Origin of the sequence: Salinicola halophyticus (assembly GCF_003206695.1) — a bacterium.
Taxonomy (GTDB): Bacteria; Pseudomonadota; Gammaproteobacteria; order Pseudomonadales; family Halomonadaceae; genus Salinicola; species Salinicola halophyticus.
Genome location: NZ_PZJN01000001.1, coordinates 1 through 230686, shown reverse-complemented (window position 1 = coordinate 230686; position 230686 = coordinate 1). Strand labels below are relative to the sequence as shown.

Here is a 230686-nt window from a genome sequence, read left to right as displayed (position 1 = left end):
ACTTGTATCCGACGCCGTAGACCGAGCGAATGATATCGCGCTCGGGCCAGATGTCGGCGATCTTGCGCCTGAGCTTCTTGACGTGGCTGTCCACGGTGCGCTCGGAGACGATGCGGTGATCGCGGTACATGTGATCCATCAGCTGGTCGCGGGAGAAGATCCGCCCCGGGCTGTGCATCATGACCTTGAGCAGCTGGAACTCGACGGCGGTGAGGTTGAGATCCTCGCTGCCCGCCAGGGCACGCCAGCCGTCCTCGTCCAGCGTCAGCCGGTCGGCGGCGGCGACACTGTCTTCGCCCACGCTGGCGACGCCATGACTACGGCGCAACACCGCCTTGACGCGGGCCACCACTTCGCGGGGGCTGAAGGGCTTGCAGATGTAGTCGTCGGCACCCAGTTCGAGCCCCAGCAGACGATCCACCTCTTCGACGCGCGCGGTCAGCATGATGACGGGAATCGCCGGGAATCGCTCGCGGATCTGGCGACACAGCGTCAGGCCATCGGTGCCGGGCAGCATCAGGTCGAGCAGTATCAGCATTGGCTGGTTCTCCTCCAGCCACTCCATCACCGCATTACCGTGATCGATATGGTCGGAAGCGTAGCCGCTCTTCGACAGGTAGTCGGCGACGAGGCGCGCGATCTTGGGTTCATCTTCTACGATCAGAATGGTGTCGTTCATCAAGCCGGCTCCAGGTCAGTTGGCGTGACTGCCGTGTTTATCGAGTCATTCGCTGGGTCGTTGTCGAGATCGCCCCGGGGATCGCGTCGGTGATGATCCCGAGGCGGATCCGGCCGGAACATGGCTCGAAACATCGGTCGACACGCCGCCGGGCAGGTCAAGCGGGAAGGTCAGCGTCCAGCGCAGCCCGCCCAGCGACGAGGTGGACGGGATCAGGGTGCCGCCTTGCGCCTCGATCAGTGCGCGGGCGATCGACAGGCCCAGTCCGCTGCCGCCGCTACGCCGATTGCGCGATCCCTCGACACGATAGAGACGTTCGGTGAGGCGGGGCAGTTCGTCATCCGAGACGCCGGGTGCGGTATCTTCCCAGGTGACTTCCGCGCGCTGATTCTGGCGTTTCAGGGTGACTCGCAGCGTACCGGGGCTGTCGGTGTATGCAATGGTGTTGGACAGCAGATTGTCCCACAGCTGGCGGAGCCGCTGATTGTCGGCACGCACCCACAGCGATTCGGTTTCCAGCTGCAGCGAAAGCCCGTGACCTTCGAGCCGCGCCTGACTGTCGTCGAGCCGCTGCTCCAGCGACTCTCCGAGATCGACCGGGACCAGATGCATATCCAGCGCGCCGGCGTCGCTCTGAGCCAGCAGACGCAGATCCTCGACCAGATGGCCGAGCTGATCGACCTCCTGCTGCAACGAGCCCAGGTTATCCGACGACAGCGGCCGCACGCCGTCCTGCATGGCCTCGATTTCGCCGCGCAGCACCGCCAGCGGCGTGCGCAGTTCATGCGCGATGTCGGCGACCCAGCGCTGGCGGGCGCGGCGGTTGGCCTCGAGCGTCTCGGCGAGCTGGTTGAAATCCGCGGAGAGGCGCGACAGTTCGTCCCGGCCACGCTCGGAGAGCCGCACGCTATAGTCGCCCAGCGTCAGCCGCCGGGTGGCGAGCGTCATCAGGCGGGCGCGGCGACCCAGCCACCAGGCGAGCCCGCCGGCCAGCAGCAGCGAGGTCAGAAACAGCGAGCCGACGATGATCGTCAGGTTGCGCTGCTGGCGTTCGAGGAAGATCTGATCCATGCGCGCCATCAGTCGCTCCGGCGGCAGATAGCCGAGCTGGCCGACCAGCTTGTCGCCACTGCGGATCGGCACGAAGTGCGGCTCCGGCGGCGGAGGCATGTCGAGATCGTCGGGGGGCGGCTTGAGTAGCGGCTCGCCGATGACCGGATTGCTCAGCTCATCCAGCAGCACGTAGCCACGGGCATCGGAAAGCTGGCGATCGATGCCGGTGGGCGGATGTCGGTCACTCGACCACAGCTGGCTGCGGACCAGGCTTTGCCAGGCGCGTGGGTTGTCGCGTAGCCACTGCCAGCTGCCGCGCTGGGTCCACTGTTCGCCCAGCGCGTTGGCCAGTGTCTCGGCACGCGTCGACTGGCTGCGTTCGAGATAGTTGACGAAACCCTCGTCCAGGCTGCGCGAGACGAACACGAACACCAGCCCGCTGATCAACACATTGGTGATCAGGATGATGGCGAAGAGCTTGATGCTGAGGCGTGATAGTCGTGGCCAGTCACGTCGGCTGTTGAGCGATAAAGACATAGCGTCTGGCTTTTTCACGGGTGGCGTCGATCTCTGGAGTGTGGCGCAAGCCGAAGCAATGACGATTCAGGCAATGGGAAAACATTATGGAGATTGTCGTGCTGAAGATCGTCGCGCTGGAAATTGTCGGGCGCCTGGCTGAGTCCAGCTCGATCAGCGCTCGTCGGCGCGGGAAATCCAGCGGCCCCCCCAGCGGAAGTCCACCGCCCAGTGAGGCTGATCGGTGGCGTCGAAGGCTGCCCACAGCTCATCGAAAGTGCGACCGTCGACCGGGTGTGCGTGCGCGGGCAGCAGTTCGGCCAGCGGATGCAGCACGAAGGCGTAGCGGGTGATGTCCTCGCGTGGCAGACGTGCCTCACCGTAGCACCCGACGGCATCGCCCCATAGCAGCACGTCGATATCCAGTGTGCGGGCGATGAACTTGGCTGGCCCCGGCGGACGGCCGTTGTCCCCTTCGATACGCTTGCAGCGATCGGTCACGTCTCCCGGCGACAGCTCGGTGTCGAATGCCACGACCAGATTGTAAAAGGGGCGGTCGTCGTCGAAGCCGACGGCCGGGCTTTCGAACACTCGGGAGAGTTGCAGCGGCGACGCACCGGCGAGATCGGTCAGCGCGTCCAGCGCGCGGCGAAGGTGGCGCTGGCGTTGCAGATTGCTGCCCAGCCCGAGCACGACCAGCGCCATCAGTCGACGCTGCGTTCGATACGGACGCCCACGGCGCGCGCCGCCGCCACGGCGCCCGGTTTGCGCACGGTCAGGCGCAGCTGGCGAACGCCGAACTCATCGATCAGTATGGCCGCGACGCGCTCGGCGAAGGTCTCGACCAGGCCATGGGCGTTGGCCTCGGCATAGGCGGTGAGGCGCTGGCAGATGGCGGCGTAGTCGAGTGTCCGGGTGAGATCGTCGCCCCGGGCGGCGGGGCGGATGTCGGTACCGAGTTCCAGGTCCAGTTCCAGGCGCTGGCGTACGGTGCGCTCCCAGTCGTAGACGCCGATCACCGTCTCCAGGGTCAGGCCCTCGATCAATATCTGATCCACGCGATGTCCTCGTCAGCAGCGGGTCGGGTTGGCGGCCGGTGTTGTCGGCGATGAGGCGTGTCGATCGAGGCCCCGGCCAAGGTGGCGTCGATTGTACGCGATGAGAGTGGCAGAATCAGGGCCTCTCGATGATGCCCGACCCGCGCCAACAAGGAGATTGATGCCTTTGCCCTCGGTCCTCGTTACCGGTCTGCTGATGGTGGCCGGCTACTTGAGTGGTTCGCTGCTTGGCGCGATCTGGGTCTGTCGTGCCTGGGGGCTTCGCGACCCGCGTCTTGCCGGCTCCGGAAACCCGGGGTTTTCCAATGTGCTGCGGGCGTTTGGCTGGCGGCCGGCGCTGCTGACGCTGATGGTCGACGCGGTCAAGGGCATGCCGGTGCTGTGGTTGTCAGGCGCGCTGTCATTGTCGGTCTGGGCACAGGGGCTGGTGGGGCTCGGCGTGCTGGTCGGGCACAGCTGCCCGGTCTGGCATCGAGGCCACGGGGGCAAAGCGGTGGCCAGCGCCTTTGGCGTGCTGCTGATGCTGGCGACGCCGGTGGCATTGATCTGCGCGCTGTGCTGGTTTCTGCTGGCCTGGCGCGTGCGTACGGCGGCGGTGGCCTCGCTGGCCACGGCGTTGATGGCGCCGCTGCTGAGTTACTGGCTCGCGCCGGCCATGACCGGTGTTATCTGCGTATTCTCGCTACTGGTGCTGGCAAGACACGCCTTGAACATCCGGCTATGGCAGGAGCGGCGCCGCGAGACACAGGAGCCAGCTCTGGCCGAGGCTTTCGATGCCGACTCTTCTGCCACCGATTCTGATGCTTCCGATTCTGATGCTTCCGATTCTGATGCTTCCGATCCTTGCGATGAGGAAGACGCGTCACGCAACCGGCGAAATCCTGTCGCGGCCAGGGCCGACTCCCGAAAGACGGATCCGGAAAACGTCGAGCCAGGGGAGGCTAGGCCGCGGGAGGAGTGAGCTCGGCCAGCGGCCAGCGCGGCCGAGGCTGCAGGGTCTGGCTTCGTTGGCCGGCCGCGAGTCGCTGTGCGCCGGCGTAGGCGATCATCGCGCCGTTATCGGTGCAGAAGCGTCCGCGCGGATAGAAAGCCTTGGCGTCCAGCTTGGCGAGCGCGGCGTCCAGTATCTCGCGCAGGCGGCGGTTGGCACTGACGCCACCGGCGACCACCAGCCGCTTCCGGCCGCTCTCCTTGAGCGCACGCCGGCACTTGATCGCCAGCGTATCGACCACGGCGTCCTCGAACGCCCGGGCGACGTCGGCACGCGCTTGATCGTCCAGCACGTCTTGCTCGCGAAGCTGGCGCAACGTGGTCATGGTGTGCGTTTTGAGTCCCGAGAAACTGAAATCGAGGCCCGGCCGGTCGGTCATCGGTCGTGGAAAGCGGAAGCGCTCGCTGCGACCCTGCTCGGCCAGCGCGGCGACCTGGGGGCCGCCGGGGTAAGGCAAATCGAGCATCTTGGCGACTTTGTCGAAGGCCTCGCCGGCCGCATCGTCGACGGACTCCCCCAGCAGCCGGTAGTCGCCAAGACCGCGCACGTCGACCAGCTGGGTATGGCCGCCGGAGACCAACAGGGCGACGAATGGAAATGCCGGTGGATTCTCTTCCAGCATCGGCGCCAGCAGATGCCCTTCCATGTGATGTACGCCCAGTACTGGAATCTCCAGCGCGCGGGCCATGCCGTGGGCGGTGCAGGCGCCGACCATCAATGCGCCGACCAGGCCGGGGCCGGCGGTATAGGCGATGGCATCCAGATCGTGCTTGGTCAGGTCGGCGTCGCCGAGCACCTGATCGACCAGCGGCAGCAGCTTGCGGGTGTGGTCGCGCGAGGCCAGTTCCGGCACCACGCCACCGAATTCGGCGTGCAGCGCCACCTGGCTGTAGAGCGCGTCGGCCAGCAGGCCAGCCTCGGTGTCGTAAAGGGCGACGCCGGTTTCGTCGCAGGAGGTTTCGATGCCCAGCACGCGCATAGTCGGATGTCCGTCGAGGTCGGGAGGCAAAAAAGGTCAGGAATCAGAAAGAGCGCTAGTTTACGCTGCCGAAAAGCCATTTGCATTGGTCGGGGGCCGAGACTAGAATACTCTGCTCTGCAGGACTGGGTCGTGCGCCTTTAACACGTTCTCGGCTGTCTATTCGCAAGATCCGGGTCATGACGACTCGAATCGAGCTGGAAAGAACCGGACCGGGAAAATCCGGGGTTGCGCCACGAAAGGTATCCGTTCCCTTCGTGACGAGGTTTCGAATATCCCGGGTTGCGCGTCGAAAAGGGTGTGCGTTCAAACCGAACTCAATTCCCAAGGTAGGTGAGTGCTTCATGCCCGCTGTTAAAGTACGTGATAACGAGCCGTTCGACGTCGCGCTGCGTCGCTTCAAACGCTCCTGCGAAAAAGCCGGAGTTCTATCCGAAGTCCGCCGTCGCGAAACTTACGAAAAGCCCACTGCGGTTCGCAAGCGTAAAGCTGCGGCTGCCGTGAAGCGTCACGCCAAGAAGTTGCAGCGTGAGCGTAAGCGTTTCGAACGCTTGTATTGATCCGTACTGTGGGTGACTTCGGTCACCTCAGAGGGACGATCAAACGGCCGCCGTTCAGGTGGCCGTTTGTTTTTGTCACGCTGCCATTTGCCGGAAACGGCACGCAGGCAGGAATATTCTGACTGTCCACGCTTCGCGACAGGCACTTTTTACGACAGATCTTCGTCACGACAGACCTGCTTTACAACAGATCTGCTTTAAAACAGATCTGCTTTAAACCAGATATGGCAGCAGCGCCGGGCCCTTTATCACAGCCCGCCTGCAGCCGGATTCTCCAGAGCGTCCCGACGATATGGCCGGACAGATTTCTCAGCGCTTCATCGATGACCTGTTGGCGCGTACCGATATCGTCGATGTGATCTCCGAGCGCGTTCAGCTCAAGAAAAGTGGGCGCAATCATAGCGGCCTCTGCCCGTTTCATCAGGAAAACTCGCCGTCGTTTACGGTGAGTCACGATAAGCAGTTCTACCACTGCTTCGGTTGCAGCGCTCACGGCAACGCCCTGCGTTTCCTGATGGAATTCGACAATCTGCGTTTCCCCGAAGCCGTCGAACAACTGGCATCGCGGGCAGGCATGGAGGTCGAACGGGAAGGCGGCGAGGATCCGGGGGCGCGTCAGCGCCAGCAGAAACGTGAGGAAGGGGTCAATCTGCTGGAGCTGGCCTCACGCTTCTTCCGCGAGCGGCTGGCGCTGGGAGGCGGACGTCAGGCCAGGGAGTATCTCGAGCGTCGCGGCCTGAGTCAGGAGATTATCCGCGATTTCGGTATCGGTTACGCCGAGGACGAGTGGGAATCGCTCAAGCGCTATCTGCTCGAACAGGGCGTCAGCGAGGCGGTCCAGGTCGAATACGGGCTGCTGGTGCACCGTGAAGAGACCGGGCGTACCTATGATCGCTTTCGAGACCGGGTGATATTCCCGATTCGTGACTGGAAAGGCCGCACCATCGCGTTTGGCGGTCGAGTGATGGGTGATGCCAAGCCCAAGTATCTCAACTCGCCGGAAACGCCGGTCTTTCACAAGGGTCGTGAACTCTACGGCCTGTTCGAGGCGCGCCAGGCCAATCGCCAACTGGCTCGCGTGCTGGTGGTCGAGGGCTACATGGATGTCGTGGCGCTGGCACAGTTCGGAATCCGCAATGCCTGTGCCACGCTGGGCACGGCGCTGACCACGGACCATCTGCAGCGTCTGTTCCGGCTGGTGGACGAAGTGGTGTTCTGCTTCGACGGCGACAATGCCGGGCGTCAGGCGGCGCGTCGCTCGTTGCAGACCGCGCTGCCATCGATGATCGATGGTCGCCAGGTGCGTTTCCTGTTTCTGCCCGAGGGGGAGGACCCTGATACGCTGATCCGTCAGGAGGGTCAGGAAGCGTTCGAGAATCGGGTCACCTGTGCCAGCCCGCTGTCGGAATTCCTGTTCGAGCAGGCGGCCGAAGGGCACGACCTCAAGCAGGTGGAGGGGCGGGAGCGTTTCGTTACCGCCGTGCTGGAGACGCTCAAGCGTCTACCGGAAGGGGTGCTCAAATCTCTGCTGGTCAGGGAACTGTCGGTGCGAAGTGGTATCGAACAGTCGCATTTCATCGATTGGCTGGCGACGCATGTCGAGTCGTTGCCGCGTCAATCGGCGACACCGGATGTCGGCGGCTACGAAGCCCTGATGGCCGTGGCAGAGGGTGACGAAACGGCTTCAGACCCTCGAGCGCCGGTCGATAAGGGTAAACATTCGTCAAGATCGCGCGCATTTCCGGCATCTCGCTCAGGAACTGCTACGCTTTCCCTGAGCATTCCGGCTCGGATATTGCATCTGCTGTTGCACGAGCCGGGATTGGCCGAAGGGCTGCCAGAAACGCTCGAATGGTGCCCGATGGAAGTGCCTGATGGCCGTCTGTGCCGCGAAGTGGTGCAACTGTTGCGTGCCGGACGCTATCGCAGCCCTCAGGTACTGCTGGCGCATTTTCACGGTAGTGCCGACGGTGAACGTCTCGATCAGTTGGCACGCCGTGAACTGGCCATTCCGCGTGAGGTACGGGCCAGCGAGCTGGACAACTGGGTGCGCTATCTCGAGCGTGAAAGCGAGCGTTTGAGCCCGGTCGAGGAGTATCGTCAGCTACTGGAGAAGAGCCGTCAGCCGGGCGCCCTCGGCAGCGAAGAGAAGCAGCGGCTCCGGGCGCTTATCGGTCAGTTGGCAACTGGCGGGTCAGGCTCTTCATGAGCGTCGACCGGATTGAAATCAAGGCCATTTGAATAACGAGATTGGCGCGAGCGCCCGGCGTTTGTACAGCAACCGTCCGGCGTTTCTAGGGCAGACTTCGGGCGGGAAACGGCGTCACGAGATTCGGACTACCAAGGCAGGGAAGCATGAAGTGGTCAATCAGTAAGGTTATCAACCGAACGCGCGGTCAAAAAGGTTGAAATGGCGGCGATCGCCACCAAATAGGTTAACCAAGCACACTAGCACACCTGGCAGGCAAGTTAGTAGAAGCTGGCAGCAAAAAGCGGGGGCGCGCTATACTAGCCGGCTTTTGGGCGGCGCGCTGTCATCCCCAGGTGCTTCATTCTTCTTCGTCGAGTAGGGTTTCTATGGCTGGAAATGCACAGCAGTCACGTTTGAAGGAGCTGATCGCACGCGGCAAAGAGCAGGGTTTCCTGACTTATGCCGAAGTGAACGATCATCTCCCCGAAGATATCGCCGATCCCGATCAGGTGGAAGACATTATCTCCATGATCAATGACATGGGGATCAATGTCGTCGAGGAGGCACCTGACGAAGACACGCTGATGATGTCCGACGATTCGGCGGATGAATCGGCAGCGGAAGAGGCTGTCGCGGCGCTTGCCGCCGTCGAGAGCGATGTCGGACGTACGACCGACCCGGTGCGCATGTACATGCGTGAGATGGGGACGGTCGAGCTGCTGACCCGCGAAGGCGAGATCAAGATTGCCAAGCGCATCGAGGAAGGTCTGCGGGAGGTCATGTCTTCTCTGTCCTACCTGCCCGGTGCCGTGGATTCCATCCTCAAGGTCTACGATCAGACTCAGGACGAGGAAGCCCCCGGGCGCCTGTCGGATCTGTTCTCCGGTTTCATTGATCCCGATGAAGGGATTCCCGGTGTTGCCGAGGTCGAGCTGCCGGAAGAGGTCGAAACCACGTCCAGTGGTGACGACGACGAAGACGACGAAGAGAGCGAAGAAGACGACGACACCGCCAGCGAAGGTGGCCCCGATCCCGAAGAAGCTCGGGTTCGCTTCGAGCAGATTCGCCAACAGAATGAAGTTGCCAAGGCCGCCATCGACAAGCACGGGCGTGGTTCGAAAGACGCCAATGCCGAGCAGGCGCGTCTGGCCGAGCTGTTCTCGCCGATCAAGCTGTCGCCCAAGCATTTTGAGCGTCTGGTCGGTCAGGTCCGGATCAGTGTCGATCAGGTTCGGAGCCAGGAAAAGGCTATCATGCAGGTGTTCGTCAAGCAGGGCAAAGTGCCGCGCAAGACGTTCATCAGCTCGTTTCTGGGCAGTGAAGCGACCAATACGTGGTTCGACGATTTCCTCGCCAAGCACGGCAAGTATGCCGATCGCCTCGAACCGTTCCGCGGTGACATTCAGCGCGCCCAGCGCAAGATCAGTTTCGAAGAAGAGATGGTCCTCCTTAGCGTCGGCCAGCTGAAAGAGGTCAATCGGCGTCTTTCCATCGGCGAGGCCAAGGCCCGCCGGGCCAAGAAGGAGATGGTCGAGGCCAACCTGCGTCTGGTCATCTCGATCGCCAAGAAGTATACCAACCGCGGTCTGCAGTTCCTGGATCTGATTCAGGAAGGCAACATCGGCCTGATGAAGGCGGTGGACAAGTTCGAGTATCGTCGCGGCTACAAGTTCTCGACCTATGCGACGTGGTGGATCCGTCAGGCAATCACCCGCTCGATTGCCGACCAGGCTCGTACCATTCGTATCCCGGTCCACATGATCGAGACGATCAACAAGCTCAACCGCGTATCGCGCCAGATGCTGCAGGAGATGGGCCGCGAGCCGACGCCGGAAGAGCTGGGCGAGCGCCTCGAGATGCCGGAAGACAAGGTGCGCAAGGTGCTCAAGATCGCCAAGGAGCCGATCTCCATGGAGACGCCCATCGGCGACGACGAGGACTCGCACCTCGGCGACTTCATCGAGGACAGCACCATGGTGCTGCCGATCGACTCCGCCACCGGCGAAGGCCTGATCGAAGCGACGCGCAACGTTCTCGGCGGGCTGACGGCCCGCGAAGCCAAGGTCCTGCGCATGCGCTTCGGGATCGACATGAATACCGATCATACGCTGGAAGAGGTCGGCAAGCAGTTCGACGTCACCCGCGAGCGTATTCGCCAGATCGAAGCCAAGGCACTGCGCAAGCTGCGTCATCCGTCGCGTTCCGAGCCGCTGCGTTCGTTCCTCGACGAGTAAGCGCGAAGCCGCATCGCGAAGTTCTGTCGCAAAGCCCTGTCGCAAAGCCCTATCCCGGGCACGAACGACGAGCCCCGCCAACCGAGAGGTTGGCGGGAACGTGAATATCCAGGGTACTGCGACTGATTCGAAATCGGCGAGAACCTCACTGCCGAGGACTTCTCGAACTCATCTGCGTAATGACGAGGGGGCTTAACGCTCGCGCCCTCGCCGCTCCCCCTCTATTGGCGGCACAAGTCCGCTTTTACCTTCAACCTCATGTGCTCGCTCGGGCCGACGCGTAACGGACATCCTGTCCTAACGCGCCTCTTGCGACATCCATGTCGCAAGACCCGGCTCGCAAATGAGCCTGAAGGAGCGGTCTTGAATAGCCGCCGGGCTCTGTGGCAATGAAGTTTGTCAGCGACTGAAAAATCAGTCTCTTTGGTCGCTTGATAGCCTCGCTGCCCGACTCGCCTGCAGCGTGCGCGTCATCAGCGCACGCAGGGCGGCCGGGCGTACCGGCTTGAGCAGGATCTGATAGCCGCCGCGCTTGATCTCCTCGGCGACTTCTTCGGTGCGATCGGCGGTGATCACGATACCCGGCACCGCCTGTTCGCAGAGTTCCTCCAGCGCTTCCAGCGCCATGATCCCGGTGACTTCGTTATCGAGATGGTAGTCCGCCAGAATGGCGTCCGGATCGCCACCCATGTTGCGAATCGCCGACTTGGCGCCGCCGATCGATGTGGCGGTGTAAACCTCGCACTCCCAGCCTTCCAGCATCGCCTTCATTCCCTCGAGAATCAGGCGCTCGTTGTCGATACACAGGATCCGCGTTCCTCCCAGCTTGTTGCTGACCCGCTTGCCGGGTGCAGTCTCCTCCGGATCGGCGGCGCCGCGGCGGCCGGCCACCAGCGGCACGGAGACCGAGAACACGGTGCCCGCGTCAACCTGAGAACGGACGCGGATAGGGTGGTCCAGCACCCGGCTCATGCGCTCGGCGATCGACAGCCCCAGCCCCAGGCCGCGCTCGCTCTCCTTGTGGCGCGACGCCTGGTCGAGCCGGCGGAATTCCTGGAATATCTCGCTCAGTTTGGATTCCGGGATGCCCGGGCCGGTATCCCACACTTCGATCGATATCCGCTCGGCGTAGCGTCGGCAGCCCAGTAGCACCCGGCCCTGCTGGGTGTAGCGCAGCGCGTTGGAGAGAAAGTTCTGCACGATCCGACGTAGCATCTGGGCATCGCTGTCGACCCACAGGCTGGTAGTGACCACTTCCAGGTCGAGACCGCGATCATCCGCCATGACCTCGAATTCCGCGCGCAGCGGGCGCAGGATATCCGCCAGCGGGAACTGGCTGCGGCGAGGTGTCAGCGCGCCGGCATCGAGCTTGGAGATATCGAGCAGCGTACCCAGCAGCTCTTCGGCAGCCTGCAGGGAATTGTCGATATGGCCGATGGTGCGGCTGTGGTCGACATGCTCGATCTGCTGGCCGAGCGCGGAGGTGAAAAGCCGCGCCGCGTTCAGCGGTTGCAGCAGGTCGTGGCTGGCCGCTGCCAGAAAGCGGGTCTTCGAGGCGTTGGCATCCTCGGCGGTCTGCTTGGCCTGGCGTAGCGCCAGCTCGGCCTCGGCACGAACGCGGTTCTCCTGGCGCAGAGCCGCGTTGGCCTCGGAGAGCGCCTGGGTGCGCTCGCGCACGCGTTCCTCGAGATTTTCGTTGGTCTCGCGCAGCGCGATTTCGGCCAGACGACGCTCGGTGATGTCCTGGTAGAGTGCGAAAAAGCCGAGAATACGCCCGCCTTCGCCGAAGTGCGGGGTGTAGGTCACCAGCATGTAGCGCACGCCGCCGTCGCCATCGTCCAGCGAAATCTCGAAAGTGACCCGCTCGCCCCGCAGCGCCCGCTGCATCCACGGCGTGCGCTGACGCGCGGTCTGCGGCGGCAGCACGTTTTCCGCCCGTTCGCCGATCACCGCATTGCGATCGATCCCCATCGTCGCCTCGTAGGCGCGGTTGGTGAAAAGATAGCGGCACTCCTTGTCGAAATAGGCGATCAGCGCCGGCACGTTGTCGGTGTAGATACGGATATTGCTTTCGGAGCGGATCAGCGCCTCTTCGGTGCGCTTCTGCTGGGTGATGTCCTGATAGGTGTAGACGAACCCGCCGCCCGGCATCGGATTGCCCAGCACCTCGAGCACGCTGCCGTCGGGGCGGTAGCGTTCGTAGCGGTGGGGCTTGCCGCTGCGGATATTGTCGATCAGCTGTTCGACGTGTTCTTCCGGATCGCCGGGGCCGTATTCACCGTTGTGGGCGTTGTAGCGGAAGACCTTTTCCATCGGTGTGCCGACACGAATCAGATTGTCCGGAAAGCGGAAGATCTCCAGATAGCGCTGATTCCAGACCACCAGATTGAGATTCTGGTCGACCACGCCGATGCCCTGATTGATGTTCTCGATGGTGGCCTGCAGCAAGGCGCGGTTGAACTCCAGCACCTGCGACGCCTCGTCGACGATCGAGATGACGTCCGAGATACCGATGCCGCGCCCCTGAAGGGCGGAGTTGACGACGATGCGCGACGACGAGGCGCCGAGCACCGACGCAAGCAGGCGTTCGGTGAACTGGATCACGTCGATCGACGCCCGGGTGTTGTTCTCCATCGGTTTGGCGGTGCGTCCGGCGTAGTCCTCGAAGGCCCGCTCGACCTGCGACTTGCCCAGGAAGCGCTCGCACAGCACCTTGAGATCGCCGACGGTGGTGGCGCCGGTCCATGGGCGGTTGACGGTGGTCTGACGGGTCTCGATGCTGTCGACGAACAGCGAAGCCTGGATGCGATCGACCACGCGCTGCGGTGTCAGCTGCGAAATGAAGATGTAGAAGAACAGGTTCAGACCCAGCGACAGCATGACGCCGTGGGCGAAACTATCGGTGACGTTGAGGCCGAACAGATGTAGCGGCGAGAGCCACGTCACCCCTAGCGGCCCGCCGGCCAGCCACGACTCCGGCAGCAGGTTGGCCTGGATCAGCGCCGGCATCAGCAGGGTGTAAGCCCAGATCAGGAAACCGACGTTGAGACCGGTGACGACGCCAAGACGATTGCCTCGTTTCCAGTAGAGCCCGCCGAGCACCGCCGGCGCGAACTGGGCCGCCGCCGAGAGCGATAGCAGGCCGGTCGCGGCCAGCGAGCTGTACTCGGCCACCAGCTGATAGAACAGGTAGGCCAGCGCGAGAATGACGACGATGGTGATTCGGCGAGCCCGCAGGACCATCCGGCCGTAGTCGCGCGGTTGTTGCTCGAACCAGCGCAGCCGGAACAGCGCGGGCAGCACGATCTCGTTGGAGATCATGATGGCGTTGGAGACTACGGCCATGATCACCATGCCGGTGGCCGCCGAGAGGCCGCCGACGAAGGTTATCATTGCCAGCCAGGGCTGGTTGGCAACGATCGGGAGGGCGAGAACGTAACTGTCCGGCGAGATGTCGTCGCCGGAGAACAGCGTAAGCCCCGCAGCGGCCAGCGGTAACACGAAGAAGCCGATCGCCACCAGGTAGATCGGGAATAGCCAGCGTGCCCGTTTGGCGTCGTCGGCGTGGGTGTTTTCTACCACCGTGATATGGAACTGGCGGGGTAGACAGAAGACCGCCAGCATCGCCAGCAGCGTCTGGGTCCAGAAGCCGGTATCGAAGTTCTGTTCGGTCAGCTGCTGCTGCAACTTCAGGTACGTGTCGGCGCGCGTCATGAGCTCGCCCAGACCGTCGAACATGCCCCAGGTGACGTAGGCCCCCAGAACCAGAAATACCAGCAGCTTGACCACCGATTCGAAAGCAATCGCCTGAATCAAGCCTTCGTGGTGCTCGGTGGCATTGGTGTCACGGGTCCCGAACAGTATCGCGAAGACCGCCAGGAAAATGGCGATGTAGAAAGCGGTGTCGTCGACGATCGGGGCCTTGATCGCATCGCCATCGCTGGTCATCACCTGGAAGGCGGTGGAAACCGCTTTCAGCTGCAGGGCAATGTAGGGCAGTGTGCCGATCAACGCGATCAGGCTGGCGAACGCCGCCAATGACTGCGACTTGCCGTAGCGGGAAGCAATGAAGTCGGCGATCGAGGTGACGTTCTGACGCTTGGCGACGCGGATCATCTTGGTGATCACCGGCCAGAACAGCAGAAATGTCAGCACCGGGCCGAAGAAGATGCTGGCGAACGACCAGCCGGATGTCGCGGCCTGACCGACGCTGCCGTAGAAAGTCCAGGACGTACAGTAGACCGCCAACGCCAGGCTGTAGACGATGGGCCGACGGGTCGCGGGGCCGTGGAGTCTGGCGTGGCGGTCTCCCCGCCAGGCAACCGCGAACAGCGTGGCGACGTAAAGTAGCGCCACGACGATCAACAACCCGCCTTCGAACATGAAATTCTCTCCCTTGAACTGCGGCCATTCTAGGGCAATGCCGGCCCTGAGGGCAGCCGCGATCCCGGGCTTGGGGATAACAGTACTGTGTGTTGCGTCAGCCCTTGGCGCACACCGTCTTCAGTTGCGGATCGTCGTCTGCGAGGTGGCGCAGGCGATCGACATCGGGCCGTCGACTGTCGCCGACGAGTGGTACCCGTTCCCGGTTGCTGCAGTTCATCAGGTACGCCTGATGAGTGAGTACGTCGCGATACTGCATCTCGAAATGGTAGAGAATGAACTCGACCAGATGCTCGCCATCGTCCCGCGAGCTCACCAGCTTGTCCCGGTCGACGACGCTGAACGCCGTGGTCAGCGGATAGAGGTAAGTCCACGGGCGCCACGGCATCCGGCTTTGCTCGGTCGACACCACCTGCGCTGATTCCGGCAGTTGCTGTTGCTTGTTCCCGTACCAGTCGTATTCGTAGTTGATCTGGTAGGCCAGTAGGCCCAGACCCGCGCAGGCCGGAATGATCCAGCGTGGGAGGCGCTTGCCGCTGAGCATACGCAGCAGCAGTGCTACGCCGGCGGCGCCCAGGCCAGCGGCGGCGGCGGCGACCAAATGCCATATCATAGTGAGTCCTTGCTCAAAGAATCGGGCTTCCCGTTGGGAAGCCCGATTCGATTGGAACCAGTTAGCCTGTGGGCCAGTTAGCCTGGCTCGTCAGGGAGGCATTGTCGCTTAGTGATCGATCGCGGTGCCAGCCCCCTTGGGATAGCGCACGCTCTCCACCAGGTCCTGGATCTCCTGCGGTGGCTCCTCGGTCACGCTGGAAACCACGTAGGCCACGGCGAAGTTGAGGATGGCACCCACGGCGCCGATGGATAGCGGCGAGATGCCCATCACCCAGTTGGCCTCGGTATCCGGCAGATTGGCGGTGCCCGGAATGAAGAACCAACCCTTGTAGACGAAGATGTAGACCAGAGTGAAGATCAGGCCCGTCAACATGCCGGCGATGGTCCCCTTGTTGTTAATCCGCTTGGAGAAGATCCCCATCATCAGGGCAGGGAACAGCGAAGCGGCGGCGATACCGAAGGCCAGGGCCACCACCTGAGCGGCGAATCCCGGCGGATTGACGCCAAGATAAGTGGCGACGACGATGGCGACGGACATCGAGATGCGCGCTGCCCGCAGTTCGCCCTTCTCGGAGATCTTCGGATTGATCGCACCCTTGATCAGGTCATGACTGATCGCCGAGGAGATCGCCAGCAACAGGCCTGCTGCCGTGGACAGCGCTGCCGCCAGGCCGCCAGCGGCGATCAGGCCGACCACCCAGCCGGGCAGATTGGCGATTTCAGGGTTGGCCAGCACCAGAATGTCGTTGCTGACTTCCAGCTCGTTGCCCTGCCAACCGCGTCCGGAGAAGTCGGCCGCGTCGTTGTAGAGCTGAATCTTGCCGTCGTTGTTCTTGTCGTCGAACTTGATCAGCCCCGTTTCTTCCCAGGTCCGGATCCAGTCGGGCCGGTCTGCGTAGGCGATCGGGTTGGCCGCGGCGTCCTCGTAGTTCTCGACCTGGCCGGCCATGTCCGGATAGATGGTGGTCACCAGATTGAGGCGAGCCATCGAGGCCACGGCCGGCGCCGTCAGGTAGAGCAGCCCGATGAACACCAGCGCCCAACCGGCGGACCAGCGAGCATCGGCGACCTTGGGGACGGTGAAAAAGCGCATGATGACGTGCGGCAGACCGGCGGTACCGATCATCAGCGATAGCGTGAACAGCACCATGTTCAGCTTGTTGTCGACCATCGCCGTGTACTCGTTGAAACCGAGCGCGACGACGACTTCGTTGAGCTTGGATAGTAGCGGCTCGCCGGATGCGCTGTGATCGGAGAACAGCCCCAGCGGCGGTATCGGGTTGTCGGTCAATTCCAGCGAAATGAACACCGCCGGAATGGTGTAGGCGATGATCAGTACGACGTACTGGGCCACCTGGGTATAGGTGATACCTTTCATCCCCCCCAATACCGAATAGAAGAATACGACTATCGCGGCAATGATCAGGCCGGTGGTCGCGTCGACTTCCAGAAAGCGCGAGAAGGCCACGCCGGCACCGGCCATTTGGCCGATGACGTAGGTGAGCGAAGCAATGATCAGGCAGACCACCGCGACCATGCGCGCCGACTTGCTGTAGAAGCGGTCACCGATGAACTCGGGAACGGTGAACTTGCCGAACTTGCGCAAGTAGGGGGCGAGCAGCAGGGCCAGCAGCACGTAGCCACCGGTCCAGCCCATCAGGAAAGTCGAGGCGCCATAGCCTGACGAGGCGATGATGCCTGCCATGGAGATGAACGAGGCGGCGGACATCCAGTCGGCGCCGATCGCCATGCCGTTGGTGATCGGATGTACCCCGCCACCAGCGACATAGAAGTCCTTGGTTGACCCGGCCTTGGCCCAGATCGCAATGCCGATGTAGATCGCAAAGGACCCCCCGACAAAGAGAACGTTGATCGCGAATTGACTCATGCAGGCTTACTCCCCGAGACCGAATTTTTTGTCTAGTCGGTTCATCTTCCAGGCGTAAAAGAAGATCAGGCCGATGAATATCAGAATGGATCCCTGTTGCGCGAACCAGAAACCCAGGTCGGTGCCGCCGACGGCTATGCCGGCGAGCAGGGGGCGTAGCAGGATGGCGCAGCCATAGGACGCCAGCGCCCACACGATCAGGCAGCCGGTTATCAGGCGAACATTCGCCTTCCAATAGGCAGCAGCGTTGGTTTTGTCATCTGCCATATTATCGTTCTCCGCGTCATTGAGGGTGGGAAGTGGCTTTGAATTTATGCTTACCCGATGGATCCGTCGTTCATATACAAACCGTATTCATCATGAGTGATTCGCGTGCATACGAATTTTGCGCGGGAAGGTTCGACCGATTGGCGCGTTTCGATCACTCATTTATAGCGACTAAAGTCACTCTCTATTGGCGCCATGGCTCGTCGACGGGATGCATTATCGATCTGCGATTGCCCTGAGTTACTCAATAGCAATATTGGGCAACGAAAACAAGACGTTAAATCTTCTACCTTAGTATCGTTAAAATGGCTGCACATAATGGCGCAAGTTTGACTCGGCATGAATCTATTCGCCCTTCGAATCTGCGCCGGCGTCTATAAGACGATGGTCTCGTGACGAATTCGAAGTGCTCGATGTGGCCGGGAGTCCAGAGTTGATAGTCTATTTTTTATTATCAAATAGCGAGTCATTAACAATAAAAGAGAATGCGCTTCGTTAAGTTATAATGAGGTGGCAAACAAATACGGCATGAAGAGCGTTGGAGTAGTGCTGGAACTAGGAATGAAGAATACTGGCGGAGCGCCGGAAGCGTTCGCGGCGCCCCGTCTTTGCGTTGTACTTGAGCAACGATTGGATGATGCTTTTCAAGAGGGGAGTTCTCGTGATTGAAACGATACGACAGTTCGAGCATACCCCCATCGGGTTCGTTCGCTGCCAGATTCCCGACAAGGGTGTGCCATTGCGATGACGGGAGCCACTTGATGGTCAACATGGACCTTTCCCAGCCGCCTTTCACGCTGCTCGACGACAGCGGACGTGAGCGTGTGGCTCGTGGCGTCGATCTGCTCTATTTCAGTCGCGACGAGATCGTTCTCGATGCCGGCCAGCCCGGGGAGTTCGTGTACATCATTCACAAGGGTGAGATCGCGGAGCTCGACCCTTACGCGCCGAGTGATCGGGTGCGCATTGCCCATTACACGGCTGGTGACCTGTTCGGCGCTATCAGCATTCTCAAAGGGACCAGCCGATATCGCTTCAAGGTGGAGCAGGAAAGCCTCTGCTACGCGATGCCCAAGTTACTCTTCGAACACCTTTGCGACGATTACCCGACGTTCGCCGACTTCTTCCAGCGCAGGTTGGCGCAGAAGACCCGCCTGCTAGCCGAGCGTCGCGCCAAGAGCGGCGTGAACATGGCGGGCTTCATGCTGGCTCGGGTCAGCGCGTGCATGCGAGCACCGTTGATCGTCGATGCGGCCACCACCATCGCCGCGGCGGTCAACCGGCTCAACGAGAGTCATGCCGATAGTCTGCTAGTCGTCAACAACGGTCGCTTCGGCGTGGTGACCAAGACCGATTTGCTCAACGCTCTGGTCATGGAGGGCGCGACGCAGGCGCGTCCGGTCGTCACCATTGCCCACTTCGAGCTGGTATCCGCCGGCCCCGATCAGTATCTGTTCGAAGCGCTGGTACAGATGACCCGGCATCAGGTAGCCAGGGTGGTAGTGGTCGAGCGGGATCTGCCGGTCGGCGTGGTGGAGTTGACTGATGTGCTCAGCTACTTCTCGAGCCGCTCCTACATGGTCAGTCTCGAGCTCGAGCAGGCCGACGACCTCGATGCGCTGGCTCACGCCAGCGAACGATTGCCGGAGTTGGTCCAGACGCTGATGGCCCAGGGAATCAAACTCCATTTTGTCATGGACCTGCTGGCGGCGCTCAACGGACGTATCGTCGACAAGGCCTATCAGTTTCTCATCGACCCTCGCTACCGCGCCCAGAGCTGCCTATTGGTGATGGGCAGTGAAGGACGCGGCGAACAGATTCTCAAGACCGATCAGGACAATGCGCTGATTGTTGCCGACGATAGCGATTGGCCCGATCGCGCGATGGCCATGCAGCGTTTCACCGAAACGCTCTACACGCTGGGCTACCCGCCGTGTCCGGGCAACATCATGGTCTCGAACCCTGCCTGGGTAGACAGCGAGAGCGGCTGGAGAAGGACGGTCTCGCGCTGGGTCGAACGCCGTGACGGGGCGTCGCTGATGAACCTCGCGATCATGCTCGATGCCCGTGGCGTGGCCGGCGACACCCGCCTGCTGGATCGCCTACGCGAATATCTCTTCGACAGCTGCTCCCACGATGAACTGCTGCTTTCCTACCTGGCTCGGGCCGCACTGCATTTCGCCGCACCGCTGACTCTGTTCGGAACGCTCAAGAAGCCCAGACACGGCATCGACATCAAGAAGGGCGGCATCTTTCCGATCGTGCACGGGGTACGTACCCTGGCGCTGGAGTGCCGTATCAACGAAACATCGACCCTCGCCCGACTGGAGGCGCTTGCCGGACAGGGACGGCTGGAAGTGGACTTTGCCGCAGATCTCGGCGAGGCGCTGGCGCTATTCATCGAGTTGCGCCTCAAGCAACAGCTGACCCAGCTCGACGGACGGCAGAACAGCGACGAACCCAATCTTGTCGTGGTTCAGTCCCTGTCTTCGCTGGAGCGCGACCTGCTGCGCCAGGCGCTGCATATCGTCAAGGATTTCCAGCAACGCCTGACGCATCGTTTTCATCTCGAATACTGAAGAGGCCTCGATGCTACGTTCGCTACGCCGTGCGGCCGATCGACGCCGCCAAGGGCATGGCCGCTATGACTGGCTGTTCAGCCCCTATGCCGGCGACGAGCTGGTGGCCATCGACTGCGAGACCACCGGCCTCGACACCAGGACCGCCGAACTGGTCTCGATCGCCGCTGTACGCATCAAGGGCGAGCGGGTGATGACCAGCGGCTCGCTGGATCTGCGCCTCCAGCCGCCGGCCAGCCTCCACGGTGATTCCATCAAGATCCATCGTATGCGCGGCATCGATTTGAGCGATGGCGACACCCTGGGCGAGGCGCTGGAGAAGTTCCTCGACTTCATCGGTAACCGGCCGCTGTTGGGCTGGTGCATTGATTATGACCTGGCGGTCATCGACCGCCAGCTGCGCCCCCTGTTCGACTTCGGTTTGCCCAATCCATGCGTCGATGTGGCAGGGCTCTATCGTCGCGAAATGCATCGGACGCGGCCGCAGCTGGAGCCAACGATGAATTTCGAGCGGGTCGCTGAGGCGCTCAATGTGCCGGTGATGGGCCGCCATACTGCCCTAGGTGACGCGACGACCACGGCCTTGATGTACGTACGCCTGAAGAAGGGCGCTCTGGCGGCGAGTTAGGCGTCTGGCAGCGGGCGCGGCATCGCAAGTCGTCGGGCGCAGTGATAGCATGAGTTCGCCTTCATTTCCCTGTGTGTCGTTCGACCCATGCAAGCATCTACCGTTACCCAGAAGTACGAGTTCAACAAGCTGCAGAAGCGCCTGCGTCGCCAGGTCGGCAATGCGATCATCGATTACGGGATGATCCATGAAGGCGACAAGGTGATGGTGTGTCTGTCCGGTGGTAAGGACTCCTACACCATGCTGGAGATTCTGATGAATCTGCAGCGCAACGCGCCGGTCGATTTCGAACTGGTGGCGGTCAATCTCGACCAGAAGCAGCCGGGTTTTCCTGAGCATGTGCTGCCCGAATACCTGGACGCCAGGGGTGTGAATTATCACATCCTGGAGCGGGACACCTATTCGGTGGTCAAGGAGAAAACGCCGGAGGGCAAGACCACCTGTGCACTGTGCTCGCGTCTGCGTCGCGGGTCGCTCTACGGTTTCGCCGAGGAGATCGGCGCGACCAAGGTGGCGCTGGGGCATCATCGCGAGGACATTCTCGAGACGCTGTTTCTCAACATGTTCTTCGGGGGCTCACTCAAGTCGATGCCGCCCAAGCTGCTGTCGGACGACGGCAAGAACATCGTCATCCGCCCGTTGGCCTACTGCCGCGAGGCCGATATCGCCGAATTTTCCCGGCAGATGGCGTTTCCGATCATCCCCTGCAATCTGTGTGGCTCCCAGCCCAACATGCAGCGACAGGTGGTCAAGGAGATGCTGGCGGAGTGGGAGATCAAGCATCCCGGGCGGCTCGAGACCATGTTCAAGGCGGTGACTAACGTCGCCCCTTCTCAGCTCGCGGATCGCAATCTGTTCGACTTCGAGGGGCTGGAAGCCAAGCAGCGTCAGCGGCAGGAAACCCGGATCGACGCCTTCGATCTGCTCGCCCGGGAAGCCTGAACGAGTAAGGCGTATCGAATACGGCGTAACGGATACAGGGCCGCGATAGGGAACAAGAAGCCTGCCGGAGGTGATCTCTGGCGGGCTTCTTGCGTTGGGGCGATCGGTTTCCAGGCCGTATCTGGACCGTCGACAGCCCTCCGTGCTCAGCCCTCACTCAGCCCTCACTCAGCCCTCAGCCCAGTGGACCGCCGAGTATGGTCTTGCTCATGCCGCCCATGATGCGAGTGCCGTCTTCCTCGGCCAGCTCGGCGTACCATGCCTGGGTAGCGAGCGGATCGGCGCCGTGAGTCGTCTCCGCGCGCTGCCGCGCCCGGGTGACGATCTCGCCGACACGCCGGGTTCGTGCGTCATCGTAGGCTTTCAAGGCAGTATCGATGTCGCTGCCGGCGTCATCGAGGGCGCGAGCCAGTACCCAGGCATCCTCCATCGCCTGACAGCCGCCCTGACCCAGATCCGGTGCCATGCCGTGGGCGGCATCACCGAGAATCGCCGCGCGTTCGCCGACCAGCGTCTCCAGCGGCTCGATGTCATGGATCTCGACGCGGGCCATCGCCGCGGGATCGATACGCTCGATCAGCTTCTGCACAGGCTCCGCCCAGCCGGCGAAATGCTTGGAGAGCTCTTCCCGGTAGCGGGAGGAATCGTTGGGCGTGTCCGCCGCCAACGGCACGTCGAAGAAGCAGTAGAACTCCCGGGCGTCGTCGTCACCGCTCATCGGCATCATCGACACGCGCTGATGATCGCCGACGTACTGGACCCATTGATCGAGCGGCGCCAGATCCAGCGTTGCGGCGACGCGTACATTCCAGTTGACGTAACCGCAGTAGCGACGTTCGACGGGGCGCCCCAGCGCACGCTCGCGAAGTCGTGAATGGGTGCCGTCGGCAATCACGATCAGGTCAGCCCGTCGGCTCGAACCGTCGGCGAATTCGGCGAGAATGCCGCTGTCGTCGCAGCGGTAGTCGATGCAGGAAAGGCCGAGCGTGACATTATCCGGCCCCACGGCGTCCAGCAGCAGCTGCTGAAGCGTTGCCCGGGCGATGGGGCAGGCGCGCTGTCCGACCTGGTCATAGAGCGGCTGCAGACTGAAGCGCGTCAGCGGTCTGCCATCCTGAGTGAGATAGGCCATCTCGTTCATGCGCCCACTGGCTTGTTCGACGGCGTTGCCCACGCCGAGAGCCTTGAGCACCTTGACGCCGTTGGACCAGACCGAAAGGGCGGCGCCCACCGGGCGAAGTTCGGTGACCCGGTCGACGACCTCGACCCGGTGGCCCGATTGCTGCAGCGCCAGGGCGGTGGTGAGTCCGCCCATGCCGGCGCCGATGACGAGAACGTTCAAAGCCATGAGTTGTCCTGAATTGTTGTCGTTAAAGAACGTATCGGTGGTTCGATCGAGTCTGGCCGAGCGAATCTGACCGATCGATCAAGTTTTGTCATCCTACGCAAAAGAGACAGCCGGTGGGAATGCCGATACGGCCACCGCCGAGGCAGAAACCGAACCAACCCGCTCCTGAAATTCGGTGAGGCGATACGATGACCAAGGCGATGTTGATACCCACGCTTGAAACTCGGGACTTGGCAAAGCTGCGTAAGGCGCTGGCCACGGGGGAGGGCTCGCGCCATGAAACCGCCCTGGGCGGCTTCCTGGTTGAAGGTGCGGCGCATCATGGGCGGCTGATCCTGTGTCACGGCGCGGGCGCCGGCCACGACTCCGTGTTTCTGACTCGATGGCGTCAACGGCTGGCTGCGTGCGGTATCCAGGTCGTGGCGCTGGAGTTCGGCTACATGACCACCATGCGCCGAGAGGGCAGGCGCCGTCCCCCGCCCAGAATCGAGACACTGGTCGCGGAACTTGGCGAATGGCATCGGGCCATCAGGACGCTCGATAGCGAGACGCCGCTCTGGTTCGGTGGCAAGTCGATGGGCGGGAGAGTTGCGAGCCTGCTGGCGACGCGCGTCGACATGGCCGGGCTGGTACTGTGCGGCTACCCGTTCCACCCACCCGGCAAACCTGAACGCTTGCGGCTCGATCACTGGCCGGAGATCCGCTGCCCGATAGTGCTTTTTCAGGGCTCTCGCGATCCGTTCGGGCGACGTGACGAGGTCGAGGGTTACGATCTGCCGGCGCAGGTCGAGTGCCATTTCATGGAGGGCGGCGACCACGACTGGCAGGCTCCCAAACGTCATGCGCAGACGCAGTCGACATTGATCGATGAAGCGGCCGGCCACGTGGTACGGCGGCTGGGCGCAAGTGAATGATCCGGATAGAGAAAAGCGGCACGAAAAGCTGTTGACTTTGAATCGGTCACAGGTAGAATGCAGCGCCACGTGACCACGGGTGGTTAGCTCAGCTGGGAGAGCACCAGCCTTACAAGCTGGGGGTCACAGGTTCGAACCCTGTACCACCCACCATTGCGTTTTCGCAGTGCTCGGGTTCACGTGTTGCAAGTGGTTGTTGTAAGAGACATCGTTGTAGAAGATGTCGTTGCAAGAAAGGCAGTTGGAAAATGCGGACCGGTAGTTCAGTTGGTTAGAATGCCGGCCTGTCACGCCGGAGGTCGCGAGTTCGAGTCTCGTCCGGTCCGCCATTTCCGCCGACATGAGTATGCCTTCGAGGCGTGCAGTGTCACCCGCTAGTTGCGTAGCAGGTATTGTGGGCACGAGTTTCGACTCAGCCTCGCGATACACATAGAGTGGACCGGTAGTTCAGTTGGTTAGAATGCCGGCCTGTCACGCCGGAGGTCGCGAGTTCGAGTCTCGTCCGGTCCGCCACGCTTCGCTCCATGCGGTTGTTGTACTGAAAGCTGTTTGACGTTTGGGTGGTTAGCTCAGTTGGTTAGAGCACCAGCTTCACATGCTGGGGGTCACAGGTTCGAGTCCCGTACCACCCACCATAGCGGACCGGTAGTTCAGTTGGTTAGAATGCCGGCCTGTCACGCCGGAGGTCGCGAGTTCGAGTCTCGTCCGGTCCGCCAATAACGTCTTTTGACCTCCTCTGTATTCTCTTCTCTTTCGTTGCCCCTTGGGTTCCTCGTCTCCCTGCAGGTTGACGACGCTTTCTCCTTGCCTGTCAATCCGTCCGGTTTCTCTGTTCAATCGCACTGATGCCTGTTCTGGTCGATCGTCTGTGTCAGTCGAATGGCGCTAAGGTCGGCTGCACGGTCGTTCACGATACCGCTTTGGTGGAATGGCCCTCGTCTCGCTTTCCGTTACACTGACGTTCATACGCGCGTTTGAAAGCCGCTGCCGCGGTGTGCGCCCAGGCTGTACCAAGAGCTGTTCCAAGGACTGTGCCAAGACATGAGTGGAGCCGATACGTGACGCGCTTTCCCAATCTCTTTCGTCCCCTGCGAGTTGGCTCGCTGACGCTGCGCAATCGCGTGGTGATGGGCTCGATGCACACCAATCTGGAAGAAGCCCCCGACGGGTTCGCACGGCTGGCGGCGTTCTATGCGGAGCGGGCGCAACACGGCGTCGGATTGATCGTCACCGGCGGCATTGCGCCCAATCCGGAAGGGGCGGTGTTTCAGGGGGCCGCCAAGCTCACCGACGCCGCCGAGGTCGAACGGCATCGGCCGGTGGTGAAGGCGGTGCATGCCCACGGCGCGCGCATCTGCCTGCAGATCCTGCATGCCGGCCGCTACGCCTACTCTCCGGATCTGGTGGCGCCCTCGGCGATCGCCGCTCCGATCAATCGGTTCACGCCGCGGGCGCTAAGTGGCGACGAGGTCGAGGGGCAGGTCGAGGATTTCGTGCGCTGTGCGGAACTGGCCCGGCGTGCCGGGTACGACGGCGTCGAGATCATGGGTTCGGAAGGTTACCTGATCAATCAGTTCCTGTGTCGGCGTACCAATCATCGCGACGATGCCTGGGGTGGCGATAGCCAGCGTCGTCAGCGCTTCGCGGTCGAGATCGTGCGCCGCGTTCGTGACGTGTGCGGCCCGGACTTTCTGCTGATCTTTCGGCTGTCGATGATCGATCTGGTGGAAGAAGGCAGCACGCGGGAGGAGATCGTGGCGCTGGCACAGGCGATCGAGCATGCCGGGGCGGACGTGATCAACAGCGGCATCGGCTGGCACGAAGCGCGCGTGCCGACCATCGTCACGAGCGTGCCGCGAGCCGCTTTCGTCTCGGTCAGCCGGGCAGTGCGCGAAGCGGTCTCGATACCGCTGATCGCGACCAACCGTATCAACATGCCGGCCGTGGCCGAGGCGGTGCTGGCCGAGGGGGCTGCCGACCTGGTCTCGATGGCCCGCCCCTTCCTGGCCGATCCGGCCTGGATGGCCAAGGCCGAGCAGGGCCGCGTCGACGAGATCAATACCTGCATCGCCTGCAATCAGGCCTGCCTCGATCATACCTTCAAGGGCAAGCTGACCTCCTGTCTGGTCAATCCACGCGCCTGTCATGAAACGGAGCTGACGCTGACCCCGACCGACCTCCCCAAGCGGATCGCCGTGGTGGGGGCCGGGCCTGCAGGCTTGGCCGCTGCCGTGGCCTGCGCCGAGCGGGGACACCGGGTAACGCTCTTCGAACGCGATGGGGAGATCGGCGGCCAGTTCCGGTTGGCCCAGCGAATACCGGGAAAAGAGGAGTTTGCCGAAACGCTGCGCTACTTCACCACCCAGCTTTCGCGGCACGGCGTCGAGCTGCGCCTCGGCACCGAGGCCGACAGCCAGCAACTGCAGGATTTCGACGAGGTCGTTGTCGCCACCGGCGTCCGGCCGCGCGCGCTCGATATCGAGGGAATCGAGCATCCCAGCGTGATCTCCTACCCGGTGGCGATCCAGCATCCCGAGCGCGTGGGGCGTCGCGTGGCGATTATCGGCGCCGGCGGCATCGGTTTCGATGTGGCAGAACTGCTGGCGCATGCCGAGCAGCCGGCGCTGGATATCGAGCGCTGGTGCGACGAGTGGGGCGTTGACTTGACGGTCGAGCACGCCGGCGGCTTGAAGCCGCGGCTGGAGCCCACGGTGCCGCGACAGATCACGCTTCTGCAGCGCAAGACTGGCAAGCCGGGGGCTGGACTCGGGGTGACCACCGGCTGGGTTCATCGCGCCGCGCTACGGGCCCGCAAGGTCGAGACGCTGTCGGGCTGCGTCTATCGGCGCATCGACAGCGACGGGCTGCACCTTGATGTCGATGGGGAGTCCAGGCTGCTGGCGGTCGACACAATCGTCATCTGTGCCGGGCAGGAGTCGCAGCAGGCGCTTTACGACACGCTTGCCGCGAGCGGGACGCGGGTTCATCGAATCGGCGGGGCAGAAGTGGCGGCCGAGATCGATGCCAAGCGCGCCATCGATCAGGGGGTGCGGCTGGCGGCGATGCTGTGAGCGCGGGCGCCCTATTGCGTTGAGTCAGCGTGAGTGGCGAGTGTCCCGGCGCTGCCGGGGTTCGAGGACAGGTGTTAGACTAAGGGTTCACCAGCGAGCGCGAGCCGTGTGACGGGGATCCCGTTACCCCCGGATTCGCGCTTCTTGTTATTCAGGCCGCGACGCATTGCGACCGCCACGCCTGACCCTCAGAAAACGCGATTCTGGTTACCGTCACGGGTTCTGAATCGCTTTTCTCCGTGGAGGGATCGTACAAGGACCCCCAGATGACATCCGATTGCAGCCCTCGCTATCTGGCGAGCGACAACACCTCCGGCATTTGCCCGGAAGCCCTCGATTACATGATCCGGGCGAATGGCAGCGACGACCTCGCCTATGGTAACGATGCCTGGACCCACCGTGCCGCGGACCGTTTCCGTGAGCTTTTCGATTACGACTGTGACGTTTTCTTCGTCTTCAACGGCACTGCCGCCAACTCGTTGTCGCTGGCGGCGCTGGGCCAGAGTTACCACAGCGTGATCTGTCATGAACTGGCGCATATCGAGACCGATGAGTGCGGCGGACCGGAGTTCTTCTCCAACGGTTCGAAGCTGCTCACCAGTCCTGGCGAAAACGGCAAGCTGACCCCGGAGGGAATCGAGAGGCTGGTCGTGAAGCGCAACGACATCCACTACCCCAAGCCACGGGTCGTCTCGATTACCCAGGCCACCGAAGTGGGCACGGTCTACTCTCGCGAGGAGCTACTGGCGATCCGCACCGTCGCGGACAAGTACGATCTGCGCGTTCACATGGACGGCGCGCGTTTCGCCAACGCCTGCAGTGCCCTGGATGCGACTCCGGCCGAGCTGACCTGGCAGGCAGGCGTCGACGTGCTCTGTTTTTCCGGTACCAAGAATGGTTTGCCGATGGGCGAGGCGATCCTGTTCTTCAACAAGGAGCTGGCCGAGGATTTTGCCTATCGCTGCAAGCAGGCGGGGCAGCTGGCCTCCAAGATGCGCTTCATCGCCGCGCCTTGGCTTGGGTTGCTGGAAACTGGCGCCTGGCGGCGTAACGCCGACCATGCCAACGCCATGGCCCGGTATCTCGCCGACGGGCTCGCCTCGTTACCCGGCGCCTCGCTGATGTTCCCGGCGCAAGCTAACAGCGTTTTCGTCAGTTTGCCCGAACCGGTCATCACCCAGCTGCGCGCCAGGGGCTGGACCTTCTACACCTTCATCGGTGCCGGTGGCGCGCGTTTTGTCTGCTCCTGGAACACCACGCCCGAGCTGCTCGATCAACTGCTGGCCGACGCCCGCACTGCCTTCGACGCGGCATGAGCCCGAGCGGCGTCCGTCAAACGGGCGCCGTTCCTTCCCGAGTTCCCACCTGTTCGACTCGCGAACGAAATTTCCCTGACTTTTCCTCTGCTTGCCTGCCATCGGGCAGTGTTGCGCATTTTGTCCCCGCAAATTCCCCGTGCAACGAAACCGGATCGTGGTAGCGTGTTCTAAAGCGTATGTTCCGACGCTGCGTTGAAAAGACTCGCGAAATGGGTCTACCCGACGCTTCGTGCATCTGTCTATGCTGATAGTCAGCTAGCCCGGCTGGCAGGGCGTTCGTCCTGTACGGTCGAGGGTCACGACCAGGAGGCTTCCATGAGCATCTTCGATCACGTGCAGAGCCGTTACGAGCAGGTTCAGCAGGAAGAATTGAGCCTGCAGGAATATCTAGAGCTGTGCCGAAAGGATCCTCGGGTCTACGCCAACGCTGCCGAACGAATGCTGAATGCCATCGGAGAGCCGGAAACGATCGACACGGCCAAGGATCCCAGCCTGTCGCGAATCTTCTCCAACAAGGTCATTCGACGCTATCCCGCCTTTGCCGAGTTCTACGGCATGGAAGAGGCGATCGAGCAGATCGTTTCCTACTTTCGTCACGCCGCCCAGGGGCTCGAGGAGCGCAAGCAGATTCTCTACCTGCTGGGCCCGGTCGGGGGCGGCAAGTCCTCGCTGGCCGAACGCCTGAAATTACTCATGGAGCGCGTGCCGTTCTACGCGATCAAGGATTCGCCGGTCTTCGAGTCTCCGCTCGGGCTGTTCTCGCCGGAAGAGGATGGCGAGCTGCTCGAGAAGGAGTACAACATCGCCCAGCGCCATCTGAGAGGGCCGATGTCGCCCTGGGCCGCCAAGCGGCTCAAGGAGTACGGCGGCGATCTGTCCCGATTCCGCGTGGTGCGCCTGCACCCCTCACGCCTCAACCAGATCGCGGTTTCCAAGACCGAGCCGGGCGACGAGAACAATCAGGATATCTCGTCACTGGTGGGCAAGGTCGATATCCGCCAACTGGAGCTCTATTCCCAGGACGATCCGGACGCCTACAGTTTCTCCGGTGGTCTGTGCAAGGCCAACCAGGGCTTGATGGAGTTCGTCGAGATGTTCAAGGCACCGATCAAGGTGCTGCATCCGCTGCTGACGGCCACGCAGGAGGGCAACTACAACCCCACCGAGGGTATGGGCGCGATCCCCTTCGAAGGCATCATCATGGCCCACTCCAACGAGAGCGAGTGGCAGCAGTTTCGCAACAATCGCAACAACGAGGCCTTTCTCGACCGGGTCTACATCGTCAAGGTGCCTTACTGCCTGCGCGTCTCCGAAGAGATCAAGATCTACCAGAAACTGCTGGAACATTCGTCGCTCAACGAAGCCCCCTGCGCGCCGGATACGCTGCGCATGCTGGCCCAGTTTTCGACGCTCTCCAGGCTCAAGGAGCCGGAGAACTCGAGCATCTACTCCAAGATGCGGGTCTACGACGGCGAGAATCTCAAAGACACCGATCCCAAGGCCAAATCGATTCAGGAGTATCGCGACGCGGCGGGTGTCGACGAGGGCATGAACGGGCTCTCCACGCGTTTCGCCTTCAAGATCCTCTCCAAGGTGTTCAACTTCGACGCTCACGAGATCGCCGCCAACCCGGTGCATCTGCTCTACGTGCTGGAGCAGGCGCTGGAGAGGGAGCAGCTGCCCAAGGAAGTCCACGAGCGCTATCTGCGCTTCATCAAGGAGTATCTGGCGCCGCGCTACGTCGACTTCATCGGCAAGGAGATCCAGACCGCGTATCTCGAGTCCTACACCGAGTACGGTCAGAACATCTTCGATCGCTACGTCACCTACGCCGACTTCTGGATTCAGGATCAGGAGTATCGCGACCCGGAAACCGGCGAGCTGTTCGATCGCCAGTCGCTCAACGAGGATCTCGAGAAGATCGAGAAGCCCGCCGGTATCTCCAATCCCAAGGACTTTCGCCACGAGGTGGTCAATTTCGTGCTGCGAGCTCGTGCCCACAACAACGGCATGAATCCCAGCTGGCAGTCGTACGAGAAGCTCAGAGGCGTGATCGAGCACAAGATGTTCGCCAACACCGAGGAACTGCTGCCGGTGATCTCGTTCAACGCCAAGGCGTCGGCCTCGGACCAGCGCAAGCACGAGGATTTCGTCGACCGGATGGTGAGCCGCGGCTATACCGAAAAGCAGGTGCGTCTGCTGTCGGAGTGGTATCTGCGAGTGCGGAAGTCGCACTAGAGAACAGCGTCAAACGACGTCGTCGGAGCGGCAGTGGCGGCCCGAGCCGCGCCGCTCCCGGAGCAGAGACCATCCTCGGGTGGTCGCTGTTGCAGCAGTCTGCGGTCAGCCTGCAGGAGGTGCCATGAGCTACTTCATCGATCGACGCCCCAATGCGCGCAACAAGAGCGCGGTCAACCGTCAGCGATTTCTGCAACGCTATCGCTCGCACATCAAGCGCGCCGTGGAGGAGTCGGTGAATCGACGTTCGATCACCGACATGGAGCGTGGCGAACGAGTCTCGATTCCCACCAAGGATATCTCCGAGCCCTCGTTCCAGCATGGCCCGGGCGGGCGGCGCACGGTTGTCAATCCCGGCAACAAGGAGTTCGCCGAGGGTGATCGGCTACGCCGGCCCGGCGGTGGAGGTGGCGGGGGAGGTAGCGGCGACGGCCAGGCATCGGGTCAGGGCGAAGGCATGGATGAATTCGTGTTCTCGCTGTCGCGGGAGGAGTTTCTCGATTTCGTCTTCGACGGGCTGGAATTACCGCACCTCGAGCGCAAGCAGCTGCGGGTACTAGAGGAGACCCGACCCGTGCGCGCGGGTATCTCCAAGGAGGGCGTGCCGGCGCGGATCAATATCGTGCGTTCGATGCGCGAGGCACAGGCCAGGCGGATCGGCATGCGCGGGCCGTTGAAGCGCGCTCTTCGCGAAGCGCAGGAGGCACTGGTCGCCGAAGAGCGCAAGGATCCGGTACTGCGCAACCCGGCGCGAATCGACGAGCTGAAATCCGAGATCGCGCGGCTCGAGAAACGGATCGGGTCGATCCCGTTTCTGGATACCTACGACCTGCGATACAACCATCTCACCCACCAGCCGATGCCGTCGAACCAGGCCGTGATGTTCTGCATCATGGATGTCTCCGGTTCCATGACCCAGGCCCACAAGGATATCGGCAAGCGCTTCTTCCTGTTGCTCTACCTGTTTCTCGAGCGCAATTACGAGAAGGTCGAACTGGTGTTCGTGCGCCACCATACCGTGGCCAAGGAGGTCGACGAGGAGGAGTTCTTCTACTCGCGGGAGACCGGCGGCACCATCGTCTCGAGTGCGCTGACGCTGGTCGACGAGATCATCGAGGCGCGCTATGCGCCGGAGCAGTGGAATCTGTACGTGGCCCAGGCCAGCGATGGCGACAACTGGGACGACGACTCATCGACCTGTCTCGAACGGCTCGACGAATCGCTGATGCGAAAATTGCAGTACTTCACCTACGTGGAGATCACGCCCCACGCCCATCAGGCGCTTTGGGAAGCCTACGACACGGTCAGAGCGGCCTATCCCGAGCGCTTCGCCATGCAGCAGATCGTCCAGGCGGAAGATATCTACCCGGTCTTTCGTGAGCTTTTCCGACAGCGCGCCCAGAGCTGATATCAGTCTTGGGGTCAGACGGAACGCAGCGAGGAGGAACGCAGCGATGACGCAACGCAAGCCCATAGCTACCGGTTCGGACTGGAATTTCGAGACGCTCGAAGCCTATGAGCGTGCCATCGCCAAACTGGCCGAAGAGTATCGGTTGGAGACCTATCCCAATCAGATCGAGGTCATCACCTCCGAGCAGATGATGGACGCCTACGCCAGCGTGGGCATGCCGATCGGCTATCACCACTGGTCGTTCGGCAAGCAGTTCCTGTCGGTGGAACAGGCTTACCGGCGCGGCCAGATGGGGCTGGCCTATGAGCTGGTGATCAACTCCGATCCCTGTATCGCCTATCTGATGGAGGAGAACTCGCTGATGATGCAGGTGCTGGTCATCGCCCACGCCTGCTACGGTCACAACTCCTTCTTCAAGGGCAACTACCTGTTTCGCGCCTGGACCGACGCCTCGGCGATCGTCGATTACCTGGTGTTCGCGCGCAAGTACATCGCCCAGTGCGAGGAGCGTCACGGTGTCGAGGCGGTCGAGCAGCTTCTCGATGCCTGCCATGCGCTGCAGAACTACGGCGTCGATCGCTACAAGCGGCCCTCGTCGATCTCCGCCGAGGAGGAGGCGCGCCGCCAGGAGGACCGCGAGGCGTACCTGCAGACTCAGGTCAATCGACTCTGGAGCACGATCCCGCTGGCGGTGAGCGAGCTCGCCCGGGAGCCACTGCACGACCACGAAAACGACCCCCTGGGCCTGCATCGTCATGGCCGCTACCCCAGCGAACCGCAGGAGAATCTGCTCTATTTTCTCGAGAAGAACGCGCCGCTGCTGGAGCCCTGGCAGCGCGAGATCGTGCGCATCGTGCGCAAGCTGGCGCAGTATTTCTATCCCCAGCGTCAGACCCAGGTGATGAACGAAGGCTGGGCGACGTTCTGGCACTACACCCTGATGAATCGGTTGTACGACGATGGCCAGATCGACGAGGGCATCATGCTCGAGTTCCTGCAGTCGCACACATCGGTCGTCAGCCAGCCGGGCTTCGACAACCCCTACTTCAACGGGATCAATCCCTATGCGCTGGGCTTCGCGATGTTCAGCGACATCAAGCGTATCTGTCAGGCGCCGACCAGCGAGGATCGCGAATGGTTTCCGGATATCGCCGGCAGCGACTGGCTGGAGACGCTGCATTTCGCGATGCAGAACTTCAAGGACGAGTCGTTCATCCAGCAGTTTCTCTCTCCCACCGTGATCCGCAATCTGAAGCTGTTCAGTCTGGTCGACGACGACCGTGACGATAGCCTACAGATCGAGGCGATTCACGACGACCGCGGTTATCGGCGCATCCGCGAAGCGCTGAGCGTGCAGTACGCGTTGTCGGCGCGGGAGCCCAATATCCAGGTCTGGGAAGCCGATATCCGCGGAGACCGCTCGCTGACGCTACGTCACGTGCAGGATCGGCGCCGTCCTCTGGGGCAGAGTCTGTTTCCCGTGATGCGCTATCTGCATCAGCTTTGGGGATTTCCGATCAAGCTCGAGTCGATGGAAGGAGGCGACGTCGTGCGCCGCTATCAATGGCCGATCCCGGAACCGGCGCGAGAGTCGGCGTGACGTCGCGATCGCACGGCGCAAACGCCAGGGTCAGACGCCAGGATCAAGCCGCTCGGCGCGCGCGCTCAGGAGTCACTGCTCGTCCAGCTGCTGCACCAGCCCTGGCTGGCGACTCGATGATCGGGAAACAGGCCGCAAACCTGCGTCTCGGCGGTGAAGAACTCGCAGTTGTCACAGCGCTTTCCCGTTCGGTAGGCCTCGTGGTCGCTCGCTTCTTCGGCATTCTGGACATAGTCGAGCGCGCGGGCCGGGTAGGATTCGGGGTCGAGCATCGGCTTCTGCTGGGCCAGTGCCGGGACAGCCTGCCACCCCAGCAGCACTAAACCGGATGCGCAGACGCCGCGTTGCAGAAAGCGGCGACGCTTGATATCCGTCACGCCGCTCTCGGCAGTGGCGTGACTCTGCTGTCTCGTTTTCATTGCCCCCTCCTGGATCGACGTTCTGCGCCTCGCCGCCGCACCGCCGCCGCCTCGCCGCTCGTGATGTCCCGGCGCTGAAATGATCTCGCCCTCCGGAAATTATGCGACGTGACGTGAAACGTCCACAACCGATTGGCGAGCCGCGCCGAGTGGACTTGTCGGGTTGCAAGCCAGCGCTGATCGGATCGGTTGCTGGCTATTGGTGCGACGAGGCGATGGGTCACGGAGCTGATATACTCGCGCCGTCAACTTCATTACTGGCCCGCGGATCGCGAGATCTGGCGCGCCGGGCAGGCCGATAGCCGGATCGGTGGCTGGGTCGCTGGACTGGATCACTGGGCTGGATTGCTGGGCTGGATCAATAGGAGAGGGAAATGCAGAACGCCGTTATTCTGATCAACGTGGAAAAAGGCCGAATTCGTGGCGTGGCCGAGCGTCTGGCGGATCTCGAGGGAATCAGCGAGGTCTATTCGACCTGCGGTCGCTACGATCTGATCGCCATCGCTCGCACCCGCGATTTCGAATCGCTGGCCGCGCTGGTGACCGAGCGGCTGATGGAGGTCGAAGGCATCCGCGATACCGAAACGCTCAATGCCATGCAGGTGCATTCACGCCACGATCTCGACGCCATGTTCTCCGTCGGTCTCTAGGTCGGGATGGCGCGTCATCAACGGCGAGGGCTGCTGGGTCAGCTGGCTCGTTCGTCTCGGATCGGATTGATCTTCGTCGTGGTCATCAGCGGGCTGTGGTATTGGCACGAAGGCGGCGTCCGCGATCAGCTGAGCTGGATGGGTGTTCCCGACTGGCAATGGAACGACTGGCGAGGCTGGAATCGGGTGCTGCGAAACGACGGCTTTCTGGTCGGCTGGTCGGACGTGCGGGCCGAGCCGCTGTGGGTGGGCTACACGCTGAATCGGGTCGACAATCCGCATAGTCTGCCGCGCCCCGATCATTTCCAATCCGACTGGCGCAGCCTGTGGCCGATCTCCGGCGACGACTACGCCCGCAGCGGTTACGATCGCGGTCATCTGGCGCCGAACTATGCCATGGCGGTCGTTCATGGGCGCGAAGGCCAGCTGGACAGTTTCCTGATGACCAATATCACGCCGCAGCGACCCAAGCTCAATCGACAGCTATGGCAGCGCCTGGAAGAGGCGGTCATCGACGATTTCGTGCCGCGTTTTGGCAGCGTCCGGGTCGTGACCGGACCGGTCTTCGATGACCAGCTGCTGCACCGTGTCGGGTTCTCGCAGGTGCCCGTGGGCTTCTACAAGATATTGGTCGTGCCGGGCAAGACGCCGAAGGCGCTGGCATTTCTGATGCCGCAGGACGTCACGGGCGACGAACCGCTGGCACGGTTCGTGATCACCATCGACGAAATCGAGGCTCGAACCGGGCTGGACTTCTTTCCGCAACTGGCTGATCCGATCGAGCGTCAGCTGGAAGGAAAGGTGGAAAAGAGCGGCTGGGGGCTGGAAGCGGTTTCGACTCGGCCCGGACGCTATCAGTAGCTGTGGAATGGAGTCGGCGCTGAAGGTTGCCGATGTCGGCCGCTTGGCAAACCGGTCGTCTACTCGCGAATTCATCGAGCCAGCGACGATCTGGATGCAAAGAACGATCTGGATGTGAAGAAGGGTCGGAAACGACGAAAAATCAAGATGGGAAAGCGTTACGTCAAAAGCCGGCGTTAGCAGGGGGAGTGCTGCCGACTATTACATGACACGTGGTGCCCAGGAGAGGACTTGAACCTCCACATCCGTAAGGATACTAGCACCTGAAGCTAGCGCGTCTACCAATTCCGCCACCTGGGCGTGTCATGTATCGGTGCTGCCAGGAGTCCGAAAAACTCCCTTGGAATGGTGCCCGGAAGAGGACTTGAACCTCCACGTCCATAAGGACACTAGCACCTGAAGCTAGCGCGTCTACCAATTCCGCCATCCGGGCTTATCCGGCCTTGTGCGTTCGAAACATCCATCGCCGGAAGCGATGGTGCCCAGAAGAGGACTTGAACCTCCACGTCCATAAGGACACTAGCACCTGAAGCTAGCGCGTCTACCAATTCCGCCATCTGGGCCAAGGCGCGATGCATGATACCGGCTTTGCGTTCGAATGCAAGCGTCCGATTGCCGGCGATTTATCCTCCCGAACCTTGCCGCTGCGGCGCTCCACGGTGGCTCTTCGTCAACGCTATTGCCCCGTTTGCGCAGTGCATGGTTGGGTCGGGCAGGTGTGACCGCTATACTTGGCGCATGAATCCAAAAAAATTGAACGGCTCAAGCCGCCTGCCGCGTGAATTCTCTCCACAGCCCAAGCCCAGTAGGCTCAACGCAAGGACGATGGTTGCATGACTCATTGGACATTGGATGACGACCCGCACGCGGCTCGTGAAGCAGACAAATATGACAGTCCCGTACCCAGCCGTGAGTACTTGCTCGCGCGCCTTGAGGAGTACGGCAAGCCGATTACCCACGAAAACATGAGCGCGATGCTGGGGCTCGAAGATGACAACCAGCTGGAGGCGGTGCGTCGCCGGCTCGCGGCGATGGAGCGCGACGGTCAGATCCTCAAGGATCGCAAGGGCGCCTACGCACTGATCGACAAGCTCGATCTGATCAAGGGACGCGTTCAGGGTCACCGGGACGGCATGGGGTTCCTGATTCGCCATGACGGGGTCAAACCCGATCTGGTGCTGCCTCCGCGTCAGATGCGACGCGTGTTCAACGGCGACGTGGTACTGGCGCGTATCAGCGGCCGGGACCGGCGTAACCGTGCCGAGGGCACCATCGCTGAAGTGCTGGCGCGCAACACCCAGACGCTGGTCGGCGTGTTCCGTCAGAATACCTCCGAGTTCGCGGTCCTGATTCCGGAAAATTCGCGGATCAGTCAGGAGGTCATCATCCCCCACAGTGTCAGCGGTGGGGCGAAAGACGGTCAGATCGTTTCGGTCCGGATCACTCAGCAGCCGGAGACCCGCAAGCAGCCGGTCGGCGAGGTGGTCGAGATCCTCGGCGAGCGAATGGACCCGGGGCTCGAGATCGACATCGCGATCCGCTCGCACGATATTCCTGCGGACTTTCCGCCGGAAGTCGACGATCAGATCGCCGGCATGTCCGCGGAGGTGAAGGACGAGGACAAGGCCGCACGGATCGATCTGCGCGAGATGCCGCTGGTGACCATCGATGGCGAAGATGCCAAGGATTTCGACGACGCCGTCTGCGCCTGGAAGACCAAGTCCGGCAGCTGGAAGCTGGTCGTCGCGATCGCCGACGTCTCCCATTATGTCCGCGGCGGCAGCGCGCTGGACAACGAGGGCTACGTTCGTGGCAACTCGGTCTACTTCCCCGGTCAGGTGGTGCCGATGTTGCCGGAGCTGCTCTCCAACGGGCTCTGTTCGCTCAACCCGCACGTCGATCGCCTGACCATGGTCTGTGAGATGAACATCTCGCAGAACGGCACCATCAGTCGCTACAAGTTCTACGAAGCGGTGATCCAGTCGCATGCACGGCTGACCTACAACCAGGTCGGCGCCATGTTGCAGGAGCCGGACAGCGAGAAAGGGTCGGCGCTACGCGAACAGTATCGCGAGCTGGTCCCGTCGCTCGAAAACCTGCATGCACTCTACAAGGTGTTGCGACAGGCGCGTGACGTGCGTGGCGCCATCGACTTCGAGACCACCGAGACGCAGATCGTCTTCAACGACGAGCGCAAGATCGAGAAGATCGTCCCGCGTAGCCGCAACGACGCCCACAAGCTGGTCGAGGAGTGCATGCTGGCGGCCAACGTGGCCACGGCGCGCTTCCTCGACAAGCATGACCTGCCGGCGCTCTACCGGGTGCACCAGGCGCCGGCATCGGAGCGGCTCGAGAACCTGCGCGTGTTCCTCGGCGAGCTGGGATTGACGCTGGGCGGCGGCGACGAGCCGACGCCCAAGGATTATCAGGCGCTGCGCGAGGCGATCCAGGGGCGCCCGGACTTCGATATCATTCAGACCGTGATGCTGCGCTCGATGAGTCAGGCCGTCTATTCGCCCCAGAACGATGGCCACTTCGGGCTGGCCTATCAGGCCTATGCGCACTTCACCTCGCCGATCCGTCGCTATCCCGATCTGCTGGTGCACCGTGCGATTCGCTCCGTCATTCGCGGCCCGCGTCAGACCCAGACGGTCCTGCGGGCCGAGGGCGCACCGGTGGAGAAGCCCTCTACCTGGTGCCCGTACACCTTCGAGCAGATGATCGAGCTGGGTGAGCACTGTTCGATGACCGAGCGCCGCGCCGACGACGCGACCCGTGATGTCACCGACTGGCTGAAGTGCGAATTTCTTTCCGACAAGGTCGGCGAAGTCTACGAAGGCACCATCGCCGCCGTGACGCAGTTCGGTATTTTCGTGCGTCTCGACGACGTCTATGTCGAAGGCCTGGTCCACGTGACCTCGCTGCCGTCCGATTATTATCACTACGAAGCCGAGAAGCATCGTCTGAAAGGCGAGCGTAGCGGTGTGGCCTATCGCCTGGGTGACGGCGTCACCGTCCGCATTGCGCGCGTCGATATGGACGATCGCAAGATCGATTTCGACCTCGCTGATGCGGCGCCGCGTCATCGCCGCACGCCGCGCGCCCAGAAGCCGGGTGGGGGCGGCGGAAACGCGAAGCCATCAACGAGCAAGAATCGCCCCGGCAAGCGCGAGCGTCAGGGTGGCAAGTCCGGCAGCGACGCCACGGGTAATGACTCGACGAATGACGAGTCAACGAATAACGGGGCGGCGAATAACGATTCGACGAACAGCGACTCGAGCGGCAACAAGGAGGGTGGCGCTCCCAAGCGGCGCTCCCGTGGGCCGCGCCAGCGCCGGGGCAAGCGATGAGTGCCGTGATCTGTCGTTCCGCGGCATGGAGTAGGTGACGCCATGAGTCGCCCAACCCATCGACGTCAAGCCGGCCGGTCGCCGGATCTTCCCCGGACGCCAGACGGGCTCGAACCCGTCTACGGCGTTCACGCAGTTCGCGCGCTGTTCGAGCGTGGACAGCCGCCGCGAGTGCTGTGGATTCAGCAGGGGCATGCCGAGCAACGTCTCGAGGCGTTGCTGCAGCAGGCCCATGCCGCTGGTTGCGAGCTGAAAAGGGTGCCGCGGGAAACCCTCGACGTGATTTCGGGTCAGGCCTCTCATCAAGGCGTGATCGGTTTTTCCGAGCCGCTGATCGCGGAGAATGAGACGGCGCTATGGTGGCGCCTCGACCAATGGCAGCAGAGCCAGCCGCCGCTTTTTCTGATTCTCGACGGGGTGACGGATCCGCACAACTTCGGTGCCTGTCTGCGCAGCGCCGATGCCGCCGGTGTCGATGGCGTCATCGTTGCCAAGGACAAGTCGGCTCCGCTCAATGCCACGGTGCGCAAGGTTGCCTGCGGCGCGGCCGAGAGCGTGCCGGTGTTTCAGGTCACCAACCTGGCGCGCTGCATGGAGAAGCTCAAGCAGGCCGGGGTCTGGATTACCGGAACGGCCGGGGAGGCCGACGCGCTGGTCTTCGATGCCGACTTCACCGTTCCCTGCGCCCTGGTGATGGGGGCGGAAGGCAAGGGCATGCGCCGTCTGACCCGCGAAGCGTGTGACGGACTGGTCAAGCTGCCGATGCAGGGCGGCGTTTCCAGTCTCAATGTTTCGGTCGCCACGGGCATCTGTCTGTTCGAAGCCGTTCGTCAGCGAGGGCGTGCCAGCTCCACTTGAGCTTGCACCCGAGGCGCTCGGTCTCTACAATTGCGCGGTTCTGTGGGCAGGCTATGCTCACGGAGCGCGCCTCGTCTACGGGATGAATCGGCGGGTCAGGTGAGTCTGATCCAGGCGATTTGCCCGAGCAGAGCGTCAATTGGTCTGAATATCTGGATGGCAACGTGGTTTTGCGCCGCGACCCGATATCGACTCCTTGCTTCTCGTGGTACCCCTTCAAACGAGGGCCCGCGTGGAAGCTGCCAAACCGAAAGGAGCTAACATGCGTCATTATGAAATCGTGTTCATGGTCCACCCGGACCAGAGCGAGCAGGTCCCGGCCATGGTCGAGCGCTACACCGGCCTCGTGACCGAGAACGGCGGCACCGTGCATCGTCTCGAAGATTGGGGTCGTCGTCACCTGGCGTACCCGATCAACAAGATTCACAAGGCACATTATGTGCTGATGAACGTCGAATGCAGCGGTGAGACTCTCGACGAAATCGAGAACATCTTCCGTTTCAACGACGCCATCATCCGCAGCATGATCGTGCGTTGCAAAGAGGTCGTGACTGAAGCCTCGCCGATGATGAAGCCGGCTGAAGAAAAGAGCCGTCGTCGTGACGACAAGCCCTCCGAGCGTGGCGATCGTGAGCGTTCTGAGCGCCCCGAGCGTTCCGAAGCTGCTGAAGAAACCCACTGATTCGATTTCGCTAAGGAGAGATTCTCATGGCACGTTTTTTCCGTCGCCGTAAGTTCTGCCGCTTCACCGCCGAAGGCGTGAAGTACATCGACTACAAAGACATCGATACGCTGAAAGCCTACGTCACCGAGACCGGCAAGATCGTTCCCAGCCGCATCACGGGTACTCAGGCGCGCTACCAGCGTCAGCTGTCCACCGCGATCAAGCGGGCGCGCTACCTGGCATTGCTGCCGTACTCCGACAGCCACCAGTAAATCCTGACCCGGTAAACCTTGACGAGGTGTCATGCTGGCATTGGCCCGTTGGATCATGCGCGGTACGCCGCAAGCGTTGGTGGCGGCCGCACTGACAGCGCTGGTGCCCTGGTTGTTCTGGTTCAGCGCCGCCGTGGCGGGTCTGGTCACGCTGCGCCGAGGCATGACCCCGGCAGCGCCGGTACTGATCGCTGCGGCGATCCCTGCCGGTTGGTGGTGGATTCAGGGCGATGCGGTACCGTTGTCCAGTATCCTGCTGGTGACGTTGATGGCGACCGTCCTGCGGGCACGCATGCGCTGGTCGGAAGCGCTGATCGTCGGCAGCGTCGTCTGCATGGCGATGGTGCAACTGAGCATCTTCGTACCGACCGGCGGTACCGGTCCACTTCTCAGCGAGCTGCGGCAAAGCTCGTCGGAAGTGGCCAGCATGCTGGATCAGCTGGCGGCACAGGGCATCGACACCGAGAGAATGGCGACACTGGTGATCGGCGGTGCGACCGGGCTGGTAGTGCTGTTGGCGGGAATTGCCTGTCTGGCACTCGCCAGGAGCTGGCAGGCGGGGCTTTATAACCCCGGCGGATTTCGCGAGGAGTTTCATTCGTTGAAGCTCTCGCGGCGACAACTTCTGCTGCTGCTCGGACTGATGGCGGTGGGTGTCGTATTTGCCGTTCCTGCCGCCAGTCTGTTGGCCTGGATACCGTTGCTGGTTGCCGGTGTCGCGCTGGTTCATGGGTTTATTGGTTTGAAGGGAATGAGCGGGTTCTGGCTGGTAGGCTTCTACGCCTTGCTGTTGACCACCTGGCCCACGATTTTGATTGTACTGCTGTTGGCGTTGGTAGATACCTTCGCGGATTTTCGCGGTCGACTGACACGCAGTGATTGACGAGAGGTTCACGAGAATGGAAGTCATTCTGCTCGATAACATCGGCAAGCTGGGCGATCTGGGTGACAAGGTCACCGTCAAGCCCGGTTACGGTCGTAATTACCTGGTTCCTTACGGCATGGCCGTACCGGCGACCAAAGACAACGTCGAAGCGTTCGAAACGCAGCGCGCCGAGCTCGAAGCTCAGGCTGCCGAGCGCAAGGCCCAGGCCGAAACGCGCGCCGCTCAGCTCGCCGAGATCGAACTGTCTCTGGTGGCCAAGGCGGGTGAAGAAGGCAAGCTGTTCGGTTCCATCGGCCCGCGCGATCTGGCCGAAGCCATGGCTCAGGCCGGCATCGAAGTCGCCAAGAGCGAAGTGCGCATGCCGGAAGGCCCGCTTCGTCAGACTGGCGAATATGACATCGCGCTGCAGTTGCACGCCGAAGTCACTTCCAGCGTCCGTGTGGTGGTGGTGGCCGAGTAAGTCTCGACCACGATCATTGATCGCGACGTCTGACCAAGGCACGCAGGGTTCACGCCCTGCGTGCCTTTTTCATGACCGTCGACGTGGCGGTGCTCGCGCTCGACTGGGTAGAATGAGCGCCTGAGAATTCTTGCGTGTCCAGCGCACGACACAGGATGAATGCCAAGCATGAACCAACGCGTCGACAACGATCGGGAAACCGCGCAGCTGAAGATGCCGCCACACTCGCTGGAGGCGGAGCAGTCGGTACTCGGCGGGTTGATGCTCGACAACAGCAGCTGGGACACCGTATCGGAGCGTCTGGTCGCGGACGATTTCTATCGCCATGAGCACCGGCTGACGTTCAACGCGATGGCCGAGCTGGCCGAAAGCTCCCATCCGCTCGATGTGGTGACCCTGTCGGAAGCCCTCGAGCGTCGCGACCAACTCGAAAGCGTGGGCGGGCTCGCCTACCTGGCGGAACTGGCGCGCAACACCCCTTCGGCAAGCAACATTCGAGCCTACGCCGATATCGTCCGTGAGCGTGCGACGCTGCGCAAGCTGATCCAGGCCTCGCGTCAGATTGCCGATAGCGCCTACTCGCCGGAAGGACGGCTCCCGGACGAGCTGGTCAACGAGGCCGAGCGGCTGGTGTTCCAGATCAGCGAATCGCGACCCAAGTTTGGCGGGCCGATCGGCATGAGCGATCTGCTGACCAAGGCGGTGGACCGGATCGACGAGCTGTTCAACATGAAGGGCCAGATGACCGGGATCTCGACCGGCTTTCGCGATCTCGACGATATGACGTCGGGGCTGCAGCCCTCGGATCTGGTGATCATCGCCGGGCGCCCATCGATGGGCAAGACCACCTTCGCCATGAATCTGGTCGAGCATGCGGTGGTCTCCAACGACAAGCCGGTGGTCGTGTTCTCGATGGAGATGCCTGCCGAATCACTGATGCTGCGTGTGCTGTCATCGCTGGGACGGATCGATCAGACCAGGGTGCGAACCGGCCAGCTCGAGGACGAGGACTGGCCGAGGCTGACCTCGGCGGTCAACCTGCTCAAGGATCGCCAGCTGTTCATCGACGACACGCCGGCACTGTCACCCAATGAATTGCGCACGCGCGCGCGGCGCATTGCTCGCGAGCACGGCAACATTGGCCTAGTGATGATCGACTATCTGCAGCTGATGCAGGTGCCCGGGCTCTCCGAGAATCGTACCGCGGAAATCTCCGAAATCTCGCGCTCGCTCAAGGGGCTTGCCAAGGAATTCGGCTGCCCGGTGGTGGCGCTGTCGCAGCTCAACCGCTCGCTGGAGCAGCGCCCCAACAAGCGCCCGGTGATGTCGGATCTGCGTGAGTCGGGCGCCATCGAGCAGGACGCCGATGTCATCGCCTTCGTCTATCGGGACGAGGTCTACAATGCCGACAACCCGGACAACAAGGGGTTGGCGGAGCTGATCATCGGCAAGCAGCGTAACGGCCCCATTGGTACTGTCCACATGGCGTTCATCGGCAAGTACACGCGGTTCGAGGATCTCGCCCCGGATAGCTATGGGCAGCACTATGAATAGGTCAGCACTACGAACAGGTCAGCGCTACGAATAGGCCAGCACTGCGAACAGGCCTGCATGCGAATAGGCCTGCATGCGAATAGGCCTGCATGCGAATAGGCCTGCATGCGAATAGGCCGAGACGTTTAGTTCGATACGGTTAGCTCGATACAGTTAGCTCGATACAAACTGAAGCGCGTCGGCATTGCCGACGTGGGAAAGACATCAAGGAGTCAAACATGGCAGGCGGTTTTCAGCGGGGGCGTCGTCAACGTACACCCAAGATCGAAGTACGCGGCCAACTGGAGAAGCATGAGCGGGAAGGGCCGTTCAAGGAGTGGTTGGGGATGCCGGATCTCTATCGCCATTGGCTGACCGTCGACGGCGAGCTCTATAGCTACCAGACCGAAGACTCCGAGATACCGGTTAGCGTCGGCGACCGGGTCGTGTTTCGCTACAAGGAAGCCAAGGCGGGGAAATGGGTCGATCGCAACTCGCTGGGCAAGGCCATCGACCCCGCCGATTATCAGTAGCGCCTCGCTGAATACCCCTCCGAGCTCGTAATCACCGTTCGTGAAGGCGTCGATGGCGGCGCCTGTCATTTTCCTGTCACAACACTACCGTTCAATGTCGGGCATGAATGTGATCTCCGACATAATGCTTGGTTGTTTCCGCCTCGTGCCGATCCTCGAGCGAATCCTGGCAAGGAATTGGCAACCCATACCCGCCCCGGCTTCCACGTCTACCGTATCGACCCTCCTGGATCGCTGCGACGTAGCGCCTGTCGCTTCATGTCTCGTCACGACGTCGCTGGAACGATCACTAGCGCTGAAAGTCTTACATCTAAGGCTCTTGAGTCTGAGTCTTTTAAACTTGGGGCTTGATCCCTGAGAGTCCCGAATCAAGAAGTTTTCATTCACTAACGATCCACCTGTAGGAGTCAATCATGGAACTCACGGAGTTCGCGCACTATCAGCGACAGCACGAAAATTTCGAGATTCGTGTCATTGCCCATGCCGGCAGTCGCTACTATCAGGTCATGCTGGAACCGGCAGATGGGGCCACGCAAATCTTGACCCGGCGCGGCAAGCCGATGCTGTTTCGTTCGCTAGAGGATGTCTACGGCGAGCTGAAGCAGGCCGGTATTCGTCGCGCCTATCTGGTTCAGCAGGTCGCAAACGACGAGATCGTCGGGCACGAAGCGCGCTATCATGACCCGCTATTATCCCGGATGCCGCTGGTCTTCTGATCCCGCAGTTCGAACGTCGCAACCGCCGCCATTCTTTATTCATCCACCCCGTGTCCCTCCGGCAAGCTCAGAATTGACTTGCCCTGCTTTGGAGGGAAGTTTGCTTTGTCGATTCAGCTCTCACGCCGTTCTCGCGCAGTTCTCTTGCCGTGTCTCGTTCAGGTTGTCATCCCGTCTCGATCCGATCCTTTCTTCGCTAGTCGTCCCGATCTTGCTGCTCTCGCTTCTCAGCGACGTCGGTAGCCATTGGCGTGATCGCCTTTGCCGTACGCGGCCTCGAAGGTGAGCGAGTCGATGAATTTTCCGGCCTGATCGAGTATCGCCGTCCGCTTGTCCTCCTGCATGCGATCCCAGCTGCCGTAGATGAGTTTCATGCGATGATTGCCGCGCAGCTGCTCGCGATGGCGATCCAGAAAATGCCAATAGAGACTGTTGAAGGGGCAGGCGTGTTCGCCGGTGACCTGCTTGACGTCGTAGCGGCAGTGACGGCAGTGATCCGACATGCGATCGATATATTTTCCCGAGGCGCAGTAGGGTTTGGAGCCGAGGTAGCCGCCGTCGGCGTAGAGTGTCATGCCCAGCGTATTGGGCAGTTCTACCCATTCGAAAGCGTCGACATAGACCGCCAGATACCAGTCGCAAAGCGCCGCCGGTGCGACACCGCAAAGCAGCGCGAAGTTGCCGGTGACCATCAGCCGCTGAATGTGATGGGCATGGGCGTTGTCGCGGGTCATCTCCAGCGCACGGCGCACGCAGCGCAGATCGGTCTCCGCGGTCCAGTAGAAGTCGGGCAGGCCGCGCCGAGCGTCGAGCCGATTCTCCCTCTTGTAGTCCGGCATTCGTTGCCAGTAGATACCGCGCACGTATTCGCGCCAGCCCAGAATCTGGCGCACGAAGCCTTCCACTGCGTTGATCGGCGCGCGACCCTGCTGCCAGGCCGTCTGCGCCGCCTCGCACACCTCCCGCGGCGAGAGCAGGCCGATGTTCATCGATGCCGACAGTCGCGAATGAAACAGCAGCGGTTCGCTATCACTGATGGCATCCTGGTAGGTGCCGAAGTCGGGCAGCGCCTGCGCGATGAAGTGGCGCAGGTCCGTCAGCGCCTGACGTCGAGTCACCGCCCAGTTGAACCCCTCCAGCGTGCCGAAATGATCGCCAAAATGCGCTTCCACCAGCGTCGTGACGTCCCGCGTGATCTCGTCCTGGCGGTGTCTTGGCGGAGTGGGAAAGACAAGGTCGCTATCGAGTGGCCGGCGATTGTCATGGTCGAAGTTCCACTGCCCGCCGGCGGGTTCGCCATCTTCCATCAGCAGGCCGGTACGTTGGCGCATCTGGCGGTAGAAATCTTCCATCCGGAAGCGCTTGCGGCCCTCGAGCCACTCGCCGAAATCAGCGATCGAGCAGTAGAAGCGTGAATCCTCGAACAGTCGCCAACGCGTCCCTCTACGCTGAATGCGTTCGAGCAGCCGCCATTCGCCGGGATGCGTCACCCGGATCTCGTCACAGCCGTAGGCGTCGGCGAGTCGTTCGGCTTCTTCCAGCAGGTCCTGACGATTGTCATCGTCGTCGAGCGCGCTGTAGTGGACCTGATACCCTTTGTCGCGCAGGGTATCGGCGAAGTGGCGCATCGCCGACAATATCAGCACGATCTTCTGGGGGTGGTGGGGGACGTAGTCTCCCTCTGCCTTGACCTCGCAGAGTGCGACCACGGCATTGGGCGGGGCGCTGGCGAGGACGTCCAGTGCCTCGCTCAACTGATCGCCCAGAATCAGGATCAGCGGTTTCGACATGAAGTTATCCATAACTTATACACATGGATTTGATCGTATAAGATGATCGGGTCCGTGCAAACCGATAGTGATAGAATTTCGCCCCAAGATGGCAGGGACAGGAGTGGTATAAATGACGGCCCGTTACGGAGTCATGCTGGTCAATCTGGGTACGCCCGAGGCGCCCACCCCCAAGGCGGTGAGGCAGTATCTGGGCGAGTTTCTCGGCGACCCACGGGTCATCGACGCGCCGCGCTGGCTGTGGTGGCCCATTCTTCATGGCGTGATTCTGCGTATTCGCCCGCCCAAGGTCGCCAAGGCCTACGCCTCGGTATGGCAGGAGGAGGGGTCGCCGTTGCTGGCGATCGGCCGGCGCCAGCAGCGCGCGCTGCAGGCGCGTCTGGCAAGCTCTGAAGGTGAGGAAATCCCGGTGGAGCTGGCGATGACCTACGGCAAGCCGAGCATGGAAGAGGCCGGGCTCCGGCTGCGCGACGCCGGGGTCGACCGCATTCTGGTATTACCGCTTTATCCGCAGTTCTCGCGTACCACCACCGGCGCGGTATTCCAGCGCCTGGCCAAGGCGCTGGATCCCTGCCCACATCTGCCGGAACTGCGTTTTGTGCGCGATTATCACGACCATCCTGACTACATCGCGGCGCTGGCGGCTAGCGTTCGTCAGCACTGGGAGGCCAACGGCGACCGCGGGCGGTTGCTGATGTCCTACCACGGCATCCCCAAGCGCTACGTCGATAACGGCGATCCCTACGCTCGGCACTGCCAGACGACTAGCCGACTGCTGGCCGAAGAGCTGGGGCTTGGCGAGGGAGAGTGGTTCCAGAGCTATCAGTCGCGATTCGGGCGGGAAGAGTGGCTCAAGCCTTATACCGACGAGACCTTGAAGGCGTGGGGCGCGGACAAGACCGAGTGCGTCGACATCATCAGCCCCGCCTTTGCGGCGGACTGCCTGGAGACGCTGGAAGAGATCGACGCCGAGAACCGCGAATACTTCCAGCACGCCGGAGGCGGGCGCTACCGCTATATCCCTGCACTCAACGAACGCCCCGAGCACATCACCCTGTTGGCCAATCTGGTCGAACAGCACACCGCAGGCTGGTAAAGCCGCGGTGGCGGGCGACGCACGTTTTTCCAGGCACTCCCCGGACGAAGGCTTTTCAGGCCAAGGCCAAGGCCAAGGCCAAGGCTAAGGCAGGGGAGAGTCGCCCTGAGGGGATTCCTCGATCGTGTGCCGGGGCTTTTCACTCTCCAGCTCGACCGGATTGCCGCGGGTGCGGGGATCCGGCTTGAGCTTATGGTGCAGCGCGCTCTTGGCCAGCATATGCGCCGAAACCGGCGCGGTGATGAACGCGAAGATGGTGATCAGCAGTTCCTGGATCACCGGCCCATCCTCGCGGCTGAAGAAGATCAGTGCGCCGATCAGCGTGCAGCCGACTCCCAGCGTGGTGGTCTTCGAAGGGCCGTGAAGGCGCATGTAGAAGTCCTTCAGGTGGGTCAGGCCCAACGAGCCAATGAAGGCAAACGCGCCCCCGGCGATCAGCATGAAGGCGATCGCGCCTTCAATCATCGTATCCAGCATCTTCTCGCCTCCTATTCGATAATATCGCCGCGGAGCAGATACTTGCAGACGGCAATGGTACTGACGAAGCCCAGCATCGCGATCAGCAGTGCCGCCTCGAAGTAGTCCTTGTTGTTGACCCAGATACCGAACAGCACGATCAGCGCGATCGAGTTCATGTACATGGTGTCCACCGCCAGAATGCGATCCGGCAGGCTCGGCCCGACCACGGCACGATAGAAATTGAGCACGATGGCGGCGCAGAACAGCGCCAGTGCGATCCACAGAGCCGTATCGATCATGATTCGAAGATCTCCAGCAACGGGCGCTCGTAGCGCTGGTGAATGTCGTTGATCAGGGCGTCGATATCGCCCACATCCAGCGCGTGAATCAGCAGAGTCCTGCCATCCAGCCGCAGGTGGGCCGAAACGGTGCCGGGTGTCATGGTGATGGTGCTGGCGAGAATGGTGATCGGAAAATTCTCCTTCAGCGTCAGCGGATACTCGACGAAGGCCGGGCGCATCCGGCCACGAGGATCGAGAATCAACTTCGAGACCTGCAGGTTGGCGGTCACGATGTCGCCCAGGACACGGAAAAAGTAGCCGACCAGCTTCAGCGGTCGCTTGATGGTCGGCTGGCGCTCCCAGAACGGACGACACAGCACCGGAATCAGGATCGCCAGAAAGCCGCCGAGAAGCCACTGGCCGAGTGAAATACTGTGCTGCAGCAGTAGCCACACCACCAGCAGCAGCAGGGACAGAACCGGCATCGGCAGCCAGCGAGTGGGAGGAATCATGAATCACCTCCAGCGACGTTGTGGGACAGGATCGCCTCGACGTAGGCGCTGTGATCGAGCAGCTGCGTGGCACTGGCATCGGTGAATCGCGTGATCGGGCCGGCCAGAATCGACATCACCGGCGAGGCACCGATCAGCAGGATCAGGCCGGCCAGCATGGCTACCTTCAGGCGCGGTCCTTCCTCATCGCCGCGCGTCGCCTTCCAGAAAACCGCCGAACCGCTGCGCGACATGGCAATGAGCCCGGCGAGACTCGAGAGCAGCAGCAGCGACCACAGCCAGGGCTGTTCGCTGGGTAGGGCCGAGTCGAGCAGCAGCACCTTGCCGATCGCACCCGACAGCGGTGGCAGACCAACGACGGTCATTGCGCCGACGAAGTAGAACAGACCCAGCAGCGCCGGCTGAGTGACACCGCGCCCGGACACGATACGCGCCCCGGCCTTGCCACGCTGTTCGCTGATCGCATCCGCGAGCAGAAACAGCCCGCCGGTGGCCAGGGTCGTATGGATCATGTAGTAAAGCAGGGCGGCGAAAGGTGCCTCACGACTCATGCTGACGCCGACCAGCAGCGTGCCCACCGAGATGATGATCAGATAGGCCACCTGGCTGCGTAGATCGCGCGCCGACAGCACGCCCACGCCACCCAGCGCCAGGGTCGCCAGCGCGAACCACCACAGCCAGGGCTGGACGAAATTGGCCAGTTCCCCCGCGCTATCCCCGAAGATCAGCGTGTAGATCCGCAGAATGGCGTAGACACCCACCTTGGTCATGATTGCGAACAGTGCCGCCACCGGTGCCGGCGCGCTGCTGTAGGCGCGCGGCAGCCAGAAATAGAGCGGCAGGATCGCCGCCTTGAGCCCGAACACCACCAGCAACAGGAACGCCCCCGCCTTCAGCAAGCCCAGCCGGCTGGGATCGAGCGTTGCCACCTTCTGCGACATGTCCACCATGTTGAGGGTGCCGGTGGTGCCGTAAAGCACACCGAGAGCGATCAAAAACATCGCCGACCCAGCCAGGTTCAACGCCACGTAGTGGAAGCCGGCCTGGGTCCGGTCCTTGCCACCGCCGTGCATCAGCAGCGAGTAGGAGGCGATCAGCAGCACCTCGAAGAACACGAACAGGTTGAAGATATCGCCGGTCAGAAAGGCGCCGTTGATACCCATCAGCTGGAGCTGGAACAGGCCGTGAAAGTTGCTGCCCTTGCGGTCATCGCCGGCGCAGGCGTAGGCCACGCTGCCCAGCGCCAGGAAACTGGTCAGGCACACCATCAGCGCGGAGAGCCGGTCGAGCACCAGGATGATGCCGAACGGCGGCTGCCAGTCACCCAACGCATAGTAGGTGATCTCGCCGCTGTCGCTCTGGACTACCAGCACGGCGCTGATCGCCAGCAGCGTCGCGGTGCTGACCAGGGCGATCGCGCGGCGCGGCAGCACCACCGAGTCGCGCTTGACCAGCATCAGCAGGCCGCTCAGCAGTGGCAGAAGGATCGGCAGGATGATCAAGTGATGCATCATGACTTGTCCTCCTTCGACTCTTCGCGCTGGTCATTGACCTGATCGCTGCCCAGATCGCCTCGCACACGCATCGCCAGAATCACCGAAAAAGCCGTCATGGCGAAGCCGATCACGATCGCCGTCAGCACCAGAGCCTGGGGCAGCGGATCTGCGTAGTAGCTGACGCCCTCCTGGATCACCGCGGCGCCGTTGGTGGTCAGGCCGCCGGTGGAAAACAGGAACAGGTTGACCGCATAGGAGAGCAGGGTCAGGCCCACGACGACGGGGAAGGTGCGTCCGCGGAGCGCCAGGTAGAGGCCGCTGGCGGCGAGGAAACCGGTCACGGTGGCATAGAGCGCTTCCATCAGACGGTCTCCTTGTCATTTTCTTTGCTGGGACGATGGCGTGTCGTCAACTTGCCCAGGTTGGCCAGGATCATCAGGGTGGCGCCGACGACGGTCAGATAGACCCCGAGGTCGAACAGCATGGCCGTCGCCAGCTCGACCTCACCAATGTAGGGAATCGAGAAATGGCCGAAGGCGGAGGTCAGAAAGTTGTGACCGAAGACCCAGCTGCCGAGCCCGGTCAACGCGGAGATGGCGACCCCGGTCACCGCGATCGGTTGATAGTTGAACGACAGTCGCTGCTGGGACCAATCCACGCCACGGGCGATGTAGAGCAGGATCAGCGCCACCGCAGTCACCAGCCCGGCGATGAAGCCGCCACCGGGCTCGTTGTGGCCGCGCAGGAAGATATAGACTGAAACCAGCAGCGCCAGCGGCAGCAGCGTCTGGGATACCGTCCCCAGCAGCATCGGATGGAGATCCTTCGACCACGGACGGCCCTCGCTGTCGCTCGACGGCATGAACAGGCGCAGGCGATTGAGCAGCTTGTAGATGCCGATGGCCGCGATGCACAGCACCGTGATCTCGCCCAGGGTATCGAAACCGCGGAAATCGACCAGGATGACGTTGACCACGTTGTGACCGCCGCCGCCGCTGACGCTGTTGTCGAGGAAGAAGCCGGAGATGGTATCCAGCGGCCGGGTCAGCAGGGCGTAGTTGAGACTCGCGACCACGCCGCCGAATCCCGCCGCCACCAGCACATCCCTGACCACTCGCGGTCCGCTGGACTCCTTGGGCGTGCGCTGCGGCAGGAAGAACAGCGCCAGCATCAGCAGGATCACCGTTACCACCTCGACCGCCAGCTGGGTCAGGGCAAGATCGGGGGCCGAGAAACGCGCGAAAGCCAGCGAGACCATCAGACCGACGACCGACAGCATCATCAACGATACCAGCCGTCGCCGATGCAGGATCGCCGTGCCCAGCCCGGCCAGGATGGTAATTGCGGCGCCGACGATCAGCAGGCCGTCGAGGGCCTGCAGCTGGCGCGGGCCCTGTAGCTGCTCGAGATCCAGCAGGCCGCCGCCGGTCAGGAACAGCACGGCGATGATCAACCACAGCATGTAGCGCTGAAGCGAGCCGTTCTCGAGACGGTCGATCGCCGTCTGCGTCCCGTGCAGGAGCCGCAGAATGTTCTGCTCGAAGGCCATTAGGGCGTTGCGCTGCGGAAACTGGCGCTGAAAGTTGAACAGATTGCGACGAACCGCATAGAGCCCGGCACCGCCGGCCAGCGCGACGGCGCTCATCAACAGCGGCAGATTGAATCCGTGCCATATCGCCAGGTGGAGCTCCGGGCGCGGTGACAGGATCGTGGCCTGGGCGGCGGCATCGAGCAGCCCCGTGACCATCAGTGCCGGCATCAGACCGATGATCACGCAGAGTCCGACCAGCACCAGCATCGGTAGCCGCATCATGAACGGCGCTTCGTGGGGCGTCTGGGGCAGATCCTTGGCTTCGGGACCAAAGAAGATGTTGCGCACATAGCGCAGCGAATAGGCCACCGACAGCACGCTGCCGATCGTCGCCAGCACCGGGATCAGCCAGGCCAGGCCGCCGAGAATGCCGGTCCCCAGCGCTTCGGTCAGCATCATCTCTTTCGAGATGAAACCGTTGAGCAGGGGCACCCCGGCCATGGATGACGCGGCCAATCCGGCCAGCAGCGCGGTCATCGGCATGCTGTGGCGCAGGCCGCTGAGCTTGCGGATGTCGCGCGTACCGGTTTCGTGATCGATGATGCCGGCCGACATGAATAGCGACGCCTTGAACAGCGCGTGGTTGATGATGTGGAACAGGCCCGCGGCGACTGCCAGCTTGCTGTCCAGGCCGAACAGCATGGTGATCATGCCGAGATGGCTGACGGTAGAGAACGCCAGCACGCCCTTGAGGTCGTATTTGAGCAGGGCGAAATAGGCCGCGTAGATCATCGTCACCAGCCCGGTGAGAGTGACGATATAGAGCCATAGCTGGGAGCCGGCCAGCGCCGGGTGCATGCGCGCGAGCAGGAACACCCCGGCCTTGACCATGGTCGCGGAGTGCAGAAATGCCGACACCGGTGTCGGCGCTGCCATCGCATGCGGCAGCCAGAAGTGGAACGGGAACTGCGCCGACTTGGTAAAGGCGCCCAGCAGCACCAGCAGCAGTGCCGGTAGATAGCGCGGATCGGCCTGGATCAGGTCGCGGCTGTCGAGCACGGTCTGCATGTCGTAGGTGCCGACGATATGGCCGATCAGCAGGAACCCGGCCAGCATCGCCAGCCCGCCCATGCCGGTAACGACAAGCGCCATCCGAGCGCCGCGTCTGGCCTCGCTCTGCTGAGACCAGTAGCCGATCAACAGGAAGGACGACAGGCTGGTCAGCTCCCAGAACACCCACAGCAGCAGCAGGTTGTCGGCCATGACGATGCCGATCATCGAGGTCATGAACAGCATCAGATAGGCGTAGAAGCGCGGCATGCTGTCGTCCGGCGACAGGTAGTAGCGGGCATACAGAATGATCAGCAACCCGATGCCCAGAATCAGCAGCAGGAACAGCAGCGAGAGCCCATCGATCCGGAACGCCAGATCGAGCCCCAGTTGAGGCACCCAGTTCACGCTGAAGTGGTAGACCTCGCCGGAGATCACGCCCGGCGCATGGGCGATGACGATGCCCAGCGCAATGGCCGGCAGCAGTGCGGTGGACCAGGCATTGATCGTTCGATGCTGGTTGTTGCTCAGCATCGGTATCAGGCTGCCCAGCAGGGGCAGCAGAACGATTAGCGGCAGTGACATGAAGTTGTCGCTCTATTCTGGGATCAGGGAGGCTCGAGTTCGGCCCGGCACAGGGCCGCGAGCCAAGGGGTCGAGCTTCGTTCTCGCGTTTGTCGCTCCGGGTCTGCAATCGCTTCCTGGTTCAGTGTAAGCGATGTCGCCAGTCGCACGAGAATGGCATCGTGTCGTCGGGATCAGGAGTTGACGCGGGGGCCTGGTGAGCTTGTTCCGCGCGAGCATTCATCTACCCAACGATGCGGCTGACGAACGGAGAGGGCAGCGACGCTATTGGCCCGCCCGAGCTTCCGTGCCAGCTCAGAGACGCCGAGGCGGATCGGTCAGATAGGGGCGGCGAGCGCCGCGAGGGGCCAGCATCCAGGCGGGCGTCTGGTCCTGGATCGTACCGGTAAGGGACGACGGAGCGTGGGCACCGATGCGGCAGGTCGCGCATGTCAGCGATCGCTGGCTAGGCATGTGGCCCGGCATGGTGTCTCTCCTCTTTGCACGAAACGCGCGATGGGTAGAAAACGCTCGATCATCGTTCGCGCGCAGCGAAATCACTGAAAAACCTAGTGATTTACGAGATTCGAACGAGGGTGTCGCACCGACTGTACCATGCCGATATACACCTAGCCATAGGGTGCGACACCGGCGACCGGGTCGTGGCGCTCGCTGCCGGTGGCTGAAAGCGGGGCGGGCCGGTGGCCCTCTATCGTCGCTTCCTCGCCATCCTCGAATTCCCCCGGTGATGGGATGCGCTACACTGCGGATGCGGCGCGATGGTGAGCTCCACCGCGTCCAGCGTGATTTCGGAACAACTCTGCATCAAGAACTCAGCATTAAGGATGTGCTCTCGTGAAGCGTTCATTGCCGGTCAAGGCCCCAGCCACACTCTCGCTGTGCCTCTGTCTCGCCCTCCTGGGCTGTCAGAGCGTTGCCGATACCCACACGGCGCCGAGCGCCTCGGACGCGGGTGCGACTTCCAGCGCGAACCCCTCGGGAACGAACCCGTCTGGAGCGACTTCACCCCAGCCGGCATCGCCGCGGTCCGAGCCATCGAACTCGCAGGCGTCCTCGGCGACGGCGGCAGACGATGAGGCAAAACGGGATTCGGACCCGGAGGTCGCTCAGGATGCCTCCAAGTTCGATGCCTGGGTCGACGATTTCCGCCAGCGCGCCGCTGCCGAGGGCATCGACCAGGCAACGCTTGCCGAAGCCTTCGATCAGGCCCGCTACCAGCCGCGTATTCTCGAGCTCGATCGCTCCCAACCGGAGTTCACCCGTCAGATCTGGAGTTATCTCGACACGGCCGTATCGTCGACTCGCGTCGCCAACGGGCGTGAACGGCTCGCGGAAAATCGCGCCACGGCGGACGAGGTGACGCAGCAATATGGCGTTCCTGGCGAAGTGATCGTCGCCATCTGGGGCATCGAGAGCAATTACGGCAGCAACTTCGGCGACTTCGAGACCATCGACGCGCTCTCCACGCTGGGTTTCGACGGTCGCCGTCAGTCGTTCGCGCGGAGCGAACTGATGGCGGCGCTCAAGATTCTGCAGAATGGCGATATCGATCGCGATCGCATGCGGGGTTCCTGGGCCGGGGCGATGGGCCATACCCAGTTCATCCCCAGCAGCTTCCTGGCCTATGCGGTGGATGAAGATGGCGACGGTCGGCGCGACATCTGGGGCAGCATTCCCGACGTGATGGGCTCGACCGCCAACTATCTGGATGCTTCCGGCTGGCAGCGCGGCCAGCCCTGGGGCGTCGAGGTCACACTGCCGGATGATTTCGATTACTCGCAGACCGAGCTATCGGTGCGCCATGCGGCCCAGGACTGGCAGGCGCAGGGTGTGAAGCGCCTGGACGGCCAATCGTTGCCGGACTTCGATCAGGCCTCGGTCATTGCGCCCGCCGGCGCCAAGGGACCGGCCTTTCTGGTGGGTCACAACTTCCGCGTGATCATGCGTTACAACGCCTCGACCAGCTATGCGCTGGCGGTGGCGACACTGTCGGATCGGCTGGCCGGGCGCCCGGGTATCCAGAGCGACTGGCCGCGTGACGAGCCGGCACTATCGCGGGATCGCATCCGCCGCATGCAGCAGGGTCTCAACGATCACGGCTTCGAGGTCGGCACGCCGGATGGCCTGGTCGGACCCAATACCCGCGCGGGATTGCGTGACTATCAGCGCAGTGTCGGCGTCATCCCCGACGGTTATCCCACTCAGTCGCTGATCCAGCAACTCACCGACAGCTGATCGCGACCGTCGAACCGGCGCCGAACCTTGGCGCCGGTCTCGTCTAGCCATCCTCCTCGCAGACTTCATTGTTCCACACGCCGTTAGTGCCGTTATCGATCCCAATCTCGTAGGGATCGTTCACGCGGCGAATTGGCGCCGATTTCAATGCCATTCCGATCCTTCCCCGAGGCTTCTCGGCTGGCAGACTGTGGGCGCGATTTTCCAGAGCAGCCCGCGATGACCGAGTGGCTGCCTCGAGCTACCGAGGAAGCCATGGGCGTCCAGCGTTTCATTGCCAGCAACAGCCGCGAAGCCATGCGCCAAGTGAGATCGGCGCTGGGGGATCAGGTGTTGATTCTTTCCAACCGCTCCGTCGAAGGAGGGGTCGAGATCATTGCCATGCCCGAACAGGAGCATGAGCAGGCGCTTTCCGAGTTCGATCCTTCGACGACGGAGGCCGCCGTCGCGACACCGGCCGCCGAACCCCTCGGTGACGCGACCGTAGAAACCCTGCAGGCGCTCAACCGGCAGCTGCTCGATGATGTCCGCACCATGCTGCGCGAGAGCGCTGTTGCCACGCCATCCGCCTCGACATCCGGTGTGTCGACGCTGGTTGCCGGCTTGCGCCAGCAGCTGATTCAGGCCGGGTTCAGCGCCACGCTGGCCGATGACGTGTTGCAGGATCCGCCGGAGGAGTTGCGCGACGAAGCCCCGGATTCCCCCGCTGTGAAGGCTTGGCTGGTGCGTCAGCTACGCTCGCGACTGTCGTTGCTGGAGGACGAGGACGCCGTGTTCGACGCCGGCGGCGTGTTTGCGCTGGTCGGCCCTACCGGCGTCGGCAAGACCACCACGACGGCCAAACTGGCGTCGCGCTACGTGATGCGTCACGGCCCCAAGGATGTCGCGCTGGTGACGACCGACAGCTACCGGATCGGCGCCGCCGAACAGCTGCGTATCTACGCGCGGCTGCTGGGCACGGAAGTCCATGCGCTGGAGGCGGACGGTGATCTCGGCGATCTGCTGACGCGTCTGACTCAGCCGCGCCGGGCCTTGCTGTCGCGCAGTTCGGGGAAAAAGCTGACGGTGATCGATACCGTCGGCATGAGCCAGCGCGATCAGCGTCTAATGGGCGAGATCGCGCGGCTGGGCAGCGGTCCGGCAACGGTCCGGCGGGTGCTGGTGCTCAACGCGGCCAGTCATGGCGATACCCTGGCGCAGGTCATCGAGGCCTGGCAGCAGGCGTCGACGGAGGCGGGGGAGCCGTTGTGGGGCTGTATTCTGACCAAGCTCGATGAAGCAGCGCGGTTGGGGAGCGTGCTGGACGTGGTCATGCGCCACCGGCTCAAGCTCTGCTATGTCTCGCGTGGGCAACGGGTGCCGGAAGATCTCGAGCGCGCGGATGCCGAATCCCTGCTCGACGAAGCGCTGTCGCTCGCGGGGGAATCCCCTTTTTCAAGTACCCCGGCGGGGCGCGAGCTAGCCCCGCAGCAGGCACGTCAGCAGGCATTGTCGCGAGGCGTGCTGCGCCAGAGCGACGCCCTGGCGGCCACCCTCGAGACCCTGAGACAGCACAATCTGGGCATGACGCTGCTGGAGCAGGTCTGGCAACGGGCCAAACGTCCCGATGACGGCCCTGACAAGTTTGCTCAACTGATGGCCGACGCCACCCAGCAAGGTCTGCTCACGGCAGAGGACGCGCCGCATGCGCTCTACTGGTCGAAGACTTCCAGCGTCAGCGGTGCCGATCGGGCGATGCCGCTGGTCTCGCTGAATCATCAGGGCATGCCCCAGCCGCTGAGCTGGCCGCGCCATCGGCTGCCCGCGGGCCATGCCGAGCAGCAGCGCTGGGCCGGCGGGCTCGGAGCCGGTTGGCATCTGTTGATGCAGCTGCCGGCCGTCGCCGATCTCGAACGCCTCGACGCCGCCGGTGGCGGCTGGCTGGCCGCGGTGACCGGCGCACGGCGGATTCGTCACGCCGGCGAATGGCTGACGTTGTCTCAGGCGCTGTCCCAGACGATGGCGCTGGGTGAGGTCGTCGAACCGCAGCCCGTTCGCCATCAGGGGCGCGCCGCCAGTCTTCATCTGACGCGACTGGAGACGAGCATCAGTCAGCGCCGGCAGGATCCCCACGGGTTGCCGGTGCTGGCGTGGTGCGGCGAGATCCGGGATGCCGATGATGGCCGCCGACTGGCACGTCGCTATTGGTTGAGCAGCAGTCATGCGGGGCTGGATATGGCATCGCGGATGCCTCAGGCCGTGCTCGTCGAAGCCTTGCCTGGACTGACCCGGCAGGCCGATCAGCTGATGCAGGAACGCGGCCTGATGAAGGATCGGGAGCAGCGCTGGCATCTGGCCTCGATGCTGGCCGCGCTGGCCCTGCGATTGGGCGCGGAAGACGCAACCTGGGCGATGGATGTTCGCGCGCGTCTATCGGGCATCGCGCAACGCCGCTGCGGGCGCCGCCCCAAGGCGCTGCTGGAAGCGCTAATGGATACGCTGAGCGCCCATGACGCGCTGACGCAGGCGGGCGTCGTAACCGCTTCCGGTCGAACGGTTGCGGCGTGAGGGATCAGGCCGCGGGGCTGCGTGCCTGGGCGGAGCGCCCCGATTCCCTGGTGCTGGGCGTGATCGGCGATCCGGGAGAGGACGCGCTAGGGCGAGCGCTAGCGCAACTTCCCCGCGTCGAAGGCCATCGCTGGCAAGCCCTGCGCAACGATCAGGTTCGGCAAACGAGCGTGACGGCCTGGATGCTATGGGTCGATACGGCTGGGTTTAATGTGGCTGAGGTTGGCGAGGCTGGGCTCGACGTGGCCGATCTCTACCGCCGGGTGAAGCGCGCACTGACACCCATCACCGCGCCAGCGGCTTCCGCCACCTCTCTGCCTCTGCTGCTCTGGCTCGACGATGACGATAAAGAGGGCGCACCTGCTCTGGATCCCGCGACAATGCGCCTGCTTGCCAATCTGGGCACGACTCTCAAACGCTTTCTGAACGTCGAACTGCTGCGCGACCCGGCCGACTGGCAGCGTCGTCTGATCGCGTCGGGTCGCGTATCGGCAGCGAGCGACTAGCTCGAGCGGCTAGCACGAACGACCGGCATGTGGTGCCCGGGCCGGTCCGACTCTCCGTTCAGAACAATCGCGACAACAGCGCCGTCACCGCGGTTTCCACCCGTAGAATGCGCTCTCCCAGATGAATGCCCTCGAAACCCAGTTCGAGAAACTTCTCGACTTCGTAATCGACGAAACCGCCCTCCGGGCCGATGGCCAGCAGGGTCGGATCGCTGATCCCGCGCGGGCACTCCTGACTCAGGCCGGGATGTGCCAACAGGCCGCGCTGACCCTCGAGCAGGGCCGGCAATCGATCTTCCACGAACGGTTTGAAGCGGGTTTCTAGCGTAATCTTCGGCAGCCGGGTATCCCGGGCCTGTTCCAGCCCCAGCAGCAGATGCTGGCGGATCTTGTCCGGCTTCAGCTCGGGGGACTGCCAGTAGCTCTTCTCGACGCGGCGCGTATGCATTAGCGTTACGCGTTTGACCCCCAGTGCCGCGACGTGCTCCAGCGTCCGTGCCAGCATTCGTGGTCGCGGCAGCGCCAGCAGCAGATGAACCGGCAGTGGCGCCGGCGGCTCGCGGTCCAGCGTGACCCGGAACCGGGCTTGCGTCTCTTCCAGCGAGAGCAGCTCACCGCGCCCCATCAGGCCATCGAGGGCGCCCACGGTCAGTACGTCGCCGGGGCTGGCGCCGTGGACGTCGCGCAGGTGGCTCAGGCGGCGGGGGTCGCGAATGACGGCGTGAGTGTCATCCAGCCATTCATCGGGTTGCAGCAGAATCAGGTTCATGGGCGGGCGTTCGAGACATCGTGAAAAGGGATCGGGCCGGGCGGCCATTCTGCCCGAACGGGCGTTACCTGAACACAGCGGCGAGCGCAGCACCTTTCTGACATAATGCCCCTTGTTTTTACCCACACACACTCTTACACAGCCAGCCAAGGCTTGGCACAAGAAGGCTAGCGATGAAGGTTTTGATCATTGGCGGGGGCGGGCGCGAACATGCGCTGGCGTGGAAAGCGGCACAATCGCCGCAGGTCGAGACGGTTTTCGTGGCACCGGGCAATGCCGGGACCGCGCGCGAGCCCGGACTGACCAACGTTGCCATCGATGTCATGGATAGCAAAGGGCTGATCGCCTTTGTTCGCGACAACGCGATCGAGTTGACCATCGTGGGGCCGGAAGCGCCGCTCGTCGCCGGCGTCGTCGATGCGTTCCAGGCCGCGGGGCTTTCGATCTTCGGTCCGAGCGAAGGCGCCGCGCAGCTCGAAGGTTCCAAGGCCTTCACCAAGGATTTCCTGGCGCGCCATTCGATTCCGTCCGCCGATTATCAGACTTTCAGCGACGTCGCGCCGGCGCTGGCCTATCTCGGGAAGATGGGGGCGCCGATCGTGATCAAGGCCGACGGCCTGGCCGCGGGCAAGGGCGTCGTCGTGGCGATGAGCGAAGCCGAAGCCGAAGCGGCGATTCGCGACATGCTCGAGGACAACGCCTTCGGCGACGCCGGGGCTAGGGTCGTCATCGAGGAGTTTCTCGACGGCGAGGAGGCGAGCTTCATCGTCATGGTCGACGGCGAGCACGTGCTGCCGATGGCTACCAGCCAGGATCACAAGCGCGCCGGCGATGGCGATACCGGCCCCAACACCGGCGGCATGGGCGCCTATTCGCCGGCCCCCGTGGTCACCGAGAGCGTCTATCAGCGCATCATGGACGAGGTGATCCTGCCCACCGTCCGCGGCATGGCAGCCGAAGGTCATCCTTATACCGGCTTTCTCTACGCTGGGTTGATGATCGACGCCGACGGCGCTCCCAGAGTGATCGAGTACAACTGTCGTTTCGGCGATCCGGAAACTCAGCCGATCCTGATGCGGTTGAAGAGCGATCTGGTGGCGCTATGCCAGGCCGGGCTGGAGCGCCGTCTCGACCAGATCGAGTGCGAGTGGGATTCGCGTGCCGCAGTCGGCGTGGTGCTGGCGGCGGAAGGCTATCCCGGTGACTATCGCAAGGGTGACGAGATCGGCGGGCTCGATGCCGCGGATGCCGCCGGTTGCAAGGTGTTCCACGCCGGCACTCGCCTCAGCGACGATGGTCGCGTCGTCACCAGCGGGGGCCGTGTGCTATGTGTGACCGCTCTCGGCGAGACGGTCGGCGCGGCGGCATCGCAGGCCTATGCCAGCGTCGAGGTAGTCCGCTGGGCCGGCGCCGAGTACCGCCACGACATCGCCTATCGCGCCATCGCCCGAGAGCGTCGGTCAACCTGAGAAAACCTGTCGACCGGCGTGACAAGAGCGCCGGCCGTCCTGCAAGTCGGGTATGTAGAGAAAGTCAGTTACTGAGAGACAGTCAGTTAGAAAATCGGGCAGTTTAGAGACAAGGGAATCCGCGATGCAGCGAGTGACGTGCCAAAGAATGGCCGGACAACGGATCGACTTCTCGAGCGATCTCGGGAGTTCGTTGAATCTCGTCGTCGGGGAGGCCTGGCATGTCGCGTGAATTTCCGATCATCGCGGTGACCGGCTCCTCGGGGGCCGGCACCACCACGGTCAAGCGCACCTTCGAGCGCATGTTCGCCCGCGAGGATGTGCACGCCGCGTTCATCGATGGCGACGCCTTCCACCGTTATTCCCGGGCGGAGCTGGCCCAGATCCTGCAGACCGAGCCGGAGCGCAAGGCCGAACTTTCGCATTTTTCGGTCAACGCCAACCTGCTCGATCAGCTCGACGCGCTGTTCCAGGAGTACGGCGAGAACGGCAAGGGAACCTATCGCCACTACATTCATGCCGAAGACAAACGCATGATCGAGGCGGGCTGGCAGGTCGGCACCTTCACCGACTGGCAGCCGATTCCCAGCGGTACGGATCTGATGCTCTACGAAGGGCTTCACGGTGGTCTGGTCACTCACGAGGTCGACATCGCCCGGCACGTCGACATGCTGATCGGCGTGGCGCCGACCATCAACCTCGAATGGCTGCAGAAGATCGATCGCGATACCAAGCTGCGCGGCTACTCCCAGGAAGCGGTCATCGATACCATTCTCGGACGCATGCACGATTACGTGCGCTATATTCAGCCCCAGCTGTCGCGCACGCACATCAACTTCCAGCGTGTGCCGACGGTCGATACCTCCAACCCGTTCGAACTGCAGGACGTACCCAATGACGGCGAGTCATTCGTGGTGATTCGTTTCCGGGATCCCGCGGCGGTGGACTTTCCCTATCTGGTCACCATGATTCATGATGCCTTCATGAGCCGGCCCAACACGCTGGTCGTGCCGGGCGCACGGCTGTCATTGGCGATGGATCTGATCCTCGCGCCCCAGGTGCGCCAACTGCTGGCCCAGCGTCGCTTTCGCTGAGCGCCAGCCGCCGCAGCCGGCAAATCATCTCGAACTCAGGAGCTTTCATGGAGCCGACACTCTTCAGCAAGATCATCGATCGCGAAATAGCCGCGGATATCGTCTATGAAGACGACCACGTGCTGGCGTTCAACGACATCAATCCGCAGGCGCCCACGCATATCCTGATCATTCCCAAGAAGCCGATCGCCACGCTCAATGACATCGAGGAAGGCGATCTGGCGCTGGTCGGGCGGCTGCAATACACCGCGGCCAGGCTGGCCAAGCAGCTCGGCTTCGCCGAAGACGGTTATCGAGTGGTGATGAACTGCAACGAAGCGGGCGGTCAGTCGGTCTATCATATCCACATGCATCTGCTGGGTGGCCGTTCGATGCAATGGCCGCCGGGCTGAGGGAAGACGCGTTCGAGGCGCATCTTGTGCCAGCTCGTCGACAATAGTCGACCTTGTTCAGCCGTTAGATTGCCAGGAGACATCGATGACTCGCCAGATTTCCCGCGCCGATAATCTGATTCACCAGTTCGATACCGTGCTGCGTACGCTGGTGCCCAAGGCCGCTCAGCCGAGTCGCCCATCGCCGGCCAACGTCCAGCCCGAGAGCGCCCTGAACGATGAGCAGCGCCATCAGGTCGCGGGGTTGATGCGTATCAATCATACCGGCGAGGTCTGTGCCCAGGCGCTCTACCAGGGCCAGGGGCTGACGGCCAAGCTGACCGAGACCCGCGAGCGCATGGAAGAGGCCGCGGCGGAGGAGATCGACCATCTGGCCTGGTGCGATCAGCGCCTGCAGGAGCTCGATAGCCGCACCAGCTATCTCAATCCGGCGTTCTACGCCGCTTCTTTCGGGCTGGGCGCATTGGCCGGCGCCATCGGCGACCGGGTCAGTCTCGGCTTCGTGGCGGCGACCGAAGAGCAGGTCGGGCGGCACCTCGAAGCCCATCTGCGCAAATTGCCGATGGACGACAAGCGCTCGCGTGCGGTGCTGGAACAGATGCGTATCGACGAAGCGCAGCACGAACTCTCGGCGCTGGAATCCGGTGGCCAGCGCTTCCCGCTGCCGCTGAAGTGGGGCATGCGGCTGGTGTCGAAGGTCATGACGACGAGCGTCTATCGGATCTGAGCGATGAGCTACGAGCTACGCGCTACGAGCTACGAGCTACGAGCTACGAGCTACGAGCTACGAGCTACGAGCTACGAAACACGCCAGCGANNTCGCTGGCGTGTTTCTTGCTGATCGGTTGGCTTTTCTCGGCGGTTCGCGGCTTACGCCTCGACGATTTCGTAGTCGTGGGTGATTTCGACGCCGCCCTTGGCGAGCATCAGCGAAGCGCTGCAGTATTTCTCGGCGGAGAGGTCGACGGCGCGCTTCACGACGGCGTCTTTCAGCCCCTTGCCGGTGACGACGAAGTGGACGTGTATCTTGGTGAAGACGCTGGGCGTGCCGTCGAAGCGTTCGGCTTCCAGCGTGGCGACGCAGTCGGTGACTTCGGCGCGAGCCTTCTCGAGGATCTGGATGACGTCGAACGAGGTGCAGCCGCCGAGACCCATCAGCACCATTTCCATCGGCCGCGGGCCGGTGTTGCGGCCGCCGTTGTCCGGGTTGCCGTCGATCACGACGCTATGACCGCTACCGGATTCGGTGACGAACTGGCGGCCGTCTGTCCATTTGACTGTGGCTTTCATGATGAGAGTTCCTTGCTGGGGATTCGTTGTCGAATCGCGCGGTGGATGATGGCGGCAGGATAACATCCTCGCCGGACGTCAGCTCGACGCCGAGTCCGAAACGAGCCTTGCTTCCAGCTCGGCCAGCCGTTCCGGGGTGCCGACGTCGACCCAGTCGCCAAGATGATGCCAGCCGCCGACGCGACCCGCCTGCATCGCATCCACCAGTAGCGGCGCCAGCTTGGCAACCGTGCCGACTGGAAGATCGGCGATCAGCTGGGGGTGAATGACGCCCAGACCGGCGTAGATCAGGCGCGGTTCGCCCTCGGCGTGCAGCCGCCCGCGATCGTCGAGATGGAAATCGCCACGGCGGTGGAAATCGGCGGTGTCGACCATCACCAGCGAAGCCAGATCGCCCTCGGCCAGGGCGAGTCGTTCGAGCGGAAAATCCGTCCATACGTCGCCGTTGACCAACACGAAGGGCGCCGCGTCCAGTTCGGGTAGGGCCTGGCGGAGCCCGCCGGCCGTTTCCAGCGGGGTCTCCTCGATGCTGAAGGTCAGAGAGACGCCAAAGCGTTCGCCATTGCCGAGGGCGTCGATGATCTGCTGCGCCCGGTAGCTGACGTTGATGACGATGTCGTGAATCCCCGCTGCCGCCAGACGTTCGAGGTGGTGGACGATCAGCGGCTTGCCGGCGACCGGCAGCAGCGGCTTGGGGCAGTGATCGGTGAGCGGGCGCATGCGGGTGCCGAGACCGGCGGCGAGAATCATCGCTTTCATGATATCCCTCCGGCGCCGCTGGTCGTTCTGTGCTCGGCCAGGCGGGCTTCCATCGCCGGACGGTAGCTCTCGCGCAGCCAGCGATGGAACTCGCCGAGCGCCGGTAGCGCAGCAAGCCCTTCGTCGAGATGGGCGTAGAAGTGGGGCAGCCATTCGAGATAACGCGGCTTGCCGTCGCGCAGGTAGAGGCGGCAGAACTGGCCCAGGATCTTGAGCTGGCGTTGGGCGCCGATCGCCTCGACGTCGGCCCGGAAGCTTTCAGCGTCGAGATCCGGTGCGATTCGCCCGGCGACGACGCAGCGCTGGCGAAAATCCTCGATCCAGTGGTCCATCTCTTGCCGCGACCAGCGGTGATAGCGGCCTCGCAGCAGCGATATCAGGTCATAGCCGAGCGGGCCGGCCAGCGCGCCCTGGAAATCGATGATCCACAGCCGGTCCTGATGAATCATCAGATTCATGGCGTCGAAATCGCGATGCACGGCGACAGTGGGGAGTGTCGCGATATGGCCGAGCAGATGACGCTTGACCTCAGGCCACTGCGACGGCGTTTCGATACCCAGCCAGCGTGTCAGGCCCCACTCGGGGAAGCGGTCCATCTCTTCTTCAAGAAAATCGAGGTCGTAACGTGGCAGCGAAACGCTTGGAGCGCGCTGCTCGATCTCGTCGAGTACGACAAGCGCACGGCTCGTGCCCGCCCGCGCGCCGGCGTCGGTATCGAAGTGGTGATGCAGGCTGTCGTTACCGAGATCGTCGAGTTCGATGAAGCCCTGTTCGAGATCGACGGCATGGATCATCGGTACCGGCAGGCCCGCGGCGTGCCATTCACGGCCGATAGTCACGAAGGGTTGGCTATCCTCCAGCGCCGGTGGCGCATCCATGACGATCCGGGTGCTGGCGTCGGAAAAAATGACGCGACAGTAACCGCGAAGACTGGCGTCACCGGCGACGGCTTCCAATCGACATGCCTCTGGCGCAAGGTGATGGTGGGCAGTGATCCAGTGGCGAAGAGCATCGAGGCGCAAGGTCATGCGGTTTTCCGGTCGTTGGGGCGTGGCTCAATGTCGTGTGACGATCGAGATGACGGTCGTTGAGGTGGCTCGTCGTCGCCCGATGCCGCAGCGAGTTGACGGGCCGGGAATGGCACCGCATGCTGGGTTCCATTCTGGGCGCGCCGTGCGAACCGTGCCTCGCCCGACGGTACGAGACAGTGCTTCGCGCAGCGATCATGAGTCTCGCAGGGCGACCGTGATGGTGGCTCCGCGACCGTCGGTCAGTGTGCCGCTTTTGTCCGGCGCCGCCAAATCGTAGAGCCTCGCCAGCCCTGGGGGCATCGCTGAATCGATAGGCGTCACTGAATCGATAGATATCGTCGGCTTCTGTAGCAGCGTTCGGCCAAGGCCCAGACGGTTCAACAAGGAATGGCTTCGCGGCAAGTCCCGTCGAGGTCTGTATACTACCGGCTCCACACGGCAAGGACACAGAGGACATGGGCAAGCGACTGGTCTGGACTGCCCTGACTGGCCTGATTTCATCGACGGCTCAGGCGGCGCCCCCCGCACCATTACCGGCGGATCAACTGGACTGGGCGCCTTGGGGCGATCAGGCACCGGCCGGCGACCTTTGTGGTGGCCGCTATATCGAACCGGGCTATATCCTGCCCGAGGGCAAGACCCCCGAAGAAGTGCTGTCCGACTCGGGGTCGGCCGAGTACGGCAACGACGGCGAAACCATTCTGGGTGGCAATGTCGTACTGCGTCGCGGCGGAAGCCAGCTCGAATCACCGCAGGTTCGGGTCAACGCCGCCCGGGATACGGCCTTTGCCGATGGGCCGCTGACGATTCGCTACCCCGGTATGCTGGTGCGCGGCGAAGACGGCCAGGTCTCACTCGATAGCGATGCCGCCCGCATCGATGACGCCCACTACGTAGTCCACGACCAGCGCTTGCGGGGCGATGCACGGTCGATGCAGCGCCTCGACGACGGCCGTTATCGGATGACCGAGGCCAGCTTCACGACCTGTGCGCCGGACAGTCGCCTGTGGCGACTGGTGGGCAGCGACGTCACCATCGATCGCGAGCAGGGCTACGGCACCGCTTCCAACGCGCGACTGGAAATGGGCGATGTGCCGGTCTTCTACTGGCCATGGGTTCGTTTTCCCATCGATGATCGGCGTCAGAGCGGCTTTCTGTGGCCGACGATGGGGATTTCCAGCGACGGCCTCGATTACAGCCAGCCTTACTATCTCAATCTGGCGCCCAACTACGACGCCACGATCACCCCACGCGAGATCACCGACCACGGCCTCATGCTGGGCGGCGAATTCCGCTATCTGTTCGGCAGCGATCAGGGAACCGTCGAAGGTGCCTACCTGCCCAACGACAGCGGCGGCGAGAGCGAGAACCCCAACGATCCCGATGATGCCTTCGACGGCGAAGATCGCTGGTACATCGACTATAGCCATTACGGTCAGTTCAGTGATCGGCTGGACTACGCCATGCGTTATGGCGCTGCCAGCGACGGGCGTTATTTCGATGACTTCGGGCGTGATTTCGGCGAGCAGGACACCGAATATCTCGAGCGGCTGGCGCGTCTGAGCTACCAGGGCACGACCTGGAATCTCGATGCGCGAGCCCAGGGCTACCAGCGCATGGATTATCCGCTGGACGAGAACGATCGGCCCTATTACAAGCTGCCGAGCCTGTCCGCCAATGCACGCTGGGATCAGGACAACGGCTTCTATCAGGAGTGGAATTCCAACGCGACGTACTTCTGGCGCGATCTTCATGGGGTCGACAGTGACGGCTTCTGGGAGGACGAAGAGACCGGCAATACTCGCCAGATTCGGCTGCGCGAAGCGGCCAACGGCTCGCGCGTCAACCTGACCCCGGCCATCGGCTGGCGTGGGCAGCCCAGCTGGGGTTTCCTGGAGCCGCGCTTCCAACTGTGGCAGACCGACTACCAGCTCGATTACGGCAACCGCAACACGGATCGCGACGAGAGCCTGTCGCGCACGGTACCGGTCTCCTCGCTGGACTCCGGCCTGATCTTCGAGCGTGACGTGTCGATGTTCGACCAGCAATGGAAGCAGACCTTCGAGCCGCGGCTCTATTACGCCTACGTGCCGGAGCGCGACCAGTCCGAGCTGCCGGACTTCGATACCGACGAGCGAGCGATCTCCTGGAGTCAGCTGTGGTCGCCGTATCGCTTTACCGGGTCCGATCGCGTCGGCGACGTCGACAAGCTTTCCTATGGCGCCTCGACCCGATTCCTCGAGGACGACACCGGGCGCGAGCGGCTGTCGCTATCGGTGGGGCAGAGCGCATACTTCTCCGATCGCAATATCGACATGGACGGCGATCCGGATACTCTGCCGAACAAGGAAACCGACTACGAGGATTGGTATCGTGCCACGCGCGATCGCTCGCCGGTCATCAGCCAGCTGGACTGGCGCATCAACGACCAGTGGCGTACGCGTTACGAATGGTTCTACGATGCGGACCGCTCCAAGACCGAAAAGGCGTCGGCCTACCTGCAGTACCTGAGCCCGGCCGGCCACGTGGTGAACCTCGGCTACCGTTGGCAGCTCCAAGGGTTCGACCCCTCGGGTGAAGACGACGATCGGCTGAGCTACAACCGCGAGGATTACGATGTCTCGTTCGCCTACAAGGCTACGTCGTCGCTGGACCTGATCGGCCGCTATCTGTACGACAACACCAACAGCCGCGATCTGGAAACCCTGGGCGGCGTCCAGTTCAACAGCTGCTGTAGCGCCGTGCAGGTGGTTTGGCGTGAATGGGTCGAGGACAACGACACCGCCAATAACACGGACGACGACTACACCGATCGCGGTCTGTTCCTGCGCTTCGTGTTCAAGGGCCTGGGCGGCGTCGGTCAGGAAGCCGACAGCTACTTCGAGCGGTCGGTGCCGGGTTATCAGGCGACGCAGTTCTGATAGACGGGCAGAATCGAGAAACAGGCTGTCGAGATTCGTCGATCGAAAGCCTCGGTTCAGCAGTCAACGAGAGCCAGCCGGTCAACGAACGCGGTCAATCAATGTATAACGGCGGGCCCGCAGGGCCCGCCTCTCCATCAAAGCAAGAGAGGTAGGCATGCGTCTTAGAGTATGGATCCCCCTGGCGCTGGGAATGCTGCTGTCGCCGTTGCCCGCAATGGCGGAAGTCGTGCCGCTGGATCGTATCGTTGCCGTGGTCAACGACGATGCCATCATGCACAGTCAGCTCGAAAGCCGCGTTGCCCAGGCACGCGACCAGCTCCGCTCCAACAACATCCAGATGCCCCCCGAGCAGGCGCTGGAGCGTCAGGTGCTGGATCGGATGATCGTCGAACAGATCGAGCTGCAGATGGCCGACGACGCCAAGCTGAGCATCGACGAGACCCAGCTCAACACCACCATGCGTGGCATTGCCAAGAACAACGGCATGAGCCTGGAAGAGTTCGCCGATACGCTGGAAAAGCAGGGCCAGAGCCTGGCTGAAGTGCGCGAGCAGGTCCGCCGTGAGCTGCTGGTTCGGCAGGTCCAGCAGAGCCAGGTGGCCAGCAAGATCACCGTTTCCGATCGCGAGGTCGATCGCTTCCTGGCCCAGCGCAGCGAGAACAGCAACATGGCGTATCACCTGGCGCAGATCCTGATCGCGGTGCCGCAGTCGCCGACGCCGGATCAGGTGACCCAGGCCCAGGCCGAGGCGCAGAAAATCTACCAGCAGCTTCAGGATGGTGCCGACTTCCAGCAGCTGGCCGTGGCAGAATCCGACGATGCCCAGGCGTTGCAGGGTGGCGATCTCGGCTGGCGTCAGGCGGCACAGATTCCGTCCGTTTTCGCCGACGTGATTCCCGATCTCTCCAAGGGCCAGGTCAGCGAGCCGATTCGCAGCCCCAGCGGGTTCCATCTGGTCAAGTTGCTCGATACCCGGGGCGGCGGCAGCGAGCAGATGAGCCGCGATCAGGCCAGCCAGGCGATCTTCGAACGCAAGGTTAACGACGAGATCGAAGCCTGGATCCAGGAGATCCGCGCCAGCGCCTATATCGATAACCGTCTCGATAAAGAGTGATGGCATCGCCGGTACTGGCATTGACCACCGGCGAGCCGGCCGGCATCGGCCCCGAGCTTGCCCTGGCGGCAGCTCGGGACTGGCAGCGGCTCGACGCGACAGTGGTCGCCGTGGGCGATCTGGATCTGCTGGCCGAACGCGCACGGCACCTGGGCTGGTCGATCGAGCTGGAAGTTCTGACCCCCGGCGACCCCTTGCCGGCGCCGGTCAACGGCAGGCTGCCGGTATGGCCCGTCTCGCTGGCAGCACCTTCGACGGCTGGCCGTCTTGATTCTGCCAACGCCGGCTACGTGCTGAAGACACTGGATGTTGCCATCGAGGCCTGTCGGCGGGGAGTGGCCGACGCCATGGTGACGGCGCCGCTGCACAAGGGCGCGATCATCGACGGCGGATACGCTGGTTTCACCGGCCATACCGAGTATCTGCGCGACGCCTGCGGTGTCGACGAGGTGGTGATGATGTTGGCCACCGAGCGTACCGCCAGACCGCTGCGGGTGGCGTTGGCCACCACCCATCTACCGCTTTCGATGGTGCCCGGCGCGATTACCGATGCGGGTCTGACTCGCGTCACGCGCATTCTGGCTCAAGAGCTGACGCATCGATTCGGCATCGTTTCGCCCCGGATACTGGTCTGTGGGCTCAATCCGCATGCGGGAGAGGGCGGTCATCTAGGCCGCGAAGAGCTGGAGATCATCACTCCGGCGATGGACCGACTGCGCGCGGCGGGTCTCGATATCGTCGGCCCGCTGCCGGCGGATACGCTATTCACGCCACGCCATCTCGATCATGCCGACGCCGTGCTGGCGATGTACCATGATCAGGGCCTGCCGGTACTCAAGTATGCCGGGTTCGGGCAGGCCGCCAATATCACGCTGGGCCTGGGTTTGGTACGTACCTCCGTCGACCACGGTACCGCGCTCGATCTCGCCGGTAGCGGCGTGGCCGACGTCGGCAGCCTTCGGGTCGCCTTGCAGGTTGCCCGGCAGATGGCCGCCCGCGCCCACTGAAGGAATTCGCTTTTCATGTCTACACGTTCCTCCGATCGTTCCCCGTTGCCTCGGGCCCGGAAACGCTTCGGTCAGAATTTTCTCCAGGATCTCGGCGTGATCTCGCGCATCGTCCGGGCCATCGGCCCGCGTGCCGGAGATCGCCTTGTGGAGATCGGCCCAGGGCAGGGTGCCCTTACCGGCCCGATTCTCGAGGCCAACGGGGCGCTCGAAGTGATCGAACTCGATCGCGATCTGATTCCCGGTCTGCGGGTCCAGTTCTACGACTATCCCGACTTCACGATTCACGAAGGCGATGCGCTCAAGTTCGATTTCCAAGCATTATCGCAGCAGGATGGCCGGCCGCTGCGTGTCGTGGGCAATCTGCCCTATAACATCTCGACGCCGCTGATCTTCCATCTGCTGGCGGCTCGGGGCGCGATTACCGACATGCACTTCATGCTGCAGAAGGAAGTGGTCGAACGCCTCGCGGCCGAGCCCGGCGGAACCAACTGGGGCCGGCTGTCGGTGATGACCCAGTACCACTGCGAGGTTGAATCGCTGTTCGTGGTCTCGCCGGATGCTTTCGTGCCGCAGCCCAAGGTCGACTCCGCGATCGTGCGGCTGACGCCGTTTGCCGAGCTGCCTTCACCGGCCAACGACGAGGCGCATTTCTCCGACGTGGTGCGGCAAGCCTTCGGGCAGCGACGCAAGACGCTGCGCAATAACCTCAAGGGCGTCATCGAGGTCGAGGCGCTGGAAGCGCTGGGCATCGATCCCGGGCGTCGGCCGCAGACGCTGCGTGTCGACGAGCTGGTCGCCATCAGCAACTATCTGACGAGTGCGGGTGCGACGGACGGCGATTCGACGGACGGCGATTCGATGGGCAACGCTTCGACGGACAGCCCGGTAACGAGGAGCCCTTCATGAGCGAGGCGCCTCCCACCGTTACGGTCGAGATCGAGCCTTCGTTCCGCGAAGACGAATCGTCACCCGGCGACAAGCGCTTCGTGTTCAGCTACACGGTGACCGTTCATAACCAGTCCGAGCACAGCGTGCAGCTGCTGTCGCGCTACTGGAAGATCACCCAGGGCCACGGCAAGGTGCAGGAAGTACGCGGCAACGGCGTGGTGGGCAAGCAGCCGACGATCGCCGCCGGTCACAGCTTCCGCTATACCAGTCGCGCGGTGATCGAGTGTCCGGTGGGCGTCATGCAGGGCAGCTACACCTGCGTCGATCTCTCCAGTCAGACCTCCTTCGATGTCGCCATCGCGCCGTTTCGCCTGGCCGGTCCCAATCAGATCCACTGACTGAAGAGATTCGACGACCACCAGAATGGCGTTTCTCTATCGGCATCGCATCATCACCAGGATCGTATCACCTACACGAGGAATGGCATGGCAACCTACGCAATCGGCGATCTGCATGGCTGCTACGCCGAGTTCGAAGCGCTGTTGGCACGGCTCGACTTTTCGCCCTCTCGAGACCATCTGTGGCTGACCGGTGACCTGATCAACCGGGGGCCCGACTCGCTGGGGTGCCTGCGCAGGAGCGTGGCGCTGGATGGCGCCGCCAGCGTGGTACTGGGCAACCATGATCTACATTTGCTGGCAGTGGCACGCGGTCATGGCAAGCTCAAGCGCCATGACACCCTGACCGAAATTCTCGAAGCGCCGGATCGAACCGAAATGCTGGAGTGGCTGCGTCGTCAGCCGCTGATGGTTACCGATAGCCAGCATGACGCTTTCGACAGAGCCAGTATCGACAGAAACTATGTGATGACCCACGCCGGGCTGCTGCCGCAGTGGTCGATAGCGCAGGCCAGCGAACTGGCCGCCGAGGCGGAAGCCGTCTTGCGCGGTGACGATGTCGATGACTTTCTGAGCGTGATGTACGGCAATCTTCCGGCGCGATTCACGCCTGAGCTGACCGGCCAGGACCGTATTCGGGCCATCATCAACGTTTTTACCCGCATGCGCTTCATCGCCGCCGACGGCACGCTGGATTTCGCCGCCAAGGAGGGGCTCGACAGCGCCCCGGCGGGCTTCGCGCCCTGGTTCACCTACCCACGAGAGCTTTCGAGCGAGTACTCTCGTGAGGAGCCGCGTGAGTATGCGCTTGCCGAGGATAGGATTACGCTGATCTTCGGCCACTGGGCGGCGCTGGAAGGCGTCACTCCAGAGGCGCGAGTCGACGTGGAAGCGTTGGATACCGGCTGTGTGTGGGGCGGTTCGTTGACCGCCTTCGATCTCGGCAGCGGCGAACGCATCGAAGAACCCTCCCGGCGTGGGAATCGCTGAATCGTTCTGGCGACCCCTGCCCAGCGCCCGATTCGTCTCAAAACTTAGCCCTTTCCTCATCCCCGATCAGGAGTGATCCATGACTCAGTCCTTCGAACACCTCGATCCGACGACGCTGGCGCAATGGCTGAGCGAAGGGCGGCCGTTGCAGCTGGTCGACATTCGCGATCCGCTGAGCTTCTCGCAGGGTCATATCCCCGGCAGCCGCCATCTCGATAACACCACGGTGGCGGACCTGGTGGAAAAGACGCCCGGTGAAACGCCGCTGGTGGTGGTCTGCTATCACGGCCATTCCAGTCAGCAGGCCGCGAGCTGGCTCGCCGGCCAGGGCTTCGACGAGGTCTACAGCCTGGATGGCGGCTTCGTGGACTGGGAGCATCGCCGACCCGAGAGCGTCGAGCGTTAGGTTTTTGCCCCGAACTTAATCACGGAGCCAGGCGATGAACACGCAACCCGATTCACGTCTTGACCCGCGACTCAACGGCCTGGAGGTCTATCTGGTCGGCGGCGCCGTTCGCGATGCCCGACTGGGGTGGCCGGTCGGCGACCGCGACTGGGTCGTGGTCGGCACCACGCCGGAATCGATGCGCCAGCGCGGGTTCAAGTCGGTCGGTCGGGATTTTCCGGTCTTCCTGCATCCCGATTCACACGAGGAGTACGCGCTGGCCCGCACCGAGCGCAAGCAGGGTCACGGCTATACCGGGTTCGAGGTTCACGCCAGCCCCGACGTCACGCTCGAGGCTGACCTCGCGCGGCGCGACTTCACCATCAACGCCATGGCCGAGACGCCGGACGGCGAGCTGATCGACCCCTATGGGGGCGCCGCCGATCTCGCCGCCGGACAGCTCAAGCACGTCTCGGCGGCGTTCGTCGAAGATCCTCTGCGCGTGCTGCGGGCGGCCCGGTTTCTGGCCCGCTATCGCAAACTGGGTTTCACGATCGCAGCGGAAACCCAGGCGCTGATGGGTCAGCTGGTGGCCAGTGGCGAGATGCGTCATCTGGTCGCCGAACGCGTCTGGACCGAGACACACAAGGCCCTCGGCGAAGCCGAACCCGGCGCTTACTTCGAGACGCTCGACGACTGCGGGGCACTGGCCGAGCTGATGCCGCCGTTGGCGACGCCGGCATTGGCCAACGTGATTGCCAGGCTCGGTCGCGTGCCGGACGAGTCCACGACGTCGCAGCAGGCGCTGTGGCGCTGGGCGCGACTCGGCGAGCATCTCGAGGACGTCGAACAGGCCCGGCTCAACGACGCCGTCAAGGCGCCCAATGCGTACCGGGATGCCATGCGTCTGGCCGCCCTGTCCCGTCGTTTGCGTCGACAGCTGGACGGTGAGCGGCCCGCGGCCGAAAGTGATCGCGCCGAAGCGATCATGACCTGGCTCGACGCCATCGATGCCTGGCGACGGCCGGAGCGGGTGGCGCCGCTGCTGGCTTTGATCGCGCATGATGACGGTGAGCTGGCGGACGACCTGGCGCTGGCCTGGCGGCTGGCCGCGCAGATATTGCCCCAGGCGCTGCTCGATGACGGCTTTCGCGGCCCGGAACTGGGCAAGGAGTTGTCGCGACGTCGCGAAGAGACGGTGCGGGAGGCGCTGGAAGGCCGCTAGCGCGACGCCGAGGTCGCAAACGACAACGCCCGCTGCGTGTTTCACGCAGCGGGCGTCTTGCGTCAGTCCATCTCGTTTGCCTAGATGAACAGGCCAATAATCAGCGCCATCACCAGCCCGATCACCCCGATGAGAGTCTCCATTACCGTCCAGCTTCTCAGCGTCTGTGCCTCGGTCAGGCCGAAATAGCGGTTGACCAGCCAGAAGCCGGAGTCGTTGACATGGCTCAGCACCGTGGCGCCAGAGGCGATCGAGATCACCAGCAGGCCGAGCACCGGGCCGTCGAGATTGAGCGTGGTGATGACCGGCGCCATCAGGCCGGCGGCGGTGATCATGGCTACCGTGGCCGAGCCCTGAATCACGCGGACGGCGGCGGAGATCAGGAACGCCAGCAGAATCGGCGGCAGCGCACTGTCGGCCATGATGTTGCCCATCACTTCGCCCACGCCGGAGTCGATCAGCACCTGCTTGAACACGCCGCCGGCACCGGTGACCAGAATGATGATGCCGGCCGGCTCCAGCGCCTTGGTGGCGACTTCCATGACCTGTTCACGACTCATGCCGCGGCGCGTGCCCAGCAAGGTGAACGCCAGTAGCGTGGCCAGCGTCAGTGCCACGAACGGATGACCCAGGAAGGTCAGGGCGGCCAGGACCGGGCTATCGTCCGGCAGAATGACGCCCGAAACGGTATTGAGCACGATCAGCGCCAGCGGCAGCAGAATGATCGCCAGGATCAGCTTGAAACTGGGCAGGCCGGTGGTATCGACGTCGTTTTTCGGCAGATCCATGTACTCGGGGATCTGCGCGTCGATGCGCTTGGCGATCCAGCGGCCGAATAGCGGACCGGCAATGATCATGGCCGGCAGGCCACAGATCGCACCGAACAGGATCACGTAGCCGAGATCGGCGCCGATCAGCTTGGCGACGGCAATCGGGCCTGGCGTCGGCGGGATGAACGAGTGGGTGACGGCGAGCCCGGCCAGCAGCGGAATACCGTAATAGAGCAGCGAACGTTTGGTGCGGCGCGACAGTGCATAGATCAATGGCACCAGAATAATGAACGCGACGTCGAGAAAGACCGGGATGGCCACCAGGAAACCGGTGACGCCCATCGCCCACTGCGAGCGATTCTCGCCGAATTTATCGAGCAGCGTGCTGGCCAGACGGTCGACACCGCCGGAAACTTCCAGCATCTTGCCGAACATCGCGCCCAGGCCGACGACGGTAGCGACGAAGCCCAGCGTACCGCCCATGCCTTTTTCGACCGTATCCAGCAGCTGGTCGACGTCCATGCCGGTAAACAGCCCGACCAGCCCGCTGACCACCAGCAGGGCGACGAACGCGTGCAGGCGCAGCTTCATGACCAGATAGAGCAGCACGATGATGCTGCCCAATGCGGCAAGTATCAGGGAAGTGGGGCTATCCATGGCAACGAAAATCCTTTGTGAGAACACGTGACGCAAGAGCTGGATATACGCCCTTGGTGGCGTTGTGCTTCGCGGTAGAGTTGGAGAAAATGAATGTTACCGGTAACAAGTCGGTCTCAACAATGCACCTAAAGGTGTAGAGACAATCACGGCCAAATTGGTTTAGGCCAAACCGTCGCCGAGTGGGTCCGGATTCCTCGATAATCGAATCGGGCGAGTCGCCGGGCTGAAGGGGGCGAGGGCTCGACGCGAACGACGCAGGCATCAGCCAGCTATGCGAGAATCGTTCGGTCAAGAATCACTGGGTCAAAAATCACTGGGTCAAGAACCGCTCAAGCATCAATCACACACGCATCAATCGGAAGGCAACGTCATGGACGCAAAGATGGGTCAGCGCATCGTCGTGATGGGCGTATCGAGCTGCGGCAAGACCGAAGTCGGGCAGCGACTGGCGACCGCACTAGGCGGACGTTTCCTGGACGGGGACGACTACCATTCGCCGGAGAGCGTCGCCAAGATGTCTCGCGGCGAGCCCCTCGACGACGACGATCGCGCAGGCTGGCTGAACCGGCTGGCAGAGTTTCTGGCCGAAGCCAAGGCGCAGGGGGAGACGCTGGTCATCGGCTGCTCGGCACTGAAGCGCCGTTATCGCGATATCCTGCGCAAAGGCGACGAGGCCCTGACCTTCGTTCACCTCGCCGGAAGCCGCGAACTGCTGCTGCAGCGCATTCAGTCGCGTCGCGATCACTTTTTCAAGGGTGAGGCGATGCTCGACAGCCAATTGGCCACGCTCGAGGCACCGGGCAATGACGAAGCCGTCACCGTCGATATCGCCGGGACGCTCGAGCAGGTGGTCAATGAATCGGTATTGAAACTCGAAAAGCGCTTTCTGGCTGCAGAGCGGTAAAACCCGGTGTGATGAAAAGCCGGTTTGATACCTCCGTCACAGACTGCCGCCGCGCCGAATCCGGAATCCCAGATCCTCGCTGATCGGCGCCAGCGGTGCGCCCTTGAGCCGTGCCAGTAGCCGTGTGGCGATGGTATCGCCAATGCGGCGTCGCGGGGTTACAACGGTTGCCAGCGGCGGCGCGGTCGCCTCGGTGATGTCCAATCCGTTGAAGCCGGCCAGGGCCAACTGCGCTGGCACGTCGAGACGGCGCCGCTGGCATTCGAACAACGCGCCGGCGGCCAGATCGTCGTTGCCGCAGAAGATGCCCTCCAGATCCGGCCATCGCTCCAGCATCGATGCCAGCATCTCGCCGCCCAGCCGGTAGGAAGAGGGGTGCGGCGTCGTCAGGCAGCGCTCGGTCGACAGGCCCGCCTGGCGCATGGCCGTTTCCCAGCCTGCCAGGCGCAGCTGCGCACGATAATCCATGCGCGCGCCAAGAAAGCCGACCCGCCGATAGCCCTGATCGAGGAACGTTTGCGTCATCGCCCTGCCGGCCTCGTGCTGGTCGAGCCCGACGTTGATGTCCAGCGGCGTCTCGGTCAGTTCCAGCGTCTCGACCACCGGCACCCGGGCCCGGGTCAGCAGGCGGCGAGCATGATCGGTATGGCGAGAGCCGGGCAGAATCAGCGCCTCGACGCCGTAGCAAAGATAGGTATCGATCAGCCGCTCCTCCTCGAGAATCGAATAGCCGGTATGACCGATCAGTACCTGATAGCCTGCGGCGCCGAGCCCTTCCTCGATACCGCGCTGGATCTCCGAAAACACCGAATTGGAGAGTGAGGGAATCAACAGAGCCACGCTGTGCGAGCGCCCGCTCGCCAGCGCCCCGGCGGAATGGTTGGGGATGTAGCCGAGCTCGTCGATGGCGGATTCGATCCGCAGTCGCAGCGCCGCGGAAACGAGATGGGGTTCACGCAGGGCGCGTGACACCGTGACCTTGGTGACGCCGACACGTTCGGCAATATGCTGAAGCGTGACGCGCCCCGACGAACGACGCGGCATGGCAATCCCCGGAAGCGAGTGGTTATGACCGGTTGTTGTTTCGGTTGTTACCGGTAACTTCTAGGCAGATTATCATGTGTGGTTTGACCCTTTCCTTTGGGCCATCGTCGTAGATCGCGGGAGTGATCGGGTGAGAATGATGGCTCGAGGTCAGAATGACAGCAACAGCAGAATCAGCGGTGGTGACAGCAGCGACAGCAGAAAGCCGCTGACGATGGCCAGCGGTACACAGGTGATGCCGCCGTACTGCTGGATCACCGGGAGGCTCACATCCATCGACGTCGCGCCGGCGTAGCCGATCGCCAGCGGCATAGCGCGGCGAATGAACAGCGGCACCAGCAGGAAGGCGAGCAGTTCCCGGGCCAGGTCGTTGAAGAAGGCCGCGCCGCCGAGCACCGGCCCGAGCTGGTCGCCGATCAAAATCCCGGAGAGCGAATACCAGCCGAATCCTGACGCCAGCGCCATACCTTCGTTCCACGGCAGTTGCAGCAGCGGTGCCGCGATCAGCCCTGCCAGCATCGAACTCACGAATACCGTCACCGCGATCGCCAGCCCCAGCCGATTGAGCAGAATCTGGCGCAGGCCGAGTCCGGAATTACGCAGCTGACAGCCGATCAGAAAGAGCAGGGCGTAGAGTGCCCAGGTTGCCAGTGTTTCCGCCAGCGGAGCCAGGTGCCAACCGAGAGTTTGAGCGCCCGCGCCGAGACAGACGCCGAGCAGCACGACCCCTGCCAGCTGCAATGACCCTAGCATCGCCTGCAGCTTGCCGGCGGGAGCCGAACCGCCCTCGTCGCTATCCACCAGCGGTTGACAGCGCGCCAGCCGTCGCCGCGATAACCAGGCCAGCGCCAGCAGATTGATCGGCGAGATCACCACGAACAGCACCAGCGCCGTGGCTCCGATCCGCGATAGCTGGCCGAGCAGATCTTCGAGCCCGCCGAGGCTCACGCCCATCAGCAGCAGAATCACGTAGACCGAGGCGCCGACACCTTGATCGATCGCCTGACGGATCCCGGCCTGGTGTACGGGTATCAGGTAGCCCACGATCAGAGGGAGCAGAATCCACAACAGTCCAAGCAGCATGCCGACTCCAGGCGCGTATCAATGAAAAGCGAGCACAACACGAAAACGGACGCCGATAAATCGGCGCCCGTGAATGGGCAAGAACTCTAGAGGATACGTGTCGAAGAGGGAAGACAGCCGGACGGTTATTGCTCGGCGGTGCTTCCTGTGGCGTCGTTCGGCTGATCCAGTGCCAGATCGGTCAGCGTTAGGTGGCTACGCTCCTCACCCTCTTTGACGTAGCGCATCTTCAGCAGCAGACCCGGTATCTCGCGGTGGAAGGTGAAGTAGAGATGGCGATCACGCTTGTCCGGATCCCAGGTATCCACGGTAACGCCCGGAAACGTACCGGCCGGCGTATCGATATCGCCGCGATCTGTCACGCGGTAGTAGAGCGTTTCCGTCTTGCCCTTGTGGTTCTGGTAGTCGAGCTCGCAGGGCGATACCTGCGTGCTGGCGCAGCGGGCGTCAGGCGCCTTGCGCGACAGCTCGAACAGCGCCGTCTGGCGGTCCGGCAGCGACTGCAGCTGCGACTGGTCCAGGTGATACTCGTCGCCGATCCCCACCAGCGAGTACGCGCTGGTGTAGTCGAGCGCCTGCACGCGGTCACCGTCCAGCTCGAACCGGCCGCGCTCTTCGCCGCTGGCGACCTTGATGCTGGCGCGCATGGCGCTCTCCCAGACATTGTCCCAGCCACCGCCGGGTTGCGAGTCATTGCCCACGCGCGACAGCTGGTGGGTGATCGTCGCGTCCGGCCAGCCACTGATGTCGAGCTGATAGTGGGCGGTGAACGGCGTCGGCGCGGCGAATATCGAGCCGCTCCAGCAAAGCATGGCGACCAGAAGGGCGGCGATGCGAGGTTTGAATAGGCTCGTCGGCATCGGAGCTCCTATGTGAAAACTAGAGTCCCCTTCAGACGTCGTTTGCCCGGTCAGGTTCCGCCCATCAAAAGTTCAATACCCCGCCTCGGGATCGATGGTCTCGACCGCCTTGCCTTTCGACATCGCGTCCAGCGCGTCGGCGACCTGATCGGCGGCAGCGCCGATCGGCGTCGGCCCGGCCATGTGCGGGGTGATCAGGATGCGCGGATGGCGCCATAGCGGGCTGTCTGATGCCAACGGTTCACTCGGGAACGCATCCAGCAGAGCGCCGCGCAGGTGGCCTTCCGACTCTCCATCGCCGAGCGCGTCGAGCAGGGCGGGCTCGTCGATCAGCGTGCCGCGACCGGGGTTGATCAGGCTGGCGCCATCGGGGAGCTTGGCCAGATTGTCGCGGTCGATGATGTGGCGCGTGGCCGGGGTGTCCGGCAGCAGGGTGATCAGCGTCTTGACCTGTCGCAGCAGCGTGTCGAGCCCGTCGTCGCCGTGATGGCAGGTGAGTCCGTCGATCTGTTTGGGCGAGCGACTCCAACCGAGGACCGGATAACCATCGGCGGCGAGCATCTGCGCCACCCGCGTGCCGATGGCGCCGAGACCCAGCACACCGATCGGCCAGTCGGGCTTGTCGACGACCGGCACCTCGCGCCATTCGCTCGTCGCCTGCTGGCGTCGGTAGCGGTCGAAGTCGCGCTGGAAATGCAGTACGCCGTAGCGCGCATAGTCGCCGATCAACTCGCCCATACCGGCGTCGCGCAGCTTGACGATGGGGAGCTCGCGGGGCAGCGAGGGGTTCTGTAATAGGGCATCCACCCCGGCACCCAGATTGACGATGCCCTTGAGCGCCGTCTGTTCGTCGAACACCGAAGCCGGCGGCTTCCAGGCGACCAGGTAATCGACCTGCGGGTTGCCGCTGTCCTTCGCGACGACAATTTCGGCGGTCGGCAGGCGCTCGCGCAGAATATGGCGCCATTGCTCGGCATCGTTGTGATAGATCAGGACTCGCATCTCGGCTCCGTCGTCGCTGTATGGTCATGTCTCGTCATCATGGCAGGTTGTCCATGGTGAAAGAAATCGGCGCGCAGCTTGGCGGGTTGGCTCGCCAGTTGACGCTGTTTGCGCAGCTCGCAGCTCGCAGCTCGCAGCTCGTCGCTCGTGGCCTTCAATAAGCGATTTCCAGCATCGGCGGCGGCGCTTCGCCCAGCAGTTGGCTTAGCACGTCCAGCCCGCTGGCGAGACGCGCCAAGTCCGGCTCGGCTCCCAGACTGATACGCACGCGGCGCGGCATGGCGGACTGTTCGACCAGAAACGGCTGCGCGGTGGTGATGGCGACGCCTTCCTGGCGTGCCTGCTGCTGTAGCTCTTCCGCTCGCCATGGTTCGGGCAGTGCCAGCCAGATATGCAGGCTGCTGGGGCGCGATTCGATGGCATGGCCCGCCAGCTTGCGGGCGGCCAGCGCCTGACGCTCCGCCAGCAGTTGGCGCTGCTCATGCGCCAGGGTGTCGACCATGCCGCTGGCCAGCCAGTAATCCGCAATTTCGAAGACCAGCGGCGTCGCCATCCAGCTGGTGGCGCGCAGTCTCGGCAGCGTGTGATGCATCTGCCCGCGGGGCACGCTGAGATAGCCGGCGCGCAGCCCGGGGACGGTCGCCTTGGTCAGGCTGGTGACGTGGAAACTCTGCTGGGGCAGGCGGGCGGTCAACGGGATCAATCCCACGGGCTCCAGTAGTGCATGGACGTCGTCCTCGATCAGCCACACATCGTGACGCAGCAGGATATCGGCCACGACATCGCGCCGGGCGTTCTCCATGGTGGCGCCGGTAGGGTTGAGCTGGGTCGGCGTCAGGCAGACCGCGCGCGGGCGGTATTTGACGATGGCCGCCTCCAGCGCTTCGGGAATGACGCCCTGTTCGTCGATCGCCACGCCATGGAGCTGGAAGCCGAGCGTGCGGGCCAGCGCGATCAGACCGTGGTCCGTCAGCGTTTCCGTCAGCACGATATCGCCATGCTGGACGACCGTGGCGATCGCCAGCATCAACCCATGGGCGGCGCCGTTGCAGAGCAGCCGATCGTCGGTCTCGCCCGGCACGCCGAGACGCTCCTTCAGCCACGCGTTAGCGCGTTCGCGCTGGTGCTGAAGACCGGCGATCGGCCTGCAGGCGCCGATGACGTCGGCGTGGGCCGTTTCCGCGAGTTCTGCCAGCGCCTGCCGGAAGCGTCGATGATGAGACGGCGGGCACACCGGATGGGCGATCGACAGATCGATGGGGGCGGCATCGGTGACCGCCGCCGGTGCTCGCAGGTACTCGTTTTCGGAGTCGCCTTCGGCATCGCGAATCCAGGTGCCACTGCCGACACGCGCCTGAACGAGACCGCTCTTCTCGGCCTGTTCGTAGGCTCGAGATACCGTCTGCACGCTGACACCCAGCGTCTCTGCCAGCTCACGATGCGTCGGCAGGCGCATGCCCGGAGTCAGCACGCCGTGGCGGACCGCCTCGGCGAGGGCGCGGGCGATGGAAAGGTATTTGGGGCCGTGGCCGCCAAGGAAGGGCGTCAGGTCGATTGTCATGATGCAATAAAGCCTTTGACGGCACGCTGAGCGACGATGCTACTATCGTCCTCGATGCATTGACCGATAATTGTCATGAATATTACGGTTTAAATCATGACAATTTCTCACCCGGTCGGCAAGCGGCAGGACATTCGACCCGAACCCCTCGATGGCCGATGTCTCGATCATTCAGTCCCGTTAGTCGAGTGGCGCCATGTTTCAGGTTTCCTTGCCTTTCTCGCGTGAAGAGTACGCCAGCCGTTTGCACAAAGTGCGCGTTTCCATGGCGAATCGCGGAATCGATGTTCTCGTCGTCAGCGACCCCTCCAACATGGGTTGGCTGACGGGTTATGACGGTTGGTCGTTCTATGTGCATCAGTGCGTGCTGGTGGGCCTGGAAGGCGAGCCAGTCTGGTACGGGCGGCGCCAGGACGCCAACGGTGCCTGGCGTACCTGCTGGATGGACGCCGAGCGCGTGCGCTACTACCCCGACTACTACGTTCAGAATCCGGACATGCATCCGATGGAGTATCTGGCCCAGTCGGTGCTGCCGGAATATGGCTGGCATACCGGCAATGTCGGGCTGGAGATGGACAACTACTACTTCTCGGGCAAGGCCTACGTCAGCCTGCTCAAGGAGTTGCCACACGCGCAGCTGATCGACGCCACGGCGCTGGTCAACTGGTGCCGGGCGATCAAGTCGCCCCAGGAGATCGCCTACATGCGCACGGCGGCGAGAATCGTCGAGTGCATGCACACGCGGATCATCGAGATGATCGAACCGGGCCTGGCCAAGAGCAAGCTGGTGTCCGAGATCTACCGCGTGGGCACCGAAGGCTGGACCGACGAGCATGGCACGGTCCATGGCGGCGACTATCCGGCGATCGTGCCGCTGCTGCCGACCGGCAGCGACGCCGCCGCGCCGCACCTGACCTGGGACGACACCCCGTTTCGTAAGGGCGAGGGCACGTTTTTCGAGATCGCCGGCTGCTACAAGCGCTATCACGCGCCGCTATCGCGGACCGTTTTTCTGGGCAAGCCGCCGCAGGATTTCATCCGCGGCGAATCGGCCCTGCTCGAAGGGATCGACAACGGGCTGGCGGTGGCCAAGCCCGGCAATCGCTGTGCCGATATCGCGCTGGCGCTGGGCGCGGCGATGGACAAGTACGGCTTCGATCGCGGCGGCGCGCGCTGCGGCTATCCGATCGGGATCAGCTATCCGCCGGACTGGGGCGAGCGCACCATGAGCCTGCGTCCTTCCGACGAGACGATCCTCGAGCCCGGCATGACTTTTCACTTCATGCCCGGCATGTGGATGGACGACTGGGGCCTCGAGATCACCGAAAGCATCCTGATCACCGAGAACGGCGCCGAGCCGCTGTGCAATTTTCCGCGCCAGCTGTTCGTCAAGTAAGCCGGATCAGCTGCTGGTCAAATAAACCGGATCAGCTGTTGGTTAGATAAGCCGCGGCAGCTGTTCGTCAAATATGTGCATTAAACAAGAGTCGCCGGTCGTTGGTGGAACGAGGCCGGATAGCGGGCCTGAGGCCCGCCCGGGATCCGCCCCGCCCGGCTATTTTGCTACCTTTCAATGACGCGCCTGTTAGCGATTCGCTGCGGCGCGTCATCCGTTTCATTGAGGAGAGTTCGCATGTCCGCAACCCTGCGTCCCAGCCCGATCAGCGCCACCGTCGACTTCGATGCCCAGGGCGTTCAGCACGGTTTTCTCAAACTGCCGATCTCCATCGACACCTCTGCGTGGGGCGCGGTGATGATCCCGATCACCGTGGTCGCCAACGGCGAAGGGCCGACGGCTCTCTTGACCGGCGGCAATCATGGCGACGAGTACGAAGGCATCACCTCGCTGCTCAAGCTCGCCAGTACGCTCAAGGCAGAAGACGTGCGCGGTCGCGTAATCATCGTGCCGATGATGAACACGCCGGCGGCAGAAGCGGGCAAGCGAACGTCGCCGCTGGATGGCGGCAACCTTAATCGCAGCTTTCCCGGCGACCCCAATGGAGGCGTGACGAGTCAGATCGCCGACTATTTCACTCGGGTGCTGGTACCGATGTGCGACGTGGCGCTGGATCTGCACTCCGGCGGTCGCACGCTGGACATCGTGCCGTTCGCCGCGGCGCACCGGCTCGACGATCTCGCCCAGGAGCGCGCGAGTCTCGCCGGCGCCGTCGCCTTCGGCGCGCCTTACGCGATGATGATGTTCGAACTCGATGCCACCAAGCTTTACGACACCGCGGTGGAGTCCCAGGGCAAGACCTTCGTCACCACCGAGCTCGGCGGCGGCGGCACCTCGACGCCGCAGAGCCTGGCGCTGACCGAGCGCGGCGTGCGCAATTTCCTGATTCACTATGGGTTGATGGCTGGCGAGATCGAGAAGCCGACCGAACCCATGATCTACGTCGATATGCCGGATGCCAGCTGCTACGTGCAGAGCGAGCATTCCGGCCTGCTGGAACTGACGCTGTCCCTGGGAGAAATGGTTCAGCAGGGCGACGTGCTGGCGCGTGTCTACGACATGAGTCGCACCGGCGCAGTGCCGGTCGAATATCGCGCCCAGCGCGACGGCGTGCTGATCGCTCGGCGGTTCCCGGCCAAGGTGGGGATGGGCGATACCATCGCTGTGGTCGCGGAAGTGGTCGAGTCGCTGGAACGTGAGGGTTCTTTATCGGCCCCGAAGCCGGCCGAATGAGACTCGATCGCTACGACCTCAAGATCCTCGAGATTCTCAGTCACGACGGCCGGATTACCAAGTCGCGGCTGGCGGAGGCGATCAGCCTCTCCGTCAGCCCGTGCTGGGAACGAGTGAAGCGGCTGGAGAAAGCCGGGGTCATCGAAGGTTACAGCGCCCGCATCAATCCCGACGCCATCGTCAAACGCACGCCGGTGTGGGTGCAGATCGAGCTCAAGCAGCATAACGCCGAGAGCTTTCAGCGTTTCGAGAGCGCCATGCGCGATGAGCCTGTCGTTGCCGAGTGCGTCGCGGTCGGCGGCGGGGTCGATTATCTGGTCAAGATCGCTGCCGACAGCATCGACGCCTATCAACGCCTGATCGATGCCTGGCTCGTATCCGATCTGGGTATCGAGCGCTACTTCACCTACATCGTCACCAAGACGGTCAAGCGCGAAGGGCCGCCGGTACTGCCTTCAATATCGGACTAGCTCGTTAGATGGTGTTTGAGCTTTTCGCAGTCATATGAAGTGATCTCGAAAGGGTTGTCATCCGGGTCCTTGAAGTAGAGAGACCACGATAATTCGTGGTCTTCGAGTGTTGGCGGCTGTTTCAAACACTTCTCGAGATGCTCTTTCCAAGCGATAAATTCCGCAGCATCGACGCCGAATGCGATCGTGGCGTGCCTGTCGCTGGCCGGGCGCTCGAAAAGCGAGAGACAAACAGCTCGCTCATCGTCTGCAATCATCAATGGGCCATCCGCAGTGGCCCACTGCTCGAATTCGGTAACTCGCTTTAAGCCGAGCGTGTCGGCGTACCACTTTTCGGCGGTCGCTCTGTCGAGAACATGAACGTGCATGTGATCTATCTGCTTGAAACGCGGTGTCATAAAATTTTCCTTGATGGCGAGCAATTCAGCATTGAGTGGTGAACGTCTGTTGGATCAAGTCACCGGCGATGACGATGAAGTAACGCTTTTTGAATGGCTTGGCTTTCTATCAGTCGCTCAACAAGCTCACCGGTGGCTAATTGACGGTCAAGCAAAGCGATGACTCTAGCAGTGAAGCTTATCCCGCCAAAAAAACCGCAACTCCTGACCGGGCTTTCGAAAGAAAGCGTGCCGCAAAGCGGTCGAGACGAAAAGTTTCCTGCCGCCGAATCGATACCATGGGCGCATTCGCAGGATAGGCAACCCGTTCTGCCCCACCGCCGACAGCCTTTGTTGTCCAGACCCAAGCAGGAGGCGATATGAAACTCAACGATCCCAGACTCTTCCGCCAGTACGCCTATATCGATGGCAAATGGACCCACGGTAGCGAGGGTCGCGAAGAAGCGGTCGTCGATCCCGCCACAGGAGAGACTCTGGGTCATTGCGCGCTGCTGGAAGCGGCCCAGATCACCGACACGGTGACCGCGGCAGAGAATGCTTTCGCCGCATGGCGAGCGATCAACGTCCATGAGCGCGCCGAGAAGCTTCATGCCTGGTATCGCCTGCTGCACGAGCACAAGGAAGACCTGGCGCTGCTGATGACCTACGAGCAGGGCAAGCCGCTCGACGATTCCCGTGGCGAGGTCGACTACGGCGCCAGCTTCATTCAGTGGTTCGCCGAAGAGGCCAAGCGCGCCTACGGCGTGACCATTCCCAGCCATATTCCCAACGCGGCGCTGGGCACGATCAAGGAACCGGTCGGCGTCTCGGCGATGTTCACGCCGTGGAACTTTCCGCTGGCGATGATCACGCGCAAGGCGGGGGCGGCGCTGGCGGCCGGTTGCACGGTGATCGTCAAGCCGGCCAACGAGACGCCATATTCCGCGCTGGCACTGGCCGAACTGGCCGAGCGGGCCGGGATCCCGGCGGGCGTGTTCAACGTCGTCACCGGCGATCCGGCGACCGTCTCCGAAGTGCTGTGCAACGACAACCGCATCCGCAACATCTCGTTCACCGGTTCGACCCGTGTCGGCAAACTGCTGATGCGTCAGAGCTCGTCCAGCGTCAAGCGGATGTCGTTGGAGCTGGGCGGTAACGCGCCGTTCATCGTCTGCGACGACATGGACCCGGATGCCGCGGCGAAAGAAGCGGTCGCCGCCAAGTTCCAGACCGCCGGGCAGGATTGTCTCGCCGCCAACCGCATCTTCGTTCACCGCAAGATCTACGATGCCTTCGTCGAACGCTTCGTGGTGCACATGCAGGCGCTGAAGGTCGGTAACGGCCTAGAGGGAAGCGATATCGGCCCGCTGATTCACAAGCGTGCGGTCGATTCCGCTCGGGGTATCGTCGAGGACGGCATCCAGAAGGGCGCGCGCCAGCTGGGTGGAGAGCGCCCGGCGCCCGGCGAGAACTTCTTCATGCCGACATTGCTGGCTGACATCACCCCGGAGATGCGCGTGTTCCGCGAGGAGACCTTCTCGCCGGTCGCCGGTGTCTGCGCGTTCGACGATGACGAAGAGGTTCTCCGGCTGGCCAACGACACCGAATACGGTCTGGCCGCCTATCTCTACACCTACGACGTGCGCCGGATCTGGAAGCTGATGCGCGGACTCGAGTACGGCATGGTCAGCGTCAACAGCGTCAAGATGACCGGCGCGCCGATCCCGTTCGGCGGCGTCAAGCAGTCGGGGCTGGGTCGTGAAGGTGGCGCTGCGGGGCTCGATGAGTATCTCGATACCAAGTACTACTGCATGGGCAATATGCCGTCGGCGAGCAATTCATAAGTTTCAGGAATTTCAACGCGGGTATGACACAAGGATCGTTCCGATCGCTGCGCCCGCCCGGATCGCTGCCGTTTCCGACATCGCTCGATAGTGCGAGCACGGCAGCAATCCTCTTTCGGTAAGGAAATCGTATGACCGATACTCGTACCCTGATCGACAACGATCGCCGCCACGTTTTCCATGCGTCCACCCATCTGCGCGATTACGCCCAGGGCGATGCGCCGGGGCGCGTCATCACCGGTGGTAAGGGGATCTCCATCGTCGATCGCGACGGCCGCGAGATGATCGACGCCTTCGCCGGGCTCTACTGCGTCAACATCGGTTATGGCCGCACCGAAATCGCCGAGGCGATCTACGCCCAGGCCAAGGAGCTGGCGTACTACCACACCTATGTCGGCCACTCCAACGAGCCATTGATCGCGCTTTCCGAGCGCATTGCCAAGCTCGCCGGCAACGGCTTGAACAAGGTTTATTACGGGCTTTCCGGCAGCGACGCCAACGAGACCCAAATCAAGCTGGTGCGCTATTACCACAACGTCACCGGCCGGCCGCAGAAGAAAAAGATCATCTCGCGTCAGCGCGGTTACCACGGCTCCAGTATCGCCGCCGGCTCGCTCACCGGCCTGCCCGCGTTCCATCAGCATTTCGACCTGCCCATCGAGGGCGTGCTGCATACCGAGGCGCCATATTATTACCGCCGGCCTCGGGGCGGTGTAGACAGTAACGGACGTCCACGCGGCGAGATGAGCGAGCGCGAATTCTCCGCCTACTGTGCCGAACAGCTTGAAGCGATGATCCAGCGCGAAGGGCCGGAAACCATCGGCGCCTTCATCGGCGAGCCGGTGCTGGGCACGGGCGGCATCATCCCGCCCCCGGCAGGCTACTGGCATGCGATCCAGGCCGTGCTGAAGCGCCACGACATCCTGCTGATCGCCGACGAAGTCGTCAGCGGCTTCGGCCGTCTGGGCAGCGATTTCGGCTTCCAGCATTACGGCATCAAGCCGGATCTGGTGACCATCGCCAAAGGGCTGACCAGCGCCTATCAGCCGCTTTCCGGCGTGATCGTCGGCGAACGGGTGTGGAAGGCACTGGAAGATGGCACCGGCGAATACGGCCCGATCGGTCACGGCTGGACCTACTCCGGCCACCCACTGGGCGCCGCCGCCGCCATGGCCAATCTCGATATCATCGAGCGCGAAAACCTGGTGGGTAACGCCGCCGAGACCGGTGCCTACTTCAATGCCCAGCTCAAGAAAACCTTCGGCGAGCACCCGCTGGTCGGTGACGTACGTGGCGAGGGGCTGATGGCGGCGCTGGAATTCGCGCCAACCAAGGGCGCGTACGCACCCTTCGATCCGTCGCTCAAGGTCGGTGCCCGGGTCGCGGCCGCGGCGATGGAAGAGAACCTGATCGCCCGCGCCATGCCCAACGGTGACATTCTCGGCTTCGCGCCGCCGCTGGTGATCGATCGTGGCCAGGTGGATGAAGTGATCGCCCGCGCCAAGCGAGCCGTCGACAAGATCACCGATGAGCTGACGCGCGAAGGCAAGCTGAACGCCTGAGTGTTGATGGCGCCATGAGACTGCGGCAGGGTGGAAACGTCCATCCTGCCGTTTCCATTTTCTCAATCGGGAATCGCTCAACGATGTCAGACCCCGTGACGCTTCACGACATCTATCTGGCGCGAAGCCGCATCGCCGGCCAGGCGGCGCGGACGCCGCTGATACTTTCCCAGAGCCTCTCGACGCGCTTCGATGCCGAGATCTATCTCAAGCTGGAAACCCTGCAGCCGAGCGGCGCCTTCAAGCTGAGAGGCGCGCTCAACAAGATCGCGTCGCTGTCGCCGGAACAGCTGGAGCGCGGCGTGACCACGGCTTCCACCGGCAATCATGGCCGCGCGGTGGCCTGGGCATCGAAGCGGCTCGGCGCCCGCGCCATCATCTGCGTCTCCGAACTGGTACCGGCCAACAAGGTAGCGGCCATCGAGGCGCTGGGTGCCGAAGCCCGGATCATCGGACGCTCCCAGGACGATGCCTTCGTCGAGGCGCGGCGTCTGGTCGCCGAGGAGGGCATGGCGCTGATCGAGCCCTTCGACGATCCGTTGATCGCGGCCGGGCAGGGCACCATCGGGCTCGAACTGATGGAAGACGTCCCCGAGCTGGACCGGGTGCTGATCGGGCTTTCTGGTGGCGGGCTGCTTGGCGGCATCGGGCGCGCGGTCAAGGGCATCAACCCGAAGGTCCACGTGACCGGCGTCAGCATGCAGCGCGGCGCAGCAATGATCGAGAGCCTTGCCGCCGGCGAGCCGGTCGAGGTGGAGGAAGAAGCGTCGCTGGCGGACTCGCTGGGTGGCGGGATCGGGCTCGACAACCGCTGCACGTTCGAGCTGGTCCGCGAGGTCATGGACGATCATTGCCAGGTGTCGGAAACGGCCATTGCCCGCGCCATGCTGCACTTCTTCGAGCATGAAAAAATGCTGGTGGAAGGCGCCGCCGCGGTCGGGCTCGCCGCCATCGAGGAGCACGGCATCGACGTTCGGGGCGAGAAGGTGGCGCTGATTGTCTCGGGCAATGGCGTCGACGCCGAAACCCTGATGCGGGCGAAAACCCTGATCGACTATCCAGAGCGCTGAGCGCTCGAATGCTGTTACGAATTCAACCGAATGGACTCAGGAGTCATCCCGATGGAACTCTATAACCGCCAGCAGATTCAGGACGTCGTCAGTCTCGATCACGCCGCTCTCGAAGCCGTCGAGGCGGGCTTTCGCGCGCTGGGCGAGGGCAACGTGGTGCAGCCGCCGATCCTGTCGATGGCGATCGAGGAGGCCAACGGTGAGGTCGACGTCAAGACCGCGCATATCAAGGGCAATTCTCGCTTCGCGATCAAGGTCAGCCCTGGCTTCTTCGACAACCCGAAACTGGGACTGCCGAGTCTCAACGGGCTGATGATCGTGTTCTCGGCCAAGACCGGGCTGGTCGAGGCGGTGCTGTTCGACGAAGGCTATCTGACTGATATTCGCACCGCGCTGGCTGGCGCCATTGCCGCCAAGCATCTTTCGCGTGCCGACAGTCAACGCGTCACCGTGCTCGGCGCCGGGCTGCAGGCGGAGCTGCAGGTCGCCGCGCTCATGCTGGTGCGCGACATCGACACGCTCGATGTCTGGGCGCGGGACGTGGCCAAGGCCGAGGCCTACGCGGCGCGGATGCAGGAAAAATACGGCCTGACCGTGGCGGTACATACCGATATCGGCGAGGCCTGCCGCGAGGCGGACATCATCGTTACCACCACGCCGTCGCGGGAGCCGCTGCTGAGTGGCGAGCATTTGCGTGAAGGCGTTCATGTCACCGCCATGGGCTCGGATAGCCCGGACAAGCGCGAGCTGGATACCTCGGTGATGGAGCGAGCCGATCACTACGTCGCCGATACCCGCGCCCAGAGCGAGAACAATGGTGAGCTCAAGGCCTACGCCGGCCACCAGCCCCCGTTCACCGTCAACGAGCTGGGCCGCGTGATCGCCAGCGGCAAGAGCCTGCGTGTCTCCGACTCGCAGATCACCGTCTGCGATCTCACCGGTACCGGCGTGCAGGACACCGCGATTGCCGGTTTTGCGTTGGCGCGGCTGATGGAGTGAATGCCGTGGACCCTGTGACCGTGGACCCTGTAACAGTGCCCCTGGCAACGCTGGTCGAGAAGCTACTGGCGAGGTCTCTCGGCGGCCGGGGCGGCGCTTGATTCGGGGCGCCCCAGCGCCGAGGCCTTGACGACGATCACCAGTGCCAGAACGCCGAGCAGGGCGAAGGCGTAGTGCAGCGTGATGAAATGCGCGGTGAAGCCGATCAGCGGCGGGCCGATCAGAATGCCGCCATAGCCGAGCGTGGCAACGCTGGCAATTGCTACGCCAGGCGGGGTGTCCGGGTCGTTGGCGGCGCGCGAGAAAGCCAGCGGCATGATCAGCGCGTAGCCCAGTCCGAGCAGCACGAAACCCGCCAGTGTCGCTGCGAAGCTGGCGGGGATGACGGCCAGCAGAACGCCAGCGACCGCCGAACAGCCGGCGAGCCGGGCGACATTGACCTCTCCCAGCCGCATGATCACGCTCGTCCCTAACAGGCGCATGACAACCATGGCCGCTGAAAACACCGCGTAACCCAGCGCGCCCTGAGCCTGGGTCGCCGAAGTGACGCTGACCAGAAACAGCGCGCTCCAGTCGGCGATGGCGCCCTCGCCGAGCGCGGCGCACATTGCGACGAGACCGATCCAGAAAAGCGCACCGTGAGGCAGCGGAAAGCGCTTGGCGCCCTTGACCGGCTTGCGAGTCTCCGATGGCCAGCCAATCGCGGCGAGCCAGGTCGTCAGCACCCAGAACACGATGCCCACCAGCGCGAAGTGCGCCAGCAGACCGAGCTCGAACGATGTCGCCAGGTACCCGCCCATCGCACCGGCGCCGGCACCCAGGCTCCACATGGCGTGAAACGTGGACATGACCGGTTTGGCGATATGCCTCTCGGCCTCGCCGGCCCAGCTGTTCATGGTGACGTCCATGCCCCCGTGGCCGGCGCCGAACAGACACAGCGCCGCGCCGATCAGCCAGACGTTGGGCGCGCACGCGATCAGGATCAGCGCGATCGTGTAAGCCAGTGCGATGACGAGCGTCGCGCGCGCCGCGCCGAAGGTATCCGAGGCACGTCCGGCGAGCGGAAACGAGGCGATGGCGCCAGCGGCCAGGGTCAACAGAAGTAGCCCCAGCTGGCCGCCGTCGAGAGCATGACGCTCGACCACGGTGGGAATGCGTGACGCCCAGGTGCCGAACAGGCCTCCGTTCAAGGCAAACATCGCGGCGACGGCGATCCAGGTCTTGCTGGCGCTAGGCATGCAAACCTTCCCGTTCCGTACCATCGAAAGCATCCCTGTCAGCCCGGATCATCGGTTACTGCCACCGTCGAGTTCTCCCGGTGTTTCACCGGCCACTCGGCACTGGCGCGACGCCGGGGCCAGTCGGAGAGCCAACTTGGTGCCATAGCCGGCCGTCGCGCTGGATCAGCTTGTGGGCACCATCGGGACCGTCGGACCCGGCGGCGTAGCCTTCGATGTCGTTCTCTCCGGTCGTCGACTCGCGGGACCAGGCTTGCTGGAAAGGCTCTACCGCGCGCCAGCCGTTTTCGATGGTATCGGCGCGCTGGAACAGCATCTGATCGCCGGTCAGGCAGTCGTAGATCAGTGTTTCGTAGCCGGTAGCGGCAGGCAGGTCGAAGAAGTCCTTGTAGGCGAAGCCCATCTTGACGGTATCCATCTCGAGTTCGGGGCCGGGCCTTTTGGCCTGGAAGTCGAACCACATTCCCTCGTTGGGCTGGATCTGGATGATCAGCCAGTTGGAGGCCATCCGTTCCACATCGGTATTGCGGAACTGGGCGTAGGGGGCCGGTTTGAAGCAGATCGCGATCTCGGTATCCCGCGCGCTCATGCGCTTGCCGGTACGCAGATAAAACGGCACGCCGACCCAGCGCCAGTTATCCACCATCACCTTCATCGCGACGAAGGTTTCGGTCTGGCTGTCCGCATCGACGCCATCTTCGTCGAGGTAGCCCGGTACCGGCTGATCGTCGAGTTGCCCGGCTTCGTAACGCCCGCGAGCGGAGTTGTGGGCGGCCTCCTCGGGCGTCCAGGGGCGAATGGCACCCAGCACCTTGGACTTCTCGCTGCGCAGGGCATCGGCCCCGAAGGCGGCCGGCGGTTCGATGGCGACCATGGCGAGCAGCTGAAACAGGTGATTGGGCACCATGTCGCGCATGGCGCCGGCTTTGTCGTAGAAAGCCGCACGTTCCTCGACGCCAACCGTTTCCGCCGCGGTGATCTGGATATGATCGATGTAATGGTTATTCCAGAACGGCTCGAACAGCACATTGGCAAAGCGGGCGACAAGGATATTCTGGACCGTCTCCTTGCCCAGGAAATGATCGATCCGGTAGATCTGATCTTCTCGCATCACCTCGAGCAGATCGGCATTCAATGCCCGTGCCGATTCGAGATCGTGTCCGAACGGTTTTTCGACGATCAACCGTCGATAATTCTCGCCTTGTTCGGTCAGTAGTCCGGCCTGGCCGAGTTGCTTGGCGATGTTGCTGAAAAACCGCGACGACGTTGCACAATAGAAGATCGCATTGTCGTTGCCGGAGGCGGCAATGGCATCCTCGATCTGGCGATAAACGGCTTCATCGGTAAAGTCGCCCTTTAGATAATGGATCCGCTGCTCGAACTCGGCCCAGCGCGATTCATCCAGCGATTTGATGCGTCCTTCCGAATGACTGTCTGCCGCCTTTTCGGCGATGAACTGCTTGAGATGGGCGCGAAATGCGTCGTCATCATATTCGGCGAGATCGATGCCGACGATTTGCATTTCAGGGTCGATCAACTGGTCCCGATCCAGATTGTAGAGTGACGGGATCAGCAGCCGCTTCACCAGGTCACCGCCGGCGCCGAAGATGAACATCGTGGTGTTGTCGGCGGCGGGCGTGCGCTCATGTTGCGCTGGCGTCGAATTGGGCACGGACTCTCACCTCGTTACGTGGATTGCCAAAAGCAGGTCGTCTCGTTCGATTCCATCATGGAAGACAATTTGTCACGGAGCCAGTGAATATGGCTTGGCGAGTCCGAGTCGGATCTCCTTTTGCGCCTTCCGGCGTGCTGAACCAGACTGAGGCGACATGTCTTTCAGTTCGAACGGAGTCTCGTGATCATGAGTCATAGTTCCCGCCAACGTACTCAAACCTCTGACGGCAACGAGTCGCTGACGCTGCATTTTGGCCACGACGAGCTGGTCATTCGAGAACGCTACGAAATCGTGAGCATCGCCAACGATATCCTTGTCGGCGTCTGGTTCGTCATCGGCAGCATCTTTTTCTTCTACGACTCCCTGGCGTACGCGGGAACCTGGCTATTCGTGATCGGTAGTGTCGAGATGCTGATTCGACCGGTCATCCGCCTGGCGCGACGGCTGCACCTGCAGCGCATGAATGCCAATTCGTCGGCACCCAGCGCCGCCGAACACGACTTCTGAAGCGAGCCAGTGAACCCGATCTCGTCCGATATCGACATTGCGCCGCCGCTGGATTGCCGACTAGGCTTGGTCGCGACGAAATTCGTGTGACCGCACCACACCCACAGGACGTGGAGGGATTGTGAGCAAACCCGATTCAGGTACTGATCTTGGCAATATGGACGCCGTAAGCCTCGAGCGAATGTATCGATCCGGCGAAGCATCGCCGCTGGAGGCGACACGGGCCTCGCTCGACCGTATCGATCGCTTCAACGGCGCCGTGAATGCGTATGTTTACGTGGATCGCGAGGGCGCGGAGAAAGCCGCCAAGGCGTCGGCGCGGCGCTGGGGGCAGGGCAAGCCGCTGAGCGCCATCGACGGTATTCCGGTGTCGATGAAGGATCTGGCCGAAGTGGCCGGCATGCCGGCGCGTGGCGGTTCGCTGACCTCGTCGGACGCCGTGTGTGAAGAGGACTGCCCGCCAGCCCGGATGCTGCGGGAAGCGGGCGCGGTGATTCTCGGCAAGACCAATACTCCGGAGTTCGGCTGGAAGGCAGTGACCGACAACCGGGTATTCGGCGCCACCTACAACCCTTGGGATACGCGGCTGACACCGGGAGGATCTTCCGGCGGCGGCGCTGCTGCTGCCGCGCTCAACATGGGCGTGCTGCACCAGGGTGGCGATTCCGGTGGCTCGATCCGCATTCCGGCGGCCTTTACCGGCGTCTTCGGGTTCAAGCCGACTTACGGCTGGACCCCGCAATGGCCACCGGCCACCGAGCCGTCGCTATCCCATATCGGCCCGCTGACGCGCAGCGTCGAAGACGCCGTGCGCATGCTCAACGTGATCGGCCGCTACGATTATCGCGATCCTTATGCCACGCGGGGTCAGCCGGCGGACTGGGGCGCCGATCTCGATCAGGATCTGCGCGGGCTGCGTATCGCCTACTCGCCGACACTGGGCTATGCCGAGGTCGACGAGCAGGTCGCCGCCCGAGTGCGCGAGGCGGCACGCAACCTGGAGCAGCTGGGCGCCGAGGTCGAGGAAATTCACCCGGGATTCGAGTCACCGATCGATATCTTCCAGAAGCTCTGGTTCACCGCATCACTGGATTTCTGGTCGAAGTGCAGTGAAAAACAGCGCCAGCAGCTCGATCCCGGGCTGGTCGCCAACGCGCGAACCGCCGAGCAGTGGAGTGCGCTCGACCTGTTCCAGACGCTGGGCCGGAGAGCCAATTTCACCGAATGCCTGGAACGCTTCAACCAGAAGTATCACCTGTTGATGACACCGACGGTGCCGATCGAGCCATTCGAGGCCGGCCATGAGGTGCCGCCGGGCAGCGGTATGCGCGACTGGGAAGAGTGGGCGCCGTTTTCCTATCCTTTCAACCTCAGCCAGCAGCCGGCGGCTTCCGTTCCCTGCGGGTTCACCGACCGCGGGCTACCGGTCGGTTTCCAGCTCGCCGGTGGCAAGCATGACGACGTTCGCGTGCTCCGCGCCTGCCATGCCTATATGCAGGCGCATCCGCCGCGTTTTCCGCGGGTGCCGGACCCGGCGGAAATGGCCTGAGTCAAGGCGATTCACCGATTGCCGACTACGCTTGAACGAGGCGCTGCACCTATCGTGTAGTGCCTCGTTTCGTCAGTGCCCACTGTTTCACTCTTTTTTATCTCATTCATCGCCCAGTTCATCGGGCCGACGAGGTCGAAGTCGCCGAGAATAGTGCAGCAACGCTTCGGCAGTGTCTGGCCGTGACAGGAGTCGCCCCATGAGTCATCAGAATGTCGCTGAAATCATCGTCGAAACCCTTGCCGAGGCGGGCGCCAAGCGCTGCTATGGCGTGGTCGGCGATACCATCAATCACTTCACCGACGCGATCCGGCGCAGCGATCTCGAGTGGGTGCATGTGCGCCACGAAGAGGTCGGCGGTTTCGCCGCCGGTGGCGAAGCCTACATGACTCGGGAACTGGCGCTGTGTGCCGGTACCTGCGGCCCGGGTACGCTACATTTCGTCAACGGCCTGTTCGAAGCCCATCGTAGCGGCTCGCCGGTGGTGCTGATCGCCTCTCAGGTGGGTACCGCCGATACCGGCGTCGGCTTTCCTCAGGACGTCGATCCCAAGCCGATCTACGAGCAGTGCAGCGTCTTCTGCGAAAGGATCATCAATCCCGATCAGGTGCGCCGGATGACGGCTCTGGCGGCCCAGGCGGCACTGGCCGAGAACGGTGTTGCGGTGCTGATCGTGCACGGCGATCTGTTCACCCAGAAGCCGAGCCAGGATCTGCCGTATCGCGCCCATCGATTCAACCCGATCACCCGGCCGAGCGCCGAGGAGCTGGTGCCGGCGATCAAGGCGCTCAACGCCGGGGGCAAGATCTCGATTTTCGCCGGCTCCGGCTGCGAGCACGCGCGTAACGAGGTGATGGTGCTGGCGGCCAAGCTCAACGCGCCGGTGGCGTGGACCTCGCGGGCCAAGGATTTCATCGAACCGGACAATCCCTTCGAGGTCGGCATGACCGGGGTTTTCGGCCTGGCCGGGGGTTACCACGCCGTTGCGGAATGCGACACCTTGCTGCTGCTCGGCTGCAACTTCGCGTGGACGCAGTTCTATCCCGAGAAGGCGACGATCATTCAGGTCGATATCGATCCTCAGCAGATCGGCAAACGTCACCCGGTCGACATCGGACTGCTCGGCAGCGTGCGCGATACCTGTGCCGCGCTGGCCCAGATCGTCGACGAGCAGAGCGACACGTCCTGGCTGGAGCGCTGCCGCAAGAGCTACCACAAGGCGCTGGAGCGCGATGCTCACGAGTCCGACGACGACGGCCTGATCCATCCCCAGGAACTGACGCTGGCGCTGGACGAAGCCGCCCACGACGACGCCTTCTTTACCGCCGATGGCGGCAGCCCGATGGTCTGGATGCTGCGTCACATCCGCGCCAACGGGAAGCGCCGCACGCTGTCGAGCCTTGTCCACGGCACCATGGCCAACGCCTATCCGCAGGCGATCGGCATTCAGAAGGCATTCCCCGAGCGTCAGGTCATTGCGATGTGCGGCGACGGTGGCATGACCATGCTGATGGGCGACCTGCTGACCCTGAAGCAGGAGAAAATTCCGCTCAAGATCGTCGTCTTCAACAATAGCTCGCTGGGTTTCGTCGAGCTGGAGCAGAAGGTCGACGGTCTGCTGGACAGCTACACCGACCTCGACAACCCCGATTTCGGGCTGCTGGCGCAGTCGATCGGCCTGTGGGGGCGGCGGGTCGAGCAGGAACACGAGCTCAAGCACGCCATCGCCGAGTGGCTGGCCCATCCCGGCCCGGCGATTCTCGACGTCAAGGTCAACCGCATGGAGCTGGTGATGCCGCCCAAGATCGAACCGGGGCAGGTGACGTCCACCGCGCTCTATTCGGGCAAGGCCGTGCTCAACGGCCGCATGAGCGATGTGGTCGACCTGGTGAAGAGCAACTTCTGGAAGTAGACGATCCGGCGGTTTTTTCTGTCGAGCTGGCGGTGGCATCGATGACGGCCGGAGGTTGTCGGTCCATACCGGAGAGGCTGCACAATAAAGGGGGCGGCATTATCACTTGCCGCCCCCTTTGCACTGGAATTTCTACCGGCAACCGCTAGCCGTTAAACCCCTTCCACCATCATGACACGATAGTCGGCGCCTTTGAGCCGATGCTGCTTGGCCTCCTGATAGGCCGGGCTTTCATACCACGCCAGCGCGGCCTGGCGGTCGGGAAACTCCAGCACCACGGCACCCTCGGCTTCTGGGCCCTCTAGGGTGGTGATATCGCCATAGAATGCCAGGGGCTTGGGAGGGACCTCCCCCCTTGCCTTGCTGGCCTTGTCGGCGTAGATCGCCATCTCCTCGCTATCGAGGGTGGCGTCCTTGATGAAGATCACGTAAGTGCTCATTGAACTACCCCTTTTCGTTGAGTCGTTTCAGCAGGGCCTTCGCGGTTTCGGCGGAGGAGCCCGGGTTCTGGCCGGTAATCAGCAGGTCGTCGGTCAGAACGTAAGAGGACCAGTCAGCGCCTTTGCTGTAGTCGCCACCCTGTGACTTGAGCACGTCCTCGACCAGAAACGGCACCACGTCTGTCAAGCCGACAGCCTCTTCCTCGCTGTTGGAAAAGCCGGTGACCTTTTTACCCTTCACGATCGGCGCGCCGTCAGCGTCCTTCACGTGACGCAGTACGCCAGGCGCATGGCAAACGAGCGCCGCGGGACGGCCGGTCCGCAGGGTACGTTCGATCAGCGCAATGGATGCCTTGTCTTCGGCCAGGTCCCACAGCGGGCCGTGGCCGCCAGGGTAGAAGACTGCGTCGAAATCGTCGCTATCGATATCTGCCAGCACGTGGGTGCTGGCCAGTGCCTTGATGGCCTCCGCGTCAGCGCGGAAACGTTTGACCTCTTCGGTATCCGCCGTCGGGTCGTCGCTTTTAGGGTCCAGCGGGGGCTGACCCCCCTTGGGCGAGGCCAGCGTGATATCGGCGCCGGCGTCCTGGAAGACGACATAAGGCGCTGCCAGCTCTTCGAGCCAGAAGCCGGTTTTCTCACCGGTGTCGCCAAGTTGATCGTGTGATGTCAGTACCATTAATACTTTCATGGGATGAATGCCTTTGTGGTGGTTACGCAATCGATGACCGCGGGATCCGGTGCTTCGAAGTCGAGGAGGACGAGATCGAGGGGGACGAGATCGAGCGACATGGGATCAGCGCTCGCCGACCTGAGGGCACGGTGTGTCCTTCAGTGTTTCTTCCAGCCAGTCGAGCAGCAACCGACACGCGTAGCGATCCATCGCTTCTCGGTGGGTATAGACGGCGATCGCCTCGGGTTGAATGAGAGCTTCCTCGACGGGTCTTATCAGCTCTCCAGCGTCGATCAAACGCTCGGTCGTGCGTCGCCATCCCAGTGCGATACCGTGCCCGGCCAGTGTCGCCTGCAGCATCAGCGGATAGCTGTCGAACACTTTCCCCGGCAGCGGTGGCGAGACTTCCTGATCCATGGCCGTGAACCAGCCGCTCCACTCCATCCAGTCGGGCGGTTCTGCGCGATGATGAAGCAGCTCCTCGCCCGCCAACGCTTCCAGCGAGATTGGCGCGTTACGCGCGGCCGAATGATCGGGACTGCAGACGGGATAGATCATATCCGCGGCGACAAATGCCAGCGTATGGTTGCCACTTGGTCTGCCATGCGTCTGCAAGGCGATATCGAACGGGTCGCGTTGCTCGGTCATCGGTCGGGTCGATGTCACCAGCTTCAGATCGATGTCGGGGTGGCGCTGATTGAACGCCGCTAACCGAGGCATCAGCCAGTAGAACGCTTCGCAGAGTTGGCAGAATAGAATCACTCGGGGCGCGCGCTCGCCGCCGCGGAGATCGTCGGCCTGCTGTGCGATCCGGGACAATCCATCGGTGATGACGTTGGCCAGTTCGCGTCCGGCCGGCGTCAGGAAGACACCGCGGTTTCTGCGCTCGAATAGGGTCGCGCCAAGGTCCTTTTCCAGCGATCGCACTTGGCGGCTGATGGCCGCCTGAGTCAGGCCGAGCTCTTCGGCGGCGCGAGTGAAGCTCTCCCAGCGGGCGGCGGCTTCGAACGGGAGCAGGGTAGCGAGGGGCGGCAGTGAACGGTTCAGCGGAAACATAACCCTGGCTCATGGATAGTGACGCCACCATCGCTGGTGACGGCGGCGGTCGGTGGGGCACGCTCTGGCGGTTGCCACCGACTGGAACCGCCATGAAAGCACCTTCCACGTTTGAAGATAACCCTCGCCGCGGCATTCTGCTGATCGTCGGCGCGGTTTTTCTCCTCGCCCTGGCAGACGCGCTAGTCAAGTATCTCAGCGACAGCCTCTCACTTTGGCAACTATTGGTAATCGCGCCCTCGATCTCGTTGCCGATACTGCTGATAGGCTGGCGGCGTCAGAACGGCAATCTTCCTCGGCGCCTCGATAGCTGTGGCTGGATCGCATTGCGGAGCCTGCTGCTGCTGGCAATGTGGATTGCGTTTTATGCCGCGCTACCCTGGATTCCACTGAGCATTGCCGCCGTTGGAATCTACACCACGCCGCTGTTTATCGCGATGCTGGCCGCGCTGACGGGCGAGCCGTTGACGGGGCGACGCTGGGCCGCACTGTGGCTCGGCTTCGCTGGCGTGTTGACCGTGCTGCGTCCCGGTGGGGCGCTGTTCTCGCCAGCCATGTTGCTTCCGTTACTGGCGGCGCTCTGCTATGCCGGGGCGATGGTTGTGACGCGAACGCGCTGCCGCGACGTGTCTCCGTGGCTATTGGCCCTCGGGCTCAATGTCGCTTTCCTGCTGGCGGGCGTGGTCGGCAGTGTCATCGTGACTGTCCTCGTGTCTGAGACATCATCCGGGTTTCTCACCCGTGGCTGGCAGCGACTCGCTACGGTGCCGTGTCTGCTGGTCCTGCTTTACGCGTTGCTCATGGTGAGCGTCAATACTGCGGTTGCCCGAGCCTATCAGCTTGCGCCCTCGTCGCTGGTGGGAGCGTTCGATTACGCCTATCTGCTATTCGCGACCGGTTGGGGGTTCTGGTTATTCGGCGAGGTTCCCGATGGTCCAACGCTGGTGGGCATGGCGACTATCCTGATCGCGGGATGGCTGATGATCCGTCAGCAAAGCGTTATGATCGCTGGCAAGCGCAGGACCTCAAGCTAGTTCGATAATCAACTACGTTGATAACAAGCGACGTTGATGAAGAATGAAAAGAGCGATGATCTGAGTCGGTTCCAAGGGGAGGTCGGGATGCGTAACCACGGTTTTATCTGCGCCACCTGTGGCGTGCAATATCCGCCGAGCGAGACACCGCCGGAACACTGCGATATCTGCGAAGACGAGCGGCAGTTCGTGCCGGTCGAAGGCCAGCGCTGGACGACGCCAACCCAACTGGCGACCCGTCACACCAACACCTTCCGCCACATGGCGCCGGGGCTGATGGCGATAGGCACCACGCCAAGCTTCGCCATCGGCCAGCGTGCCTTCCTGGTACGAACGCCAGCCGGCAACGTGCTGTGGGACTGCCTGACGCTGCTCGACGAGGCGACCATCGAGATCATCGAAGGGCTCGGCGGGCTCGATGCCATCGTGCTGTCGCATCCGCATTTCTTTTCCACCATGGCGGATTGGGCGCAGGCGTTCGACTGCCCGATCTACGTCCACGCCGCGGACCGTGACTGGGTCACCGTGGCGGATCCTGGAATCGAGTTCTGGGAAGGGGAGTCACGCGAGATACTGCCCGGCGTCGATGTTTACCGTCTAGGCGGTCATTTTCCCGGTGCCAGCGTGCTTCACTGGTCCGAGCATCGGGTCCTGCTGACCGGTGACACGCTACTGGTGACGCCGGATCGGATGGCGTCGTTCATGTGGTCCTACCCCAACAATATTCCGCTCGATGCGGGAACGGTCGAGAGCATCGCCAGACGCCTCGAACCGCTCGACTTCGACAGCGCCTACTCCGCGTTCTGGGGGCGCGAGATCCTGATCGATGCCAAGCACGTCATCGAGGAGTCGGCGCAGCGGCACTGTCGAGCGGTTCGCAGCGAGTAGCGATGTCCAACGTCCTGTCAGCTTCCGGAAGGGGAGCCTGCCTGAGTGTCCCTCTGGTGCGGGTCGGCACCACTGATATCGATATCCACCCCGACCATCATACCGGGGCCGATCAGCTCGGTGGGGCCGTCGTCGAAGCGGATGCGTACCGGGATTCGCTGGGTGATCTTGGTGAAGTTGCCGGAAGGATTGGGATCCGGTAACAGTGCGAACTGGCTGGTCGCGGCGCGGCCGATGACGGCGACATGACCGCTGAAGGTCTGGTCGGGAAAGGCGTCGACGGTGATGGCGACGGACTGACCGGTGCGCAGCGCGCCGACATCGGTCTCCTTGATGTTGGCTTCCACCCACAGCTTCGCGGGATCGTGCATCATCAGGATCGGCTGTCCGGCGCTGACGTATTCGCCCTGGTCGATCAGTGTCTTGTCGACCACGCCGTCGACCGGGCTGGTGACGTGGAGATCGTCGAGGCGCAGACGTTCCTCGTCGCGCTTGGCCTCGGCCGAATCGAGATCGCGCTCGGCGATCTTCACCTGCTGGTGCAGCACGTCGGGGTTGGGCAGCGGCATCTGCGAACCATTGATGAAGCCCACCTGGGCGTTGTCGGCCAGCGCCTGGCTGACTTCCACTTCCTGCTGCGCCTGGGCGTGTTCGGCGAGAGCGGCCTGGTAGGCGTAGTAATCCTGATCACGACGTTGCTCGGAGATCGACTTCTTCTTGTACAGCGTATCGGTGCGCTTGAAATCGCGCTGGGCTTCGGTGAGCCGCGCCTGGGCAGCTTTCTCGGCGGCCTGGCTGGCCTCGAATTGGCGATGCGTCAGATTCATTCCCCCCTTCAGCTGCTTCCCGGCCATCGCCAAGCGGGCCTTCTCGTAGTCGAGCTTAGCGCGCTGGGCGGCGACATCGGCTTCGAGCGAGGCCAGCCTGCGCTCGTCGGGCTTGCTGTAGAGCGTGGCGACAGCGTCGCCTTGCTCGAGCGTATCGCCCTCGGTGAGCGTGAAATCGGTGACCCGACCGTCGAGACGACTGCTGACGGTGACCTGGTCGGTCATGACGCGGGCGTCCTGGGCGCTGACATGGGATAGACGGTGCGCGATCGCCAGCCCGATCCAGATCAGACACAGCACCACGACGATGGCGAGTATCAGCAGTTTCACGCTGCGGGGCAGGCGACGCTTGGCGGGTCGAGGGGAATCGGCGGTCATGGCGTGAATGGGTCCTTCAAGAGTCGGATGAACGAAAGGCGGTCAGCAATATCAGGCGCGGGACATGCCTCGCCAGCGGCTGAGCAGTATCGACGGGATCACCACCAGAAACAGGCTCCCGATCAGGATCCAGAAGCCGTCCTGATAGGCGTATATCGAGGCCCAGATCGCCTCGATGCGGCCCATCAGATAGCCGGCCATGGCCGGTTGATGGGTTTCCGGTACGCCGAGTCGGCCCACCATCTCGGTCAACTGGCCCAGCTGCTGACGGGCGATGGCGTTACCCGCGTTGACGCCGGCATTCAGGAGCTGGCCGTGATAGGCGGTCTGACGATCGAGCAGGATGACCAGCCCCGCCGTGCCCAGCGCGCCTCCCAGCTGCAGCGCAAAGTTGATCGCGCCCGAACCATGACCGGTGAGGTGGGCGGGTAGGCCGGCAATGGCGTTGGATAACGTCGGCGGCGGGAATGACGCCATGCCGATGGAGAGAACGCCCATCGCCATGGCGAGATAGACGAACGAGGTATTCCAGTCCATCTGCGCCATCAGCCATACCGAGAACAGCGTGCAGGCGAGGCCAGGCAGCGTGATCCAGTGCGGCGGGTAGCGATCGCTCAGCCAGCCCACCAGCGGTACCAGAATGCCCAGCACAGCGGTGGAGGGCAGGAATATCTGGCCGGCCGTGATCGGGCTGTAGTGCAGCACTCCCTGCACGAATTGCGGCAGCAGGTACATGATGCCGTAGAAGGTGCCGCCGAACAGGCACATCGCCAGGGTGCCGACGACGAACAGGCGGTTGCGGAAGATCGCCAGCTCGAGCAGGGGGTGTCTGGCGCGATTCTGCCAGGCGATGAACGTGGCCCCGCAGAGCACCGAGACCAGTATCAGCTCGGGAACGCGAGGATCGTGCCAGCCCCAGCGCTGGCCGTTGGAAAGCGCCGCGAGTAGCGAAAACACGGCCACGAACAGCAGCACCACACCGGCCCAGTCGAAGGGGGGGCGCGGACCCTTCTGTTCGCGGGTGGGCAGGAAGAACAGACCCATCACGATCGCGGCGGCGCAGATGGGCAGCGTGACGAAGAACACGTAGCGCCAGGTGAAATGTTCGACCAGCCAGCCACCGACGACGGTCGCCAGCGTCAGCGGCAGGCCCAGGCACATGCCGTACATGGCGGTCGCCATGCCCCGCCCCTCAGGCGGATAGACGGCGAACAGCGCCTGCATGGCGACCGGGCGAATCAACCCGGTCATGCCGCCCTGGACGATCCTCGCCGCCACCAGCGCCGCCATGCCCTGGCCCAGGCCGCCGAGGATCGAGGCTGCGATGAACGTCAGCAGCAATCCTACGAAGGTGGCTCGCTGACCGACGGCGGCCACCAGCCACGGCGCGACCAGCAGCGACACGGTGGTCGAGGCCAGAAAGCCGGTAGACAGCCACTGGACCTGCGAGTCGCTCATGCCGAAGGCGCCCTTGATGTAGGGGATGGCCACGTTGACGATGGTGATCGACATGCCCAGCGCCACCAGGCCCAGCATCACGGTCAACGTCACCCACAGCCGATAGCGTGGACCGTAGCGCTCGAAAAGCTGCTCGACCTGGGTCATGCGTCATCATCCGAAGTATCGATGGCGACGGCGATCCGATGGGTGAAGGGCAATGGGTATCCTTGAACGGTGCAGGAGGCAAAATGCAGCTTGCAAAGATCGGGCAATGAAGGAAGCAGGCGAATCGATAACGCGTCTATTTTTTGCTCGCTAAGCGATTATCCCGACTTGGTTGTATGACTTTCAAGGTGCTTGCGACTAAGGTCGCACGATAACCGGCTCTCGCACGAAGAACGAAGCGTTGGCACTCGTCGGACGCCGAATCGGGCCTTGGCGGCGGCATCGGTTGCCGTGGGGATCGTCTACGCTAGAGACTCACGTTCACCGACGGCGCTGCCAAACGGTCATGATCTATTTCCCGTGGCGTCGTGTTTTCGACAGCTCGTGTTCTCGATATTCGAAAGGAGGTATTGCATGGCCATGCCCGATTCTCCCGTGTGGTTGATCACGGGATGTTCCACCGGTTTCGGCCGCGAACTGGCCAAGTTGATCATCGAGCAGGGCGGGAAAGTCATCGCGACGGCGCGTTCCCGCGAGCGTGTGGCGGATCTGGTCGAAGGCGCCGAAGATCGCGTTCTCGCGCTGGCGCTGGATGTCACCGATGCGGCGCAGATCGATGAGGTCGTCGCGGCGGCGAACGACAAGTTCGGCCGGATCGATGTGCTGGTCAACAATGCCGGGTACGGCTATCAGGCTTCCTGCGAGGAGGGCGAAGAGAGCGCGATTCGAGCGCAGTTCGACGCCAACGTCTTCGGTCTGTTCGCGGTGACGCGAGCGGTGCTGCCCGGCATGCGCGAACGCCGTGCCGGACACGTCATCAGCATCAGCTCGGTGGCCGGCTTCATCGAGTTTCCAGGTTCCGGTTACTACGCTGCCAGCAAGCACGCGGTGGAAGGTTGGTCGGATTCGCTCAAGGCCGAGGTCGGGCCGCTGGGCATTCGCGTCACCTGTGTCGAACCGGGGCCGTTTCGCACCGATTGGGCCGGACGCTCGCTGCAGCAGACACCGAGCAAGATCGACGACTACGCCGAGACGGCCAAGGCGCGCATGGCAGGAACCAGCAGCAACAGCGGCAAGCAGCCGGGCGATCCGGTGCGTGCCGCTCAGGCGATGATGGATCTGGTCGCGCAGCCGCAGCCGCCGCGTCATCTGGTGCTGGGGGCCTGGGGTGTCGACAAGGTGATCGAGAATCTCGAGGAGCGGCTGGCGGAGATTCGCGAGTGGCGAGCGGTCGGGGAAGCGACCGACTATCCGGGCAAGTGAAAGCCGTCGGAAACGGATGACCGGAACGTAGGCAACGACGTTCCCAACGACAAACGCCCNNGGGCGTTTGTCGTTGACGGGTGGGCGTTCACGAATAAGCGTTGGCTTCACCTTGAGCGGCGGGGTGCGGATTGATGACCCGCGAGCCGCGGAAGCCGTAGAAGGCGATGAACAGATAGCAGATCAGCGGCAGCACGAAGGCGTGATGAATGCCAACGGTATCGGCGATCGCGCCCTGGGCCACCGGCAGGATGGCGCCGCCGACGATCGCCATGATCAGCAGGCTCGACGCCTTGCTGGTCAGCGGGCCGAGCTTGGCGATACCCAGCGTGAAGATGGTCGGGAACATGATCGAATTGAACAGGCCGATGGCGACGATGCTCCACATGGCGATATGACCGGAGGTCAGCATGGTAGCGGCGGTCAGCAGGGCCGCAACGATGGCGAACACGCCCAGCATCAGGCTGGGGCGAATCTTCTGCATCAGCGCCGAGCCGATGAAGCGACCGATCATGGCGCCGCCCCAGTAATAGGCAACGTAGCTGGCGGCGCTGCTTTCGCTCATGTTGCCGATGTCCGGCAGAGAGATGTAGTTGATCAGGAAGCTGCCGATGGAAACCTCCGCACCCACGTAGGCAAAGATGCCGATGACGCCGAACAGCACATGCGGGTGACGCAAGGCCTGGGCGGCAGTGACGTTCTCGGTGGGGCTATCGTCGCGGGCCTGATCCTTGAAATTGGGCAGCTTCCACAGATAGATCACCACCGCCAGAACAGCGAGTACGCCGGCCAGCAGCAGGTAGGGCAGCTGCACGCTCTGGGCCTGCTGAACCTTGTAGGCCATTCGGTCGGCGCTGGACATGTCGGCGAGCTCACTGGCCCCCAGCACCGCGGCGCCAAGGATCAGCATGCCCCCGAAGTACGGGGCCAGCGTGGTGCCCAGCGAATTGAACGCCTGGGCCAGATTGAGCCGGCTCGAAGCGGAGCCCTCGGCCCCCAGCAGACTGACATAGGGGTTGGCCGCGACCTGCAGCATGGTGACGCCGCTGGCCAGCACGAACAGCGCGGTCAGAAACAGCGGATACGAGGGCGCCCGCGCCGCCGGATAGAACATCACCGCGCCTACGGCGGCGATCAACAGTCCCAGGCTGATGGCGTTCTTGTAACCGATCCTGGCGAGCACCTTGCCCATCGGCAGCGACATGATGAAATACGCGCCGAAGAAGGTGAACTGGATCAGCATGGTCTGGGTGTAGTTCAGCGAGAAGACCGCTTTCAGGTGGGGAATCAGAATGTCATTGAGACAGGTGATGAAACCCCACATGAAAAAGATCGTCGTGACGACGGTCAGCGCGCTGCGGTAATTGGGTCTGTGCGTTTCGGACATGTTAGGAGAATCCTGTGATGAAGTGTCCAGAGAATGGGCCGTTGCCCCGACGTTGATCGTGTCAGCGCGCTGGCTGGACAAGATAATGCATTAAGAGAGGCGGCTTATAAAGCAGCTGTTCATTATTAGAACGGTAATGGAATGCTCCATATGAAGGCGCGAACCTGGGTCCGGGACCTCGCTTGTTGAAGTCGCCGAACGTTTCTATACCTGAAGCCATCTTCGAAAGAGCGCGACCACTCGATCGCGGGCATATCGCGGACATGGATAGCCGAGACATCGCCAAGGAGGGCAATAATGCTGATTTTCTGGTCATGGGTCTTTCTGCTGCTGGGTATCGCGACGGCACTGATCATTGCCGTCGATGTTTTGAAGCGCCCCCAGCCCATGGCGATCATGAATCTGACCTGGCCGATTACCGGGCTCTACATGCCGGTGTTCGGCTGGTGGGCCTATCGCCGAATGGGCCGAGCGCCGACTAAATGGGAGCAGGCGCATCAAGCCCACGAACAGCGCGGCGGCCATGAACATCACGGCGGTGACAAGCCCAAGTGGCAGAGCGTTTTCGTCTCCGCCACCCACTGCGGCGGCGGCTGCACGCTGGGCGACGTGGTGACGGCCCCGATCGCCACGGCCACCGGCTTCGCCCTGCTGGGCTCCGCGGTGCTGGGGCATTTCGTGCTCGCGTTCATCGGCGCCTATCTGTTCGGCGTGCTGTTCCAGTATTGGCCGATTCGGGCAATGAGCGATTCAGGCCCCGGCGCGGCGCTGAGAGACGCGATCAAGGCCGATACGCTGTCACTGATCGCCTTCCAGATCGGCATGTACGTCTGGATGCTGGTCGCGCTTTACGGTTGGATGGGGGAGATGAACGCGTTCACGGCGCCGTTCTGGTTCATGATGCAGATCGCGATGCTGATCGGCTTCGCCACGTCCTACCCGGCCAATTGGGTATTGATCGACCGCGGAATCAAGCACGGCATGTGACACCGGCACGAACGGCGCAGATGGCGGGTCACGATTCTGATATCGTGCCGAGGCTCCTTCATCGCGCCCGGCTTTTGCGGGCGCTCGCTCATCAGGTGGCCGCATGGCTCTGCGTTCGCGTACGCGATCTCTTCTTCCTGCATCGATCGTCGATTCGGCCCTGCCCTGGGGCGCGCTGACGCTGCTGTGGTTGGTCGGTCTGTACATGCGCTTGCCGATCCTGATCGCACCACCGCTGGCCGGGGATATCGCTGAGTCGCTGTCGCTGGGCAGTGCGGCAGTCGGGGCACTGACGACGGTGCCTTACGTGGTGCTGGCGTTGAGCATGATGCTGGCGGTCCGATTCGCCCGGCGTATCGGCATGCTGCAGGCATTGACGCTGGCGCTGGCGATCGTGGCCCTGGGCTCCGCGGCACGGGGGCTGACGCTCTGTGCCCCCGTTCTGTTTACGGCGTCGGTCGTCATGGGTCTGGGGCTGGCGGTGATGCAGGTCACGGTGCCCGCGTTGCTGCGGGACTGGACGCCGAGCCATCTGGGGCTGGGCAGCGCGATCTATCTCAACGGCATGACGGTGGGCGAATTGATCGGCGCGGGAGGCACGCGCCCCGTCTTGCTGGCGTTGGCCGGCGATAGCTGGCAGTGGGCGCTGCTGTTGTGGTCGTTGCCGGCGCTGGTGATCGTCGCGTTGCTGGCGATGCGTCTTCGCCAGAGCTTGCGACATCGCAAGGTCGCGGCCGCATCCGAGACGGTGCCTTCCCGTTCGATGTCGTTGCGCTCGTCACGGGTATGGCTGATGGGCGTGCCGCTGGCGGCGTCGATCGGGATCTTCATGGCCACCAACGCCTATCTCAGCACCGTCCTCGACGCTCGCGGGGAGGCTGGCCTGCTGACGCTGGCGCTGCTGTTCTACAACGCCAGCCCGCTGGCGGCGTCGCTGGTCATGTTGTGGCGGGGGCGCCGCTGGATCACCCGCCGTCGGCCGCTGGGGATCTTCGCCGCGCTCGGGGTGCTGGGGCTGGTCGGTTTTCTGGGGATGGAGGGCTGGCCGGCGCTGATCGCGCTGGTGATTTCCGGTTTCGGCATTACCTTGGAACTCACGCTGATCATGGCGTTGCCGCCGTGTCTGGAACGCGGGGAGGCGGTGGCCTCGCTGACCGCCGGCATGTCCTTCGTCGGCTACTCCCTGGCCTTTGTCATGCCGATGCTGGGCGGCTGGCTCGCGGAGGCATACTCGAACCCGAACCTCGCGCTGTGGCCGATGCTGCTGTTCGCCGGCCTCAGTCTGATCGCGGTCTACCGGATGCCGATGTCGGCGAGCCCGAATGGCGAGTCCGAATGATTAGCCCGAATGACGAGTCGGCGAGCGTCTCCTAAGCTATTTGTCGAATCGATGATCCAGACTCAGGGAGAACGTCATGGCGACGCCGCAACCCGAAACGCACACGTTCGACGCCGATGAGGCCAGCGGCTTTCCCAACTCGTCGCTGCCGGTGTTGATCTACCGTCAGGTTCTCGACGCCTCCGAGTCGGATCCGGCCGCCGGTTTCGAGGCGCTGTTCGCTCGTCACCAATGGCCGCCACAGTGGCGCTATGGGCTCTACGATTTCGATCATTTCCATTCCACCGCGCACGAGGCGCTGGGCGTCTTCCGTGGCCGAGCGCATATTCGCCTGGGCGGCCCCAACGGCCGCGAGCACGATATCGCTGCAGGCGACGTGCTGGTGCTGCCGGCGGGCGTCGGTCATGCCTGTCTCGAGGCCAGCGATGACTTCACCATGGTCGGCGCCTATCCGCCGGGGCAGTCGTGGGAGGTAGAGCGCGGAGAGCCCGGCCAACTCGATGCCGCCCGCCGCCGGGTGGCTGCGGTCGCGTTGCCCGACGACGATCCCGTCGGCGGGGCGCTGTTGTCGCTATGGCGCGGTCATCATTAAAAAGGCGCCAAGGCAAGGGAACGATAGCGGAAGGGCATCGCGTTGAAATCGGGCCTTGAGCTTGAAGGATGTGACTTTCGTCTATAGTTTCCTGTGTGATTAGCAGCCTACACTTTTCTCGAGGAACACTCCGATGTCCGATTCTCGTTCCATTGCCGTGCTGGGCCTGGGTGCCATGGGCCATGCCTTCGCCGCCAATCTCCTGCAAGCCGGCTTTGATGTAGCGGTTTGGAACCGCTCTCCCGGCAAGGCCAGCGGCCTCGTCGAGAATGGCGCGCGCCTTGCCGAGTCTCCCGCCGATGCGGTGGCTCAGGCCCAGGCCGTAATCACGATGCTCCCCGACCTCACGGTGACGCGGGATGTGCTGTTGAGCGACGACGGCGCGCTGGCCGCGATGACGGAAGGCGCGATATTGATCCAGATGGGCACGCTGGGCGTGGCCGAAACCGACCGGCTGATCGCTGAAGTCGGTGACGCGCGCAGTGACGTCGTGTTCATCGACGCGCCGGTTTCCGGCACCAAAGCGCCGGCGCAGCAGGGTAAGATCGCCATTCTGGCCAGCGGCGATCGTGATCGCGCGGGCACCGTGGTCGAGCCGGTCTTCGAGGTGCTGGGCAACAAGACCCAGTGGCTGGGACAGGCCGGGCAGGGCGCGCGGATGAAGGTCGTCATCAACGCCTGGTTGATCTCGATGATGCAGGGCATCGCCGAGACCGCGCAGCTTGCCGATACGCTCGGCTTCACCACCGACGATCTCTGGCAGGTGCTCGAGGGTGGCCCGCTGGCCACGCCCTACATGAAGCTCAAGATGGACATGATTGCCAGCGGCGAATTCGATCCGCAGATGGCGATGCAGTGGGGGCTGAAAGATCTCGGGCTGGCACTGGAGGCGGGCGACGACAAGGCGCTGCCGTCGCTTTCCCATATCCGCAATCTCTGGTTCGATGCCGTCAATGCAGGGCATGGCGAGCAGGATATCGCGGCGATCTATGCGTTTCTGGAAACGTATCGCCGCTAATTGATCGGCGCTCACAGACTGACCCTCGACAGGATACAACCCTGAACTCGCCGGGTCTGGATCGATGAAATCCAGGCCCGGCGAGGTTCGCGTCAGATGCTAAGGCCCGTCATTTCGTCCACGCCGAGGTGCACGTTCATGTTCTGTACAGCGGACCCGGCGGCGCCCTTGCCGAGATTGTCGAGCCGCGACACCAGGCAGACGCGCTCTTCGTTGCCGAACACGAACAGATCGACGCGATTGGTCTCGTTGGCGCCCTGCACGTCGAAGAAGCCGTTTTCTAGATTGTCTATGTCCTCGAACGGCCACACCCGGACGAAAGGTTCATCGGCGTAGTGCGCGCGGTAGGCATCAAGCAGATCTTCCGCCCGGGTCCCCGCGCCAAGATGAGAAAGCTGCAGCGGCACGCTGACCATCAGGCCTTTCAGGAACGGGCCGACGATCGGTGAGAACACCGGCGGCTGCGCCAGCCGGCCATGCTGTTGCATCTCCGGCAGGTGCTTGTGGCCGAGTGCCATGGCATAGGGGCGCGGCGCGCTCAGGCGGTCGCCGCCGTTGGGCTTTTCGTCGAGAGCGGCCTGGTACTCGGCGATCATGGCCTTCCCGCCACCGCTGTAGCCGGTCAGCGAAAAGGCGGATAGCGGATAGTCCGCCGGCAGCAGCCCGGCATCCACCAGCGGCCGCACCAGCAGAATGAACGCGCTGGCGTGACAGCCGACGTTGGCGATGCGCTTGCTGGCGCGAATCCGATCGCGTTGGCCGTCATCCAGCTCCGGCAGCCCGTAGGCCCAGTCGGGATCGGTACGGAAAGCGGTGCTGGCGTCGATCAGGCAGGTGTCCGGATTCTCGACCATCGCCGCGGCTTCGCGGGAGGCGGCGTCCGGCAGGCACAGGAACGCGACATCGGCGGCATTCAGCAGCCGTGCGCGCTCGACCGGGTCCTTGCGCCTGTCGCTGTCGATACGCAGCAGTTCGATATCGTCGCGTGCCTGAAGATAATCGAACAGCCGCAGGCCGGTGGTCCCTTCCTGTCCGTCGACATAAACCTTGAATGAGCCCTTGGATGCCATGAGCGTGCTTTCCTGCCGTGGGTCTTTGACGATGTCGTGATCGCGATATTGTGCGGTTTTCGCGTCAGGTTGTCATGCCGTCGAGCGGCCGGGCCGCCAGCCGGGATTCACCCTGACATTCCTGGGCGCAGCGTTCGATCCGTCGGCACGCCTCGCGCAGGCGCTCGGCGTCCACGGTCAGGCTCAGCCGCACGAAACCCCCAGCGGAAGGGCCGAAAGCCTCGCCCGCGAGTACCGAGACCCCGTGCTCATCGAGCAGACGATCCGCGAAGGCGTGCGTGCTGAGACCGGTGGCGCGGATATCGATCATCATGAACATCCCGGCGGCTGGCGGCAGCGTGGCAACCACCTCGCTATCGCGTAGCGTCTCGACCACCGCATCGCGGCGCTGGCGGTAGGTCTTGCGCATCGTGGCGAGTGCCGCCGGTGGCTCGTCGAATGCGGCGATGGCGGCGTCCTGAATGAACGGCTGACATCCGTAGAGCATGCAGAGCGCGAGGTTGACCAGATGCGACATCAACGCCGGCGGGCCGACGACCCAGCCGAGCCGCCACCCAGTCATGGCGTGGGATTTCGACAGACTGCTGATCACCACAGTGCGCTCGCGCATGCCCGGCAGACTATCGGGGCTTGCGTGCTCGCCCTCGAAGATCAGATCAGCGTAGACGGCATCGACGATCAGCCATAGATCTCGCTCGCGGCACAGCGTGGCGATCGACTCCCACATCGCCGGCGTCAGGCACTGGCCGGTGGGGTTGTGCGGGCTGTTGATCAGGATCGCCTTGGTGCGCGGGGTGATCGCCGCGGCGATGTCGGCCGTCCGCGGCTGGAAGCCCTCGTCGGCAGGCAACGGGACCCAGACCGGCACGGCGCCGGTGGCCTGGACCACGGCTTCATAGGTGACGTAGGCCGGTTCGGGAATGATCACCTCGTCATCCGGGTCGAGCAAGCACTGCGCCGTGGCATAGAGGCCGCACTGCGCGCCGGCGAGCACGGCGACATTGTCCGCGCTCGCGTCTGCGTGGCCGCCATGGGCACGGTGAAAGGTGGCAATACGCTCGCGCAGCGCCAGCTTGCCCTGAACATCGGCGTAATGGGTGGCGCCGCTGCGCAGACTGGTCACGGCGGCGTCGACGATGGAGGGCGGCGTGTCGAAATCGGGATCGCCCACCGACAGGATGATGACGTCTTCACCGCGGGCCTGGCGCGCCTTGGCGCGAAAGTGGATGTTCCAGGCGCTGGCACCTTCGCCGGCGATGCGCTGTGTCAGGGCGGAGTAGTTCATGGCGGTTCCCAGGTCGCGAATCGAAAGCCTACTGATAACAGAGCAGACTAACGGTTACGCGTCCCGACGAACAGCCGCCGGATGGCGAGACCCCGTCCGGCGGCTGGCAGTCGCTCAACCCTGATCCCGAGTTCTCGGGCAATCTGGCGGATTTATCGCAGGCTGGCTTCGACGGCGTCCAGCGCCGGTTGGCCATCGCGGGTTTTCACCCCGCCGAGGAACTCGGCAACTCGCTCGGGATGATCCTGCAACCATTGGCGGGCGACATCCCTGGCCGAGCGTTCCTGACGCCCGTAACCGTCGATGAATTCGCTCTGTTCGTCGGCGGTGAGCGTGAACTGCTCGAGCAGCTTGAGCAGATTCGGATTGGCCTCGGCGAAGTCCTTGTTGACGATGGTGCGCACGTCGCTCTTGCCGTTGTCGGGGCCGTAGACGGACTCAGGATCATCGAGAATGTGCATGTCGTAGGCCGGCGCCATCCAGTGCGGGGTCCAGCCGTACCAGACGATCCAGCGCTTGGCCTCGTGGGCCGCTTTCACTTCCGACAGCATGCCCGGCGTCGAGGAGTCGAGGATCTGCCAGTCGCCCAGGCCGTAGACGTCCTGGTCCTGCGCGTCATGAATGAAGGTGCTGACCGTCGAGCCGGATTCGATCGAGTAGAAGCGGCCGTCGAAGCGGTCGCGATGTGCGTCCAGGTCCTCGGCGCTGTGGATCCCCGCGTCGTAGACGTAACCCGGTACCGCGAAGCCCATCCGCGCACCGGTGACGTTGTTGCCGAGATCCTCGATCTTGCCACTGGCCATGGCCTCGTCATGGCTCTCCTGCTGGGCCGGGATCCAGCCGGCCAGGAACACGTCGCTATCGCCGGTCTGGAGCGTCTGATAGCCGACCGTACTGCTGACCTCCTGGGTCTCGCTGTCGTAGCCGAGCGGTGCGATCAACTGGCTGAAAACCTCGGTCTTGACGGTGACGCCGGGCCAAGGCGGAACGACGAAATTGACGCTGTCGGCCTTGTCCTGCTGCGGGCTCTGAGCGAAAACCGCCATCGATACGGTCATTAGCGATAGCGGCAGTAGCGTGGCGGCCAGAAGCGCGGGGCGCAGTGTCATGGTGACTCCTCGTCGTTGTGTAGAGTAGGTCGTTATGTAGAGCAGATCGTTGTCGTGAGAGCTGGTCGTTGTTGTGAAAGCAGATCGTTGTGAGAGTAGATCGTTGTTGTGAGAGCAAGGCGTTACGGCCAGCCAGCGCTGGGCTCAGCCGGTCGCCACGCTGGGCAGACCTTCGCCTTCGTACGGCGGGCGCGCCAGCACCCGCTCGAGCAGCGGGCGGAAGTGCTCGAGGGGAAGCGTGTCGTAGTCGGGATCGAACGAGGTCTGGTCCCACTTGTCGCAGAAACGCACCGTGCGTTCGTAGCCGGGATGACCGCGGTAGTCGTCGCGAACGTGGCGGTCCAGTCCGTAGAAGTGGCGATAATGATAGCCCTGAAACAGCTCGTGATGACGAATCATCCACACGTTCAACGGGTCGATGAACGGCTCCAGGATCGCCGCCGCGATCTCGGCGTGATTGTCCGGCGCCAGGTCGTCGCCGATATCGTGGAGCAGGGCGCAGACGATGGTTTCGTCATCGGCGCCGGCGCGTTCGGCGCGGGTCGCCGTCTGCAGGCAGTGGGTGTAGCGATCGACCGGATAGCCGTGGGTATCGCCCTCGAGGCGCAGCAGATGCGTGACGACGCGCTCGACGACGCCTTCGCGATAGTCACGAAAATGCGCGTCGATCTCGCGCCAGTCTTCCGCCTGGCTGTTATCGAAACGGGTGAAGTTGGCGCTCATGCGGACTCCTTTCGCGAGTGTGAGGTGGCTCCAGCCTGGCGACGCAAGATCAGGCGCCGGCTGGCGGTGGTATCGCGATCGACGTAGCCCTGGCGCAGATGACGAACGCCCTGGCTGAGCCGGAATGCGGTTCGCCCATGCAACAGCCGGTAGTTGTCCATGATCAGCATCTCTCCCGGCGCCAGTTTGGGCGTCAGCGTCAGGTCGGGATCGGTAATCAGGGCGAAGAAGGCGCGCCGGGCAGCGTAGTAGCGCTCCAACTGCTCGGGCGGCAGCGGGGGGATGCGCTCGGTGCGATTGTTGTAGCGCACCCGGACCACTTCGCCCCGGCTATCGAGTTCGATCAATGGGCCTTCGCTTACCAGATGCGCGCTGTCGTCGACGTAGCGGAACCGCGTCGAGATCCGGGTCAGGCAATCAAAAGCGTCGGGATCTTGTCGACGCAGCCGCTCGGCGGCCATGAAGCCGTCGGCCAGCGTGCTGTCGCCGCCGCTATCGGCGTTGCTCAGGCAGTGCAGCCAGATATAACCCGGGATCGGATCGCGGTAGGGGTTGTCGGTATGCGGCTCGAGGCCGCGCTGGGTCATGGTCAGATCATAGGCATCGGCGATCGATTTGACGTCGGCGATGCCGCCCCAATTGGTGCGGCGCAGTGGCCCCAGGCGCTCCACCAGCGGCATCATCCCGTCAAGCGTCAACGGCACGCCGCGGACCTTGACGAAACCGTAACGCTCGAGCGATTCCAGCATCGCGGCTAACGCCCCGTCATCCTCGAGGGCGCGCTCGAAATCGGCGCTGGGCAGTTCGGCCAACGATGCATCCCAGTGTTCGTGGATCACGTCCGACGACGCGGGAACAAGGTCGCCCAGGGCAAAATCGGCGTGATGACCATCGCTGAACGCGAGATGGATCCGGTCGCCGCGGCAGCTCGCCTCGACCAGTGCCAGGTCCAGCGGCAGCGCCGCAGCCTCGATCAGACGCTGACCGGTGCGCGGATCGAGGGTTTCGGCATCCGGCGAGCGCTCGCGCAGCCACAGCGCGTGGAGCCGCGTCTCCCGGTTATCCACGATCACTCTCAGCTGGCGGGCGTGGGTTTCCGGAATGATCTCGACGAAAACGTCCATGGCGACATCTCTTGGTGTCTCAGTGTGTTGACACCCTATGAGGTATGACGCGAGGCGATTTGAGTTTTTTGGCCATATCAGCGAGGATTTTCGCCATGACCGATCATCCGACGCCGCAATGGCTCTATCCGCGCCCCGACCTGCCGCCCGTGCTTTCGCCGGACGAAGCGGACATCACGGTCAATCTCTGGCTGCTGCCCAAATTCTCGATGCTGACGCTCTATTGTCTGCTCGAGCCGCTGCGCGTCGCCAACCGATTCGGTCGTTCGCTGTTCGCTTGGCGGCTGTTCTCCAACGACGGTGAAGCGGTGACCGCCAGCAACGGCGTGACCGTCGACGTCGACGCTGCACTGGGTGAAACGCCAATCTTCGATAATCTGTTCGTCATCGCTTCCTATGAAGCCGAGGCGACCGTGGCGCCTTCACAGTGGGCCGTGCTGCGCCGGGTTGCCGCCCACGGCGGGCTGCTCGCCGCACTCGACACCGGCGCCTTCATCCTGGCGCGAGCCGGATTGCTGGAAGGCTACGAGACGGCACTGCACTGGGAAAGTGCCCCGGCGTTCGTCGAGGAGTTTCCGACACTGGCACTCAGCGATGCGCGCTACCGCTTCGATCGACAGCGCCTGACCGGTGGTGGCGGCGCGGCAAGCCTCGACCTGATGATGGCCTTCATCGAGCGCGAACACGGCGCCAATCTGGTGGCTGCCCTGAGCCGCCAGCTGGTGCATTCCCGTCTCGAACCACGTATCGACGATGAGCGTAACGTCGATATCGGCCCGGCGTATTGCCCCCGCAGCGTTCGCCGGGCGGAAGCGATCATGGAGGACCATCTGGCGCAGCCGTTGACGATTCCCGACATCTGTCAGCGAATCGGCCAATCCCAGCGTCAGCTCAACCGACTTTTTCAGCGCTATCGGGGCGAGACGGCGAAAGGGCGCTATCTCTCGCTGCGTCTCGACCGCGCCCAGCAGATTCTCGCCGATAGCCGTACCAGCGTGACCCAGGCCGCGCTGGCGGCCGGGTTCGGCCAGCCCGCGCATTTTTCCCGGGTCTATCGCGAGCGATTCGGAGAGTCGCCACGAACCACGGCACAGCGTGGCAAACGCTCGCCGTGAGCGGGGCGTCGTTTCCGATTAGCGGTCGCTGCTTGCAGTTAGCGTGCATCGTTGCCGATTAGCGGTCGTCGTTCGGTGTCAAGTTCGCGGCGTTTCATGGCAACCAATGTGCCGGTTCGGCACCCACAATGGGCCCATCGCAACGCACCACCCGGTGCGCTCACCCATTGCTCCGCGCCGCTGACGGCTCGGGGTCGGACCGAGAGGTTATCTTATGAACCGCGACGTCATTTTGACCTGTGCCGTAACCGGTGCCGGCGATACTGCCGGCAAGCATCCGGATCTTCCCGTCACGCCCAAGCAGATCGCCGACAGCGCGCTGGACGCCGCCCGCGCCGGCGCCAGCATTGTCCACCTTCACGTGCGCGATCCGGAAACCGGCGGTGTCAGCCACTCGACGGATCACTTCCGTGAAGTCGTCGAGCGCATCCGCGAATCCGATGTCGATGCGGTGATCAACATCACGGCCGGCGGCGGTGGCGATCTGTTTCCCGAGATTCGTGACGGCGTGATTCACGGCCTCGAAGGTACCGATCTGCAGACCGCGGCCGAACGTCACCACCCGGTGGGCGAGCTGCTGCCGGAGCTGTGCACGCTGGACTGCGGCAGCCTCAACTTCGGCGACATGGTCTATCTCAACACCGCCGACTGGCTGCGCGAGCATGCGCGTCTGATCCAGCAGGCCGGGGTCAAGCCGGAGCTGGAGTGCTTCGATCTGGGCCATGTCTGGTTCGCGCGTCAGCTGGTCGAGGAAGGTTTGATCGACGGCGATCCGCTGTTCCAGCTCTGCCTGGGCATTCCCTGGGGCGCCGAAGCCGACACCGAAACCATGCTGGCGATGCGCAACAAGCTGCCGGAAAACGCGATCTGGTCGGCTTTCGGCATCGGTCGTCAGCAGTTCCCGATGGCGGCGCAGTCGATGATCATGGGTGGGCACATGCGTGTTGGCCTGGAAGACAACCTCTACCTGAGCAAGGGCGTCTTCGCCAGTAACGCCCAGCTGGTCGAGCGCGCAGTGACGATCGCCGAGAATCTCGGCGGCAAGGTGCAGACGCCGGCGCAGACGCGGGAGTCGCTCGCGCTGCGCAAGCCCTGAGAGGAAGTTTACAAACTGCCTGTGCTCGACAATACGGCGTTAAAATCGGCCTTAAAATGCTCATTTACCCCCGTGTAAACTGGAGCGCCAGCCCGGTCCGTTTTTCGGCCGATTTTGCCTTGTCTTGTCCTCGCTCGCCGACTTTGTAAACCCCCTCCGGCTGCTTGAACCTCTAGCGCGTCGCTCGCTTCGCCCATCGCGATCGCGCGCTCGATGCCGCTGAGCGTGCGGTTTCACATATCCCCTTATTCCCGCGAGGTATCCATGACTACTTCCGAACTTCCCCGCAATGTCGCTGTGATCGGTACCGGCGTGATCGGCAACGGCTGGATCGCCCGCGCGCTGGCGGCCGGCTGCCGGGTCACCGCCTTCGACCTCGACCCCGCCGCGCCAGAGCGCACCCGTGCGTTCGTCGAGCGCGCCTGGCCGTCGCTCGAACGGCTCGGGCTGGCCGATGAGGCCGACCCGAAGGCGCTGACCTTCGTCGACTCCCTGGAGGCCGCGGTAGAAGGGGCCGAGCTGATCCAGGAGAACGTGCCGGAACGGCTGGCGCTCAAGCACGACGTGTTGAGCCAGCTCGACGCGTTGGCGCCGCTGGACGTGGTGATCGGTTCGTCGACCTCGGGTATCAAGCCGAGCGATCTGCAGTCCGCCTGCACCCGGGCACCAGGGCGCGTGATCGTGGCGCACCCGTTCAACCCGGTCTATCTGCTGCCGCTGGTGGAGCTGGTGGGTGGCGAGCACACCGCGCCGGTGGTGATCGAACGCGCCCAGGCACAGTACGCCGCACTGGGCATGCGCCCGCTGGTGGTGCGTCGCGAGATCGAAGGCCATGTCGCCGACCGCTTGATGGAAGCGCTGTGGCGCGAGGCGCTGCATCTGGTCAACGACGGCGTGGCAACCACCGAAGAGATCGATGCCGCTGTGGTCTACGGTTGCGGCCTGCGCTGGTCGTTGATGGGAACCTTCCTGACGTTCCATCTGGCCGGCGGCGACGGCGGCATGCGCCACATGCTTCACCAGTTCGGCCCGGCGCTGAAACTGCCGTGGACCAAGCTGGAAGCGCCGGAGCTGACCGACGAGTTGATCGATAAAGTCGCCGATGGTTGCGAGCATCAGGCCGCCGGGCGCAGCGTCGCCGAGCTCGAGACGCGCCGCGATGCGTTCCTGACCGAGCTGCTCGAACTGACGCAGAAATACTGGCCGGAAGCCGAAGGGCTCCAGGGCCGGATTTAATGAACGAGACGGATTTGATGAGCGAGGCGCCTCTGATGACCACGATTCCGGATGATCCGCTGTTCAAGACCCGGGTGCAGGACGCCTGGGTCGACTATAACGGCCACATGAACGATGCCGAATACGCCCGCGTGTTCTCGCTGGCGGTGGAGGCGTTGATGGATCGCGTCGGTCTCGACGAGGCCGGTCGCGCCGAGCACGGCTACACGATCTATACCCTCGAGACCCATCTCTGCTATCGCCAGCAGGCGCATCGCGGCGAAGCGCTGAGCGTGGCGCTGACGCTGCTCGACAGCGACGCCAAACGCCTGCACGTGCTGTTCACGCTGACTAACGCTGATGGCGATACCCTGGCGACCAGCGAGCAGATGCTGATGGGGATCGACATCGAAAGCGGTCGCCCTGGCGCCTTCCCCGAGCCGGTGGCCGCGAGCGTCGAGGCGCTACCGAAAGCCGGAGACGAATGGCCGAGGGCAGCCGGCCGCAAGATCGGGATCCGGCGCTGACCGTTTCCTCGGCTGTTTGAAACACCATCGACCCCGCTGGAAACAGCGGGGTCTTTGCGTTTTGGGAGGAATGAGTCGGGCTCCGGGCTCAGGCGTCTTCCAGCCGCGCCTGGCGCTCGGCGCGCTTCAGCATGCGCAGGCGCGAACGAGCCTCATCGCGTTCCAGATAACACCCTTGCAACCAACGACTGCCGCCCTGGCTGACATCGAAGGCGTCCCGGGCGTGGAGCAGGCGCCGGTTATCGAAGATCACCAGATCGCCGGGAGCGTAGCTGAAGCGCAGCGCGAACTCGGGCTCGCGTAGCAGACCTTGAAGCGTCATCAGCGCCGCGTAGGCGGGTTCCACGTCGTCGAACGGTGCCATCAACGGGCCGCGCAGGAAATCGGCGATGCGGACTTCATCAAACTCGCCGCGAGCATCGAGCTTGATCATCGGATCGAACCAGACGTAGTCGCTGGTCCTGGCGGTATTGGCATAGCACCAGCGCACCCGGGTCAGCGTGGCAAAGTGCGCCGGATGACGTTCGCGCAGCGCTTCGGCCACGGCAAATCCGTCCATCATCACTGCTTCGCCGCCGACGGTATCGTTCTCCAGGCAGTGCAACAGCTGTAGACCCGGCTGGTACTCCCGCGTCGGCAGATCGACGTGGGGCGGCAGGGCGAGCGAGGTGTAAGCGTTGGAATCCGGATCCGGCTTGGCGCGGACATCGAACAGATTGCCGAAATTGGTCGGTCGCGGCGGGCCGATTCGCCGGGCGATGGCATCCAGACTGCCAGGCGCCGTGGGCAGATTGCGAAGTCGGACCAGCCCCTCGCCGATGACGGCTTCCAGCGCCTGTTTCAGCAGCGAATCGACGCTTGTCGCGTCGTGATCTCTTTCCATCCAGCCGGTCGCGTCGAGCGTGGTCGGTTCCTCGCGATCCGACCCCAGCCACAGCGTCCGTGGCACCAACGGGGGCTCGTGCTCGACGAGGTTGGCGTAATCGTGGGCTCGCAGCCAGCCGGGGTGGAACGATAGCCGGCGTCGTTCGGGCAGGAAGTCGATCGTGATCGCGCCATTGGCTTCCAATTTGGCGTGCTCGATCGTGGGCCACGCCTCCAGCCGGGAAAGATCGAGGATCCGCTCCCGCGTCGCCGGATTCACGGTGCTGTCGTCGGCGGCGTTTTCGCGCAGCCAGATGCTGTGGTAGCGGCTCTGGCTGCCGTCCTGCCAGGTCACGTTCAAGATCTGCGGATCATGATCGATCGCGGTGATGGCTACCTCGACCGGCCAGGCGTCGAAATCCGGAGTGGCGGGCAAAGGCTGAGATCGAGACTGGGTCTCGGATTGAGACGAGACTCGAGAATGGTGCAGGGATCGAGAGTCGGGATCGGCTGACATGGAGGCTCCGGAGGCTCGCTGATAGGGATCGAACCAGCGTCGCCGATCAGCCGGTGGCGAAATTGACCTAAAACGCCATTTTTTTGAGGTTATTGGCCGTGATCCGCGTCTGGCATTGGAAGTTCGGCGCGCCTTCGCGAGGCGCTGGGCGGTTGTCGATAGTGCTGGCGATAGGCGCGCGAGAAACTCGAAGCCGAGCTGAAGCCACAGGCCAGGCCGATGCTCAGGATGTCGCGGTCGGTCTCTTCCAGCAGATGTCTGGCGCGGTCCAGACGCAGTTCGAGATAGTAATCCCGCGGGCGCTTGCCGAGTTCGTCCACAAACAGACGCTGGAGTTGGCGCAACGACAGGCCGATCCGCTCGCTGAGCACCGCCATCGACAATGGCTGCTCGAGATGCTGTTCCATCAGCGCGACGGCATCGACCAGCGGACGGCGATGGGTGCCCAGCCGTTTCGCCAGTGGAAGCCGTTGATGGTCCTGGCGCGGGCGCAGGCGGGCGTGAATCAGCTGTTCGGAAATATCGTCGGCCAGGGCCTGACCGTGACGGCTGGCGATCATGCTCAGGGTCATGTCCATGGCGGCAGCGCCGCCGGCGCAGCTGAACCGGCGAGCGTCGATCTCGAACAGCGATTCCACGGCATCAAGCCCGGGAAAACGCTCGCGGAAGGCCGGCAGACTTTCCCAGTGGAGGGTCAGACGATGGCCCTCGAGCAGCCCGACCTCCGCCAGTATCAGCGGGCCGGTGTCGATGCCGCCCAGCAGGCAGCCTTCGCTGGCCTGGCGATGCAGCCATTGCGAGAGCCGGCGCGAGTGGTCGCGTTCGGGTTCGAAGCCGGCGCAGACCGCGAGCGTCGGCAAGGAGGGCGCATCGGAGAGCCCGCAATCGACGAGCAGCGTCATGTCGTTGCTGGCGGTCACCGGCTGACCGTCCTCGCTGATCAGCGTCCAGCGATAGAGCTCCTGACCGGCCAGTCGATTGGCGATCCGCAGCGGCTCGACCGCCGAGAAGAACGCCATCATCGAAAAGCGCGGAATCAGCAGAAAGCCCACCGGCTCGGGCAGTGGTCCAACGTAGTCCAGACGCATGATGTGGCTTCCCGGCGTTATCGGACACTACGGTGAGGGTGTCTATGGATTTTGCCATCGTGGCGCGCTCATGGTGACAAAAAAAACCGCAGGAAACACGTCGGCCTTCGTCAGCGGCATCATGCTGCAAACGGGAGTGCGACAGGCTGATCGGCACGACCAGCGTCTAACGGCGCGGACGCCGGAAACTGGCTACGCTGCAGGTATGGTCAATTCGACGGTCGACACGCGCAGGTTCTCGACCCGCCGCTGGTGGTGTCTCGGCTGGCTCGTCTGTCTGTTGGCGGGTTCTTTGCTGGCGCTCGCGGTACTCGCACAGTCACCCGACACGAAGCAGGCGCTGGTGCTGACCCTAGATGACAGTATCAACCCGGCGACGCGGGATTACGTCGAACGCGGCATCCAGCGGGCCGAATCGAACAACGCCGAACTGCTCGTCATCGAACTCGACACGCCGGGCGGGCAGGTCGAGTCGATGCGCCGGCTGGCCCAGACGATCCTCTCCGCCAAGGTACCGGTGGTGACCTACGTCACGCCCAGCGGGGCCCGGGCAGCCAGCGCCGGCACCTACCTGCTCTACGCCAGCCCCGTAGCGGCGATGGCGCCGGGAACGCATCTGGGTTCGGCCACGCCGGTCACGCTGGGTGGCGAGGGCGAGGATGCCAATAGCCAGGCGATGCACAGGAAGATGATCGAAGATGCGGTGGCCACGATCCGCGGCTACGCCGAGCGTCATGGGCGCAACGCGGACTGGGCCGAGCAGGCGGTGCGCGAGGCGGCCAATCTGAATGCGCAGGATGCGCTCGATCGCAACGTCATCGACGTGGTGGCATCGGATCTCGACGATCTGATGGCGCAGCTGGACGGCAGTCAGGTGGCGCTGGCAGACGGCGTCACGACGCTTTCGACCCAGGACATCGAACGTGTTCGCGAAGGGCCGGATTGGCGCACGGCGCTGCTGTCGCTGATCGCCAATCCCGTCGTGGCTTATGGCCTGCTGCTGATCGGCTTCTACGGGCTGGTATTCGAGCTCGCCAGCCCGGGCACCCTGGTGCCGGGCGTCGTTGGCGGTATCAGTCTGCTGCTGGGGCTGTTTGCCTTCCAGGTGCTGTCGATCGATCTGGCCGGGCTGGGATTGGTACTGCTGGGTCTGGTGATGATCGTCGGCGAAGCCTTTCTGCCCAGCTTCGGGGCGCTCGGTGCCGGCGGTATCGTCGCCTTCGTGATCGGGTCGGTATTGTTGATGGATGAGGCCAATAGCGCGGCAGCATGGCCGCTGATCGGCGGCACCGCGCTGATCGCCGCCGGTTTCCTGCTGTGGGCGGTGATGCGCTTGATAAAGGTGCGCCGACGCGTCCCGTTGACCGGTCGCGAGGAGTTGATCGGTGCCGAGACCGTGGCGCTTGGCGATTTCTCCGCCGGCCGCGGCAAGGTGCTGCTGCATGGCGAGCGCTGGCGGGCACGGAGTCAGACCGACATCCATAAAGGCGACCGGCTGCGTGTCACGGCGCTGGAGGGACTGACAGTCACGGTGACGCCGCTGGCCGATGGCGACATCGAGTGTTTCGACGATGACCACGAGAAGGGGACGACATGATATTCACCTATCTGGTACCCGTGATACTGCTGATTCTGCTGTTGCTGGCCTCGGTCCGGATCCTGCCGGAGTACCGCCGCGGCGTGGTGTTCTTTCTGGGTCGCTTCCAGGACGTCAAGGGGCCGGGGCTGTTCTTCCTGATCCCGGTGGTTCAGAAAATGCAGGTGGTCGACCTGCGGGTGATCACCATGGATGTGCCGGAACAGGACGTGATCTCCCGGGATAACGTCACCGTGCGGGTCAATGCGGTGCTCTATTTCCGCGTCGTCGATCCGGAGCGAGCGATCATTCAGGTCGAGAACTACGTCAACGCCACCAGCCAGCTGGCCCAGACCACGCTGCGTTCGGTGCTGGGCAAGCACGATCTTGACGAGATGCTCTCCGAGCGGGACAAGCTCAACGACGACATCCAGGAGATCATCGATACCCAGACCGAGGCCTGGGGGATCAAGGTGGCCAATGTCGAGATCAAGCACGTCGATCTCGACGAGAGCATGATCCGCGCGATTGCCCGCCAGGCCGAAGCCGAGCGCGAGCGCCGGGCCAAGGTGATCCATGCCGAAGGCGAGCAGCAGGCGGCCGAGAAGCTGGTCGAGGCGGCCGACATCATGTCGCGCAATCCGGCGGCGCTGCAGCTGCGCTATCTGCAGACCATGAGCGACATGAGCAACAAGAACGCCTCGACGATCGTCTTTCCGCTACCGATGGACATCATGGAGGCGTTCAAGACGATGAAGGGATTCTCCGGCGCGGCCAAGCCGAAGGACGAGTGATCGACGCCGACGGACGCTTTCCGTGACGAGGCGAGCGTGTATCCTGAGCGCATTCTCAATCGATTGAACCGGAGTCTCGCTTGGCTACGTCACGCTCCCATTTACCCCGTCCGCCTTCCGCGCTCGCTATCTTCGATCTCGACGACACGCTGCTCGACGGCGACTGCACGCATCTGTGGCTCGAGTGGATCATCGAGTGCGGCTGGGTCGAGGACGGCGAAGCCCTGCTGAACCAGATGCGCGACCACGACAAGCAGTACCACGCCGGCACGCTGAACATGACCGATCATCTGCGTTTCTCGCTGGCACCGCTCGTGGGTCGCTCGCGCCGGAGCGTTCGCGAGCAGGTCGAGGCCTTTGTCGAGGCGTCCGTTCGCCCGCGCCTGATGCAGGAAGGGGTGGAACGTCTGCAGCAACATGGCCGGGATGGTCATGCCACTCTGGTGATCTCGGCCTCGATGCATCATCTGGTCGAACCGATCGCCCATGCCGTCGGTGCCGATGGCGCGCTGGCAACGCTACCCGAGTTCGATGCCGGCGACCGTTTCACCGGCGAACCCACCGGCATTCAGACCTACCAGCGCGGCAAGCTCGACGCCTTCGAAGCGTGGCTCTCCAGTCACGACACCGGCTTTGCCGAAGGCTGGGAAACCTGGGGCTACAGCGACTCCTTCAATGACCTGCCTTTGCTCGAATTCGTCGATCATCCCCACGCCACCCAGCCGGATGCACGCCTTCGCGAAACCGCCGAAGCGCGCGGTTGGCCGGTTCTGCAGTGGCGCTAGGCCAGCTGATGGCAGCATTGCCCTGTCGCTAATCGTCCCGATTGAGATAACTCATGAGGAGTCACCGTTGCGCGTCTGGTAACTGGGGTATATCTTGTCAACCGTGGTTTAACTTGATAACCAAGGCTCGGTTGTCTTGATGCGCCGGTAACTTCCAGAGGCCAATGTGTCGAATTCCCTGACCGAATCCCGCGACGAAAGCTCGTTGGCGCCGACCAAGGCGCGCAGGCGTTCGGCGTTATCCCGCTTCCTGCCGTTCTTTGGCCCGGCCATGATCGCGGCGGTGGCGTATATCGATCCGGGTAACTTCGCGACCAATATCGAAGCGGGTTCGCGCTACGGCTACGTGCTGCTGTGGGTGGTGCTGTGGGCCAACCTGATGGCGATGCTGATCCAGACGCTGTCGGTGCGGTTGGGCCTGGCGACCGGCAGAAATCTGGCGGAGATGATTCGCGAGCGCTATCCGCGACCGCTGGTCTGGTTCTACTGGGTGCAGGCCGAGCTGGTGGCGATCGCCACCGATCTGGCCGAATTCCTCGGCGCCGCGCTGGCGTTCAATCTGCTGTTCGGCATGTCGATGCTCGAGGGCGCGCTGCTGACCGGCGCGATCACCTACGCGGCGCTCTACATGCAGCGTTTCGGCTTCCGGCTGCTGGAAATCATCATCGGCAGCATGCTGCTGGCGGTGGCCGCCGGTTTCGTCATCCAGATCATCATGGGTCGTCCCGAGGCCGCGCCGGCGCTGGAAGGGCTGCTGGTGCCCGGATTTCCGGACGGCTACGCCGTCTTCCTGGCCGCCGGGATTCTGGGCGCGACGGTGATGCCTCACGTCATCTATCTGCACTCGTCGCTGTCGCAGCGCCGGGTGACAGTCAAGACCGACGACGAGCGCCAGCGTGCCATGCGCTACTACCGCTGGGACGTGATCATCGGCATGGGTATCGCCGGTATCATCAACCTGTCGATGCTGGCGCTGGCCGCCTCGGTCTTCTTCGACAACGGGCGTACCGGTGTCGCCACCATCGAACAGAGCTATCAGCTGCTGGCACCGTTGATGGACCGCGATCTGGCGAGCACGCTTTTCGGCTTCACGCTGTTGATGGCCGGGTTGTCCTCGTCGATCGTCGGCACCATGGCGGGGCAGGTCGTGATGCAGGGCTTCGTCGGCTTCACCATTCCGCTGTGGCTGCGACGTCTGTTGACGATGCTGCCGGCCATCGTTGTCATCATGCTGGGCTTCCCGGAACAGCAGGTGCTGGTCGCCAGCCAGGTGGTGCTGAGCTTCGGCATTCCCTTCGCGCTGATCCCGCTGATCCACTTCACGGCCCAGCATCGGCTGATGGGCAATCTGACCAGTCGCCGCTGGGTGACCGGGTTGGGGTGTCTCATTGCCGCGATCATCATCTTGCTGAATGGTTATGTGTTGGCCTTCGAGTTGCTGTAGGCTTTCAGGCACGCGCGCGGGCGAACGCTGCAAAGGTACCCGTCGCCGATCATTCTGCCCGTCGATGAGAACACCATGCCAGGAACGCCACGTCCCCGTTATGCGCGCTTCGAGCGTACGCGTCTCGACCACCAGCAGGAGCTGGTGGAAGATTACGTCGAAGAGATCGCGCAGCTGCATCGCGATCACGGCGAGGCGCGCGCCAGCGACCTGGCCGAGCGTTTCGGGGTCAGTGCCGCCGCGGTTTCCAAGGTGATCGCCCGGCTCAAGCGTGACGGTCTCGCCGAGGCGCGACCCTATCGCGGCGTCTTTCTGACAGAAAAGGGCGCCACGCTGGCGGCGAAGGTCGAGGCACGCCATCAGCTGGTGTTGTCGACGCTGCTGGCGCTCGGCGTGCCGCCGCATGTCGCCGAAGCCGACTCCGAAGGGATCGAGCATCACTGCAGCGATGCTACCGTCGAAGCCATGCAGCGATTTCTGGAAGCGCACAACCGCTGAGCCGGCGAGTTGCCGTCGACCGCTCCCGCGTTGATCTGGCGATGCCAGCATTCCGTCTGGGAACCTTCCGACGTTAGTGGTAGACTCTCGCTCGCTAAAATTCTCGATCATTCAATGACGCGCTCGACAAGGTCGATCTCATGCAAGACCGATTCGGTTACACCATTGCCGGTATGACTCCACCCTAGCGTAATGCCCCCCTCGGCGTGCCTCATGCGCGCGCTTCGCTGTCACCGATACCGCTGTATCGGCGAGACGGCATCTGCTTGTTCGTCCGATTCCATTCAACATTCTTGCCGCGACTGCGTGGCCGTTCATCGACTGCACTCTGTATCGTCGCTCCGCTGACCTTCGGCGCGATGACAGGTGACCATTTCGCTTTATTCGATCGAGCGGATGGGTAACGTCGCTGGCGGACCATCGCGGCCTATGACAGGGAACTGCCCATGTTCGAAATGATAAAAAGACACTGGTTATCCAACGTCCGTGCCGACGTGCTGGCCGGTGCCGTCGTCGCGATGGCGCTGATTCCGGAGGCGATCGCATTTTCGATCATCGCCGGTGTCGACCCCAAGATCGGTCTCTACGCGTCGTTCTCGATCGCGGTGGTAATTGCGTTCACCGGCGGCCGGCCAGGGATGATCTCGGCGGCGACCGGCGCCACGGCGCTGCTGATGGTGACCCTGGTGCGCGACCACGGCCTCGAATACCTGCTGGCAGCGACGCTGTTGACCGGGGTGATCCAGATCGTGTTCGGTTACTTGCGCCTGGGCGAGCTGATGCGCTTCGTGTCGCGCTCGGTGGTCACCGGGTTCGTCAACGCGCTGGCGATTCTGATCTTCATGGCCCAACTGCCGGAGCTGACCAACGTCACCTGGCACGTCTATGCGATGACTGCCGCCGGGCTCGGCATCATCTATCTGTTCCCGTACCTGCCGGTCATCGGCAAGATGCTGCCGTCACCGCTGGTCTGCATCGTGGTGCTGACGATCGTCTACATGGTCAGCGGCATGGACATTCGCACCGTGGGCGACATGGGCGAACTGCCCGATTCCCTGCCGGTCTTCCTGTGGCCCGACGTGCCGCTCAATCTCGACACCCTGATGATCATCCTGCCGTATTCGCTGGGTATTGCCGTCGTGGGTCTGCTCGAGTCGATGATGACGGCGACGATCGTCGACGAATTGACCGATACCTCGAGCGACAAGAATCGCGAGTGCAAGGGGCAGGGCGTCGCCAACATCTTCTCCGGCCTGCTCGGCGGCATGGCCGGCTGCGCGATGATCGGTCAGTCGGTGATCAACGTGAAATCCGGCGGTCGTACGCGTCTATCCACCCTGATCGCCGGCGCGTTCCTGCTGATCCTGGTGGTCTTCCTGGGTGACTGGGTGTCGCAGATACCCATGGCCGCGCTGGTCGCGGTGATGATCATGGTCTCGATCGGCACGTTCAGCTGGGAATCCATCGTCAACCTCCGTCGCCATCCGATGTCGACCAACATCGTCATGCTCGCCACGGTGATCGTCGTGGTGACGACCCACAACCTGGCCATCGGCGTGGGGGTCGGCGTGCTGCTGGCGTCGCTGTTCTTTGCCAACAAGGTCGGGCAGGTTCTCTACATCGGGAGTCGCATGGACGACGATGGCAAGACGCGCAACTATGAGGTCGTCGGCCAGGTCTTCTTCGCCTCGTCCACCCGGTTCAATGCCGGGTTCGATTTCAAGGAGGCCATCGAAAGCGTGACGATCGATGTCTCCCGTGCTCACTTCTGGGATATCACCGCGGTCGAAGCGCTGGACAACGTGGTGGTCAAGTTCCGTCGCGAGGGCACCGATGTCGAAGTGGTGGGCATGAATCAGGCCAGTGCCACCCTGGTCGATCGTTTCGGGGTGCATGACAAGCCGGACGCCGTGGAAAAACTCATGGGCCATTAAGTCGGCCCGACACTCTGGACCATCAATCAAGAACGACTGAAAGGAGAAACCCATGAGTGGACGTCAGGTCCTGGCCTGCATTGACGACTCGCACCACGCGTTCGCGGTCTGCGCCGCGGCGTCGTGGGCCGCCGAACGGATCGGAGCGCCGATCGAACTGATGCACGTGTTGAGCAAGGCGCCGTGTCTGGGCGCCGCCGACGCCAGCGGACAGATCGGTCTGGGGAGTCGTGAACATCTGCGCGAACAGTTGACCGAACTCGACGAGCAGCGAGCCAAGATTGCGCAGCAGCACGGTCGTGAACTGCTGGAAGCCGTGCGAGGTCAAGCCGAGCGCCTGGCCCCGAGCGCCAAGGTCTCGACCGCCTTGCGTCACGGGGAACTGATCGAGTCGCTGGTCGAGCGCGAGCCTCAGACCCGGCTGGTGGTGCTGGGCAAGCGCGGCGAGTCGGCGGACGAAGCTCTCGAGCATCTGGGCAGCAACCTCGAACGGGTCGTGCGCACGCTGCACACGCCGATTCTGGTGACCCCGCCAGAATTCCAGCCGCCATCCCGATTGCTGCTGGCCTTCGATGGCGGCCAGACGACCCGCAAGGGCGTGGAGATGATCGCCGAGAGCCCGTTGCTCAACGGGCTGGTCTGTCATGTGGTCATGATCGGCGCCGGTACCGATGATCAGCGCGCCCAGCTCCAGTGGGCGCTGGATCGACTGCGTCAGGGGCAGGTCGACGCCCAGGGCACGATTCTCGCCGGTGATGTCGACGAGGTGCTCGCCGACTACGCCGATCGTCAGCAGATCGACCTGATGATCATGGGCGCCTACGGCCATTCGCGCATTCGCCATCTGCTGGTTGGCAGCACCACCACAGCGATGCTGCGACACGCTCGGACGGCGACGCTGGTACTGCGCTGAACGACTTGCGCCGATGTCGTCGTGATGTCGAGAGCCAGAGGACGCCGGTCGAATCGGGAGCCGTTGGCTCGGTCGTCTGGCTCAGTCGTCTGGTTCAGCCGTCGTCGCGGGATGGCGGCGCTGGCCGGTGTCGCAGAAAGCGCGACAACCGCTCAGATTGGCTTTCGCCAATCTGGCACAGCTGCCAGGCGATCTCGGCGTACTGCATGAGCGTCGGCAGCATCAGCTGCAGACGGTGGGCATCGTCTTCGTGGCGCTGTGCCTCGGCATCCAGCCACTCGAACAGCTGCGCCAGGCGGGAGTAATTGACATCCCCGCGGCCGCTGTTGCCGCGCATGGCATCGATCGCCAGGCAGCGCATCACGCTGCGCTTGTTGGGATCGAGGCTCTCCTTGTCCAATAGCGCTTCGGCGTGCTGCACGAACTGGCCCATCAGTTGAGACAGTTCGGCAGACTCCAACTGGCGGCGTACCGCATCCTGGCTCTCGATCAGCGCCTGCTGCTGACGCATGAGCCCTCTGACCAGCACCACCAGCTGCACGCACAACCAACCCGCCAGGACCAGCGTCAACAGGTAGACGCCCAACGGCGCCAGCGCGTCGGCCGGCAGCGGCCAGCCAAGGTCGCTGGCCAGCACGCCACCGGCGGCCAGCGCCAGCAGCACGATGATGATCAGGGCGATGGAAATGCCGGATTTCATGCTGATATCCAATCAAGAGAAGGCGTTGTCGCCATGGCGCTTTATCGGCGCTGCAACGCTGTTCTTGAGCGTTCTCTAAAATGGATAGCCAGCAGGCGCTTGGAGGGTGATTACCAAACAGGCGAGCGACGGCGAGGCAAGGCGAAATCGGCTGATCAAGCGCCGTTTACGAGGGGTAAATGAGCATTGTGAAACCGATTTTAACGCCGTATCGCCGAGCGCAGCCCTTTTGTAAACATCCTCTTAGATCATGCCGCCATTCACCGCGATCACCTGACGCGTGATGTAGGCCGCGTCCCTTGAACACAGAAAGCTCACGGTGCCGGCGACCTCTTCGGCTTTTCCGACACGCTGCATGGGGATCAGCTTGCGAACCTCGTCACGCGGAAGCTCGTCGGTCATCCGCGTCTCGATCCAGCCCGGGGCAACGCAGTTGACCGTGATCTTGCGTTTGGCCAGCTCGACGGCCAGCGCCTTGGTGGCGCCGATGATCCCGGCTTTGGCCGCGCTGTAGTTGACCTGACCGCGATTGCCGATCATGCCCGACATCGACGAGAGCGTGACGATCCGGCCAGGCTGGCGGCGCTGGATCATCGGCATGATGAGCGGATGCAGCACGTTGTAGAAACCGTCCAGATTGGTCCGGAGGACGCTGTCCCAATCCTCTCCCGTCAGTGCCGGAAAGGGCTTGTCCGCGGTGATACCGGCGTTGCAGACCACGCCGTAGTAGCAACCGTGCTCGGCGATATCCGCTTCCAGCACCGTCTTGACCGTCTCTCGTGCGGTCACGTCGAAGTGGACGACGCGTGCCTGGCGTCCTTCGGCTTCCACCGCGGCCTTGACCGAGTCGATGTCTTCTCCAGGTCGCCGGCAGTGCAGCACCAGGTCGTAACCGTCCCCCGCCAGCCGTTTGGCGATCGCTTCGCCGATGCCGCGATTGGCCCCGGTGATCAGAATTGTCTCGGAATATCGTTGTTCCATGGTGCCTCGGTACAGAGCTGCGGATGATGAAATCAAGGCGATCAGACGCCGTTCAGCGTCGGCATCGAATCCGGCCGATAGAGCGTCAGGCTGCCCTGGGCCAGCGGCGCCTCGGCCTCTTCCGCCGGGTACAGCTTGCCGCTGATTTGAGTCACGCCGTTGTCGGCGACGAATTCGACGGTCACGGCGATCCGGATTCGCTGATCGAAGGTAAAGACGGGAACGCGAGCGTGATAGCGTTTGGCCCCGAGCAGCAACCCGGGTGCCGGAGACTCGCCCGATGCGGCGGCGCGGAAGCCGGCCCAGGCGGCGACGGTCTGGGCCAGCCACTCGACGCCTACCCAGGCCGGGATCCCGTCGGCTTCGGCGAACAGATCGTCGCGCCGGGTCGTCGTTTCGGCCACGCCGCCCTCGTAATCGACCTCGATGAGGCGCGTCAGCAGACACATGCCGCGGGCATGAGGAATCAGCGGCGCGATGGGGCAGGGCAGGGAAACTGGGTCGAATGCAGTCAAGGGGATTCCATTGTTTCTTGCGTGTCTCTTGGCGGGGCGAGCTGGCGCGTCAGTCGGCCCGGGTCAGCAGCAGGCTGGCGTTGTTGCCGCCGAAGGCAAAGCTGTTGCTCAGCGCATGTCGTGGCCGCTGCGCCGGCGCCGAGTTGGTTGTCACCAGTGGCAAGGCGGGAAGCTCCGGATCGTATTCACCGTCGAAGACGTGCCTCGGCAACTGACCCCGTTCGAGTGCCAGCCAGCAGAATGCCGCCTCCAGCGCGCCGGCCGCGCCCAGCGTGTGGCCGGTCAGGGCCTTGGTCGAACTGCAGGCGGGCGGCGCGGGAAAGAGCGTCGTCACGGCGGCGGCTTCCATGCTGTCGTTGAGCCGCGTGCCGGTGCCGTGCAGATTGAGATAGTCGATCTCAGCCGGATCGCGCCCGGCCATTGCAAGTGCCTGGCGCATGGCCTCGGCGGCACCGCTGCCATCCGGGCGCGGCGCCGAGATATGGTGGGCATCGACGCTTTCGCCGACACCGGCCAGCTGAATGCCGCCGGCTTCCGGCGTGACCACGAACAGCGCAGCCGCTTCGCCCAGATTGATCCCGTCGCGGTGACGGGAAAAAGGCAGGCAAGGCTCGGCGCTGACCGCTTCCAGGCTCAGGAATCCGTTGACGGTCAGGCGGCACAGGCTATCCGCGCCGCCGGCGATTACCGCGTCGCACTGGCCGCTCTTGAGCAGGCGCCTGGCGCTGGCCAACGCTCTGGCACTCGAACTGCAGGCCGTGGAGAGGGCGTAGCAGGGGCCGGTGATCCCCAGCCGTTCGGCGAGGAAGCGCGCCGGCGCCCCCAATTCCTGGCGCGCATAGGCGAAGTCCTCGGGTAGCGGCGCATCTCGGCCGCTGGCGGCAATTGCCCGTTCGGTTTCGCCGATCCCCGAGGTGCTGGTGCCGATGACCACGCCGATCCGGTCTCTCGCCACCGTCGCCAGCAGGCGCTCGACCTGACCGTCGAGGCGTGCCAGCGCCAATGCCAGCAGCCGGTTGTTGCGACTGCGATGATCTTGCGGCCACTGGCTGTCGTCGGGGAGTTGTCCCTCGACCTGGCCCAGCGGCAGGGGGCGGCCCGGGGTGAAGGCATCGCTGATCGTCAGCCCCCGCTCACCCGTGAACAGCGCGCGGCCGATCGTCTCGAGATCGTCACCCAGCGAGCAGACGATGCCGGGCCGGGAAAGACGGCAATCGAAGGCGGCACTCATGGCTGGGCGTTCTCCTGTTCGTTATTCGCTGGCTCGCCGTTCTGTGGCTCATCGTTCTGTGGCTCACCGTTGCTATCGCCGTCTTCCTGCATCGGCGCAATCGTCAGCTGGTAGCCGCCCTGGCGATCATCCAGGGTCAGCGCCGTGGGGTGTTCGCGATCGGGTACCGGAGTGATGCGCGCAGCCAGCTCGCCGTGGTAGCGGATATCGCGGCTCGTGGCGCTGTCGGCGACCTGCCAGGCGCTTCCCGCGAAGGATCGGCGCAACGCCTCCAATGGCCACAGGCTCCATTCGAGACGGGAGGCCAGCCACTGCGGCGGAATCGGCAGCGGAGACTCGCCCGGCGCGTCGCCGGCCTCGAATCGGGCGCCTTCGGTATCGCGCACCAGCGTGGTCAGGCGCTGGCCGTAGGGCGTGACCAGCACCGCACGCAGCTGCTCGGGGGTGATCCGGATGAACGCGATCAGCGTGCGGGCTTCACCGTCGTCTGGCTGGAACGTCAGTTGGCTTTTCAACGTGTCGGCCGTCGTCGCAGCGGCCAGCGGAGGCGTCGGCGATACCGGTGGCGTCAGGCTGCAGGCGCTCAGTAACAGCATCAGTGCCAGTATCAGTACCGGTATCAGTACCGGGGCCAGACACGGCGTCCCTGGCGGTCGCAAAACGCGATTCATGGCCGAGTCTCCATGGACGTATCGATACCGGCCTGTTCCGTCGCAGTAGCGGCCCGCATCTCGCAGATGGCGGCCAGGGTGTCGATATGGCGGCGTGAGGCACTGGCAAACGGGTTGCTTCGGTCCCAGGCGTAGCCGGCCAGAATGGCGCTGATGCGCGTCTTGATATCGGCTGGTGCGTCGGCGTGGAAAATGATCGTCTGCAGGCGACCGTCGTACCAGGCATCGACGAAGGCGCGGAACGTCTCGATACCTTTACGCAGGGGGCTTTCGAACTCGCTTTGCCAGTCGATCGTCTCGCCGGCCAGCTGACGGTCGACCAGCGGCGCGGCGAGGCTGGCCGAACGCAGAGCGATGGTCACGCCGGAGGAGAATACCGGGTCCAGAAATTCGCCGGCGTTGCCCAGCAGCGCGTAGCCGGGGCCATGCAGACGTGTCACGTCGGCGGAATAGCCGCGGAGTTCGCCGATGGTCCGGGTGGTGGTGGCGCCGTCGAGCAGCTGGCGGAAACGCGGCTCGACGTCGATCAGCGCGCGGAAGCGCGCTTCGGGAGTCTCGCCGTGGGCGTTGATCCGTGCCGTCTCGCCGACCACGCCCACCGAGGCGCGCTGATCGCGAAACGGGATCAGCCAGTACCAGATGCCGGCGTCGTCGGGATGGACGCCAATCAGGATCTTGTCGCGATCATGGCTCGGTTCGGTGGGGCAGCCTTCGACATGCGTGAACAGCGCCGTGCGCGGATCCTGTCGCGCATCGCGTTCGAGGCGCTCGAGTCGGGCCAGCACGCGGCCATAACCGCTGGCGTCGAGCACGAAGCGCGCCGTCAAGGTGCGCGAATGGCCCGCCTCATCGGTGACGTCTATCTGGGGATGGCTGTCGTCGGCGCGGAAGGCGGTGACGGTGACGCCGAATTCGACGCTCGCTCCCTGGGCGCGGGCCCCCTCGATCAGGCGCTGATCGAAGTCTGCGCGCTCGACCTGGAATGTGGTGCCCCAGCCCGGCGTGGATTTGTCGCGGAAATCGATCGACGTCTCCTCGCCGGCGCGGGTGAATGCGGCGCCGTTCTTGGGCTGGTAGCCCGCGGCTGTGACGGTCTCCAGCAGCCCGGCCTCCTCGAGATGGCTCATGCATTGCGGCAGCAGACTCTCGCCGATGGAGAAGCGCGGAAAATGGCTACGTTCGACCACCAGCACGCGCCGGCCACGGGCCGACAGCATTGCCGCGGCCGTGGCGCCGGCCGGGCCAGCACCAATGACGATCACGTCGTGGTCGGCTTCAGCCTTCTCGACTTCAATCATGCTCAACCCCAGTCATGTTCAACCTCAGCCATGCTCGCTCTCCCGTGAGGACTGATTTGGAGAATCGTGCGTCGGATACGCATCATCGGCCGGCCGCACCCAGGGGACCAGCGCCCAGACGCTCGCCAGACCGATCAGGCACGTCAATCCCAGATAGTGCAGTGCCGGCGTGGCGCTGAAGGCGAGCATCCCGAACGCCAGCAGGCTGGTCAGCGTCGACAGCGTGATTGCCAGCCAGGCCGACGGCCGCCTGGCGTGTTCCACGTTGAAGATACCGGCATCGAGGCCGATTCCCAATACCAGCAGCAGACCCAGTTGATTGAAGATGTTGAGCGGAACGCCGGTCACGGCGAACGCCGTCAACACGATCAGCGTGGCGCCGAAAGGCGGTACGATGACGCGCCAGGCGCGGCGTCGGTATCTTGCCACCAGTGCCAGTGTCATCAGCACCATGGCGAGTGCCACCCACATTGCCGTATGCCGCCGCAGTTCGCCGAGCAGGCTGCCGATTCGGCTGACCCGGTCCACGTATTCGACTGTGGCTCCCTGGTGGGTCTGCGATTCGGCCAGCGCGCGTAGCGTCCTATCGACATCGGCGTTTCTGGCGCCGGACACGACGACCGTCGCGGCGACACCGCCATCGCCCGTTTCGCCCAGCCATAGCCGCTGCTGGAGCGAACCCAGCGGCGTCTCGAGCCAATTCGCCAGCGTCAGCATCGGCGATTTCTCGAGCTGGGCTCTGGCTTTCTCGGCGACCTCGGCCGGCATCCCGGCACGCTGGATGAGTTCGTCAAGCGGAGCGCCATAGAGCTTGCGCACCTGCGCCAGATTGGCCTGCTGCTCGGCGGCCGTCGGCACGGAGCCTGCCAGCGACTGGTAGTCGATCTCGAGCCCTTCGCCGATGGCCTTGTCCAGAGCACCATCCAGCTCATCGAGCCGCGCCAGCAGCGCCTGGGTATCTTCGGCCTGGACCAGGAAATAGCGGCTGCCGGTATCGCGATCGAGCAGTTGCTGGACGCGCGCCTCGTCCTGCATCAGGGCCGCCGGTGAGGGGTTGAGCAGCTCCAGGCTGTCGTCGCTGGTCAGGCGCAGGGCGCAGACGACGATCAGCACGACGGCGCCGGCCAGGGCGAGCCACGGCGACAGTCTCCAGCGGGGCTGACACAGTCGCCACCAGCCCGTCGCCAGGCGGGCGGTGAAGGGGCTGGCGTGAAGCGTGAAGCGCGGCAGCCACAGCACCACGGTGAGCCAGGCGCCGATCAGCCCGAAAGCCGCGAAAGCGGCCATCTGGCGTAACCCGGGCATCGGCGTCAGCGCCTGGGCCACGTAGGCGATGACGCTCGAGATCAGGCCCAGCGTGAGGCTCGGCAACAGCCGGCGCAGCCTGAAACCTCGGCCTTCGATGGCGCGATCGCACTGCAGATGCAGCACGTAGTCGATGGCGATACCGATCAGGCTGGCACCGAAGGCCAGGGTCAGCAGATGCAGGCGGCCGAAGATGCCCAGGGTCAGGGTCAGCGCGAACAGCGAACCCGCCAGAAGCGGTACCATCAATTGCAGCAGTACACGGGGCGAGCGAAACACGAACCCGATGATCAACAGCACGCCGAGCAGCGACGCCGCGCCGATGGTAGACATCTCGTGTTTGGCCTGGCGGGCGCCGGCCGCAGCGTGAAAGACCAGCCCCGAGCGCAGCAGCTCGGCATCGGGATGCTGCTGCTGAAACTGCTCGAGCGTAGTGTGCAGCGCCGTCTGCATCGGCAGATCGTAGGGCGAGCCTTCGAGCTCGCCGATCAGCACGCTCCACTTCTGGCTGCCGGGCTGGTAGCTCCGGTCCAGCGTCAACAGGCCGTCGGCGGCACCGATCGGGCTCTGCGGCAGCCGTGAGAGCCAGGCATCCAGCAGGCCGAAAGGATCGGCGACGGGATCCGGTCGCGCCGTCGGCGAGAACAGCTGGCGCAACGCCGGGTCGACCAGCGTGCTGCCACCGTTGGCATCGATGGTCTGCTGCCATTGAGGCGTCAGCAGGCGATAGCGCCATGGCCCCATCCACTCGTGCGGATCGGCATCGGCCAGATCCAGCTCGCGCCAGTCGATACCGGCGAGCTGGCCGTCATCGACCAGTTGCTGCAGCGATCGCCCCAGTGCCTGTGTCGTCGCGACGCGATCGTCATCGCCGAGCAGCAACAGGAAGCGATTCTCGAAGCCGCGGCCCAGTTCGCGGTCCGCCTTCTCGACCAAAGGCGCTTGGCGATCCGCGGGCAGCAGAGCGGTCAGATCGGTATCGGCGGGCAAGCCCTGGCGCAGCATCCAGCCCAGCCAGACGGCGCAAAAGGCCAGTACGACGAGCCAGAGCCAGCCCAGCCGGCGATAGCCCAAGGTCTTGACGAATCGATCAGACTTCATGATTCGCTCAGGCTTCATGAATCGTTCAGCGGGCGCTGATCGAACAGGCGGACTTCGAGACGATCGCCGTCGGGCGTACGCATGTCGAGATTGTCGATGGTGCGGTCACCGCGAAGGGTGATGTCGGCGATGCGCTCGCGCAGCGCGGCCTCTTTCGGCGTCAGCGCTACCTGCCAGGCGTCCCGGTCACCGGAGAGCTTTAGCGTGAAGCGCGATTCCAGCGCCTGCCAGTCGCCTTCCAGCAGTTGCAGGAACAGCTGGGCGACCTGCTCGCCACCCGGCGGCGCGGCCTTGCCGCTGCCATCGGTGATCGCCTCCGGGGTCAGTTCGATGCGCTCCTCGACCGGCGTCTCCAGCTGCCAGACGACCCGCTTGCCGCGCTCGAAAATGAACGTGCCCTGGCTTGTCAGCGAGCTATCCAGATCCGCCAGTTCGCGCTGCTGTTCGAAGCGGCCGGCCACGGACGGCGTGGCGGCGAGCTGGCGCTGCAGATCCTCCAGATCGAAAGCCTGGGCGCTAATCGGCAGCAGCAACAGCAGAAGCGTGATAAACCCTCGATGAAGCGGCATGGTCGAATCCTTATGGTGTCTCATCGTGCGAGTGATCGGGGCTTTCTGAAACAGCCCGGGTCAACTGATCGAACGCTCGTCTTCGGGGTCGTCATGGCGATAAGCGTCATGGTGAGTGTCGGCATCCGCGTGAGCGTCGGCGCAGTCCAGCCAGAAGGGGAAGAAGTTGAACCACTGCAGTGGCGTCTTCTCGCACTGACGAGTGAGCCAGTCGACGTAGCGCTGCATGGCGCTGTCGATCCACGCCGAACGATCTCGCCGGCTCAGGTCGCTGGTGTCGTCGAAGTGATCGAAATCGATCCGGTAGCTGGTCGCTTCGCGAAAGCAGCCGATGGTGTAGACCGGGCAGCGCAGCAGGCTGGCCAGCCAGAACGGCCCTTCGGGAAAGCGCGCCGGGTGGCCCAGAAACGGCAAGGTACGGGCGCGGCCGCTGTCGCTGATCGGCACACGGTCGGCGGCGATGACCACGAAGCCGCCTTCGGCAATTCGCTGGCCCAGCTTCATCGCGGTCGAGGGCGTGATTTCGCTGACCTCGATGATTTCCGGCGGATTTTCCCGGTGAGTCGAGCGGGCCAGCACCTCATCGAACTGGCTGGCGTTACGGGTATGCATCAACAGCGTGGCGCGGAAGTCGTCCTGCATGTCGCTCATGGCGGTACAGATTTCCATGTTGCCGACATGGGAAACGAACATGATACCGCCGCGTCCGCTCATCACTGCCTGGCGGAATTGCTCGCGGGTATCGCCTTCGAAACTGAGCGCGGGCGGAATGCCGCTCCAGGCGTCGATCTTGTCCATCAGGCTCTGCCCGAAGCTGCGGAAGTGACGCAGGCTGAGCCAGGTCAGATGCTGGGGCGCTTCGCCGTGAAGATGACGCCAAAGCCGGGTCAGGTAGGTATGCGATGCCCGTCGGTGCAGCCCATGGGCGATGTAGTAGTAGACGATCACCAGCGCCAGCATGATCTGGAACGGTAGCCGGCCCAGCTTGCGTCGGATCCAGACCATCGTGCGAACGCCGCCGGCGGTGCCGGTTTCACGGATTCTCGACCAGTGGTTGGGATTGCTGCTGACCGGTGTCATGAGAGGGTTTCCTGGCGGCGGTTCAAGAGTTCGGGAAGGCGCCTGAGCATGCCGAGCAACAGACGCGAATGCATCGCGGCGAGGAGTACGTTGTCTCGCCACAGCTTGAAATGCGAGACGCCATCGGTCGGATAGCGAACCCGCACGGGGAGATTGCTGACACGTCCGCCCTGCCAGACCCAGCGCACCGGCAGTTCGCTGTCGAACTCCATGCGATTGCCGCAGGGATGCTCGGCGACCAGCCGGTTGACTGCCGCGACCGGGTAGAGCTTGACCCCGCACATGGTATCGCGCAGCGCGAACGACAGCGTTGCCAGCCACACCAGGGAGTGCGTGATATAGCGAGAGTAGAAGCGGTGTCGGGGCACGCTGGCATCGAAGCGGGGATAGCCGATCCGCAGGGTTTCGTCGTCGGCGCGCACCCCCTCGACGAAGGGCGGCAGATCGTCGGCTTCGTGCTGGCCGTCCGCATCCACCTGGAGCGCATGGCTCAGTCCGCGGTCGGCGGCTCGTGCCAGGCCCGCTCTCACGGCGGCGCCCTTGCCACGGTTGACCGGCAGCCGGACCAGCTCGACGTTGCCCGCCTCGGCAAGCGTATCCAGCACCGCGGCGCAGTGCGCGTCGCTGCCGTCGTCGACGAGGATGATCGGTAACTGTAGCCGTCGAAGCCGATCCACGGTCTGCCGGATGGCTTCGGCATGGTTGTAGACGGGAATCAGTACGGCAATGTTGGCGGGGTTGTCACTCGGCATGGGCGCCATCCCTCGAAGGTTTACTGTCGAACGTTGGCCGGCTCACCAGGGAGACGCGACCGGTGACATGCTTGCCGCGGTGGCTATCGCACTCGAGGCGCAGGCTCGCGCCTGCGTCTCCCTGATGAGAGGCATCCTGGCGAAGGCGAAGCGTCAGCACGAAACGGTCGCCGGGCAGTAGTGGCTGGGGAAAACGCAAGCGCTCGAGGCCGGCAAAATCGGCGGTCAGCGCGAACAGTCGGCGCGCCTGCTGCATGGCCCAGTGCACCAGCGTCATACCGGGGAGTACCGGATGGCCATCGAAGTGGCCGTCGACATAAGCACAGCGCTCGGGGACTTCCAGCGTGATCTGCCAGCCATCCTCCAGCGCGCATTCACCCAGCCAGCGTGGCGCACGACGGTCGTCCAGGTCCTGAAACAGGCGCTGGCGAATGTCGGCGCTCAACTTGCCCTGGGCATTGGTAGGCCAGTGACTCACGAAGCGCCAGTAGCGGGGCAGGGCGGGCGTTTCGAAACGCGCGGCCAACGCCCGGCGCAGGTGCTTTACCATCTCGCGATGTTGAGCGTGATCGTGAGGCAGCGCCTCCGGGGCCAGCTGGATGATCGCGGCCAGACGTAGATCCCGCCGCTGCAGGGGCAGCGTCTGTGCGCGCTCGACGCCGGGCAGTTGGGCCAGGGCGCGATCCATGGCGGTCAGCGAGATGCGTTTGCCGCCGATCTTGACGATGCGATCGGTCCGGCCCAGCAGCTCGAATCCGTCATCCGTCAGCACGATCAGGTCGGCCTGGCGCTGCCATCGATCCGGCGACTCCAGATGGCGCGAGCGCAGCCACAGGCGACTGTCCGCATCCTGATCGACCTCGACACCGGGAAAAGGGGTCCAGGTCGAACCGCGCTGCTGCACTCTCCAGCCGATGCCGCCGGTCTCGGAGCTGCCATAGACTTCGTGGACCGACGTTCCCAGACAAGCTTCGATCTGATCGCTGGCGTCTCGCGATAGCGGCGCGCCCGAGCTGTAGATCGTGTCGAGCGCGCCGCTCACCGGTGCCCAGCCCGGGGTTTCCGGCAGACGTGACAGTGCCGGTGGCGCACTGACGAGAACCATCCGCAACTCCTCGTCCCGACAGCTCTGCAGCCAGGTACGCAAGGTTTCCGGGTAGCGACAGGGTTGGGCCGAAAAGGGGCTGCCCTCGCAAAGCGGCCGCAGGATCGAGAACAGCAAGCCGTAGATATGCTGATGACTGACCTGGCTGACGACGAGATTGCCTTTCAACGGCCACAGCAAGGCCTGCGTCGCCAGCTCGGCATCCAACTGATCGAAGCGCTTGTCCAGCCGCTGTGGCTCGCCGCTGGAGCCGGAGGTATAGAGCGAGACAGCGATCTCGGGCAGCGGCCGTGCAGACCACTGCGGTGGCTGGCTGGCGAACGGCCGCGCCGCGTCTTCTTCGCTTCCCGATGCCGCAGCTTTCTCGCTTCCCGACGCCGCAGCTTTCTCGCTTCCCGACGCCGGTACGATCTGACCCAGCGCGATGCCGGTCTCGCTCAGGTTTCGCAGCGTTTCGGGCTGATTGTCTGCAGGGAGGATGACGTGATCGCCACGCTCCCAGATGGCAACCAGCGCCGCACTGAACTCGACCGGGTCCGGTTCGTAGAGTCGCCAGCGACCGCTCGGGTTGGGCGTACCGGCCAGCCGCTGCTGCCACGCGCCAATGCGCCCGTGCCACTCTCCAACGGTCAGCCAGCGAGCCGGGCCGCCGTTTTCCGGCGGCAACCAGGCGATGGGCGTTGCCGGGGCGGGCTCGCGCCAGGGTCGCTCGCTCAGCTCACGAAACGTCATGGGACACCTTTACCGGACGAACATCGTCATCGAGATCCTCGTTCTGGCGCTCGTCGTCCAGACCGGCTTCTTCCAGACCGGCTTCGGCCCGGCGCTTGACGCGCTGACGGATACACCACTCGCCGACGAACATGGCCAGCATCAGGCCGTAGACGATGCCGCCGTTGTACCAGGCCCAGGTTTCGAGATCGGCGTAGATCGCGGTGGCCAACGCGATACTGCCGTTGATCACGAAGAAGACGCACCAGGCCTGGGTAACGCGCCGGGTATAGCGAACGGCGTGCGGCGGCAGATCCGGTTCCTGGCGGCGGGCGTAGCGTTCGATCAATGTGGGCGGATGGCGCAGGCCGTGAGAAAAGAGCAGCAGCAGCCCCATATTGACGACCACCGGCCACAGCCGCAGGCCGAGTTCCGCGCGACCGGTTGCCATCAGCAGAACGAGCAATGGCAGCATGAGCCAGCCCCAGCGGCGTTGAGACGGCGGCAGTCGCCACCAGGCAACGGCGGCCAGCCCGATCAGCAGCGGCCAGGCGCCGTAATGCGGCAGGAGGAAGTGGACCACCAGCGGCCAGAGCAGGCCGATGATGCCCAGCGCCAGCAAGAGCAGGCGCCTGGGGCCGTTGAGAGAGGCTGTCGGAATCACGCTGGCACCGCCGGGTTCATTTCTGGCGACGCGATTCGACCAGAGACGCCAAGCTTTTCAGATTGGCGAAATGCTGGCGCGAGGATTCCGCTTCGGATTCCAGCGTAATGCCGTAGCGTTTCTGCAGCGCCAACCCCAGCTCCAGCGCGTCGATGGAGTCGAGCCCCAGGCCTTCGACGAACAGCGGCTCTTCGGGATCGATGTCATCAGGGGTGACGTCTTCGAGTTCCAGCGTCTCGATGATCATCTCTTTGAGTTCGTGTTCCAGCGCGGTCGTCGCCATTGGTCTTGATCGTCCCTATTACTCATTCATTATCAATTACTGTCGCCTGAATTCGAACCAGACGCGGTGCCGGTGTCGGCCGGCAGCAGCGGCATCTCATGACGTAGGAATGAGACACCGCTCGAGGATATTGCATCGTGGGCCGCGGATCATGACGGAAGGTCCGCGAATTGCCAACCGCGCTGGCTGATCGGGCATGTCACACGCTCACGCCGGTCCATCAACCAGTCGATGATATCGAGCGGCTGCACGGTCGGGCCGTCGAGCGCCAACGGCGTTTCCGTCAGACGCCGGGCACCTGCCGCGGGTTCTCTGCCGAAGCGCAGGACGACGGCGGCGGAGAACGACTCGGGAGCGTAAGCGGCAAATCGCTCTGGCACCGGTTGATCGCTGAACACGACCACGAGGCTCGAATGGTGATCGGCAAGATAGCCACGGGTTTCCGCGACCAGTGCCGCCCACTCTCCGCCACTGGCGGCGATCGCCTGCTGGCTGCGTCGGTTGCCACTGGCAATGGAATAGACGCCCACGGTGGCGTTGTGTACCGACAGACCGAAGCGGGCCGGAGACAACGGCTCACCTTCATCGAGGCCGTACAGCATCTCTAGCGTGCGCTCGCCGTCTCCATGGCGCGAGGCATGCAGGACGAGGCTGTCGGCATCGGGGTCGATCGCCGCGAGCATGTCGCAGACCGCTCGACCGAGCAGGTTGAGACGACGTCGCAACATCGACGGAACGGCGGTGCCGTCTGGTTTGTCCCGCGTGTCGAGTCGGGGCTCGTCATCGGCTACGCGATGCGGGGTCCAGCCTCGCCAATCGTGTAAGTAAAGATCTGCCATAGCGCCGTTGTAACGATCCGTATTGCCAAAACTTTACGCATCATAACGGAAAAGGAGGCATACGCGGTGCAAGCATTATGCATTCTAGCGGGGAGCTGACTGCAGGGGGGCGAGGCGAGACAAAGCGCCGAACCGGAGTCCGACGCGCCCTGGGAGGACGATCCCGTGGGCCGGACAAGCCTACCTTCGGTCACCCCAAATGGACTTGATACAGGTTAAGTTATCGAACCGGCGTCTATGGAAAAGCCGAATGTGACTCGTCGTCGTGCGCAATCCTTCGCAATTCATGCTCGATGCTCCGTAACCCGATCGAAGAGCCTTGCCGGAAGTGGCGACCGGTTCCCCCAGCTCCTAAGCTGATTCATCCTGGAATTTGTTAGCGAGCGAATAATTTTCCCCATCGCTCCTTCCATGTCCTGAACAGTGGTTTCGAAAGCACGTCGCGAACAGAAGGAAGCACTATATGGAACTTCGCAATCTGACTGACAGCGTCGCCGTGATCACCGGTGCGTCCAGTGGTATTGGTCAGGCCGCCGCCCGACTGCTGGCCGAGGAGGGCGTCAACGTGGTCCTGGTAGCACGCAGTGCCGACAAGCTCGAAGCGCTGGCCAAGAGTATCGGCGGGCGCGCGCGGGTCCACGTGGCCGACGTCGCGGATCCCGAGGCCGTGGCCGGTATCTTCGCTGCCGTCGAGCGTGAATTCGGCGGGCTCGATCTGCTCTTCAACAACGCGGGGGTCGGTTACAACAACCGCTTCGAGGAGAGCACCCCGGAAGAGTGGCGAGCCACCATCGATGCCAACCTCTATGGCGTGCTCAACTGCACCCAGCGGGCCATTCCGCTGATGCGGGGCCGCAAGGGGGCGATGATCAACAGCGTCTCGAGCGTTGGCGGGCGCTACGGTATCGCGGGCTGGTCGGTCTACAACGCCACCAAGTTCGCCGTGGTGGGCTTTCACGACGCGCTGCGCAAGGAGCTCGGCGAGGACGGCATCCGTGTATCGCTGATCGAACCCGGCGCCACTTATACCAACTGGGGCTACAACGTTCCTGAAGAGAAGATGCAACAGCGTCGCGACAGCGTCGAGGCCCTGCAGGCCGAAGATATCGCCAATGCCCTGGTCTACGGCTTCGCTCAGCCAAGCCACGTCAACGTGCAGGAACTGCTGGTGATGCCGACCCGCCAGGTTTCACCCTGAGTATTTTTTTGCGGTAGAGATTGCTTGCAGTCATGAGTTCACAGAGAAAAGCCTGCAGCAAGAAGCCAGCCTTGGCCGGCTTCTTGCTGTCCTGACTGAATAGGGCTGAATCTATCGCCGCTCGCCGTGGGCTCGAGTCACTTGAGCTTAGATGGCTCTGATTCACTGATAGCTTTTTACTGTGGCAAGAAGTGCTTCTTTGTGGCTAAAGATGTCCGTGAGTGTCGCAAGGTCGTGTTTGACCTGCTTTTCATTTTCCCAGAGCTCAAGTCGTTTCAGAGTCTTGGAGTTGAAATGCAGGCGGCAGATCGGCTTACGGTTATTGTTGTCCAGCAAGACAGCGCAGTAAGTCTTGGCATCTCGCATAAAGACGCGTTCTGGAGCGACTTCACTGGAGACAATAGCCCTCACCATGTTGTAGCCGTCGATCTCCTCTTGAGTCGTCACAATGTCGTCTTCTGCTTTTATTGCAGCCGCCGATTCGGATTTATCCACTAGCGTGCCGGCGGCTATCGTGGGCTCTTCTCCTGTTGTGCTGGCCAGTGCCGATTTCAAACGCTGTGAAATTTGCTCTTTGATGTATTGAGACATCGCATCTCGGACGATAGGGGTGAACTCATCCAACACCTGCTGAGTCATTCGGCCATCGTAAAAGTCCTGAGCTAAAAACTTGATGAATTCTCGCGGCGGCTCTTTCAACAGTTTCCCGAAAGATACTTTGGCGAGATTAGTATACTTCAGACGATTGGCAGTACTGAGAATGGCATCCACATCGAACACAGGTTTTGCGAATTTTTTCAGCTCTTCGATATCACGCTCGTTATAATCGGCCAAGCGAAAGGTGAAGAAAGGTCTGGTATCCAAGCGATTGGTATCATCGAGATCAGAGTAAAATCGATACTCGATGCCGTTGGTCAGAATGGCGAATTTGGCCTCGGTGCAGTTGAAGTATCGATATAGCTGGCTGAACTGGGCATTGGCCAGGTCTGTAGTTCGCGGTTTGCACTCCACGAGGATGGACAGAACTCCATCGTTCTTGATTGCGTAGTCGACCTTTTCACCCTTCTTCAAACCGACATCCGCGGTGAACTCCGGCAAAACTTCAGTGGGATTGAAGACGTCGTAACCTAGACTCTGGATGAAAGGCATGACCATCGCATTTTTAGTCGATTCTTCGTTCACGATATGGTCTAGTTGTTCTCTTGCACGGCTGGCGAGAGCCGCGATTTTTTGTGATATGTCCATATTTTCCCTGCCTTTATGATTTTTGGCTTTGTTGCGAATACTTGGCAGCTATCGAAGTTGACGCAGAAAATATCGATAGTTCCTCATGTTTTGGTCAAATGCAGCTGCTTTGATACATTGAGTTACCTTTTCACGTTTGTCCGTGAGAATCCATACTGCTGTAGTCTGAAATAGAGAGGATGAGCGCCAGCATCCTCGCTGACGTCAAGCGCAATATGACCAGCATGAGCCACCCGTCGATGCACTGCCATGGGAGCCTGAAACGGCGGCTCTGCGCGGCGAGAGACGCTACCGACTACACGGATCGTCCAGCGGGACCTCGCGGGGCCGGAAACGGCGGGAGAGGGCGTCGACGCCGATGTTGAGCACGGCGGTGATCAGCAGCAGGAAGAAGGCGTGGTCGAACATCAGATATTGGAAGCTGGAATCGATGTAGAAGCCGAGTGTGGCGACACCGAGCATGCCGAGCAGGTTGCGGTAGAGCCTGAGCAGCAATTAGTAGGCGTAGCGCCCGGAAGCCGCTAGGTCGATCATTCCGGTTTTCCGGCCGTCAGCATGGCGCTCTACCAGAAAAGCGATCAGGCGCCGTTGTACAGGGCGAGCGCAAGCCACTTGGTGTGGCCATCATCACCGAGCCAGCGCGGGGAAGTGCTAAAGAGGTTCACGATCGGATGCCGCTGGCGCTGGATAATGACTCGGTCGAGCCTTGGCTGGATCCTGCATTCACGGAGCGCGACGCCATCCGTGGCGTCACTCGGCATATCGACGCCGGCCTGATCCGACACTGGCCGGTGAGTCCTTTAGTCGACAAGCCCGGAGACGATCGTAGCGCGCAGCTAATCAATCCGCTCAAGCCAGTTTCCTACATGACTGTGTGCCATTTCTTTCCCTAAGGCTTTCAAAGTACTAGAAAACTGGTCCTAAGGGATGATGGCTGATCTTGTAGACTAGCCACGAGTCCATAGATTTGGACCTGCGTATTGGCCCGGCCTTTTGGCCGGGTTTTTTTGTGGCGTAAACCTCTCCACTGGACCACAGTATGTCAGCGTCATGGACGACGCGCGGTCCACACATCTAACACGCAGCCAGGGACGCGCAGAATGGAAGCTGCGGGAGGCTTGGTGTGGATGTTCCCGGCTGGAGACGGCCGGCCTTTCCTTCGTGTCCTAACTCTATTTTCTATCACTTAACCTAGATCAACTCATTTGCGACCTGTTCGGTCCACTGTGGCGCCAGCGCTAGGAAGGCGCTGAACCAAGGATGGAGCTGCAGGAAGCGGTTATCACACGGATGCACGGCAGGATGCCGTGGAGTGTTTGCAGGGATAGCAGCGCACTTGAGACTTGCTTGAACCGGAGTCTCTTTTTCGCTGCGCATCAATAGAGTTTTACCTCTGGCAGTTCATCCCACCTCGTTGTATAGCGCTGCGGCAGCAGCTCGGCTTTCAGCTTCCAGTCCGCTTTGCCCTTCGTGCCGCCCAGGCGCAATTTGCCACTCCCCATACGTTTGTTCAGCTCATCCATCCCGCCGATGCCTTGGCCGACCGCTCGCGTTCTTCGTCACTCTCTGGTGAATCGAAGATATCGGACTGCATTGCGTCACTCCGGACGAGGTATAGCATCATGACGCCGGCGTTCATTTATCGGTACCCATCGCGCCACATACGCTTGAGGGCCGCTTGGGCGGCGTGCGCGCGGATCGCTTGACGCGCCTCGTGAACGTCGCTGGAAAGCCGACCGAACGATCAGCTGTTCATGATGTTTGTCGAGCGACGACAATCAGTTACTTCACTTCAGAGAGTTTTCTCGCTTGCGTAAAAAAGCCGCTCGGGGAGAGCGGCATAATGGGGAACGAACATTGCAAATTCGAGTGACGGTAACTACGCCGCTTTCGCGGTGACGCCGCTGCGCGCGTCATCACGAGCCATTGTGATCAAGAGTTCCAGCGATTTGCTCAGAGTATACATCCGGTGGTTCGGGGAGGCGAAGCCTGATTGATGGTCACGGGTGCCAATAAACTCACCGCATGCCAGGCAATTTATTTCGTCCCAGTCTTGAGCGGTATCGTCTGAGGCTGCTTCGTGGTGCCCGCATCGGGGGCATGAGATCTCATGATTCATGGTAGCCATCCTTGGCTTGCTTCTGCCGGCCATCCTGGCCAGTCGATGTCTGAGTAACGCCCTTGTACCGGTTCAATCCTCCCGGCTTTCTGCCAGCGTTCCGTGCTGGCCAATTGATACTGGCACGATTTCAAAACCTGTACAAGAGTTATGTTCGTGTACAAGGTGGAGTTAAGTCATGGCAGATTTCAAACAGCGCGAGTGGATCAAGTGGAAGTGGGGTGACAACTGGGCGAAAGGCCAAATCACCCGGAAGTATCAAGAGACGGTGACGCGAAAGCTGCAAGGCAGCGAGGTCACGCGAAAAGGCAGCGAGAAGAACCCCGCCTATCTGATCAAGCAGGAAGACGGTAGCCGCGTGCTCAAGCTGCACACTGAGATCAAGAAGGTATAGCAGAGGAAGCGAGCATGACATTTGAAGAATTTGTACAGCTTGCCCACGAATCCAGGGTAGAGGAGTTGCATGTCGAATCCTTGGAGGGCGACATTTTCCTTTACTGCGCCTACGTCGAAGGGGAAAAGCACGTACTGATGGATAAGAATGGTGTGCCTCTTCACCCGCAGTCATTGGGTCACGCTCGGAAATGGCTCATCGATGCTGGGGGCCTGGAGGACGTCCCGCTGTTCCTCGTGCAGGAGACACCCTACGACGAGATGATCGGCCTCGATTCCAACAGCGAGAGCCACAAAACGCCGATGACATTACATTCAGGATTATAACCGCTCCGGTAGGGGCGTTTTTCGTGCCTGCGAGAAGCGCTCGGCTGCGCCCCACACTGCGCTACCGCCGCGGTTGGACGTAGATCCGATGATAGTCATCATCGCTCAGCGATTGATACCACTCCCGCTGGCGACGGAGGTGATCAGCGTAGTCGACAGGATCGGAGTCGGGCGTGTCCTTGATGCGCTCGTATCGCTCCCGCTCGCGGCGATTCTTCCCCATTCGCGGAATGTCTTTTGTACGTCGAATTGTATGTCGATACCGCATTCCACCAACCTCACCGACTACACGGATCGTCCAGCGGGACCTCGCGGGGCCGGAAACGGCGGGAGAGGGCGTCGACGCCAATGTTGAGCACAGCGGTGATCAGCAGCAGGAAGAAGGCGTGGTCGAACATCAGATATTGGAAGCTGGAATCGATGTAGAAGCCGAGTGTGGCGACACCGAGCATGCCGAGCAGGGCGGTCTCGCGCATGATGACTTCCGCCCGATAGCAGATCAGCGCCAGCAGGTTGGGGTAGAGCCTAGGCAGTAGTTCGTAGGCGTAGCGCCCGGAAGCCGGCAGGTCGGCCATTCCGGTTTTCAGGCCGTCAGCATGGCGCGCCACCAGAAAGGCGATCACGGCGCCGTTGTGCAGGGCGAGCGCCAGCCAGGCCGGCAGCATCGAAGGACCGAGCATCAGCAGGAAGATGAACGCCAGCAACAGTTCCGGCGTCGAGCGCAGCACGATCAGCATTAGCCGCCCGCCAACGCGCTGCCATGGTCGCCCGAAATGGCGGCTGGCCAGCGGCCACAGCAGCAGCGCCAGAACCAGACTGCCGGCAGTGCCCATGAGTGCCAGCAGCAGCGTATTGCCGATCGCCGGCAGCAGATCGGGCAGGCCGGCCAGCCAACTGCCCATGCCGGCCAGATCGCCCTGGAGCAGGGGCGCGGGCCATAGATCCTGACTGACGAATCGCCACAGCAGGTCACCGTCGACTTCCGGCCACGGCCCCAGACAAAACAGCGCGCCAACCAGCAGTATCGGCAGCAGGCGGCGGTGCCCCCACCACTGCAGGGTAGCGATCAGCGCATAGAAGACCCACAGCAGGGCGCCGGCTTCACCGAAACGCCCTTCGCGGAACGCACTTTCGAGATAGAAGCCGAGGGTTGGCAGCCCGACGAAGCCGAGCAGCACGCTGGCACGCATGGCACATTCGAAACGGTAACGGGTGTAACTGGCGAGACGCTCCCACACCAGCGGCAACTCGGCGTAGAGAAAGCGCGACAGCCGGTCGACCCCGCCGGGCAGTGCGTCGGTTGGCGCTCTGGGCGTGAGTTCGAGAATTTCGGCATAGACCTTGGCGAAGATGCCAGCGTAGGGAATGGCCAGCGCGGCGAGAGCGGTGACTGCCGACAGGCCGAAGACTTGAATGAACAGCAGGGCCCAGAACAGTTCGTGAATGGCACGGACGAACGCGCAGAAGGCTCGCACCATTCGCGAATGGTGAAACAGCAGCGCCAACGGGAAGCCCAGTATCGCGCCGATGAAGGTGCCCCACAGCGCGACGCTGACGGTCAGGGCAATCGCCAGTAGCGGGTTTTCCAGGCCGAGGAAATCGGGCCAGACAAAACCGTCGAGCATGCGCCACAGCTCTCCCCACGGATCGACAGCGATGATCCGCAGATCGGCAAAGGGCAGCAGTAGCAGGCACAGCAGGATCAGCGCCAGCGATCGGCGTGCCAGCGTCAATCCCGGGCTGTTGCCCCGCAATAAACCGGGTGCGCCACTCATGTCGACGATGCTGCCCTGTCCTCACCTTTCGCCTCGCCCGGCGTTTCATCTTTCGTGTCGCCCTGGGTCGCGGTCGAATCCGGATAGAGCGCGTCGAGCCGAGCCAGGGTCAGCTCGCGGGTCGGGGCATCGAGCACCACGCGGCCATCACGGAGGCCGATGATCCGATCGAAGTGACCCAACGCCAGGCGGTGCTGATGCAGGGCGATAATGCTAGTGGCATGGCGAGCCTGAATACGTTCCAGCAGTCGTAGCGCCTGATGGGGATCGACGCTGGCCAGCGGTTCGTCGCCCAAGAAGATCTCGCGCTGCTGATAGAACGCTCGGGCGATGGCCACGCGCTGGCGCTGTCCGCCGGAAAGTTGCTCCACCGGTCGGCGTAGCAGGCCCTCGAGACCCAGCTCATGTGTCAATGTCTCGACGGTCTGCCAGGCTTCCCGCCGGGGCTTGACGAGGTTGAAGAGATTGGCCAGCGCGGAATGTCGCTCCAGCCGTCCCATGTAGACGTTGTGGTAGACCGACAGCAGCGGCACCAGGCCATGCCCCTGGGGACACCAGGCGGCGGTATTGCCCAGGCGGCGACGGATCTCGGCGAGCAGCGTCGACTTGCCGGCGCCACTCTGCCCCAACAGCGCGACGCGTTCGCCGGCCTGAAACGACAGCGTCAGCCCCGGCAGCACGACGTGCGTGCCGTGCCCCAGGTCGACGTCTTCGAAGCGCAGTAGCGACATGGGCCTCAGCGCAGCAGGCCGATGGATTTACCCACCGATTCGATCGGACCGTAATCGTCATTGCTGGCCGGAATGAAGCCCGACCGCGGGAAGCTCTCCAGCAGCTCCGGGTCTGTCATGTCGAGCAGCGCCTTCTGGACCTTGTCGGTGAAGCCGTCGCCGTAACGCTCGTCGGCGTCGCCGCGCAGCGTCCACTGATAGTCCGGGTAGGTGGGGGATTCCCAGATCACCTCGACCTTGTCGGTATCGACTCGCCCGTCCTCGACGGCGGCCTGCCACACGGTGAAGTTCACCGCGCCGACGTCGTAGGTGCCGGATTCCACCAGTGCGATGGTGCGCGAGTGATCACCCGAGAAACCGACGCGGGAGAAGACCTGTTCCGGGGCCTTGTCGAAGCGCTGACGGATGAAATGTTCGGGCATCAAGCGACCGGACGTGGAGGTCTTGGCGCCGAACGTGAACGAGTGGCCGCTGACCGATTCCGGCAGTTCGTCCTGCTCCGGTTCGATGCCGGTCGAGGTGTTGGCGATGAAATAGCTGCTGAAAGCGGCGTCTTCCTTGCCCTGGGCGATAGCCTTCGACCCCGGCACCAGCTGGCGTGCCTGGACACCGGACAATCCGCCGAACCAGGCCAGTTGAACCTGATCGTTACGGAAGGCCGTGACCGCGGCACCGTAGGAGGTGACGGGGACGTATTCGACATCGACGCCGAGCTGCTCGGAGAGATAGTCGGCGACCTTGGAAAAACGCTCGACCAGGCGTGACTGGTCCTCGTCCGGAATCGCCGTGAAGCGAAAGGTGTCGGCGGCGTTGGCGGCCGAACAACCGAGCAATAGAACTAGAGCAAGCATCCAGCGCATGAGAAAACGACCTCGCGGGTATTAGAAGGCGCCCATGATAACCGGATTCGGGTGACGGCATTAAGCCGCGAGTGGTCGTAGGAGATCGCGGATCCCCCCAGCGTCGATGACCTCGCAGACGCGCTGGCGGGAAGCGCTCAGGGCGCCTTCGGCGCGAACTTGGTCGGCCGCAGGCTCTCCTTGATCTTCTTGAGGTGGGGCAGAAACGATTCGCCCCGGCGCAGCGTCACACCGGTCGCGAGCACATCGATCAACGCCATGTGCAGCATCCGCGAACTCATCGGCATGTAGACTTCGGTGTCTTCCGGCAAATCGACGGGAAGTAGGTCGGTGCAGACATCGGCCAGGGGCGAGCCATCGCGGGTAATGCCGATCACCAGTGCGCCGCTGTCGCGGGCGAGCTGGGCGGCTTCGACCAGGTCCCGAGTGCGGCCGGTATAGGAGATCACCACGATGACGTCGCCGGTATGGGACGCCGCCGCGACCATGCGCTGCATCAGCACGTCGTTGTAGGCGGCAACCGGCAGGTTGAAGCGGAAAAACTTGTTCTGTGCATCGAATGCGGCCGGCGCCGACGCGCCCAAGGCGAAGAAGTTGATCTGACGCGCCTGGGATAGATGATCGACGATGCGTTCGATCCGCTTGGGATCGATCGCGCGGCGGGCCTCGTCCAGTGCGGCAATGGTCGCGCCGATGATCTTGTCGGTGTAGGCCGTGGCATTGTCGTCGCTTTCGACACTACGGCTGACATAGGGCGTGCCGCCAGCCAGACTCTGGGCCAACTGGATCTTGAAATCCGGGTAACCCTTGGTCTCGAAATTCCGGCAGAAACGGTTGACCGTGGGTTCGCTCACTGAGGCAGCCTGTGCCAGAGTGGCTATGCTCATGCCAATCGCCGCATCGGGATCCTGAAGGATGACGTCGGCGACCTTGCGCTCCGAACGATTCAGTTCGTCGACCCGCGAACGAATGCGGGCAATCAGATCGTGGACTGCCATGGCTACGAGCATCTCCTTGCGGCGGAATGACTAGGCTTTTCATCGAGCAGGCCCTGCATCCTAGCCTTTGCCGACAGGTGCGCCAAGCGCCGATACTCAGGGGCGCGTCAGTCCAAGATCCCCAGGCACGGTATACTGACGAGAGACCGGTAATTTAGTTACGAAGTTGAATGTCAAATGTCACACGAGTGGCGTATTTTATTCGTAAATTAACGACTTTAGCGGAGGGAGGCAATGACTAGAGAGGCAACGCCCAACGTGGATCTGGCGCTGTTCGGCGCCCTTGGCGATCTGGCGCTGCGCAAGCTCTATCCCGCGCTCTATCACCTGGATCGCGACGGTCTGCTCGGCCCCGATACTCGAATCCTGGGGCTGGCTCGGCACGAGCATGATGGCGACAGTTTTCGTGGCTTGGTGCTGGATATGCTCAAGAAGCGCGTCAAGCCCAAGGAGCTCGAGCAGAAGTGTCTCGATCGCTTTCTGGCGCGGCTCGAGTATTCACGGCTCGACTTCGATACCGTCGAGGGCTACGAAAAGATTCGGGATTGGCACGCTGAGAGCCCGGATGCGACATGTCCGCTGACGATTTATTTGGCGGTGCCGGCGAGCATCTACGGGGCGATCTGCGCCAACCTTCAGCAGAGCGGCAGCCTGGATGACGACTCCCGCGTCGTGGTCGAAAAGCCCATCGGCTACGATCTCGAGTCTTCCCACGAGATCAACGACGCCATCGGCGCGGTCTTCCCCGAGTCGCGTATCTACCGGATGGATCACTATCTGGGCAAGGAGACCGTCCAGAACCTGATCGCGCTGCGCTTCGCCAATCCCATGTTCGGCAACCAGTGGAACCAGAGCCAGATCTCGCACGTCGAGATCACCGTGGCCGAGCAGGTCGGCATCGAAGGGCGCTGGGGCTATTTCGACAAGGCCGGTCAGCTTCGTGACATGGTCCAGAACCACCTGCTGCAGCTCTTGACCATGCTCGCCATGGATCCGCCGGCCAATCTCGACGCGGACGCCATTCGTGACGAGAAGGTCAAGGTGCTCAAGGCGCTCAAGCCGCTGGAAGGCGAAGACCTCAACCGACACGTGGTGCGCGGTCAGTACGTGGCCGGCACCATGGGCGGCGAGAGCGTGCCGGGCTATCTCGACGAGGAGGGCGCCAACACCTCCAGTACCACCGAGACCTTCGTCGCCATGCGTCTCGAAGTGGCCAACTGGCGCTGGGCCGGCGTGCCGTTCTATCTGCGCACCGGCAAGCGTCTGCCGGAAAAGCTTTCACAGATCGTGATTCATTTCCGCCAGCAGCCGCACTACATCTTCGATCCCGATCAGCGCAATCTGGCTGCCAACAAGCTGGTGATCCGGCTGCAGCCGGAAGAGGGCATCGCGCTGCAGGTGCTGACCAAGGATGGCGGTCTCGACAAGGGCATGCGGTTGCGCCCCGGCCCGCTGCACCTGGATTTCAACCACGCCTTCCCCAAGGAGCGGATCCCGGATGCCTACGAGCGCCTGCTGCTGGAAGTCATGAAAGGCCAGCAGTATCTGTTCGTGCGCCGCGATGAGGTCGAATACGCCTGGAAATGGGTCGATCAGCTGATCGACGGCTGGGAAAAGCGCGACATCCCGCCGCGTCGCTATCCCGCTGGCTCCTGGGGCCCGGTCGCCTCCATTGCGATGATCACGCAGGACGGACGTTCCTGGTATGAAGACTACTGATACCCAGTCTACCGAGCCCAAGGCGATCGGGGGGCCACGGGAGCAGATCGCCGTCCAGCTGGCGGAGGCTGCCGCTCGTGCATTGACGGCCGATCTCGCCGACCAGCCGCGCGCGCTGTTGGTCGTCTCGGGCGGGTCGACACCGCTGCCGTTCTTCCAACGTCTCGCCGAGCAGGCGCTGGATTGGTCGCGGGTCGACGTCACGCTGGCCGACGAGCGCTGGGTGGCCGCGGATCATCCCGACAGCAATGCCCGCCTGGTCCGGGAAACGCTGCTCGTTGGTCCGGCGGCGGCGGCCACGTTCCATTCGCTGACCACGGACGATCCCACGCCGGAACAGGGCGTGGCGACCGTTGCCGCGCGTCTGGCCGCGCTACCCTGGCCGGCCAGCCTGGTCGTGCTCGGCATGGGCAACGACGGCCATACCGCATCGCTGTTCCCGGATAGCGGCGAGCTCTCCCTGGCGCTGAGTACCGATGACAGCGTCGTGGCCGTGAGAGCGCCCAGCGTGTCGCAGCCCAGGATTACCTTGAGCGCCGCGCGACTGCACGATGCGCGGCGCCATGCGCTGCATCTCGTCGGTGATGCCAAGAAGGCAGTGCTGGCCCAGGCGCTCAGCGGAGACGACGTCCGCGAACTGCCGATCCGGGCTTTCCTGACCTGCCCGCTGACCCTCTATTGGGCGCCCTAGCGCCGGACCTCTTTCAAAGGAACCATCTCGATATGTCATCCGAACAACGCTTTCCCACCGCTCACATCGAACGTCTGGATGCGATCTGTCGCTCCGGAGCGATCATTCCCGTGCTGGTCATCGAGCGTCTCGAGCACGCCGTGCCGCTAGCCAAGGCGCTGGTCGACGGCGGTCTCGACGTGCTCGAGATCACGCTGCGTACCGACTGCGCGGTCGAGGCTATCAAGCAGATCAAGCAAGCGCTGCCGGACGCGGCCGTCGGCGCCGGGACGGTGCTCAGCATCGACCAGTATCGACTTTGCGAGGAGATCGGCGTCGACTTCGTGGTGACGCCGGGCACCACACCGGCGCTGTTCGAGTACGGCGTCAACAGCAGCGTACCGCTGTTGCCGGGCGTGGCCACCGTTTCCGAAGTCGTTACCGGCTGGGAATATGGCTACCGTCGTTTCAAATTCTTCCCGGCGGAATCGAACGGCGGTGCCAAGGCGATGAAGTCGTTTGGCGGCCCGCTACCGGAAGCGCTGTTCTGTCCGACCGGCGGGGTCACCGTGGATAATGCCGCCGACTATCTGGCACTGCCCAACGTGATGTGCGTGGGCGGCTCCTGGATGGCGCCGAAATCCCTGATCGATAACGAAGACTGGGCGGGTATCACCGAACTGACACGAGCCGCGACGCAGCGCTATCCGCGTTGATGATTCACTGACCGGCAACGACACCGCTATAAAAGAAGGCCCGATCCATGGATCGGGCCTTCGCTTTTACGGTTCGCGTCTCGAGGAGCAAGTGCCTGGCGCTTAGCCGCGCTCGATCGCCGTTGCCACGCCCTGGCCGCCGCCGATGCACAGCGTCGCCAGACCGCGCTTGGCATCGCGACGCTGCATCTCATGCAGCAGCGTCACCAGGATGCGCGCGCCGGAGGCGCCGATCGGATGGCCCAGTGCAATGGCGCCGCCGTTGACGTTGACCTTGTCGTCGCGCCATCCCAGATCCTTGGCCACGGCCAGCGTCTGGGCGGCGAAAGCTTCATTGGCCTCGACCAGGTCCAGCTCGTCGATGGTCCACCCGGCCCGCTCCAGGCAGCGGCGAGTCGCTGGCACCGGGCCGATGCCCATGGTGGCCGGATCGACGGCGGCATTGGCATAGGCGCGGATGGTCGCCAGAACCGGTAGCCCGAGCTTGGCGGCCCGCTCGGCGCTCATGATCAACAGCGCGGCGGCACCGTCGTTGAGCGAAGAGGCGTTACCGGCGGTCACGCTACCAGTCTTGGAGAAAGCCGGCTTGAGCTTGCCAAGCGACTCGGCGGTAACACCGTCGCGGGGCTGCTCGTCGCGCTCGACGAGGATATCGTCGCCGCGTCGCTGCGGCACGCTCACCGGGGTGATCTCGGCGTCGAAGCGCCCGCCGTCCCGCGCTGCGCAGGCGCGCCGTTGGGACTCGGCGGCGTAGGCGTCCTGCGCTTCACGGGAGATACCCCACTGTTCCGCGACGTTCTCCGCCGTGATCCCCATGTGATAGTCGTTGAAGGCGTCCCACAGGCCGTCGCTGATCATGCTGTCGAGCAGCTCGGCGTGGCCCATGCGCAGCCCGGTTCGCGCCTTGGGCAGCACGTAGGGCGCGAGGCTCATGCTCTCCATGCCGCCGGCGACGATCGCCTCTGCGTCACCGCAGCGAATCGCCTGCACCGCGAGGTGCACTGCCTTCAACCCCGAGCCGCAGACCTTGTCGACGGTCATTGCCGGCACGCTGTCGGGCAGGCCCGCCTCGATCGCGGCCTGGCGCGCGGTATTCTGGCCCAGACCGGCGCGCAGCACGTGGCCCATGATCACCTCATCGATACCGGCGGGATCGATGCCCTCGAGCACGCGGCGGATGACGGTCGCGCCCAGGGTCACGGCGGGAACGCTCGACAGGCCGCCCTGGAAGGTGCCGATCGGCGTGCGCTTGGCCGCGACGATGACGACGTCGCGCATGGTGGCTGCCGTTTCTTCAGACATGGGCCGTCTCCCGCTGGTCGATCAGTTCGCAGCCGGTGGCTTCACGAATTTCCTCGAGGGTGACGTCCGGCGCGAGCTCGGCCAGCGCCAAGCCGTTTTCGGTGACGTCCATCACGCCCAGGTCGGTGATGATGCGGTCGACCACGCCGACACCGGTCAGCGGCAGGCTGCACTCTCCCAGAATCTTGTGTTCCCCCTTGGCGGTGTGGCTCATCAGCACGACGACGCGCTGCACGCCGGCGACCAGATCCATGGCCCCGCCCATGCCCTTGACCATCTTGCCGGGAATCATCCAGTTAGCGAGATCGCCCTTTTCGGAGACCTGCATCGCGCCGAGTATCGCCAGATTGACGTGGCCGCCGCGAATCATCGCGAAGGAATCGGCGTTGTCGAAGTAGCTGGAGCCGGGCAGGGCGGTGACGGTCTGCTTGCCGGCGTTGATCAGGTCGGGGTCGAGGGTCTCTTCGGTCGGAAACGGGCCGATGCCGAGCAGGCCGTTTTCCGACTGCAGCCAGACATCCATGCCCTCGGGGATATAGTTTGCCACCAATGTCGGCTGGCCGATGCCGAGATTGACGTAGAAGCCGTCCTGCAGTTCGCCCGCGGCGCGTTCGGCCATCTGTTCCTTGGTCCAGGCCATATCAGTTCGCCTCCCTGAGCGTGCGTTTCTCGATACGTTTTTCCGGTGTCGGGTTGTGCACGATACGGTGCACGAAGATACCCGGCAGATGGACGTCGTCGGGATCGATGGCGCCGGTCTCGACGATCTCCTCGACCTCGACCACGCAGACCTTGCCGGCCATCGCCGCCAACGGGTTGAAGTTGCGCGCGGTCTTGTTGAAGCGCAGGTTGCCCGCCTTGTCGGCGACCTGGGCCTTGATCAGTGCGACATCGACCGGTAGGCCACGCTCCATCACGTAGTGCTCGCCGTCGAACTCGCGCACCTCCTTGCCTTCGGCGATCTTGGTGCCATAGCCGGTCTTGGTGAAGAAGGCGGCGATGCCGGCACCACCGGCGCGCAGCCGCTCGGCCAGCGTGCCCTGCGGGCAGAATTCGAGCTCGAGTTCGCCGGAGAGATACTGGCGCTCGAACTCCTTGTTCTCGCCGACGTAGGACGAGAGCATTTTCCTGATCTGGCGCGATTCGAGCAGCAACCCGAGACCGAACCCGTCCACGCCGGCGTTGTTGCTGGCGACGGTCAGATCCTTCTTGCCCGTGTCGCGCAGGGCGACGATCAACGATTCGGGGATGCCGCACAGGCCGAAGCCGCCGACGGCCAGTGTCATGCCGTCCTTGATGAGACCTTCCAGCGCTTCATCGGCGCTGCCAAACAGTTTGTTCATGTGTCCTCGTCCTGAAACGGAAGTCGCGCAGGGATCGCCTGGAAACCTCGTGGCCGATGTCAGAGTGAATGTTCGACTCGATGTCCGAATGAACGTTCGACTCAAGGCTTGAGTGAATGTCCGAACATGATGCTCTCGCAGGCGATCGGTTGGTGAGACATTACCATTCGAGGCAGGGCGCCGAAGGTCGATTAGACGATAGGAGTAGACGCCGTCGCGACAGGACGGCGTCGGGTAGCTTCGCGACATGAGCGTGGCGACAGCGTGTAAGCACGGCGAGGGCGCCGTAACGAACAGCTTGTCCTAGCGCGGCAGGTCGTCGAGATCGTCGGCGCCGGGCAGCGAAACGAAAGACCCGGCACGGGTGGCGGCGAAGGCGCCGCAGCGGCAGGCAAACGTCAGCGCCTCGCTCAGGCGGGCTTCGTCGGCCAGCCAGTCGGAGAGTGTCTCGCAGGTCACGTCGTCTCGTGACAGGGAAGCCAGCAGCCCGCCGATGAAGGCATCGCCGGCGGCAGTGGTATCGACTGCCTGCACGCTTGGCGGTATTGCCTGTTGCTGACGATCGGCCTGATAGGCGATTACCGGGCCCGGGCCATCGGTGATCACGATCAGTCGGGCGCCCTTGGCCAGCCTGGCGCTGGTCCATTCGTCGACGCTGCGATCGCCGCGCAGGGTATCCAGCTCTTCGGTGGAAAGCTTGATGACGTGGGCACGTTCCAGCAGTTGCTCGACCAGTCCGATATCGACGTTGCCCTGTGGCCACAGCATCGCGCGCAGATTGACGTCGACGCTGATCAGGCAGCCACCGCGGCGGGCGATACTGGCCAGATCCAGCGTGGTGCGGGCAATGGCGGTATCGGTCAGACTGTTGCTGCACAGGTGAACCAGCGCCGGCTCGGTGAAGATGCCGGATGGCAAGTGTTCGCGGCGATACAGCAGGTCGGCAGCGGGGGGGCGATAGAAGTCGAACTGACGCTCGCCCTGAGCATCGCGGGAGACGAAAGCCAGCGCCGTGCGGGCCTCGCGGGTCCTTACCACGTGCTGGGTGTCGACGCCGTAGCGATTGAGCTCATCGACCAGGAAATCGCCGAAGCGATCATCGCCGATCATGCCGAGAAACAGGCTGGGGATACCCTGTCTGGCGCACGCCACGGCGGCATTGGCCGGCGCACCGCCCGCGTAGGGGGTGAAAGACTCGGGGCCGCTGTCGGTGCCGAGGCGGCTGGACAGCATGTCGACGAGGGCTTCGCCGAAGGCGATGATAGGGGTCATGGGTTACCGACTCTCTTCTCTAGCGGGAATCCTGATGCGGCGTACTTGGTCTTGTCGAACCTGGCCTTTTCGAATCTGGTCTTGTCGAACCTGATCTCAGCGACCTGTCTTGTCGGCTGGGCCTGTCGAGCAAGACGCCGCATCAAACGTCATCAAGGCACCCGGTGGCTGCGAGCTTCCTCGAGCAGTGCAAACCAGGTCGGGCGATCGAGTTCGAGATTACTGCTCAGCAGTAGATTGTCGATACGTCTTTCATCCAAAGTGCCGGTCACCGGCACCGGTCTGCCCGGCAGGCGTCTCAGCCAGGCCAGCGCCAGCCCGGCAGTGGTCGAGTTGAGCTGTTCCGCCAGTCGAGACAGCGCGCTGCCCAGCACGTCTTCGAACACTGACCCACCCCCCAGTGGGGACGAAGCCATCGGTGCCATTCCGTCGGCGAGGACGGCGTCGTAGAAGCCGTCGAACAAGGCATCCGGATGTGCCAGCGACAGTTTGAGCTGATGAGCGCCTAGCCGATTATCCATCGCAGCCTGCAGGCGTCGCCACTGCTCCGGCAGAAAGTACGACACGCCCACCGCACCGACCTTGCCGGCCGCGATGGCGTCGTCCAGCGCCCGTGCCGCGGCTTCGGTATCCATCAGCGGGTCGGGGCGATGCAGCATGAAATGATCCAGACGATCGACGCCGAGACGAGACAGGGAACCGTCGATGACCTGGGTGAGATGACGTTCGGAAGTGTCGTAATGCTTGACCCCGAACGCAGAGGTGTCGCGATGCGGCAGAACGATATTGCCCTTGGTCACCACTCGAACCCGGGACTTGAGCGACGGCCGGCGGGCCAGTGCCTCGCCGAAGCGCTGTTCGCCCAGGTGGTTGCCGTAGCTGTCGGCGTGATCGAACCAGTGCAGGCCCTGGTCGACTCGCGCTTCCAGCCAGTCGGCGAACTTTTCGACATCGTCGAATTCGGGGCGCTCGTAAAGGCGCATCATGCCCAGAATGAAGGGCGAATCGAAAATCAGATCGTCACTCACGCCGGCTGTTCCTCTCGCACGATGGTGGTGGACAGCAGGTGTTGACTGTCGGGGACCAGCCATACCGGATCGACCCGGGTACAGGCGGCTTCGACGCAGACGAAGCGCAAGCCGGCCGAGGCGGGGGTATCGTCCGGCAGACCGTCACCGGGGTGCCAGACGACCGTGGAGTCGCTGCCCTGTTTGCTGATCAGCAGGCGGCGCTGGCCGTCGTCCAGTACCACGGCGCGATTGGACTGGTAGATGCGATCCAGCGCGCCTCGGATGCCCAGTTCGCCCTGCTGATGGTGCTCGGCAAAGTGTTCGAGCTTGTCCAGATACCGCGCGCCCGCCAGCCCCTCGACGCGGCACCGATGGGTATCGGCAACGGCGAAATAACTGTGCAGGGCCCCGGTCAGCTTGACCGGTGTGGTGCCGGCGTGGCGGGTCATCAATTCGACGGTCAGACGCTTGTCGTTGGCATGAACCACGACGTTGGGAACGAGCTGGTCGTGCAGGCGCTCTTCAGGAGAGAGGTGAATCTCGACGCCGCTGCCGGAAACGCTGTCGTCGACGGCATCGACACGCCACGGCGCCGTGCGCGCGGGGCCATGCATGGGGCCCTTGCCATCCGGTGACTCGTCGGCGAACCATGGCCAGCAGACGGGAATACCGCCGCGGATGGCGCCCGGCATGGCTTGCGGCGTCGGCGTCACCCACAGCCAGCCATCCTCCGCGCCGGGAGCCGGTCGGGTGCTCGAGGCTCGCCCGGCTTCGTCGGCGAAAGGTAAAAAGTGCAGAACCTGTGCGCCCTGCAGCGAGATCGCAAGCTCGCCCCATTCGGCGTTGAGCAGCAGAAGACGTCGGCCTTCCCACTCGGCCTCTTGCTGGCCGTCGGTCGCATCGATCAACTCCCGCAGCGTATCCGGGATCATGTCACCTCCTCGTTATGCAGAGCTTCCGCCGCGCCCAGCAGTCCGGTCCACGGCGCGGTCACCACCCAGGTGGGGATGCCGGCATTGTAGGCGCTCAGGCGGCCCTTGTCGGCAAAGGCGCGACGGAAGTCGCTGCGCGGCAGCCAATCGACGAGGCGCGGAATGATGCCGCCGCAGAGGTAGACACCGCCCAGCGAGCCTAGCGTCAGGGCGACGTCGCCGGCCGAGCTGCCGAGAATCTTGAGAAAGCGCAGCAGCGCCTCGCGGGCGACGCGGTCGCCGGCACGCGCGGCGCCGGTGACTTCGGCCGGCGTATTGTACTGCGCGGTGACGTTGAGCAGCGCGGCGTGAGCCAGATAGAGATCGAGCAGCCCCTGGCCGCACAGCAGGCGCTCGATCGAGACCCGGTCGTAACGGGCGCGGAAGTAGCCGAGCAGCTGACGTTCGCGCTTATCGGTGGGGGCGAAGGTGGCATGGCCGCCTTCCGTGGTCAGCGGGATCCAGTGGCGCCGGCTGGGAACCAGGCCGGCCACGCCCAGCCCCGTGCCGGGCCCCATGACCAGGCGAGGACGGCGGGCCTCGGCCTCGCCGTCGCCGATCTTGACCAGATCCTTGTCGTCGATATGCGGGATGCCGAGCGCCTGGGCGGTGAAGTCGTTGATGACCTTGAAATTCGACAGCCCCAGCTGTTCGGCAACCGCTTTCTTGGAGAACGCCCAATCATTGTTGGTCATCTTGACCCAGTCTTCATGAACCGGGCAGGCGAAGGCCAGGCAGGCCTCCTCGGGCGCTTCGGCGCCGACCTTCTTCAGGTAGGCCTGAATGGCCTCGACCAGCCCTGCGTAGTGGGTGCAGGGAAGCGTTTCGATCGACTGCAGTTCGACGCTGCCAGGCATGACCAAGGCAAAGCGCGCGTTGGTTCCACCGATGTCGCCGATCAGGGCGGGAGTGGTCATTTGTGCCCTCCGGGCAAGTCGGCGGCCTCGAAGCCGCCAAAGGTAGCCGCGCCTTCCTCGGCACCACCGACCAGCTGGCGGAAACCGGCGAACAGCTCGCGACCCATTCCATGATGATAGTGATCCAGATCGCAGGTCGCCGGTTCGCGTTGTGCCCAGGTTTCGGCATCGACGAGGGCTTCGAGTACGCCGTTGTCGGGGTCGAGCAGCACTCTGTCTCCATCGCGCAGATAGGCGAGGGGGCCTGCGTCGACCGCCTCCGGCGTGACGTGGATCGCCGCGGGTACCTTACCAGAGGCACCGGACATTCGCCCATCGGTGACCAGCGCGACCTTGTGGCCGCGATCCTGCAGCACGCCCAGAAACGGCGTCAATTGGTGAAGCTCCGGCATGCCGTTGGCGCGCGGCCCCTGGAAACGCACGACGACGATGATGTCCCGGTCCATTTCCCCGCTTTCGAACGCGGCCCTGACCTGGCTCTGGTCATCGAAGATTCGCACCGGCGCTTCGACCCGGCGAAACTCCGGCTTGACGGCGGACACCTTGATCACGCCGCGGCCCAGATTACCGTCGAGCACGGCGAGGCCGCCGGTGGACGAGAACGGTCGGGTCACCGGTCGCAACACGTCTTCATCGAGACTCTGCTGCGTGCCTTCGCGCCATATCAGACGATCGCCATCGAGGAACGGCTCCTGGGTGTAGGCGTGCATGTCGGTGCCGAAGGCGGTGCGCACGTCGGCGTGCATCAAGCCCGCCGAGAGCAGTTCGCGCACCAGGAAACTGACGCCGCCGGCGGCATGGAAGTGATTCACGTCAGCCTGGCCGTTGGGATAGATGCGAGTCAGCCCGGGAATTACCGTCGACAGCTCGGCAAAATCGTCCCAGGTGATGGTCAGGCCGACCGCGGCAGCCATCGCCACCAGATGCAGCGTGTGGTTGGTCGAACCGCCGGAGGTGAGCAGTCCGACCATGGCGTTGACGATGGCGTGGGCGTCGATCTGCTTGTAGAACGGATGATAGTCACCGCCCTGATCGCTGTTGCGGATCACCTGTTCGGTACTGAAACGGGTGATCGCGTCGCGCAGCGGGGTGCCCGGATTGACGAAGGAAGTGCCCGGCATGTGCAGGCCCATCATCTCGAGCATCAGCTGATTGGAGTTGGCGGTACCGTAGAAGGTGCAGGTGCCGGCGCTATGGTAGGACTCCGACTCCGCTTCCAGCAGCGCGTCACGTCCGACCTTGCCTTCGGCGTAGAGCTGGCGGATACGAGATTTCTCGGCGTTGGGCAGGCCGCTCGGCATTGGCCCGGCGGGAACGAACACGGCCGGCAGATGGCCGAAGCGCGCCGCGCCGATGAACAGTCCTGGCACGATCTTGTCACACACACCAAGATAGAGTGCACCGTCGAACATGTTGTGCGACATCGCCACCGCCGTCGACATGGCGATCACGTCGCGGGAGAACAGCGACAGTTCCATGCCCGGCTGGCCCTGGGTCACGCCGTCACACATGGCCGGCACGCCGCCGGCGAACTGGGCGGTGCTGCCCATGCCGCGGGCGGCTTGCTTGATCAGTGCGGGGAAGTGCTCGAGAGGCTGATGCGCCGACAGCATGTCGTTGTAGGAGGAGACGATGCCGATGTTGGTGCTGTTCATCAGCTTGAGGCTGTTCTTGTCGCCGGCGTTGCAGGCGGCGAAGCCATGCGCCAGGTTGCCGCAGGAGAGCTCGGCGCGATGAACGCCGCGACGATGCTGCTGCTGCATGCGTTCTTCATAGAGGCGGCGACGATCGGCTGAGCGCTCCTCGATGCGTCGCGTCACACGGTCGACTGTAGAATTGAGCTTCATGGTGTGCCTCATCGAGCTGTCAGGTTTGTTTGGTAAACTTACCAAAAAAACATCGCATTTGTTCGCGAATGAGCCTTTTGTATTAGTCTTTCGGAGTAATATTTTTTCATGCAGCAATGTTCTAGACTGCGTGTTCTAGACTGTTCACGAGCTCCACGGTGATCGAGCTTGGCGCTCGATCCGGCGTCGCCCAGGTGTCTGCCAATGCAGGCGCTAGCAGAACCTGACGTTTCAGGCTTTCACAGCGCTTGCCTCGAGAGGCTGTCACGAGGGCGCGGCTATGCCACGCAGCTGAACTTTCGAATTACGTCACCAAGAGGAGAGCACCATGACATTGCGTGTCGCCATCAATGGATTCGGCCGCATCGGCCGTAACGTGCTTCGTGCCATGTACGAAAACGGCTATCGGGATCGGATCGAAGTCGTCGCCATCAACGATCTGGGCGATCCGGCGCTTAATGCCCATTTGCTACGTCACGACAGCGTCCACGGGCATTTCGGATTCGAGGTCACTCACGATAGCGATACTCTGAGCGTAGACGGAGATAGCATCCGGATCCTCTCCGAGCGCGATCCGGCACAGCTGCCCTGGAAATCGCTGAACGTCGATTTGGTGATGGAGTGCACGGGGCTGTTCACCAAGCGTGACGCTGCCGCCAAGCACATCGAAGCCGGCGCCGAGCGTGTGCTGATTTCCGCGCCCAGCGGTGACGCCGATGCAATGGTGGTATTCGGGGTCAATGAGCATGTGCTCAAGCCCGAGCATCGCGTCGTCTCCAACGCTTCCTGCACTACCAACTGTCTGGCGCCGGTGGCACAGGCGCTGCAGGAAGGGGTCGGCATCGAGAGCGGTCTGATGACCACGGTGCATGCCTACACCAATGACCAGAACCTCTCGGACGTGTATCACAAGGATCCGTACCGGGCGCGTAGCGCGACCCAGTCGATGATCCCGACTCAGACCGGCGCTGCCGCGGCCGTGGGTATCGTGCTGCCGGAGCTGAACGGCAAGCTCGATGGCCTGGCGGTTCGTGTGCCGGTGATCAACGTGTCGCTGGTGGATCTGACCTTCACCGCCGGCCGCGATACCAGCAAGGAAGAGATCAACCAGATCGTCGAGAAGGCGGCTGCCAAGTCGGCGGTGTTGGCGGTGAACTCGCAGCCACTGGTCTCGATCGATTTCAACCATGATGCCAACTCGTCGACCTTTGACACCAACCACACGCGCGTCAATGGGCGTCTGGTCAAGGTCATGGCCTGGTACGACAACGAGTGGGGCTTCTCCAACCGCATGTTGGATACCGCACTGGCGATGCAGGCTGCCAGCTGATTTCGGACGGATCCGGGATCTGAACGCGTCGGGCGACAGCATGGCTGTCGCCCGACGTCGTTTTCCGGGCGAGCATGGCGCAGTCCGTGCTCCGTGGCGTTTTCCTCTGCTGTGTCATCCCTTCTACTACTTAATCTCTCTTTCACGCAGTCTTTCTGCTGCGAGCGCTTCGCCTGCTGCCCGCGATTGTGCGGTTTGACCTGAGCCTTTGGCCCGGTTCGTCGAATCCCGAAATCGTGTCCCTTAGCGCCGAAGTCATGCCTGATTTGCGCTCAAGTCGTTCGATCAGGTGTCGATAGAGCGTGTAAGCTGGGCAAATGTGCTTGCGGGCTTGGACTTGCCGGGCCGACCCTCTAATGTAGCGCTGAACGAATGTCATTTTTATTCACGCGTATTTTTATCTACGCATCATTTCATCCACTCATCGTTTCATTTACGCACAGAGGTCGGCGGCGTCATGCAGGACAACATCATCAATGCGCATCGTTTGATCGGCGAGACCATCCACGAACCCGAAACAGAGCGCCGCGGCCGAATCGTCGGTGTCGATCAGTCGCGTGCCGTGCCGGTGATTTTCGTGATCTGGCAGGAGCAGTCGGGCATACAGCGTTTCGAATTGACGCGCGACGAGCTGCGTCAACTGGCCGAGGCCTGTGGCCGTGCCCGTTCTACAGGCCACGATACCAAAGCCGAGCGCAAGAGCGACGACACGGGGGCATCGCTCGAAGATGCCGCGTTCGTTTCGCCGGAACTGAATCAACGTCGTGTCGGTTCACGCTGACGCGATTTCGTTCTATCACCCAGCCGCGCGTCATAGTACTGCGGCTAGATGAGGCCGGAGTGCATGGGTCAACTTAACGCCTTCGTGCATGACGATGGCAGTTTGAGTGCGGAAGCGCAGCACTGGCTGCAATCGTTGCCGGGCACGGCCTATGTCACCGATTCGGCGTGGTGGCTGGGCGAGCTCCACTTCCTCGCCGATTCCATCAGCACATTGGGTCAGCGCCAGGCGGCGGATTATCGGTCTCAGCCCGACCGATGGCTGGCCCAGATTCCCGAGCCCGAGCGTTGGCCGTTACTCGAACAGCTGCAGCAGGCGCTGGCGCGCGGCGATCATGCGGCGCGGCTCTCCTACGTGGTGGAAAGGCAGGATGGCTCGCAGTGCGAGGTCGACGACAGCCTCAGCATCCTGCGCGATGCCGATGGCGCGGTGGTCGCGCTGGTGGGTTTCCTGTTGCCGCAGAAGATCGAACCCGTGGTGAGCGAAAGTCTGTCCCTCCAGGCACTGCTCGATCACAGCGACGACGTGATCATGGCGCTCGACGAGGATCTCAACTGCTGCGACGTGGCGGGCAATACCCAGGGCATGCTCGGGATCGCCGTGGCATCGCTGCGTTCGAGTTCACTGTTCGGCCTGATGGCCCCCGAGGATGGCTCGCGGGTTCGGCGGTTGCTGGCGGAGGGCGCGGCCCAGGCCGCCTCGGCGATGCTGGAGCTGAGGCTGAGGCATCGGGATCGCGGATACCGCTGGTTCGAGATCCATTTCTCGCCGTGTCCGTTACCCGCGGCGCTGACATTGACGTCTTCGGAGATGCCGGGGTGGATCGCCGTCGCGCGGGACATCACCCAGCGCCGGCAACAGTCGCTTCAGTGGGATGCGTACACTGCCACGGACGAATTGACGTCGGCCCTCAATCGAGAGCCTTTCATGGGCCTGTTGAGCCATGCGTTCTCGAGCGGCGATGCCACCGCCCGGTTCACGCTGATCGTCTTCGACGTCGATCATTTTGGCGATATCAACGCCGCCTGGGGACGCGAAGGCGGTGATCTCGTGCTCTCGTGCATCGGCGAGATGTGTCGGGCGACGCTGAAAGAGCGTTTCAGTTTCGGAAGGCTGGACGATGACACCTTCGCACTGTTGCTGAGCGGCAAGTCCCTGCAGGAGAGCGCTGCTATCGCGGAGCGGCTACGCGGGCGGTTCGCCTCGACCCGAGTGGAGTTTCATGGTCATTGGCTGGCTTTCTCGGTTAGTCTTGGGGTCGCCGAACGCCGTGCGGATGAGTCCGCGCAAGCCCTGCTGGCGCGCGCCGAGGCGGGTGTCAAAGCCGCCAAGGGCAACGGCAGAGACCGCGTACAGCAGGCGCCATGAAGAAAAAAGCGACCAATCCTCGCGCCAGGCCAATCGAAAGCCTTGGCCAAGCCAGTCGAACAAGGAGAACGACAATGGGAAGACTACTGCTGGCCTCGCTGCTTAGCCTGATATGCGTATCGGCGTGGGCCGATGAGGTCGAGGGGCCCCACGTCCAGGGACAGACCTTCGAATACTCCACCGGCGGTCAGACTTACCAGGGTTACCTTGCCTACAACGCCAGCGACGATCAGCCCCGCCCGGGCGTGCTGCTGGTGCATGAGTGGTGGGGTCTCAACGATTACATGAAGCACAAGGCCGACCAGCTGGCCGCGCTGGGGTTCGTCGCCCTGGCGGTCGACATGTACGGCGATGGCAAGGTGGCCCAGCATCCCGCCGATGCCAAGGCGTTCTCCAGTCAGGTCATGAAGGACTGGCCGTCTGCGCGGGCGCGGCTGGAAGCGGCGATGTCGGCGCTGCGAAAGCACCCCGCGGTGCGCGAGGATCGCATGGCAGCGATCGGTTACTGTTTCGGCGGTGGCGTGGTGATGAACATGGCGCTGGCCGGCATGCCCCTGGATGCGGTGATCAGCTTCCACGGCAGCCCGACCCAGGTGGTTTCCAGCCCGCAACCTTTCGATGGGGTGGTGCGAATCTACAACGGCCAGGACGATACGCTGGTCGACCCCGATGCGCTCGATAGCATGGCATCGGCGCTTACCCAGGACGGCGCTGATGTACGCGTGGTCCAGTATCCCGGCGCCAAGCATGCCTTCACCAATCCTGATGCTGACAAGCTCGCCAAGGAGGACGATCTGCCGCTGGGCTACAATGCCGCCGCAGATGCCGCCTCCTGGCAGGCCGCGCTGCTGACGCTGGACGAGGCGCTGAATCAGTAGACTGGCGAACGAGCTACGAGCTACGAGCTACGAGCTACGAGCTACGAGCTACGAGCTACGAGCTACGAGCTACGAGCTACGAGCTACGAGCTACGAGTAAGGCAGAAGAAGAGAGAAAGCCACGAACGATCGGGTTCGTGGCTTTTTCGTGGGGTCTTGGCCGGTGTCTAGTCGTGGGGGCGGCTCAGGGCCAGTACGCGTTTGGCCAGGGCGATCATCTCCGGGTCGCCGGTGTGTTTGTCCGGCACGTCGGACAGCTTGATCACGGGCAGCCAGTGCTGGCCTTCCGGCCTGGCTTCGACCATCTTGACGACCATGTTCATCGGCTCGACACCGACATCGTTAGTGAAATTGGTGCCGATGCCGAAGGCCATGCCGATACGGTCATGGCAGAACGCCTGGATTCGCTCGACCTTTTCCGGGGTCAGCGCGTCGGAGAAGATGATCGTCTTGCTCCGCGGATCGATTCCCAGCTTCTCGTAGTGGGCAATGGTCGAGGCCGCGAAGTCGATCGGATCGGCGCTGTCGTGGCGCACGCCATCGAAGAGCTTGGCGAATTTCTTGTCGAAACTTTCGAAGAAGGCCTGGGTGGTGAAGGTGTCGGTCAAGGCGATGCCGAGATCACCGCGATAGACGTCGACCCAGTGCTCCAGCGCCAGACTGTTGGCCATCTTGAAGCCGAAACGTGCGCCGTGGAACATGAACCACTCGTGAGCGTGGGTGCCGATGGGTTTGACCCCGTGGCGCATCGCCAGCAGCATGTTGCTGCTGCCGCTGAACGCCTCGCCTCCGTGACGGCGCAGCGCACCGACCACGCGGTCATGAACCTCGAAGGAAAACCGGCGTCGCGTGCCGAATTCGGCGATCTTCAGCCCCATCCGCTGGTATTGCTCGATCTTGTCACGGGTGCGCGCCTCCACCGTTGCGTCGTCGTCACGCTCCACGCCGCGCAGGCGATACCAGAGTTCACTGATCAGCGCCATCAGCGGGACTTCCCACAGGATGGTGCGATACCAGAGCCCGTCAATGGTCACCGACAGCTCGCTGCCCGTCTGCTCGATGATGACTTCGGCCGGGTTGTAGCGAAAGCCGGCCAGGAAATCGAGGTAGGTCGGATCGAGGTAAGGACAGGTGACTTCCAGATACTGCTTCTCGGCTTCGGTCAGGACCAGGTCGACCATCGCGTCCACTTCATGCCGTAGCGCCTCGCCGAAGCCTGCGGGAAAGGCATGATCGCCGCGGTTGATGAAGGCGTAGCGCGCCTGCGCGTAAGGGAAGCGCTTGATCACGGCGTTCTGCATCGTGATCTTGTAGAAATCGTTGTCGAGAAGCGAAGTCAGCATGAAAATCCATCATCAGCGTTAGCAAAGGGCGCGATCGGCAGCCCGGCAAGCGTTCTTCCATGGGTACGGGTTGGGCCATCGCTACGGCTTTCGTCCCTCGGTACGCTAAAGGAAGGCCATGACACCGAACATCGCCGCGACGAAACCCCCGAACAATAAAAGACCGGCCAGCGATAGCAAGATCAGCAAATAGCCTAATATCAGACCGGCGAGAGCCCAGCTGTCTCCCGACTCTTGTTTCCGGCGAATCTGCCGTCGAGCCAGGTGCCCGCAGACGACGCCACCGAGTGCCGCCGGCGGCACCAGCGTCCCCAGCACGCTCAGCGCGAAGGCAGCCAGCGCCATGATGTTGGTCGGCGCCGGCGGGGGCGTAGATTGGCGGGAGGGAGCAGAGGCTAACGTCATCGGGCTAAGCGTCTCGCGATCTTGGATTGTCGACCTGGGATTATCGGTCCTGGGTTATGGACTATGGACTATGGGCTATGGACCTTGACCATGGACAGAGTATCGCACGCTTGCCCGCGGCTCTCGAAGTTTTCGGCCCAGGATGTTATCCACATTGTCACCGCTTTGATCTGACGACCTAGAGCACAGGCCGGCAGCGGAAAACAGGAGAGCAACATGGTGTTGCGGGTCGAGAATATCGGCAGTCTTGCCAACACGAGTGCGGCGCGCTGGAACGGTGTCGTCGGCGATCGCTATCCTTTCCTGCGCTACGAGTTTCTGGCGGCTCTGGAAGCGTGTGGCTGCGCCGATACGGCCACCGGCTGGGAGCCGGATCACCTGATGGTCGTCGACGGGGAGCGCGCGGTTGCAGTGTTGCCGCGCTACGCCAAACATCACTCTCGCGGCGAGTATGTCTTCGACTGGGCCTGGGCCGACGCCTGGGAGCGAGCCGGCGGCGACTACTACCCCAAATCGTTGTCGGCGATTCCGTTCACGCCGGCGACGGGGCCACGGCTGGCGATCGCCGAGGATATCGATCGGCGTGCGGTCATCGCGGCGCTGGCGGCGGCGATTCGTGAGTCCGGGCTCCAGACCTGGCATCTGCTGTTTGCCGACAGCGATGAGGTCGACGACTGGCAGGCCGCTTTCGACGCGCCGCTGATGGAGCGACAGGCGGTGCAGTTTGCCTGGCAAGACGATGACTTCGGCGACTTCGAGGGATTTCTGGCCCGGATGAGTTCGCGCAAGCGCAAGGAGATCCGGCGCGAGCGTCGCAAGCTGGCCGAACAGGGGTTCGTCTTCGATCGGCTCACCGGTCCCCGGATCGACGACGACGCGCTGGCCCAGTTCTATCGCTGCTACTGCATGACCTATCTAGAGCGGGGACAGCGGCCCTATCTCAGTCTGGAATTCTTCACCCGTCTGCGCGACGGTATGGCCGATGCCCTGGTGCTGGTTCGTGCCAGCGTCGGCGAACGGGCGGTGGCGGCGGCGTTGTGTTTTGAAGGACGAGGACTCGAGGGGCGGAGTCCCGACGGAAATGGGACGCTCTATGGCCGCTACTGGGGCAGCGAGGTCGAGGCCGATTTTCTGCATTTCGAGACCTGTTACTATCAAGGCATCGAGCACTGCCTCGAGCGAGGTCTGACTCGATTCGATCCCGGCACTCAGGGGGAACACAAGCTCACGCGCGGTTTTGCGCCAGTCATCAGTCGGTCGCTGCATTATCTCGATCATCCGGGGTTTCGGGATGCCGTCGATGAGTTCTGCCGCGAGGAGCGGCGTCACGTCCAAGCCTATTTCGAACAGTGTCGCCTGCGTCTGCCATTCAAGACCGAGGTCGATTGAGTCGATAGCGCGTGGCGTTCGAGCCGTCCGAGCCGTTCGAGCCGCTCGAGCCGCTCGAGTTTATAGAAGGCCCCCGCTGGCGAGTTCCACCACGGCACGCGTCGCGGCAACGAGGGTACGAGCGAGATGGATTTTCTCAACGAAGCGGCCGTGCTGTTGGGTGCGGCGATCATCGCGGTGCCGCTGTTCCAACGCCTCGGTCTGGGATCGATTCTGGGCTATCTCTGTATCGGCTTGCTGGCAGGCCCCTCGATCAGCGGCTTCGTGTCCGAACCGGAAACCGTTCTGCATTTTTCCGAATTCGGCGTGGTCATGCTGCTGTTCATCATCGGGCTGGAGCTCGAGCCACGGCGGCTATGGTCGATGCGCAAGCGCCTGCTGGGGCTGGGAACGCTGCAGATGGCAGGCTGCGCGGCACTGCTGATGCCGATCGGATTGCTGTTGGGCCTGCCGCCGAGTATCGCCATTTTCCTGGGGCTGACGCTGGCGCTGTCGTCGACCGCCTTCGCGCTGCAGGTGCTCAACGAACGTCGCCAACTGGCAACGCCCCACGGCCAGAGCGCCTTCGCCATGCTGCTGTTCCAGGATCTGGCGGTAATACCGCTGCTGGCGCTGTTGCCGTTTCTGGCCGGTCGCGCCGACGCCAGCCCGGACGACGGTTGGGTTATTGCGCGCAGTATCGGGGTGGTGATCGCCGCCATTGCCTTCGGGCGGCTGGTGTTCCCCCGCGTGCTGTCGCTGATCGCGCGCAGCGACGTTCACGAGATTTTTACCGCCGCCGCGCTGTTTCTGGTGCTGGCAATGGCGCTGGTGATGCAGTGGGCGGGGCTGTCGATGGCGCTTGGCGCTTTTCTGGGCGGCGTCATGCTGGCCGATACGCCGTATCGCCACGAGCTCGAGGCCAATATCGAGCCGTTCAAGGGCTTGCTGCTGGGGCTCTTCTTCATCGCTGTCGGCATGTCGGTCAATCTGACGCTGGTACTGGACAACGTGCTGCTGGTGGTAGGGCTGGCCGTGGCGATGACGCTGGCCAAGACCGCGGTGCTGGCGATCATCGGGCTGCTGACGCGATTGCCGCGCCCGGAAATCCCCCGGCTGGCGACGATCATCGCCCAGGGCGGAGAGTTCGACTTCGTGCTGCTGACGGCCGCGGTGGCCGCCGGGGTCATCGACCAACGCATTGCCAGTCTGTGTATCGCGGCGGTCACGCTGAGCATGGCGGCCACGCCTTTTCTGTATCGACTGGGGGAAAGGCTGGGCAATCGGCTCAAGGAGAGCCGCCCCTACGACACCGACTTCGGCGACGACACGCCGCCCGTGATCATTGCGGGGCTTGGCCGTTTTGGCCAGATGGTCGGGCGGATGCTCAAGATGCAGGAGATCAATTTCACCGCGCTGGATCCCAATATCACTCAGGTCGAGTTCATTCGCCGCTTCGGCTCGCGCATTTTCTACGCCGATGCGACCCGGCTGGATCTACTGCGCGCGGCCGGCATCGACAAGGCGCGTCTGCTGGTCATCGCGGTGGATAGCGAAAGTGCCGCGCTGACCATCGCACGGCTGGCGAAGACCCACTTTCCGCATCTCACAGTCTATGCGCGAGCGCGTAACCGTCATCACGCCTGGCAGCTGATGGAGGTCGGCGTCGATAGCGTGGTGCGCGAGACGTTCGCCTCGAGCATGGAGATGAGCGTCGAAGTGCTCAAGGGGCTGGGCTACCCCAGCGCCAATGCGATCAATGCGGTGCGCACGTTCCGCGATTTCGACAATCAACTGCTCAAGGACACTTACGCTCATCGCAATGACACCGAGCAGCTGATGGCGACCGAACAGGCGGCCATGGCCGAACTGCAGTCGCTGTTTCAGCAGGCGCTCAACCGAGGCCGTGGCAGGGAGAGTCCTCGTGACGAGCGCGTCGCACCCAGCGATGGCGACGACGTACAGAAGGAGACCCATCATGACGCAGACGCTGAAACGACGACTCGCGGCGCTTGACGTGTCGACGGACGGTGGTCTGACGCCGCTCTCCGGCGGTGACAGCGGCGCCGGGCTTTGGCGAATCGAGGGCGGGACGCCGCATATCGTCAAGCGGGATTCGCCAGAGCGCGTAGCCGGTGAAGCGGACGGCTTGCGGGCCCTGCAGTCGGCCTGTCGTCTGCTCATCGTGCCCGCGGTGCTGGCGCAGGATGATGACCTGCTGGTCATGCCGGCGCTGGACGACACGGGGAAGCGCGATGGCGCCGCGCTGGGTGAAGGGCTACGTCAGATGCACCAGGATTCCCGGGATGCCGAGGCGGGCCATGGCTGGCCACGGGACAACGCCTGCGGGCTGACGCCCCAGCCCAATGCGCCGCTGCAGGATGGTCGGGTTTTCCAGCGCGAACGCCGGCTGTTGCCATTGGTGACGCTTTGTCGCGAGCAGGGGGCGCTGGACGCCCAGTTGGCTGCGCGTATCGAGCGCCTCGCCGAATCGCTGGAAGGGTGGTTGCCCGATACGCCGCCCTGCCTGGTCCACGGTGATCTGTGGTCGGGCAATGTGCTGTTCACGCCCGCTGGGCCGGCGATCATCGACCCGGCGGTCTATCGCCATTATCCGGAGGTGGATGTCGCCATGTTGACCCTGTTCGGCGGGCCGGGAGAGGCCTTTTTCGAGGCCTACTGGGATGGCGATCGCCCCGTGGATTGGGAACGTCGCGAGGCGCTGTTCCAGCTCTATCCGCTACTCAACCACCTATATCTGTTTGGACGGGGTTATCTCGGCGGCGTGCAGCGAGCCGTGGACCGGGCCCTGGCCGAGTAGGGCGGCTCGGCGTGCCATTGATTCTTTTCTGTCATCAATGTCGCCGATGCTCTTTTTTTGCCTCCCGGCCGCGGCGTATCACCGCTCGGGAGCGCGAATGTCGGAGGGGCCAACCGGTTCACCCAGCACGTCGTGGCCCCGGGTATTGAGATGCAGCGCATAGAGCGAGGTGGTGGCGCAGATATACAGCCGGTTGCGGCTGATGCCGCCGAAACAGACGTTGGCTACGGTCTCCGGGACCACGATGCGCCCGAGTCGGGTGCCATCAGGGGCATAGCAGTGCACGCCGTCGCCGGCGCTGGTCCAAAGGTTGCCGGCGAGATCGAGACGAAAGCCGTCGAAGAGGCCGTTCGACGAAACGGCGAAAACCTCGCCGCCTGAAAGACGATGATCCGATTCGACCCTGAATCGACGAATATGGCGCGGGCCGTCATCGCGATGGGTGGCGCCGGTATCCGAGACATAGAGCCAGGCTTCATCGGGCGAGAAGGCCAGGCCGTTGGGCTTTTCGAAATCGTCGGCGACGCGGATCAGTCGATGCTCGGGGGTGAGGCAGTAGACGTGGCAGCCCATCTCGGCGTCACGCAGGCCGCCTTCGTAGTCGCCGTCGATACCGTAGCTGGGATCGGTGAACCAGATCGAGCCGTCCGACTTGACGGTGACGTCATTGGGCGAGTTCAGCCGGTGGCCCTCGAATCGATCCGCCAGCGTGGTGATGCGCCCGTTGTGCTCGGTGCGCGTGACGCTGCGCGAACCGTGTTCACAGGTAATCAGGCGGCCTTCTCGATCCCGGGTCTGGCCGTTGCCGAAGGCGGCAGGCTGGCGAAAGACCGCGACATGACCATCGCACTCGTCGTAACGCAGCGTACGATCATTGGGGATGTCGGACCACAGGAGATAACGCCCGGCGGGGTCGTAGACGGGGCCTTCGCACCAGCGCCCGCCGCTCCAGAGTCGTTCCAGCTGAGCGTTGGGGAGGATCAGCGACGTAAAGCGAACGTCGTCGACGATGTACCCATCGGGATATTGCATGCAGCCACCTTCAGAATATGAGACCGATCAGAATGTAGGGCCTAGCAAAATCTAGGACGACACAGTCTTGTCGCTGCGATATCGGCTGTCATTGAGACGAAAGTTCTATCGATGGCAATGTGCTGATGACACTGCCATCGACGAGCTTCGTCATGACCTATCGAGCGGTTCGCACCGCGTCATCCTGGTCATCGGTGGAAAGGTCGTCCTGGTCATCAGGGAAAGCCTGCTGGCGTCACGCTGATGCGCTCGAAGAAGGTATCGATCATGCGGGGACCAATTTCACCGATATCGTAGCGTTCGGGATCCCGTAGCCAGTCGTGCATGAGTCCCAGAAACATCGACATCAGCATGCGGCAGGCAATTTCCGGCTCGATGCTGGCGGCGAGGGTGCCGGTGTTGTGAGCTTTTTCGAAGCGCTCGAGCATCGTCTCGTAACAGTCGCAGGCCAGCTGGTCCTGCAGCGCGAGAATGTCGACATCGCTGGCCGATTCGCTGCAGTGCAGCAAAATGGTATGGACGCGACGCGAGCGCGGGCCCTGCAGCCGCCCGAGAGCGTGCAGCGTGGCCAGGCGCAGGCTTTCCAGCGGCGCGTTGGGCTGGTCGGGATCCTCGACATCATCCAGCAACTGACGTAGTGGCATCTTGACGCGATCGAGCATGGCGTGGAACAGATCGGACTTGTTCTTGAAATGCCAGTAGACCGCGCCTCGCGTCATGCCGGCTTGCCGGGCTATCTGCTCGAGCGATGTTCGTGACACGCCGCGCTCGAGAAAAGTGACCTCGGCAGCGTCCAGTAACGCTTCGCGGGTTGCCTCGGCTTCGGCCTTGGTGCGTTTGGGCATGATGGTGTCATCGACAGGTGAGTGGGTGCATGACGTCAGACCGGCATTTCTTATGTTGAGGTTAAAACCGCCGAGACAAGAGCATAACCAATTTTCCGCAAGTTTACATTCATGTATGTATGCCTGTAAGCTCGCGGGATTAACCTAGGCATCATCCTTCCAGGACGGAGACTCATGCGCCCTAATTTCGTGAAATGCACCCTCGGTTTCGGTGGGGCGTTGTTGCTGTCGTTGGCGCTGGCCGGCTGTGGCGACGACGACTCGCAAAATGCTCAGCAAGGCGGGGGACAACAACAAAAGCCGCCGACCAAGGCGGAAGTGATCAACGTCGAGGCGCACGATGTCGCGCTTTCCAAGGAATATCCCGCCCAGGTTCGCAGCAATCAGGAGGTCACCGTGATGGGTCGCGTCGAGGGTGTCCTCGAAGCGCGTCATTACCGCGAGGGCAGCATGGTCGAGAAGGGTGACAAGCTGTTCACCATCGAGCAGGCGCCCTACGAAGCCACGGTCAAGCAGAATCAGGCCGACGTGCAGAGTGCGCAGGCGGAAGTGTCCCGCGCCCAGCGCGATGCCGAGCGCTACAACCGTCTCTACAAGCAGAACTCCATCAGCCAGCAGCAGCGCGATCAGGCCCAGGCGGATCTGAGTACGGCCCGGGCCGCCAAGGCTCAGGCCCAGGCCGCGCTGGACAGCGCCCAGATCAATCTCAGCTACACCGAGGTCAACGCCCCGGTCAGCGGCATGATCAGCCTGAGTGAAGTCAATGTCGGCAACCTGGTGCAGCCGCCCCAGGAGCTGGCCACGATCACGCCGTTGAATCCGATCGAGGTGCGCTTCTCGCTGCCGGCCAACGACGCCTTTTCGCTGCGTCAGCAACGTCAGCAGGGCGATACCGAGCAGGCCAACGTGGCCGTGCTGACCGCGCCCGGTACGGAAAGCGCCTCCCGCGATGCGCTTCAATTACGCGGCAAGCTGGATTTTCTGGGCTCCCGGGTCGATGAATCCACCAGCACGGTGCAGGCCGAAGCGGTGTTCCAGAACGATGACCAGGTTTTCCTGCCCGGCCAGTTCGTACGGGTCGCGTTGCCCAACGTGATGCGGTACGACGTCTATGCGGTTCCCGCGATTGCGGTGACCGAGGGACTCAAGGGGCCGCAGGTCTTCGTGCTCGACGATGAAGGCAAGGCCGGGGCGCGGTTCGTCTCGCTGGGCGAGATCGCCGGTGATTGGCAGATCATTACCGATGGACTGAAGCCCGGCGATCGCGTCGTGGTTTCGGCGATCGGCAGCATCTCCGCCGGTGACAAGATCGATGCGCAACCGTTCAGCGGCAAGGTGCCGGAACCGCAGAACAACGCGGGTGAAAATCCTTCCCAGGACCCTGACGCGCAGGGCGGTGAAGGCGTCGAGGGCGCCAAGCGGGATGCCCAAGAGGCAGACGACGGACAGAACGGAGCCAACTGATGAACTTTGCTAGCGTTTTCATCAGGCGCCCGATTTTTGCCACGGTCATCTCGGTCATCATCACGCTGATCGGTTTGATGGCGATGCGCACCTTGCCGATCGAGCAGTATCCGCCGGTGGTGCCGCCGACGATCAGCGTGTCGGCGACCTATCCCGGCGCCAGCGCCCAGACCGTTTCCGACACGGTCGCCTCGGTCATCGCCCAGGAGATCAACGGCACCGAAGACATGATCTATCTGACCTCGTCGAGTTCCGACAGCGGTCAGATGTCGATGAGCGTCTATTTCAACATCGGTACCGATCCGCAGACGGCGACGATCAACGTCAACAACCGGGTCCAGCGGGCACTGTCACAGTTGCCCAGCGAAGTGCAGTCCCAGGGCGTGACGGTAGAGCAGCGCTCGTCGAGCATTCTGCTGTTCGTGGGTATCACCTCGACCACGGACGCCTACGATTCGCTCTACCTGACCAACTACGCCAACATCAACGTGACGGACGAGTTGTCACGGCTTCCCGGCGTGGGGCAGGCGCAGGTACTGGGTAGCCAGGAATTCGCCATGCGCGTCTGGCTCAATCCGGACAAGCTGGCGCAATACGACCTGACGCCGGCCGAAGTCTCTTCGGCAATCCAGGCCCAGAACGCGGTGGTGGCGGGTGGCAAGCTCGGTGCCGAGCCCCAGAGCGATCCGACGCCATACACGTACACCATCACGACCCAGGGGCGTTATGACAGTGTCGATCAGTTCCGGGACATCATTCTGCGCACCAATGCCGACGGCTCCTCGCTGCGGCTGAGCGATGTCGCCCGGATCGAGCTGGGCAAGAACAGTTACGGTATCCAGGCCTACGTCAACAACAAGCCGATCGCGCCGATCGCGATCTACCTGCAGCCGGGTGCCAACGCGCTGGACGTCGCCAAGGAAGTCAAGGACGCCATGGCGGATCTCAAGACGCGATTCCCGCCGGGGCTGGACTTCGAGATTCCCTACGACACCACGCTGTTCATCGATGCTTCCGTCGAATCGGTGGAGCACACCTTCATCGAGGCTCTGCTCCTCGTCGCGGTGATCGTGTTCTTGTTCCTGCAGAGTTGGCGCTCCACCCTGGTGGCGATGTCGGTGGTGCCGATCTCGGTGGTGGGGACGTTTGCCGGGATGTATCTGCTCGACTTCTCGATCAACCTGCTGTCGCTGTTCGGCATGATACTGGCGATCGGCATCGTGGTGGACGATGCGATCGTGGTCATCGAGAACATCGAACGGATCATGGACGAGGACGAGGAGGCGACGCCGTTCAGCGCGGCGCTCGAAGCGATGAAGGAGGTTTCCGGCGCGGTCATCGCGACGGCGTTCATCATGGCGGCGGTGTTCGTGCCGGTTGGCTTCATGAGCGGTCTGACCGGCCAGATGTACCAGCAGTTCGCGATCACCATCGCGATCTCGGTAGCGATCTCGGCGATCGTGGCACTGTCGTTCACTCCGGCGATCGGCGCGATCTTTCTCAAGCACCAGGATCGCATGCAGCAGTCCGGGTTCGTGCGGGCCATCCGCAAGCCGTTCGACTGGTTTAACAAAATCTTCGACAAGATCACCGACTTCTTCATGGCGATCACCAATTTCATCATTCACCAGCTGTGGCTGGTGGTGGTGGGGCTGGCGGCTGCCGGTATCGTCTCCTGGATGATCTTTGCCCAGTTGCCGGCGGCGCTGCTGCCTTCCGAGGACCAGGGTGTGGCTCTGGCCTCGGTCAGCCTGCCGGCCGGGTCGTCGGTAGCGCGTACCGACGCCTACGTGCAGGAGTTGAGTCAGCGGCTGCGCGATGCCGTGCCGGGCATCAACTACGTCACCGGGATTCCGGGCTTCGATATCCTCTCGAGTTCACCCAACACCGCCAAGGGTACGGTCTTCGTCACCATGAAACCGTGGGCGGATCGTGACATCACGGTGGACCAGCTGACCCAGAAGATCATGCAGATCGGCGGTCAGATTCAGGGCGGCAAGACGGTTGCCTTCAACCTGCCACCGATCCAGGGTCTGTCGCCCACCGGCGGGTTCACCGGCTATCTGCAGTCCTACGGCGGTGATACCTCTCAGCAACTGGCAGAGGCGGCTGGAAAGGTCATGCAGGCGGCGGCCGAGCGGCCGGAACTTGCGGGTGTCTTCTCGTCACTCGATGTCAACGTGCCGGTCTACGAGGCGGATGTCGATACGGACAAGGCGCGCAGCCTGGGTGTGGATATCACGGACTTGAATACCACCATGGCGAGCACTTTCGGTAGCTCCTTCGTCAACTATTTCACGAGCTCGAGCCGTAACTTTCAGGTTTATCTCCAGTCCGAGGACGATTTCCGGCGCAATCCGGACGACCTGAGCAAGGTCTACGTGCGCGGTGGCGACGGTCAGCGTATTCCGCTGTCGGAGCTGGTGACCCTGACCCGTGGCAAGGCGCCGTCGGTGCTGCAGCGCTACAACACCTACTCGGCGGCGCAATTCTCCGGCGGGCCGGCACCGGGCTATAGCTCGGGTGAAGCGGTACAGGCGATGCAGGAGGTGGTGACCGATACCCTGGGCACCAATTACGGGATGGGCTGGAGCGGCGAGGCCTATCAGCAGGTCAACGTCGGCACCGCGGCGACGCTGGCACTGTCGTTCGGTGTGATCATGATGTTCCTGATCCTGGCGGCGCAGTACGAGAGCTGGACCTTGCCGCTGGCGGTGGTGTCGGCGGTGCCGTTCGCCTTCGTCGGCGCGATTCTCGCGGTCTACCTGGCAGGCTTGAGCACCAGCGTCTATCTGCAGGTGGGTTTGCTGGTGGTCGTCGGGTTGGCGGCAAAGAACGCCATCCTGATCGTCGAGTTCGCCGAGCAGCAGCGCAAGCACGCGGGGCTTTCGGTGGTCGATGCGGCCAAGGTGGCGGCGCGTCAACGTTTCCGCCCGATCGTGATGACCTCGCTGGCGTTCATCGGTGGTACCTTGCCGTTGGCGCTGGCGTCGGGTGCCAGCGCGGCGAGTCGTAATCAGATCGGCACGCCGGTGGTGGGCGGCATGATCTCGATCACGCTGCTGGCGACGATTTTCGTGCCGGCGACCTATGTGCTGATCATGAAGGTCACGCATGGGTTGCAGTCCAGACTGGGCAGGAACAAGTCCGGCAAGGATCGGCAGTCGCCGGAGTCGCGCGAAAGCCATTAACGGGTCCCGCAAGCGATACTGGAAATCCAGTCCTCGACAGGCAACCTCCCATGGAGGTTGCCTTTTTTTATGGTTGTTCATCCACTTCTCCCTACAGCCGTTCAAACGGACTTTGACGCTTTCCGGGCAGTGGCATATATCTGTACCTAGTGACATCCTTGCGCGAGCAGTGCGTGGCTCGTTGGGCGGAGCGTCTACCGGAGCGCGCCTCGTGCTCGACTCATTTTCATCCTTTATCCTCAGGAGAACCGTCATTACAGCCGTTGGCCCGTTTTATTAACGCCGGTTATCGTCGTTGAGTGGTATCGGAGCGCACGATGATGGGTCGACGCTGGTTGCTACCCACTGGTGGACCGGATGTTCGGGGGAGGCTGGATATGACGCAGGCCGTGGTTCATGGAAAGAACAGCCGGACGGCAGCAAGAGGTGGGGAGACTTCCCACTGGCTCGCATCGGCGTCCGGCCAAGGGGCAGCAAACGCTTCCCGAAGTGCCTTGTCGCGACCCATTCCCGTCGCGCCGGAGCGCCACCGGCGTGTGCTGTTCGTTACGACCGAGATCGCCGACTTCATTAAGGCCGGCGGGCTGGGGGATGTGTCCGCGGCGCTGCCACGCGCGCTGAAACCCAACTACGATGTGCGGGTTCTGATGCCCGGCTATCGTCAGCTACTCACCGCTGGACGTCCGATCGTCCATGTTGCCAGCCTACCTGCCCGCCACGAGCTGCCCGCGTGTGAAATCGGCCGTCTGCTGTGTGAAGACGGCCTGATTATTTATGTGGTGCTGTGTCCCGAACTCTACGATCGGGTGGGCAACGCCTACGGCGATGAACTGGGCGTGGGCTGGGCGGACAACGACGTTCGTTTTGCGCGGCTGGCGATGGCCGCGGCCGAGCTCGTCAACGATGTTGCCCTGCTCGATTGGCAGGTCGACCTGCTGCATCTCAACGATTGGGCCACCGGGCTGACAGCGGGATACGTGCGCTGGCTCGGCAAACGTTACGTGCCCTCGGTCTACACCATTCACAACCTCGCCTATCAGGGCGTTTTTCCCGCCGAAAGACTGCCCGCACTGGGCATTCCGGCGACGGCCTTCCATATCGATGGGGTCGAGTTTCACGGCCAGCTTTCGTTCATGAAGGCCGGGCTTTCCTACGCCTCCCACGTCACGACCGTCAGCGGCAACTATGCCGTCGAGATCACCACGCCGGCGCTGGGCTGTGGCCTCGAGGGACTGCTCAAGAAGCGCGCGCTGGAAGGGCGTCTCAGCGGGCTGCTCAACGGCATCGACGATCACTGGGATCCGCGTACCGACCCGCATCTGGCGCCCAATTTCGGCATCAACGATTGGCACGGCAAACGCGCCAATACCCAGCGTGTGCGTCGCATGTTCGGGCTCGCGCCCAGCGGCGGTCCGCTGTTTGCCGTGGTCTCGCGGCTGGTAGCGCAGAAAGGGCTCGATCTGACCATCGAGGTCACCGATGCCATCGTGCGGGCCGGCGGCCAGCTGGTCGTGATCGGCCAGGGTGAACATGCCATCGAGCAGTCGCTCGTCGAGATGGCAACGCGCTACCCGGGTCAGGTGGGCGTCAACATCGGTTTCGACGAGGGCGAGGCGCGTCAGATCTATGCGGGGAGCGACTTTCTGCTGATGCCATCGCGGTTCGAACCCTGCGGACTCAGCCAGCTCTACGCTCAGCGCTTTGGCTCGCTGCCGATCGCCCACCGAACCGGTGGGCTCGCGGATACGATTCAGGACGGCATCAACGGCTTGCTGTTCGATGATATGAGCGTGGAGAACTATCGTGCCACCGTGCTGCGGGCGTTCGATCTGTTTCGGGCAACCGATCTGTTCTACGCCATGCGCCGGGCGGCGATGGCGGGGCGGCTGCACTGGCGCCAGGCCGTAATTCCCTACCGCCGGCTTTACGCCGATCTGCTCTCGGAGGCGACCGTCCGATCCGACGACGTCGCGGCACGACGATGACGAATTCTCGCCAAGGGCGCGCCAGTGCCGGAAGTACTGAAAGTGTTGAAAGTGCCGAAAGTGTTGAAAGCACCGAGAGAGACAACGAATCCGGTCCTGCTGAACTGAACGCCTCTGCGCAGAGGACTTCGACGCTTCCGGGTATCCGGCCGATTGCCGCTGATTTGTCGGCTGCCTCGTCATCCGGTTCCTCGTCCGTTCCCACGCCGCGTGACGCCGCGCGTCCGGGGAGCAAGATGAGAAGCAGTGAGTGGCTGGGCACCTGGTCCTGGGACGACGGCGACTGGATGCGAGCCAGACCCGGACGCCACGGGGGCGAGATGCCGCTGGCTTTCTATCGCCTGCGCGCACTCGACTGGTATCTCTCCCATTTCGCCCTGCCGATGAACTGGAATCGGCTCGCCGAGGAGCTGGTGCCCTATGTTGCCGATCTGGGCTTCACGCATATCGTCCTCGACGGCGCGCTGATCGGCCAGCCGCATAGCGTCGTCTGCCAGTTCATCGAGACCTGTCACATTGCCGGTGTCGGCGTGGTCATCGTCTATTCGCCGCTATCATCGATGACCCAGCCGGAATTTCTGGCGTGGTGTGATCGCTGTCATATCGATGGCTACGAGGAGGTGAGCGATCACTCCGGGGAGGGCCGCGGCGCCGAATGCCGACTGTTTCTGAGCAAGACCACCGAGCCGGTGCTGGTACTCGATCCTCGGGTGCGATGGCGCCTTGCCAGTGCCGACTACCTGGCACTGTCTCCCGCCGAGCGCTGTCGGCAACACGCCGCCTGGATTGCCGCGCTGACGCCCCGCGAACTCAGTCGCGGCCTGCTGGAGCAGGTGCCCGATGACACCACCGCGCTGGGGCAGTGGCGCTTGCAGGTTCATGGCGATGATTGGCAGCGTTTTGCGGCGTTCAGGACGTGTCTGGCATTGATGTGGGCATTGCCTGGCGACAAGCAGGTGGCAATGGGCGTCGAGCTGGGCCAGGTTCTGGCCGAGTCATGGGAAGCTGCGCTGCACTGGCCGCTGCTCTTCGAAAGTCGTCATGCGGGCGTACTGCGTCTGGTCGCCGATCTCAATCGTCTTTACGTCAACGAGCCGGCGCTGCAGGTCCGCGGCGAGGATCGTCTCGGCTTCGAGTGGCTGGTCGACGACGATAGCGACAATTGCGTGATCGTCTTCGCGCGCCATGCCGAAAGCGGCCATGCCAGCCTGGTCTGCGTGTGCAATTTTCAGGCCTGTGTTCACTATCGCTATCGTCTGGGCGTGCCCAGCGCCGGCTGGTGGCGCGAGACATTGAACAGCGACAGCGTTTTCTACGGCGGCAGCAATGTGGGCAACGGCCGCGGCGCCATGACGGAGCCGATACCCAGCCATGGTCACGCCCAGTCTCTCGCCGTGACAGTACCGCCGATGGCGGCACTGTTCCTGCGCCACGAAATCTGGTTCGAGGACGGTTCATGAGCGCGTCGTTTCAAGCGGATGACTCCGCGGGTAAGTCAGCGGGTGAGTCAACAGGAATCACCGGGCAACCCGGCGAGCCGAGAAGGGCCGCGTGGACACCGTTTTACGGTGCTGCGCCAGTCGCCGACGGGCGTATTCGTTTTCGGCTGTGGGCGCCGAGCGCGCAACGCGTCGACCTGGAGTGCGAGGGGCTGGGCTCTCAGCCGATGAGGCCCATGGGAGACGGCGATTTCGAGCTCGAACTCGAATGTTCGCTGTCGACGGCCTATCGATACCGGGTTTTCGTCGAGGGTGACGACGACGGCATGGCAGTTCCCGATCCGGCATCGAAAGCCTTGCGCGACGGCGTGGATGGGTCGACCTGCGTGGTCGATCCCGACCGCTACGCCTGGCGGCATCCCGAATGGACCGGCCGGCCGTGGCAACAGACGGTGATCTACGAAGTGCATCTGGGGGCCTGCGGCGGCATTGATGGTTTGCGTCATCGCCTGCCGGCGCTGGTGGAGCTGGGGATTACCGCGATCGAGCTGATGCCCCTCGCCGAGTGTCCGGGTGAGCGCAACTGGGGCTACGACGGCGTCCAGCCTTACGCCGTTGCTGCCTACTACGCATCGCCTGATGAGCTCAAGGCCCTGATCGACGAGGTCCACGGCCACGGTCTGATGATTTTTCTTGATGTGGTCTATAACCACTTCGGCCCAGATGGCAATTTCCTGACGCATTACGCCAAGCCTTTCTTCCGTGACGATCTGCAGACGCCATGGGGCGGTGCCATCGATTTCCGGCGGCCTCAAGTACGGCGTTTCTTCATCGACAACGCGCTGATGTGGCTGCTCGAATATCGTTTCGACGGGCTGCGTTTCGACGCCGTTCATGCCATCAGCGAGCGGGATTTCCTGGTCGAGCTGGGCCAAACCCTGCGTGAGCGCGTAGGCCCCGACCGGCACTGCCATCTGATTCTGGAAAACGAGCACAATCAGGCCAGCCTGCTGGCGCCGGGGCTCTACGATGCGCAGTGGGCGGACGACTGGCATAACACCATGCATGTGCTGCTGACCGGTGAGCGCGAAGGCTACTACGCCGACTTCGTCGACGACGCGACGCAGAAGCTCGCGACCGCGCTGGGCGAAGGGTTCGTCTACCAGGGGCAACCCTCTCGCAAGGGGGAAGCGCGTGGTGAACCCAGCGGTCATCTGCCGCCCACCGCATTCGTCAATTTCCTTCAGAACCATGACCAGATCGGCAACCGGGCGCTGGGCGAGCGTCTGCCACAGCTGACCGAACCCGAGGCGCTCGATGCGGCAACCCTGCTGTTGCTGCTGTCGCCCGCCATTCCGTTGCTGTTCATGGGCGATGAGTGGGGCTCGACGCGGCCGTTTCTGTTCTTCACCGATCACCACGACGCGCTGGCGGACGCGGTGCGGGAAGGGCGTCGCCAAGAGTTCGCCGATTTCCCCGCGTTCCAGGATCCGGAACAGCGACAGCGCATTCCCGACCCCAATGCCGTGGCCACGTTCGAGGCGTCCTGCCTCGACGACGCCGAGGCCGCCGCGCCCGAACACCGTCGCGTCCGCGAACGCTTTCGTCGCTGGCTGGCACTGCGAAATCGGCACATCATTCCCGGACTCGAGGGTGCTCGCGCGATCGGTGCCTGGGTCGTCGCCGACAAGGCAGTGGAATCCCGCTGGCAGCTGGGCGACGGGCAGATGCTGACTATCGTCATCAACCTCTCTTCGCAAGCGGTTGTTGTGGAGCCGCAGGGCGCGCCGCTGGTCTGCTCGCGAAAGGACGTGACCGATGCGGTGGCGAGCGGCCAGCTGCCGGCCCTGGCCTGCGTCGTCTGGCTGCGGCCATCGGATGGCTCGGCGGGAGCGTCGCGCGCATGACGAACCATCGCAATGATCGCCCTCAATCATCAGCCCCGCCCGGCGGCTCGCTGCAGCAACTGGCCGAAGCGGTCGGCTTGTTGATCGACTGGACCGGCAGCGACGGCCAGCCGCAGTCGCTGTCGCCAGCGCGTCAGCGCGAGATGCTCACTCATCTCGGCTGGCCGGCCGGCGACGATGACGAGATTGCCGCCAGTCTGGCGCGATGGCAGGCACGCCACCGGCCGGCGGCATTCGAACAACTGCCGCCGCTGCTGATTGCCGATCAGGGCGCTCCCTGGCGCGTGCCGGTGGTCGACGGCAGTGGCTGCGCTTTCGCCCTGCGACTGGAAAGCGGGGAGACGCTGGATGGGCATCTCGACGCCAGCGGCTGTCTACCCGCGATCGAGGAAACGGGGTATCACCGGGTGAGTTTCATTACCGAGCGCGGTGACGAGAGCGTAACCCGGGTGCTGGCGGTGGCGCCGCCGCGCTGCTTCACCCTCGACGATACTGCCCGCGAGCAGGGCGAGGCCCGGCCAAGCTACTGGGGCGTCGCGGCACAGCTCTACGCGCTTCGGCGTGACGGCGATGGTGGTATCGGCGATCTGCAGGCGCTCGCCGAGCTGTGTACGAGTGTCGCGCGAGCGGGCGCCGATGCCGTCGCCATCAGCCCCATGCATGCGCTGTTTGCCGCGCATCCCGAACGTTTCAGCCCCTATTCGCCCTCCAGCCGACTGTTCTACAACGTCTGGCACGCGGCGCCGGAGTGCCTGTTCGACGAGCAAACGTTGGCGCAGGCGCGGGCGCCGTTCAGCGAGGCCATGGCGAAGCAGGCAACGCTTGAGTTGATCGACTGGCCCGCCAGCGCGCGGCTCAAGCTGTCGATGCTGGAACGGCTGTTCGTGCATGTTCAGCATGATGAAAGTGCGCTGGCCTGGCGCTCTCAGTTGGTCGCCTTTCGTCGCGATGGCGGCGAGGGCCTGGAGCGCCACTGCCGTTTCGAAGTGCTGCAGGCGCATGCCGACGTCGCCGACTGGCGCCAGTGGCCCCAGGCGTGGCAGGACCCCGGCAGCGATACGGTCGAAGCCTTCGCCGAGCAGAACCGTGAGGCGATCACCTTTGCCGTGTTTCTGCAGTGGCTGGTCGCCGCTGGGCTCGACCGGGCCCAGACCGAGGCGCGTCGGGCCGGCATGGTAATGGGGCTGATCGCCGATCTTGCCGTGGGTGTCGATCCGGCCGGCAGTCAGGCCTGGAGCGATCCCTCCGAGTTGTTCCCGGGGTTGAGCGTCGGTTCACCGCCGGATGCCTTCAACGCCCAGGGTCAGAGCTGGGGCGTGGCGGCGTTCTCGCCCGAGGGGCTGGTCGATAGCGGCTATAGCGGTTTTCTGGCCATGCTGAGGGCCAGCCTTGCCCACGCTGGCGGCTTGCGTATCGATCATGTCCTGGGGCTGTCACGGCTGTGGCTGGTGCCGGAAGGGGCGTCGGCGCAACAGGGGGCCTATCTGCGCTATCCGCTGGATGATCTGCTGCGCCTGGTGTCGCTGGAATCCTGGCGCCACCGCGCCATCGTCATCGGCGAGGATCTGGGAACCGTCGAAGAGGGGCTGCGCGAGAAACTGGCGGCACGCGGCGTGCTCGGCATGAGCGTGATGTGGTTCGAACGCGATGACGAAGCGTTTCTGCCCGCCAACGCTTGGCGCGAGACCACCATGGCCACTACCAGCACTCACGATTTGCCCACGGTGGCGGGGTGGTGGCTGGAGAATGATCTGCGCTGGCGCGATCGGCTGGGGCTGCTGGCACCGCAAGAGACGCTTGCCGAATTGAGTGAGCAGCGCCGCCAGGATCGGCATCGGCTGGCCAGCGTGTGCGGCCTCGACGAGATCGCCACAGCCGTCGACTTGGAAAAAGCCCATGGCGATTCGGACGACGTCATTAACGATTCGAGTGACGATTCGAGTGCCGACGCGAATGGCGGTTCAAACGAGGGCGTGAACGTCGACGATGTCATCGACGCGGTACTGGTGCATGTGGCCACGACCCCGACGCCGCTGGCGCTGTTTTCGCTGGAAGATTTGCTGGGGCTGAAGGAGCAGGCCAATCTTCCCGGCACTTTCGACGAGCACCCCAACTGGCGACGGCGCTTGCCGGCGCCCGCGCCGCAGGCGCTAAACGATTCCGCGGTACAACAACGTCTGGCACACATCGATCGCGTGCGTCGGGAGCGTCGAACATGAGGTCTATCCGCGCCACCATCCGGTTGCAGCTCCATGCCGGATTCACCTTCGACGATGCTCGTCGGCAGGTCGACTACTACGCGGCCCTGGGCGTCAGCCATTTTTATCTGTCGCCGTTTCTCGCCTCGCGAACGGGATCGACGCACGGCTACGACGGCGTCGATCCGACTCGGGTGGACCCCGAGCTGGGTGGCGAAGCGGGGCTGACGCGGCTGGTCGAGGCGTTGCAGGCGGCCGATATGGGCATCCTGGCCGATATCGTGCCCAATCATCTGGCCGTGGGGGCCGAGAACCCCTGGTGGCAGGATGTGTTGGCTCACGGCCGCGACAGCGACTACGCCCGCTGTTTCGATATCGACTGGGAGCAGCCCGGTTCCGACGGCAAGCTGCTGTTGCCATTCCTGGGAGATCGTTATCTCCAGGTGCTGAATGACGGCGAACTGACGCTGGCATGGGACGCAGCGCTCGGCGCCTTCTTCATTGGCTATCACGAGCACCGCTTTCCGCTGGACCCGGCGCATACCGCCGAGCTGCTGGCGGCCCTGCCCGACGACGCTCGTACGGCGCGTGATCGCCAAGAATCGAGCGACGACGACCCGGCCATCGCCGCGATTCTCGCCCGGCACGATGCCGCGACCGCCGAGGGGCGGGGGCGGTTGCATGCGTTGCTGGAGCGCCAGGCGTATCGACTCGCCCACTGGCGTACCGCCAACGACGCGCTCAACTGGCGGCGGTTCTTCGATATTACCGAGCTGGCAGGGGTGAGTGTCGAGGACGAGAGCGTGTTCGATCTCTCCCACGCCTATCTGCTGTCGCTGGTCGAGCGGGGGTGGATCGAGGGGTTACGCATCGATCACATCGACGGGCTCGCCGATCCCAAAGGTTATGCGCTGCGTCTGCGGGCGCGGCTCGAGGCGATTGCCGAACGGCGTGGCGACAGCGCCGGGGAAAACCTGCATCCACCGATCCATCTACCCATCTATGTCGAGAAGATTCTCGGCGATGGCGAGCATCTGCACACCGACTGGGGCGTCGACGGCACCACGGGCTACGAGTTTCTCGACCTGGTCTCGGGCGTTCAGCATGACCCGGCCGGGCGTGAACCGTTGACCCGACTGTGGCGAGATATCAGCGGTCGCTCGGGGGATTTCGCCGGCGAAGTCGAGACGGCTCGCCGCGAGATGCTCGACGGCCCGCTGACGGCCGAATTCGAGCGCTGCGTCAGAGCGATCGGCGCGCTGGCCAGCGCTAACCCCGGCACACGGGAGTTCACTCTACCGGCGATTCGGCGGGTCCTCGGGGCGCTGGCGGTTGGCTACCCGGTCTATCGTAGCTATGCCGATCTCGAGGGGCGGCCCGAGCTCGACGCCGAAGCGTTCGACCAGGCCCTGTGCGCGGCGCGTTCGCGGCTGTCCTCGGCCGATGCCGGCTGGCTCGAACGGCTCGATGACTGGCTCGGTGGGAATGCTCCTGCCGCTTTCGAACAGCCCGAGCGGGATTTGCGCCTGACGGCGATGACGCGCTTTCAACAGCTGACGTCGCCGCTGGCGGCCAAAGCGGTGGAAGATACCGCCGGTTATCGCTCGGCGGTGCTGCTGTCCCGCAACGACGTCGGCTGCGAGGGAGATCACTTCGCCTACACGCCTCACCGTCTGCATGCGGCGAATCAGGAGCGCCTGCAGCGATTCCCACGTGGCATGTTGACCACCGCGACCCACGACCACAAGCGTGGCGAGGACGTCCGGGCGCGGCTGGCGGCACTCAGCGAATTGACCCAAATAATAGTGCCGAAAATGCACGCCTGGGCGCATGATCGACGTCTGTACGATAGCGACGAAATTCCCAGCGGCGGGGATCGCCTGATGATGCTCCAGCTGCTGTTGGCGGCCTGGCCGCTGGCGCTGGAGTCCGGCCCCGAGCTTGAACCCGGGCCGGACCTGGAGTCCGAATTCGTCTCCCGTCGCCGCCAGGCGCTGGGCGCCTTCGCCGATCGTCTCGTCGCCTGGCAGCAGAAAGCAATGCGGGAAGCCAAATTGCAGAGCCATTGGCTGGCGCCCGACGAAAGCTACGAGCAGGCCGGCGAAGATGCCATTCGTCGCGCCCTGACCGGCGACAAGCTGACTCGCGAATTGGCCGAGACGGCGGCATTGCTGGATCTGCCGGGTGCGATCAACGGTCTGGCTCAGGCGGTGTTGAGGCTCTGTTCGCCGGGCGTGCCCGATCTCTATCAGGGCACGGAATTCTGGGATCAGTCGCTCGTCGATCCCGACAATCGTCGCCCGGTCGACATGGCGGCGCGGCGCGAGGCGCTGGACGCCGCCGAGATGCCCGTCTCGGCGTGGCGGCACTGGCGTGATGGCGCCGTCAAGCAGGCTGTCGTCCAGCGTCTGCTGGCATTGCGGCGTCAGTATCCGGCGCTTTTCAGCGAAGGGGAATACGTGGCGCTACCGGCTGTCGGTGCCTACGCCGATCACGTGCTCGCTTTCGCTCGCCGGACCTCGGGCATGACGTTGGTGGTCGTGGTCCCGCGGCTGCCGATGGCGCTGCTGAAAACGCCGGACGGCACGCAGCTGCAATGGGCGGATACCGCATTACCTCTGGACGCCTTGGAGCTGAACGGGGCCGGCGAACCCTGGTTGACGCCGTTACCCGTGCATGCCGCCGGCGCTCTGGCGCTTCACGAACATTTGTCGGATTTCCCCTGCGGCGCGTGGCTATGGACATGATGAACATGGTGTCTGCCCAGTCAGGGTCGGCAGTACGAGCCGAGAGCAAAGGTCGGCAGTCAAAGTCGACATCGAGAGTCGGCGTCAAGCGTCGGCGTCAAGCGTGTCATGGCAAGGCATCGATCATAACGATGTCGAATCAACGGATCCGGTGAGGCAGGGATCGCCTCGCCCTACGACGAAAAGAGAACGGAGGACGTCACGATGACGAGTCGCGAACAACGGGTACGGATGCTGGCCTATCGCATCTGGGAATCGGAAGGTCGTCAGGAGGGTCAGGAAGCGCGGCACTGGGAGATGGCCGAGCGTATCGTCGAAGCCGAGAACGCGCGGGAGGAGGAACACGAATGGCTCGAAGCGTCGGACGAGCCTTCGCCGCTGGAAGGCGAGGATCCCCCGGCCGAGCCCGACGAGCTGGGTATCGATGAGCAGCGTCTGCCTTTGGATGACCCGGAGACGGAAGCGCGCAAGGAAGAGGATACCGGCGTCGAGGTGCATGCCAAGCCGGAAAAGGCCAAGTCTTCTTCCCGGCGCAAGACGGCGGACAGTAGCGGAAGTGGCGACAGTAGCGGAAGTGGCGACAGTAGCGGAAGTGGCGACAGTAGCGAAAGTGGTGAGAGTGGCGACAAGCCGGCACCGCGCAAGCGCGCCACCAAGAAGAGCCCGGAAGCGGAGAGCAAGAAACCTGCAACGCGTCCCCGCAAGCCGCGCGTTACCGGTAACAAGAGCGAGTAAGGCGACGCTCACGAAAGTGAATCGTCGTTCAACCAGCGTTGAGGAACCCGGGCATTGCCTGGTTTTCGACGGAGCGAGACATGACCGAGCGGCACGAAATCGACACGGATAGTGAAATGACCGTTCAGGGTGGCGTGGTACAGCCATCGCGCATCAGTGAAGGATTGCCCTACCCGCTGGGGGCGACCTGGGACGGGCTAGGCGTCAACTTCGCGCTGTTTTCCGCCACTGCCACCATGGTCGAGCTCTGCCTCTTCGACGAGAGCGGCGAGCAGGAGATCGAGCGTATCGCGCTGCCGGAGTACACCGACGAGGTGTGGCACGGCTATCTGCCCGATGCACGGCCGGGGCAACTCTACGGCTATCGCGTGCATGGGCCGTACGATCCGGAAGCAGGGCATCGTTTCAACCCCAACAAGCTACTGATCGACCCCTACGCCAAGCAACTGGTCGGCGAGCTCAAGTGGGACGATGCGCTATACGGCTACACCATCGGCCACGAGGATGGCGATCTCAGCTTCGACGAACGCGACAGCGCTCCTTTCATGCCGCGCTGTCGGGTTATTGATCCGGCGTTCACCTGGGGCCGATCGGCCGAAATCATGGTGCCGTGGAGCGACACCGTCATCTACGAGACGCACGTGCGCGGCTTCACCATGCGTCATCCGTCCATCCCGGAGGATCTGCGCGGCACGTTCTCCGGGCTCGCGGCCCCCGAGATCATCGATTACCTCAAGCAGCTCGGCATTTCGTCGCTGGAGCTGATGCCGATTCATGCGTTTGCCGACGACCGCCATCTGCAGGAAAAGGGGCTGCACAACTACTGGGGTTACAACACCCTGGCGTTTTTCGTGCCTCATCCGCGCTACATGGCGACCGAGACGATCAGCGAGTTCAAGCAGATGGTCGCGCGCTTCCATGCCGCCGGCATCGAAGTACTGCTGGACGTGGTCTACAACCACACCGCGGAAGGCAACGAGATGGGGCCGACATTGTCGCTGAAGGGTATCGACAACGCCTCCTACTACCGCCTGATGCCCAAAGAGCCGCGTTTCTACATCAACGATACCGGCACCGGCAATACTCTGAATCTGTCGCATCCCCGTGTCCTGCAGATGGTCACGGATTCCCTGCGTTACTGGGCCTCCGAGATGCGTGTCGACGGTTTCCGTTTCGATCTGGCGACGATTCTGGGCCGCGAAACCGACGGCTTCGACGAGGGCGGTGGTTTCCTCGATTCCTGCCGGCAGGATCCGCTGCTGTCGCAGTGCAAGCTGATCGCCGAGCCCTGGGACTGTGGCCCCGGCGGCTATCAGGTCGGCAAGTTCCCCCCTGGCTGGGCCGAGTGGAACGACCGCTTCCGCGACGACATGCGCGCCTTCTGGCGTGGCGACGAGGGCAAGCTGCCGGCATTTGCCAATCGCCTGACCGCCTCGGCCGATCTCTTCAATCACCGGGGTCGCAAGGCGTTCTCGTCGATCAATTTCATCACTGCTCACGACGGCTTCACGCTGCGCGATCTGGTCAGCTACAACGACAAGCACAACGAGGCCAACGGCGAGGACAACCAGGACGGCAGCGATGACAACATTTCCTGGAATCACGGTGTCGAGGGCGAGACCGACGACGCCGAGATCCAGGAATTGCGCATGCGCCAGATGCGCAACCTGCTGGCCACGTTAATGCTGTCCCAGGGCACGCCGATGCTGCTGGCGGGGGACGAGTTCGGTCGCACACAGGGCGGCAACAACAATGCCTACTGCCAGGACAGCGAGATCGGCTGGGTCGACTGGGATCTGTCCGACGAGGGCCGCGAGCTGTTGGCTTTCACCCAGCGCCTGATTCGACTGCGGCGCCAGTATCCGATTCTCGAGCGTGGCCGCTTCATGACCGGCGACCTGATCGAGGAACTGGGCATCAAGGATGTGACCTGGCTCAAGCCCGACACGACTGAAATGGAAGACGGCGACTGGCATGAAGGCGGCGTCAAGGCGATCGGTGTCGTTCTCGACGGTCACGCCCAGCCCACGGGTATCCGCGCGCCCGGCAAGGACGTGACAGTGCTGCTTGCCATCAATGCGAGCGAGGCGCACGTCCTGTTCGTGCTGCCGACGGTCCCCGGCGGCAATCAGTGGGTTCGCCGTGTCGATACCTTCGATCCGGCCGCCCAGGATGTTCGTGTCGACATGCAAAGCGAGTACGGCGTCGAAGCGCACAGTCTGGCGCTTTTCGAGCTTGTCGAGAGGCAGGGCGGCGCTCCGCATGCGTAGCGCGGGCCTGGTGTCTGCCGATACGCCTCTCGGCGACGGTCATCGCCTGATGGAACGCTCGTTGGCGATGCGGGAACGCATTCGGGATTCTGCTGCGCCGTAATCGGCATGCCGCACGAACGGTTCTCGTGGCATGGCCGCTGGACAGACTGCAACTCCACCTCATGGACGGAAGGAGACGCCAGTGACTACGAATTCATCCCCTCAGCCGGCGGCTGAAGTGGCGGCTACACCCTCTCGGCGAGATGACGCCGCCTTGGCGGCGGCGCACGCGCCACGCATTGCCATCGAGTCCGTTCACCCCTCGCTCGAACTCGGTCGCTTCGCCGCCAAGACGACTGTCGGCGAGCCGGTCGAGGTCTCTGCGATAATCTTCGCTGACGGTCACGATGTGCTGGCCGCCGCCGTGAGCTGGCAGGACGATCAGGGGCAGCGGCATCGCGAACCGATGCGGCTGGTACGACCGCTGGGCAAGGATATCTGGGAAGGGAGCTTCACGCCGACCCGGGTTGGCCGGCACACCTTCCTCATCGAGGCGTGGTGGGACGTGTTCGGCACCTACCGCGACGAGCTGTTCAAGAAGCACCAGGCCGGCGTGCCGGTGTCGCTCGAACTCGAGGAGGGCCGGCGGCTGGTAGTGGCTGCCGCCGAGCGCTCGGGAGACGAGCTGCGCGAGGCGCTGGCCGAGATTCACCAGCGCTTCCAGGCGTGTGGCAGTGATGGTGAGCGGGTCGGCGTCATGCTCGAGGCCTCGACCGCCCAGTGGATGCAGACCGCCGACGCGCGACCTCATCTATCGTGCAGCGACGCGATCTACCCGTTAGAGGTCGAACGCAAGGCGGCCCAGTTTGCCAGCTGGTACGAACTGTTCCCGCGCTCGGAGACCGACGATCTTGCGCGTCACGGCACCTTCGATGACGTCCACCGGCGGTTGCCGTTGATCCGCGACATGGGTTTCGACGTGCTCTACTTCCCGCCGATTCATCCGATAGGCCAGGCCCACCGCAAGGGTCGCAACAATACGCTGACGCCCGGCCCGGACGATCCCGGCAGCCCGTACGCCATCGGCAGCCCGGAGGGCGGCCACGAGGCGATCCATCCCGAGCTCGGTACTCGCGAGGACTTTCGCAACCTGGTCAGCGCGGCGGCCGAACACGGGCTGGAGATCGCCCTGGACTTCGCCATCCAATGTTCGCCGGATCATCCCTGGCTCGAGGCGCATCCGGGCTGGTTCTCGTGGCGCCCGGACGGCTCGATCCGTTATGCCGAGAACCCGCCCAAGAAGTATCAGGATATCGTCAACGTCGACTTCTACGCCGAGGATGCGGTGCCCTCGCTGTGGCTTGAGCTGCGCGACGTGGTGCAGGGCTGGGTCGACGAGGGTGTGAAGATCTTTCGCGTCGACAATCCGCATACCAAGCCGTTTCCGTTCTGGGAATGGCTGATCGCCGATATCCGCGACCGCGACCCGGACGTGCTGTTCTTCGCCGAAGCGTTTACCCGGCCGGCGGTCATGACCCGTCTGGGCAAGATCGGCTTCAACATGAGCTATACCTACTTCACCTGGCGCAATACCAAGGCCGAGCTGACCGAATATCTGAGCGAGCTCAACGAATCGCCGATGCGCGAATGCTACCGGCCCAACTTCTTCGTCAACACGCCGGATATCAACCCTTACTTCCTGCAGTCTTCCGGCCGGCCCGGATTCCTGATCCGCGCCGCGCTGGCGACCATGGGCTCGGGGCTGTGGGGAATGTATTCCGGCTTCGAGCTGTGCGAGGGCGAGCCGGTGCCGGGCAAGGAGGAGTATCTCGACTCGGAGAAGTACCAGATCAAGCTGCGCGACTATACCGCGCCCGGCAACATCAGCTACGAAATTACCCAGCTCAACCGCATCCGCCGCGAGAACCCGGCGCTGCAGACCCACCTGGGAGTGGCCTTCTACGCCGTTCATAACGAGCGTCTGCTGTATTTCGGCAAGCGCACCGATGACCAGGGCAACTTCATTCTGGTGATGATCAATCTGGATCCGTTCGAGGCCCAGGAGGGGGCCTTCGAGCTGCCGCTGTGGGAGTTCGAACTTCCCGACGAGGCGGCACTGCACGTGGAAGATTTGATGTCCGGTCACCGCTGGACATGGCAAGGCAAGTGGCAGTCGATCCGACTGGAACCATGGCATTTGCCGTTCGCCATCTGGCGCATCCACCCGGTGCGCTGATCAGCCAAGGAGAAAGGCAACATGATGGATGCCAGCAGCGAGTCGCACGCCGTCGAGACCATCGATTTTCTCGACGATCCGTTGTGGTACAAGGACGCGGTCATTTACCAGGTACACGTCAAATCGTTCTTCGATGCCAACGATGACGGGATCGGCGATTTCCAGGGCCTGATCGAGAAGCTCGATTACATCGTGAGCCTCGGAGTCAACACGATCTGGATCCTGCCGTTCTATCCCTCGCCGCGGCGCGACGACGGCTACGATATCGCCGAGTACACCGGGGTCAGCCCCGACTACGGCACCCTCGAGGACGCCCAGCGCTTTATCCAGGAGGCGCATCAGCGCGGCCTGCGAGTGATCACCGAGCTTGTCATCAACCACACCTCGGATCAGCACGAATGGTTTCAGCGCGCTCGCCGGGCGCCGCCGGGTTCGCCGGAGCGCGACTTCTACGTGTGGTCGGACACCGACCAGAAATACCCCGGTACGCGAATCATCTTTCTCGATACCGAGTCGTCCAACTGGACCTGGGATCCGGTGGCCAATGCCTACTTCTGGCACCGTTTCTATTCGCACCAGCCGGATCTGAACTTCGACAATCCGCAGGTGCTCGAGGAAGTGCTCGAGGTGATGGCGTACTGGCTGGACATGGGCGTCGACGGGCTGCGCCTGGATGCGATTCCCTATCTGGTCGAGCGCGAGGGCACCAACAACGAGAACCTCGATGAGACCCACGTGGTCCTCAAGAAGATCCGCGCGGCGCTCGATGAGCGCTATCCCGACCGCATGCTGCTGGCCGAGGCCAACCAGTGGCCGGAGGACACGCGGCCCTATTTCGGCGGCAACGAGAACGGCGAAGGCGACGAATGCCACATGGCGTTCCACTTCCCGCTGATGCCGCGGATGTACATGGCGCTGGCTCAGGAAGACCGCTTTCCGATCACCGACATTCTGCGCCAGACCCCGGAAATTCCGCCCAACTGCCAGTGGGCGATTTTCCTGCGCAACCACGACGAGCTGACCCTGGAGATGGTCACCGACAAGGAGCGCGACTATCTCTGGAACCATTACGCCGTCGATCGCCGTGCGCGCATCAACATGGGCATTCGCCGCCGCCTGGCACCGCTGCTCGAGCGCGACCGGCGTCGCATCGAGCTGCTCAACAGCCTGCTGCTGTCGATGCCGGGCACGCCGGTGCTCTATTACGGCGACGAGATCGGCATGGGCGACAACATTTACCTGGGCGATCGCGATGGCGTCCGCACACCGATGCAGTGGTCGATGGATCGCAACGGCGGCTTCTCGCGGGTCGATCCGGCCAAGCTGGTGCTGCCGGCGATCATGGACCCGCTCTACGGCTTCCAGTCGGTCAATGTCGAGGCCCAGACTCGCGACCCGCATTCGCTGCTCAACAGCATGCGTCGGCTGCTCGAGGTGCGCGGCCAGCATCGCGTGTTCAGCCGCGGCACCATGCGGCCGCTGTATCCCAGCAACCGCCATATCCTGGCCTATCTGCGTGAACTGGTGCTGGACAACGGCGACAGCGAAGTGCTGCTGTGCGTGGCCAACGTGGCACGCAATGCCCAGGCGGTGGAGCTCGACCTGTCGGCGTTCGTCGGTCAGGTGCCGGTGGAGATGGTCGGCGGTAGCGCCTTCCCGCCGATCGGCAAGCTGCCTTATCTGCTGACGTTGCCACCCTACGGCTTCTACTGGTTCCTGCTGGCGCCTGAAACCGCGATGCCTGCCTGGCACGTGCCGGCCCCCGAAGCGATGCCGGACTACGTCACGCTGATCATCAAGCGTGAGCTCGAGGAGATTCTCGACTCCCCGTCGCGTGACATGCTGGAGAACGAGGCGCTGCCCAAGTATCTGCCCAAGCGTCGCTGGTTTGCCGCCAAGCAGGCACGCCTCGACCGGGTGAAGCTTTTGTATGCCGTGCGTATCGAGGACACCCGGCACGCCATGCTGTTGAGCGAACTCGAAGTACAGCACTCCCAGGGCACCGATCGCTACCTGTTGCCGCTGGGCTTTCTCGGCGAGGACGACCGCAGCGGCGCCATGGCCCAGCAGCTGGCCCTGGCGCGGGTAAGACACGGCCGCGATGTCGGGCTATTGACCGACGCGCTGGCGCTGGACGCCTTTACCCTGCGCATCCTCGATCTGCTGCGTGGCGGGGCGAACCTGCCGTGCGCTGACGGCGAGATTCGCTTTATGCCGACACCGGCATTGAGCGAACTGGAATTGCCGGAGGACGTCGACGTCGCCTACAGCAACGCCGAGCAGTCCAACAGCTCGGTGATCATCGGCCACCAGGTCGTGCTCAAGCTGTTCCGCCGTCTGGAGCCGGGCCTGCATCCCGAGGCCGAGATCAGCCGCTACCTGAGCGAGCAGGGGTTTGCCAACGTACCGCCGCTTTACGGCGAGGTGGCGCGCCGCAATGCCGATGGCGACTCCCAGACCCTGATGCTGGTGCAGGGCTTCATCGCCAATCAGGGCGATGCCTGGTCGTGGACGCGCAGCGCGCTGGAGCGGGCGATTCGCGAGGCGGGCGAGGAGAGCGTGCCGAACGCCGAGGAGAGCGGCTACAGCGCGCTGGACGAGCTCGAGGCGTTCGCCACCACCTTGGGGCAGCGCCTGGGCGAATTGCACCAAGCGCTGGCGTCGCCAAGTGATGATGCCGACTTCGCGCCGGAGCTGGCCGACGACACGCACGTGGCCGCCTGGTCGCAGCGCGTCCGCGAGCAACTCGAGACAGCGCTCGAGCTGCTGGAGCGCCACCGGATCGATGCCGACGAGGCCGATCAGGAGCGGATCGAGCGGGTGCTGGCCCAGCGAACGGCTTTGCTGGCGGCCGTCGAGCCGCTGGCGCAGCGGGCCCGGGGCAGTCTGCTGACTCGCGTCCATGGCGATCTGCATCTCGGCCAGGTGCTGGTCGCCCACGGCGATGCCTACCTCATCGATTTCGAGGGCGAGCCCGCCCGCTCGCTGGCCGAGCGGCGTGCCAAGGACAGCCCGCTGCGCGATGTCGCCGGCATGCTGCGCTCCTTCGACTATGCCGGCGCCAAGCTCGACGAAGCCGCTGTCGGCAAGCCCGGTGAAGAAAGCGCGATCGAGGTGGCCCAGGGGGTCGGCGAACGTTATCTGCTGGCCAGCCGACGCGCCTTCCTCGACGCCTATTGGCAGAGCAGCGCCGATATCGCCCATCGCTGGACTGCGGCGGAAGATGCCGGTGCCGCGCTGGACCTGTTCGTGCTGGAGAAGACGGTCTACGAGATTGCCTACGAAGCCGCCAATCGCCCCGCCTGGCTGGGCGTGCCGCTGCGCGGCCTGGCAGCCGTCGTCGACCAGCTATCCATGACATCAACTGCACATGAGAGGGGCATATGACCGATCTGAACGTCACTACCGTCAATGACGATGCCCTCTGGTTGTCCCCCGACGATGCCGAAGCGCTGGTTCGGGGTAGACACGGCAACCCGTTTTCCCTACTCGGCGTGCATGCCTTCGGCGGCGAGAGCGCGGAAGCCCGTCTGCTGCGCGTCTATCTGCCCGGTGCGCTGGGCGTGGACGTGCTCGACCGGGATACCGGCGAGCCACGTTGCAGCCTGACCGGCATCCAGGTTCCGGGGCTTTTCGCGGGTCGCCTGCCGCATGTCGCTCCTTACACCTTGCGCATCCGCTGGTCGGGCGGCGAGCAGCAGACCGAGGATCCCTATTCCTTTGATCTGCTGCTCGGCGAGATGGATCTGTATCTGCTCGGCGAGGGCAATCACCGCAATCTAGGCCACTGTTTGGGCGCCCAGCCGATGGAGGTCGACGGCGTGTCCGGGGTGCGCTTCGCCGTGTGGGCGCCGAATGCCCGGCGCGTCTCGGTGGTGGGTCATTTCAACGCCTGGGACGGTCGTCGGCATGTGATGCGCCTGCGCCACCCCGCCGGGGTCTGGGAGCTGTTCCTGCCTCGGCTGGGGCCGGGCGAAGCGTACAAGTACGAGATTCTCGACGCGCATGGCGCCATCGCGCTCAAGGCCGACCCGGTGGCGCTGGCCACCGAGACACCACCGCACACGTCATCGGTAGTCGCCGACACCACGCCATTCACCTGGCATGACGCCGAGTGGATCGCCCAGCGCGGCAAACGCCAGGCGCCCGACCGGCCGATCTCCGCTTACGAAGTCCACGCGGCCTCCTGGCGCAAGCACGGCGGGCACGACGGCCTCACCTACAGCTGGCGCGATCTGGCCGAGCATCTGATTCCCTACGTGCTCGAGATGGGCTTCACCCACGTCGAGCTGCTGCCGATCATGGAGCACCCGTTCGGTGGCTCCTGGGGCTATCAGCCACTGAGTCAGTTCGCCCCCAGTGGGCGTTTCGGCAAACCCGAGGACTTCGCCTATTTCGTGGACGCCTGTCATCAGGCAGGGCTGGGGGTGATTCTCGACTGGGTACCGGCACATTTCCCTACCGATGCGCACGGTCTGGCACGCTTCGACGGCACCGCGCTCTACGAATACGAGCATCCGTTCGAGGGCTTCCACCAGGACTGGGATACCTACATCTATAACCTGGGCCGGCGCGAGGTGCATGGGTTCATGCTGGCTTCGGCACTGCACTGGCTGCGTCACTATCATGTCGACGCGCTGCGCGTCGATGCGGTGGCGTCGATGCTCTACCGCAACTACTCGCGCAAGGAAGGGGAGTGGATTCCCAACCGCTACGGCGGACAGGAGAATCTCGAGGCGATCGAGTTCTTGCGCCACCTCAACGACGTGGTCGCCGAAGAGGTGCCGGGCGCTTCGGTGATTGCCGAAGAGTCCACTGCCTGGCCGGGCGTCACTCAGCCGACCTCGGAAGGCGGCCTGGGCTTTGCCTACAAGTGGAACATGGGCTGGATGCACGACACCCTGGAGTACGCCGCCAAGGATCCGGTCTATCGCTCGTACGCCCATCACGAGCTGACCTTTCCGATGGTTTATGCGTTCTCCGAGAAGTACGTGTTGCCTATCTCCCACGATGAGGTGGTGCACGGCAAGGGTTCGCTGATCGGCAAGATGCCGGGCGACGAGTGGCAGCAGTACGCCAACCTGCGCGCCTATCTCTCGATCATGTGGACCCAACCCGGCAAGAAGCTCCTGTTCATGGGCTGCGAGTTCGGCCAGTGGCGCGAGTGGAGCCACGATCGCGAGCTGGACTGGTCGCTGCTCGGCGAAGCGCATCATGCCGGCATCCAGAGCCTGGTCGGCGACCTCAACCGGCTTTATCAGGAAAAGACGCCGCTGCATCAGCGCGACACAGAGCCCGAAGGCTTCTCCTGGGTGGTCGGCGACGACAGCACCAATAGCGTATTTGCCTGGCTGCGCTGGAATCGGGTCGGCGAGCCGCTGCTGGTGGTCGCCAACATGACCCCACTGCCGCGCTACGATTATCGGCTCGGCGTCCCGGTGATGGGCGCTTGGGAGGAGATTTTCAACAGCGATGCCGAGCGCTACGGTGGATCCAATCTTGGCAACGTAGGCCGAGTCGAGGCCCTCGACACGCCGCTGCACGGCCAGACGGCCAGCGTGTCGCTGACATTGCCCCCATTGGGCGTGGTGTTACTGGTGCCCAGCGCGCTGAGCGAGTAGCGCCCGGGTCACGCCATTGGTCCAGCCAAAGCCATCCTGCAGCGGATATTCGCCGCCGATTGCGAAGTCCGCTCCAGGGTAGAGGACATATTTTTCCACCAGCTTGCGCTCGCGGCGATAGAGATCCTCGACCAGCGCCAGCCAGCGATCGGCGATATCGTCCGCAAGCTCGGTGAAACCGTAGGTTCGCAGGCCCTCGATCGCCATCCATTGCAGCGGCGCCCAACCGTTGGGATGGTCCCATTGCTCGTTGCTGTCGGTGATTTCGGTGGTGACGAGGCCGCCCGGTGCAAGGAGTCGGTTGGCAACGATATTGGCAACCCGCTCCGCCTGGGCATCGGAGGCCGCGCCCACGAACAACGGTACGACGCAGGCCGCGGTCAGGTGGACGCTGCTTCTCCCACGCGTGAAGTCGTAGTCATAATAGGCGCCTCTCGAATCGCTCCACAGGTAGTGATCCATCGCGTCGCGTCGCCGTAGTGCCCGGTGGCGAAAGTCTCCTGCCTTGCTGTCGTCGCCGACGGCGGCGTGCAGCCGGCTCAGGGTCTGCTCGAGGTGAAAGAGCAGCGCGTTGAGTTCCGGGGTGACGAAGTGGGTGGTACGAATCGAGCTCAGGTCCTGCACATCGTCCAGCCAGCGACCGCTGAAATCCCAGCCGCTTTCCGCACCGGCGCGGAGATCGCGAAACAGCGCTTCCGCGTGGCGGCGGGAGATGCCCGCCAGCTCCAGATCCTCGCGAAACGACTCTTCTCGAGGCGTGGTGCGATCGTCCCAATGACGATTCAGCCAGTGTTCCTCGCTGAGGCGCACACAGCGCCGGTGGCTCTCGCCGGGCGCCAATGTTTCTTCGCCGTCCATCCAGAACGCATACTCCTGTTCCAGCTGCGGCAGGTAGTCGATGGCGTCGCGCAGCCCCTGGCGTTCGGTCAACTCGACCATCATCGAGAACAGCGGCGGTTGCGAACGGCTCAGGTAGTAGCTGCGATTGCCGTTGGGCATATGACCGTGGCGCTGGATGAGAGCGGCGCAATTGTCGGTGACGGCGCGCACCAGGTGATTTTCACCGCTGGCCGCCAGGCCCAGCATGATGAAATAGGAATCCCAGTAGTAGTACTCGCGAAAGCGCCCGCCGGGAACGACATAGTCCTCACAAAGCGCCAACAGCGAGGACCAGCGCGGATGCTGACGCGAATTGCGCGTGAGCACCGGCCACAGGTTGTCGATGTGGGTGATCAGATCGTGCTCGGGCCGGGATTCGTAACCCTTGCCGGGGAGGACGTCGCTGTAGAAGTGATCGGCCACGAAGGCCCCGAGGTCGAATCCTGGCTGGCTGCGCTGCTGCTCATACGCTTCCATGATCTGCTCGGGTGGCTGCCGAGGTATGGCGTCGGCGAAGGTTTTGGAGTCAGGAAAGATATGCGCGAGAGCGACGGCCTCGAACAACTCGCCGTAGTGGTCGTAAGGGGTGATTGCTGCTTCGTCCCGAAAGTCAGCGTTTTCGGACCTCGTCTGAGGACTGTCGAGCATGCCGGTTTTCCTGGATAAGGAGTGGTTGTCGGTGACGAAACCGTACGGAATGAGGCGTCATACTGCCACAGTAGACCGCCGTCTACCGGTACTAGGTTCCGCTAGTGTGAACCGCTTCGCTTTAAGGCTCAAAGCCAGCTTGGCGTTGTCGCCGGCGGCCTTGGATAGCATGATGTCGGCGACAAGCTATCGAAGACTCGATAGGAGCGCAGACAGGAGTCAACGTGAGCGGATTGAGACAGTGGGGATGGATGTGGGTACTGACCCTGATATTGGTGACTTCGACGTTCATGGTCAGTCTTCCGGCATCGGCGCAGTCCTTGTCATCACTGGTGAGCGGTGGCGGTCTGGCCAGCGGGACGAGTTCGGCCCCGACCCCGTCGCCACAAGAGCTGCGCGCTTCGCTCGATCAAATCATCGCCACGCTCGACGACAGCGATCAGCGCCAGGCGCTGCTCGACCATCTCAGGCAGCTGCGTGACGCCACGGCGGTCGATGCAGGGAAGGAGAGCTCGGATGGACTGCTCGGTGCGCTGGCGCAGTCGTTTTCATCGTTGGAGACGGACGGTCTCGACAACCCGATCCGTTACTGGTCGGCGAAAGCGGAACAGGCCGGCAGCGATATCTCGGGGTTGAGCGATCGCGAACGGTTGACGACGATCTTCCTCGATCTGCTGTGGGTCACTGCGCTGTGGGTCGGCGTCACCGGGGTTCTCGCCATGCTGTGGCGTTGGGGCGTGGGGCTATTGGGGCTGATGTGGCATCTGCCTCCGGAACCCACGACCTGGATGCTGGTTCGCCATATCATCCGGCGCGTGGTGCCGCTAGCCATCGGTTTTGGCGTGGCGTTGACGACCGTTCATCAGCTTGCCACCGGTTCGGTCGGTAGCACGCTGGCCATGGTAGCGGCCTATGCCACGCTCTGCGGCGCGGTCTTCTCATCCATCTGTGAAATCGTCTTCTCGCTGTTCGGTAGTGGCCACCGCCATACCGCACTGCGCATTCTGCGTCGTCGCGGCGCTCGCTGGCTATTCGCCCTCGGCGCGCTGGTCGCACTGGGAGACGCAGCCAATGCCGAGGCCCTGGTAGGGCCGCTGGGTGAGGGGCTGACGGCATTCCTATCGCTACTCGCCAATGCCTGCGCAGCCGTATTGCTGGGCGTCTTCGTTCTGGTGTTCCGTCGGCCCATGCGCCATCTGATTCGCAACCGGCCCTATTCACAGCGTCAGGAGCGTCGCGCGACCACGGAGCTGATTCGGGTCTTCAGTCGAATCTGGCATATTCCGATTCTGATCATGGTAGCGGTTTCGCTGATCGCCATGATCATGTCGGCGGAGGATTCGCGGAGTGCCTTCTTCCGGGCGGTGATTACCGCGGGGGCCATGATCGCGACCCTGGTGGTCACCGGGCTGATTCACCGGCGTAGCGAGAATGTGCGCGATAAGCCCCCGTCCGAGTACATGGCGCGCTTGGCGCGTTTCGGCTTTACGCTGGCGCATCTGCTGAGCTGGCTGGTCTTCGCCGAGCTTGCGATGCGAGTCTGGGGCTCGTCGCTGTGGGCCGTGGGCAGCTCGGCGGGAATCAGTCAGCAGATCGCCAAGGGGGTGCTCGGGCTGGGGGTGACCTTCCTGCTCGCCTGGCTGATCTGGATTCTGGCCGACACCGCGATCAAGCATGCCTTGCTGCGAAGCAGCCGCCGCCATGGCCGTCGGGTCAATGCCAGCGCGCGTGCCCAGACCATCACACCGCTGCTGCGTAATACCGTGTTCGTGACCATCGCGGTGATCGCGGTGATCATCGCGCTGGCCAATCTGGGCGTTAACGTCACACCGCTACTGGCAGGTGCCGGCGTCATCGGTCTGGCGGTCGGTTTCGGCGCCCAGACCCTGGTTCAGGACCTCATTACCGGGCTGTTCATCCTGATCGAGGATTCACTGGCGATCGACGATTTCGTCAATCTGGGAACGCACATGGGCACGGTCGAGGCGTTGAGCATTCGCACCGTCAAGTTGCGCGACCTGGATGGCATCGTGCATATCATCCCCTTCAGTCAGATCCAGGGCATTCAGAACTACTCGAGAGAGTTCGGTATCGCATTGATGCGGATCCGTATTGCCCATCACATGAAGATCGACGAGGCGATCGAGATCGTGCGCGGGATTGCCGAGGATCTGCGCAACGATCCGATGATGCGTCATCACATCTGGTCGGCGCTGGAGGTTCAGGGTATCGAGAGTTTCGACGCCGGTGCCGCCATTCTGCGAGTTCGCATGCGTACCGCGCCGATCATGCAGTGGGACGTGGCCCGCGCGTTCAACCTGCGCCTGAAGCAGCGTTTCGACGAGCAGGGCATCGACCTCGCCGTGCCGAGAATGAGCGTGGTGATGGAGCAGACGCCAATGACTGCCGGCGGTACAGGGCCGAGGGAGCCGGTGACGGCACCGGGCGCACCGGATCCGCAGTAGGGGCGTCGGCGATCAGGGCCACTTCACTGATCGTTCGGAATGATCGGACGCTTGAGGCTGCAATGTACAGAGCCAGCCATGACGACTTCTAAGCCTCGGCTGCAGCCAATGTTTACCGGCTCGTTGTCGCTGGTTTAGAGAAATATCGGCTTGAATCACAGGTTTTAAAATTCCAAGCCAGCTTGGCCGTTAGTCTTAACCACTAAAGGGTAAGCATTGGTTCTGTAAGGTTGTAGTAGAGTTGTACCGTTAAGTAAGTGGAAAGGATCTCCACACGTTGAATTTGATGACGTCGCGACTCAGTGAGGATAACGATGTCGATACGTGGGGTACGCAATGAGTCTGCTCAGTTTGGGTTATATCGTCATCGCCTTTTCCGCTTTTGGTCTGTTCATCGCACTCCAACTTTGCAGTAGCGACAAGGCACCGTGGCAACCGTATGAGCGTCCGGGCCAACAGACCCGATCACACGAGACGGGTATCGAAGATAGATTCTGATCCACCCCAGTTGTGTAGTGGTAACAAGAAACCGGCAGCTTTGAACTGCCGGTTTTGACGTTTCGGCTGCACACAAAGTGTTTCGCGTTGCTTTTATCGAGAAAATATCGCGCGCGACGTCCTGGATGAAATGGCAGCGGGTACGTTTCGCACGTAGTCGCGCGTCAGCCAGGCCAGCGGCGCGAGCTCTGGACCGAGCGTGTTGAAACAGCCCCAGCGCACGGCGATGACAGGGCGCAGGAAAAAAGGTAGCCGGCGATGCGCGCGCAGACCCCGGATACGCTTGGTGCGGGCGACTAGCAGATCGATGCGGTGGCGTTCCTGTAAAGGAAGCGACTGCAGATCACTAGTGACGGTCGCAGAGGGCACCTGCCCCTTGGCCGGATCGCAAGGCTCCAGCAACAGCCGAGCCAGCTGTTTGACGGTGTGATGTCGCATCCACTTCCTAATGGTGATGGTCATGTAGGTTCCCCTCAATGATTGTCCATGCTCCTGCAGGTCGTGAAGACATAAATAGCTCGAGATTTGTCAGTCATTTCGCGTGACGAGGCTATTCGCGAGACGCCATGGTCTCCCTATGGCATCGTGGAGTTTCCCCGCTTTCACGAGACAGAACTCATGCAGCTCAATGACATCCCTTTCGGGACGACCGACTGGTCGACGATCGTTCCGACCGAGCATCCCGGTGAAGCCGGGAAAGCGTTGTGGCGAACTCGGCATTTCGGCGCGTTGCGTGTTCGCATCGTCGAATACACGCCAGGCTACCTTGCTGATCACTGGTGCTCGAAGGGCCATATTCTGCTGTGTCTCGAGGGTGAGCTCGTCACCGAGCTGGAAGATGGTCGAATTTTTCGTCTTGCCCCGGGCCAGAGCTATCAGGTCGCCGATCAAGCAGAAGCGCATCGTTCCTCGACGGAAATCGGTGCCAAGCTTTTCATCGTTGACTGACTGCAGCACTCAGCCTAGCACCCACTGTCGGAACGCGCGCATCGGCTCGGTGAGGTGTCGGTGTTCGGGTATCTGCCGCGAGAAGCGGCCGTGCAGAGACACGCACTGTAGAATAGAGCGCCGAGTCCATGCCAAGGAACCGAGATGGAGCCTGAAGACCTCAAGAAACTGGTCAGCCGCAAGATGCCGTTCGGCAAGTACGAAGGATGGTTGATCGCCGATCTACCTGGCCCTTATCTCAACTGGTTCGCCCGGGAAGGCTTTCCCAATGGAGAAATCGGGCACTTGCTGGCGCTGATGCAGGAGATCGACCACAACGGGCTCTCGCCATTACTGGAGCCGTTGCGGTCTTCGAGGTGAATCAGACTGCTCTTTAAACTTCCAGCGACTTACACATCACGCCTTGCTCCGACATGACGTCCGCACGGAAAGTCACGTTCGCACTCAAGGCTCAGCGCATCCCCGAGCTCTTGTTCAGATTTTCCGGGCCGAAGGAGTCGGGCAGCAGCTCGTCCATGGTGTAGTGCTTGAGTGGGGCGCCGTCGCCGTCGAGCACGATGACCTCGGTCGCGGGCGTTGCGAATTCGCGGATGCGCTGGCGGCAGTCACCGCAGGGCGTGCAGAGATGTTCGCCGGGGCCGATGACGTAGATCGTGCGGATCTGGCGCTCGCCGCTGGAGACCAGCCCGGCGATGGCGCTGGCTTCGGCGCAGAGGCCTTTGTAGTTGGCACTTTCGACGTTGCAGCCGGTATAAGTTTTGCCGCTTTCGCTGATCAACACGGCGCCGACCGGGTGATCGGAGTAGGGCACGTAGGCGTTGTCGCGCACTTTCAGCGCGGCCTGGCGGATCTCGTCGGGAACCGGGGTGTCGTTCATGGATTGGTGCAGGGTCGTGCTCATCGATTTGCCTCCTGGTCGTCTCGCAACAGCCCTTCCAGCGTGATCGCCATCATCTCGGAAAAGCCGGTCTGGCGAGCCTGTGAGTCGAGCGCTTCGCCTTTTAGGATATGGTCGGAAACGGTGCACACCGTCAGGGCGCGGGCGCCGAATTCGGCGGCGACGCCGTAGAGCCCGGCGGCTTCCATTTCGACGCCGAGAATGCCGTGGCGTTTCATGGTCTGGAAGAAGTCGCCATCCGGGGTGTAGAACAGATCCGCCGAGAACAGGTTGCCGACTTTCACGGGCGTGCCGCGTTCGCGAGCGGCATCCGCCGCATGGCGGGTGAGATCGAAATCGGCAATGGCGGCGAAATCGTGACCGCCGAAGCGGGTGCGATTGACGCCGGAATCGGTGCAGGCGCCCATGCCGACGACGATGTCGTTGACCGCGACGTCATCACGCACCGCACCGCAGGAGCCGACGCGGACCAGGCGTTTGACGCCGTACTCGGTGATCAGCTCCTTGGCGTAGATCGAGATCGAGGGAATCCCCATGCCGCTACCCATGACGGAGACCTTGCGGCCCCGATAGGTGCCGGTGAAACCGAGCATGTTGCGCACGCGATTGACGCATTCGACGTCTTCCAGGAACGTCTCGGCGATGAACTGGGCGCGCAGCGGGTCGCCGGGCATCAACACGGTATCGGCGAAGTCGCCTGACTGGGCTTCGATATGCGGCGTGGCCATCTCATTCGTCTCCGTTCTGGGGGCTGTCTTTCGCCATTGTGCGTTCCTTCAACATCGATCGGCCGTATTCCATCTCGCTTAGGGTGAAATGGTCGGCCAGCGTCTGGCCGATGTCGGCATAGGTGTCGCGGCGGCCGTAATCGCCGGGAGCGATGACGTTACCGGCCATCAGAACCGGTACCTGTTCGCGGGTGTGATCGGTGCCGCGCCAGGTGGGGTCGTTGCCGTGATCGGCGGTCAGGATCAATAGGTCGCCCGGCTCGAGCTTGGCGAGCACTTCCGGTAGTCGCTGGTCGAATGCCTCCAGCGCGTCGGCGTAACCTTCCGGGTCGCGGCGATGACCATAGAGCGTGTCGAAATCGACGAAGTTGGTCATCACCAGCGTCTGGTCGCCGGCGTCATCGATGGCGTCTAGCGTGGCGTCGAACAGTGCCTCAAAACCGTGCGCCTTGCGCACCTCGCTGACGCCGCAGTGGGCGTAGATATCGCCTATCTTGCCCACCCCGAGCACCGTGCCGCCGCTGTCATGCAGTTTCTGCAGCACGGTCGGACTTGGCGGTTCGATGGCGTAGTCGCGTCGATTGCCGGTGCGCTCGAAGGTTTCCGACGTTTCGCCGATGAACGGTCGGGCAATGACGCGTCCGATGTTGTAGGGCATCAGCAGTTCGCGGGCGATTTCGCAGAGCGCATAGAGCTGCTCGAGACCGTAGTGTGTTTCGTGCGCAGCGATCTGGAACACCGAATCCGCCGAGGTGTAGACGATCGGCTTGCCGCTCTCGATATGCGTCTCCCCCAGCGCTTCGAGGATCGGCATGCCCGACGCTTGGCAGTTGCCGAGTACGCCGGGCAGATCGGCTTGCTCGATCAGGGCTTCCAGCAGTTCGGGCGGGAAGCTGTTCTCGCGATCGAGAAAATAGCCCCACTCGAACAGCGCCGGAACGCCAGCGATCTCCCAATGGCCAGAGGGGGTGTCCTTGCCGGAGGAGATTTCGCTGGCGCAGGCGTAGGCCCCTTCGACGGTTTCTGGAATGCTGACGCCCGCCGCCCAGTCGCCGGTGCTCAGCCGGTGGGCGTGATAGAGGCCGAGACGAGCCAGGTTGGGCAGATGGAGCGGGCGGCCGGCATCGGCGCGATAGCGGGCGATGTGGCCGAGCGTGTCCGAGCCGGCATCGCTCGAACTGGAATCTCCCGAGCTGAAATCACCATAGTCGGCGGCATCCGGCGCGTTGCCAATGCCGAAGGAGTCGAGCACCAGCAGGATGGCGCGCTTCGATGCGAGCGTGTTCGATGTCTGGCCCATTACAGATCCTCCTGGCGCAGGGTGGCGTGGATCAGCGGGGGGATGGTGGCATCGTCTGCCTCGCTCAAGGTGAAGGCGTGACGCAGGCGCTGGGTGACCGCCTCAGCATCGGCCCGGTCGGCGGCATGAATGCGAAGCAGCGGTTGGCCAGGTTCGACACGCTGGCCGAGCGCGGCGATGTGTGACAGACCGACGCGGTGATCGATGGCATCACCCGCGTTGCGCCGGCCGCCGCCCAGTTCGACCACGGCGAGGCCGAGCCCGCGGGTATCGATGGCACTGATGAATCCTGCCTGGTCAGCGTCGAGATCGACTGTGACCGGTGCGGTGGGAAGGTGATGTTCGGCGCGTTCCGCCAGATCACTTGGGCCGCCGAGACCGTGCACCATTTGCGAGAAGCGCTCCAGTGCCTCGCCGGAATCGAGAGCGAGGTCCAGACGCTTACTCGCATCTTCGGCATCACTGGCCAGGCCCGACTGGAGCAGCATTTCCTGGGCCAGCGACCGAGTGACCTGATAAAGCCGACTCCGCTTTCCATCGCCGCGCAGCAACCGCAGGGCTTCGAAGACTTCCAATGAATTGCCGGCACAGTCGGCCAGCGGCTGGTTCATGTCGGTCAGCAGCACGCTGGTTGTCGTCCCCGCACCGCAGCCGATGGCGACGATCGCCTCGGCCAGCTCGCGGGAGGCTTCTGCGGTCGGCATGAAGGCGCCGCTGCCGACCTTGACGTCCATCACCAGGGTCTCGAGACCGCAGGCCAGCTTTTTGCCCAGGATCGAGGCGACGATCAGCGGGATCGACTCCACCGTGGCGGTGACGTCGCGCACGCCATAGAGGCGCTTGTCGGCCGGTGCCAGCGAGCCGGTCTGGCCGATGATCGCCACGCCGACCTCTTTCACCAGCTTGCGGAAGGTGGCGTCGGACGGGGTGACGTCGTAGCCGGGAATCGACTCGAGTTTGTCCAGCGTACCGCCGGTATGGCCAAGGCCACGCCCGGAGACCATGGGTACATGGCCGCCACAGGCGGCGATCCAGGGCCCCAGCACCAGCGAAACCAGATCGCCGACGCCGCCGGTGGAGTGCTTGTCAAGCACCGGGCCGTCGAGATCAAGATCGGCCCAGCGCATCACTTGGCCGGAATCCCGGATCGACTCGGTCAGCGCCACGGCCTCGTCCCGGTTCATGCCGTTGAGATAGACGGCCATGGCGAAAGCGCCGATCTGTGCGTCGCCGATACGCTCATCGGCGATGCCCTGCATGACCAGATCGAGCATCCTGCGATCGAGTGTCTGGCCGTCGCGCTTACGACGAATGATTTCCTGCGTCAGCATGGCGTTCTCCGCCTGTGAACGAACGAAGCTGTCAGTAGCCGTCGGTGGGCGGCTGGATGTCTTCATCCGACAGCGTGGCGAGCAGCGCGTCGAGCAGACCGGAAGCGCCGAAGCGGAAATGCGCGGGCGTCAGCCACGCCTCGCCCATGATGCCCGCAGCCAGATCCAGGTAAGCCTTGGCGTCCTCGGCGGTGCGGATACCGCCGGCCGCCTTGAACCCCACATCGCGACCGCTGTCGCGAATCGCGGTCAGCAGAATCTCGGCAGCCTCGAGCGTCGCGTTGACCGGCACCTTGCCGGTGGACGTCTTGAGGAAATCCGCACCGCACTCCAGCGCAATATCCGCGGCCTGGCGAATCAGTACGGGATCCTTGAGCTCGCCGGTCTCCAGAATCACCTTGAGCAGCCGATCGCCACAGGCGTCACGGCAGGCAGTGACCAGCGCGCGACCCGACTCGGTATCACCGTTGATCATCGCCTTGTAGGGAAACACCACGTCGACCTCGTCGGCGCCGGCCGCTACCGCGGCGCGGGTTTCGCGACTGGCCCGTTCGACGTTGACGCAGCCGTGGGGGAAGTTGGTGACGGTCGCGATTCTGACGCGCTCGCGAACTCCCGTATTTCGCAACCCCATGTCGATCAGCTCACGATTTGCCGTCTCGATGAAGGCGGGGTAGATGCACACCGCGGCGGGAGCGCCATGCGGGGTGTCGGTGCGGCGGCACAACGCCTGGATCGTGGCGTCGTTATCGTCGTCGTTGAGCGAGGTGAGATCCATCATCGCCAGCGCCTGTCTGGCGGCGTGCTTGAGACTGTTCATCGTCCTGTTTCCTTGGTTAGGCGTGGCAGCGACGGCCTCCTGCCGTTGTCGTGTCCCGAGTCGGCCAGGATCCGGCATGCGCTCTCGAATTCATCCCTCTCGAGTCTGCCGGATCCTCATGGCGTTCGTGATTCATGCATCTCGGATCAGGCTGTCCTGGATCAGGCAGTACCGGCCAGCGACAGAAAGATCCCGGCCAGGGTGGCCGACATCAGGTTGGAGAGCGTGCCGGCGAGTACCGCCTTGAGCCCGTAACGAGCGATCTCCGGGCGACGGCTGGGGGCCAGCGTGCCGAGACCGCCGAGCAGGATCGCGATGGAGGATAGGTTGGCGAATCCGCAAAGCGCGAACGACAGGATCGCGGCGGTGTGGGCGGACATCGCTTGCCCGGTCGCTTCCACCATGGTGTCGCCGCTGATGTAGGGCGCCAGATTGATATAGGCCACGAATTCGTTGACCACCAGCTTCTGACCGATGAACGAGCCTGCCAGCGTCGCTTCATGCCAGGGAATGCCGAGCACGAACGCCAGCGGCGAGAACAGCCAGCCGAGGATCATCGACAGGCTCAACGAGTCCATCCCGAACCAGCCGCCGACACCACCCAGGATGCCGTCGATCATCGCGATCAGGCCGATGAAGGCCAACAGCATGGCGCCGACATTGGCGGCCAGCATCAGGCCCGATGAGGCGCCGGACGCGGCAGCGTCAAGCACGTTGGCCGGCTTGTCCTCGGCTTCCAGCACGTCCTTGGCCTGACGCGTGTCATCGTCGGGATTCTCCGTCTCCGGCATCAGAATCTTGGCGAATAGCAAACCGCCGGGCGCGGCCATGAACGAGGCGGCGATCAGGTATTCCATGGGAATGCCGAGCTCGGCGTAACCGGCGAGAACGGAACCGGCAACGGATGCGAGCCCGCCACACATGACTGCGAACAGTTCAGACTTGGTCATGCTGGCCAGGAACGGGCGTACCACCAGCGGAGCCTCGGTCTGGCCGACGAAGATATTGGCGGTGGCGGAGAGCGATTCAGTGCGCGAGGTGCCCAGGACCTTCTGCAGCGCGCCACCCAGAATCCGCACGACCCACTGCATGATGCCCAGATAGTAGAGAACGGCCGTCAGCGACGAGAAGAAGATGATGATCGGCAGCACCTTGATCGCGAAGACGAAGCCGACATTGGTCGGATCGGCGAGGTTGCCGAACAAAAAGCCGATGCCGTCGTTGGCATAGCTGATGACCTGGCTGACGGCACTGGAGACGGATCCCAGCACGGCCTGCCCGAAGGGCACGTAGAGCACGAAAGCCCCGATGCCGGCCTGAATGGCAAAGGCGCCGATGACGGTGCGCAGGCTGATCGCCCGGCGGTTGCTCGAAAAGATCAGCGCGATCAGCAGTAGCACGACGACGCCGACCAGACCCATGAGGAGTGTCATGTTGTTGTCCTTGGTGTTGGTCCCGGTAGGTAGAAAACGCGATGGGAAAGAGCGATTTCTTGAGATCTTTTTAACATTTTTTGGTTTTGTTCGTCACTTGTTGTTTTTATCGTCACAAGCTCATAGAGTAGCGAAAAGCGAACTATTGCCCATATATAGTGTTTTTGGGCGCTTTTCAGCAAATCGTCATCGATAGTTGCGAGGCAGAATGCCGGTCGAGGTGCAAAGCCGGGAATGTAAGAATAGTCACAAAATGGGAACCAACACGCCATAACAACAAAGTAGGGGGATGGCATGGTAGAGAAAATTGCGCAGCCGGTCGCGTGGTCGGCGAGAGTGTGGTCGACGGGGAGAAGTGCCAGCTTGCTGGCGCTGTCGCTAGGCGTAGGGTCGATGACGCTGGCAGCCGCGCCGACGTGGGCAGATGACCAGGGCGAGGCGCCGGTCATCGAGCAGGAGACGCCTGACGAAGGACCAACGTCGGAAGGGCAGACGGCCGATGGTCCCTATCTTTCCGACTGGTACCACCAGAACGTCACGGTCATCGGCAGCAAGAACATTCGCTTCGGGCCGCAGCAGGTTGACGATATCTATCTGGAGTATGAGTTTTTCGGGCGTAAAGGGCCGCTGGATCTTTACGGCTATATCGATTTTCCCAAGTTCTTCGGTACCGGCAACGCCGCGGATAGCGGGATCTTCGACAAGGGCTCGCCGGTGTTCATGGAGCTGGAACCGCGGCTGTCGATCGACGACATGACCGGTCAGGACCTGAGCGTCGGCCCGTTCAAGGAGTGGTTCGTCGCCTTCGACTACATCTTCGACTGGGGCCACACCACGGAAAGCCGTCAGAACACGCTCTATGCCGGTCTGGGCACCGATATCGAGACCGGTTCCCCGCTGGGGCTCTCGTTCAACTTCTACAAACGTCGCCAGTGGGAAAACTACGGCGCCGCCAACGAGAACTCGTGGGACGGCTATCGCGCGCAGCTGAACTACTCCTATCCGTTGGGCAGCTTCGATAACGGTGCCTCACTGGTCTACGTCGGCTTCACCAACCACGACTTCGGCTCGGATCTGGGCGATAACGACCCGACCCGTACCAACGAGTCGACCGTGGCGACCAACGTGCTGCTGTACCAGTTCACGCATCTGCGGTTCATGGCAGTGGCGCGTTACTTCCATAACGGTGGCCAATGGAACGATGGCGAAATGGCGCCGTTCCCCAACAGCCACGGCGATGGTTTCGAGCTGCGCTCCACCGGCTGGGGTTACTACTTCGGCGTCGGCTGGCAGTTCTGACTTGGCAGTTCTGGCTTAGCAGCACTGGTCCGACAGTTCTGATCTGACATTTCTGGTCTAAACGCTCCTATCTGACAGCGATGGGCGTTATCGACGAGGAGCCTCCGGGCTCCTCGTTGCGTTCCAGAGAGAGATCGGGGATAAGGTCGATGGGCCGACAACATCGGGAGAACGTCATGAATGGTCGCAGTGCGGTACGGCTGGAAAGACTTCGCGAGGCGATCAGGCGCAGTGGAACCCTTCCGTTGGCCGAGGCGGCAACGCTGTGCGACGTTTCCGAGATGACGGTGAGGCGGGATATCGCTGCCAGCAATGGTTCCATCGTCTCCTTCGGCGGGCATCTGGTCATGGCCGACAACCCCCAGTTCACCGCTGCCTACAACCTCGATGCCCAGAAGGACCGCTACGCCAAGGCCAAGCAGCGTCTCTGCGAGACCGTGACATCGATGATCGAAGAGGGCGATACCGTGTTCGTCGACTGCGGCACCACCTTGATGCCGCTATGTGCACTGCTGCCGCGCGACATGAACGTGACCATCGTCACCTACGCGCTCAACGTCGCCAACGCCTTCAGCCAGCGCGACATGCCCAATATGCGCCTCGTCGTGCTCGGAGGCCTCTACTACGCCGCTTCGGAATCCTTCGGCGGGCAGGACGTCACCACGGCGATCCGCCGTCTGGGTATCAACAAGGCGCTGATTTCCGCAGCCGGTGTCCATGTCGACAAGGGCGCCAGCTGCTTCCATTTTCATGAGGTGGCACCCAAACAGGCCGCCATCGAACATGCAGAACGGCGCATCATCGTCGCCGACGAGAGCAAGCTCGACGTGATGCGCGCAGCGTTCTTCGCCGACCTGTCCGATTTCGACACGCTGGTCACCACCGGCGACCCGGGTCGAGCATGGCGCGCTCGAATGAATGAGAGCGATGCCCCGAAGGTCGAAGTGGTTTGAATTCTCCTGTCGTGAGTGGGTATTGGTGACAGCTAAATCCTGCTTTGTGCAGGAAGTATTCGTCTTGTCGCGGGGGTAGGATGGCTGGACTTCCTACTTTTCGAACAGGTGACCGGATCGATGTCCTTTTCATCAACGCCTTCATCATCGTCTCTTCAGAATCAATTCGTATCGCTCAAAGCGCCCGCTGATGCCGCCTACTATCCCGCCGCCATCGTCGGCTTCGATGCCACCGACATGGGGCGCTACGCCTTGCGCTCTCCCGCAAGCGGAGAGGTGATAGCCGAAGTCGCCGACTGCGGTGTCGAACAGGCCAGGCTTGCCGCCGACAATGCCCAGCGTGGCTTCGAGTCTTGGCGCAAGACCACTGCCTTCGAGCGTGCGGTGCTGCTCAAGGCCTGGCACCAGGCGATGCTCGAGGCCAAGGAGATCCTCGCCGTGACCATGGCGCGGGAGATGGGCAAGCCGATCCGCGAAGCGCGGGGTGAAGTCGATTACGCTGCCAGCTTCCTGGAGTGGTACGCCGAGCAGGCCAAGCGCATCGACGGCGATATCCTGCCCAGCCAGCATCCGGACAAGCGGCTCGCCGTGCTGCGTCAGCCGGTCGGCCCGGTATTGGCGATCACGCCCTGGAACTTCCCGGCGGCAATGATCACCCGCAAAGTGGCACCGGGGCTGGCGGCAGGCTGCTCGGTGATCGTCAAGCCGGCGGAGCAGACGCCGATCACGGCGCTGCTGCTGGCCCAGCTGTGGCAGCAGGCCGGCGGGCCGCCAGAGGTGTTCCAGGTCATCACCGCTGAGCGCCCGGCCGCAATCAGCGATGAACTGATGAGCGACCGACGCATCCGCAAGGTCACCTTCACCGGCAGCACGCCGGTCGGCAAGCATCTCTACGCCAAATCCGCCGCGACCATGAAGCGAATGTCGCTGGAGTTGGGCGGCCATGCGCCGTTTCTGGTTTTCGACGATGCCGATATCGAGGCCGCCGTCACCGAAGTGATGGCGAGCAAGTTCCGCAACGGCGGCCAGACCTGCGTCTGTGCCAACCGCATCTATGTACAGCGTGGCATTCTCGAGGCGTTCTCCGCGCGTCTGACCGCTGCGGTGGACGCGCTCTGCGTCGGCCAGCCAGAAGACGAGTCGACCCAGATCGGCCCGCTGGCCAGCCAGGCTGGGCGCGACAAGGCGCAGTCTCACATCGACGATGCGCTGGCCAAGGGCGCGAAGCGTTTGACGGCGGAGCGGGATGTCGACGGCTTCTTCGTCGCGCCGACGGTGCTGGCGGACGTCACCAGCGACATGCAGATCATGCAGGAAGAGACTTTCGGCCCCGTGGCACCGCTGATCGTCTTCGACAGCGAAGACGAGGCGGTCGCGGCGGCCAACGCCACGCCGTTCGGGCTCGCCGCGTATCTGTGGACGCGAAATCTGGGCCGCGCGTCGCGCGTCTCCGAGGCGCTGGATTACGGCATCGTCGGGGTCAACGACGGTGCGCCTTCCGTACCGCAGGCGCCGTTCGGTGGGGTCAAGGATAGCGGTCTCGGCCGTGAGGGCGGCCGCTACGGCATCGACGAATATCTCGATCTCAAGTTCGTCTCGACGCGACTGGACGGCTGATGACGAACCGGGATGAAGCGCCCGTCGGCGCGCGGTTAGCGATCGAACTCGATCTTGCCACGGCGCTGCGGGAAACCAATTTGCGCCATGCTCGGGTGGTGGCCGGCGAGCGCTCGCTAGGGCGGCCGCTGAGCTGGGTCCATATGGTCGATCATCCCGACATCATCGCCTGGGTTCGTGAAGGCCAGCTACTGCTGACCACCGGCTATCACTGGCCCGACGAGCCGAAGGCCGAGCGAGCGCTGATCGAGGCGCTAGTCGACAAGGGCCTGGCCGGCGTGGCGCTGGCGGTGCCCCGATTTCTGACCGCATTCCCGGAGACCAGTCGTCGCGTGGCCGAATCGCTCGACTTTCCGCTGTTGGAAATTCCCTGGGACGTGCCGTTCAGCCAGATCACCGAAGAAGTGCATGCCTGGCTGATTGCACGGCAGGGCCAGCTGATCGCGCGGGCGGAACGTATTCACCGCGATCTCACCCGTTCGGCCCTGACGGCGCGGAGCTTGGGCGACATCGCCACGGCGTTGAGCCTTTTGCTCGAGCGGGACGTGCTCTTCACCGGGCTGGAGGGTGAATGGCTGGGCGGCAGTGCCGAGTTCGATGCCATGCGCCAGCCTACGCCGGCCATGCTGAGCGAGGCGCAGTTTCTGGACGAGGCCACGGCTCGCTCTCTCGGCGAGAGGGACGGGGGCCGGTTGCTGGCCTGTCCGGTCCGAATTCAGGGGGCGCCGGCTGCCATGCTGTGGATCGATGAGACGGTATCCCCGATCAGCGAGCTCGAACAGCGGGCGGCCGAGCAGGCCGCGTTGATCTCGGCGCTCCACCTGTCCCACCAGCAGGCGCTGCAGGCGCAGGAAACCCGGTTGGGTTACGCCTTCGTCGACTCGCTGCTCGAGGGTCGGTTCGAGGCCACGCCGGCGGCCCTGGAGCGGGCGTCTTTGCATGGGTGGGATCCTCACGCCGGCTATCACGTCTGCGCGATTCTGCTCAACGAGCCGGTACCACTGAGCCGGGAAGGTTTGCTACGACGCGAACGGTGGGAGCGCCGGCTAGGCGATCGTCTCGAGGCGCTCGGCCTGCCACGGTTGATCTCCGTGTCGCTCAATCAGCTGCTGTTCCTGGTGCGTGCCGAGGTCTCGACCGAGGTGCTGTGGCGGGCGTTGAGCGACGGCGAGGCCGCCATGGCGGTCAGTCGTAAGGTGCAGGGCGCGACAGCCATCGCCGAGGGCGCCGGTGACGTGGCCCGACTGCTGCCCTCGCTCAAGGCCGGCGAGCGCCGGGATTTTGAAACCTTGTTGTTCAGCCGAGTACTGGAAGGCGACGGTGAGGCTCGACGACTGTTTCTCGAGCGTATTTCACGCGCCCTGGGGCAAGGCGCGCGACGGCAGAACGCTATCGAGACGCTCACGGCACTGGCGCACAGCGGTTTTCAGCTGGCGCAGACGGCGCGTGCCCTCGATATTCACATCAGCACCCTTCGCTATCGCATCGAGCGGCTAGAGACCGCGCTTGCCATGGACCTGAACGACGTCGACACCCGGCTGCAGCTACAGGTGGCGATGCGCCTACTCAGTGCCGATGCCGATTGGTGATCGACAGATAATCGAAGGACGCATTCGAACCTCCGGCCCGATGTCCACAGAACCGTGCCAGACATGATCAGACACAGAAGAGAGAGACCCTCATGCAACTGACCGATTTCACCACCCTGACGTTCGACGTCTACGGCACTCTGATCGACTGGGAGAGCGGCATGGTCGCCGGGCTGCAGCCGCTACTCGAACGAACCGGCCGGAATCTGAGCCGCGATCAGATTCTCGAGGCGCACGCCCGGCACGAATCGACCCAGCAGCGTTACACGCCGCATCTGCAGTATCGGCTACTGCTGGCGGTCGTCTACAAGCGTCTGGCGGAGGAGTGGGGCGTGGCGGTGAGCCACGACGAGTGCCTGGCCTATGGCGACTTCGTCAAGCAGTGGCCGGCTTTCGCCGATACTGCCGAGTCACTCGCCTACCTCAAGCAGCACTACCAGCTGGTCGTGCTCTCCAACGTGGATAACGAGAGCTTTGCCTACAGCCAGCGCAAGCTAGGCGTCGAGTTCGATGCGGTCTACACCGCCGAAGATATCGGTTCCTACAAGCCGGCACAGCGCAACTTCGACTACATGCTGGAAAAGCTCGGCGAGCGCGGCATCGACAAGTCGCAGATCCTGCATACCGCCGAGAGCATGTTCCACGATCATCAGCCCGCCAACCACAATGGCCTCGCCAACTGCTGGATCTACCGCCGCCACGACAAGGAAGGTTTCGGCGCGACGATGAACCCCGGCGACATGCCGACGGTCGACTTCCGTTTTAACAGCATGGCGGAACTGGCCGAAGCGCATCGGCAGTCGATGTGATCGGGCTCTAGCGACGCGAAGACCACACCTGCGCTTCGCTGATGCCCAGCGTCGCAAACTCTTCCCGCCGCAGCGGGGCTTCTTCCCGCATGAAGAATTCGTCCAGCTGCGGCGGAGCGACGTCGGTTTCCGAAAGCATGGCGTGAACCTGGCCGCGGTGATGGGTCTGATGCACGAACAGATGGGCCAGCACGCGATGTGCCGGTTCGAGTTGCCGGCGATCGGCCCGTTCGAGTGCGATGTCGGCGGTCAGCTGGGCATCGTCGAGTGCGTTGCAGATCGCGATCAAGCGTCTATCCAGTGTTTCCTGGGCGGGCCACAGCGTGTCGACACGAGAGTAGGGCCGCTCGTCATCGAAGGCGCGCTGGCCCAGCGTGCCGCCTTCTAGGGCATCGATATAGTAGGCGTCGACGATCAGGATATGGTTGAGCGTGGCGTGAATCGACGGGAAGAAGCTGCTCCGTCGCGCCTGAAACGCGTTCTCGGGCAGGCGGGCACAGGCCTTCAACAGCCGATGGTTCGACCACAGGTTGCAGTAGGCTTGCTGGCGAAAATATTCGATCATGGTTCGGCACCGACTCAATCGTCTTCTTTCCAGCATCTCAGGAATCGTCATGGAAATGCTACACGGCCTGATCGTCATCACTTTCGTGCATTTACTGGCGGCTGCCTCGCCGGGGCCGGACTTCGTGCTGGTGACCCAGCAGACACTGAATCACGGTAAGCGCGTCGGGCTGTTGTGTAGTCTCGGCATCGCGCTGGGGTTATCCATTCATATCGTCTATTCCGCCTTCGGGCTTGCCGCGGTGATCGCCAACTCCGCCGAGGCGTTGTGGGCGATCAAGCTACTGGGCGGAACCTACCTGTTTTATCTCGGCGTCAAGGGATTACGCTCGCGTCCGGCCTCCACCGAAGCGAGCCCGAGCGCGGTGGCCGTCGCGCCGCCCCGTTCGGCGCTGCGCACCGTCGGTATGGGATTTCTCTGCAACGCGCTCAATCCCAAGGCGCCGATCTACTTCGTCTCGCTGTTCACCATCGTGCTGTCACCCGATATGCCGCTCTACCAGATCGCCATCTACGGCGCCTGGATCATGCTGATCCAGCTCGGCTGGTTCTCGGCGGTGGCTTTGTTGCTCTCCACGCCGCCGATCCATCGCGCGTTCAAGCGTTTCAGCCACTGGATCGATCGGGTGCTGGGTGTGGCGATGATCGCACTGGGCATCAAGGTGCTGGCGACACGGGTGTAGAACGGTCGGCTTTCTTCCTCGCGTCATTTTCGGCATCCTGAGTCGCATCCATTCCAATGGCGAGGAGCGCTCGTGAAGACTTGGCTGCGTGAGTTACCCAAGGTCGAACTGCATTTACATATCGAGGGTTCGCTGGAGCCGGAGCTGATGTTCTCGCTGGCGGCGCGTAACAACGTTTCTCTCCCCTACGCGACAGTGGACGAGGTGCGGGCTGCCTACGATTTCAGCGACCTGCAGTCGTTCCTGGATCTCTATTATCAGGGGATGCGGGTGTTGCGCACCGAGCAGGATTTCTACGACCTGGCGATGGCGTATCTGGGACGAGCGCAGGAAGAGGGCGTGGTGCATGTCGAGCTGTCGTTCGACCCGCAGGCGCACTTGAGTCGAGGTGTCGAGCTGGCGGTGCCGTTCGAAGGCCTGCGACGTGCCATGCGGGATGCAGCGCGTCAATGGGACATGACAACAGCGCTGATCATGAGTTTCCTGCGTGATCGCGATGCCACTGATGCGATGGACTTGCTGGAGAAAGCGGCGCCCTATTACGAGTTGATCGATGCCGTCGGTCTCGACAGTGCGGAAATGGGCAATCCGCCCGCCAAGTTCGCAGCCGTATTCGAACGGGCCAAGGCGTTGGGCATTCCCCGCGTGGCGCATGCCGGAGAAGAAGGCCCGGCGGCTTATATCAGCGAAGCGCTGGATGTGCTCGATATCTGCCGGGTCGATCATGGTGTCGCCTGCCTGCAGGATGCCGAACTCGTCGAACGGCTGCGTGAGTCGCAGATTCCGCTGACGGTCTGCCCGCTTTCCAACGTGCGATTGAAGGTCGTCCAGGCGATGACCGACCACCCGCTACCGGCGATGCTCGAGCAGGGGGTGAAAGTGACGCTCAATTCCGATGATCCGGCCTATTTCGGCGGCGGGGTGCTGGAGAACTACATCGCCTGTTTCGAGGCGTTCGATTGGGATCGCGATCTGTTCAGGGAGTTGGCGGGCAATGCCATCGAGGTCGCGTTCATGTCTGAAGAGCGCCGCAGCGAGCTGTTGAAGCGATTGTCGAGCTGCTGATCGGTTTCGAATCTGGTGTCACGACTGCCCGGCGACGATGCCGGGCAGATTCGTTCAGGGCGGCAAGCCATCAGGCGGTGACGTCCTGCGATGCTCCCGCCAGCGCGGCCAGAAACGGGACCAGTCGATCGAGTGCTTCCCTGGCAAGCGCGGGGTCGATGGCGAAGCAGATCCGCAGATAGTCTTCGCCTTCCGGGCCGAAAGCGCTGCCTGGCGCCACGCCGACTTTGGCCTCCCGCAGGATCCGCTTGGCCGTGTCCAGGCTCGAGCCGCCCAGACCGTGCACCTTGAAAAAGAGATAGAAGGTGCCCTGCGGAGAAAACACCGTCACGTTGTCCAGCGCCGCCAGACCCTCGACCAGTATATCCCGCGAGGCCTGACAGCGTTCGACCTGTTCAGCGATGAAGGCGTCGCCATCTTCCAGCGCCGCGATACAGGCCCGCTGGATGAACGATGCCACGCCCGTGGTGTTGTACTGGCATAGTCGAGCGAAAAGCTGATCCATACCCTGCGGGAACACGATCCAGCCCGCGCGCCAGCCGGTCATGCACCAGTTCTTGGAGAACGTGTTGGTTACCAGCAGTTTTTCGTCTGGCTCGCAGATCTGCAGGAAAGAGGCCGCCGGGCCGTGTCCACTCGGCTGCTGCCCGCCGTCCTGACCTCGATCATCATAGACGAAGTGGTTGTAGACCTCGTCGGCCACGATCCAGAGGTCTTTCTCCCGACAGAAGTCTCGCAACCGCTCCATGTCCCGGAGCGGCATGCGCCAGCCCGTAGGATTGGAAGGCGAGTTGATGAAAACCGCGCGGGTGCGGTCCGTCACTTTCGCGAACAGCTTGTCCAGATCGAGCTCGATTCTGCCATCGGGGTAAAAACCGAAGGGAACCGATACGTTCACGCCGCCGACGATCTCGATCATCTGGCGGGCATTGGGCCAGGCGGGCGTCGGCATGATGACTTCGCTGCCCTCGTCGAGAATCGCCTGCATAGCCATGGTGACGGCGTTCATGCCGCCAATGGAAACGCAGAAGCGCTCGCTGGAGACATCGACCTGCCAGTGCCGACGATGGTAGCCGGAGAGCGCTTGGCGAAGCTCGGGCAAGCCCTGAGAGTAGCTGTAGCGGGTATCGTCCTGTCCCAGTGCATCCACCGCCGCCTGCTTGATGTAATCCGGAGTAGGCAGATCTCCCTCGCCGATCCATAGCCTCACGACCGAGGCGTCATGACGGGCTAGATCCGCGACGGCGACGATCTGGTTGTCGGGCATTTCCTGAACGCGGGAAGAGCAGTATCGGCGCAGGCCGGCGGGGATGACATCGGACATGGAAGGGCTCGCTGTTGGCATCGAAAGTGGAAATCTGGCCTTGATCGATCATATAACGCTCACCGTTGGCATGCTAATTGGCGCTTTGATCGGACGGATGCCAGTTAACCTCTCGCAAGAGTCTCTATTTGCTAAGCTTTGTAAAAAGTCGCGCGACAATTAATGAGAACGTACCAGGGCATAAATAAAATTATGTTGATCCTGGATACTAAACGGTTACATTTTGCGCATTGATGAAGTTTACTTCGTCTCCGCTTTTCCAGATTGCTGAGGTAGATACCGATGGCTGCTCTCGTCACTATCGTCCGAGTGGATGGCAATGTTTTCCTGATGGATCCCCGCAAGCCCGTGGTTCAGGGGATGGCGATTCCAGAAGGTGCCTCGTTGTTCGCCCCGGATGGTGGTCGTCTTGTGCTTGCCGACGGAACGATCCTGCCGTTGAACGCCGGGCAACCGGTGACTCTGCAGATCATCGAAGGCGTTGCCACGGTCATCGCAGCGGACCCCGCTTCTGCGGATCCCGATGTGGCATCGCTCCAAGCGGCCATTGCGTCCGGTCAGGATCCGACCGCGATTCAGGAAGCGCCTGCAGCCGGCGCCGGGGCAGATGGTGGCGGGAATCTATCGGAGGGTGGCGGATTCTCCGCACCTTTCGATATCGCTCGAACCGGACGTGAAGAGTCCAGCACCTACCGCTATGCGGCGTCTTCCTCGGATCTCGGTCGAGTGACGGTGACGCCCGCGAGCTTCAGCCCTGAAGCCAGTTCGACAACGGGTGAGGGTACGGGGCCATCACCGGTGGTCAGCGTCAGTCTCGATGCCATTGCGATCGACGATATCGTCAACCTGGCGGAGTCGGGACAGAGCATTACGCTCAGCGGTAAAGGCGGCGGTGATGCCGTCGCTGGTGATCAGGTCACGGTCACGATTGGTGGCGTCGCCTATTCTACGGTTCTGGGCGAGGATCTTGGCTTCTCGGTGGTCGTTCCGGGAGGCCTGCTGGCGCAATTTCCATCGGCAACGGCGACCTTGACGCATGTCGGTGAAGGCAGTGTGGTCACGGCGACATCGACGCGGCCCTACAGTGTCGATGTCGACGCGCCGGCGCCAACCGTACAGTTGAACACGATTGCGGGTGACGACGTCGTCAATGCCGCAGAGTCCGGGCAGCCCGTGACACTGACGGGGCGCGCGGGCGGCGATGCCGTCGCTGGAGATATTGTTACCGTCGCCATCGGTGGCCAACAGTATCAGGCGGCGGTCGCTGACGATCTGACCTTCAGCGTCGTGGTGCCAGGCAGCCTCCTCGCCAGCGCGGCGGGCTCAACGGTCACGGCGGTCATCAGTCACACCGACGCCGCCGGTAATACCGGCACGGCAACGACGACGCACGCTTATGGTGTCGATACCACTGCGCCGACGCTCGGGATCACGCTGGACACCATCGCCGGTGATAATGTCGTCAACGCGGCCGAAGCCAACCAATCGATCCCGGTGAGCGGCCAGGTCAGCGGCGAATACGCCAGCGGCGATCGCGTGACGCTGACGGTCGGAAATCAAACCTATACCGGCAGCGTCAAGGCCGACGGCTCGTTCTCGATCAACGTGCCGGGCTCACAGCTGGCGAGCAATTCCAGCGTCAGCGCGGTGGTCAGCCACACCGATGCGGCGGGCAATACCGGCAGCGCCAATACCGCCGGCAGCTATGACGTCGACACCGTCGCGCCGAGCGTCTCGATCAGCCTCGATACAGTGGCCGGCGACGACGTCATCAACGCGGCGGAAGCCAAGAGCAACGTCAGCGTCTCCGGCACCGCCGGCGGCGACGCGGCCCAAGGCGATACGGTGACGATCTCCGTGGGCGGCCAGAACTACACCACGACGGTCGGGGCCAATGGGTCCTTCAGCGTGGCGGTGCCGGGAACGGTGCTGGCGAATGCCGGCACCGACAGCATCCGTGCATCCGTGTCTCACACCGACGCCGCCGGTAATACCGGCACGGCAACGACGATACATGCCTACGGCGTCGATACCACCGCGCCGACGCTCGGCATCACGTTGGATACCATCGCCGGTGACAATGTCGTCAACGCGGCCGAAGCCAATCAATCGATCCCGGTGAGCGGCCAGGTCAGCGGCGAATACGCCAGCGGCGATCGCGTGACGCTGACGGTGGGTAATCAGTCCTACACCGGCACGCTCAAGGCCGACGGCACGTTTTCGATCAACGTGCCGGGCTCACAGCTGGCGAGCAATTCCAGCGTCAGCGCGGTGGTCAGCCACACCGACGCGGCGGGCAATACCGGCAGCGCCAATACCGCCGGCAGCTATGGCGTCGACACCGTCGCGCCGAGCGTCTCGATCAGCCTCGACACCGTGGCTGGCGATGACGTGATCAATGCCGCCGAATCGCGGCAAAACGTTACCCTGAGTGGCACCGCGGGCCGCGACGCAGCCCAAGGCGATACGGTGACGGTCTCCGTGGGCGGCCAGAACTACATCACGACGGTGGGCGCCAATGGCATCTTCAGCGTGGCGGTACCGGGAACGGTGCTGGCGAATGCCGGCACCGACAGCATCCGTGCATCCGTGTCTCACACCGACGCTGCCGGCAACACCGGCACGGCGACGACGACACATGCCTACGGCGTTGATACCGCCGCGCCGAGCGTCTCGATCAGCCTCAACACCGTGGCTGGCGATGACGTGATCAATGCCGCCGAATCGCGGCAGAACGTTACCCTGAGTGGCACCGCCGGCGGCGACGCGGCCCAGGGCGATACGGTGACGGTCTCCGTGGGTGGCCAGAACTACACCACGACGGTCGGGGCCAATGGCACCTTCAGCGTGGCGGTACCGGGAACGGTGCTGGCGAATGCCGGTACCGACAGCATCCGTGCCTCCGTGTCTCACACCGACGCCGCCGGTAATACCGGCACGGCAACGACGACACATGCCTACGGCGTCGATACCACCGCGCCGACAGCGATTGCCGACACGGGTTCGACCCAGCAGGAGCAGGCGCTGAGCATCGATGCTGCGCACGGTGTTCTAGCCAACGATGCCGACTTGGGTAGCGATAAGTCGACGCTGCATGTCGTCGCTATCAATGGCAGCTCGGAGGGCGTTGGAAAATCCATTGCCGGCTCTAACGGCGGAACGTTCATCGTTCAATCCGACGGCAGTTATCGATTTTTGCCGGGCGATACATACAACTCACTCGCTGCGGGCGAAAAAACCACGTCCCAGATCAGTTACACCGTCAGTGATGGCCACGGCAATGTTTCAGTAACCACATTGACTGCAACGATCGTTGGTACGAACGATGTGGCTATCATCAGCGGTCCTGCTGTTGGTAGCGTCGTTGAAGATAGCAACGTTAGCGGTGGGAAACTTACTACGACGGGTTCGCTCTCGGTAACCGACATCGATACCGGGCAGTCGAGTTTCAACCTGAGTAGCGTGACCTTCACGGGCGCTAGTGGAACGACTAATGGCGTCACCTCTTCGTTGGGCTCGCTCTCCGTTACGGCTGACGGTCTATGGACCTTCAATGCCGATAACAGTAAGGTTCAATACCTTGCTGAAGGTCAGGTTCGGACCGAGGCATTTACGGTGAAATCGGCTGATGGTTCCGCGAGTCAGACCATCACTATCAATATTATCGGTACTAACGATGCCCCGGTCCTCCGTGCCGACACCGGCAGCACGGGCGAGAACGCTACTCTCAATGTCGCCGCGGCCCAGGGCGTGCTGGCCAATGACAGCGATGTCGATGGAGGCATCCTGAGCGTCGGCGCTGTCAACGGCGTAGCAGGTAGCGTGGGGCAGGCCATCACCGGCTCCAACGGTGGGACCTTTACCCTTAACGCCGACGGCTCCTACAGCTTTAATCCGGGTTCGGCGTTCGATCGCCTGGCCGCGGGTCAGACCGACACCACTAAAGTCAGCTACACCGTCAGCGACGGCCAGGGCGGCACGGCCACCTCGACGTTGACTGTAACCGTGATCGGTACCAACGATGTGCCAGTGGCCCGGGCTGATACCGGCAGCATCGGTGAGAACAGCGCTCTCAGCGGGCAGGTGCCGGCAGCGACCGATATCGATGGCACCATCGCCGGTTACGACCTGGCGACGGATGTTGGCACCGGCAACGGCAGCCTCAGCTTTAATAGCGACGGCAGCTACAACTTCACGCCGGGCACCGACTTCGACACTCTGGCCGCCGGCGAGAGCCGC

Annotated in this window: 192 protein-coding genes, 8 tRNA genes and 1 pseudogene (1 of these 201 cut by a window edge); 111 read left to right on the top strand and 90 right to left on the bottom strand. The window is 63.0% G+C overall.

Annotated features, from left to right (window positions below; all coding sequences use genetic code 11):
* From DOM58_RS01010 to folB, 4 genes are all read right to left on the bottom strand, one after another.
* Positions 1 to 679: the 5' portion of a response regulator gene (locus DOM58_RS01010; protein ID WP_110691426.1), read on the bottom strand. Its footprint begins 17 nt before the window's first position; only the first 679 of its 696 coding nucleotides appear in the window; the start codon lies at positions 677 to 679; the stop codon falls past the left edge of the window.
* Positions 680 to 724: 45 nt separating this feature from the next.
* Positions 725 to 2269: an ATP-binding protein gene (locus tag DOM58_RS01005; protein ID WP_110691425.1), complete on the bottom strand. Its 1545-nt coding sequence runs from the start codon at positions 2267 to 2269 to the stop codon at positions 725 to 727.
* Positions 2270 to 2422: 153 nt separating this feature from the next.
* A complete protein-coding gene (folK, locus tag DOM58_RS01000) occupies positions 2423 to 2953 on the bottom strand; it encodes a 2-amino-4-hydroxy-6-hydroxymethyldihydropteridine diphosphokinase (RefSeq protein WP_110691424.1) in 531 nt (176 codons plus the stop codon).
* Positions 2953 to 3306, bottom strand: coding sequence for a dihydroneopterin aldolase (gene folB / locus DOM58_RS00995; RefSeq protein WP_075560836.1), 354 nt, complete (start codon positions 3304 to 3306; stop codon positions 2953 to 2955). Before folB ends, folK begins: the two co-directional genes overlap by 1 nt.
* Positions 3307 to 3466: 160 nt before the next feature.
* Between folB and DOM58_RS00990 the strand changes: the two are divergent.
* Positions 3467 to 4024: pseudogene (locus tag DOM58_RS00990) on the top strand (glycerol-3-phosphate acyltransferase); the annotation flags it as partial.
* A gap of 223 nt (positions 4025 to 4247) precedes the next feature.
* Here DOM58_RS00990 and tsaD read toward each other — a convergent pair.
* Positions 4248 to 5276 (bottom strand): tRNA (adenosine(37)-N6)-threonylcarbamoyltransferase complex transferase subunit TsaD, encoded by a 1029-nt coding sequence (tsaD, locus tag DOM58_RS00985; protein ID WP_110691422.1) that lies wholly within the window; start codon positions 5274 to 5276, stop codon positions 4248 to 4250.
* A gap of 344 nt (positions 5277 to 5620) precedes the next feature.
* On the opposite strand from tsaD, the gene rpsU reads away from it, so the two are divergent.
* From rpsU to rpoD, 3 genes are all read left to right on the top strand, one after another.
* Positions 5621 to 5836 (top strand): 30S ribosomal protein S21, encoded by a 216-nt coding sequence (rpsU, locus tag DOM58_RS00980; protein ID WP_075560838.1) that lies wholly within the window; start codon positions 5621 to 5623, stop codon positions 5834 to 5836.
* Between the two features lie 292 nt (positions 5837 to 6128).
* Positions 6129 to 8045, top strand: coding sequence for a DNA primase (gene dnaG / locus DOM58_RS00975; protein WP_110691421.1), 1917 nt, complete (start codon positions 6129 to 6131; stop codon positions 8043 to 8045).
* Positions 8046 to 8413: 368 nt separating this feature from the next.
* Complete coding sequence (gene rpoD / locus DOM58_RS00970) at positions 8414 to 10261, top strand: RNA polymerase sigma factor RpoD (RefSeq protein ID WP_110691420.1); 1848 nt, start codon at positions 8414 to 8416, stop codon at positions 10259 to 10261.
* A 414-nt stretch (positions 10262 to 10675) separates the two neighbouring features.
* Here the strand turns inward: rpoD and DOM58_RS00965 are convergent, their stop codons facing one another.
* The 4 genes from DOM58_RS00965 to DOM58_RS00950 form a co-directional block, all read right to left on the bottom strand.
* A complete protein-coding gene (locus DOM58_RS00965; protein ID WP_110691419.1) occupies positions 10676 to 14644 on the bottom strand; it encodes a hybrid sensor histidine kinase/response regulator in 3969 nt (1322 codons plus the stop codon).
* 97 nt (positions 14645 to 14741) lie between these two features.
* A complete protein-coding gene (locus DOM58_RS00960) occupies positions 14742 to 15257 on the bottom strand; it encodes a hypothetical protein (protein WP_075560842.1) in 516 nt (171 codons plus the stop codon).
* Positions 15258 to 15365: 108 nt separating this feature from the next.
* A complete protein-coding gene (locus DOM58_RS00955) occupies positions 15366 to 17147 on the bottom strand; it encodes a sodium:solute symporter family protein (protein ID WP_110691418.1) in 1782 nt (593 codons plus the stop codon).
* Positions 17148 to 17153: 6 nt separating this feature from the next.
* Positions 17154 to 17414, bottom strand: coding sequence for a DUF4212 domain-containing protein (locus DOM58_RS00950; RefSeq protein ID WP_075560844.1), 261 nt, complete (start codon positions 17412 to 17414; stop codon positions 17154 to 17156).
* A gap of 761 nt (positions 17415 to 18175) precedes the next feature.
* Here DOM58_RS00950 and DOM58_RS00945 point away from each other — a divergent pair.
* From DOM58_RS00945 to ttcA, 3 genes are all read left to right on the top strand, one after another.
* Positions 18176 to 19993, top strand: coding sequence for a putative nucleotidyltransferase substrate binding domain-containing protein (locus DOM58_RS00945; RefSeq protein ID WP_110691417.1), 1818 nt, complete (start codon positions 18176 to 18178; stop codon positions 19991 to 19993).
* A gap of 10 nt (positions 19994 to 20003) precedes the next feature.
* Positions 20004 to 20621 (top strand): 3'-5' exonuclease, encoded by a 618-nt coding sequence (locus DOM58_RS00940; RefSeq protein WP_110691416.1) that lies wholly within the window; start codon positions 20004 to 20006, stop codon positions 20619 to 20621.
* Positions 20622 to 20708: 87 nt separating this feature from the next.
* Positions 20709 to 21563, top strand: a complete 855-nt coding sequence (gene ttcA / locus DOM58_RS00935; protein WP_110691415.1) for a tRNA 2-thiocytidine(32) synthetase TtcA — start codon at positions 20709 to 20711, stop codon at positions 21561 to 21563.
* A 175-nt stretch (positions 21564 to 21738) separates the two neighbouring features.
* On the opposite strand, the gene hpxO is transcribed toward ttcA, so the two are convergent.
* Complete coding sequence (gene hpxO / locus DOM58_RS00930) at positions 21739 to 22911, bottom strand: FAD-dependent urate hydroxylase HpxO (RefSeq protein WP_110691414.1); 1173 nt, start codon at positions 22909 to 22911, stop codon at positions 21739 to 21741.
* Between the two features lie 188 nt (positions 22912 to 23099).
* Here hpxO and DOM58_RS00925 point away from each other — a divergent pair, with 188 nt between their 5' ends.
* From DOM58_RS00925 to DOM58_RS00875, 11 genes are all read left to right on the top strand, one after another.
* Positions 23100 to 23825 (top strand): alpha/beta family hydrolase, encoded by a 726-nt coding sequence (locus DOM58_RS00925; RefSeq protein WP_110691413.1) that lies wholly within the window; start codon positions 23100 to 23102, stop codon positions 23823 to 23825.
* A gap of 77 nt (positions 23826 to 23902) precedes the next feature.
* Positions 23903 to 23978, top strand: a tRNA-Val gene (locus DOM58_RS00920).
* Positions 23979 to 24077: 99 nt separating this feature from the next.
* A tRNA-Asp gene (locus DOM58_RS00915) sits at positions 24078 to 24154 on the top strand.
* 107 nt (positions 24155 to 24261) lie between these two features.
* Positions 24262 to 24338 (top strand) — tRNA-Asp (locus DOM58_RS00910).
* 45 nt (positions 24339 to 24383) lie between these two features.
* A tRNA-Val gene (locus DOM58_RS00905) sits at positions 24384 to 24460 on the top strand.
* Between the two features lie 4 nt (positions 24461 to 24464).
* Positions 24465 to 24541: transfer RNA gene (locus tag DOM58_RS00900), tRNA-Asp, on the top strand.
* 342 nt (positions 24542 to 24883) lie between these two features.
* Positions 24884 to 26896 (top strand): NADPH-dependent 2,4-dienoyl-CoA reductase, encoded by a 2013-nt coding sequence (locus DOM58_RS00895; protein WP_110691412.1) that lies wholly within the window; start codon positions 24884 to 24886, stop codon positions 26894 to 26896.
* A 266-nt stretch (positions 26897 to 27162) separates the two neighbouring features.
* Positions 27163 to 28212, top strand: a complete 1050-nt coding sequence (locus DOM58_RS00890) for a threonine aldolase family protein (protein WP_075562159.1) — start codon at positions 27163 to 27165, stop codon at positions 28210 to 28212.
* Between the two features lie 318 nt (positions 28213 to 28530).
* Positions 28531 to 30453: a PrkA family serine protein kinase gene (locus DOM58_RS00885; protein ID WP_075562158.1), complete on the top strand. Its 1923-nt coding sequence runs from the start codon at positions 28531 to 28533 to the stop codon at positions 30451 to 30453.
* 124 nt (positions 30454 to 30577) lie between these two features.
* Positions 30578 to 31861, top strand: a complete 1284-nt coding sequence (locus DOM58_RS00880) for a YeaH/YhbH family protein (RefSeq protein WP_075562157.1) — start codon at positions 30578 to 30580, stop codon at positions 31859 to 31861.
* 46 nt (positions 31862 to 31907) lie between these two features.
* Positions 31908 to 33464, top strand: a complete 1557-nt coding sequence (locus DOM58_RS00875; RefSeq protein WP_110691411.1) for a SpoVR family protein — start codon at positions 31908 to 31910, stop codon at positions 33462 to 33464.
* 65 nt (positions 33465 to 33529) lie between these two features.
* On the opposite strand, the gene DOM58_RS00870 is transcribed toward DOM58_RS00875, so the two are convergent.
* On the bottom strand, positions 33530 to 33883 hold the full coding sequence (locus tag DOM58_RS00870) for a high-potential iron-sulfur protein (RefSeq protein ID WP_110691410.1): 354 nt from the start codon (positions 33881 to 33883) through the stop codon (positions 33530 to 33532).
* A 374-nt stretch (positions 33884 to 34257) separates the two neighbouring features.
* Here DOM58_RS00870 and DOM58_RS00865 point away from each other — a divergent pair, with 374 nt between their 5' ends.
* Positions 34258 to 34533 carry an Lrp/AsnC family transcriptional regulator gene (locus DOM58_RS00865; protein WP_075562155.1) on the top strand — a complete coding sequence of 92 codons (276 nt, stop codon included), beginning with the start codon at positions 34258 to 34260 and terminating at the stop codon, positions 34531 to 34533.
* A 6-nt stretch (positions 34534 to 34539) separates the two neighbouring features.
* On the top strand, positions 34540 to 35394 hold the full coding sequence (locus DOM58_RS00860) for a DNA/RNA non-specific endonuclease (RefSeq protein ID WP_110691409.1): 855 nt from the start codon (positions 34540 to 34542) through the stop codon (positions 35392 to 35394).
* Positions 35395 to 35607: 213 nt separating this feature from the next.
* Here the strand turns inward: DOM58_RS00860 and DOM58_RS00855 are convergent.
* The 3 genes from DOM58_RS00855 to DOM58_RS00845 form a co-directional block, all read right to left on the bottom strand.
* Positions 35608 to 35694, bottom strand: a tRNA-Leu gene (locus DOM58_RS00855).
* A 46-nt stretch (positions 35695 to 35740) separates the two neighbouring features.
* Positions 35741 to 35827: transfer RNA gene (locus tag DOM58_RS00850), tRNA-Leu, on the bottom strand.
* 43 nt (positions 35828 to 35870) lie between these two features.
* Positions 35871 to 35957, bottom strand: a tRNA-Leu gene (locus DOM58_RS00845).
* 270 nt (positions 35958 to 36227) lie between these two features.
* On the opposite strand from DOM58_RS00845, the gene rnr reads away from it, so the two are divergent.
* The 9 genes from rnr (at position 36228) to DOM58_RS00800 (ending at position 44666) form a co-directional block, all read left to right on the top strand.
* Positions 36228 to 38744, top strand: a complete 2517-nt coding sequence (gene rnr, locus DOM58_RS00840) for a ribonuclease R (RefSeq protein WP_110691408.1) — start codon at positions 36228 to 36230, stop codon at positions 38742 to 38744.
* 42 nt (positions 38745 to 38786) lie between these two features.
* Positions 38787 to 39602: a 23S rRNA (guanosine(2251)-2'-O)-methyltransferase RlmB gene (rlmB, locus tag DOM58_RS00835; protein WP_110691407.1), complete on the top strand. Its 816-nt coding sequence runs from the start codon at positions 38787 to 38789 to the stop codon at positions 39600 to 39602.
* A 262-nt stretch (positions 39603 to 39864) separates the two neighbouring features.
* Positions 39865 to 40284 carry a 30S ribosomal protein S6 gene (gene rpsF, locus DOM58_RS00830; protein WP_075563625.1) on the top strand — a complete coding sequence of 140 codons (420 nt, stop codon included), beginning with the start codon at positions 39865 to 39867 and terminating at the stop codon, positions 40282 to 40284.
* 26 nt (positions 40285 to 40310) lie between these two features.
* Positions 40311 to 40538 carry a 30S ribosomal protein S18 gene (gene rpsR, locus DOM58_RS00825; RefSeq protein WP_035472385.1) on the top strand — a complete coding sequence of 76 codons (228 nt, stop codon included), beginning with the start codon at positions 40311 to 40313 and terminating at the stop codon, positions 40536 to 40538.
* 31 nt (positions 40539 to 40569) lie between these two features.
* The gene (locus DOM58_RS00820) at positions 40570 to 41421 is read left to right on the top strand and encodes a hypothetical protein (RefSeq protein ID WP_110691406.1); all 852 of its coding nucleotides are present in this window, start codon (positions 40570 to 40572) and stop codon (positions 41419 to 41421) included.
* A gap of 16 nt (positions 41422 to 41437) precedes the next feature.
* Entirely contained in the window at positions 41438 to 41884 is a 447-nt protein-coding gene (rplI, locus tag DOM58_RS00815; protein ID WP_075563623.1) for a 50S ribosomal protein L9, read from the top strand.
* Between the two features lie 168 nt (positions 41885 to 42052).
* Positions 42053 to 43438 (top strand): replicative DNA helicase, encoded by a 1386-nt coding sequence (gene dnaB / locus DOM58_RS00810; protein WP_110691405.1) that lies wholly within the window; start codon positions 42053 to 42055, stop codon positions 43436 to 43438.
* A 218-nt stretch (positions 43439 to 43656) separates the two neighbouring features.
* Positions 43657 to 43950: a hypothetical protein gene (locus DOM58_RS00805; RefSeq protein WP_075563621.1), complete on the top strand. Its 294-nt coding sequence runs from the start codon at positions 43657 to 43659 to the stop codon at positions 43948 to 43950.
* A gap of 413 nt (positions 43951 to 44363) precedes the next feature.
* Entirely contained in the window at positions 44364 to 44666 is a 303-nt protein-coding gene (locus DOM58_RS00800; protein WP_110691404.1) for a DUF6482 family protein, read from the top strand.
* A 227-nt stretch (positions 44667 to 44893) separates the two neighbouring features.
* Here DOM58_RS00800 and DOM58_RS00795 read toward each other — a convergent pair whose 3' ends face one another.
* Positions 44894 to 46456, bottom strand: coding sequence for a cryptochrome/photolyase family protein (locus DOM58_RS00795; RefSeq protein ID WP_110691403.1), 1563 nt, complete (start codon positions 46454 to 46456; stop codon positions 44894 to 44896).
* 112 nt (positions 46457 to 46568) lie between these two features.
* Here DOM58_RS00795 and hemH point away from each other — a divergent pair, with 112 nt between their 5' ends.
* Positions 46569 to 47552, top strand: coding sequence for a ferrochelatase (gene hemH / locus DOM58_RS00790; RefSeq protein WP_110691402.1), 984 nt, complete (start codon positions 46569 to 46571; stop codon positions 47550 to 47552).
* An 84-nt stretch (positions 47553 to 47636) separates the two neighbouring features.
* Here hemH and DOM58_RS00785 read toward each other — a convergent pair whose 3' ends face one another.
* The 6 genes from DOM58_RS00785 to DOM58_RS00760 are packed head-to-tail and all read right to left on the bottom strand — an operon-like array spanning position 47637 to position 53466.
* Complete coding sequence (locus tag DOM58_RS00785) at positions 47637 to 48029, bottom strand: Na+/H+ antiporter subunit G (protein WP_075563616.1); 393 nt, start codon at positions 48027 to 48029, stop codon at positions 47637 to 47639.
* Between the two features lie 11 nt (positions 48030 to 48040).
* Positions 48041 to 48310: a K+/H+ antiporter subunit F gene (locus tag DOM58_RS00780; RefSeq protein WP_075563615.1), complete on the bottom strand. Its 270-nt coding sequence runs from the start codon at positions 48308 to 48310 to the stop codon at positions 48041 to 48043.
* Entirely contained in the window at positions 48307 to 48804 is a 498-nt protein-coding gene (locus DOM58_RS00775) for a Na+/H+ antiporter subunit E (protein ID WP_075563614.1), read from the bottom strand. The genes DOM58_RS00780 and DOM58_RS00775 overlap by 4 nt, the downstream gene beginning before the upstream one ends.
* Positions 48801 to 50318, bottom strand: coding sequence for a monovalent cation/H+ antiporter subunit D (locus DOM58_RS00770; RefSeq protein ID WP_110691401.1), 1518 nt, complete (start codon positions 50316 to 50318; stop codon positions 48801 to 48803). Before DOM58_RS00770 ends, DOM58_RS00775 begins: the two co-directional genes overlap by 4 nt.
* On the bottom strand, positions 50315 to 50662 hold the full coding sequence (locus tag DOM58_RS00765) for a Na+/H+ antiporter subunit C (protein ID WP_075563612.1): 348 nt from the start codon (positions 50660 to 50662) through the stop codon (positions 50315 to 50317). The genes DOM58_RS00770 and DOM58_RS00765 overlap by 4 nt, the downstream gene beginning before the upstream one ends.
* Entirely contained in the window at positions 50662 to 53466 is a 2805-nt protein-coding gene (locus DOM58_RS00760; protein ID WP_110691400.1) for a monovalent cation/H+ antiporter subunit A, read from the bottom strand. Before DOM58_RS00760 ends, DOM58_RS00765 begins: the two co-directional genes overlap by 1 nt.
* An 834-nt stretch (positions 53467 to 54300) precedes the next feature.
* Here DOM58_RS00760 and DOM58_RS00755 point away from each other — a divergent pair.
* From DOM58_RS00755 to DOM58_RS00745, 3 genes are all read left to right on the top strand, one after another.
* Positions 54301 to 55701 carry a lytic murein transglycosylase gene (locus DOM58_RS00755; protein ID WP_245392095.1) on the top strand — a complete coding sequence of 467 codons (1401 nt, stop codon included), beginning with the start codon at positions 54301 to 54303 and terminating at the stop codon, positions 55699 to 55701.
* 219 nt (positions 55702 to 55920) lie between these two features.
* A complete protein-coding gene (gene flhF / locus DOM58_RS00750; protein ID WP_157957469.1) occupies positions 55921 to 58248 on the top strand; it encodes a flagellar biosynthesis GTPase FlhF in 2328 nt (775 codons plus the stop codon).
* Positions 58245 to 58754: a hypothetical protein gene (locus DOM58_RS00745; RefSeq protein ID WP_110691398.1), complete on the top strand. Its 510-nt coding sequence runs from the start codon at positions 58245 to 58247 to the stop codon at positions 58752 to 58754. Before flhF ends, DOM58_RS00745 begins: the two co-directional genes overlap by 4 nt.
* A 58-nt stretch (positions 58755 to 58812) precedes the next feature.
* On the opposite strand, the gene DOM58_RS00740 is transcribed toward DOM58_RS00745, so the two are convergent.
* Positions 58813 to 59523 carry a 16S rRNA (uracil(1498)-N(3))-methyltransferase gene (locus DOM58_RS00740; protein WP_110691397.1) on the bottom strand — a complete coding sequence of 237 codons (711 nt, stop codon included), beginning with the start codon at positions 59521 to 59523 and terminating at the stop codon, positions 58813 to 58815.
* Between the two features lie 173 nt (positions 59524 to 59696).
* On the opposite strand from DOM58_RS00740, the gene purD reads away from it, so the two are divergent.
* The 4 genes from purD (at position 59697) to coq7 (ending at position 63205) form a co-directional block, all read left to right on the top strand.
* Entirely contained in the window at positions 59697 to 60992 is a 1296-nt protein-coding gene (purD, locus tag DOM58_RS00735) for a phosphoribosylamine--glycine ligase (protein WP_110691396.1), read from the top strand.
* 221 nt (positions 60993 to 61213) lie between these two features.
* Positions 61214 to 62086, top strand: a complete 873-nt coding sequence (locus DOM58_RS00730) for a phosphoribulokinase (RefSeq protein ID WP_075563607.1) — start codon at positions 61214 to 61216, stop codon at positions 62084 to 62086.
* 47 nt (positions 62087 to 62133) lie between these two features.
* Positions 62134 to 62478, top strand: coding sequence for a histidine triad nucleotide-binding protein (locus tag DOM58_RS00725; RefSeq protein ID WP_075563606.1), 345 nt, complete (start codon positions 62134 to 62136; stop codon positions 62476 to 62478).
* 85 nt (positions 62479 to 62563) lie between these two features.
* Positions 62564 to 63205: a 2-polyprenyl-3-methyl-6-methoxy-1,4-benzoquinone monooxygenase gene (gene coq7 / locus DOM58_RS00720; RefSeq protein ID WP_110691395.1), complete on the top strand. Its 642-nt coding sequence runs from the start codon at positions 62564 to 62566 to the stop codon at positions 63203 to 63205.
* A gap of 143 nt (positions 63206 to 63348) precedes the next feature.
* Here coq7 and DOM58_RS00715 read toward each other — a convergent pair whose 3' ends face one another.
* The 3 genes from DOM58_RS00715 to DOM58_RS00705 form a co-directional block, all read right to left on the bottom strand.
* The gene (locus DOM58_RS00715; protein WP_075563604.1) at positions 63349 to 63768 is read right to left on the bottom strand and encodes an OsmC family protein; all 420 of its coding nucleotides are present in this window, start codon (positions 63766 to 63768) and stop codon (positions 63349 to 63351) included.
* Positions 63769 to 63846: 78 nt separating this feature from the next.
* The gene (gene murU / locus DOM58_RS00710; RefSeq protein WP_110691394.1) at positions 63847 to 64527 is read right to left on the bottom strand and encodes an N-acetylmuramate alpha-1-phosphate uridylyltransferase MurU; all 681 of its coding nucleotides are present in this window, start codon (positions 64525 to 64527) and stop codon (positions 63847 to 63849) included.
* A complete protein-coding gene (locus tag DOM58_RS00705) occupies positions 64524 to 65555 on the bottom strand; it encodes an aminoglycoside phosphotransferase family protein (protein ID WP_110691393.1) in 1032 nt (343 codons plus the stop codon). Before DOM58_RS00705 ends, murU begins: the two co-directional genes overlap by 4 nt.
* A gap of 458 nt (positions 65556 to 66013) precedes the next feature.
* Here DOM58_RS00705 and DOM58_RS00700 point away from each other — a divergent pair, with 458 nt between their 5' ends.
* The 8 genes from DOM58_RS00700 to DOM58_RS00665 all read left to right on the top strand — a co-directional run bounded on the left by DOM58_RS00700 (position 66014) and on the right by DOM58_RS00665 (position 74492).
* Positions 66014 to 68479: an LPS-assembly protein LptD gene (locus tag DOM58_RS00700; protein WP_075563601.1), complete on the top strand. Its 2466-nt coding sequence runs from the start codon at positions 66014 to 66016 to the stop codon at positions 68477 to 68479.
* Between the two features lie 157 nt (positions 68480 to 68636).
* Positions 68637 to 69596, top strand: coding sequence for a peptidylprolyl isomerase (locus DOM58_RS00695; RefSeq protein WP_110691392.1), 960 nt, complete (start codon positions 68637 to 68639; stop codon positions 69594 to 69596).
* Positions 69596 to 70603 carry a 4-hydroxythreonine-4-phosphate dehydrogenase PdxA gene (gene pdxA, locus DOM58_RS00690; protein ID WP_157957468.1) on the top strand — a complete coding sequence of 336 codons (1008 nt, stop codon included), beginning with the start codon at positions 69596 to 69598 and terminating at the stop codon, positions 70601 to 70603. Before DOM58_RS00695 ends, pdxA begins: the two co-directional genes overlap by 1 nt.
* Positions 70604 to 70618: 15 nt before the next feature.
* Positions 70619 to 71512: a 16S rRNA (adenine(1518)-N(6)/adenine(1519)-N(6))-dimethyltransferase RsmA gene (gene rsmA / locus DOM58_RS00685; RefSeq protein WP_110691390.1), complete on the top strand. Its 894-nt coding sequence runs from the start codon at positions 70619 to 70621 to the stop codon at positions 71510 to 71512.
* Positions 71509 to 71892, top strand: coding sequence for a Co2+/Mg2+ efflux protein ApaG (gene apaG / locus DOM58_RS00680; protein WP_110691389.1), 384 nt, complete (start codon positions 71509 to 71511; stop codon positions 71890 to 71892). The genes rsmA and apaG overlap by 4 nt, the downstream gene beginning before the upstream one ends.
* Positions 71893 to 71979: 87 nt before the next feature.
* Positions 71980 to 72882 (top strand): symmetrical bis(5'-nucleosyl)-tetraphosphatase, encoded by a 903-nt coding sequence (locus tag DOM58_RS00675; RefSeq protein ID WP_110691388.1) that lies wholly within the window; start codon positions 71980 to 71982, stop codon positions 72880 to 72882.
* A gap of 79 nt (positions 72883 to 72961) precedes the next feature.
* Complete coding sequence (glpE, locus tag DOM58_RS00670; protein ID WP_110691387.1) at positions 72962 to 73288, top strand: thiosulfate sulfurtransferase GlpE; 327 nt, start codon at positions 72962 to 72964, stop codon at positions 73286 to 73288.
* A 34-nt stretch (positions 73289 to 73322) separates the two neighbouring features.
* Positions 73323 to 74492 (top strand): tRNA nucleotidyltransferase/poly(A) polymerase-related protein, encoded by a 1170-nt coding sequence (locus tag DOM58_RS00665; protein WP_110691386.1) that lies wholly within the window; start codon positions 73323 to 73325, stop codon positions 74490 to 74492.
* 80 nt (positions 74493 to 74572) lie between these two features.
* Here the strand turns inward: DOM58_RS00665 and DOM58_RS00660 are convergent, their stop codons facing one another.
* Positions 74573 to 75919, bottom strand: coding sequence for a GntT/GntP/DsdX family permease (locus DOM58_RS00660; protein ID WP_075563593.1), 1347 nt, complete (start codon positions 75917 to 75919; stop codon positions 74573 to 74575).
* A 373-nt stretch (positions 75920 to 76292) separates the two neighbouring features.
* Between DOM58_RS00660 and DOM58_RS00655 the strand changes: the two genes are divergently transcribed.
* Positions 76293 to 76826, top strand: coding sequence for a gluconokinase (locus DOM58_RS00655; RefSeq protein WP_110691503.1), 534 nt, complete (start codon positions 76293 to 76295; stop codon positions 76824 to 76826).
* A gap of 36 nt (positions 76827 to 76862) precedes the next feature.
* Here the strand turns inward: DOM58_RS00655 and DOM58_RS00650 are convergent, their stop codons facing one another.
* From DOM58_RS00650 to ehuR, 5 genes are all read right to left on the bottom strand, one after another.
* On the bottom strand, positions 76863 to 77870 hold the full coding sequence (locus DOM58_RS00650; protein WP_188113756.1) for a LacI family DNA-binding transcriptional regulator: 1008 nt from the start codon (positions 77868 to 77870) through the stop codon (positions 76863 to 76865).
* 150 nt (positions 77871 to 78020) lie between these two features.
* Positions 78021 to 78953, bottom strand: a complete 933-nt coding sequence (locus DOM58_RS00645) for a LysO family transporter (protein WP_110691384.1) — start codon at positions 78951 to 78953, stop codon at positions 78021 to 78023.
* Between the two features lie 125 nt (positions 78954 to 79078).
* Positions 79079 to 79813, bottom strand: coding sequence for a hypothetical protein (locus DOM58_RS00640; RefSeq protein ID WP_110691383.1), 735 nt, complete (start codon positions 79811 to 79813; stop codon positions 79079 to 79081).
* Between the two features lie 72 nt (positions 79814 to 79885).
* Positions 79886 to 80815 (bottom strand): 2-hydroxyacid dehydrogenase, encoded by a 930-nt coding sequence (locus tag DOM58_RS00635; RefSeq protein ID WP_110691382.1) that lies wholly within the window; start codon positions 80813 to 80815, stop codon positions 79886 to 79888.
* A gap of 154 nt (positions 80816 to 80969) precedes the next feature.
* Positions 80970 to 82376: a MocR-like ectoine utilization transcription factor EhuR gene (ehuR, locus tag DOM58_RS00630; protein WP_110691381.1), complete on the bottom strand. Its 1407-nt coding sequence runs from the start codon at positions 82374 to 82376 to the stop codon at positions 80970 to 80972.
* Positions 82377 to 82572: 196 nt separating this feature from the next.
* On the opposite strand from ehuR, the gene doeA reads away from it, so the two are divergent.
* The 3 genes from doeA (at position 82573) to DOM58_RS00615 (ending at position 85535) form a co-directional block, all read left to right on the top strand.
* Positions 82573 to 83772 (top strand): ectoine hydrolase DoeA, encoded by a 1200-nt coding sequence (gene doeA, locus DOM58_RS00625; RefSeq protein WP_110691380.1) that lies wholly within the window; start codon positions 82573 to 82575, stop codon positions 83770 to 83772.
* A gap of 237 nt (positions 83773 to 84009) precedes the next feature.
* Positions 84010 to 85065, top strand: a complete 1056-nt coding sequence (gene doeB, locus DOM58_RS00620; protein WP_110691379.1) for a N(2)-acetyl-L-2,4-diaminobutanoate deacetylase DoeB — start codon at positions 84010 to 84012, stop codon at positions 85063 to 85065.
* A complete protein-coding gene (locus tag DOM58_RS00615; RefSeq protein WP_110691378.1) occupies positions 85062 to 85535 on the top strand; it encodes an Lrp/AsnC family transcriptional regulator in 474 nt (157 codons plus the stop codon). The genes doeB and DOM58_RS00615 overlap by 4 nt, the downstream gene beginning before the upstream one ends.
* Here the strand turns inward: DOM58_RS00615 and DOM58_RS00610 are convergent.
* Positions 85532 to 85933 (bottom strand): VOC family protein, encoded by a 402-nt coding sequence (locus tag DOM58_RS00610; RefSeq protein ID WP_110691377.1) that lies wholly within the window; start codon positions 85931 to 85933, stop codon positions 85532 to 85534. The two genes, DOM58_RS00615 and DOM58_RS00610, sit on opposite strands and share 4 nt — an antisense overlap.
* Before the next feature lie 359 nt (positions 85934 to 86292).
* Here DOM58_RS00610 and DOM58_RS00605 point away from each other — a divergent pair, with 359 nt between their 5' ends.
* The 4 genes from DOM58_RS00605 (at position 86293) to DOM58_RS00590 (ending at position 91387) form a co-directional block, all read left to right on the top strand.
* Complete coding sequence (locus DOM58_RS00605; RefSeq protein WP_110691376.1) at positions 86293 to 87756, top strand: NAD-dependent succinate-semialdehyde dehydrogenase; 1464 nt, start codon at positions 86293 to 86295, stop codon at positions 87754 to 87756.
* 131 nt (positions 87757 to 87887) lie between these two features.
* Positions 87888 to 89318, top strand: coding sequence for an aminotransferase (locus DOM58_RS00600; RefSeq protein ID WP_110691375.1), 1431 nt, complete (start codon positions 87888 to 87890; stop codon positions 89316 to 89318).
* 83 nt (positions 89319 to 89401) lie between these two features.
* The gene (gene eutB / locus DOM58_RS00595; RefSeq protein ID WP_110691374.1) at positions 89402 to 90388 is read left to right on the top strand and encodes a hydroxyectoine utilization dehydratase EutB; all 987 of its coding nucleotides are present in this window, start codon (positions 89402 to 89404) and stop codon (positions 90386 to 90388) included.
* A gap of 51 nt (positions 90389 to 90439) precedes the next feature.
* Positions 90440 to 91387, top strand: coding sequence for a cyclodeaminase (locus DOM58_RS00590; protein ID WP_110691373.1), 948 nt, complete (start codon positions 90440 to 90442; stop codon positions 91385 to 91387).
* A gap of 62 nt (positions 91388 to 91449) precedes the next feature.
* On the opposite strand, the gene DOM58_RS00585 is transcribed toward DOM58_RS00590, so the two are convergent.
* Together DOM58_RS00585 and zwf (DOM58_RS00580) are read right to left on the bottom strand one after the other, a co-directional pair.
* On the bottom strand, positions 91450 to 92625 hold the full coding sequence (locus DOM58_RS00585; protein WP_110691372.1) for an MFS transporter: 1176 nt from the start codon (positions 92623 to 92625) through the stop codon (positions 91450 to 91452).
* 85 nt (positions 92626 to 92710) lie between these two features.
* On the bottom strand, positions 92711 to 94297 hold the full coding sequence (gene zwf, locus DOM58_RS00580; protein WP_245392094.1) for a glucose-6-phosphate dehydrogenase: 1587 nt from the start codon (positions 94295 to 94297) through the stop codon (positions 92711 to 92713).
* A gap of 189 nt (positions 94298 to 94486) precedes the next feature.
* Here zwf (DOM58_RS00580) and DOM58_RS00575 point away from each other — a divergent pair, with 189 nt between their 5' ends.
* The 3 genes from DOM58_RS00575 (at position 94487) to DOM58_RS00565 (ending at position 98268) form a co-directional block, all read left to right on the top strand.
* Positions 94487 to 94807: a YrhK family protein gene (locus tag DOM58_RS00575; protein ID WP_110691371.1), complete on the top strand. Its 321-nt coding sequence runs from the start codon at positions 94487 to 94489 to the stop codon at positions 94805 to 94807.
* Positions 94808 to 94928: 121 nt separating this feature from the next.
* The gene (locus tag DOM58_RS00570) at positions 94929 to 96356 is read left to right on the top strand and encodes an amidase (RefSeq protein ID WP_245392093.1); all 1428 of its coding nucleotides are present in this window, start codon (positions 94929 to 94931) and stop codon (positions 96354 to 96356) included.
* Positions 96357 to 96555: 199 nt separating this feature from the next.
* Positions 96556 to 98268 (top strand): thiamine pyrophosphate-dependent enzyme, encoded by a 1713-nt coding sequence (locus DOM58_RS00565; RefSeq protein ID WP_110691369.1) that lies wholly within the window; start codon positions 96556 to 96558, stop codon positions 98266 to 98268.
* Positions 98269 to 98420: 152 nt separating this feature from the next.
* Here DOM58_RS00565 and DOM58_RS00560 read toward each other — a convergent pair whose 3' ends face one another.
* The 3 genes from DOM58_RS00560 to DOM58_RS00550 form a co-directional block, all read right to left on the bottom strand.
* Complete coding sequence (locus DOM58_RS00560; RefSeq protein ID WP_075562974.1) at positions 98421 to 98708, bottom strand: DUF1330 domain-containing protein; 288 nt, start codon at positions 98706 to 98708, stop codon at positions 98421 to 98423.
* A 4-nt stretch (positions 98709 to 98712) separates the two neighbouring features.
* Positions 98713 to 99399 carry a type 1 glutamine amidotransferase domain-containing protein gene (locus tag DOM58_RS00555; protein WP_087718204.1) on the bottom strand — a complete coding sequence of 229 codons (687 nt, stop codon included), beginning with the start codon at positions 99397 to 99399 and terminating at the stop codon, positions 98713 to 98715.
* A 105-nt stretch (positions 99400 to 99504) separates the two neighbouring features.
* The gene (locus DOM58_RS00550) at positions 99505 to 100437 is read right to left on the bottom strand and encodes a LysR substrate-binding domain-containing protein (protein WP_110691368.1); all 933 of its coding nucleotides are present in this window, start codon (positions 100435 to 100437) and stop codon (positions 99505 to 99507) included.
* 92 nt (positions 100438 to 100529) lie between these two features.
* On the opposite strand from DOM58_RS00550, the gene DOM58_RS00545 reads away from it, so the two are divergent.
* Positions 100530 to 101471 (top strand): DMT family transporter, encoded by a 942-nt coding sequence (locus DOM58_RS00545; RefSeq protein ID WP_157957467.1) that lies wholly within the window; start codon positions 100530 to 100532, stop codon positions 101469 to 101471.
* Between the two features lie 87 nt (positions 101472 to 101558).
* Positions 101559 to 102359 carry an MBL fold metallo-hydrolase gene (locus DOM58_RS00540; RefSeq protein WP_110691501.1) on the top strand — a complete coding sequence of 267 codons (801 nt, stop codon included), beginning with the start codon at positions 101559 to 101561 and terminating at the stop codon, positions 102357 to 102359.
* 17 nt (positions 102360 to 102376) lie between these two features.
* Here the strand turns inward: DOM58_RS00540 and DOM58_RS00535 are convergent, their stop codons facing one another.
* Positions 102377 to 103564, bottom strand: a complete 1188-nt coding sequence (locus tag DOM58_RS00535; RefSeq protein WP_110691366.1) for an HlyD family secretion protein — start codon at positions 103562 to 103564, stop codon at positions 102377 to 102379.
* A gap of 51 nt (positions 103565 to 103615) precedes the next feature.
* Positions 103616 to 105169, bottom strand: a complete 1554-nt coding sequence (locus tag DOM58_RS00530; protein ID WP_110691365.1) for a DHA2 family efflux MFS transporter permease subunit — start codon at positions 105167 to 105169, stop codon at positions 103616 to 103618.
* A 414-nt stretch (positions 105170 to 105583) separates the two neighbouring features.
* On the opposite strand from DOM58_RS00530, the gene DOM58_RS00525 reads away from it, so the two are divergent.
* Positions 105584 to 106432: an oxidoreductase gene (locus DOM58_RS00525; RefSeq protein ID WP_110691364.1), complete on the top strand. Its 849-nt coding sequence runs from the start codon at positions 105584 to 105586 to the stop codon at positions 106430 to 106432.
* 88 nt (positions 106433 to 106520) lie between these two features.
* Here the strand turns inward: DOM58_RS00525 and fucP are convergent, their stop codons facing one another.
* Positions 106521 to 107819, bottom strand: coding sequence for an L-fucose:H+ symporter permease (gene fucP / locus DOM58_RS00520; protein WP_075562983.1), 1299 nt, complete (start codon positions 107817 to 107819; stop codon positions 106521 to 106523).
* Between the two features lie 297 nt (positions 107820 to 108116).
* Here fucP and DOM58_RS00515 point away from each other — a divergent pair, with 297 nt between their 5' ends.
* The 4 genes from DOM58_RS00515 to DOM58_RS00500 all read left to right on the top strand — a co-directional run bounded on the left by DOM58_RS00515 (position 108117) and on the right by DOM58_RS00500 (position 111755).
* Positions 108117 to 108806 (top strand): DUF4396 domain-containing protein, encoded by a 690-nt coding sequence (locus DOM58_RS00515; RefSeq protein WP_110691363.1) that lies wholly within the window; start codon positions 108117 to 108119, stop codon positions 108804 to 108806.
* A gap of 103 nt (positions 108807 to 108909) precedes the next feature.
* On the top strand, positions 108910 to 110145 hold the full coding sequence (locus tag DOM58_RS00510; protein ID WP_110691362.1) for an MFS transporter: 1236 nt from the start codon (positions 108910 to 108912) through the stop codon (positions 110143 to 110145).
* Positions 110146 to 110221: 76 nt separating this feature from the next.
* Positions 110222 to 110737 carry a cupin domain-containing protein gene (locus DOM58_RS00505; RefSeq protein WP_075562987.1) on the top strand — a complete coding sequence of 172 codons (516 nt, stop codon included), beginning with the start codon at positions 110222 to 110224 and terminating at the stop codon, positions 110735 to 110737.
* A 133-nt stretch (positions 110738 to 110870) separates the two neighbouring features.
* Positions 110871 to 111755 (top strand): NAD(P)-dependent oxidoreductase, encoded by an 885-nt coding sequence (locus DOM58_RS00500; protein ID WP_075562988.1) that lies wholly within the window; start codon positions 110871 to 110873, stop codon positions 111753 to 111755.
* A 92-nt stretch (positions 111756 to 111847) separates the two neighbouring features.
* Here DOM58_RS00500 and argC read toward each other — a convergent pair whose 3' ends face one another.
* The 5 genes from argC to tmpA form a co-directional block, all read right to left on the bottom strand.
* Positions 111848 to 112825, bottom strand: a complete 978-nt coding sequence (argC, locus tag DOM58_RS00495) for an N-acetyl-gamma-glutamyl-phosphate reductase (protein ID WP_110691361.1) — start codon at positions 112823 to 112825, stop codon at positions 111848 to 111850.
* A 64-nt stretch (positions 112826 to 112889) separates the two neighbouring features.
* The gene (locus DOM58_RS00490; RefSeq protein WP_110691360.1) at positions 112890 to 114110 is read right to left on the bottom strand and encodes a pyridoxal phosphate-dependent aminotransferase; all 1221 of its coding nucleotides are present in this window, start codon (positions 114108 to 114110) and stop codon (positions 112890 to 112892) included.
* A gap of 152 nt (positions 114111 to 114262) precedes the next feature.
* Entirely contained in the window at positions 114263 to 115219 is a 957-nt protein-coding gene (locus tag DOM58_RS00485; protein WP_245392092.1) for an ABC transporter substrate-binding protein, read from the bottom strand.
* Positions 115220 to 115363: 144 nt separating this feature from the next.
* Entirely contained in the window at positions 115364 to 115942 is a 579-nt protein-coding gene (locus DOM58_RS00480; protein WP_110691359.1) for an HD domain-containing protein, read from the bottom strand.
* Positions 115939 to 117066 carry a 2-trimethylaminoethylphosphonate dioxygenase gene (gene tmpA, locus DOM58_RS00475; RefSeq protein WP_110691358.1) on the bottom strand — a complete coding sequence of 376 codons (1128 nt, stop codon included), beginning with the start codon at positions 117064 to 117066 and terminating at the stop codon, positions 115939 to 115941. Before tmpA ends, DOM58_RS00480 begins: the two co-directional genes overlap by 4 nt.
* A gap of 95 nt (positions 117067 to 117161) precedes the next feature.
* Between tmpA and DOM58_RS00470 the strand changes: the two genes are divergently transcribed.
* The 4 genes from DOM58_RS00470 (at position 117162) to DOM58_RS00455 (ending at position 121019) form a co-directional block, all read left to right on the top strand.
* On the top strand, positions 117162 to 118181 hold the full coding sequence (locus tag DOM58_RS00470; protein ID WP_110691357.1) for a GlxA family transcriptional regulator: 1020 nt from the start codon (positions 117162 to 117164) through the stop codon (positions 118179 to 118181).
* A 214-nt stretch (positions 118182 to 118395) separates the two neighbouring features.
* Positions 118396 to 119277 (top strand): beta-keto acid cleavage family enzyme, encoded by an 882-nt coding sequence (locus tag DOM58_RS00465; protein WP_075562993.1) that lies wholly within the window; start codon positions 118396 to 118398, stop codon positions 119275 to 119277.
* Positions 119278 to 119541: 264 nt separating this feature from the next.
* The gene (locus DOM58_RS00460) at positions 119542 to 120513 is read left to right on the top strand and encodes a 3-hydroxyacyl-CoA dehydrogenase NAD-binding domain-containing protein (protein ID WP_110691356.1); all 972 of its coding nucleotides are present in this window, start codon (positions 119542 to 119544) and stop codon (positions 120511 to 120513) included.
* 17 nt (positions 120514 to 120530) lie between these two features.
* Positions 120531 to 121019, top strand: a complete 489-nt coding sequence (locus DOM58_RS00455) for a thioesterase family protein (RefSeq protein ID WP_245392091.1) — start codon at positions 120531 to 120533, stop codon at positions 121017 to 121019.
* An 88-nt stretch (positions 121020 to 121107) separates the two neighbouring features.
* Here DOM58_RS00455 and DOM58_RS00450 read toward each other — a convergent pair whose 3' ends face one another.
* Positions 121108 to 122400, bottom strand: a complete 1293-nt coding sequence (locus DOM58_RS00450) for a TauD/TfdA family dioxygenase (protein ID WP_110691355.1) — start codon at positions 122398 to 122400, stop codon at positions 121108 to 121110.
* Between the two features lie 89 nt (positions 122401 to 122489).
* Complete coding sequence (locus tag DOM58_RS00445) at positions 122490 to 123488, bottom strand: GlxA family transcriptional regulator (protein WP_110691354.1); 999 nt, start codon at positions 123486 to 123488, stop codon at positions 122490 to 122492.
* Positions 123489 to 123693: 205 nt separating this feature from the next.
* On the opposite strand from DOM58_RS00445, the gene DOM58_RS00440 reads away from it, so the two are divergent.
* The 7 genes from DOM58_RS00440 to DOM58_RS00410 all read left to right on the top strand — a co-directional run bounded on the left by DOM58_RS00440 (position 123694) and on the right by DOM58_RS00410 (position 131432).
* Positions 123694 to 125085: an NfeD family protein gene (locus tag DOM58_RS00440; RefSeq protein WP_110691353.1), complete on the top strand. Its 1392-nt coding sequence runs from the start codon at positions 123694 to 123696 to the stop codon at positions 125083 to 125085.
* Positions 125082 to 125858, top strand: a complete 777-nt coding sequence (locus DOM58_RS00435; RefSeq protein WP_075562998.1) for a slipin family protein — start codon at positions 125082 to 125084, stop codon at positions 125856 to 125858. The genes DOM58_RS00440 and DOM58_RS00435 overlap by 4 nt, the downstream gene beginning before the upstream one ends.
* An 80-nt stretch (positions 125859 to 125938) precedes the next feature.
* A complete protein-coding gene (locus tag DOM58_RS00430) occupies positions 125939 to 126643 on the top strand; it encodes an HAD family hydrolase (protein ID WP_157957466.1) in 705 nt (234 codons plus the stop codon).
* A 166-nt stretch (positions 126644 to 126809) separates the two neighbouring features.
* Positions 126810 to 128087: an Nramp family divalent metal transporter gene (locus DOM58_RS00425; RefSeq protein ID WP_188113755.1), complete on the top strand. Its 1278-nt coding sequence runs from the start codon at positions 126810 to 126812 to the stop codon at positions 128085 to 128087.
* 75 nt (positions 128088 to 128162) lie between these two features.
* Complete coding sequence (gene mntR, locus DOM58_RS00420) at positions 128163 to 128585, top strand: manganese-binding transcriptional regulator MntR (protein ID WP_075563000.1); 423 nt, start codon at positions 128163 to 128165, stop codon at positions 128583 to 128585.
* A 446-nt stretch (positions 128586 to 129031) separates the two neighbouring features.
* Positions 129032 to 130519, top strand: a complete 1488-nt coding sequence (locus DOM58_RS00415; protein ID WP_110691351.1) for a SulP family inorganic anion transporter — start codon at positions 129032 to 129034, stop codon at positions 130517 to 130519.
* A gap of 52 nt (positions 130520 to 130571) precedes the next feature.
* Complete coding sequence (locus DOM58_RS00410) at positions 130572 to 131432, top strand: universal stress protein (RefSeq protein ID WP_110691350.1); 861 nt, start codon at positions 130572 to 130574, stop codon at positions 131430 to 131432.
* 94 nt (positions 131433 to 131526) lie between these two features.
* On the opposite strand, the gene DOM58_RS00405 is transcribed toward DOM58_RS00410, so the two are convergent.
* The 14 genes from DOM58_RS00405 to DOM58_RS00340 form a co-directional block, all read right to left on the bottom strand.
* The gene (locus DOM58_RS00405) at positions 131527 to 132132 is read right to left on the bottom strand and encodes a hypothetical protein (protein ID WP_110691349.1); all 606 of its coding nucleotides are present in this window, start codon (positions 132130 to 132132) and stop codon (positions 131527 to 131529) included.
* Positions 132133 to 132375: 243 nt separating this feature from the next.
* A complete protein-coding gene (fabG, locus tag DOM58_RS00400; RefSeq protein WP_110691348.1) occupies positions 132376 to 133113 on the bottom strand; it encodes a 3-oxoacyl-ACP reductase FabG in 738 nt (245 codons plus the stop codon).
* Positions 133114 to 133154: 41 nt separating this feature from the next.
* Positions 133155 to 133628: a hotdog family protein gene (locus tag DOM58_RS00395; RefSeq protein WP_110691347.1), complete on the bottom strand. Its 474-nt coding sequence runs from the start codon at positions 133626 to 133628 to the stop codon at positions 133155 to 133157.
* Between the two features lie 49 nt (positions 133629 to 133677).
* Positions 133678 to 134859 (bottom strand): beta-ketoacyl-ACP synthase, encoded by a 1182-nt coding sequence (locus DOM58_RS00390; RefSeq protein ID WP_110691346.1) that lies wholly within the window; start codon positions 134857 to 134859, stop codon positions 133678 to 133680.
* Positions 134856 to 135530, bottom strand: a complete 675-nt coding sequence (locus DOM58_RS00385; RefSeq protein WP_110691345.1) for a DUF3261 domain-containing protein — start codon at positions 135528 to 135530, stop codon at positions 134856 to 134858. Before DOM58_RS00385 ends, DOM58_RS00390 begins: the two co-directional genes overlap by 4 nt.
* Positions 135527 to 136828 (bottom strand): NAD(P)/FAD-dependent oxidoreductase, encoded by a 1302-nt coding sequence (locus DOM58_RS00380; protein WP_110691344.1) that lies wholly within the window; start codon positions 136826 to 136828, stop codon positions 135527 to 135529. The genes DOM58_RS00385 and DOM58_RS00380 overlap by 4 nt, the downstream gene beginning before the upstream one ends.
* Positions 136829 to 136852: 24 nt before the next feature.
* Positions 136853 to 139234 (bottom strand): MMPL family transporter, encoded by a 2382-nt coding sequence (locus DOM58_RS00375; RefSeq protein WP_188113754.1) that lies wholly within the window; start codon positions 139232 to 139234, stop codon positions 136853 to 136855.
* Positions 139235 to 139248: 14 nt separating this feature from the next.
* Positions 139249 to 139803, bottom strand: a complete 555-nt coding sequence (locus DOM58_RS00370; RefSeq protein WP_157957465.1) for an outer membrane lipoprotein carrier protein LolA — start codon at positions 139801 to 139803, stop codon at positions 139249 to 139251.
* Positions 139804 to 139863: 60 nt separating this feature from the next.
* The gene (locus DOM58_RS00365) at positions 139864 to 140883 is read right to left on the bottom strand and encodes a lysophospholipid acyltransferase family protein (protein ID WP_110691342.1); all 1020 of its coding nucleotides are present in this window, start codon (positions 140881 to 140883) and stop codon (positions 139864 to 139866) included.
* On the bottom strand, positions 140880 to 141635 hold the full coding sequence (locus DOM58_RS00360) for a glycosyltransferase family 2 protein (RefSeq protein WP_110691341.1): 756 nt from the start codon (positions 141633 to 141635) through the stop codon (positions 140880 to 140882). Before DOM58_RS00360 ends, DOM58_RS00365 begins: the two co-directional genes overlap by 4 nt.
* Complete coding sequence (locus DOM58_RS00355) at positions 141625 to 143472, bottom strand: ApeI family dehydratase (RefSeq protein WP_110691340.1); 1848 nt, start codon at positions 143470 to 143472, stop codon at positions 141625 to 141627. The genes DOM58_RS00360 and DOM58_RS00355 overlap by 11 nt, the downstream gene beginning before the upstream one ends.
* Positions 143459 to 144115, bottom strand: coding sequence for a COG4648 family protein (locus DOM58_RS00350; protein ID WP_223162111.1), 657 nt, complete (start codon positions 144113 to 144115; stop codon positions 143459 to 143461). Before DOM58_RS00350 ends, DOM58_RS00355 begins: the two co-directional genes overlap by 14 nt.
* Positions 144116 to 144131: 16 nt before the next feature.
* Entirely contained in the window at positions 144132 to 144398 is a 267-nt protein-coding gene (locus DOM58_RS00345) for a phosphopantetheine-binding protein (protein WP_075563015.1), read from the bottom strand.
* A gap of 149 nt (positions 144399 to 144547) precedes the next feature.
* The gene (locus DOM58_RS00340) at positions 144548 to 145237 is read right to left on the bottom strand and encodes a beta-ketoacyl synthase chain length factor (RefSeq protein ID WP_110691339.1); all 690 of its coding nucleotides are present in this window, start codon (positions 145235 to 145237) and stop codon (positions 144548 to 144550) included.
* Positions 145238 to 145700: 463 nt separating this feature from the next.
* On the opposite strand from DOM58_RS00340, the gene DOM58_RS00335 reads away from it, so the two are divergent.
* Positions 145701 to 146435, top strand: a complete 735-nt coding sequence (locus DOM58_RS00335) for an SDR family oxidoreductase (protein WP_110691338.1) — start codon at positions 145701 to 145703, stop codon at positions 146433 to 146435.
* A gap of 162 nt (positions 146436 to 146597) precedes the next feature.
* On the opposite strand, the gene DOM58_RS00330 is transcribed toward DOM58_RS00335, so the two are convergent.
* On the bottom strand, positions 146598 to 147680 hold the full coding sequence (locus DOM58_RS00330; protein WP_110691337.1) for a type I restriction endonuclease: 1083 nt from the start codon (positions 147678 to 147680) through the stop codon (positions 146598 to 146600).
* Between the two features lie 288 nt (positions 147681 to 147968).
* Positions 147969 to 148175: a hypothetical protein gene (locus tag DOM58_RS17840; RefSeq protein ID WP_110691336.1), complete on the bottom strand. Its 207-nt coding sequence runs from the start codon at positions 148173 to 148175 to the stop codon at positions 147969 to 147971.
* A gap of 122 nt (positions 148176 to 148297) precedes the next feature.
* Here DOM58_RS17840 and DOM58_RS00320 point away from each other — a divergent pair, with 122 nt between their 5' ends.
* Positions 148298 to 148573, top strand: coding sequence for an SOS response-associated peptidase family protein (locus tag DOM58_RS00320; protein WP_245392090.1), 276 nt, complete (start codon positions 148298 to 148300; stop codon positions 148571 to 148573).
* Between the two features lie 483 nt (positions 148574 to 149056).
* Here DOM58_RS00320 and DOM58_RS00315 read toward each other — a convergent pair whose 3' ends face one another.
* A complete protein-coding gene (locus DOM58_RS00315; RefSeq protein ID WP_110691334.1) occupies positions 149057 to 149203 on the bottom strand; it encodes a DUF4113 domain-containing protein in 147 nt (48 codons plus the stop codon).
* 774 nt (positions 149204 to 149977) lie between these two features.
* Between DOM58_RS00315 and DOM58_RS00305 the strand changes: the two genes are divergently transcribed.
* Together DOM58_RS00305 and DOM58_RS00300 are read left to right on the top strand one after the other, a co-directional pair.
* A complete protein-coding gene (locus DOM58_RS00305; protein ID WP_110691332.1) occupies positions 149978 to 150193 on the top strand; it encodes a hypervirulence associated TUDOR domain-containing protein in 216 nt (71 codons plus the stop codon).
* Positions 150194 to 150207: 14 nt separating this feature from the next.
* The gene (locus DOM58_RS00300; RefSeq protein ID WP_075563020.1) at positions 150208 to 150519 is read left to right on the top strand and encodes a DUF6482 family protein; all 312 of its coding nucleotides are present in this window, start codon (positions 150208 to 150210) and stop codon (positions 150517 to 150519) included.
* Positions 150520 to 150797: 278 nt separating this feature from the next.
* On the opposite strand, the gene DOM58_RS00295 is transcribed toward DOM58_RS00300, so the two are convergent.
* The 4 genes from DOM58_RS00295 to hexR form a co-directional block, all read right to left on the bottom strand.
* Positions 150798 to 152294 (bottom strand): PhnE/PtxC family ABC transporter permease, encoded by a 1497-nt coding sequence (locus DOM58_RS00295; protein ID WP_110691331.1) that lies wholly within the window; start codon positions 152292 to 152294, stop codon positions 150798 to 150800.
* Positions 152291 to 153025, bottom strand: a complete 735-nt coding sequence (locus DOM58_RS00290; protein ID WP_110691330.1) for an ATP-binding cassette domain-containing protein — start codon at positions 153023 to 153025, stop codon at positions 152291 to 152293. Before DOM58_RS00290 ends, DOM58_RS00295 begins: the two co-directional genes overlap by 4 nt.
* Positions 153026 to 153030: 5 nt before the next feature.
* Positions 153031 to 153885: a putative selenate ABC transporter substrate-binding protein gene (locus DOM58_RS00285; protein WP_110691329.1), complete on the bottom strand. Its 855-nt coding sequence runs from the start codon at positions 153883 to 153885 to the stop codon at positions 153031 to 153033.
* Between the two features lie 137 nt (positions 153886 to 154022).
* Positions 154023 to 154883, bottom strand: coding sequence for a transcriptional regulator HexR (gene hexR / locus DOM58_RS00280; protein ID WP_110691328.1), 861 nt, complete (start codon positions 154881 to 154883; stop codon positions 154023 to 154025).
* A 234-nt stretch (positions 154884 to 155117) separates the two neighbouring features.
* Here hexR and zwf (DOM58_RS00275) point away from each other — a divergent pair, with 234 nt between their 5' ends.
* From zwf (DOM58_RS00275) to DOM58_RS00265, 3 genes are read left to right on the top strand one after another with little or no spacing between them, the layout of a single operon-like run.
* Complete coding sequence (zwf, locus tag DOM58_RS00275; protein ID WP_075563025.1) at positions 155118 to 156602, top strand: glucose-6-phosphate dehydrogenase; 1485 nt, start codon at positions 155118 to 155120, stop codon at positions 156600 to 156602.
* The gene (pgl, locus tag DOM58_RS00270; protein WP_245392089.1) at positions 156589 to 157293 is read left to right on the top strand and encodes a 6-phosphogluconolactonase; all 705 of its coding nucleotides are present in this window, start codon (positions 156589 to 156591) and stop codon (positions 157291 to 157293) included. Before zwf (DOM58_RS00275) ends, pgl begins: the two co-directional genes overlap by 14 nt.
* A 32-nt stretch (positions 157294 to 157325) precedes the next feature.
* Complete coding sequence (locus DOM58_RS00265) at positions 157326 to 157988, top strand: bifunctional 4-hydroxy-2-oxoglutarate aldolase/2-dehydro-3-deoxy-phosphogluconate aldolase (RefSeq protein ID WP_110691327.1); 663 nt, start codon at positions 157326 to 157328, stop codon at positions 157986 to 157988.
* A 102-nt stretch (positions 157989 to 158090) separates the two neighbouring features.
* On the opposite strand, the gene DOM58_RS00260 is transcribed toward DOM58_RS00265, so the two are convergent.
* The 8 genes from DOM58_RS00260 to edd all read right to left on the bottom strand — a co-directional run bounded on the left by DOM58_RS00260 (position 158091) and on the right by edd (position 166650).
* Entirely contained in the window at positions 158091 to 159266 is a 1176-nt protein-coding gene (locus tag DOM58_RS00260) for an acetyl-CoA C-acetyltransferase (RefSeq protein ID WP_110691496.1), read from the bottom strand.
* A 16-nt stretch (positions 159267 to 159282) separates the two neighbouring features.
* Positions 159283 to 159930 (bottom strand): CoA transferase subunit B, encoded by a 648-nt coding sequence (locus tag DOM58_RS00255; RefSeq protein WP_110691326.1) that lies wholly within the window; start codon positions 159928 to 159930, stop codon positions 159283 to 159285.
* 1 nt (position 159931) lies between these two features.
* Positions 159932 to 160633 (bottom strand): CoA transferase subunit A, encoded by a 702-nt coding sequence (locus tag DOM58_RS00250; RefSeq protein WP_110691325.1) that lies wholly within the window; start codon positions 160631 to 160633, stop codon positions 159932 to 159934.
* Positions 160634 to 160936: 303 nt separating this feature from the next.
* Positions 160937 to 161905, bottom strand: a complete 969-nt coding sequence (locus DOM58_RS00245; RefSeq protein ID WP_110691324.1) for a carbohydrate kinase family protein — start codon at positions 161903 to 161905, stop codon at positions 160937 to 160939.
* A gap of 152 nt (positions 161906 to 162057) precedes the next feature.
* On the bottom strand, positions 162058 to 162933 hold the full coding sequence (locus DOM58_RS00240; RefSeq protein ID WP_110691323.1) for an aldo/keto reductase: 876 nt from the start codon (positions 162931 to 162933) through the stop codon (positions 162058 to 162060).
* Positions 162930 to 163847, bottom strand: a complete 918-nt coding sequence (locus DOM58_RS00235) for a D-hexose-6-phosphate mutarotase (RefSeq protein WP_110691322.1) — start codon at positions 163845 to 163847, stop codon at positions 162930 to 162932. The genes DOM58_RS00240 and DOM58_RS00235 overlap by 4 nt, the downstream gene beginning before the upstream one ends.
* Positions 163844 to 164803, bottom strand: coding sequence for a glucokinase (glk, locus tag DOM58_RS00230; protein ID WP_110691321.1), 960 nt, complete (start codon positions 164801 to 164803; stop codon positions 163844 to 163846). The genes DOM58_RS00235 and glk overlap by 4 nt, the downstream gene beginning before the upstream one ends.
* Entirely contained in the window at positions 164800 to 166650 is a 1851-nt protein-coding gene (edd, locus tag DOM58_RS00225; RefSeq protein ID WP_110691320.1) for a phosphogluconate dehydratase, read from the bottom strand. The genes glk and edd overlap by 4 nt, the downstream gene beginning before the upstream one ends.
* Before the next feature lie 328 nt (positions 166651 to 166978).
* Here edd and gap point away from each other — a divergent pair, with 328 nt between their 5' ends.
* The 4 genes from gap (at position 166979) to DOM58_RS00205 (ending at position 171007) form a co-directional block, all read left to right on the top strand.
* On the top strand, positions 166979 to 167980 hold the full coding sequence (gap, locus tag DOM58_RS00220; protein WP_110691319.1) for a type I glyceraldehyde-3-phosphate dehydrogenase: 1002 nt from the start codon (positions 166979 to 166981) through the stop codon (positions 167978 to 167980).
* 331 nt (positions 167981 to 168311) lie between these two features.
* A complete protein-coding gene (locus tag DOM58_RS00215) occupies positions 168312 to 168761 on the top strand; it encodes a hypothetical protein (protein ID WP_157957464.1) in 450 nt (149 codons plus the stop codon).
* A gap of 63 nt (positions 168762 to 168824) precedes the next feature.
* Complete coding sequence (locus tag DOM58_RS00210) at positions 168825 to 170129, top strand: sensor domain-containing diguanylate cyclase (RefSeq protein WP_188113752.1); 1305 nt, start codon at positions 168825 to 168827, stop codon at positions 170127 to 170129.
* 74 nt (positions 170130 to 170203) lie between these two features.
* A complete protein-coding gene (locus tag DOM58_RS00205) occupies positions 170204 to 171007 on the top strand; it encodes a dienelactone hydrolase family protein (protein WP_110691316.1) in 804 nt (267 codons plus the stop codon).
* Between the two features lie 167 nt (positions 171008 to 171174).
* On the opposite strand, the gene pncB is transcribed toward DOM58_RS00205, so the two are convergent.
* Together pncB and DOM58_RS00195 are read right to left on the bottom strand one after the other, a co-directional pair.
* Positions 171175 to 172350: a nicotinate phosphoribosyltransferase gene (gene pncB, locus DOM58_RS00200; protein ID WP_075563038.1), complete on the bottom strand. Its 1176-nt coding sequence runs from the start codon at positions 172348 to 172350 to the stop codon at positions 171175 to 171177.
* A gap of 105 nt (positions 172351 to 172455) precedes the next feature.
* Positions 172456 to 172755: a DUF4190 domain-containing protein gene (locus tag DOM58_RS00195; RefSeq protein WP_245392088.1), complete on the bottom strand. Its 300-nt coding sequence runs from the start codon at positions 172753 to 172755 to the stop codon at positions 172456 to 172458.
* Between the two features lie 216 nt (positions 172756 to 172971).
* Between DOM58_RS00195 and DOM58_RS00190 the strand changes: the two genes are divergently transcribed.
* The 3 genes from DOM58_RS00190 to DOM58_RS00180 all read left to right on the top strand — a co-directional run bounded on the left by DOM58_RS00190 (position 172972) and on the right by DOM58_RS00180 (position 176944).
* Positions 172972 to 174144, top strand: coding sequence for a GNAT family N-acetyltransferase (locus DOM58_RS00190; protein ID WP_110691314.1), 1173 nt, complete (start codon positions 172972 to 172974; stop codon positions 174142 to 174144).
* A 126-nt stretch (positions 174145 to 174270) separates the two neighbouring features.
* Complete coding sequence (locus DOM58_RS00185) at positions 174271 to 176139, top strand: monovalent cation:proton antiporter-2 (CPA2) family protein (protein WP_110691313.1); 1869 nt, start codon at positions 174271 to 174273, stop codon at positions 176137 to 176139.
* Positions 176102 to 176944 (top strand): fructosamine kinase family protein, encoded by an 843-nt coding sequence (locus DOM58_RS00180; RefSeq protein WP_110691312.1) that lies wholly within the window; start codon positions 176102 to 176104, stop codon positions 176942 to 176944. Before DOM58_RS00185 ends, DOM58_RS00180 begins: the two co-directional genes overlap by 38 nt.
* Before the next feature lie 78 nt (positions 176945 to 177022).
* Here DOM58_RS00180 and DOM58_RS00175 read toward each other — a convergent pair whose 3' ends face one another.
* Both DOM58_RS00175 and DOM58_RS00170 read right to left on the bottom strand, forming a co-directional pair.
* On the bottom strand, positions 177023 to 177976 hold the full coding sequence (locus tag DOM58_RS00175; RefSeq protein WP_110691311.1) for an SMP-30/gluconolactonase/LRE family protein: 954 nt from the start codon (positions 177974 to 177976) through the stop codon (positions 177023 to 177025).
* Positions 177977 to 178191: 215 nt separating this feature from the next.
* Positions 178192 to 178821, bottom strand: a complete 630-nt coding sequence (locus tag DOM58_RS00170; RefSeq protein ID WP_110691310.1) for a TetR family transcriptional regulator — start codon at positions 178819 to 178821, stop codon at positions 178192 to 178194.
* A 174-nt stretch (positions 178822 to 178995) separates the two neighbouring features.
* On the opposite strand from DOM58_RS00170, the gene DOM58_RS00165 reads away from it, so the two are divergent.
* The 12 genes from DOM58_RS00165 to glgB all read left to right on the top strand — a co-directional run bounded on the left by DOM58_RS00165 (position 178996) and on the right by glgB (position 204596).
* Positions 178996 to 180285, top strand: coding sequence for an efflux RND transporter periplasmic adaptor subunit (locus DOM58_RS00165; protein WP_110691309.1), 1290 nt, complete (start codon positions 178996 to 178998; stop codon positions 180283 to 180285).
* Positions 180285 to 183476: an efflux RND transporter permease subunit gene (locus tag DOM58_RS00160; protein ID WP_110691308.1), complete on the top strand. Its 3192-nt coding sequence runs from the start codon at positions 180285 to 180287 to the stop codon at positions 183474 to 183476. The genes DOM58_RS00165 and DOM58_RS00160 overlap by 1 nt, the downstream gene beginning before the upstream one ends.
* A gap of 494 nt (positions 183477 to 183970) precedes the next feature.
* Positions 183971 to 185461 (top strand): glycogen synthase GlgA, encoded by a 1491-nt coding sequence (glgA, locus tag DOM58_RS00155; protein WP_245392087.1) that lies wholly within the window; start codon positions 183971 to 183973, stop codon positions 185459 to 185461.
* 236 nt (positions 185462 to 185697) lie between these two features.
* A complete protein-coding gene (locus DOM58_RS00150; protein ID WP_157957463.1) occupies positions 185698 to 186921 on the top strand; it encodes an alpha amylase C-terminal domain-containing protein in 1224 nt (407 codons plus the stop codon).
* A 56-nt stretch (positions 186922 to 186977) separates the two neighbouring features.
* Positions 186978 to 188807 carry a malto-oligosyltrehalose trehalohydrolase gene (gene treZ, locus DOM58_RS00145; RefSeq protein ID WP_245392104.1) on the top strand — a complete coding sequence of 610 codons (1830 nt, stop codon included), beginning with the start codon at positions 186978 to 186980 and terminating at the stop codon, positions 188805 to 188807.
* Positions 188804 to 191026: a 4-alpha-glucanotransferase gene (gene malQ, locus DOM58_RS00140; protein WP_110691305.1), complete on the top strand. Its 2223-nt coding sequence runs from the start codon at positions 188804 to 188806 to the stop codon at positions 191024 to 191026. Before treZ ends, malQ begins: the two co-directional genes overlap by 4 nt.
* A complete protein-coding gene (gene treY / locus DOM58_RS00135; RefSeq protein ID WP_110691304.1) occupies positions 191023 to 193752 on the top strand; it encodes a malto-oligosyltrehalose synthase in 2730 nt (909 codons plus the stop codon). Before malQ ends, treY begins: the two co-directional genes overlap by 4 nt.
* Positions 193753 to 193956: 204 nt before the next feature.
* Positions 193957 to 194487, top strand: a complete 531-nt coding sequence (locus DOM58_RS00130) for a DUF2934 domain-containing protein (RefSeq protein WP_110691303.1) — start codon at positions 193957 to 193959, stop codon at positions 194485 to 194487.
* 80 nt (positions 194488 to 194567) lie between these two features.
* Entirely contained in the window at positions 194568 to 196757 is a 2190-nt protein-coding gene (glgX, locus tag DOM58_RS00125; protein WP_110691302.1) for a glycogen debranching protein GlgX, read from the top strand.
* Between the two features lie 184 nt (positions 196758 to 196941).
* Positions 196942 to 198975 (top strand): alpha-1,4-glucan--maltose-1-phosphate maltosyltransferase, encoded by a 2034-nt coding sequence (locus DOM58_RS00120; RefSeq protein ID WP_245392086.1) that lies wholly within the window; start codon positions 196942 to 196944, stop codon positions 198973 to 198975.
* Between the two features lie 21 nt (positions 198976 to 198996).
* Positions 198997 to 202362, top strand: a complete 3366-nt coding sequence (gene treS / locus DOM58_RS00115; protein WP_110691300.1) for a maltose alpha-D-glucosyltransferase — start codon at positions 198997 to 198999, stop codon at positions 202360 to 202362.
* Complete coding sequence (gene glgB, locus DOM58_RS00110; RefSeq protein ID WP_110691299.1) at positions 202359 to 204596, top strand: 1,4-alpha-glucan branching protein GlgB; 2238 nt, start codon at positions 202359 to 202361, stop codon at positions 204594 to 204596. The genes treS and glgB overlap by 4 nt, the downstream gene beginning before the upstream one ends.
* Here glgB and treF read toward each other — a convergent pair.
* Positions 204567 to 206123, bottom strand: coding sequence for an alpha,alpha-trehalase TreF (gene treF, locus DOM58_RS00105; protein WP_110691298.1), 1557 nt, complete (start codon positions 206121 to 206123; stop codon positions 204567 to 204569). The two genes, glgB and treF, sit on opposite strands and share 30 nt — an antisense overlap.
* 224 nt (positions 206124 to 206347) lie before the next feature.
* Here treF and DOM58_RS00100 point away from each other — a divergent pair, with 224 nt between their 5' ends.
* Entirely contained in the window at positions 206348 to 208588 is a 2241-nt protein-coding gene (locus DOM58_RS00100; RefSeq protein WP_245392085.1) for a mechanosensitive ion channel domain-containing protein, read from the top strand.
* A 591-nt stretch (positions 208589 to 209179) separates the two neighbouring features.
* On the opposite strand, the gene DOM58_RS00095 is transcribed toward DOM58_RS00100, so the two are convergent.
* Positions 209180 to 209548, bottom strand: a complete 369-nt coding sequence (locus DOM58_RS00095; RefSeq protein WP_157957462.1) for a hypothetical protein — start codon at positions 209546 to 209548, stop codon at positions 209180 to 209182.
* Positions 209549 to 209704: 156 nt separating this feature from the next.
* Here DOM58_RS00095 and DOM58_RS00090 point away from each other — a divergent pair, with 156 nt between their 5' ends.
* The gene (locus tag DOM58_RS00090) at positions 209705 to 210034 is read left to right on the top strand and encodes a DHCW motif cupin fold protein (protein ID WP_110691295.1); all 330 of its coding nucleotides are present in this window, start codon (positions 209705 to 209707) and stop codon (positions 210032 to 210034) included.
* A gap of 144 nt (positions 210035 to 210178) precedes the next feature.
* Entirely contained in the window at positions 210179 to 210394 is a 216-nt protein-coding gene (locus DOM58_RS00085; RefSeq protein ID WP_075563060.1) for a DUF3820 family protein, read from the top strand.
* Positions 210395 to 210485: 91 nt separating this feature from the next.
* On the opposite strand, the gene cdd is transcribed toward DOM58_RS00085, so the two are convergent.
* The 6 genes from cdd to DOM58_RS00055 form a co-directional block, all read right to left on the bottom strand.
* Complete coding sequence (gene cdd, locus DOM58_RS00080) at positions 210486 to 210911, bottom strand: cytidine deaminase (RefSeq protein WP_110691495.1); 426 nt, start codon at positions 210909 to 210911, stop codon at positions 210486 to 210488.
* A 20-nt stretch (positions 210912 to 210931) separates the two neighbouring features.
* Positions 210932 to 211660, bottom strand: a complete 729-nt coding sequence (gene deoD, locus DOM58_RS00075; RefSeq protein WP_110691294.1) for a purine-nucleoside phosphorylase — start codon at positions 211658 to 211660, stop codon at positions 210932 to 210934.
* Position 211661: 1 nt separating this feature from the next.
* Entirely contained in the window at positions 211662 to 212960 is a 1299-nt protein-coding gene (locus tag DOM58_RS00070; RefSeq protein WP_110691293.1) for a phosphopentomutase, read from the bottom strand.
* On the bottom strand, positions 212960 to 214291 hold the full coding sequence (gene deoA, locus DOM58_RS00065; RefSeq protein WP_110691292.1) for a thymidine phosphorylase: 1332 nt from the start codon (positions 214289 to 214291) through the stop codon (positions 212960 to 212962). Before deoA ends, DOM58_RS00070 begins: the two co-directional genes overlap by 1 nt.
* Positions 214292 to 214322: 31 nt before the next feature.
* The gene (gene deoC / locus DOM58_RS00060) at positions 214323 to 215111 is read right to left on the bottom strand and encodes a deoxyribose-phosphate aldolase (RefSeq protein ID WP_110691291.1); all 789 of its coding nucleotides are present in this window, start codon (positions 215109 to 215111) and stop codon (positions 214323 to 214325) included.
* Between the two features lie 161 nt (positions 215112 to 215272).
* Positions 215273 to 216544, bottom strand: coding sequence for a NupC/NupG family nucleoside CNT transporter (locus DOM58_RS00055; protein ID WP_110691290.1), 1272 nt, complete (start codon positions 216542 to 216544; stop codon positions 215273 to 215275).
* 294 nt (positions 216545 to 216838) lie between these two features.
* Between DOM58_RS00055 and DOM58_RS00050 the strand changes: the two genes are divergently transcribed.
* From DOM58_RS00050 to DOM58_RS00030, 5 genes are all read left to right on the top strand, one after another.
* The gene (locus tag DOM58_RS00050; protein WP_245392084.1) at positions 216839 to 217843 is read left to right on the top strand and encodes a nucleoside-specific channel-forming protein Tsx; all 1005 of its coding nucleotides are present in this window, start codon (positions 216839 to 216841) and stop codon (positions 217841 to 217843) included.
* A 176-nt stretch (positions 217844 to 218019) separates the two neighbouring features.
* Complete coding sequence (locus tag DOM58_RS00045) at positions 218020 to 218796, top strand: DeoR/GlpR family DNA-binding transcription regulator (RefSeq protein WP_110691289.1); 777 nt, start codon at positions 218020 to 218022, stop codon at positions 218794 to 218796.
* Between the two features lie 120 nt (positions 218797 to 218916).
* A complete protein-coding gene (locus DOM58_RS00040; protein WP_223162110.1) occupies positions 218917 to 220413 on the top strand; it encodes an NAD-dependent succinate-semialdehyde dehydrogenase in 1497 nt (498 codons plus the stop codon).
* Positions 220413 to 222002 (top strand): PucR family transcriptional regulator, encoded by a 1590-nt coding sequence (locus DOM58_RS00035; protein WP_110691288.1) that lies wholly within the window; start codon positions 220413 to 220415, stop codon positions 222000 to 222002. The genes DOM58_RS00040 and DOM58_RS00035 overlap by 1 nt, the downstream gene beginning before the upstream one ends.
* Positions 222003 to 222094: 92 nt before the next feature.
* Positions 222095 to 222811 carry a haloacid dehalogenase type II gene (locus DOM58_RS00030; RefSeq protein ID WP_110691287.1) on the top strand — a complete coding sequence of 239 codons (717 nt, stop codon included), beginning with the start codon at positions 222095 to 222097 and terminating at the stop codon, positions 222809 to 222811.
* 7 nt (positions 222812 to 222818) lie between these two features.
* Here the strand turns inward: DOM58_RS00030 and DOM58_RS00025 are convergent, their stop codons facing one another.
* On the bottom strand, positions 222819 to 223376 hold the full coding sequence (locus DOM58_RS00025; protein WP_110691286.1) for a DinB family protein: 558 nt from the start codon (positions 223374 to 223376) through the stop codon (positions 222819 to 222821).
* A gap of 49 nt (positions 223377 to 223425) precedes the next feature.
* Between DOM58_RS00025 and DOM58_RS00020 the strand changes: the two genes are divergently transcribed.
* Entirely contained in the window at positions 223426 to 224058 is a 633-nt protein-coding gene (locus tag DOM58_RS00020) for a LysE family translocator (protein ID WP_075563071.1), read from the top strand.
* A gap of 72 nt (positions 224059 to 224130) precedes the next feature.
* Positions 224131 to 225123 (top strand): adenosine deaminase, encoded by a 993-nt coding sequence (locus DOM58_RS00015; RefSeq protein ID WP_110691285.1) that lies wholly within the window; start codon positions 224131 to 224133, stop codon positions 225121 to 225123.
* 70 nt (positions 225124 to 225193) lie between these two features.
* Here the strand turns inward: DOM58_RS00015 and DOM58_RS00010 are convergent, their stop codons facing one another.
* Positions 225194 to 226447, bottom strand: coding sequence for a pyridoxal phosphate-dependent aminotransferase (locus DOM58_RS00010; RefSeq protein ID WP_110691284.1), 1254 nt, complete (start codon positions 226445 to 226447; stop codon positions 225194 to 225196).
* Positions 226448 to 226729: 282 nt separating this feature from the next.
* Here DOM58_RS00010 and DOM58_RS00005 point away from each other — a divergent pair.
* Positions 226730 to 230686 (top strand): retention module-containing protein (locus DOM58_RS00005; RefSeq protein ID WP_157957461.1); only part of this gene is annotated, 3957 nt, incomplete at its 3' end.

What these genes read in the sequence shown, in the direction of transcription:
- DOM58_RS00605 (WP_110691376.1), top strand. Translation starts at nt 86,293, where the DNA reads ATGAAACTCAACGATCCCAGACTCTTCCGCCAGTACGCCTATATCGAT.
- DOM58_RS00700 (WP_075563601.1), top strand. Translation starts at nt 66,014, where the DNA reads ATGGGCAAGCGACTGGTCTGGACTGCCCTGACTGGCCTGATTTCATCG.
- DOM58_RS00315 (WP_110691334.1), bottom strand. Translation starts at nt 149,203, where the DNA reads ATGGATGAGCTGAACAAACGTATGGGGAGTGGCAAATTGCGCCTGGGC.
- DOM58_RS00925 (WP_110691413.1), top strand. Translation starts at nt 23,100, where the DNA reads ATGACCAAGGCGATGTTGATACCCACGCTTGAAACTCGGGACTTGGCA.
- DOM58_RS00590 (WP_110691373.1), top strand. Translation starts at nt 90,440, where the DNA reads ATGGAACTCTATAACCGCCAGCAGATTCAGGACGTCGTCAGTCTCGAT.
- deoA (WP_110691292.1), bottom strand. Translation starts at nt 214,291, where the DNA reads ATGCTGACGCAGGAAATCATTCGTCGTAAGCGCGACGGCCAGACACTC.
- DOM58_RS00575 (WP_110691371.1), top strand. Translation starts at nt 94,487, where the DNA reads ATGAGTCATAGTTCCCGCCAACGTACTCAAACCTCTGACGGCAACGAG.
- eutB (WP_110691374.1), top strand. Translation starts at nt 89,402, where the DNA reads ATGTCAGACCCCGTGACGCTTCACGACATCTATCTGGCGCGAAGCCGC.
- fucP (WP_075562983.1), bottom strand. Translation starts at nt 107,819, where the DNA reads ATGTCCGAAACGCACAGACCCAATTACCGCAGCGCGCTGACCGTCGTC.
- DOM58_RS00180 (WP_110691312.1), top strand. Translation starts at nt 176,102, where the DNA reads ATGACGCAGACGCTGAAACGACGACTCGCGGCGCTTGACGTGTCGACG.
- pgl (WP_245392089.1), top strand. Translation starts at nt 156,589, where the DNA reads ATGAAGACTACTGATACCCAGTCTACCGAGCCCAAGGCGATCGGGGGG.
- DOM58_RS00705 (WP_110691393.1), bottom strand. Translation starts at nt 65,555, where the DNA reads ATGACCTTGCGCCTCGATGCTCTTCGCCACTGGATCACTGCCCACCAT.
- DOM58_RS00800 (WP_110691404.1), top strand. Translation starts at nt 44,364, where the DNA reads ATGGAACTCACGGAGTTCGCGCACTATCAGCGACAGCACGAAAATTTC.
- DOM58_RS00860 (WP_110691409.1), top strand. Translation starts at nt 34,540, where the DNA reads ATGGCGCGTCATCAACGGCGAGGGCTGCTGGGTCAGCTGGCTCGTTCG.
- DOM58_RS00805 (WP_075563621.1), top strand. Translation starts at nt 43,657, where the DNA reads ATGGCAGGCGGTTTTCAGCGGGGGCGTCGTCAACGTACACCCAAGATC.
- purD (WP_110691396.1), top strand. Translation starts at nt 59,697, where the DNA reads ATGAAGGTTTTGATCATTGGCGGGGGCGGGCGCGAACATGCGCTGGCG.
- DOM58_RS00675 (WP_110691388.1), top strand. Translation starts at nt 71,980, where the DNA reads ATGGCAACCTACGCAATCGGCGATCTGCATGGCTGCTACGCCGAGTTC.
- DOM58_RS00415 (WP_110691351.1), top strand. Translation starts at nt 129,032, where the DNA reads ATGTTCGAAATGATAAAAAGACACTGGTTATCCAACGTCCGTGCCGAC.
- DOM58_RS00730 (WP_075563607.1), top strand. Translation starts at nt 61,214, where the DNA reads ATGTCGCGTGAATTTCCGATCATCGCGGTGACCGGCTCCTCGGGGGCC.
- treF (WP_110691298.1), bottom strand. Translation starts at nt 206,123, where the DNA reads ATGCTCGACAGTCCTCAGACGAGGTCCGAAAACGCTGACTTTCGGGAC.
- zwf (WP_075563025.1), top strand. Translation starts at nt 155,118, where the DNA reads ATGACTAGAGAGGCAACGCCCAACGTGGATCTGGCGCTGTTCGGCGCC.
- murU (WP_110691394.1), bottom strand. Translation starts at nt 64,527, where the DNA reads ATGAAAGCGATGATTCTCGCCGCCGGTCTCGGCACCCGCATGCGCCCG.
- DOM58_RS00090 (WP_110691295.1), top strand. Translation starts at nt 209,705, where the DNA reads ATGCAGCTCAATGACATCCCTTTCGGGACGACCGACTGGTCGACGATC.
- DOM58_RS00725 (WP_075563606.1), top strand. Translation starts at nt 62,134, where the DNA reads ATGGAGCCGACACTCTTCAGCAAGATCATCGATCGCGAAATAGCCGCG.
- DOM58_RS00960 (WP_075560842.1), bottom strand. Translation starts at nt 15,257, where the DNA reads ATGATATGGCATTTGGTCGCCGCCGCCGCCGCTGGCCTGGGCGCCGCC.
- pncB (WP_075563038.1), bottom strand. Translation starts at nt 172,350, where the DNA reads ATGCTGACTTCGCTTCTCGACAACGATTTCTACAAGATCACGATGCAG.
- ttcA (WP_110691415.1), top strand. Translation starts at nt 20,709, where the DNA reads ATGCAAGCATCTACCGTTACCCAGAAGTACGAGTTCAACAAGCTGCAG.
- DOM58_RS00505 (WP_075562987.1), top strand. Translation starts at nt 110,222, where the DNA reads ATGGCGACGCCGCAACCCGAAACGCACACGTTCGACGCCGATGAGGCC.
- DOM58_RS00370 (WP_157957465.1), bottom strand. Translation starts at nt 139,803, where the DNA reads ATGCCGCTTCATCGAGGGTTTATCACGCTTCTGCTGTTGCTGCTGCCG.
- rpoD (WP_110691420.1), top strand. Translation starts at nt 8,414, where the DNA reads ATGGCTGGAAATGCACAGCAGTCACGTTTGAAGGAGCTGATCGCACGC.
- DOM58_RS00010 (WP_110691284.1), bottom strand. Translation starts at nt 226,447, where the DNA reads ATGTCCGATGTCATCCCCGCCGGCCTGCGCCGATACTGCTCTTCCCGC.
- DOM58_RS00355 (WP_110691340.1), bottom strand. Translation starts at nt 143,472, where the DNA reads ATGACGTTTCGTGAGCTGAGCGAGCGACCCTGGCGCGAGCCCGCCCCG.
- glgX (WP_110691302.1), top strand. Translation starts at nt 194,568, where the DNA reads ATGACCGAGCGGCACGAAATCGACACGGATAGTGAAATGACCGTTCAG.
- rpsF (WP_075563625.1), top strand. Translation starts at nt 39,865, where the DNA reads ATGCGTCATTATGAAATCGTGTTCATGGTCCACCCGGACCAGAGCGAG.
- DOM58_RS00195 (WP_245392088.1), bottom strand. Translation starts at nt 172,755, where the DNA reads ATGACGTTAGCCTCTGCTCCCTCCCGCCAATCTACGCCCCCGCCGGCG.
- DOM58_RS00540 (WP_110691501.1), top strand. Translation starts at nt 101,559, where the DNA reads ATGCGTAACCACGGTTTTATCTGCGCCACCTGTGGCGTGCAATATCCG.
- DOM58_RS00485 (WP_245392092.1), bottom strand. Translation starts at nt 115,219, where the DNA reads ATGACACTGCGCCCCGCGCTTCTGGCCGCCACGCTACTGCCGCTATCG.
- glgB (WP_110691299.1), top strand. Translation starts at nt 202,359, where the DNA reads ATGACCGATCTGAACGTCACTACCGTCAATGACGATGCCCTCTGGTTG.
- DOM58_RS00655 (WP_110691503.1), top strand. Translation starts at nt 76,293, where the DNA reads ATGGACGCAAAGATGGGTCAGCGCATCGTCGTGATGGGCGTATCGAGC.
- DOM58_RS00645 (WP_110691384.1), bottom strand. Translation starts at nt 78,953, where the DNA reads ATGCTGCTTGGACTGTTGTGGATTCTGCTCCCTCTGATCGTGGGCTAC.
- DOM58_RS00290 (WP_110691330.1), bottom strand. Translation starts at nt 153,025, where the DNA reads ATGTCGCTACTGCGCTTCGAAGACGTCGACCTGGGGCACGGCACGCAC.
- DOM58_RS00450 (WP_110691355.1), bottom strand. Translation starts at nt 122,400, where the DNA reads ATGTCAGCCGATCCCGACTCTCGATCCCTGCACCATTCTCGAGTCTCG.
- DOM58_RS00880 (WP_075562157.1), top strand. Translation starts at nt 30,578, where the DNA reads ATGAGCTACTTCATCGATCGACGCCCCAATGCGCGCAACAAGAGCGCG.
- hemH (WP_110691402.1), top strand. Translation starts at nt 46,569, where the DNA reads ATGACGGCCCGTTACGGAGTCATGCTGGTCAATCTGGGTACGCCCGAG.
- mntR (WP_075563000.1), top strand. Translation starts at nt 128,163, where the DNA reads ATGCCAGGAACGCCACGTCCCCGTTATGCGCGCTTCGAGCGTACGCGT.
- dnaB (WP_110691405.1), top strand. Translation starts at nt 42,053, where the DNA reads ATGAACCAACGCGTCGACAACGATCGGGAAACCGCGCAGCTGAAGATG.
- DOM58_RS00335 (WP_110691338.1), top strand. Translation starts at nt 145,701, where the DNA reads ATGGAACTTCGCAATCTGACTGACAGCGTCGCCGTGATCACCGGTGCG.
- DOM58_RS00510 (WP_110691362.1), top strand. Translation starts at nt 108,910, where the DNA reads ATGGCTCTGCGTTCGCGTACGCGATCTCTTCTTCCTGCATCGATCGTC.
- DOM58_RS00525 (WP_110691364.1), top strand. Translation starts at nt 105,584, where the DNA reads ATGGCCATGCCCGATTCTCCCGTGTGGTTGATCACGGGATGTTCCACC.
- deoC (WP_110691291.1), bottom strand. Translation starts at nt 215,111, where the DNA reads ATGAACAGTCTCAAGCACGCCGCCAGACAGGCGCTGGCGATGATGGAT.
- DOM58_RS00585 (WP_110691372.1), bottom strand. Translation starts at nt 92,625, where the DNA reads ATGCCTAGCGCCAGCAAGACCTGGATCGCCGTCGCCGCGATGTTTGCC.
- DOM58_RS00380 (WP_110691344.1), bottom strand. Translation starts at nt 136,828, where the DNA reads ATGATTGAAGTCGAGAAGGCTGAAGCCGACCACGACGTGATCGTCATT.
- glpE (WP_110691387.1), top strand. Translation starts at nt 72,962, where the DNA reads ATGACTCAGTCCTTCGAACACCTCGATCCGACGACGCTGGCGCAATGG.
- treS (WP_110691300.1), top strand. Translation starts at nt 198,997, where the DNA reads ATGATGGATGCCAGCAGCGAGTCGCACGCCGTCGAGACCATCGATTTT.
- DOM58_RS00030 (WP_110691287.1), top strand. Translation starts at nt 222,095, where the DNA reads ATGCAACTGACCGATTTCACCACCCTGACGTTCGACGTCTACGGCACT.
- DOM58_RS00440 (WP_110691353.1), top strand. Translation starts at nt 123,694, where the DNA reads ATGGTCAATTCGACGGTCGACACGCGCAGGTTCTCGACCCGCCGCTGG.
- DOM58_RS00055 (WP_110691290.1), bottom strand. Translation starts at nt 216,544, where the DNA reads ATGACACTCCTCATGGGTCTGGTCGGCGTCGTCGTGCTACTGCTGATC.
- DOM58_RS00555 (WP_087718204.1), bottom strand. Translation starts at nt 99,399, where the DNA reads ATGAAAGTATTAATGGTACTGACATCACACGATCAACTTGGCGACACC.
- treY (WP_110691304.1), top strand. Translation starts at nt 191,023, where the DNA reads ATGAGGTCTATCCGCGCCACCATCCGGTTGCAGCTCCATGCCGGATTC.
- DOM58_RS00530 (WP_110691365.1), bottom strand. Translation starts at nt 105,169, where the DNA reads ATGACCCAGGTCGAGCAGCTTTTCGAGCGCTACGGTCCACGCTATCGG.
- DOM58_RS00360 (WP_110691341.1), bottom strand. Translation starts at nt 141,635, where the DNA reads ATGCCGAGTGACAACCCCGCCAACATTGCCGTACTGATTCCCGTCTAC.
- DOM58_RS00035 (WP_110691288.1), top strand. Translation starts at nt 220,413, where the DNA reads ATGACGAACCGGGATGAAGCGCCCGTCGGCGCGCGGTTAGCGATCGAA.
- flhF (WP_157957469.1), top strand. Translation starts at nt 55,921, where the DNA reads ATGACCGAGTGGCTGCCTCGAGCTACCGAGGAAGCCATGGGCGTCCAG.
- DOM58_RS00295 (WP_110691331.1), bottom strand. Translation starts at nt 152,294, where the DNA reads ATGAGTGGCGCACCCGGTTTATTGCGGGGCAACAGCCCGGGATTGACG.
- DOM58_RS00045 (WP_110691289.1), top strand. Translation starts at nt 218,020, where the DNA reads ATGAATGGTCGCAGTGCGGTACGGCTGGAAAGACTTCGCGAGGCGATC.
- pdxA (WP_157957468.1), top strand. Translation starts at nt 69,596, where the DNA reads ATGGCATCGCCGGTACTGGCATTGACCACCGGCGAGCCGGCCGGCATC.
- DOM58_RS00210 (WP_188113752.1), top strand. Translation starts at nt 168,825, where the DNA reads ATGGGTCAACTTAACGCCTTCGTGCATGACGATGGCAGTTTGAGTGCG.
- DOM58_RS00640 (WP_110691383.1), bottom strand. Translation starts at nt 79,813, where the DNA reads ATGCCGACGAGCCTATTCAAACCTCGCATCGCCGCCCTTCTGGTCGCC.
- DOM58_RS00130 (WP_110691303.1), top strand. Translation starts at nt 193,957, where the DNA reads ATGACGAGTCGCGAACAACGGGTACGGATGCTGGCCTATCGCATCTGG.
- hexR (WP_110691328.1), bottom strand. Translation starts at nt 154,883, where the DNA reads ATGGCAGTCCACGATCTGATTGCCCGCATTCGTTCGCGGGTCGACGAA.
- DOM58_RS00265 (WP_110691327.1), top strand. Translation starts at nt 157,326, where the DNA reads ATGTCATCCGAACAACGCTTTCCCACCGCTCACATCGAACGTCTGGAT.
- DOM58_RS00465 (WP_075562993.1), top strand. Translation starts at nt 118,396, where the DNA reads ATGAACCGCGACGTCATTTTGACCTGTGCCGTAACCGGTGCCGGCGAT.
- DOM58_RS00665 (WP_110691386.1), top strand. Translation starts at nt 73,323, where the DNA reads ATGAACACGCAACCCGATTCACGTCTTGACCCGCGACTCAACGGCCTG.
- tmpA (WP_110691358.1), bottom strand. Translation starts at nt 117,066, where the DNA reads ATGGACGTTTTCGTCGAGATCATTCCGGAAACCCACGCCCGCCAGCTG.
- DOM58_RS00780 (WP_075563615.1), bottom strand. Translation starts at nt 48,310, where the DNA reads ATGATCGATACGGCTCTGTGGATCGCACTGGCGCTGTTCTGCGCCGCC.
- DOM58_RS00285 (WP_110691329.1), bottom strand. Translation starts at nt 153,885, where the DNA reads ATGCGCTGGATGCTTGCTCTAGTTCTATTGCTCGGTTGTTCGGCCGCC.
- dnaG (WP_110691421.1), top strand. Translation starts at nt 6,129, where the DNA reads ATGGCCGGACAGATTTCTCAGCGCTTCATCGATGACCTGTTGGCGCGT.
- DOM58_RS00260 (WP_110691496.1), bottom strand. Translation starts at nt 159,266, where the DNA reads ATGCGCGACGTCGTCATCGTCGCGGCCAAGCGCACGCCGATCGGCACC.
- DOM58_RS00390 (WP_110691346.1), bottom strand. Translation starts at nt 134,859, where the DNA reads ATGAGTGCCGCCTTCGATTGCCGTCTTTCCCGGCCCGGCATCGTCTGC.
- DOM58_RS00770 (WP_110691401.1), bottom strand. Translation starts at nt 50,318, where the DNA reads ATGATGCATCACTTGATCATCCTGCCGATCCTTCTGCCACTGCTGAGC.
- DOM58_RS00020 (WP_075563071.1), top strand. Translation starts at nt 223,426, where the DNA reads ATGGAAATGCTACACGGCCTGATCGTCATCACTTTCGTGCATTTACTG.
- DOM58_RS00635 (WP_110691382.1), bottom strand. Translation starts at nt 80,815, where the DNA reads ATGCGAGTCCTGATCTATCACAACGATGCCGAGCAATGGCGCCATATT.
- DOM58_RS00820 (WP_110691406.1), top strand. Translation starts at nt 40,570, where the DNA reads ATGCTGGCATTGGCCCGTTGGATCATGCGCGGTACGCCGCAAGCGTTG.
- apaG (WP_110691389.1), top strand. Translation starts at nt 71,509, where the DNA reads ATGAGCGAGGCGCCTCCCACCGTTACGGTCGAGATCGAGCCTTCGTTC.
- edd (WP_110691320.1), bottom strand. Translation starts at nt 166,650, where the DNA reads ATGAAGCTCAATTCTACAGTCGACCGTGTGACGCGACGCATCGAGGAG.
- DOM58_RS01005 (WP_110691425.1), bottom strand. Translation starts at nt 2,269, where the DNA reads ATGTCTTTATCGCTCAACAGCCGACGTGACTGGCCACGACTATCACGC.
- DOM58_RS00040 (WP_223162110.1), top strand. Translation starts at nt 218,917, where the DNA reads ATGTCCTTTTCATCAACGCCTTCATCATCGTCTCTTCAGAATCAATTC.
- ehuR (WP_110691381.1), bottom strand. Translation starts at nt 82,376, where the DNA reads ATGACAATCGACCTGACGCCCTTCCTTGGCGGCCACGGCCCCAAATAC.
- DOM58_RS00795 (WP_110691403.1), bottom strand. Translation starts at nt 46,456, where the DNA reads ATGTCGAAACCGCTGATCCTGATTCTGGGCGATCAGTTGAGCGAGGCA.
- DOM58_RS00610 (WP_110691377.1), bottom strand. Translation starts at nt 85,933, where the DNA reads ATGACACCGCGTTTCAAGCAGATAGATCACATGCACGTTCATGTTCTC.
- DOM58_RS00455 (WP_245392091.1), top strand. Translation starts at nt 120,531, where the DNA reads ATGAGCGAGGCGCCTCTGATGACCACGATTCCGGATGATCCGCTGTTC.
- DOM58_RS00300 (WP_075563020.1), top strand. Translation starts at nt 150,208, where the DNA reads ATGACATTTGAAGAATTTGTACAGCTTGCCCACGAATCCAGGGTAGAG.
- DOM58_RS00185 (WP_110691313.1), top strand. Translation starts at nt 174,271, where the DNA reads ATGGATTTTCTCAACGAAGCGGCCGTGCTGTTGGGTGCGGCGATCATC.
- DOM58_RS00775 (WP_075563614.1), bottom strand. Translation starts at nt 48,804, where the DNA reads ATGATTCCTCCCACTCGCTGGCTGCCGATGCCGGTTCTGTCCCTGCTG.
- rplI (WP_075563623.1), top strand. Translation starts at nt 41,438, where the DNA reads ATGGAAGTCATTCTGCTCGATAACATCGGCAAGCTGGGCGATCTGGGT.
- DOM58_RS00470 (WP_110691357.1), top strand. Translation starts at nt 117,162, where the DNA reads ATGACCGATCATCCGACGCCGCAATGGCTCTATCCGCGCCCCGACCTG.
- coq7 (WP_110691395.1), top strand. Translation starts at nt 62,564, where the DNA reads ATGACTCGCCAGATTTCCCGCGCCGATAATCTGATTCACCAGTTCGAT.
- DOM58_RS00945 (WP_110691417.1), top strand. Translation starts at nt 18,176, where the DNA reads ATGGTCAACATGGACCTTTCCCAGCCGCCTTTCACGCTGCTCGACGAC.
- DOM58_RS00070 (WP_110691293.1), bottom strand. Translation starts at nt 212,960, where the DNA reads ATGGGCCAGACATCGAACACGCTCGCATCGAAGCGCGCCATCCTGCTG.
- argC (WP_110691361.1), bottom strand. Translation starts at nt 112,825, where the DNA reads ATGGCATCCAAGGGCTCATTCAAGGTTTATGTCGACGGACAGGAAGGG.
- deoD (WP_110691294.1), bottom strand. Translation starts at nt 211,660, where the DNA reads ATGGCCACGCCGCATATCGAAGCCCAGTCAGGCGACTTCGCCGATACC.
- DOM58_RS00600 (WP_110691375.1), top strand. Translation starts at nt 87,888, where the DNA reads ATGACCGATACTCGTACCCTGATCGACAACGATCGCCGCCACGTTTTC.
- DOM58_RS00615 (WP_110691378.1), top strand. Translation starts at nt 85,062, where the DNA reads ATGAGACTCGATCGCTACGACCTCAAGATCCTCGAGATTCTCAGTCAC.
- doeB (WP_110691379.1), top strand. Translation starts at nt 84,010, where the DNA reads ATGTCCGCAACCCTGCGTCCCAGCCCGATCAGCGCCACCGTCGACTTC.
- DOM58_RS00245 (WP_110691324.1), bottom strand. Translation starts at nt 161,905, where the DNA reads ATGACCCCTATCATCGCCTTCGGCGAAGCCCTCGTCGACATGCTGTCC.
- DOM58_RS00965 (WP_110691419.1), bottom strand. Translation starts at nt 14,644, where the DNA reads ATGTTCGAAGGCGGGTTGTTGATCGTCGTGGCGCTACTTTACGTCGCC.
- DOM58_RS00550 (WP_110691368.1), bottom strand. Translation starts at nt 100,437, where the DNA reads ATGTTTCCGCTGAACCGTTCACTGCCGCCCCTCGCTACCCTGCTCCCG.
- DOM58_RS00785 (WP_075563616.1), bottom strand. Translation starts at nt 48,029, where the DNA reads ATGCTGGATACGATGATTGAAGGCGCGATCGCCTTCATGCTGATCGCC.
- DOM58_RS00205 (WP_110691316.1), top strand. Translation starts at nt 170,204, where the DNA reads ATGGGAAGACTACTGCTGGCCTCGCTGCTTAGCCTGATATGCGTATCG.
- cdd (WP_110691495.1), bottom strand. Translation starts at nt 210,911, where the DNA reads ATGAACGACACCCCGGTTCCCGACGAGATCCGCCAGGCCGCGCTGAAA.
- DOM58_RS00255 (WP_110691326.1), bottom strand. Translation starts at nt 159,930, where the DNA reads ATGGCCTGGACCAAGGAACAGATGGCCGAACGCGCCGCGGGCGAACTG.
- rlmB (WP_110691407.1), top strand. Translation starts at nt 38,787, where the DNA reads ATGAGTCGCCCAACCCATCGACGTCAAGCCGGCCGGTCGCCGGATCTT.
- DOM58_RS00500 (WP_075562988.1), top strand. Translation starts at nt 110,871, where the DNA reads ATGTCCGATTCTCGTTCCATTGCCGTGCTGGGCCTGGGTGCCATGGGC.
- DOM58_RS00190 (WP_110691314.1), top strand. Translation starts at nt 172,972, where the DNA reads ATGGTGTTGCGGGTCGAGAATATCGGCAGTCTTGCCAACACGAGTGCG.
- DOM58_RS00165 (WP_110691309.1), top strand. Translation starts at nt 178,996, where the DNA reads ATGCGCCCTAATTTCGTGAAATGCACCCTCGGTTTCGGTGGGGCGTTG.
- DOM58_RS00235 (WP_110691322.1), bottom strand. Translation starts at nt 163,847, where the DNA reads ATGATCCCGGATACGCTGCGGGAGTTGATCGATGCGACCGACGGCCAG.
- gap (WP_110691319.1), top strand. Translation starts at nt 166,979, where the DNA reads ATGACATTGCGTGTCGCCATCAATGGATTCGGCCGCATCGGCCGTAAC.
- DOM58_RS00515 (WP_110691363.1), top strand. Translation starts at nt 108,117, where the DNA reads ATGCTGATTTTCTGGTCATGGGTCTTTCTGCTGCTGGGTATCGCGACG.
- DOM58_RS00545 (WP_157957467.1), top strand. Translation starts at nt 100,530, where the DNA reads ATGAAAGCACCTTCCACGTTTGAAGATAACCCTCGCCGCGGCATTCTG.
- DOM58_RS00535 (WP_110691366.1), bottom strand. Translation starts at nt 103,564, where the DNA reads ATGACCGCCGATTCCCCTCGACCCGCCAAGCGTCGCCTGCCCCGCAGC.
- DOM58_RS00560 (WP_075562974.1), bottom strand. Translation starts at nt 98,708, where the DNA reads ATGAGCACTTACGTGATCTTCATCAAGGACGCCACCCTCGATAGCGAG.
- DOM58_RS00760 (WP_110691400.1), bottom strand. Translation starts at nt 53,466, where the DNA reads ATGTCACTGCCGCTAATCGTTCTGCTGCCCCTGCTGGGCAGCCTGATA.
- DOM58_RS00460 (WP_110691356.1), top strand. Translation starts at nt 119,542, where the DNA reads ATGACTACTTCCGAACTTCCCCGCAATGTCGCTGTGATCGGTACCGGC.
- DOM58_RS00385 (WP_110691345.1), bottom strand. Translation starts at nt 135,530, where the DNA reads ATGAATCGCGTTTTGCGACCGCCAGGGACGCCGTGTCTGGCCCCGGTA.
- DOM58_RS00740 (WP_110691397.1), bottom strand. Translation starts at nt 59,523, where the DNA reads ATGAACCTGATTCTGCTGCAACCCGATGAATGGCTGGATGACACTCAC.
- DOM58_RS00340 (WP_110691339.1), bottom strand. Translation starts at nt 145,237, where the DNA reads ATGGCAGATCTTTACTTACACGATTGGCGAGGCTGGACCCCGCATCGC.
- DOM58_RS00435 (WP_075562998.1), top strand. Translation starts at nt 125,082, where the DNA reads ATGATATTCACCTATCTGGTACCCGTGATACTGCTGATTCTGCTGTTG.
- DOM58_RS00250 (WP_110691325.1), bottom strand. Translation starts at nt 160,633, where the DNA reads ATGAACAAACTGTTTGGCAGCGCCGATGAAGCGCTGGAAGGTCTCATC.
- malQ (WP_110691305.1), top strand. Translation starts at nt 188,804, where the DNA reads ATGACGAACCATCGCAATGATCGCCCTCAATCATCAGCCCCGCCCGGC.
- folK (WP_110691424.1), bottom strand. Translation starts at nt 2,953, where the DNA reads ATGGCGCTGGTCGTGCTCGGGCTGGGCAGCAATCTGCAACGCCAGCGC.
- DOM58_RS00160 (WP_110691308.1), top strand. Translation starts at nt 180,285, where the DNA reads ATGAACTTTGCTAGCGTTTTCATCAGGCGCCCGATTTTTGCCACGGTC.
- DOM58_RS00330 (WP_110691337.1), bottom strand. Translation starts at nt 147,680, where the DNA reads ATGGACATATCACAAAAAATCGCGGCTCTCGCCAGCCGTGCAAGAGAA.
- hpxO (WP_110691414.1), bottom strand. Translation starts at nt 22,911, where the DNA reads ATGGCTTTGAACGTTCTCGTCATCGGCGCCGGCATGGGCGGACTCACC.
- DOM58_RS00715 (WP_075563604.1), bottom strand. Translation starts at nt 63,768, where the DNA reads ATGAAAGCCACAGTCAAATGGACAGACGGCCGCCAGTTCGTCACCGAA.
- DOM58_RS00345 (WP_075563015.1), bottom strand. Translation starts at nt 144,398, where the DNA reads ATGGCGACGACCGCGCTGGAACACGAACTCAAAGAGATGATCATCGAG.
- DOM58_RS00765 (WP_075563612.1), bottom strand. Translation starts at nt 50,662, where the DNA reads ATGGAAGCGCTCTATGCCACCGTGACCGGTTTCCTCGCCGCCAGCGGC.
- DOM58_RS00950 (WP_075560844.1), bottom strand. Translation starts at nt 17,414, where the DNA reads ATGGCAGATGACAAAACCAACGCTGCTGCCTATTGGAAGGCGAATGTT.
- DOM58_RS00305 (WP_110691332.1), top strand. Translation starts at nt 149,978, where the DNA reads ATGGCAGATTTCAAACAGCGCGAGTGGATCAAGTGGAAGTGGGGTGAC.
- DOM58_RS00885 (WP_075562158.1), top strand. Translation starts at nt 28,531, where the DNA reads ATGAGCATCTTCGATCACGTGCAGAGCCGTTACGAGCAGGTTCAGCAG.
- DOM58_RS00955 (WP_110691418.1), bottom strand. Translation starts at nt 17,147, where the DNA reads ATGAGTCAATTCGCGATCAACGTTCTCTTTGTCGGGGGGTCCTTTGCG.
- DOM58_RS00865 (WP_075562155.1), top strand. Translation starts at nt 34,258, where the DNA reads ATGCAGAACGCCGTTATTCTGATCAACGTGGAAAAAGGCCGAATTCGT.
- DOM58_RS00410 (WP_110691350.1), top strand. Translation starts at nt 130,572, where the DNA reads ATGAGTGGACGTCAGGTCCTGGCCTGCATTGACGACTCGCACCACGCG.
- DOM58_RS00695 (WP_110691392.1), top strand. Translation starts at nt 68,637, where the DNA reads ATGCGTCTTAGAGTATGGATCCCCCTGGCGCTGGGAATGCTGCTGTCG.
- DOM58_RS00870 (WP_110691410.1), bottom strand. Translation starts at nt 33,883, where the DNA reads ATGAAAACGAGACAGCAGAGTCACGCCACTGCCGAGAGCGGCGTGACG.
- DOM58_RS00890 (WP_075562159.1), top strand. Translation starts at nt 27,163, where the DNA reads ATGACATCCGATTGCAGCCCTCGCTATCTGGCGAGCGACAACACCTCC.
- DOM58_RS00480 (WP_110691359.1), bottom strand. Translation starts at nt 115,942, where the DNA reads ATGAGCGCCAACTTCACCCGTTTCGATAACAGCCAGGCGGAAGACTGG.
- DOM58_RS00660 (WP_075563593.1), bottom strand. Translation starts at nt 75,919, where the DNA reads ATGGATAGCCCCACTTCCCTGATACTTGCCGCATTGGGCAGCATCATC.
- rsmA (WP_110691390.1), top strand. Translation starts at nt 70,619, where the DNA reads ATGTCTACACGTTCCTCCGATCGTTCCCCGTTGCCTCGGGCCCGGAAA.
- DOM58_RS00490 (WP_110691360.1), bottom strand. Translation starts at nt 114,110, where the DNA reads ATGAACTACTCCGCCCTGACACAGCGCATCGCCGGCGAAGGTGCCAGC.
- DOM58_RS00650 (WP_188113756.1), bottom strand. Translation starts at nt 77,870, where the DNA reads ATGCCGCGTCGTTCGTCGGGGCGCGTCACGCTTCAGCATATTGCCGAA.
- DOM58_RS00085 (WP_075563060.1), top strand. Translation starts at nt 210,179, where the DNA reads ATGGAGCCTGAAGACCTCAAGAAACTGGTCAGCCGCAAGATGCCGTTC.
- DOM58_RS00175 (WP_110691311.1), bottom strand. Translation starts at nt 177,976, where the DNA reads ATGCAATATCCCGATGGGTACATCGTCGACGACGTTCGCTTTACGTCG.
- rnr (WP_110691408.1), top strand. Translation starts at nt 36,228, where the DNA reads ATGACTCATTGGACATTGGATGACGACCCGCACGCGGCTCGTGAAGCA.
- DOM58_RS00940 (WP_110691416.1), top strand. Translation starts at nt 20,004, where the DNA reads ATGCTACGTTCGCTACGCCGTGCGGCCGATCGACGCCGCCAAGGGCAT.
- tsaD (WP_110691422.1), bottom strand. Translation starts at nt 5,276, where the DNA reads ATGCGCGTGCTGGGCATCGAAACCTCCTGCGACGAAACCGGCGTCGCC.
- rpsU (WP_075560838.1), top strand. Translation starts at nt 5,621, where the DNA reads ATGCCCGCTGTTAAAGTACGTGATAACGAGCCGTTCGACGTCGCGCTG.
- DOM58_RS00095 (WP_157957462.1), bottom strand. Translation starts at nt 209,548, where the DNA reads ATGACCATCACCATTAGGAAGTGGATGCGACATCACACCGTCAAACAG.
- glk (WP_110691321.1), bottom strand. Translation starts at nt 164,803, where the DNA reads ATGACCACTCCCGCCCTGATCGGCGACATCGGTGGAACCAACGCGCGC.
- rpsR (WP_035472385.1), top strand. Translation starts at nt 40,311, where the DNA reads ATGGCACGTTTTTTCCGTCGCCGTAAGTTCTGCCGCTTCACCGCCGAA.
- DOM58_RS00405 (WP_110691349.1), bottom strand. Translation starts at nt 132,132, where the DNA reads ATGAAATCCGGCATTTCCATCGCCCTGATCATCATCGTGCTGCTGGCG.
- DOM58_RS00050 (WP_245392084.1), top strand. Translation starts at nt 216,839, where the DNA reads ATGGTAGAGAAAATTGCGCAGCCGGTCGCGTGGTCGGCGAGAGTGTGG.
- DOM58_RS00365 (WP_110691342.1), bottom strand. Translation starts at nt 140,883, where the DNA reads ATGACACCGGTCAGCAGCAATCCCAACCACTGGTCGAGAATCCGTGAA.
- DOM58_RS00445 (WP_110691354.1), bottom strand. Translation starts at nt 123,488, where the DNA reads ATGCGTCTGGACTACGTTGGACCACTGCCCGAGCCGGTGGGCTTTCTG.
- doeA (WP_110691380.1), top strand. Translation starts at nt 82,573, where the DNA reads ATGTTTCAGGTTTCCTTGCCTTTCTCGCGTGAAGAGTACGCCAGCCGT.
- DOM58_RS00025 (WP_110691286.1), bottom strand. Translation starts at nt 223,376, where the DNA reads ATGATCGAATATTTTCGCCAGCAAGCCTACTGCAACCTGTGGTCGAAC.
- DOM58_RS00170 (WP_110691310.1), bottom strand. Translation starts at nt 178,821, where the DNA reads ATGCCCAAACGCACCAAGGCCGAAGCCGAGGCAACCCGCGAAGCGTTA.
- fabG (WP_110691348.1), bottom strand. Translation starts at nt 133,113, where the DNA reads ATGGAACAACGATATTCCGAGACAATTCTGATCACCGGGGCCAATCGC.
- DOM58_RS00565 (WP_110691369.1), top strand. Translation starts at nt 96,556, where the DNA reads ATGAGTCATCAGAATGTCGCTGAAATCATCGTCGAAACCCTTGCCGAG.
- DOM58_RS00150 (WP_157957463.1), top strand. Translation starts at nt 185,698, where the DNA reads ATGAGAAGCAGTGAGTGGCTGGGCACCTGGTCCTGGGACGACGGCGAC.
- DOM58_RS00875 (WP_110691411.1), top strand. Translation starts at nt 31,908, where the DNA reads ATGACGCAACGCAAGCCCATAGCTACCGGTTCGGACTGGAATTTCGAG.
- DOM58_RS00375 (WP_188113754.1), bottom strand. Translation starts at nt 139,234, where the DNA reads ATGAAGTCTGATCGATTCGTCAAGACCTTGGGCTATCGCCGGCTGGGC.